Raw genomic sequence first — 227,070 nt, 5'->3', positions numbered from 1 at the left:
CCGCAGTCACCGCGATCCGAGAGGCCCACCCAGACAAGACGGTCTTCGCCGACATGAAGACGATGGACGCCGGAGAGCTCGAGGCCGACATCGCCTTCAGCGCAGGCGCCGATCTGGTGACCGTGCTGGGATCCGCCGACGACTCGACGATCGCCGGCGCCGTCGCGGCCGCCACCAAACACGGCAAGGGCATCGTGGTCGACCTGATCGGCGTGGCGGACAAGGTTGCCCGCGCGCAGCAGGTGGTCGGCCTCGGCGCCGAGTTCGTGGAGATGCACGCCGGGCTGGACGAACAGGCCCAGGAGGGGTACTCCCTGGAGGGGCTGCTCGAGGCCGGCCGGGCCGCAGGCGTCCCGTTCTCTGTGGCCGGCGGCGTGAAGCCCGCCTCCATCGGCTCGGTCCGAGACGCCGGCGCGCAGATCGCTGTGGCCGGAGGGGCCATCTACTCCGCCGATGACGTCGGAGCCGCGGCCCAGACGCTGCGCGATGCCCTCAGCCTCACTCCGGTCGGCTGATCGGACAGCCCACCGACCCGGACACGACGGCGCCGTCCTGCCCCGACCCGGGCAGGGCGGTGCCGTCGCCTGTCCTGGGCTGATGGGGGCAGGTGGGCTCAGCTAGGCTGGGCCCGTGACTGAACCGCAGACCACTGCAGAGGAAGCAGGTCCCTCTGCCGAGCGCCGCACCCGGGCGCAGCTGGCCAACCAGGCACGGGCGCTCTCCGAACAGGCCGACCGCTATGCCGTGACCCTGGAGTCGCTGCTCTCTGTGCTGCGCTCCTCCAGGATGAACGACCGTGGAGCCCGTGAGACGGCCACACAGATCGCCGCCACGGCGCTGGTGCGGCTGCGCACCTCCACCGATGAGCATCAGGACCCGTTGGAGCCGGTGGTCGGAGCGTTCTCGCGTCTCAAAGAGGATGTCCAGCCGCTGGTCCGCTTCGGCGAGCTGGATGTCGAGTTCGTGGAGCCGCCGGCCAATGGCCGCGCCCTGCCCGGCGACGTCGCCCATGCCGCACGGGCGATCGTCCGCAACGTGCTGCTGGTGCTGGTCAATGCCGGCGAGGCACGTCGCTCACGGGTGCACTGGGACTGCGACGGGCTGAATCTGCTGATCAACATCCGCGACGACGGCCGCGGGGAGACTCAGCCCCACGACGATGTCCTGCGCCCGGTCAGCGAGCATGTCACCGCCCTGGACGGTCAGATGACGGTGGCCTCCACCCCGGGATGGGGGACGGAGATGAGCATCAGCATCCCGTTGGACCCGGTGAGCGCGCCAGCTCCGCTGGGCGGGCTTCCTGAGCTCAGCGAGCGTGAGCGCGAGGTGCTCAACGAGTTGGCCCGCGGGGCGCGCAATGCGGAGATCGCCCGGACCTTGGGCGTCACCGAGCACACGGTGAAGTTCCACATCTCCAAGCTGCTGAAGAAGGCCGGCGCCCGGAACCGCGCGGAGCTCATCTCCCTGATGCACTGACACTGATGCACTGAGGTCCGGGGCCGCCGAACGCGCTCCCGCATCCCTCCCCGCTTCCCTCCCCAGTTGTTTGGGCGCAGAGTTGCCGTCTCAGGCCCCGGAAGTCGCTGAGACGGCAACTCTGCGCCCAAACAACTCACGCGGGAGAACCCCCACAACGACGACGGCGGCCCCTCACCCGGCGCTGTGATCAGGTCACAGTCACGCGGTGAGGGGCCGCCGTCGTCGGGGGTGTAAGCTTCACCCCTCCTGCTTCTCCGCGGTGTAGAGGGACCGCTTCGAGGTCTCCGGAGAGAGGATGAGGCTGATCATGGTCAGGGCGCCCAGGAGGGCCAAGTAGAGCCCCACCGCCCACACGGCGTAGGTCTGGACCAGCCACACGGCGACGAATGGGGTCAGCGCCGCACCGAGGATCGAGGACAGATTGTAGGCCACCCCGGAGCCGGTGTAGCGGGTGTTGGTGGGGAAGAGCTCCGGCAGGTAGGCCGACATGGGGCCGAAGGTCAGACCCATCAGGGACATGCCCACGCACAGGAAGATGAGCATCTGCCAGACGTTCAGGTCCTCGCCGGAGCCGATGTTCTCAGCGCTGAGCCAGAAGCCGAAGGTGCAGCCGAAGATCATGATGCCCGCAGTGGTGACCATCAGCATCCGACGGCGGCCGAAGGTGTCGGCCAGACGGCCGGCGACCGGCACGAAGATCGCGAAGAACACGATGGCCACGACCTGCAGGATCAGGAAGTCCATGTAGTCATAGCCCAGTCCCTGGGTGCCGTCCTCGCCGGGAGCGGCGATCGAGTAGGAGAGGATCCAGGTGGTCATCAGGTAGAACAGGCCGTAGGTGGCCAGCATGATGAAGGTGCCCAGGATGATCTCGCGCCAGTTCTTGCGGAAGACCTCGCCCACCGGGACCTTGGTCTTCTCCTTGTTCTCCAGCGCCTTGGCGAAGACGGGGGTCTCCTCGATCCGCAGGCGGACATAGAGCCCGATGCCGACCATCACCACAGAGAGCAGGAACGGGATGCGCCAGCCCCACACCAGGAAGGGATCGGCTAGTGCGGCGTCGATGTCCTCATCGGCCAGAGCGCGGATCGCGTTGGAGTCGTAGCTGTAGAACCAGGCCAGGATGAGGAAGAGGCCGTTGGCCAGGATGAAGCCGAAGGGCGCGCCCAGCTGGGGCCACATGGCGGCCTGGGCCCGTTTCCCGGGCTTGGCGGTCTCGCTGGCCAGCAGGGCTGCGCCGGACCACTCACCGCCCAGGCCGAGGCCCTGGCAGAAGCGGAAGATCGTCAGCATGGCCGGAGCCCAGAGCCCGATCTGGTAGATCGTCGGCAGTGCGCCGATCAGGAAGGTGGCCAGTCCCATCGTCAGAAGTGCACCGACCAGCGTCGCCTTGCGCCCGATGGTGTCGCCCAGATGCCCGAAGAGCACAGCGCCCAGCGGTCGTGCCACGAAGGCTGCACCGAAGGTGGCCATGGAGGCCAGCAGGGCGGCCCCGTCGTCCTCTGCGGTGAAGAAGAGGATCGGGAAGACCGAGACGGCCGCCGTGGCGTAGATGTAGAAGTCGTAGAACTCGATCGTGGTGCCGATCAGCGACGCTACGATGATGCGGCGCCGCGGAGTCTTCAGGTTCTCATCGGCGATCCGATCCCCGGCATTGGGATCGGCACTGTTCGGGTCCGGCTGCGCGGCCGGGTCGGTTGTCGTTGACATGGGACTCTCAGTTCTCCAAGGAGGAACGATTCTGGGTGAATCGCACGCGCAGAGGCGTGCAGACTCAAAGATCGTAAGACCGCTTGCCAGGAATCCCGCAGGAAGATTGCGCCTGTCTCAGACAGTGAGACAGGCGCAATCAGTAGTACACCGCCAGCGGGCCGCTGGGACCCTCGATCACCTGGATGTCGGTGTTGAAGATGCCGGTGAGCACCTCATCGCGCATGATCTCCCGCGGGGTCCCGTGCTCGACCACCTGGCCATCCTTCATCGCCAGGATCCTGTCCGAGTAGTGGGCGGCGAAGTTGATGTCGTGCAGCACGATCACCACAGTGCGTCCCAGCTCATCGGCGGCCCGGCGCAGCTGCTTCATCATCTGGACCGCATGCTGCATGTCCAAGTTGTTAAGCGGCTCGTCCAGCAGCACGTAGTCGGTGTTCTGCGCCAGCACCATGGCCACATAGGCCCGCTGGCGCTGCCCGCCGGAGAGCTGATCCAGGTACCGGTCCTCCAGATCGGTCAGATTCAGGAAGTCGATGGCCTCGGAGATGTACCTCTCGTCGCCGATGGTCAGCCGGCCCTTCGAATGCGGGAACCGCCCGAATCCCACCAGCTGACGCACCGTCAGCCGGGTGACGAAGTGGTTCTCCTGGCGCAGCACCGAGAGGATCTTGGCGATGGTCTTCGAGGGCGTGTTGACCACGTCATGGCCGGCCACCGTGATCTCACCGGTGTCGATGTCCAGCAGCCGCCCGATCATCGTGAGGATGGTGGACTTGCCCGCACCGTTGGGGCCCACCAGCGCAGTCACACCGCCGGACTGGATCTCGGTGGTGACCGGCCCGATCTTCACGCTCGAGGAATAGTCCTTGGCGACGTCGGTCAGTGTGATGCTCACAAGCGCCCCTTTCTCATCAGAACGATCAGGAAGACCAGTCCGCCGATCAGCTCCACGATCACGGTGACCGCTCCCCCGGCGTCCCAGATGTGGCGCAGGACGAAGTAGCTGGCGGCCAGGATGGTGTAGCCGAAGAGCGCCGCCATTGGGAAGAGCATGCGGTGGGAATAGGTGTCGCCGAACTGGTAGGCCAACGTGGCCGAGAGGAAGCCCAGGAACATCATGGGACCGACCAGCGCCGTGGCCACAGCCACCAGCAGCGAGACCAGCGCCATGACGATGATCAGCTCACGCTGATGGTTCAGACCCAGATTCTGGGCAGTGTTTCTGCCCAGGGCCAGGACGTTGAGCGAGTTCGCCCGCAGCCAGATCAGCACGACGGCCACAAGCACCAGCGGGATGGCATAGGGCAGGTAGTCCGCCCGGGCGTTGGAGATGTTGCCGAAGAGACGCGCGGTGAGCACGTCGAACTCCGAAGGGGTCAGCATCCGCTGCATAAAGTTCGACAGCGAGCCCAGCACACCGCCGATCACCACGCCCACCAGCAGCATGATGTGGATGTTGGAGAACTTTCCGCTCAGCAGCCAGGTGTAGAGCAGCGTCGCCAGCAGCACCATGGCCACCATCTGCAGCAGGAAGGGCCCGACGCCGACCAGTGCGGCTGACCCGCCGGCACCCAGCAGAAACACCGCCCCGGTCTGGATGGCCGTGTAGAGCGAGCCGAAGCCCATGATCCCGGGGGTCAGGATGCGGTTGTTCACGGCCGTCTGGAATGCCACGGTGGCCACCGCGTGACACAGCGCCACCACGGCGATGGTGATCAGCGAGTCCCGCCGCATGTCCACGATCAGCCACCACGGACGAGAACCGGTCTCGGCCGGGTTGTCCCAGGTCATGATGCCGAAGGTCAGGCCCAACGCCGCAAGCACCAGCACCGACATGGTGATCACATAGCGGCGCCTGTGCTGCGGACCGGTGATCGGGCCGGAGCGCCGGGGGCGCTCAGCGGCGTCTCGGCGGCGCGCAGGTGCCGCGGCTCTCGGCTTGAACATCAGCTGACCAGGCCTCCCCGACGGCGCTGGCGCAGCAGCAGAGCCAGGAAGACGACGCCGCCCACCAGGCCCAGCACCATGCCCACCGGGATCTCGAAGGGAGCGATGATCGTGCGGCCGATCAGGTCACAGATGGTGACGGTGCAGATGCCCACCAGCACCACCCAGGGCAGGTTGGTGCGCAGATCGTCACCGCGGAACAGGGCCACGATGTTGGGGACCACCAGTCCCAGGAACGGCAGAGTACCGACGACGGTGGCGGTGACTCCGGTGGCCACGGCCACCATGGCAGTGCCCATGAACAGCACCAAGGCGTAGTTCAGGCCCACATTGGTGGCCATGTCTCGACCCAGGCCCGCCACGGTGAACTGGTCGGCCACCAGGAACACCGCCACTGTCACGGCCAGCACGATCCACAGCAGCTCGTAGCGGCCCTGGATGATTCCGGTGAAGGAGCCTTGGAACCAGATGCCCAGCGTCTGGAGCCGGTCGGTCATCAGCGCCAGGTACGTGGTGAAGGAGGAGACGACGGCGCCGAGCATGATGCCGATGATCGGCACGATCAGACTGGACTTCAGCGAGACCCGGCGCAGGAAGAGGAAGAAGACCATAGTGCCCACGAAGGACATGATCACGGCCCCGATCATCCGCTCCCCCAGAGAGGCGGAGGGGTAGAGCCACATGACCAGGATGAGGCCGAGTCCGGCCCATTCGGTGGTGCCCATCGTGGAGGGCTCCACAAACCGGTTCTGGGTCAGCAGCTGCATGATGACCCCACACATGGCCATGGCCGCGCCGGCCAGGACCAAAGCGACGGTGCGCGGCACTCGCGTGATGCCGAACATCCAGAAGTTCTCCCAGTCCTCTCCGCCGAAGACGTCGAACTGGCCGACCACCAGGGAGAGCACCAGCAGGCCCAGGGTGACCAGGACCGCCAGGAGGAACGCCGGCGTCCACAGCCGCCGGTGCCGACGGGTGCGCGGATCATCCACGAGGATGTCTCGGCTGGTCTGCGAGACGTCCTGACGCAGGGTGGTGGTCATAGAGGGCTTCCGTCAGCGTGAGAGCAGGGGCGAGTGCGCTAAAAGCGGTGAGGCAATCCTAAGGGTGATGGACGAGAGGACAAAGTCCTTACGCCCATCACCCTGAGCCTCCGAAGCCAGCTGAGCCTTACTCAGCCTCCTCCAGGGCATCGGCGAAATCGTTGAGGAACTCCGTGTAGGCCTGGATGTCCTCGGTGATGTACATGTTCTGCGGCATGTAGACGATCTGATCGTTCTCGATCGCGGAGGTCTGCTGAAGAGCCGGGGAGTCGGCGATCAGCTCATCGGCCGCGGTGTACTCCGGGTCATCCGGCATCATGCCGTCGCGGTCCAGCACGAGAATCCACTCCGGATCCGAGTCTGCGATGGCCTCCACGGAGATGTCGTCACCCTCATGGTCGGTGGATTCGTCATCCACCTCCAGCGCCGGCTCCAGGTCGAACTCCTGGAAGAGCGGAGCCACGCCGCGGCCCTGATTGGGACCGGCATAGTTGATGTCGCCGCCGGAGGTGACCAGGCCCATCACCGTATCCTCGCCGTTGTAGGCGGACTCCACACGCTCCAGGGCCTCATCGAGCTCGGCGATGAGCTCATCGGCCTCCTCCTCGGCCTGGAAGATCTCGCCCATGTTGGTGACCTGCTCGCGCAGGCCCTCGAAGAAGGTGGTCGGGTCCGAGGTCCCCTCATCCCACTCCAGGATGACGCCGTCCTCCGGCATCAGATCGGCCATCTCGTCGTAGTACTCGGAGTAGCGCTGGCCGGTGATCACCAGGTCGGGCTGGGCGGCGGCGAGCTGCTCGAGGTCGGGCTCGCGGTGGTTGCCGGTGTCCAGGATGCTCTCGTCCTCGGCATAGGTCTCGTGGACGTGGGGCTGCATCAGGCCCCGGGGCGCCACGGACAGCTCCACACCGAGATCCTCCAGCAGCCGGAAGCTTCGGTTGTCGAAGGCGCCGACGGACTCGATGCTGTCCAGGTCGATCTCATGGGTGCCGTGGTCATCCTCCACAGTGATGGTCTCGCCGGAGCCGGCGGCGCTGCCGCTCTCTGCTTCGGCGTCGGCGCAGGCGGAGAGCAGCAGAACGGAGGCTGCCGCTGCGGAGAGGATGCCGGCTGCGCGGCGGCGATGCGGCGCAGACGCCTGGGACGTAGTGGTTGCGAGCATGGGGAACCTTCCTCGGAGAGAGTGAGATCGACTGAGCGAAGAGTGGAGTTCTCTATTATGCCAACCTTGCACTTAGCCTATCCTAAGCAGAAAAGAACCTACAGACATAACTCAAGGACCGCAACTCCTCCGAGGCCGCAGTCTCAGAGTGTGGGCAGGGCGTGTCCTCCAGGAGTTGTGTGGGCGAAGAGTTGCCGTCCCAACGGCCTGCGAGCTCTGAGACGGCAACTCTTCGCCCAAACAACTGGGGTAGAAGCGCTGCGCGATAGCGTGGGAGGGTGAACGACGCCGACCGCTCCCCCTCCCCGCTGGAGCCGCTGCTCTCCCCGGAGGGCTGGGAACTGCTCAACTCCCTGCCGCCCTACGCCGAGGCCGACTCCCTGGCCCTCAACCAGAAGCTGCGAAAGCAGGGCCACTCTCCTGAGCTGGTCGCCGCCGCACTGACGCAGTCTTCCCTGCGCGCTGAGGCCGCGGCGAAGTTCGGCGACTTCGCCGAGCAGATGCTCTTCACCCGGGACGGACTGCAGCAGGCCACCCGACTTCCGGTGGCCGCCCGTCATGCCCAGCGCTTCCGCGAGGCCGGCCTGACCCACGCCGCAGACCTCGGCTGCGGGCTGGGCGGCGACACGATGGCCCTGGCCTCCCTGGGACTGAACGTGATCGCCGTGGAGGCCGACGAGACCACTGCGGCCGCAGCCACGGTGAATCTGATGGCTTTCCCCGAGGCTGACGTGTTGCACACCACCGCCGAGGAGTTCATGGACCAGCACGGCCCGCTGCCCGAGGGCTGGGGCCTCTGGCTGGATCCGGCGCGGCGCGACGCCGGCCGTGGGCATTCAGGCAGCGGCGCGGCGTCGCGGGTGTGGGACCCGGAGGCGTTCTCCCCGCCGCTGAGCTTTGTGACCGGCTTGGCCGAGACCGGCATCCCCATGGGGGTGAAGCTGGGACCAGGCATCCCGCATGAGCTGATCCCCGAGGGCTGTGAAGCCGAATGGGTCAGCGACGGCGGCGATGTGGTCGAAGCCGTGCTCTGGTTCAATGCTCTGGCCCGGCGGCTCAGCAGTGACGACGCCGACGGCGAGCGCTCAGCCGTCTCCCGCGCCGCCACAGTCCTGCACAGCAGCGAGGAAGGTCGCCGAGCTGTGGAGCTGACCTCTTCCTCCGGCTGGAACACCGCTGCCGGAACGACCGAAGCTCCCGACGCCGGCGCGGCCCCTGAGGCCGACGGCGTCGCTTCCGCGGCGCGCCTGCCGGTGCCCGACGAAATCCTCTATGAACCCGACGGCGCCATCATCCGCGCGGGCCTGGTCCAGGACTGCGCGGCGGCGTTCGGCGGCGAGCTGCTGGATGAGCACATCGCTTATTTCGTCGCAGCGGAGCCCTATGCGGACGACCTGGCCCCGCTGGCTCGCGGCTACCGCGTGGAACAGGTCATGGACTTCAATGTCAGGACGCTGCAGCGCTGGGCCCAGGAGGAGGCGGTGACCAGCGTGGAGATCAAGAAGCGCGGAGTGGACATCGTGCCCGAACAGCTGCGCCGGCAGATCCTCGGCGGGAAGAGATCAGGCAAGAAGAGCAGAGGCTCCAAGGTCCACCGCACCCTGGTTCTGGTGCGGATCGGACAGGAGCGCATCGCCGCCGTCGTGCAGCCGCTGTGAGCCGGCGACTCTGCGGCCCTGTGGACTCGGTGACCCTGTGGACCCGGTGACCCTGTGGGCTCGGTGACCCTGCAGCCCTGTGACCCTCAGCTGTGCATGAGCAGCTGGAGCAGGGCCTGCTGCAGCTGAGGCAGCTCTGCGGCGGCGCTGCGCCAGATGATCTCGTCCTCAGCCTCCAGCTCGGCTGCGGAGATATGACGTCCGACGCCGACCGCTTCGGCCAGCCCCGGGATCCGCTCGGCGAACTCCGGGTCCAGGTCACGCACCTCTTCCAGCGCCCCCGCCAACACCTGGTACTCGTCCTCCACTGCGCTCTTGGTCTCCCAGGAGGCCAGCTCGTACTCGCCCAGTGAGAATTCGGAGATCAGGTCCGAGATCTTCTGCGAAGCGACCATTCCCACCTGCAGCTGGGCCGTCACCCTCTCCATCCCCTCAGACATCAGCAGGCCGAGTGTCCGGGCTCGAGCTCGCCCACCGCCACCGGCAGAGCACCGGGGGCCTCGGCTCCCTGGAGCACTGCGATCAGCGCATCGAAGGACTCCGCGGTGCGGCCGTAGAGGGCGATCTGGGCAGGAGCGGCCGATCCGTCCAACGCCTCCGGACGGTCCAGGGCCACGGCCACGTCCCCGCCGGCGGCGGGCTGATCACCGCCCAGCAGGACCACCTGCGTCCCACCGGCCCCGGAGACCTCGACGCCGGCCCGCTCGGCGGCCGCGGCCAAGCGCGCCTGGTCCTGCTCAGTGCCGCCGCTGATCTGCAGACCGGCTTCTGACTGATCGGCACCGCACTCGCCGGAGACCACCGTCACCGAGGCTGCGGCCAGCTGTTCGGCCACACTGCGCGCACGACGCTCCGCCTCCTCGGAGGATCCGGACTCTGCCTCGGCGGCATCGTCCTGGAGCCATTCCTCCTCGGTGAGCCCCTCTTCCTGGCTGAGGTAGTGATCGCGCAGAACCTCGGGCATCTGCACGCCGGGGCCGGCGTCGAGCTCTCCGGCCTCCAGATCCTGCTGCCAGAGCAGCAGGGACACCACACGCTCGGCTGCCTCATCCAGGCGGTCCTGACTGAGCTCCCCGGATTCGACGGCGCTGACGATCGCCTCGTGGGCTCCGCGGACGTCGGCGGGCATCAGCAGCAGGTCCGCCCCGGCCTCCAGCGCCATGACCGGCGCCTGGTCCGGTCCGTAGCCGTCGGCGATGGCACCCATGTTCAGTGCGTCGGTGACCACCACTCCGTCGTGGCCCATCTCGCGCAGCTCGTCGTAGGCGGCGGAGGAGAGGGAGGAGGGCACCCCATCATCCAAGGCGGGGACATCGATATGACCCATCATGATCATCGGCACTCCGGCCTCGATGCTCTCGGCGAAGGGCACCCAGTCCCGCGCACGCAGCTCCTCCAGGGAGGCGTCCTGCACCGGCAGAGTGTGGTGGGAGTCATCGGTGACCGAGCCGTGTCCGGGGAAGTGTTTCACCGATCCCATCAGGCCGCCCTCGGCCAGACCACGGATGCCGCTGAGCGAGAGCTCAGCCACAGCCTCCGGGTCGGAGCCGAAGGAGCGCGAGCCCACTGTGGGATCGGCCGCGCCCACGGTCACGTCCCCGTTGGGCGCGAAAGAGGCGGTGAAGCCGAGCTCAGCGAGCTCCTCCCCCATGAAACGGTGCCCCTGCCAGGTCAGACCGGTGCCGTCGAGGGTCTCTGCGGCCGCGCCGTAGGCCATGGGAGCCGGCCATTCGGTCAGCGGCTCGCCCACACGGGTGACCAGGCCGCCCTCCTGGTCCACAGAGATCATCGCGGGGTAGCCGCGCTCCTCGGCCGCCGCCTGGATGGAGGCGAGCTGAGTCTCCAGCTCCGCGAGGTCCGCCCCGGGCTGGTCGGCACCCTGACCGCTGGTGGGGACGTTGTCGCCCATGACGATGGCCCCCGCCAGATGGAGCTCCTGCACCAGCCCAGCCATGTCGGAGGCATCGGAGCTGGAGTATTCGCCCACCAGCACCTGACCGGCCTTCTGCTGGAGGCTCAGCTCGGAGACCAGCTGGGCGGCCTCCTCACGGTGGGCCTCAGAGGGGCCTGCCAGCGCCTGCTCCCGAGCGGCCTCGGCCTCCTCGATCTCCTGCTGGTGCTGATCCTGCTCCGCCTCAGACTGGTCACCTCCGTCGCCGTCGCCCTCCGATGCCGTGCCGCCTCCGCAGGCGGTCAGCAGCAGAGCGGACAGCAGCACAGCTGCGGAGAGTGATGAGCCTCTGTGACGGGTGAGCATGGGGACCAGGATAACGGCCACGCCCCGCACGGGCAGTCCCCAGCCGATGCCCAGGGAAATCCGGCTAGTCTGGATCCGTCACCCCTCCCGCAGACCAGAGGAACCCACGATGGAACTGCCCTTCGCACAGTCTGACCGTTCGACTCTCGGCATCGAGTGGGAGCTGGCACTGGTGGACCGACAGACCGGTGACCTGCGCAGCGTGGCCGAGCGCATCCTGGAGGCCGCCCACCAGGATCTGCCTGAGCTGGGCTCGGATGAGGAGCACCCCTATGTGAAGCAAGAGCTGCTGCTGAACACCATCGAGCTGATCACCGATGTGTGCGGCAGTGTGGAGGAGGGGGTGGAGCAGCTGCGCGAGACGGCGCGCAGCGTGATGCGCCACTGCGACCCGCTGGATGTGGACCTCTACTGCCAGGGCTCGCATCCCTTCGCGCCGCCGGCCAAGCAGCCGGTCACCGATAAGGAGCGCTACAACGAGCTGATCCGCCGCACCCAGTGGTGGGGACGGCAGATGGTCATCTACGGCGTCCATGTCCATGTCGGCTTGGACGACGTGCGCCAGGCGATGCCTGCGGTGAATGCACTATGCAACTACAACGCCCATTTCCAGGCGCTCTCCGCCTCCTCCCCCTTCTGGTCCGGGGAGAACACCGGCTACGCCTCCAACCGCTCACTGATGTTCCAGCAGCTGCCCACCGCTGGGCAGTCCTATCAGTTCGAGGAATGGTCCGGCTACGAGCGGGCCGTGGCGGATCTGGCCCACACCGGGGTCATCGAGGATGTCACCGAAGTCCGCTGGGACGTCAGGGCCGTTCCCCGGCTGGGAACTGTGGAGCTGCGCATCTGTGACGGTGTGGCCACGTTGGAGGAGATCAGCGCACTGGCAGCGCTGACCCAGTGCATCGTCCACGACACCGTCCAGACCCTCGAGGACGGCGGATCCGTGACCTCCATGCCGCCCTGGTACATCAAGGAGAACAAGTGGCGGGCAGCCCGCTACGGGCTCGATGCCATCATCATCCTCAACGAGAACGGTGATGAGGAGCTGATCACCGATCACCTCGCCAAAGAGCTGGAGCGGCTGGAGCCGGTGGCCAAGGAGCTGGGATGCGAGAAGGAGCTCCGCCTGGTGGAGCGGATGATGGACGACGGCGCCGGCTATCAGCGCCAGCTCAAAGTCGCTGAGAACCACGACGGCGACCTGCGCCAGGTGGTCCTCGACTCCGCCGCACGGACCCGTATGTCCATCAACGGGCCGGGCATGCTCTGAGCCTCAGCAGCAGCAGCTCTGAGCCTCAGCAACAGCCCTGAGTCTCAGCAGCAGCTGATTGCGGCAACAGTCAGACGCTGATCCTCTGCACCGGCTGGCCGGGGTCGGCAGGGATGTCCAGCGCAGAGGGGCCGACGCCGGCGGCCACCAGCTGGGCGCCCAGCGCAGCCACCATCGCTCCGTTGTCGGTGCACAGCGGGATCGGCGGCACCCGCAGCTCGATGCCGGCCGCGGCACAGCGCTCGGCGAGCAGCTCACGCAGCCGGCGATTAGCCGCAACCCCTCCGCCCAGCAGCAGTGTGGTGATGCCGTGCTCCTGGGCCGCACGGAGCCCCTTGGCGGTCAGCACATCCACCACGGCCTCCTGGAAGCTGGCGGCGATATCGGCGGTGGGCACCGGCAGCCCTGCCTCCTCGAACTGCTCGATGGCCCGCGCCACAGCGGTCTTCAGCCCGGAGAAGGACCAGTTGTGCCGGTGCTTGCCGGGATTCTCCGCCGTTCCTACGAACTTGGGCATGGTCAGCCCGCGCGGGAAGGTGAACGCTGACGGGTCCCCCTCGGCCGCGGCCCGGTCGATGGCCGGACCGCCGGGATAGCCGAGCCCGAGCAGACGGGCCGTCTTGTCGTAGGCCTCGCCTGCGGCGTCGTCGATGGTCGAGCCCAGCAGCTCCACGTCATGGGTCAGCGAGCCGACCCTCAGGATCTCTGTGTGGCCGCCGGATACCAGCAGCGCGCCGGTGTTGGGCGGCAGCTCCTGGACCGCACCGTCCTGGTCATCCAACAGTCCGACGCCCACATGGGCCACCAGGTGGTTGACCCCATAGAGCGGCTTGCCGGAGGCCAGCGCCAGGCCCTTGGCTGAGGAGAGGCCCACCATCAGCGCACCGGCCAGTCCGGGCCCGGCGGTGACTGCGATGGCGTCGACATCCTCCAGCTCCACCCCGGCAGTCTCCAGCGCCCGGCGCAGGGTGGGCACGAAGGCTTCCAGATGCGCTCTCGCGGCGATCTCCGGGATGACGCCGCCGAAGCGCACGTGCTCCTCCATGGAGGAGGAGACGGTGTTGGCCAGCAGCTGGGTGCCGCGGACGATCCCCACGCCGGTCTCATCGCAGGAGGTCTCGATCCCGAGGACCAGGGGCTCTCTGGCCTCTGAGCTCTGCTGGACTGTCATCGCGCGCCTCCTGTGCTGCCGTTGCCGAAGGTCGCCGCCGTGGACGGGGCGTCGAGATCCTTCAGAGCCTTCTGCATGATCAGTGCGTCCTCACCGTCGAGGTAATAGCGCCGACGCGTGTGGATGTGCTCGAACCCCTCCCGGCGGTAGAGCGACTGGGCACCGGGATTATCGGCCCGGACCTCCAGGAGCACCTGGTCCGCGCGACGCCGCCGGGCCGCCTCGATGATGGTGCGCAGCAGCAGCGTGCCCACCCCTCCGCCCTGGGCCTCGGGGGCGACTGCGATGGTCTGGACGTCAGCGATCGGCAGCAGACACATCATGCCGGCATAGCCGATGACGCGCCCGGGCTCCGTCTCAGAGCCGGTGTCCTCGACCACCCAGTATTCGCGTGTGGCACGCTCCGGGGTGGCGGAGGGTACGGCGTGGGAGAGCTCATCCCAGAAGAAGCTCTCCGGCCAGGCATCGTGCGGGAAGAGGTGGTTCTCCAGCTCCAGCACCGCAGCGATGTCGGCGGCACCCATGGGACGAAGCGCCGTGCCCTCAGGCATGACTGGCCCCTCCGATGAGGAGGCGTCGGCGTCGTGGCTCATGCGCCGGCCCTCTTCATCTGCTGCGGCACTTTGGCGTCGGATTCCCGCAGGTAGAGCGGCAGCGGGTCACGCAGCTGGGCCGCACCGGAATCGACCAGCTGCGCGAGCTCCTCGGCATCGGGGAGCCACTGGTCAGCACCCTCGGGCAGGCCCTCGGCCAGATGGATCTGCTCGGCATAGAGCCCGACGCCGGCCCCGAGAGCCGGCAGCCCGGGGGCCTCCGCGGCGGCGGAGACATGGGGTCCGTCCAGCACCTGGAGGCTGACGGCTGGACCACTGCTGACGGCCGGACCACTGCTGACCGCCGGAGAGGAGCTCACAACCGGACCGGAGCCGTCGGTCTCGTGTGACTGCGCACGGTACTGCGCCCAGTAGATCTCCCGACGCCGCGCGTCGCTGGCGGCGAGGAACTCTCCGGTCAGACCCTGTGCGGCGGCTCGCAGCGCCAGCGAGTCCAGACTGCAGACCCCGTGCAGGGGCTTCTGCCAGACCTCAGCGAGGCTGTGCGCCAGGGCCAGGCCCACACGCAGACCGGTGAAGGGGCCGGGCCCCACACCGACGACGACGCCGTCCAGCCCCGCTCCCCCGGTTCCGGCCTCGGCCAGCGTCCCCTGCACAGCGGTGGCCAGGACTTCGGCGTGGGTGTTGGTCTCTGCGGTCCGCCAGGAGGCGAGGATCTGCCCGTCATGGATGACGGCGGCGGAGGCTCCGGCGGAGGAATCGATGGCGAGAAGCACCCCACCATGATATCGGTCCAGGCTGAGCGGCCGCCTGCCGGCGGAACAGGCGTTGTCGCGAGCGTTCAGCCGCGGCGGACCGAGGCGGGAGGGGCCGGGAAGTCCGGCCCGTAGCCGCGCAGCACCGCCCGGCGCGGAGTGCCGAGGATGTCCTCCTCGGACTCGGAGAAGTCAGTGATGATCTGTGGTTCCGCGCCGGGGCCCGAGGACTCAGCAGCTGGTGCGTCGCCGGCGTCGTCCCTGATCAGCTCGAGGTCCAGCCAGGACCCGCCTTCGCCCACCAGAGCGTGCTCCACCAGCCCGCGGCCCCACTCGATCACTGTCACCGAGCCGCTCAGAGTCGAGAGCAGATCCAGCGACTCCAGGCCTTCGGCATCGGTCCGGTAGGCGTCCACGTGGACCAGGTCCGGACCGTCCTGCGCGCTGGGGTGGATGCGGCTGAGCACGAAGGTCGGCGAGCTGACCGGTCCGGTCACGCCGAGCCCTTCGGCCAGGCTCTGGGTGAAAGTGGTCTTCCCTGCTCCGAGTCCGCCGGTGAGCACCAGCAGCGTTCCTGCGGGAAGCACAGCGGCCAGGCTGTGGGCCAGGCGCTGCGTGGACTCCAGATCCGCCAGCGGAATCCGAAGGACCCAGTTCTCTCCGGGCAGCGGTGCTTCCGGCCCGTCTTCCGGTGCGGTCGCCTGGGGAGTCATCGCGCCGCCTCCCGCTGCTGGACTTCACCATCCGGCTGGACTTCCCCGTCCGGCTGCACCGCGCTGTCCGGCTGGCTCTCCCGATGAGCCAGGGTCTCCGGCTCCGGCTGGTCCTCCTGCTGGGCACGGTCTGCCGGTGCCTGCTGGTCCAGGGCGCTGTCGCGGACGATCCGAGGGACGCGACCGCCGACCCGGGTGATGATCTCGTAGTTGATGGTCTGAGCGGCCGCACCCCAGTCCGCGGCGGAGAGACCCGACTCGCCGCCGAAGAGGACGACGTCGTCGCCGACCTGGACCTCGGTGTCCGGCTCCTCCAGATCCACCACGAACTGGTCCATCGCCACGCGTCCCACGGAGCGGTAGACCCTGTCCCCGATGCGGACCGGCGCGTCCACAGCGATGCGCGGCACGCCGTCGCCGTAGCCCAGCGGAATGAGACCCAGCGCCGTCGGGCGGTCCACCCGGTGGGTCAGCCCGTAGCTGATCCCCTGCCCGGCGGGCACACGCTTGACGTTGGCCACTGTGGTCCGCAGCTCCATCGCCGGCTTCAGCCCCAAGTCCTCCCCGGTCCGGTCAGCGAAGGGGCTCTGCCCATAGACGCCGACACCGACGCGCACCATGTCGAAGTGAGCGTCCGGGCGGGACATGGCGGCGGGAGTGTTGGCCGCATGACGCAGGTCCGGGGTGATGCCGACCTCCTCCGCCGCGGCCACCGCCTCCCGGAAGAGGCTCAGCTGCTCGTCGGTCTCGCGGCGGTCCGGCTCATCAGCCACCGCCAGGTGGGTGAAGATGCCTTCCACGCTGATCAGGCCGCTCTCCTGATGGGCGGCGGCGGCCCGCAGCAGCTCGGGCCATTTCTCGCGGGTGCAGCCGTTGCGGCCCAGGCCGGTGTCGATCTTCAGGTGCACATGGGCGGGGGTCTGCAGTGCGGCGGCGGCCTCCGCCACAGCCTCGATCTCCCAACCGGAGATGCCCAGGGCGATGTGCCGCTCCACTGCCGTGGTGAAGTCGGTGTCCGGGGTGTGCAGCCAGGCGAGGAGAGGAGCTTCGATCCCGGCCTCGCGCAGCTCGAGGGCCTCGGACACGTGCGCGGTGCCCAGCCAGTCGGCGCCGCCGTCGAGGGCCGCGTGAGCAGCGGTGAGCGCGCCGTGACCGTAGCCGTCGGCCTTGACCGCCACCATGACCTTGGCAGGAGAGACCGCCGCAGCGATGGTGCGGACGTTATGCCTGATCGCAGCGGGGTCGATGATCGCTGCGCGCTCCAGACCCTCGAGCGGGCCGCCGGTAGAACTCATGGACTCCACTCTACGAGACCCGGCCTGCCGGATCGGGGTGCCGCCCCCTCCGGCCCTCGGATCGACGTGTTCGGCTCAGAGACGCTCGTCGGCGGTCAGGCTCTCAGCCCCGCCATGAGCGCGGAGGCGCCGAACCGGCCCTGACCGTTCGGGTCCACACGCTGGGCCGCCTGAGCATGCAGGCCCACAGCGAGCACCGCGCCCTCGGCGACGGTCAGCCGGTCCTGCTGCGTGGCCAGCACGGCGCCGAGCACACCGCTGAGGACATCGCCGCTGCCGGCCGTCGCCAGACCGGGGGCCTGGGCACGGTGCAGCAGCGTCTCCGCGCCCGGAGAGGCGATCACAGTGGTGGCCCCTTTGAGCAGCACAGTGGCCCCGGTGCCCTCGGCCAGAGCCTCGGCGGCCGCGACAGGGTCAGAGCTGAGCAGCTCGTCCGCTTCAGCGAGTCCGAGGCCCTGCGCCAGGCGCCGGGCCTCTCCCACATGCGGAGTCAGCAGCACCTCGGTCCGCAGCGTGAGCTCCGGCACCAGCGTCAGGGCCGAAGCATCCACCACGCAGGGCAGCGCCCGGCGCACCGCTTCATCGATCGTTGCCGAGGCCGCCTCCAGCTGGGCGGCCTGGTCTCCCAGTCCAGGTCCGACGACGACCGCGCGGGCCTTCTCCAGCCGATCCTCGGACCCCGCCCCGTCGGCAACCCCCACCACCTCTGGGGAGGCGGCGAGCACCTGATGGCGGACCTCTTCAGCGGCCTCGAGGGTGACCATCCCGACGCCGGTGTTCAGCGCCGCACCCACAGTCAGCTGTGCGGCTCCCGGGTACTGCGGGGACCCGGCCAAGACATGGACCGTTCCTCGGGAGTATTTGTGATCGGTGCTCTGCGGCGGCCTCCAGGAGGAGGCAGGGTCCCAGTCCGGCGAGAGCAGCTGCGCACGCGGCGTCGGGAGGTGATCTCCCAACCCGATGTCGACTGTGTGGAGACGGCCGCTGAGGTGTCCGCCGTCGCCGGCCAGCAGACCGAGCTTCAGCCCGCCGAAGGTGACCGTATGGTCGGCCGCCGGTGCCGAACCGCGGACCTCACCGGTGTCGGCGTCGACTCCGGAGGGCAGGTCGCAGGCGATCACCACGGCCGCTTCAGGCAGCTGCGGGGCGCCGAACTCGCCGCTGAAGCCGGTGCCGAGGACGGCGTCGATCACGACATCGGCCTGGCCCGGGATCTCGTCGACCACCCGTCCGCCGGCCTGCAGGAACGCCTGCAGCGCCTCCTGGTGGGCGCGCCCGCGGGCGAGCACCGCGGTGGCCTCGACCCCGCGCCGCCGCAGGAAGGTCAGGGCCCAGAGGCCGTCGCCCCCGTTGTTCCCGGAGCCGATCAGCCCCGCGACCCGGGCTCCGTAGACGGCCCCGCGCTCACGCAGCAGGTTCAGCACAGCCGCGGCCAGCCCCCAGGAGGCTCCGCGCATGAGCTCGGGCCCCTGCCCGGACTCCAGCAGGGGCCTCTCCGCCGCACGCACCTGGTCCCCGGTGTAGACAGGGAGCAGAGGCAGAGCTGAGGTCATGGGTCAGCCTTCGGCGACCACCATGGCGGTGGCGACGTCGCCGTCGTGGGAGAGGGAGAGATGCCAGCTCTTCACACCGCGCTGCTCGGCGACGGCGGCCACGGTGCCCTCCACGTGGACCTGCGGGGCGCCGGCGGCGTTGAGCACCACCTGACAGTCCTGCCAGTTCATGCCGGCCGGGGCGCCGAGGGCCTTGGCCACAGCTTCCTTGGCGGCGAAGCGCGCGGCCAGGGAACGGGTGTTGAGCTCACGCTCGGCGGGGACGAAGAGCCGCTCGCGCAGGGCCGGGGCCCTGCGCAGCTGCTGCTCGAAGCGAGTGACCAGAACGACGTCGACGCCGATCCCGACGATCATGTGCCCCTCCGCTCACTCCACCGTGACGGACTTGGCCAGATTGCGCGGCTGGTCCACGTCGTAGCCCTTCTCCGCAGCCAGCGCGCAGGCGAAGATCTGCAGAGGCACCGTGGTCAGCAGCGGCATCAGCAGCGGCTGAGTCTCCGGCACGTGGAAGACCGTCTCAGAGAACTCGCGCACAGCCTCGTCCCCCTCCTCGGCCACGGTGATGGTCTTGGCGCCGCGGGCGCGGACCTCCTGGATGTTGGAGACCACCTTGGAGTGCAGCGAGTGGCGGCCGTGCGGCGAGGGCACGACGACGAACACCGGCTGGCCCTCCTCGATCAGCGCGATCGGGCCGTGCTTGAGCTCGCCGGCGGCGAATCCCTCGGCGTGGATGTAGGCCAGCTCCTTGAGCTTGAGAGCGCCCTCCATGGCCACCGGGAAGCCGACGTGGCGGCCCAGGAACAGCACCGAGGGGGTGTCGGCCATCCGGCGGGCCAGGTCCTTGATCTGGTCGGCGTTGTCCAGGATGGTCTGGATCTTGGACGGGATGCTGTGCAGGTCGGCAAGGATGTCCTTGATCTGGCCGGTGAACAGCTGGCCGCGCAGCTGGCCCAGGTAGAGGCCCAGCAGGTAGGAGGCGGTGACCATGGCCAGGAAGGCCTTGGTGGAGGCCACTGCGATCTCCGGGCCGGCGTGCAGGTAGAGCACGGCGTCGGACTCGCGCGGGATGGTGGATCCGTTGGTGTTGCAGATGGCCAGGGTCCGGGCGCCCTGCTCCTTGGCGTAGCGGACGGCCATGAGGGTGTCCATGGTCTCGCCGGACTGGGAGATGGAGACCACCAGAGTGGTCTCGTCGATGATCGGGTCGCGGTAGCGGAACTCGTGGGCGAGCTCCACCTCCACGGGAATGCGGGTCCAGTGCTCGATCGCGTACTTGGCGACCTGACCGGCGTAGGCGGCGGTGCCGCAGGCCAGCACGATGATCTTGGAGGTGTTCTTCAGCTCCTCCGGATCGATGCGCAGCTCATCCAGGGCCAGGCGGCCCTCGGCGTCGGTGCGCCCCAGCAGGGTCTCCTCCACGGCCTTGGGCTGCTCGTTGATCTCCTTCTCCATGAAGGAGTCATAGCCGCCCTTCTCCGCGGCGGAGGCGTCCCAGTCGATGTGGAAGCGCTTGCCCTCAGCGGAGGAGCCGTCGAAGTTGATGATGGTCACGTCATCGGTGGTGATGGTGACGATCTGGTCCTGCTCCAGCTCGACGGCCTCACGAGTGAAGTCGATGAAGCCGGAGACGTCGGATCCCAGGAAGTTCTCGCCCTCGCCCAGGCCGATGACCAGCGGGGAGTTGCGGCGGGAGGCGACCACCCGGTCGGGCTGATCGGCGTGGACGGCCAGCAGGGTGAAGGCACCCTCGAGCTCGTTGGAGGCCAGGCGCATGGCCTCGGTGAGGTCGCCCTGGGCCTCACCGGCGAAGAACCGGCCGATCAGCTTGGCTGCGACCTCGGTGTCCGTCTGGGACTCGAAGGTGTGACCCTCGGCCCGCAGCTTCTCCTTGAGCTCGGCGAAGTTCTCGATGATTCCGTTGTGGATCACGGCGAGCTTGGCCTCGTCGGCCAGGTGCGGGTGCGCGTTCTGGTCGGTGGGGCCGCCGTGGGTGGCCCAGCGGGTGTGACCGATGCCCAGCGAGGCGGGAGCCACCGGGGACTCCTCGATCTCGTTGATGAGGTTCACCAGCTTCCCGGACTTCTTCCGAGCTTCGACCCGACCTCCGGTGACCGTTGCCACACCGGCAGAGTCATAGCCGCGGTACTCCAAGCGCCGCAGCCCTTCCAACAACACGTCCAGAGCCTGATGCTCAGCAGACTTCTCCGGCAGACCGATGTAGCCAACAATTCCACACATGCCTTCTAGGGTACCGCGGGAATCGGGTGCGGACTCACTCCGACGCCGGGACGGTCCCTGTGCCCGGCTGCGGCCCGTCCTGCCCGCCGCCGGCTCTCCGCCTCGGGCTCCGGGCCCGCGCCCGCACCGCAGCAGGTCCGGTATCGTGTCAGCGTGTCACTCCACTCACCTGACGAGGGGCCCCGCGAGGGCGACGGGCTGCCGCCTGCCGAACGCCGTGCCCCCACGACGGCGACCGGCCCGATCCCGGCGGTCTATGCGAACACCGCCCCGTGGGCGAGCTCCCCTCCCTTCGAAGAGGACCCCCACACGTCCTACTCCCCCTTCGTGGAGCTGGACCGACAAGCCTGGTCCCGGCTGGCCGACACCATCGAACAGCCGCTGAACCAGAACGACGTCGACCGCCTGCGCGGCATCGGTGAGCACCTCTCCCTCAATGAGGTCGAACAGATCTACCTGCCGCTGTCCCGGCTGCTCTCCATCTACGTGGAGAACGCCGCCCAGCTGCGCGCCTCGGCCAACGACTTCCTCGGGGAGCAGACCCGGCGCACCCCCTTCGTGATCGGCGTGGCCGGATCCGTCGCCGTCGGGAAGTCCACCACGGCGCGTGTGCTGCAGGAGATGCTGCGCCGCTGGCCCTCCACTCCGCGGGTGGAGCTGGTGACCACCGACGGCTTCCTCTACCCCAATGCGGAGCTGCAGCGCCGCGGGATCATGGACCGCAAAGGCTTCCCGGAGGCCTATGACCGCCGGGCCCTGCTGCGCATGGTCTCGGAGGTGAAGTCGGGCAAGCCGGAGGTCACCGCACCGAAGTACTCCCACCTGAAGTACGACATCATCCCGGATGAGAAGGTCGTGGTGCGCCGTCCCGATGTGCTGATCGTGGAAGGACTCAACGTGCTCCAGCCCGCCCGGGTCCGTGAGGACGGCACCACCGGGCTGGCGCTGAGCGACTTCTTCGACTTCTCCATCTACGTGGATGCCAAGCAGCGTCACATCGAGCAGTGGTACGTGGACCGGTTCATGCGCTGGCGCTACGGCGCCTTCGCCGACCCGGAGAGCTACTTCCACCAGTACTCGTATCTCAGCGATGACGAGGCACGCGCGCGCGCCACCGACATCTGGCAGCGCATCAACGGGCCCAACCTGCGGGAGAACATCCAGCCCACTCGGTCCCGGGCCCGCCTGGTGATGTCCAAGGGTGAGGACCATTCGGTGTCCAGAGTGCTGCTGAGGAAGGTCTGACCATGGAATCTGCAGGACTGCGCCGACGCCGAACCTCTCTCCTGCTGGGCGCCTCAGGCGCCGCGCTGGCCCTGCTGGTCGCCTGCTCGAACCCAGATTCGGCCGGGCCCTCTCAGGGCCCCACCGCACCGACGACGCCGGCCGCCACAGCCTCCGAGCCGGACCCTGAGCCCAGCCCGCAGCCCGAACCGACCCCGGAGCGGGCCAGCGACCCCTCGTGGGACCCGCACTCCATCCATGTGCTGGTCAACCCGCAGAATCCGCTGGATCCGCTGGACTACGAGCCCCATGACCTGGTGGAGCCGGACGTACGGATCACCACGGAGACTCCGCAGCTGCTGCGCGAAGAGTCGGCCGAGGCGCTGGAGGAGCTCTTCGCCGCGATCCGAGCCGAGGGCATGGAGCTTGCGATGACCAGCGCCTACCGCTCCTATGACCAGCAGTGGGCGATCTACGAGGACCGCGCCGCGGAGTACGGCACCGAATCGACCGATGAGGCCATGGCCCGTCCCGGCCATTCCGAGCACCAGACCGGCCTGGCCGCCGATGTCATCTCCATCGACAATCCCGACTGCATCCACGGCGACTGCTTCGCCGAGACTCCAGAGGGCCGGTGGGTGGCCGAGAACGCCCATGAGTCCGGATTCGTCATCCGCTACCCGGAGGGTGCTGAAGACATCACCGGCTACCAGTACGAGCCGTGGCATCTGCGCTATGTGGGCGTGGACACCGCCCAGGAGGTCTTCGAAGAGGACGTGACCCTCGAGGAGTACTGGGAGCAGCCGGCCGCGGCTGAATACAGCCCGAGCCAGGAGGATCCGCAGGAGGGCCCAGCGGAGGACTCTGAGGACGCGGAGGGCTCAGCGCAGATCTGAGCGGGTCATTCGCCCCAGACGATGCCCTTGGCCTTGCCGAGCAGGCCCTTGCCGCCCTTCTCCTCCTCAGCCTTGGCGGCTTCCTCCTCGGCCCTGCGCTCAGCCTCCACCAGAGACGCGATGTAGGCCGGGTTGGTGACCTCGGTCTGGGCCTTGAGCTGGTCGCGGATCTCCTTCAGGAGGGTGATGTTCTCCTCCTCTTCCACCTCAGGCTCGCCGAGGGCCTTGCTGCGGGCCGCGATCATCTTGTTCATCGGCATGATGACCACGAAGTAGATCGCTGCGGCGATGAGCACGAAGTTCACCACAGTGGTCAGCAGCACGCCGAACTGGATGGGCGGGCCGTCCAGGACACGCACCACTGCGAACTCGTCGAAGTCAGGCTCGCCCCCGACCAACGAGGCGACCAGCGGCATGAGCACGCTCTCCACGAGTGCGTTGACCACCGCGCCGAACGCCGTGCCGATGACGACCGCAGTGGCAAGATCGATGACGTTGCCCTGCATGAGGAAATCTTTGAAACCCTTGAGCATGGGATCAGTCTAAGGCGATCTCTCCGCCAGGTGAGGCATCCCGAGCTCAGACTCGCAGAGCGGATGTTCCCACCGGTCCCCGGGCGATCCGAGACGCGATACCCTGTCCGCATGCGCCGTTCACTGCTCAGCACAGCCGCCGCCGGGACCCTGCTTCTGACTGCGGCCTGCGGTGCGGATGAGGAGCCGACCCAGGGAGACCCAGCGCAGCAGCAGTCGGCCCCCGAGCAGGATGCGGACCAGGCTCCGGACTCAGATCCAGACTCGGACGACGACGCCGGCTCCGCCCCTGCCAGCGAGGCCTCCTGGGACCCAGCCTCCCTCCATGTGCTGGTCAATAAGGCCGACCCGCTGGATCCGGCCGATCACGTGCCCTCGGATCTGACGCCGGTGACGGCCCCCGCCGACCATGAGGACGTGCAGATGCGTCAGGAGCCGGCGGAGGCTTTGGAGGAGTTGTTCTCTGCGGCCTCAGCCGATGAGATCCCGCTGGTGGTCGCCAGCGCCTATCGCAGCTACGACTACCAGAGCACCGTCTACCAGGGGCACGTCGACAACCTGGGTCAAGAGGCCGCCGACGAGGTCTCTGCCCGGCCCGGCCACTCGGAGCATCAGACCGGTTTGGCGGTGGATCTCTCCTATCCGGGCAATGAGGACTGTCACCTGCGGACCTGCTTCGGGGAGACGCCCACCGGAATCTGGCTGGCAGAGAACGCCCACGAGCACGGTTTCATCATCCGATACCCCGAAGGTTCCCAGGAGATCACCGGCTTCTCCTACGAGCCTTGGCATCTGCGCTACGTGAGCGAGGCGACGGCCGCCGATGTGGCCGACCAGGGCGTGACGCTGGAAGAGTATTGGGATCAGCCCGCGGCCCCTGACTATGAGGATGCCTGATCGCAGGATGAGCACCCCGGCAGAGATCGCCGTCCTCGGCATGGGCGCGATGGGCCGCACGGTCCTCAGCGCGCTGCGGACCCGGCTGCCTGAGGCCGGGTTCAGCTTCTACGAGCGCCCCGGACGGGTCGGACCGCTGAGCCAGGAGCTGGGGCTCCCCTGCTACGACGACGTCGGCGAGCTCCTCGGAACCCAGCGCCGCCCGGATCTGGTCGTGGAGTGCGCTGGCCACCGGGCGGTGGCCGAGCTGGTCCCTGAGGTGCTGGAGGCCGGAGTCGACGTCGTGCTGGTCTCTCTGGGATCGCTCAGCGATGACGCGCTGCGGACGCGGCTGATGAGCGCTGCCGAGCGGTCCGGCGCCTCGGTCCGGCTGGTCTCCGGGGCGGTGGGAGGCTTGGACGCACTTCGCTCAGCGGTGCTGGCCGGTGTGGACTCCGTGGTCTACGAGGGCCGGAAGCCGCCCGAGGCGTGGAAGGGCTCCCCGGCCGAGCAGGCCTGCACTCTGGATGAGCTCACAGCGGCTGCCGTGTTCTTCTCCGGCACGGCCCGGCAGGCGTCCGAGCAGTACCCCAAGAACGCGAACGTCACCGCCGCCGTCGCGCTGGCCGGACTGGGGCTCGATGAGACAGAGGTCCGACTGATCGCGGACCCGGACGCCGAGCAGAACTCGCACACCCTGTACGTGCAGGGCCGAGCCGGCGGGTTCAGCATCACGCTGTGGAACAACCCGCTGCCGCAGAACCCGAAGACCTCCTGGCTGGCCGCGCTCAGCGCCGAAGAAGCGGTGCTGAACCAGACGCTGCCGCTGCGGTTCTGAACCGGACGCCGGCCGCTTCGGCTCGGCTCAGAGAGCGAGCTGGGCCTGGACGACTTCGGCCAGGACGGAAGCCTCGGAGTCAGCGATGGCGGCGGTCTCCGCCTCCACCATCACGCGCACCACCGGTTCCGTGCCGGAGGGGCGCAGCAGGACACGGCCCTTCTCCCCCAGGCGGGACTCGGCAGCGGCCACAGCCTCCAGCACGGCGTCGTGGCTCTTGGCCTTGGCCTTGTCCACACCCTTGACGTTGACCAGCACCTGCGGCAGGCGCTCCATGGCCTCCTCCGCCAGCTCACGCAGCGACTTGCCGGTGGCCGCGACCCGCGCGGCCAGCTGCAGCCCGGTCAGCAGGCCGTCACCGGTGGTGGCGTAGTCGGAGAAGATCAGATGACCGGACTGCTCACCGCCCAGGGAGTAGCCGCCGCCTCGCATCGCCTCGAGCACGTAGCGGTCACCCACCGCAGTCTCCACCAGCTCGATGCCGGCCGCAGCCATACCCAGCTTCAGACCCAGGTTGGACATCACCGTGACCACCAGCGTGTCATCGGTCAGCCCGCCGGTCTCCTTCAGCGCCCGGGCCAGCACACCCATGATCTGGTCGCCGTCGACGACCTCGCCGGTGTGATCCACCGCCAGGCAGCGGTCGGCGTCGCCGTCGTGGGCGATGCCGAGATCAGCACTGTGCTCGACCACTGCCGCCTGCAGCTTCTCCAGATGGGTGGAGCCGTAGCCGTCGTTGATGTTGAGCCCATCGGGCTCGGCACCGATCACCACGACCTCGGCGCCGGCGGCCGCGAAGGCCTCCGGCGAGCAGCCCGAGGCGGCACCGTGGGCGCAGTCCAGCACGACGCGCAGCCCCTTCAGCGACACCTCGCCCAGAGACTTCAGCAGGTGGACCACATAGCGGTCCTCAGCGTCGGAGAAGCGCTGGACCCTGCCCACGTCACCGCCGGTCGGGCGCGGGGGCTCCTGCCCCATCTGAGCCTCGATCTCGTCCTCGACGGCGTCGTCGAGCTTATGTCCGCCGCGGGCCAGGAACTTGATGCCGTTGTCCGGGGCTGCGTTGTGAGAGGCGGAGATCATCACGCCGAAGTCAGCGTCGATGTCTCCGACCAGGAAGGCCGCAGCCGGGGTGGGCAGCACGCCGGCGTCGTAGACGTCCACGCCGGAGGCGGCCAGGCCTGCCTCCACCGCCGAGGAGATGAACTCCCCGGAGACGCGCGGATCCCGGGCCACCACAGCCACAGGGCGCCGGCCCTCGGCCGCTCGCTCGGGGCTGATCCGCCGGTGCCCCAGCACCACTGCAGCTGCCTGAGACAGCTTCAACGCCACCTCCGCGGTCAGCAGCTCATTGGCCACGCCGCGCACGCCATCGGTACCGAATAGTCTCGCCATGATGGCTCAGTCTACTGGGGCACAGACGAAAATCCCCGCCGGTCGGACCTGACGGGGATTTTCGTGTTGAAGCTGTGATCAACGCCTCCAGCACCGTGCCCAGGGCGTCGACGCCGAGTGGACGGCGACCTCCAGCAGGTGGGGATACCTGTCAGATGGGGACACCTGTCAGGTGGGGACGTCGGACCTCAGCTGCTCAGGATCACTCCATCGTGCCGGTGAGCTCACCTTCGACGGGGTCGCCGTCGCGCTCGCCCTGGTCGTCACGGGGAGTGAAGTCTGCCGAGACGGTGAAGTCCTCACCGGGCTGGTGGAGGATGACCTCGCCCACCGAGTACTGCTCGCCGGTGCCCAACTCGTAGGCGTCGCCGCCCAGGTTGTCGCTGTTGACGCCGTTGTCGTTGGGGCGCGATCTGCGCACATCCGGGCGCAGAGCACACAGGGCAGATCGCCGACGCCGTCTGATCCGGGCACGAGGTAAATACAGGGCAGGCACGGCACGCGGATCGCCCCGCGCTTTTCCTGAGATTCGGCGGCGGATTCGAGTGGTTGTCGCAACAACAGTGAACTCAGCTGGTCGTGAGCAACTCTTTCATGCGGTCTGCGGGACTGTCCCATCCCAATGTCTTCCTAGGCCTGCCGTTGAGCTTGTTCGCGACCAGCTCCAGATCCTCTGGGCCATGGACTGAAAGATCAGTTCCCTTAGGGAAGTACTGGCGAAGCAACCCGTTGGTGTTCTCATTCGATCCCCGCTGCCAGGGTGAAGCCGGGTCACAGAAGTAGATCGGAAGATCAGCAGCCACGCTGATCGTGTGATGAGCGGCCATCTCGGCTCCCTGATCCCACGTCAGCGAACCGCGAAGATGCTCAGGAAGCGTCTTCATCCGCTGGGTCAGCGCGGCCGCGACCGTCTGGGCGGTGTGATCACCAGGAAGATGGCAGAGCATCACAAACCGGGTATGACGCTCCACCAAAGTCGCGATCGCGGACTTACTGCCAGCACCGATGATCAGGTCTCCTTCCCAGTGCCCCGGCACTGCCCGGTCCTCGACCTCAGCAGGACGCTGGCTGATCATGACCATCTGCCCACCCAGACTCCGGGATCTGCGCTGGTCACCGGCAGGCTTGCGCATCGCCCGACCAGTGCGCAGCGCGGCTTGGACTTCACGCTTCAATCCACCACGAGCCTGTAGGTACAGGGCCTGGTAGATCGTTTCGTGGCACACACGCATCTCCTGATCTTCGGGGAACTCTTCAGCGAGCTTTCCACTGATCTGCTCCGGGGACCATTCCAGCTGCAGCTTGTCCCAGACGTAGGCGAAGATCCGGCTGCCAGGCACCAGTTTCCTGGGCTTGGGCCGTGCCCGCCGGTCGACGCTCTGCTGATGAGCGAGGTACGGGTGGTAGAGGCCTCTGTGGCTGTTGCGGGTGACCTCTCGGCTGATCGTTGAACGGCTCCGTCCCAGCTCAGCAGCGATCTGAGCGTAGGAACAGCCTCGTCGCAGCAGGTCAGAGATCGCGAGTCTGTCTGCCGCGTTGAGGTACCGCCGGTGAGTCGCGGGCGCGGCGGGATCAGGGAAGGTGCTGTGCATCTTCTTGTTATACCCATTGGGCGCACTCTGACGGTCCCAATTCCGCGCCGATCGCGCAGATGCACCGACTCGTTGGGCAGCCTCTGCACGGCTGAATCCCTCTAACCGCAGTCGATGGTACTCATCTCTGCGTGGATGCGCCCGGCCGGGACGTACCAGGTGATACATCCCGGCGGCTCTGACCCAGTCAGACAAGGTCCTGGCAGAGACTCCGGTCTCAGCTGCGACTGCAGCTAGGTTTGGGGTCTGGCCGAAGCGGTGAAGGCAGTCAGCCTTCACCGCTTCGGTATAAGGCTCTCCTCGGGAGGGTTCGCGTGCGGGCATCGCAACTCCTGAACGGTCAGGTCGTTGCGACGTTCACTAGAACCCGAGGGCCGAAATCGCCGTTCTCCAGGAAGATTCCGGGGCGATCCGAGGTGAGCGCAGGTGATCGCGCCCCGCAGGCCGCAGACACGAAGAGGCCCGCACCCTGCAGACGAATCTGCGAGGTGCGGGCCTCTTCTGCGAAACCGCCGACCCGGTACAGATGTACCGAGTATGCGGCGATCAGCGCTTGGAGTACTGCGGGGCCTTGCGTGCCTTCTTGAGACCGGCCTTCTTGCGCTCCACGGCGCGTGCGTCGCGGGTCAGGAAGCCTGCCTTCTTCAGCGCAGCGCGGTTGTGATCGCGGTCGATCTCGTTCAGCGCACGGGAGATGCCCAGGCGCAGGGCGCCGGACTGGCCAGAGGGGCCGCCGCCGTCGATGCGGGCGACGACGTCGTAGGCGCCTTCCAGACCGAGCAGGGTGAACGGGTCGTTGACCTCCTGCTGGTGCAGCTTGTTCGGGAAGTAGTCCTCGAGCGCACGGCCGTTGATGGTCCACTGGCCGGAGCCGGGGATCAGACGGACGCGGGCACGGGCCTGCTTGCGACGGCCGATGGCTGCGCCACCGACGGTCAGCGGAGCACGCTCAGAGGAGACAGTCTCCTCAGCGGCGGGGGCGGATTCCGAGGTGTAGCTGGACAGCTCCTCGGTCTCGTTGAGCTCTTCAGTGTTCTGAGCCACGGTTCTCCTCAATAAGTCTCTAGAGTCGGGCCCGGATTACTGGGCGACCTGGGAAATTTCGAACGGCTGGGGCTGCTGAGCAGCATGCGGGTGCTCGGCACCTGCGTAGACGCGCAGCTTCTTCAGCTGGGCCCGGCCGAGCTTGTTGTGCGGCAGCATGCCCTTGACGGCCAGCTCCACCGCGCGGGTGGGGTGGCGCTGCATCAGGTCGTTGAAGTTCAGGGACTTGATGCCGCCGGGGAAGCCGGAGTGGCGCCAGTAGCGCTTCTTCTCAGCCTTGTCACCGGTGACGGCAACCTTGTCAGCGTTGATGATGATCACGAAGTCGCCCATGTCCTGGTGGGGAGCAAAGGTCGGCTTGTGCTTGCCGCGCAGCAGCGCGGCGGACTGGGTGGCCAGGCGGCCGAGCACGACGTCGGTGGCGTCGATGATGTGCCACTGCGCGTCGGCGTCGCCGGGCTTGGGGGTGTACGTACGCACGTTGTTAATGCCTTCGGTCGGTGTTCTACGGTTCAGCGCACTGTCCTGACCGGCAGGTGAGATCCACCGGAGGCCAGTGCCTGATGCACTGTCATTCTTCGAGAGTGCGCTGTCCGGATCTCCAGGTGAGGGCTGGAGAGTTACCGGGCCCGTGGTTTCCCCTGGAGTCCGTGGAGGCTGTATGGGCCATGCAACTGAGCCGCCTCGACACGGTTCCACGCAGGGGTGGACACGCACAACAGCTGATAACTATACCCTCCGACCCCTAACGGAGCAATCGGCGGCGAGCAACCCCACGCACCCCTGGAGCCTCGCGGGCAGAAGGAGCCCAAAAGGAGACCCCGGGACCGCCCGACCCGAGCCTGTTGCAAAACACAGATATACACAGATAAAGTTCGGACAATCCCACAGCAACGTGGGTCAGAACACATCTCAGGAAGGCCTCATGCCGCTTCTGCCGCCCGAACGTCATGGGCGCATCCTCTCCCTGCTGACCCGCGAGGGCTCGGTGAGCGTCCAACAGCTGGCCGACTCCCTCGAGGTCACCCGGGAAACCGTCCGCCGCGACCTCGACCAGCTCGAGTCCGCCGGATCGCTGCGCCGCATCCACGGAGGCGCCGTAGCCTCCGGGGCCACGTCCCGCACTGAGACCTCTCTGCAGGAGCGGCTCAGCCGCCGTTCCGCACAGAAGCAGGCCATCGCCGCCGCGGCCGTGCAGCACCTGCCGCCCGAGGACGGCGGGTCGGTGATCATCGACGCCGGCACCACCACCGAGGCCCTGGCGGACCGGATCGCCGCTGCCGCCTCCCCCTCCGCCGCGACCCCCGGACAGCGCGACGCCGGCGCCCTCCCCCGCGCCGAGGACCTCGCGCTGATCACCACGGCCGTGCCCATCGCCCATAAACTCAGCAGCACCGGCGTGCTCGATGTGGAGGTCCTCGGCGGGACCATCCGCGGGATCACCGGTGCCGCTGTCGGCCAGCAGACGGTGGAGACGCTGAGCCGACGCCGCGCCGATGTGGTCTTCCTGGGCACCAACGGCATCTGCGACGACTTCGGCCTCTCCACTCCCGACACCGCCGAGGCCGCGGTGAAGACCGCCCTGATCTGCGCGGCCCGCAAACGGGTGCTGCTGGTCGACTCCTCCAAGCTCGGCGAGACCTCCCTGGTGCGCTTCGGCGGACTGGAGGACCTCGACGTGCTGATCACCGACGCCGCACCCCAGCCTGACCTGGCCGAGGCGCTGGAGGCCGCAGAGGTCGACGTCGTCATCGCCCCCGCCGATCAGCAGGCAGGAGAAGCCGCATGATCCTCACCGTCACCCCCAACCCCAGCCTGGACAAGACCGTGGAGCTGCCCGCCCCGCTGGCCGTGGGCCAGGTGCAGCGGGCCGCCGCCCAGCGAGCCGAGCCCGGCGGCAAAGGCGTGAACATCTCCCGGGCGCTGACTGCGGCCGGCGAACAGACCCTCGCCCTGCTGCCCGGTGACCCGACGGACCCGGTGCTCACCGCGCTGTCCGAGCTCGGCGTTCCGCACCGCGGCCTGCCTGTGGGAGAAGCGCTGCGCACCAACATCGCCGTCACCGACCCGGCCGGGACCACCACCAAGATCAATGAGCGCGGGCCGCAGCTGGACGCCGCCGCGATGGCCGACTTCCAAGAGATGATCCTGCGGGCCGCCCGTCGTGCGTCCTGGCTGGCCCTGGCCGGATCGCTGCCGCCCGGAGCCCCCGCCGACTTCTACGCGCAGCTGATCACCGCGCTGCGGGAGAACACCGCCGACGACGCCGGCCGCCCAGGCCCGAGCACAGCCGACGGCGCGGATACGGATGCGGGCGCGCAGCGCTCGGTGCCACTGGTGGCTGTGGACGCCTCGGGCGAGGCCCTGGCCGCCGCAGCCGCCGCGGGCCCGGACCTGATCAAGCCCAATGCCGAAGAGCTGCTGGAGCTGCATACCGCTCTGTGCGGAGCCGAGGCCGCCCCTGCCGCGCGCGCCGCCGGCGTCGTGACTCCTTCGGTGACTCCGGAGGAGCTGGAGGCCGATCACGCCCTGGTGCTGCAGCTGGTCCGCGACTGTCAGGCCCATGGCGTCCGCGCCGCCCTGGTCACCCTGGGCGCCCACGGGGCCCTGCTGGTGCCTGCTCCGGGACCCGTTCCGGGGCCCGGTGCCGTCGAGCCGGTGCTCACCGCCTCAGGCCCGCCCCTGGTGGTGCGCAGCACCGTCGGTGCCGGCGACGCTTCGCTGGCGGGCTGCCTCAGCGCTGCCGCCCGCGGCGCCGGACCGGAGGAACAGCTCCGCCACGCCATGGCCCAAGGCCGTGCCGCCTCTTCCCTACCGGGATCCACGATGCCCGGCCCCCACGACCTCCGACTCAGCGACGTGACCGTCGCAGAGCTCACCCCAGAGACAAAGGACACCGCATCATGACCATCATCACCGAGGATCTGGTCAGCCTGGACACGCTGAAGGCCGAGACCCCGCGGGAGGTCATCCGAGCCATCGCCGAGCAGATCGCCGCCGCAGGACGCACCGACGACGCCCAAGCCCTCTTCGACGGCGCCTGGGCCCGTGAGGAGAGCTCAGCCACCGGCATGCCCGGCGGCTTCGCCATCCCCCACTGCCGCACCTCCGCGGTGGAGCAGCCCACAGTGGCCTTCGCCCGGCTGGCCACACCGGTGGACTTCGACTCCGGGGACGGCGACGCCGACCTGGTCTTCTTCATCGCAGTGCCCGACGGCGCCGACACCGATCACCTGAGCATCCTCTCCACCTTGGCGACCTCGCTGATGCGCGACGAATTCGTCCAGCGGCTGCGTTCGACCCAGGACGCCGGGGAGGTCGCGGCCATGATCCAGGAGGCCGCCGACCCGTCGCCGGCCGAGGAGCCGAATGAGGCTGAGCAGGCCGATGCGTCGGCGTCGGGCGCCGCAGCTTCAGCGGATGCGGCGTCGGATGCGCCTGCCCCGGCGCGGACCGTGGTGGCGGTGACCGCATGCCCCACCGGCATCGCCCACACCTATATGGCCGCTGACGCGCTCAAGCAGGCCGCCCAGCGCCTGGGCGTGGACCTGCACGTGGAGACTCAGGGATCGGCCGGCTCCTCTGCGTTGGACCCGCAGGTGATCAGCCGCGCCGAGGCCGTGATCTTTGCCGCCGATGTGGACGTCCGGCAGAAGGACCGCTTCGCCGGCAAACCCGTGGTGACCTCGCGGGTCAAGCGCGGGATCGACGAGCCCGAGCAGATGCTCCAGGAGGCACTCGCCGCCGCCGAGGATCCGCAGGCCCAGACCGTCAGCACCGAGAGCGCCTCCGCCGAGGCCGAGGAAGGCTCCTCCTCGGAGAGCTTCGGCCGAGCGGTGCAGCGGGTGCTGATGACCGGAGTCAGCTACATGATCCCTTTCGTGGCGGCCGGAGGCCTGCTCATGGCCCTGGGCTTCCTGCTGGGCGGCTACACCATCGACGGGGTGGCCGAAGAGGTCGCGCTGAACAGCTCACTGTGGAACCTGCCCACGGCCGACCAGCTGCCGGACCCCTTCCTCGGATGGGGTGCCCTGGGCGGATACCTGGGCTCTGTGTTCTTCCTGATCGGAAGCACCGCGATGAGCTTCCTGGTGCCCGCACTGGCCGGCTACATCGCCTACGGCATGGCTGACCGCCCGGGCATCGCTCCGGGCTTCACCGCCGGTGCGATCGCGGTGACCATGGATGCCGGCTTCATCGGCGGCATCGCCGGCGGTGTGCTGGCCGGGCTGGTGGCCGCAGGCTTCCGCCGGCTCAGCGTGCCGCGCTGGCTGGCCGGACTGATGCCCGTGGTGATCATCCCGCTGTGCGCCTCCATCGCCGCCGGCGGACTGATGCTGCTGGTCCTGGGAGCACCGATCGCCTCTCTGACCGCCTCTCTGGAGACCTGGCTGGCGTCGATGACCGGTTCGGCCGCGATCCTGCTGGGGATCGTCCTCGGCCTGATGATGTGCGTGGACCTGGGAGGCCCGGTCAACAAGGTGGCCTACTCCTTCGCGGTGGCCGGTGTGGGCGCTGCCTCCACCTCCTCGGAGGCCCCGCTGATGATCATGGCCACGGTCATGGCCGCCGGTATGGTCCCGCCGCTGGGCCTGGCGCTGGCCACGTTCCTGCGCGGTCGCCTCTTCACCGCGGCCGAGCGTGAGAACGGCAAGACCGCTGTGCTGCTCGGTGCCGCCTTCATCTCCGAGGGCGCCATCCCCTTCGCCGCAGCAGACCCGCTGCGCGTGCTCCCCGCCGCCATGGCCGGCGGCGCCACCACCGGAGCACTGTCCATGGCCTTCGGGACCACCTCTATGGCGCCGCACGGCGGCGTGTTCGTGCTCTTCGCCATCGACCCCTGGGCGATGTTCCTGGTGGCGGTGCTGGCCGGCGCAGTGGTCACGGCGCTGAGCGTGATCGCGCTGAAGCAGTGGACCCGCCCGGCTGCGGCCCAGCCCGGGACGGAGACGGCGGCGACGACCCAGCCGGTCGCCTCCTGAAGCGTCAGGTGTGTTGAGATCTCGGGAACTCCCCCTCTCAGGAGGGCAGTTCCCGAGATCTCAACACACCGGCGGGCATAACAGCAGACCAGACGACGACGGCGCCCCGTCGGCCCTCCGAGGAGAGCTGACGGGGCGCCGTCGTTCTGTCTTCAGCTCCAGCGTCGTGCCTTCAGCTGGCGAGCAGCCGGAGCTCAGCCGTTCTGGTTCGGCTCAGCCCTGGCGAGCTCTCACCAGCGCCACCACGGAGGTGAAGAGCGGGTGCTCGGCGCTCAGGCCGGTGACCTGCTCGGTGAAGGCCTCAGCGCTGAGCTCGCCCAACAGCTTCTGCAGCTCCACGGCCTGCTCATCCTCCGGCAGGGAGAACTCCAGAGCCGCACCGACCACGGCCAGCAGGCCCTGGGCGGAGAGGCCCCGCTCGGCGGCCTCGGCGGCCGGGCCGATCAGCCGTTCGTTGCGGGAGAGCTTGCGCAGCGGCTGGCGTCCCACGCGGTCGGCGGTGTCCGGCAGCGCGGGGTTGCGGAAGCGGCCCAGGATGGTGGTCCGGTAGGCCTCCATCTCCTCCGCGCTGAAGCCGTGCTTGGCGCAGAGCAGCGCGGAGGTCTCCTCCAGGGCTGCGGTCACACCGGCGGCCACCTGCTCATCGGCCAGGGCCTCGGCGATCTTCTCCCGACCAGCGCGGGTGCCCAGGTAGGCGGCCGCTGCATGGCCGGTGTTCACGGTGAAGAGCTTGCGTTCGATGTAGGGACCCAGCTCATCGACGAAATGGGCACCGGGGATGTTCGGCAGGTTCCCGCCGAAGGCTCCCTGCTCGATGGCCCACTCGTAGAAGGGCTCCACGGTCACGTCGACGGCGACGCCCCCGCCCGGTGCCTCAGCCGGCTGGCCAGGCACGATCCGGTCCACCGCGGTGTTCGCGAAGACCGCCTTGGCCTCCAGAGAGGCCCAATCGTCGCCGGCGAGTTCCACGATGTGCTCACGCAGAGTGTCCGTGGCACCGATGGCGTTCTCACAGGCCATGACCTGCAGCGGGGCGGCCTCCTCGGAGCGCTCGCGCAGTCCGGCCAGGATATGTGGCGCGATGAACTTCAGGATCGTGGGTCCCACTGCCGTGGTGACCACCTCGGCGGAGGCCACCTCGGCGGCCACAGCCTCTGGGTCTGAAGCGGAGTTCAGCGCGCGGAAGCCGGTGATGACCGTGTCCCGGTTCTCACGGCCGGGGCCGCCGTCGCCGACTTCGTGGACGGTGTAGGACTCCGCTGCGGTCAGAGCATCCACCAGGGGTGCCGCCACGTCGGAGAACACCACCTCGTAGCCGCCCTCGTGCAGCAGCATGCCGACGAAGCCGCGGCCGATGTTCCCGGCCCCGAAGTGAACTGCTTTCATGGATCTCTTCCTATCCCTCGGTGTGTCCCTGAGTATGTCCCTCGGTGCGGATCGTGTACCGGATTGTGGCGAATGGGGCGATTGCGGTCCCCATTGCCGAGAATCCGGTACACGATTCGATGGGTGGCGGGCTTCAGCCGTCGTTGACGGCGGAGAGCATCTGGAGCAGCTCCTCCTCGCTGGAGGCTGCGCGCAGCTGAGCGACCTCGTTCTCCTCAGCGAAGAGCACGGCGATCCTGGAGAGGATCTCCAGGTGCTCATCGCCGACACCGGCGATGCCGATCACGAAGTCGGCCTGATCACCGGCCCAGTCCACACCGCCGTCGTAGCGGACCACCGACAGCGCCGAGGCCTTGACCGCGTCTTTGGCGTCGTTGGTGCCGTGCGGGATGGCCAGGCCGTTGCCCATGAAGGTGGAGACGGTCGCCTCACGGTCCTTCATGGCCTGCAGGTAGTCCTCGGTGACCGCGCCGGAGTCGACCAGGATCTGCGCGGCCTCAGCCAGCGCCTCCTCCTGGGTGGCCGAGCCGGAGTGGATCCGCACCTGACTCAGAGTCAGAATGCCGGAGTCAGCGGTCTCGGGGACCGGTGCTGCATCAGCTTCAGCCGACGCAGCGGACACAGCAGGGGCGGCCGACGACGCCGACCCCTCCCCTGCTCCCACCGCGGCGGGCTGGCGCGAGTTCTGCACCAGTTCCACGACCTCGTCATATTCGGGTGCGTCCATGAAACTGTCCACCGAGACGTGGATGGCCTCCGGCTCCTGGCCGCGGGCACGGTCGGTCAGCGACTCCTGGGTGATGACCAGGTCGGTGTCTCCCGGCAGGGCCGCGATGGCCTTATTGGTGACCTCCACGCCCTCGATGCCGGCGGCCTTGAACTTCTTGCGCAGCACCGAGGCACCCATGGCGGAGGAGCCCATGCCGGCGTCGCAGGCGAAGATGACCTTCTGGATGACCTTCTCGGTCTGGGCTGGCACCGCAGCGGCGTCGGCCAGGTCGGAGAGGTGGCTGGAGGACTTGCCCTTGGCGGCGGCGGTCTTGGCCACAGCCGAGGTGAACCCGTCCTCGCCGGCCAGGTCCTTCTTCCGGTCCTTGAGCAGGATCAGCGCCGCGACGGCGAAGGTCACCGCAGCCGCGAGGATCCAGGACAGAGTGACGCCGATGATGTTGCCCATGCCGCCGCCCAATGACTGGAGGTATACGGCGATGACCGAGCCCGGCGCGGCCGGACCCTGCAGGCCGACCTCCAACAGCATATTGGTGGTCACACCGGTGGCCCCGCCGGCGATGACTGCCAGCAGCAGCGCCGGCTTCATCAGCACATAGGGGAAGTAGACCTCGTGGATGCCGCCCAGGAAGACGATGATCGCAGCGCCGGGTGCGGTGGCCCGGGCGGCGCCGACGCCGAAGACGGAGAAGGCCAGCAGCAGACCCAGGCCCACGCCCGGGTTCGCCTCCAGCAGGAACAGGATGGACTGTCCGGCCTCGCCGGAGGCCTCCTGGATGCCCAGCGGGGTGAGCACGCCGTGGTTGATGGCGTTGTTGAGGAAGAAGACCTTGGCCGGTTCGATGATCACCGAGGCCAGCGGCAGCAGACCGTGGTCCACCAGGAAGCCCACGACGGTCTCCAGGACGTTCATCAGTCCGTTGATGACCGGGGCCAGTCCGAAGAATCCGCCGATCACCAGGAAGAATCCGAGGATGCCCGCAGAGAACATGTTGACCAGCATCTCGAAGCCGGCGCGGATCTTGCCCTCCCAGAGGCCGTCCAGCTTCTTCATGATCCACGCGGCCAGCGGGCCCAGGATCATCGCCCCGATGAACATGTGGACGTATTCGAGCTGCTCGGCCTCGGGCAGCCCGGCGTTGAACTGGTCGACGATGTGGTCAGATCCGGCGATGACGCCGAGGGCGGCGATGCCGCCGACGACGGCGCCGCGCATGTCGTAGACCATCTTGCCGCCCTGGACCGCGATGAGGATCGGCAGCAGGTAATGGATCATCGGGAAGATCGCCGTGTCCAGGGCCTCTGCGGGCGCCCAGCCGGTGGTCCATTCCCCGATGTTGACCAGCACTGCGGTCAGGATCCCCCAGGCGATGAGCGCAGGGATCACGGGCATGATCATGCCCGACATGAAGGATCCGACCTTCTGGATCCCGACGCGCAGGGCGCCGGGCTGCTTCTGTCCGTCGGCTGATTCAGCCGTTGCGGTGGACATATTCTGTGCCTTCCTCATCCTTGAGAGGGTGCGGAGTCAAGGGGTGTGAAGTGGTTATGGACGCGGTGTCTCAGGCCTGCGACGCCGCCAGGGCGGCCTTCCGCGCCTCAGCCGCCGAGGAGGCGCCCAAGGCGGCCTGCGCCACGGCCCGCGCCTGCTCTGCGGAGTGCAGCGTCAGCTCGGTGCGGACATCGGAGAGGGCCGCCGGCGCCATGGACAGGGTGTTCACTCCCAGACCCACCAGCACCACCGCCAGCAGCGGGTCCGCGGCGGCCTCGCCGCAGACGCCCACCGGCTTGCCCGTGGACTGTCCGGCGGCGCCCACTTCGCGGATCAGCCGCAGCACAGCGGGGTGCCACGGGTCCTGGAGGTGCGAGACCGAGCCGAGCATGCGGTCGGCGGCCATCGTGTACTGGGTCAGGTCGTTGGTGCCGATGGAGGCGAAGTCGACCTCACCCAGGATGTCCTCGGCCAGCAGCGCGGAGGAGGGGACCTCCACCATCACGCCCGCGGTCTTCAGGCCTTTGGCGTGGGCCAGTTCGGAGAAGCGCTGAGCCTCCTCCACAGTGGAGACCATCGGGGCCATGACCCACAGGTCAGCCTCTGTGGCCTCCTGGGCCTGGGCCAGGGCGGTGAGCTGATCGTCGAGGACCTGCTCATCGGCCAGCAAGGCGCGCAGGCCGCGCAGACCCAGAGCTGGGTTCTCCTCCTCGGTGTTGGTGAGGAAGCTCAGCGGCTTGTCCGCACCGGCGTCGAGGGCTCGGACCACGACCTTCCTGCCGCCGAAGGCCTGCAGCAGCGCCGTGTAGGACTCGGTCTGCTCCGCCACTGTGGGGGCCTCATCCGAGGAGAGGAAGAGGAACTCGGTGCGGAACAGGCCCACACCTTCGGCTCCCAGCTCCACCGCCTCGGCGGCACCCTCGGGCGAGCCGAGGTTGGCCAGCAGCGGGACCTCGGTGCCGTCGGCGAGCGCGCCGGGGGCCATCGGGGCGGCCTGCACGGCCGCACGCTGGGCGATGCGCTGTTCGGCGTCGTCGATCTGTTCCTGTGTGGGAGCCGTGATGACGGTGCCGGCGGCGGCATCGACGATGACGTCCTCCCCACCGGTCAGCTCCTCTGCCGCGGCGACGCCGACCACTGCGGTGATGGCCTTCTCCCGGGCCAGGATGGCCGTGTGGGAGGTGGGGCCGCCTTCGATGGTGACCAGTGCCAGAACCTTCTCCAGGTCCAGCAGCGCCGTATCAGCGGGCGCGAGGTCCTCGGCCACCAGCACGAACGGATGACGCGGATCCGGAACGCCGGGGGCCGGAAGCCCACGCAGGCGGGCGATGACCCGCTGAGCGACGTCGTTGAGGTCCGCAGCCCGCTCCCCCAGGTAGCCGCCCAGGGATTCCATGGTCCGGCGGAATTCGTCGAAGGCCTCGAACACAGCCCACTCACCGGTCTTGCCGGCCTGGGTGCGCTCGGATACGGCGTCGGCGAGTGCGGGGTCCTGGGCCATCATGGCCTGGGCCTCGAGGACGTCCTTGGCCTGGCCGCCGGCCTGCTCGCCGCGGGCGGCCAGCTCCTCGGCCACCGCCTGGACAGCCTCGGCCACCCGCTGGGACTCCTCTTCAGGGCTCAGCTGGGAGGGTACGTCCTGCGGCGGCGCCGGCAGTGCGGCCATACGTGCCACGGGGCCACGGGCGATGCCGCGGCCGATTCCTGTTCCGGTGAGGTCAGTCATCGAAGGGGTCCCCACTGTCCTCACGCGTCGTGATCGGTGGTGAGGAACTGCTCAAGGGTGTCGAGAGCCTGCTCCTCCTCGCCGCCCTCAGCGGTGAGGGTGACCTCGTCGCCCTTCTCCACGCCCAGGGAGAGCACGGTCAGGATGGATGCGGCGTTGACGCTCTTCTCACCCTTGGCCAGGGTGATCGTGGAGCCGGTGCCCTGGACTGCCTCCACGAAGAGCTTGGCCGGGCGGGCATGAAGCCCGGAGGAGGATGCGACGGTGACGGTGCGCGATGCGGACATGGAGTTTCCTTCTTCCGTGATCTCGGCTGCCGGGGAGCTCTTCCCGGCAGGCACAGCGAGGACCTCGCGAAGCACCGAGAGGGCCCGGGTTCCGTCGAGGTCACTGTAGATATCGTCAGGAAGCACAGTGATGAGGGGGCCGCGCTCTCCGGTCAGGCCGCGGATGTCGTCTGCCGTGTCCGCCATATGCGGGCCCAGCAGCACGACGTCGGCGGTGTCCAGCTCGTAGAGCAGGGAGGACCCGTTCCCGGCGTGGGCCTGATGCCCGAGGCCTTCGGCGCGCAGAGCGCTGTTGAGCCGCTGGGCGACAAACGTGGACGACGCGCCCGCGCCGCACACCACCAGGATCTTCATCGATCTGCCTTCCGTCCTTCTCCCCTCCAGTGTCCCGTGACCCAGTCCACAGCGACAGCCTGAGGGACTCAGAGTTCTTTCCGCCCCTGCGGAAAGTGGGCGCTATGGTCGTGCTCCGAACTCGATAGGGTGGCCCTGTGGAGAGGACAGCCGGGTGAGCCGCAGACGTCAGGAACAGCTGATCGGGCTGCTCATGCGCGAAGAGGGATGGATGCCTTCGGCGGCCCTGGCGGATCGTCTGGGAGTGACCCCGCGCAGTGTGCGCTCCTACATCGCAGCGATCAACGCCCAGGCCGACGGCGCGGTGGAGTCCGGACCGGCCGGCTACCGCGCCGACCGCAGCGTGTTGGCCGGCCTGCGAGCCAAGGACTCCCGGCCCAAGACCGCTCCCCGGGACCGGCTGCACGCCCTGGTCCGCGAGCTCTTGGAGGCCTCCTCCGGCGTGGACCTCTACCGGGCGGCCGAACGCCTGCATGTCTCCGAGGCCACCCTGGAGGCAGACCTGGTCCGGGTGCGTAGCCTGCTGCACGGCACCGGTCTGGCCCTGGAGCGCTCCGGTCCGCGGCTGCTGCTGGTCGGCGGGGAGCTGGAGCAGCGAAAGCTGGTCTCCACACTGGCTCACGCTGAGATGGAGCACGGCTACTTCGACGTCGAGGGGATGCGTCGCGGTGCCGGCATCGGCGCGGTGGACAGCTCCGCCTTCGGCCCCTTCAAGAGCGAACTGGCCGCTGAGCTGGCCGAGCAGGGCTATTACGTCAACGAATTCGCCACCGCCGATGTGGTGCTGCATGTGGCCATCGCCGCAGAGCGCGTCTCCCAGGGGCGCGCCGTGGAGGGCACTCCGGTGGAGCCCGCCGAGCAGCAGGAGCGGATCGCTCAGCTGCTGGGGCGGCTGAGCAGCCGGCACTTCGGAGTCAGCCTGGGCCGTGGAGATCTGAACCATCTGGCCTCCCTGGTGCTGACCCGGGTGGTCGCCCCCGGCGGGGACCCCTCCACCCAGATCGCCCTGGACCCGGCAGTGGAGGCCGCTGTGGCGGAGGCGGTGCAGCGGGCCGCTCGGGAGTACACGGTGGACATCGACCATGCGGCCTTCGTGCGGCGGCTGAGCCTGCACGTGCAGAACCTGGCTCACCGCGCCCGGGAACAGGCCTGGTCGCGGAATCCGCTGACCCGTTCGCTGAAGACGGCCTATCCGATGATCTTCCAGGTGGCGGTCTCCATCTCCGACGAGCTCTCCCAGGTGTTGGAGATCCCGCTGCGCGATGACGAGATCGCCTACATCGCCATGCATGTGGGCGGGCAGCTGGAGCGCAGCCGGCGGGCCGGGGAGGCACTGACCGCCACGATCGTCTCTCCCGGCTACTACGAGATGCACGAGCTGCTGCGGGCCCGGATCGACAAGTCCCTGGGCAGCGGGATCGAGGTGACCCGGATGGAGACCCGGGTGGATCCGGACTGGTCCTCCATCGACACCGATCTGGTGCTGACCACCATCGAGCCGCCGACTCCGGATGAGCGCACCGTCCACCTTCCGCCCTTCCTGACGGATCAGGACATGGAGAGGATCGCGGCGGCGGCCGGCAGGCGGCGCCGTGCCCACCGGCTCGCCCGACTCCGCGGCGAGCTGGAGTCCTATCTGGACCCTTCTGCCTTCCTGCGCCCGCTGAAGGCCGCCGACGAAGAGGACGCGATCCGTCAGCTGGCCGCCCCGCTGCGGGATCGCGGCGTGATCGACCAGGATTACATCGAGCGGACGATCGAGCGCGAGCAGCTCTCCTCCACAGCCTTCACCGATTCGCTGGCGGTGCCGCATGCGCTGAAGATGACCGGCACCACGACAGCCATCTCACTGGGCATCGCAGAGGGATCGCTGCCCTGGGGCGAGTGCCGAGTCCAGGTAGTGGCTCTGGTGGCCTTCAGCGAAGAGGAGCGCTCGGCCTTCCAGACGATCTTCGAACAGCTGGTGGAGGTCTTCAACGAGCCCGACTCCGTGCAGCGGCTGCTGCGCCGCGGTACCGACTTCTCCAGCTTCCTGGACGAACTGGTGGCGATCATCGACGGCTGAGTCGGCCAGGGCGGGCCGGCTCGGCTCTGCTCTGCTCTGCTCTGCTCTGCTCTGCTCTGCTCTGCTCTGCTCTGAACGGCACGGCTCTGAACGGGCCGTGCCCGCTCAGATCTTGGAGTATCCCTCTTCGCCTGCGGCCTCTTCAGCGGCCGGAGCACTGGTCCTGGAGCGGTAGAAGTAGAACAGCGCCGCCAGGATGGCCAGCACGACGACGGCGCCGATGATCCACCAGAGCCAGAGGGTCCCGCCAGCAGCCGCCCGCCTGCCGGATCGGGTGCACCGGCCGTCATGCTCTGCGATCGCGCCGTCGTCCGTCCCACCATGTCTGCGTCCTCCTGGGTATGCCTGCGGCCCTGGTCGTCCGGCCTGCCTGGGGCTACGTTACCGCGATCACATCGACCAGCACAGAGCTGCCGGGGCCCTACGCTCACGTGGGACGCAGGGCGCGGGTCTGCTCCGCCCGTGCCCGCAGCCGATCATCGTCCGGGTACTGCACCGATTCCAGGACCAGACCGTTCGGCGGGGCCAGACGCACCGAGGAGTCCCAGCTGGGCCGCTCCAGACGGCTCAGCACCCAGCCCGGCTCCCGGCGCCCCTCCCCCACCTCGATGCAGGCGCCGATCAGCGCCCGGACCATGTGGTGGCAGAACGCATCCGCCCTCAGGTGGGCCACCAGCACATCGTCGGGGCCCCGACGGATGCTGAAGTGCTGCAGCTGCCGAACGGTCGTGCTCATCTCCCGCGGCTTGCAGAAGCTGCCGAAGTCGCGCACTCCCCCGTCAGCAGCCACAGCTGAGGTCGCCTCAGCGTCCATGAGCCCCTCGTCCAGGGCCCGGGGATGCCAGGCGGTGTCGAAGCGGCGCAGCGGATCTCTGCGCTGCGGCCCGTCGGCCAAGCGGTAGCTGTAGCTGCGGCTCAGCGCGGAGAACCGCGCGTCGAAGTCATCAGGGACCGCCGCGGCACGGTGGACGATGACCGCGCCGTCCTGGCGCGAGAGCACGCCTCCGATCCTGCGCAGCATCGCCTCAGCCGGCGTGATGTCCCGGCCCCGGGCAAGTCGGTGCCACTCCTCCTCGGTGAGGTCGAAATGGACCACCTGACCGCGGGCATGCACGCCCGCATCCGTTCTGCCGGCCACGACCACCGGGACCTCCCGGCGGATGAGCGTGGCCAGGCCTTCCTGCAGCACGCCCTGGACGGTGGGCAGCCCAGGCTGGGCCGCCCATCCTCGGTAGGCGTTGCCGTCGTAGGCGAGGTCAAGACGGATTCTGGGCATGGTCCCAGCCTATCGCCGCTGCAGCCGCACACGCCCGACGCCGCCCTCTCCCCACACAGCCCTCAGACACAGAGAAGCGCCCCGGACCAGACGGTCCGGGGCGCTTCCCATGAAGAGCGTCAGAGGATCACTTGTCCTCGGACTCCTCGGAGGTCTCAGTCTCCTCGGCGGGAGCCTCAGCGGTCTCCTCGGCCTCGACCTCGGCAGCCTCCTCGGCGGGAGTCTCCTCAGCCTCGACCTCAGCGGGCTCCTCCGGCGCAGCGGCGGCGGTGGCCTGCTCTGCGTCGGCGACGACCTTCTGCTTCGGGGAGACCGGCTCCATCACCAGCTCGATGACAGCCATCGGAGCGTTGTCGCCCTTGCGGTTGCCGACCTTGGTGATGCGGGTGTAGCCGCCCTCGCGCTCGGCCATGGCCGGTGCGATCACGGTGAACAGCTCGTGGACGATCGCCTGGTTGGTGGCGTTCTTCGCAGAGAGCTGGCCGACCACCTTGCGGCGTGCCGCCAGGTCACCCTTCTTGGCGAAGGTGATCAGGCGCTCAGCGAAGGGCTGGACACGCTTGGCCTTGGTCAGGGTGGTGGTGATCGAGCGGTTCTCGAACAGGCTGGCAGAGAGGTTCTGCAGCATCATCTTCTCGTGCGTCGGGCTGCCGCCCAGGCGCGGTCCCTTAGTGGGGGTAGGCATTGTCTTGTTCTCCTAGAAATATATGTGCCGCAGCGGCTCAGTACTGCTGCTCGTCGTCGAGGTCCTCGTCCTCGCCCGCCTCCTGGAAGCGCGCGGCGGTCGGGTCGAAGCCGACCGGGGAGTCCTTCAGGGACAGACCCAGCTCGGTCAGCTTGTCCTTGACCTCGTCGATGGACTTCGCACCGAAGTTGCGGATGTCCATCAGGTCAGCCTCGGAGCGTGCCACGAGCTCACCCACAGTGTGGATGCCCTCGCGCTTGAGGCAGTTGTAGGAACGGACCGTCAGCTCGAGGTCCTCGATCGGCAGAGCCATGTCCGCAGCCAGGGCTGCATCCGTCGGGGACGGACCGATCTCGATGCCCTCGGCGGCCACGTTGAGCTCACGGGCCAACGAGAACAGCTCGACCAGAGTGGTGCCTGCCGATGCCAGAGCGTCGCGCGGAGCCACAGAGGGCTTGGTCTCGACGTCGACGATCAGCTTGTCGAAGTCGGTGCGCTGCTCGACACGGGTCGCCTCAACCTTGAAGGAGACCTTCAGGACTGGGGAGTAGATGGAGTCGACCGGGATGCGGCCGATCTCCGAGTCGGCGACCTTGTTCTGTGCAGCAGAGACATAGCCGCGGCCGCGCTCGACGGTCAGCTCCATGTCCAGCTTGCCGTCCTCGTTGAGGGTGCCGAGGTAGAGGTCCGGGTTGTGGAACTCGACGCCGGCCGGCGGGGTGATGTCAGCAGCGGTGACCGCACCGGGGCCCTCCTTGCGGAGGTAGGCCACGACGGGCTCGTCGTGCTCGGAGGAGACCGACAGCTTCTTGACGTTAAGCACCAGCTCGGTGACGTCCTCCTTGGCACCGGCGATGGTGGTGAACTCGTGCAGCACGCCGTCGATCCGGATGCTGGTCACAGCAGCACCGGGGATGGAGGACAGCAGGGTGCGGCGCAGCGAGTTGCCCAGGGTGTAGCCGAAACCGGGCTCCAGGGGCTCGATGACGAAACGCGAACGGTTATCTGCGACGACTTCTTCGGTCAGCGTGGGGCGCTGTGCAATGAGCACGTGTGATTCCTTTCAGAGTGCATCCGCTATATGACGCAAACTCACTGATTATGATGCTCGGCCCGCGCCCCGGCGCGGAGCCGGGGCGGGGGCTGGGGCCAATAGAAGGTCGCTCAGACGCGACGGCGCTTCGGCGGCCGGCAGCCGTTGTGGGCGCTGGGGGTGACGTCGGAGATGGAGCCGACCTCCAGGCCTGCGGCCTGCAGGGAGCGGATCGCGGTCTCGCGGCCCGAGCCCGGGCCCTTCACGAAGACGTCGACCTTGCGCATGCCGTGCTCCTGTGCGCGCTTGGCGGCCTGCTCGGCTGCCATCTGAGCGGCGTAGGGAGTCGACTTGCGGGATCCCTTGAAGCCCACCTCGCCGGAGGAGGCCCAGGAGACCACGGCGCCGGTCGGATCCGTGATGGACACGATGGTGTTGTTGAAGGTCGACTTGATGTGAGCCTGACCCTGGGTGATGTTCTTGCTTGCCTTACGGCGCGGCTTACGAGCCGCAGCGCGAGTCTTGGGGGGCATATCTTCTCCTGTGACTACTTCTTCTTACCTGCGACGGTCTTCTTCGGGCCCTTGCGGGTGCGGGCGTTGGTCTTGGTCTTCTGACCTCGCACCGGCAGACCGCGGCGGTGACGGAGGCCCTCGTAGGAGCCGATCTCGACCTTGCGGCGGATGTCGGCGGAGACCTCACGGCGGAGATCACCTTCGACGGTGAAGTTGCCCTCGATGTAGTCACGCAGAGCGACCAGCTGATCATCAGTCAGGTCCTTCACGCGGGTGTTGGGGTCAACACCGGTGGCCTCAAGGGCCAGGGCGGCGCGGGTCTTGCCGACGCCGTAGATGTAAGTGAGTGCGATCACCGTGCGCTTTTCGCGCGGGATGTCCACACCTGCCAGACGTGCCACGTGGCAGTCCTCCTTCTGCTTGTCCGAAGGTCTTCAGCAGTGCATGTCCCGGCATCGGAGGTGATGCCTGTGCGGGTCCCCGGCCTTCGGCAACCGGAGGTGTGCTCGTCAGCTCGTCCGAGCTGCACTGCCATGATTCTTTTGAGCTGTAGTCAGCGCGGGTGCGCCCTCACCTGAACGGGTCGTACAGTGAGGAGCTCAGCCCTGGCGCTGCTTGTGGCGCGGGTTCTTGCAGATCACGCGGACGACACCCTGACGACGAATCAGTTTGCAGTCCGAGCAGACCGGCTTAACGCTCGGCTGAACCTTCATGGGTTCTCCTAAATCACTTGTACCGGTAGACGATGCGTCCACGGTTGAGGTCATACGGGCTCATCTCCACCACAACCCGGTCCTCCGGGAGGATACGGATGTAGTGCTGGCGCATCTTGCCCGAGATCGTGGCCAGGAGGATGTGCTCGTTCTCCAGCCGGACCCGGAACATTGCATTCGGGAGGGCCTCGATGACCTGACCCTCTACTTCGATGACGCCTTCTTTTTTGCCCATGACTCCCCAACCTGGTTGTGTTGCTGGTTCAGGTCTCCGGGCACACCCCGTCCAGCCCGTTTATAGGCAGGGGTTAACCACAGAGACAACCAGCAGTCCATCGTACACGCCGGGACCGAATTCAGCCAATCGTCGCGGGTCGGTGCTAGGCGCCGCGGCGAGGCGCGTGCCTCACTGGCCGATCGGCACAGGGGTGACGCCCAGCGGCTCCAGCTCGGAGGCGCCGCCGTCGGGCGCGGTGAGGACCCAGATGCCGCCGTCGTGACGGGCCACGGAGTGCTCCCACTGGGAGGCACGGGATCCGTCCGAGGTCACCACGGTCCAGTCATCGGAGAGGACATCGGTCTCGATGCCGCCGCGGGTCAGCATGGGCTCGATCGCCAAGGCCATGCCCGGGCGGACCTTGGTGCCCTTCATGCCGGTGGAGTAGTTGAAGACGTCGGGAGCCATATGCATGGCCGAACCGATGCCATGGCCCACGTAGTCCTCGAGGATGCCGAGACGCCTGCCGGGCTGGGATCGGACATAGTCCTCGATCGCTTCGCCGATCTCACCGATGTGCTTGGCCTGGGCGAAGGCCGCGATCCCCCTCCACATGGCATCACGAGTGATCGCAGAGAGGCGTTCGTCCTCGGCATCCGCAGTCCCCTGTTCGGAGGATCCGAGGATGACGGTCCGTGCCGAGTCGGAGTGCCAGCCGTCGATGATGCAGCCGGCGTCGATCTTGAGCACATCGCCCGCCTCCAGCACCCGGTCCCCGGGGATGCCGTGGACGACTTCCTCGTTGACCGAGGCACAGATGTGGCCGGGGAAGCCGTGATAGCCGAAGAAGTTCGGCTCCGCACCCCGCTCAGCCAGGTGCGCGGCGAAGATCTCGTTGAGCTCGCCGGTGGTCTTCCCCGGGGCCGCCGCAGCGATGACAGCGTCCAGCCCCTCGCAGAGCACTGTGCCGGCGGCGTCCATCGAGGAGAGCTGATCTGCGGACTTGAGCTCCACGCGGCCCCGGGAGAAGACACCCATCCGTCAGGCCTTCAGCGCTTCTGCGATACGAGCCTCGACCTCTTCGACCTCGCCCAGGCCGTCGACCTGCTTGAGCACCCCGCGCTGGCGGTACTCCTCGATCATCGGGGCGGTCTCCTGCTCGAAGACCTCCAGGCGGTGGCGGATGACCTCTTCGGTGTCATCGGCGCGGCCGTCGATCTCAGCACGCCTGACCAGCCGACTGATCAGCTCCTCGCGGTCAGCGGTGAGCTCCAAGACCACATCCAGCTCGACGCCGAGCCGGGCGGTGATCTCGTCGAAGGCTGCCACCTGGGTGCGATTGCGCGGGTAGCCGTCCAGCAGGAACCCATCCTTGGCGTCGTCCCAGGTGAGACGATCCTCGATCATCCGGTTGGTGACGGAGTCCGGGACGAGGTTTCCGGCGTCGACGTACTTCTGGGCCTCCTTGCCCAGCTCCGTCTGACCCTTGATGTTCTCCCGGAAGATGTCACCGGTGGAGATGGCGACGATGCCATGCTCCTCGGAGATCTTCTTGGACTGGGTTCCCTTGCCGGCCCCGGGGGGACCGACGATCAGCATACGAGTCATCGCAGCAGCCCTTCGTAGTTCCGTTGTTCCATCTGTGCGTTGATCTGCTTGACCGTGGTCAAGCCCACACCAACCATAATCAGGATAGACGTTCCGCCGAAGGGGAAGTCCTGGTCAGCGCCGATCAGCACGAATGCGATCAGCGGGATCAGGGCGATGAAGCCCAAGTAGAGGGAGCCCGGGAACGTAATACGGGAGATCACATATGCCAGGTAGTTCTCCGTGGGGCGTCCGGCGCGGATGCCGGGGATGAAGCCGCCATATTTGCGCATGTTCTCCGCGACCTCGTTCGGGTTGAACGTGATGGTCACGTAGAAGTAGGTGAACCCGATGGTCAGCAGGAAGAAGGTGACCATGTAGACCGGGTGGGCGCCGGTGCCGAAGTACTGCTGGATCCACTGGGCGATCTGGCTCGGCTCCTCCCCCGGCGCGGGCTCGTTGAACTGCATGAGCACCTGCGGAAGCATCAGCACCGAGGAGGAGAAGATGACCGGGATGACGCCGGCCATGTTGACCTTGATAGGGATGTAGGTCGAGGTGCCGCCGACAGTCCGACGACCAACCTGCTTCTTGGCGTACTGCACGGGCACACGGCGCTGGGACTGCTCGACGAACACCACGGCCGCCACGATCGTCAGGCCGATCAGGCAGACGATGGTGAAGGTCTGCCAGCCCTGAGTGGTCCAGATGGCAGCCATCGAGCCGGGGAAGCCGGCGGCAATGGAGACGAAGATGAGGATGGACATGCCGTTGCCCACGCCGCGCTCGGTGATCTGCTCACCGAGCCACATGATCACAGCCACACCGGAGGTCATCACCAGGATCATCAGCAGGATGGTCGCGAGGTTGTCCTGCGGGATGATCGGGATCTCACACTGCAGCAGCGCCCCGGAGCGCGCCATGGAGACCAGCGTGGTGGCCTGGAGCGTCGCCAGGGCGATGGTGATGTAGCGCGTGTACTGGGTCAGCTTGGACTGACCCTGCGGGCCCTCGCGCTGCAGGGCCTCGAACCGCGGGATGACCACGCGCAGCAGCTGCACGATGATCGCCGCGGTGATGTAGGGCATGATCCCCAGGGCGAAGAGCGAGACCTGAAGCATCGCTCCGCCGGAGAACATGTTGACGAAGTTATAGAGGCCGCCGTCGGTTCCGCCCATATCCAGGCACGCCTGAACAGCGTTGTAGTCCACACCGGGTGCCGGGATGAAGGCACCGATCCGGTAGATCGTGATGATCCCGATGGTGAACCAGATCTTCCGGCGCAGATCGGGCGTTCTGAACACCCTGGCAATAGCGCTGAACAAGCGTCCTCCTCTATGGGTCTGGCGACCACACGGTCAGTCATCCTAACGTGAACGGCCCTCCCCGGTCTCCTTGAGGGAGTCCGGGGAGGGCACAGGTTCACATCAGGCTGATCGTCATTCCGCCTTCGCGGCAGCCTTCAGCGGGAGCTGCTCCACGGAGCCGCCCGCCGCCTTGATCTTCTCCTCAGCGGAGGCCGAGAAGGCGTGAGCCTTCACGTTGACCGCCACGGAGATCTCGCCGGAGCCCAGAACCTTCACCGGGCGGCCCTTCTTGGCCACGCCCTTGGCGATCAGGTCCTCTGCTGCGACGTCGCCGCCCTCCGGGAAGAGCTGGCCGAGCTTGGCCAGGTTCACCGGGGAGTACTCGACGCGGAACGGGTTCTTGAACCCGCGCAGCTTCGGAAGGCGCATGTGCAGCGGGAGCTGACCACCCTCGAAGCCGGCGCGGACCTGGTAACGGGCCTTCGTACCCTTGGTACCACGGCCTGCGGTCTTGCCCTTCGATGCCTCACCACGGCCCACACGAATGCGGTCCTTGCGAGAGCCGGGGGCCGGACGCAGGTCGTGAACCTTGAGGACGTCGGACTGAGCAGTGTTCTCTGCCATCCTTACTTCGCCTCCTCAACCTTCACGAGATGCTTCACCGAGTTGAGCATACCCACGGTCACGGCGTCGGCGTCGCGGACCACAGTGTGGCCGATCCGCTTCAGGCCCAGGGACCGCACGGTCTCCCGGTGCTTGGGGGTTGCGCCGATGACCGACTTGGTCTGGGTGATCTCCAGCTTGGAGTCGCCGACCTTCAGGTTCACTGCGGTGTTGTACTGAACGGGCTTGGCCATCATGCACCTGCCTTCTCGGCACGCGCTGCGCGGTCCTCCTGCATGGTGCGGAGCATCGGAGCGGGTGCCACCTCGTCGAGTGCCAGACCGCGGCGTGCTGCCACTGCCTCGGGCTCCTCGAGCTGCTTGAGGGCGTCGATGGTGCCGTGAACGATGTTGATGGCGTTCACCGAGCCCATGGACTTGGTCAGCACGTCGTGGATGCCTGCGCACTCCAGGACGGCACGGACCGGACCGCCGGCGATCACACCGGTACCTGCGGATGCCGGACGCAGCAGCACGACGCCGGCTGCATCCTCACCCTTGACCAGGTGCGGGATGGTGGAGCCCACGCGCGGGACGCGGAAGAAGTTCTTCTTCGCCTCCTCGACACCCTTCTGGATGGCGGCGGGGACCTCTTTGGCCTTGCCGTAGCCGACGCCGACGGTTCCGTCGCCGTCGCCCACGACCACCAGTGCGGTGAAGCTGAAGCGACGACCGCCCTTGACGACCTTGGAGACACGGTTGATAGTCACGACGCGCTCGAGGAACTTGTCCTTCTCCTCGTCACGACCGCCGCGGCCACCACGGCCTCCACGGCCCTCGTTGCGACCGCCGCGGCCACCACGGCCGCCATCGCGGCCGCCGCGCTGGCCCTGGTTCTGCTGGCCGACGCCCTGAGCCTGCTCAGCAGTCTCGGCGGCGGCGTTCTCGTTGGACTCAGTCACCTGTGCGTCCTTCTCGTTGGTGTTCTCGCTCACAGCTTCAGCCCACCTTCCCGGGCGCCGTCGGCGACGGCGGCCACACGACCGTGGTACTTGTTGCCGCCGCGGTCGAAGACCACGGCTTCGATGCCGGCAGCCTTGGCACGCTCAGCGATCAGCTCGCCGACCTTCTGTGCCTTGGCGGTCTTGTCGCCGTCGAAGCTGCGCAGGTCTGCCTCCATGGTGGAGGCGGAGACCAGAGTGCGGGACTCGAGGTCGTTGACGACCTGAGCGACGATGTGGCGCGCGGAGCGGTTCACCACGAGGCGCGGACGCTCAGCGGAACCGCTGAGCTTCTTGCGCAGGCGCAGATGGCGACGGCCGCGGGCCGCAGACTTGCTCTTGCCCTGGATACCAATAGCCATGGTTTACTTACCTGCCTTTCCGGCCTTGCGGCGAATCTGCTCGCCCTCATAACGCACGCCCTTGCCCTTGTACGGGTCAGGCCTGCGCAGCTTGCGGATGTTCGCGGCGACCTCGCCCACCTGCTGCTTGTCGATGCCGAAGACAGCAAGCTTGTTGGCGCCCTCCACGGTGAAGGTGATGCCCTCGGGGGCCTCCACCGGAACCGGGTGGGAGTAGCCGAGTGCGAACTCCAGGTCGGAGCCCTTCGCCTGCACGCGGTAGCCGGTGCCGACGATCTCGAGCTTCTTGGTGTAGCCCTCGGTGACGCCGATGATCATGTTGTTGATCAGGCTGCGGGTCAGGCCGTGCAGGGAGCGGGACTCGCGCTCGTCGTCGGGACGGGTCACCGTGATGATGCCGTCCTCGAGCTCGACGTTCACACCCTCGGAGAGGGTGCGGTTCAGCTCGCCCTTGGGGCCCTTGACCGAGATCTCCCGACCGTCGAGCTTGACCTCGACGCCGGCAGGGACAGTGATCGGAAGTTTACCGATGCGTGACATAGTGCTTCGACTCCCTTCCGTTACCAGACGTAGGCGAGGACTTCCCCGCCGATGCCCTTCTTCTGAGCCTGACGGTCAGTGAGCAGACCGGAGGAGGTGGACAGGATTGCGATGCCCAGGCCGCCCAGCACGTGCGGGAGGTTGTTGGACTTCGCGTAGACGCGCAGACCAGGCTTCGAGATGCGCTTCAGGCCGGCGATCGAGCGCTCACGGCTCGGGCCGAACTTCAGGTCGATGACCAGGGTCTTGCCGACCTCGGCCTCTTCCTCGCGGTACTCGGTGATGTAGCCCTCTGCCTTGAGGATGTCGGCGATACGGACCTTCAGCTTGGAGCTGGGCATGGAGACCTGGTCGTGGTATGCCGAGTTGGCGTTGCGCAGACGGGTCAGCATGTCTGCGACTGGATCAGTCATTGTCATAGGGGGCTGGTGCCCTTCCTCGCCACGGTTTCCTCATCTCCGGAGATTCCGTGTCCGGAACTCTGGTGAAGGGACCTGCGGCGTAGATGCTTACTGTTCGGTCTTGAAGGGGAAGCCCAGTGCACGCAGCAGCGCGCGGCCTTCCTCATCAGTCTTGGCGGTGGTCACCACAGTGATGTCCATGCCGCGCGGACGGTCGATCTTGTCCTGGTCGATCTCGTGGAAGACCGCCTGCTCAGACAGACCGAAGGTGTAGTTTCCGTTGCCGTCGAACTGGTTGGCGCTCAGACCGCGGAAGTCGCGGATGCGCGGCAGTGCGAAGGTCACGAGACGGTCCAGGAACTCCCACATGCGGTCACCACGAAGCGTGGTGAACGCACCGATCGGCTGGCCCTCACGCAGCTTGAACTGCGCGATGGACTTCCGAGCGCGGGTGATCTTGGGCTTCTGACCGGTGATGTTGGTCAGATCCTCGACTGCGCCCTGGATCAGCTTGTTGTCGCGAGCAGCCTCGCCGACGCCCATGTTGACCACGACCTTCACCAGGCCGGGGACCTCCATGACGTTGGAGTAGCCGAACTCGTCCTGCAGGGACGCCCGGATCTCCTCGCGGTACTTGGTCTTGAAGCGGGGGGTGATCTTCTGAGTCACGCTCTGCACCTCGGTCATCACAGCTCCTTTCCGGAGGCCTTGGCGAAGCGGACCTTCTTGGTCTCGCCCTCGCCGTTCTCCTCAATCCGGAAGCCCACACGGGTCGGCTTGCCGGTCTCCGGGTCCACCACGGCCACATTCGAGATGTGCAGCGGAGCCTCAGACTCGACGATGCCGCCTTCGGTGCTGCCGAACTGACCGGCGCGGAGGTGACGCTTCACGCGGTTGACACCCTCGACGACCACGCGCTCTTCGGCCGGGAGGACCTGCAGGACCTTGCCCTGCTTGCCCTTGTCCTTGCCTGCGAGCACCTGAACGAGGTCGTCCTTCTTGATCTTGTTGGCCATGAGTCAGAGCACCTCCGGGGCGAGCGAGACGATCTTCATGAACTTCTGGTCGCGAAGCTCGCGCCCCACGGGGCCGAAGATACGGGTGCCGCGCGGATCCTGGGTCTCACCCTTGAGGATGACAGCAGCGTTCTCGTCGAAGCTGATGTAGGAGCCGTCGTTGCGACGGGTCTTCTTCCGTGTACGCACGACAACTGCCTTGACGACGTCGCCCTTCTTGACGTTGCCGCCCGGGATGGCGTCCTTCACGGTGGCGACGAATGTGTCGCCGATACCTGCGTAGCGGCGTCCGGATCCACCGAGAACACGGATGACAAGGAGTTCCTTGGCACCGGTGTTGTCAGCGATCTTGAGCCGCGATTCCTGCTGAATCACTTGGTTTCTCCTGTCGTCGCACTGGTTCTCCCCCGAAGACCGGGTGAGCCTTGTGGAACTTCTAGAATGAACAACTCCCCCGCCGCTTACCCACCCAATCCTGACGGTGTGGTCAGTGGTGTGACTGGATGGCCGAGGCGGCCCTGGGGGACGTGCGCTGTCCGCGGCGACTCGACGAGTCAACGCATACGGGCGCACAGCCTCAATATCATACACGAAACAGAAAAAGACCCCAACCCGGAAGCCGGGTCGGGGTCTTTTCCTATGACGCTCTGTGCGGCGTCGGGAAGCATAGGAGCCCTGTGAGGCTCACACCAGGTGACGGATCACTTGGCCTTCTCGACGATGCGCACCAGGCGCCAGCGCTTGCTCCGGGACAGCGGACGGGTCTCGGAGATCTGGACGATGTCGCCCACACCTGCCTCACCGTTCTCGTCATGGGCCTTGAACTTGCTGTGGCTCTTCATGACTTTGCCGTAGAGCGAGTGCTTCTTGCGGTCCTCGACCTCGACGACGATGGTCTTGTCCATCTTGTCGGAGACGACGACGCCGCGCAGGTTCTTACGGTAGTTGCGCTCCGGGGCAGCGCCTGCTGTGCTGTTCTGCTCTGCCATGGTCAGTCCTCAGTCTTCTCTTCGCTGGTCTCAGCCTGGTCCTCACCGGAGGTGATGACCTCACGGATGCCGAGCTCACGCTCACGCAGGATGGTGTAGATCCGTGCGATGTCGCGCTTGACGGCCTTCAGGCGGCTGGAGTTCTCCAGCTGGCCGGTGGCCGACTGGAAACGCAGGTTGAAGAGCTCTTCCTTGGCGCTGCGCAGAGACTCGGCGAGTGCTGCGTCATCCATCTCTGCCAGCTTCTCCACTGCCAGATCCTTGGTTCCGACTGCCATCTTCACTCACCACTCTCTCGGCTGATCACGCGTGCCTTCATCGGCAGCTTGTGGATTGCCAGACGCAGGGCCTCCTTGGCGACCTCTTCGCTGACACCGGAAAGCTCGAACATCACGCGTCCGGGCTTCACGTTGGCGACCCACCACTCGGGGGAACCCTTACCGGAGCCCATACGGACCTCGGCAGGCTTCTTGGTGAGCGGGTGGTCCGGGTAGATGTTGATCCAGACCTTACCGCCACGCTTGATGTGGCGGGTCATGGCGATACGAGCGGACTCGATCTGACGGTTGGTCACATAGGCCGGGGCCAGTGCCTGGATGCCGTACTCGCCGAAGGCCAGCTCAGTGCCGCCCTTGGCTCGGCCGCCACGCTTGGGCTTATGCGGCTTACGGAACTTGACGCGCTTAGGCATCAACATCAGTTCTGCCCTCCTTCTGCGGCAGGTGCCTCGGCGGCGGGCGCTGCAGCGGCCTCAGCCTGCTGGTCACCGCGCGAACGGCCACCACGACGACGACGCTCACCGCCGCGACCGCCACGGTCGTTGCGACCGCGTCCGCCGGACGGCTGGGAGGCCTGCTGGGCTGCGAGCTCCTTGGAGGTCAGGTCGCCCTTGTAGACCCAGACCTTCACGCCGATGCGGCCGAAGGTGGTCTTGGCCTCGTGCTTGCCGAAGTCGATGTTCGCACGCAGGGTGTGCAGCGGCACGCGACCCTCGCGGTAGAACTCCGAACGGGACATCTCAGCGCCGCCCAGACGGCCGGCGCACTGGATACGGATACCCTTCGCGCCTGCCCGCATGGCGGAGGAGATGGCCTTCTTCATCGCGCGGCGGAAGGCCACACGTGCGGCCAGCTGCTCGGCGACGCCCTGTGCGACCAGCTGAGCGTCGGTCTCGGGGTTCTTGACCTCGAGGATGTTCAGCTGGATCTGCTTGGAGGTGAGCTTCTCCAGCTCACCGCGGATGCGGTCTGCCTCAGCACCGCGGCGGCCGATCACGATGCCCGGACGTGCGGTGTGGATGTCCACACGCACACGGTCGCGGGTCCGCTCGATCTCGACCTTCGAGATGCCGGCGCGCTCGACGCTCTTCTCCAGCAGCTCGCGGATCTGGACGTCTTCCTTCACGAAGTCCTTGTAGCGCTGACCCTCTTTGTTGGAGTCGGCGAACCAGTGGGAGACGTGGTCAGTGGTGACGCCCAGACGGAAACCATTGGGGTTGATCTTCTGTCCCACTACTGATCCCCACCTTTCTCTTCCGTACCGACCACGATGCTCACGTGGCTGGTGCGCTTGTTGATGCGGTATGCGCGGCCCTGAGCACGGGGGCGGAACCGCTTCATGGTCGGGCCTTCGTCGACGCGTGCCTCAGTGATGTAGTAGTCGTCCTCGTTGAAGGCGACACCTTCCTTGTCCGCGTGCTGGCGAGCGTTCGCCAGAGCGGAGGCCACCACCTTGTACACCGGCTCAGATGCGCCCTGCGGGGCGAACTGCAGGATGGCCAGTGCCTCGTTGGCCTGCTTGCCGCGGACAAGGTCGACGACGCGCCGGGCCTTCATAGGCGTCACACGCAGGTAGCGCGCAATTGCCTTGGCTTCCATTGCTTTCCTTCTCTCGTCTTGTCTAGAAGTTCAAACGCTGCGGATCCCTCGCGGGGTCAGCGGCGCTTGCCCTTCTTGTCGTCCTTCACATGGCCGCGGAAAGTGCGCGTCGGAGCGAACTCGCCGAGCTTGTGCCCGACCATCGACTCAGTGATGAACACGGGGATGTGCTTACGTCCGTCGTGCACGGCGATGGTGTGGCCGAGCATGTCCGGGATGATCATCGAACGGCGGGACCAGGTCTTGATGACGTTCTTGGTGCCCTTTTCGTTCTCAGCGTCGACCTTCAGGTACAGGTGCTGATCAACGAAGGGGCCCTTCTTCAAGCTGCGTGGCATGTCTCCAGGCTCCTATCGCTTGTTCTTGGTACGACGGCGACGCACGATGAGCTTGTCGCTTTCCTTGTTGGGACGACGGGTGCGGCCCTCGGGCTTGCCGTTCGGGTTGACCGGGTGACGGCCGCCGGAAGTCTTGCCCTCGCCACCACCGTGCGGGTGGTCGACCGGGTTCATGACCACACCGCGGACGGTCGGGCGGACGCCCTTCCACCGCATGCGGCCGGCCTTGCCCCAGTTGAGGTTGGACTGCTCGGCGTTGCCCACCTGGCCGACGGTGGCGCGGCAGCGCACGTCGACGTTGCGGACCTCACCGGAGGGCAGACGCAGCTGGGCGTACTTGCCCTCGCGGGCCACCAGCTGGATGGAGGCACCTGCGGAGCGGCCCAGCTTGGCACCGCCGCCCGGGCGCAGCTCCACAGCGTGGATCTGAGTACCCAGCGGGATGTTGCGCAGCGGCAGGTTGTTGCCGGGCTTGATGTCGGCGTTGGGGCCGGACTCCACGGCGTCGCCCTGCTTCAGCTTGGCCGGAGCCAAGATGTAGCGCTTGGTGCCGTCGACGAAGTGCAGCAGCGCGATGCGGGCGGTGCGGTTGGGGTCGTACTCGATGTGAGCGACCTTCGCCGGCACGCCGTCCTTGTCGGAGCGGCGGAAGTCCACCATGCGGTACTGACGCTTGTGGCCGCCGCCCTTGTGGCGGGTGGTGATCTTGCCCGAGCTGTTGCGGCCGCCCGACTTGGACAGCGGCTTCAGCAGGGACTTCTCCGGGGTGTCCCGGGTGATCTCTGCGAAGTCGGCCACAGACGAGCCGCGCTGGCCCGGTGTGGTCGGCTTGAGGTTACGGATAGCCATGTTCTTCTTCCTCGATTAAGTGGTCTCCGACCGGCTTCAGCCGACCGGACCTCCGAAGATGTCAATGTTGAAGCCCTCTTTGAGGGTCACGATCGCACGCTTGGTGGCGTTGCGCGAACCCCAGCCGAAGCGAGTGCGCTTCCGCTTGCCCGGGCGGTTGATGGTGTTGACCGAGTCGACCTTGACGGAGAAGATCTTCTCCACCGCGTACTTGATCTCGGACTTGGTGGCCTTCGGGTCGACGAGGAAGGTGTACTTGCCCTCATCGATGTTGGCGTAGGACTTCTCCGAGACGACCGGCGCGATGACCACGTCCCGCGGATCCTTTTCAGTCAGGACGCTCACTTGGACTCCTCCTCGGTGTTGATGCGCTTCCCAGCACCAGCAGCGTGGGCGAGGAAGGCGTCGTAGCCGGCCTGGGTGAACACGACGTCGTCGGAGACGATGACGTCGTAGGTGTTCAGCTGGTCGGCGTAGAGAGTGTGGACGGTCGGCAGGTTGCGGGTCGACAGCGCTGCGGCGTCGTCGCTGCGGTCGATCACGACCAGCCAGTTGCGGTTCGCGCTGCCCAGGCCGGCCAGTGCGTCCTTGGCGGCCTTGGTGGACGGAGCACCGGAGACCAGTGCGTCGACCACGTGGACGCGACCGTTGCGAGCCCGATCGGAGAGGGCACCACGCAGGGCGGCGGCCTTCATCTTCTTCGGGGTCTTCTGGCCGTAGCTGCGCGGGACCGGGCCGTGGACAATGCCGCCGCCGATCATGTGCGGGGCCTTCATGGAGCCCTGACGTGCGCGGCCGGTGCCCTTCTGGCGGAACGGCTTGGTCCCGGTGCCCGAGACCTCGGAACGGGTCTTGGCCTTGTGGGTGCCCTGACGGGCTGCGGCCTGCTGCGCCACGACGACCTGGTGGATCAGCGAGACGTTGGTGTTGGCGTCGAAGACCTCTGCGGGGAGGTCGACGGAAACCTTGTTGGCCATGTGGATCATGCTCCCTTCACTGCGGTGCGGACCAGGACGACCTGGCCGCGAGCACCGGGAACGGCGCCCTTGATGAGCAGCAGGTTCTTCTCGGCGTCCACTGCGTGAACGGTGAGGTTCTGCGTGGTCTGGCGGTTGTTGCCCATGCGGCCGGCCATGCGCACACCCTTGAAGACGCGGCCCGGGGTGGCTGCGCCACCGATGGCACCCGGCTTGCGGTGGTTCTTGTGCTGGCCGTGGGAAGCGCCCACACCGGCGAAGCCGTGACGCTTCATGACGCCGGCGAAGCCCTTGCCCTTGGTCTTGCCGATGACGTCGACCTTCTGTCCGCCCTCGAAGGCCTCGACGGTCAGGTCCTGGCCGAGCTCGTACTCGGAGGCGTCAGCGGTGCGGACCTCGACGACATGGCGACGCGGGGTCACGCCTGCCTTCTCGAAGTGTCCGGCCAGCGGCTTGGTGACCTTGCGAGGATCGATCTGGCCGTAGCCGATCTGGACGGCGCTGTAGCCGTCGGTCTCGCTGTTGCGGATCTGGGTGACGACGTTGGAATCGGCCTGCACGACAGTGACCGGGATGAGGGTGTTGTCCTCGTCCCAGACCTGGGTCATGCCGAGCTTCGTGCCCAGCAGTCCCTTGACGTTCAGTTCAACGCGGGAAATGGTGGTCATAGTCTCTCAGCACCTCCCTGCTTCAGAGCTTGATCTCGATGTTGACGTCAGCAGGCAGGTCGAGACGCATCAGCGAGTCGACGGCCTTCGGCGTCGGGTCCACGATGTCGATGAGGCGCTTGTGGGTGCGCATCTCAAAGTGCTCGCGGCTGTCCTTGTACTTGTGGGGAGAACGGATCACGGCGTACACGTTCTTCTCGGTGGGAAGCGGCACGGGGCCGACGACCGTTGCACCTGCACGCGTGACCGTGTCGACGATCTTCCGGGCCGAAGTGTCGATGACCTCGTGGTCATAGGACTTCAGCCGGATGCGGATTTTCTGTCCCGCCATGGCGACAAGCCTCTCTGTTCATGGTTCGTCTCGTCATTCGTCGCAGCCCGTTGACGCGAGTCCTCGCGAACTCACAGAAAGGCGTCTTCCACAGTGGGGACCTTCTGCTGTTATGGGCTGCCCGAGAGAGTGAATCCGCTGGGGCCGCGTGGCCCGCAGTGGGTTCCTCACCCTTCCGGTGACCGGCCCCCGCGGTCGGGCGTGTCGCTTAGATGAGCAGAACAGTTCTGCGCACAGCAGTACACCCGCGGTGTGCCGGCTTCGATGTGGTGGTCTCTGAGCTCACGCAGGACGCCAGAAAGGACATACCTCTGCGTGAACAACTTGTCTATTCTGACACACGAACGCCCCCGACGCAAAGCGTCGGGGGCGTTCGTGATAACGAGGCTGGCTAGGAGCCCAGAATCATCACTTGATGATCTTGGTGACCTTGCCCGAGCCCACGGTGCGGCCACCCTCACGGATGGCGAAGCCGAGGCCCTCCTCCATTGCGATCGGCTGGATGAGCTCAACGGTCATCTCGGTGTTGTCACCGGGCATGACCATCTCGGTGCCCTCCGGCAGGTCGATGACGCCAGTCACGTCAGTGGTCCGGAAGTAGAACTGCGGACGGTAGTTGGTGTAGAAGGGGTTGTGGCGGCCGCCCTCATCCTTGGACAGGATGTAGACGTTCGCCTCGAAGTTGGTGTGCGGGGTGATGGAGCCGGGGGCTGCCACGACCTGGCCGCGCTCAACGTCGTCACGCTTCAGACCGCGAAGCAGCAGACCGCAGTTCTCGCCGGCCCATGCTTCGTCGAGCTGCTTGTGGAACATCTCGATACCGGTCACGGTGGTCTTCTGCTTCTCACGGATGCCGAGGATCTCGATGTCGGAGTTGATCTTCAGCGTACCGCGCTCGGCGCGACCGGTGACGACAGTGCCGCGACCGGTGATGGTGAAGACGTCCTCGATGGGCATGAGGAACGGCTTGTCCTTGTCACGCTCCGGCTCGGGGATGAAGCTGTCGACAGCCTCCATCAGGTCCTCGACGGTCTTGACCCACTCGGCGTCGCCCTCGAGGGCCTTCAGGCCGGAGGTGCGGATGACCGGCGCGTTGTCGCCGTCGAACTCCTGCTCGGACAGCAGCTCGCGGACCTCCATCTCGACGAGGTCCAGCAGCTCCTCATCCTCGACCATGTCGGACTTGTTCAGAGCCACCAGCAGTGCCGGGACGCCGACCTGGCGTGCCAGCAGCACGTGCTCGCGGGTCTGTGCCATCGGGCCGTCGGTGGCGGCGACCACGAGGATCGCACCGTCCATCTGAGCAGCACCGGTGATCATGTTCTTCACGTAGTCAGCGTGACCGGGAGCGTCGACGTGTGCGTAGTGACGCGCCTCGGTCTGGTACTCCACGTGGGAGACGTTGATCGTGATGCCGCGCTCGCGCTCCTCAGGAGCGTTGTCGATGGACGCGAAGTCACGCTGGTCGTTCAGGTCCGGGTACTTGTCGCCCAGGACCTTGGAGATGGCGGCAGTCAGGGTGGTCTTGCCGTGGTCGACGTGACCGATGGTGCCGATGTTGAGGTGCGGCTTGCTCCGCTCGAACTTTGCCTTGGCCACAGGTTCCTCCTATAGAACTTGTTCAGGTCAGAAGACTTACTTCAGCCGCACGGGTGTCGAGGCTGAAACTCTCGCAAGTCTACTAAGTGGGTGTTTGTTTGGGGAAATCAGACGGGAATGAGCGTGCCGCTCACTCGCCGCGGTTCTTCTCGATGATCTCCTCGGCCACAGCCTTCGGCACCTCAGCGTAGGAGTCGAAGGTCATGGTGAAGACGGCACGTCCCTGAGTGCGCGAACGCAGCTCACCGATGTAGCCGAACATCTCCGACAGCGGCACGGAGGCCTTGACGACCTTCACACCTGCGGCGTCCTCCATGGACTGGATCTGGCCGCGGCGGGAGTTCAGGTCACCGATGACGTCGCCCATGTACTCCTCGGGAGTACGGACCTCGACGGCCATCGTGGGCTCGAGCAGCACCGGCTTGGCGCGCTTCGCACCCTCCTTGAAGGCCTGCGAGCCGGCGAGCTTGAACGCCATCTCGGAGGAGTCGACGTCGTGGTACTGGCCATCCTTCAGGGTGGCCTTGACGCCGACCAGCGGGTAGCCGGCCAGGATGCCGAGCTGCATGGCGTCATGGATGCCGGCGTCCACGGACGGGATGTACTCGCGCGGGATGCGGCCGCCGGTGACGGCGTTCTCGAACTCGTACATCTCGTCATCGGCACCCTGCACCTCGAGAGGCTCGAAGTCGAGGATGACCTTTGCGAACTGACCGGAGCCACCGGTCTGCTTCTTGTGGGTGTAGTCGACGTCGGTGACCTTCTGGCGAATGGTCTCGCGGTAGGCCACCTGCGGCTTGCCGACGTTCGCCTCCACCTTGAACTCGCGCTTCATGCGGTCCACGAAGACGTCGAGGTGCAGCTCGCCCATACCGCCGATGACGGTCTGGCCGGTCTCCTCATCCAGGGAGACGGTGAAGGTCGGGTCCTCAGCCACCAGCTTCTGGATGGCGGTGGACAGCTTCTCCTGGTCGCCCTTGGACTTGGGCTCGATCGCCACGTTGATGACCGGCTCCGGGAAGCTCATGGACTCCAGGACGATCGGGGCGTCGAGGCTGGAGAGGGTGTCACCGGTGGTGACGTCCTTCAGGCCGATGACCGCGTAGATGTGGCCCGCCTGGACCTCCTCCACCGGGTTCTCCTTGTTGGCGTGCATCTGGAAGAGCTTTCCGATGCGCTCCTTCTTGCCCTTGGTGGAGTTCAGGATCTGCGTGCCCGAGGACAGGTTGCCCGAGTACACGCGGATGAACGTCAGCTGACCGAAGAACGGGTGCGACGCGATCTTGAAGACCAGAGCGGAGAACGGGTCAGCCTTGGAGGGCTTACGGGTGAGGATCTCGTCCTCGTTGCCCGGTGCGTGGCCCTCCATGGAGGAGATGTCTGCCGGGGAGGGCAGGTAGTCCACCACGGCGTCGAGCATGGGCTGGACACCGCGGTTCTTGAAGGCGGAGCCGCAGAACACGGGGTAGGCCTCGCCGGCGACGGTCAGGGCACGGATGCCCTTCTTGAGCTCGTCGACGGTGAGCTCCTCGCCGCCGAGGTACTTCTCCATGAGCTCCTCGTCGGCCTCGGCCACGTTCTCGATGAGCTCGTCGCGGTACTGCTCAGCGCGCTCCTTGAGGTCCTCAGGGATCTCCTGGGTCTCGTAGGCGGCACCCATGGTGACGTCGCCCTTGGCGTCGCCGGGCCACACCAGGGCCTTCATGGAGAGCAGGTCCACGACGCCGACGAAGTCGGACTCGGAGCCGATGGGCAGCTGCATCACCAGCGGCTTGGCGCCCAGGCGCTCCTTGATGGTGTCCAGGGTGAAGTAGAAGTCAGCGCCCAGCTTGTCCATCTTGTTGACGAAGCAGATGCGCGGGACGTTGTACTTGTCGGCCTGGCGCCACACCGTCTCGGACTGCGGCTCCACACCCTCCTTGGCGTCGAAGACGGCGACGGCGCCGTCGAGCACGCGCAGGGAGCGCTCGACCTCGACGGTGAAGTCGACGTGGCCGGGGGTGTCGATGATGTTGATCTGGTTGTTCTCCCAGAAGGAGGTCACCGCGGCGGAGGTGATGGTGATGCCGCGCTCCTTCTCCTGTTCCATCCAGTCCGTCGTCGAGGCACCATCGTGAGTCTCACCGATCTTGTGGTTCAGGCCGGTGTAGAACAGGATGCGTTCGGTGGTGGTGGTCTTACCGGCATCGATGTGAGCCATGATGCCGATGTTGCGGACCTTGTTCAGGTCGGTGAGCACGTCTTGTGCCACGGTGAATCCCCTTAAATAAGCGGTTTTTCTCGGTCTTCAGGTTACTCCGAAAAGGTCCCTCGACCTAGGAAGGTCACAGGGGGTTCCTGACGTCGGAAGCCCGTGCAGCCTGGTCAGGTCTGCACGGGCGACGACAGGGACTACCAGCGGTAGTGGGCGAAGGCCTTGTTGGACTCGGCCATCTTGTGAGTGTCCTCGCGGCGCTTCACAGCGGCACCCAGGCCGTTGGAGGCGTCGAGGATCTCGTTCATCAGACGATCGGTCATCGTCTTCTCGCGGCGGTCCTTGGAGTAGCCGACCAGCCAGCGCAGGGCCAGCGCGGTGGCGCGTCCGGGCTTGACCTCGACGGGCACCTGGTAGGTGGCACCGCCGACGCGGCGGGAGCGGACCTCGAGAGCGGGACGGATGTTGTCCATCGCGGTCTTGAGGGTGTCGACTGCGTTCTCGCCGGTCTTCTGAGCCACGCCGTCGAGAGCACCGTAGACGATGCGCTCAGCGGTGGACTTCTTGCCGTCGACGAGCACCTTGTTGATCAGCTGGGTGACCAGCGGGGAGCCGTGGACGGGGTCCTGGACGAGAGGGCGCTTAGGAGCGGGTCCCTTACGAGGCATTACTTCTTCTCCTTCTTCGCACCGTAGCGGGAGCGGGCCTGGCCACGGCCCTTGACACCCTGGGTGTCGAGGGCGCCGCGGACGATCTTGTACCGGACACCGGGAAGGTCCTTCACACGGCCGCCGCGCACGAGCACGATGGAGTGCTCCTGCAGGTTGTGACCCTCGCCCGGGATGTAGGCGGTGACCTCGACGCCGCCGCCGAGGCGCACACGGGCGACCTTACGGAGTGCGGAGTTCGGCTTCTTGGGGGTCGTGGTGTACACACGGGTGCACACGCCACGACGCATCGGGGAACCCTGCAGAGCAGGGGTTGCGTTCTTCGCGCGCTTGGGCGAGCGGCCCTTGCGCACCAGCTGCTGAATAGTAGGCACTATGCGTTCTCCATACGTGGTTCAGGGGTGATGTTCGAGGCCGGGCCTCTGGCAGTCTCCCCGCGGGCGATCAGTTCTCGCACACTCCGCGGGAAGGGCCCCTAGGCGTGCAAAAATGTGGCATTCGTTGCGCAACTTCCCCGCAACCCGGACCGAGTCCCTCTGCCACACAGAAACAATCGAATCAACTGTAGCAGGTCGCGGCGCGTCATGCGAGAGGGCGGCCTGGATACGCCTGTGCATGCACCTTCTGCGCGTGCATCCCCGGGCCTGGGCATGCACGGACAGGAACACCATGCAGACGCGGCCCGCCGCCGGTCAAGCTCACTTCTGCGGAACGCAGGCACGGAGCAGCGCCGCCTCGATGGTCGCGAGGCTGTTGAGGTCATCCCATACGAACCGCACCATCCTCCGTCCGGTGCTGCGGATATCGTCCTCTCGACGCTTCTCCGCGACCACCGCCTGCGCCGCATCGGCCCTGTTCAGTGGGCCTCCCCCGCGGCGGTACTTCTGCAACCCGTCGAACTCCACCACGACGCCGGCCTCCTCGAACTCGGCATCTGCCCAGTAGGTCCGGCCACGGACGGTGATGGGAACCTGCAGGGCGGGCACGCCGAAGCCCAGGTCCTTCATGAGCACACGCATCAGCGACTCGCCCGCCGACTCACTGCGCTGATCGGCTGCGTCGAGGGCGTCCAAGAACCGGCGGCGGTGCCGCTTCACCGTCATCTGCTGGGCGTGATCTGCCAGAACGTCACGAGGCACTCCCCCGGCCTGCTGCACCAGGCTCCCGCGGCTTCCGGGACGCCGTGGTCCGGCGAGGACCGCATCCAACACCACGACGCCGGCCGCTCGGCTCATCCGCGGCACGGTGTCGGTGAGCACTGGAATCAGCTCCTCCACCCGGTACCCGTGTGCTGGTCCACGCGCCGCGCGGAGGATGGAGGCAGGCGCACCGGTGGCCTGAGGCAGAGGTTCTGTGGCCCAGCGCCGCAGACCGAAGCCGAGCAGCCCTGCGGCTGAGGACCTGGCGCCGCCACTCGGTGCTGCGGATCTGCGTGCCGGCACACGGCCTGCTCTGCTGCGTCGCGAGGCACGGACGGTCACGTCCTCGGGCGCTCTGAGCAGCGGCAGGTCCCAGAGTCTCTGCGGCTGCGCCTGCTCCGGTCAGGGCCGTCTATGCCCAGGGGAAATGGCCATGCCACACCTACGTAGAGTGGGCATCGCCAAAAGTGGTGGGCATAGCCACGAGTGGGGCCGGGGAGCCCGCAGATGCGAGAAGGCCCGGGCCCCGCAGAGAGGACCCGGGCCTTCGTCAGACCTCAGTCAGAGACTCGCGCTGATCAGGCGATCACCGGAAGTCGACATCGGTGTTGTAGTCATCCAGCGGGATGGCGTGGAACTCGCCCTCGCCCTCCGCACCGGCGTAGTCGAAGCTCGAACCGTAGAGGCTCGGGCCGGTGAACAGGTTGGCTTTGGCCTCCTCAGTCGGCTCCACACTGGACTGCGTGTAGCGGTCCAGACCGGTGCCGGCCGGGATGAGCTTACCGATGATCACGTTCTCCTTCAGGCCCAGCAGCGGATCGGACTTGCCCTCCATCGCTGCCTGGGTGAGGACTCGGGTGGTCTCCTGGAAGGAGGCCGCCGAGAGCCAGGAGTCGGTGGCCAGCGAGGCCTTCGTGATGCCCATGAGCTCGTCACGGCCGGATGCGGGCTGTGCGCCCTCGGCCACGGCCTTCCGGTTCTCCGCGATGAAGCGGAACCGGTCGGTGAGCTCACCCGGCAGCAGGTTGGTGCCGCCGGAGTCGATCACGGTGATGCGCCGCAGCATCTGACGGACGATGACCTCCACGTGCTTGTCGTGGATGCCCACGCCCTGGGACTGGTAGACGTCCTGGACCTCGGAGACCAGGAACTTCTGCGCAGACCGCGGGCCGAGCACACGGAGGACCTGCTTGGGATCCACCGCACCGGCCACCAGCTGCTGGCCGACCTCGACGTGCTCGCCGTCCTCGACGAGCAGACGGGCACGGCGCAGCACCGGGTAGGCCTGCTCCTCGGAACCGTCATCCGGGGTCAGCACCAGGCGCAGCTGCTTATCAGCTTCCTCGATGCGCACCCGACCGGCGGTCTCCGCGATCGGAGCCACACCCTTCGGAGTACGGGCCTCGAAGAGCTCCTGGATACGGGGCAGACCCTGGGTGATGTCGTCAGCCGAGGCGATACCACCGGTGTGGAAGGTACGCATGGTCAGCTGCGTGCCGGGCTCACCGATGGACTGTGCGGCGATGATGCCCACGGCCTCACCGATGTCCACGCGCTTGCCGGTGGCCAGCGAGCGGCCGTAGCAGTGGGCGCAGGTTCCGACGGCGGACTCACAGGTCAGCACGGAGCGGACCTTGATCTCGGTGACGCCGGACTCGAAGAGGCTCTGGATGAGCACATCTCCGACGTCGGAGCCGGCCTCGGCCAGCACAGTGCCGTCCTCAGCGGTGACGTCCACAGCAAGGGTGCGGGCGTAGGCCGAGTTCTCGACGGCGTCGTGCAGCTTGAGCTCGCCGTTCTCGTCCGCCACAGCGATCGGCACGGTGAGGCCGCGGGAGGTGCCGCAGTCCTCTTCGCGCACGATGACGTCCTGCGAGACGTCCACCAGACGACGGGTCAGGTAGCCCGAGTTCGCGGTCTTCAGCGCGGTGTCCGCCAGGCCCTTACGAGCACCGTGGGTCGCGATGAAGTACTCCAGCACAGACAGGCCCTCGCGGTAGGAGGACTTGATCGGACGCGGGATGATCTCACCCTTCGGGTTGGTCACCAGGCCACGGATTCCGGCGATCTGCCGGACCTGCAGCCAGTTACCACGTGCACCGGAGGTGACCATGCGGTTGATGGTGTTCAGACGGTCCATGCCGTCCTTCATCGCACCGGCGACCTCGTCGGTGGCCTTGGACCAGATCTCGATGAGCTCGGAGCGGCGCTCCTCATCACCGATCAGACCCAGGTCGTACTGGGACTGGACCTTGGCGGCCTGGTCCTCGTAGGAGTCCATGATGACCTTCTTGTCCATGTCCGAGGTCACGTCGCTGATGGCGACGGTGACGCCCGAACGGGTGGACCAGTAGAAGCCGGCATCCTTGAGGTTGTCCAGAGTCCGCGCAGTGGCCACCGTGGGGTAGCGCTCGGCCAGATCATTGATCAGAGCCGAGAGGGCGCCCTTATCGGCCACCGAGTCCTGCCACGGGTAGTCCGCCGGCAGCAGCTCGTTGAACAGCACCTTGCCCAGCGTGGTGTCCAGGGTGACCGGGGTGCCTTCCTCCCAGCCCTCAGGTGCGGGGACCTCCTTGGAGGGCACGAAGCCCTCCACGGTGATCTTCACCGGGGCGTTCAGGTGCAGCTCCCGCAGGTCGAAGGCCATCTGGGCCTCACCCACGGAGGAGAAGGCACGGCCTGCGCCGACCTCGTCCTCGCGCTCAGTGGTCAGGTGGTGCAGACCGATGATCATATCCTGCGAGGGCAGAGCCACCGGGCGGCCGTCCGAGGGCTTCAGAATGTTGTTCGAGGACAGCATCAGGATGCGTGCCTCGGCCTGGGCCTCCGGAGACAGCGGCAGGTGGACCGCCATCTGGTCACCGTCGAAGTCCGCGTTGAACGCGCCGCAGACCAGCGGGTGCAGCTGCAGGGCCTTGCCCTCGACCAGCTGCGGCTCGAAGGCCTGGATGCCGAGGCGGTGCAGGGTGGGTGCACGGTTCAGCAGGACCGGGTGCTCGGTGATGATCTCCTCGAGCACGTCCCAGACCTGCGGACGCTGGCGCTCCACCATCCGCTTGGCGGACTTGATGTTCTGAGCGTGGTTCAGGTCCACCAGGCGCTTCATGACGAAGGGCTTGAACAGCTCCAGGGCCATCTGCTTGGGCAGACCGCACTGGTGCAGCTCCAGCTGCGGGCCGACCACGATGACCGAACGGCCCGAGTAGTCGACGCGCTTGCCGAGCAGGTTCTGACGGAAGCGTCCCTGCTTGCCCTTGAGCATGTCGGAGAGCGACTTGAGCGGACGGTTGCCCGGACCGGTGACCGGACGGCCGCGGCGGCCGTTGTCGAACAGCGAATCCACAGACTCCTGGAGCATGCGCTTCTCGTTGTTGACGATGATCTCCGGCGCGCCCAGGTCCAGCAGACGCTTCAGGCGGTTGTTGCGGTTGATCACACGGCGGTACAGGTCGTTCAGGTCGGAGGTCGCGAAGCGGCCGCCGTCGAGCTGGACCATCGGGCGGATCTCCGGCGGGATCACCGGAACGGCGTCGAGCACCATGCCCTCCGGCGAGTTGCCGGTGGTCAGGAAGGCGTTGAGCACCTTCAGACGCTTCAGGGCGCGGGTCTTGCGCTGGCCCTTGCCGTTGGCGATGATCTCGCGGAGGTTCTCGGCCTCGGCCTCCATGTCGAAGTTCTCCAGGCGCTTCTGGATCGCCTCGGCACCCATGTAGCCCTCGAAGTACTGGCCGTAGCGGGCACGCAGCTCGCGGAACAGCGCCTCGTCGCCCTCCAAGTGGGAGACGGTGAGGTTCTTGAAGCGGTCCCAGACCTTCTCCAGCTGCTCGATCTCAGCGTCGGCGCGCTTGCGGATCTGCGCCATCTGCTTATCGGCAGTGTCGCGGGCCTTCTTCTTCTCAGCGGCCTTGGCACCCTCAGCCTCCAGACGCTCGAGGTCGTCCTCGAGGTCTTTGGAGACGGCGGCGATGTCGGCGTCGCGGTTGTCGGCCAGGACCTTGAGCTCCTGGTCGATCTCGGCCTGCAGGTTGGGCAGGTCCTCGTGACGGCGCTCCTCGTCCACCGAGGTGATCATGTAGGCGGCGAAGTAGATGACCTTCTCGAGGTCCTTCGGCGCCAGGTCCAGCAGGTAGCCCAGGCGGGAGGGAACACCCTTGAAGTACCAGATGTGAGTCACCGGGGCGGCCAGCTGGATGTGACCCATGCGGTCACGGCGGACCTTGGCACGGGTCACCTCGACGCCGCAGCGCTCACAGATGATGCCCTTGAAGCGCACGCGCTTGTACTTGCCGCAGTAGCACTCCCAGTCGCGGGAGGGACCGAAGATCTTCTCGCAGAAGAGTCCGTCCTTCTCCGGCTTCAGGGTGCGGTAGTTGATGGTCTCCGGCTTCTTGACCTCACCGTGGGACCAGCTGCGGATGTCGTCACCGGTGGCCAGACCGATGCGCATCGTTCCGAATGAGGATTCGTGGGACATAGTCCTGTATCTCTCTTTTCTCTAAAAAATCGTGACGTCAGTGAAGAGCGCCGCACGCTCGAGGAGTTCGATCAGACCTCTGTGCGTCAAACTTCTTCGACACTGCTGGGCTCTGCACGGGAGAGGTCGATGCCGAGCTCTTCAGCAGCGCTGAAGCCGGTCTCCTCTGCGTCACGCATCGAGACTGCGCTGCCGTCGGCGGAGAGGACCTCCACGTTCAGGCAGAGCGACTGCATCTCCTTGATGAGGACCTTGAACGACTCCGGAACACCGGGCTCCGGGATGTTCTCGCCCTTGACGACGGCCTCGTAGACCTTCACACGGCCATGGATGTCATCGGACTTGATGGTCAGCAGCTCCTGCAGGGTGTAGGCGGAGCCGTAGGCCTCCAGGGCCCACACCTCCATCTCACCGAAGCGCTGACCGCCGAACTGCGCCTTACCGCCCAGCGGCTGCTGGGTGATCATCGAGTACGGACCGGTGGAGCGGGCGTGGATCTTGTCGTCCACCAGGTGGTGCAGCTTCAGGATGTACATGTAGCCGACCGCGACGCCCTCGGGGAACGGCTCGCCGGAGCGGCCGTCGATGAGGTCGGCCTTGCCGTTGGCGCCCACCAGCTGCTCGCCGTCGCGGGACGGGTTGGTGGACTCCAGGATGCCGGTGAGCTCTTCCGGCTCGGCGCCGTCGAACACCGGGGTGGCGACCTTGGTCGGGCCGGTCTCGCGCGGCAGATTCGGAAGCCCAGAGAGCCACTCGGGCTCGCCCTCGATCTTCCAGCCCTGCTTGGCGGCCCAACCCAGGTGCAGCTCCATGACCTGACCGATGTTCATACGGCCGGGCACACCCATGGGGTTCAGCACGACGTCGACCGGGGTGCCGTCGGGCAGGAAGGGCATGTCCTCCACCGGAAGGATCCGGGAGATGACGCCCTTGTTGCCGTGGCGGCCGGCGAGCTTGTCGCCGTCGGTGATCTTGCGCTTCTGAGCCACGTAGACACGGACCATCTGGTTCACGCCCGGGGGCAGCTCGTCGCCGTCCTCGGCGTCGAAGATACGCACACCGATGACGGTTCCGGACTCGCCGTGGGGCACCTTCAGAGAGGTGTCGCGGACCTCGCGGGACTTCTCACCGAAGATGGCGCGCAGCAGGCGCTCCTCCGGGGTCAGCTCGGTCTCGCCCTTCGGCGTGACGCGGCCGACCAGGATGTCGCCGGCCTCGACCTCGGCACCGATGTGGATGATGCCGCGCTCGTCCAGCTGGGAGAGCATCTCGTCGGAGACGTTCGGGATGTCCCGGGTGATCTCCTCGGCGCCCAGCTTGGTGTCGCGGGCGTCGACCTCGTGCTCCTCGATGTGGATGGAGGTGAGGACGTCGTCCTGAACCAGGCGCTGGGAGAGGATGATCGCATCCTCGAAGTTGTGGCCCTCCCAGGACATGAACGCGACCAGCAGGTTCTTACCGATCGCGAGCTCGCCGGCCTCGGTGGAGGGGCCGTCGGCGATGATGCTCTGACGCTCCACGCGGTCGCCCTCGGAGACACGCACACGCTGGTTGTACGCGTTGCCCTGGTTGGAGCGCTGGAACTTCATGATCGGGAAGTGGGTCTGGGTGCCGTCGTCGTTCATGACGGTGACCAGATCCGCGGCCACCTTGGTGACCACACCCGGCTGCTCGGCGGTGACCGAGTCGCCGGAGTCGACGGCGATGAACTTCTCCATGCCGGTGCCGACCACGGGGGACTCGGACTCCAGCAGCGGCACTGCCTGACGCTGCATGTTCGCGCCCATGAGTGCACGGTTGGCGTCGTCGTGCTCGAGGAACGGGATCAGAGCGGTCGCCGCCGACACCATCTGGCGCGGGGAGACGTCCATGTAGTCGATCTCCTCGGCCACGGTGAGCACGGGCTCACCCTCACCGCCGCGCTGACGGCACAGCACGGTCTCCTCGACGAAGCTTCCGTCCTCGTTCAGCGGCGCGTTGGCCTGAGCGATCTGGGCGGCCAGCTCATCGTCGGCGGTGAGGTACTCGATCTCCTCGGTGACCTTGCCGTCGACGACCTTGCGGTACGGAGTCTCGATGAAGCCGAACGCGTTGATGCGCCCGTAGGTCGCCAGCGAGCCGATCAGACCGATGTTCGGACCCTCAGGGGTCTCGATCGGGCACATGCGGCCGTAGTGCGACGGGTGGACGTCACGGACCTCCATGCCGGCGCGGTCGCGGGAGAGACCGCCCGGGCCCAGCGCGGAGAGACGACGCTTATGCGTCAGGCCGGCCAGCGGGTTGTTCTGGTCCATGAACTGGGACAGCTGGGAGGTTCCGAAGAACTCCTTGATGCTGGCCACCACGGGACGGATGTTGATCAGGGTCTGCGGAGTGATGGCCTCCACGTCCTGGGTGGTCATGCGCTCACGCACGACACGCTCCATACGGGACAGACCGGTGCGGACCTGGTTCTCGATCAGCTCACCCACGGCGCGGATGCGACGGTTGCCGAAGTGATCGATGTCGTCCACGCTGATCGGGAGCTCGATCTCCTCGCCGTCGCGGATACCCTTGATGGTCTCCTGACCTGCGTGCAGAGCGCACAGGTAGTGGATCATCGCAGTGATGTCCTCTTCGGTGAGGACGGAGGCGTCGGAGTCGGTGAAGTCCTTGTCCACGCCCAGCTTGCGGTTGAGCTTATAGCGGCCGACCTTGGCGAGGTCGTAGCGCTTGGGGGTGAAGTACAGGCCCTTCAGCAGCTGCTCAGCGGCCTCGACCGTCGGCGGCTCGCCCGGACGCAGCTTGCGGTAGATGTCCAGCAGGGCGTCGTCCTGGGACTCGAAGGTGTCCTTCTCCAGGGTGGCGCGGATGGAGTCGTAGTTGCCGAACTCCTCCAGGATGCGGGACTCGGTCCAGCCCAGCGCCTTCAGCAGCGCGGTGACCGGCTGCTTGCGCTTACGGTCCAGGCGCACACCGACCTGATCGCGCTTGTCGATCTCCAGCTCGAACCAGGCACCGCGGGAGGGGATGACCTTGGCGGTGTAGATGTCCTTGTCGCTGGTCTTGTCAGGGCTGCGCTCGAAGTAGGCGCCCGGGGAGCGGACCAGCTGGGAGACGACCACACGCTCAGTGCCGTTGATGATGAAGGTGCCGCGGTCGGTCATGAGCGGGAAATCGCCCATGAAGACCGTCTGCTGCTTGATCTCGCCGGTGTTGTGGTTCATGAACTCGGCCTTGACGTACAGCGGAGCGGCGTAGGTGGTGTCCCGCTCCTTGCACTCAGAGACCGGCATCTTCGGGTCGGCGAACTCCGGCTCCGAGAAGCTCAGGGACATCGTGCCCTGGAAGTCCTCGATGGGGGACATCTCCTCGAAGATGTCAGCCAGGCCGGAGGTGTCGGCGACGCCCTTGACGCCCTTCTGGCGCGCCTCCTCGACACGGGCGGCCCAGCGCTCGTTGCCGACGAGGCGGTCGAAGGAGTCGATCTGCAGAGCAAGCAGCTCCGGGACATCGAGGGGCTCGTGGATCTTTGCGAATGAGAGTCGGCCGGCGTATTCAGCGGTACGGGCCGAAGCAGCGGTTTGAGTTGAGGTGCTCGAGGCGACCAAGAGGGATCCTTCCACAGACCTTCGTAGCTTCCGTAGGAAATGCGCTCACCAGGATGCCCACCGCTATTTGAAGGCACGAAAGTAGAAGGGAAGCGCAAAGGTACAGACTATACGAGAGCCGGCGATCTTAGCAAGCCTTGCTCTGCCTGTGAAAGACGACACGACGAGAGTACACGATTCGAGCCTCCCTCAGCATGCTCAGCTGCGCCCGCTCCCCCGCGCCGAGGCACTGGAGCGGCCGGCACCAGTGCCATAGAGTCGTCGAGGAGAGGGCCGGACGAAGACCGCTCCCCACTCCCCTGCACGCCGACGACGCCGACGGAGGCTCCTTTGCCTGCTGAATCCACCACCGCTGACACCCGGCACCACGACTTCCTCGCCGCCGATCCCGCCCAGGTGGTCTCCGGGCTGACCGTCGAGCAGAAGGCCGATCTGGTCACCGGCGCCACATTCTGGACCACAGCGGAGATCTCCGGCTCCGGCTCGGCTCCGGACGTCCCCGCCATCATGCTCACCGACGGTCCCCACGGACTGCGGAAGCAGGCCGGAGCCGCTGATCACCTGGGCCTGGAGCAGAGTGTGCCGGCCACCTGCTTCCCGCCGGCTGTCGCATTGGGCTCCTCCTTCGACCGCGAGCTGGCACGCCGCGTGGGCGAGGCCATCGGCGCCGAGGCACAGGCCGAAGGGGTCGGCGTCGTGCTGGGCCCGGGCCTGAACATCAAGCGGTCCCCGCTCTGCGGACGCAACTTCGAGTACCTCTCCGAAGATCCGTTGGTCTCAGGAGAGATGGCGGCCGCCCTGACCGAGGGGATCCAGAGTCGGGGCGTGGGTGCCTCGCTGAAGCATTTCGCCGCGAACAACCAGGAGCATGACCGGATGCGCAGCTCCAGCGACGTGGATCCCCGCCCGCTGCGCGAGATCTATCTGCGCGGCTTCGAACGGGCCGTGAAACAGGCTCAGCCATGGACTGTGATGAGCTCCTACAACCGGATCAACGGCACCTCCGCCTCGGAGAACCACTGGCTGCTCACCGGAGTGCTGCGCGAGGACTGGGGCTTCGAGGGACTGGTCGTCTCAGACTGGTTCGCCGTGGCCGACCGGGCCAAGGCGCTGCAGGCCGGCCTGGACCTGGAGATGCCCACCACCGGCGGACTCAGCCGCCAGCGGGTGCTGGAGGCGCTGGGCTCCGGCGAGCTGGAGGAATCCGTGCTGGATGACTGCGCGGTCCGGGTCATCCGGCTGATCCAGCAGGTGCTGCGGGGAGCGCCTGAGGGTTCCGTCCCGGAGGGTTCCCCTGCTGAGGACTCCGCCGTCGTCGGCTCCGCTGCTGAGGCCTCAGCCACCGGCGCATCGTCGACCGAGGCGGCAGCTCAGACCGGTGCCCACCACGAACTGGCCCGGGAGGCGGCCGCCCGTTCGGCCGTGCTGCTGAAGAATGAGCAGCTGCTGCCGCTGGCGCCGCAGAGCTCCGTCGCGGTGATCGGTGAGTTCGCCCGTCAGCCGCGGTTCCAAGGAGCCGGCAGCTCACAGATCAATCCGATCCGCGTCGACGACGCCTACAGCGCCATCGTCGACGCCGCACAGGGCCCGGTCAGCTTCGCCCCCGGGTTCCGCCTGCCCGGGGAGGAACCCGCCGGCTCCGGCGCGGACCAGGACTGGACAGCACAGGACTCACCAGCGCAGGACCCGACAGCGCATCCGCAGACCCGCGCCGAGCAGCTGCGCAGCGACGCCGCTGAGACCGCAGCCGGCGCCGACGTCGCCGTCATCTTCCTGGGGCTTCCCGCTGAGACCGAGTCCGAGGGCTTCGACCGGGAGCACATCGACCTGCCCGCCGAGCAGCTCGATGTGCTGGATGCGGTGCTCGCCGCCAATCCGAACACCGTGGTGGTGCTCTCCCACGGCGGTGTGGTGACGCTGCCGTTCGCCCCTCGTGTTCCGGCCGTCCTGGACGCCTGGCTGCTGGGTCAGGCTGGCGGCTCCGCCACCGCTGACCTGCTCTACGGCGAGGCGAACCCCTCGGGGAAGCTCGCCGAGACCATCCCGCTGCGGCTGACGGACTCCCCGGCCTACCTGAACTTCCCGGGTGAGCACGGCCACGTGCGCTATGGCGAGGGGATCTTCGTGGGCTACCGGTGGTACGACGCCCGCAGATGGAGGTGGCCTTCCCCTTCGGCCACGGGCTGAGCTACACCCGGTTCGACTACGCGGACCTCGAAGTCGAGGCCGACGACGCCGGTCTGCACCTGCGGGCTGAGATCACCAACTCCGGTCAGCGCAGCGGGCGCGAAGTCGTCCAGGTCTATGTGGGCCGCCCGGAATCCTCCGTGGCCCGGCCTCCGCGCGAGCTCAAGGCGTTCGCCTCCGTGGAGCTGGCGGCCGGGCAATCGCGCACCGTTGAGCTGACCGTGCCGCGGGAGGACCTCGCCCATTGGGACATCCGCCTCGAGGACTGGGTGGTCGAAGGTGGACGCCATGCGGTCGCCGTGGGCGCCAGCTCCCGGGATCTGCGGCTGGAGACCACAGTGGAGCTGCCCGGCGATGAGGTCGCCCTGCCGCTGAGCGAGGAGTCCACACTGGGCGATGCGCTGGCCCATCCGGTCACCGGCCCGATGATCCGTTCGCAGCTGGAGCAGGCCGCCGGCGCCGATGACTCCGTCTTCAGCGCCGAGGGCATGCTGAGGATGATGGAGTCCTTCCCACTGGGACGGATCAGCAGCTTCGCAGGCTCCGGGCTGGACTCACAGAAGGTCCAGGAGCTGATCGCCCTGACCCGGAGGGACTGAGACCTGCGACGCCGGAGCCTCACCTCACCACGCCGCTGAGCTCCAGCTCCTCGGCGAAGTGGCAGGCGCTCCGCCGGCCCGGGGCGATCTCACGCAGCGCCGGCGCCTCCGTCGCACAGATCTCCTGGGCGAAGCGGCACCGGGTGCGGAAGGGGCAGCCGTCGGGCCGCTGCGTCGGATCGGGCAGCTCGCCGGTGATCTCCACCTGCTCCCGGGCTCGCTGCCGCACCGGGTCCGCGATGGGCACCGCAGAGAGCAGCGTCTCGGTATACGGGTGGGAGGGGGCGGCGAAGAGCTCCTCGGCCGGCGCCACCTCCACCATCCTGCCCAGGTACATGACAGCGACGCGGTCGGCCAGATGCTCCACCGTGGACATGTCGTGGGAGATGAACAGGCAGCTCAGCCCCCGGTCCTCCTGCAGCCGTGCCAGCAGGTCCAGGATCTGTGCGCGCACGGAGACATCCAGTGCAGAGACCGCCTCATCGGCCACCAGCACCTGCGGGTCGGTGGCCACCGCCCGGGCGATGCCGATCCGCTGACGCTGCCCGCCGGAGAAGGCATGCGGATGCCGCGCCAGATGCGCAGGCTCCATGCCCACCATGGTGATCAGCTCCACCAAGCGCTGGTGCAGCTGATCGGCGGAGAGGCCCAGGCCGCGCAGCGGCTCAGCCAAGATCTGTTCCACGGTCATCCGTGGGTTCAGGGAGGCGAACGGGTCTTGGAACACCATCCGGATCTGCCGGCGGTAATCCCCCAGCGCGGACTCCGGAGCCGAGGCTACCTCAGTGCCGGCTTCAGCGCCCTGTGAAGCCCCCGCCTGAATGTTCTGTTGAATGTTCTGTTCCGTCAGACGGTGCCGGATGGACCCGGAGCTGGGCTTCTCCACGCGTAGCAGACATTTGGCCAGTGTGGACTTCCCACACCCCGATTCCCCCACCAGGCCCAGCGTCTCCCCTGGATAGATGTCCAGATCCACCCCGTCGATGGCGTTCAGCCGGTTGCGGCCCATCCCGAGCGTCCCGGTCTTCAGGGAGAAGGTACGGGTCAGATCCCGCACCGAGACCAGCGGATCAGCCTGCGCGAGGGCGCTGCGCACCGTCGGCTCGGCCGCTCCGGCGCGCAGCGTGGGCGTGGCCTCCAACAGCACCTGGGTGTACTCATGCTCCGGTGCGGCGAAGAGCTCGTGGACAGCTCGGCTCTCCACCACGTGGCCGCGGCGCATCACCGAGACCTCATCGGCGATCTCAGCCACCACGCCCAGGTCGTGGGTGATGAAGAGGATGCCCATATCGCGCTGCTGCCGGATCTCACGCAGCAGCTGGAGGATCTGCGCCTGGGTGGTGACATCCAGCGCGGTGGTGGGCTCATCGGCCACCAACAGATCCGGACGGCCGGCCAGGGCGATCGCGATCATCGCCCGCTGCCGCATCCCGCCCGAGAGCTCGAAGGGATAGGACTTGGCACGCAACTCGGCCCGCGGGATCTGCACATCGCGCAGCGCCTCCACCGCCTCTGCCCAGGCCTGTCTGCGACTCAATGGACGTCCTTCGACCGTACGATGCAGCCGGATCGCTTCGGCGATCTGGAAGCCCACCGTGTGCATGGGCGAGAGGCTGCGGGCCGGCTCCTGGAAGATCATGCCGACCTCGCCGCCGCGGACCCGCCGCATGCGCGCACCTCGGGGCTTGAGCTCCGCCAGATCGACCGGCTGAGCACCGGGCGGACGGAAGAGGATCTCCCCACCGGCGATCCGGCCGGGAGGGTCCAGCAGCCCCAGCGCGGCTCGGGCGGTCTGGGACTTGCCGGAGCCGGACTCGCCCACCAACGCGTGGACCTGGTTGGGCCGCAGGCTCAGATCGGCGCCGTCCACTGCGGTCACCAGACCCTCATCGGTGGGGAACTCCACCCGCAGCCCTCGGACCTCCAGCAGAGGGTGCGGCGGCTGACGCACCTCGGGGGCCTGCCCGTCCGAGCCCAGCGCAGAGACGGTCGGCGTCGTGGCTGCTGCTGCAGCACCGGTCTGGATGCTCATCGTGCACCTCCATAGGGGTCGGCGGCGTCGCGCAGTCCGTCGCCGAGGAAGTTCAGGGCCAATGTGGCGATCACCACCGCGGCGGAGGGGACGATCAGCAGCCACGGTGCGGTGATCACGCTGCGCACGTTCTGCGCCTCCTGCAGCAGCACGCCCCAGGAGACCACCGGAGGCTGCAGCCCCAGACCGAGGAAGGACAGGGAGGTCTCGGCCAGGATCATCGCCGGAACGGCCAGCGTCACCGAGGCGATGATGTGGCTGGTCAGGCTGGGCAGGATGTGGCGCCGGATCACTCGGAACCTGCTGGCCCCGTCCAGCCGCGCGGAGACCACATAGTCCTCGCTGCGCAGACTCAGCACCCGGCCGCGGACCTCACGGGAGAGCGAGGTCCAGCCGATCAGCGAGAGCAGCACGGTGATCCCGAAGTAGACCTGCAGCGGACTCCAGTGCTGCGGCAGCGCCGCGGCCAGCGCCATCCACAGCGGCAGCGTGGGGATGGACATGAACAGCTCGGTGATCCGTTGGATGGCGGTGTCCAGCGGTCCGCGGAAGAAACCGGCGAGCGCCCCCAGCGTCACTCCGATCACCAGGGAGAGCACGACGCCGATCAGCCCGATGGACATCGAGACCTGGGTTCCATAGATCACCCGGGAGAAGATGTCCCGCCCGTTGGAGTCTGCGCCCAGCAGATAGAAGGGGGCATCGGCGTCCTCCGGCGCGAGCAGCTTCCGGTCGGTCTCGAAGAGTCCGAGGAACCGGTAGTCGTGGCCGCTGGGGACGAAAAGGCCCAGCTTGTGCAGCTCCTCCTCGTCAGTGACGTACTCCCGGTTCCACGAGACCTCGTCGAACTCCTGGGTGTAGCCGTGGACATAGAGCCCGAATCCGCGGCCGTCCCCCGGATCGGTCAGCGTGATCGACTGCGGCGGAGCGTAGGGGTGGTCGACGTCGTAGTCCCCGGCGGGCCGCGGTGCGATCACATCGGCCAACAGCGCGACCAGGTAGATCCCGACGATGATCCACAGCGAGACGTGGGCGAGTCTGTGCCGACGGAACCGGGTCCACATCAGCGAGCGCGCAGACTTCAGCTCGACGGTCTGGTTCCGGCTCATGCGGCGGCTCCTGAATGTTGGCGGCGCACCCGTGGATCTGCCCAGGCCAGCACCAGATCGGAGATCACCGTACCGATCACGGTGAGCACCCCGAGGATGAGGATGAAGCTGCCGGCGAGGTACATGTCCTGGTTGCGCAGCGCACCCAGCAGGACCGGGCCGGTGGTGGGCAGCGAGAGCACCTGCGAGACGATGATCTCCCCGGAGATCACCGAGGGGATCGCGTAGCCGACAGTGGAGATGAAGGGGTTCATCGCTGCCCGCACCGGGTAGCGCAGGGTCAGCACACTCTCCCGCTGGCCGCGGGCCCGGGCTGCGACCACGTAGGGCTGGGCCAGCTCATCGGAGAGGTTGGCCCGGGTGATGCGGATCAGTCCGGCAGTTCCTGCGGTGGCGATGATCAGTGCCGGCACGATCAGGTTCTTCAGCAGGTCCCAGGCTCTGGCCGGGGACCAGTCGGCCTCCACGAACTCCGGAGAGAACAGCCCGCCCACACTCATGCCGAAATATCGGAAGGCGATGTACATGAACACCAGCGCCAGCACGAAGTTCGGCACGGAGAGCCCGATGAAGCCCATGAAGGTGAAGAAGTAGTCGCCCAGGCTGTACCGCTTCACCGCGGTGTAGATGCCGATGGCGAAGGCGATGATCCAGGTCAGGATCATGGAGCCCCCGGCCAGCAGGATGGTGAAGGGCAGATGCTCCATGATCACGTCTGCGGCCGGTCGGTTCCAGCGGAACGAGTAGCCGAAGTCGCCCTCGGTGACGATCCCGCTGATCCACGCCCAGTACTGGCCGTACCACGGCATGTCCAACGCGTATCGGTCCCGCAGCACCTCCACCTGGGCGGCGGAGAGACGCCGTCCATCCTCCTCCGCCGAGGCCATCAGCACAGAGACGAAGTCTCCGGGCGGAGCTTGGATGATGAAGAAGCAGACGACGGAGATCAGCCAGATGGTCAGCAGCGACCAGCCGATCCGGTGCAGAGTGTAGGTCAGCATCAGCTGTCGTCAGGCTCCAGTTCGACGTCGACGTCCTCCGCCTCGTCCTGGACGGTCCCCTCGTCCTCAGCCTCGGCGGACTCAGGGTCCTCCCACCACCAGACGGCGGGGTAGGCGGGACCGGGGTTCTGGAAGGCGCTGGCCTCGTAGAGCTCATGCGGGGCGTTGTTCAGCCCGTCGGCCACCACACCGACCCGGTTGGGGCTGGTGGAGACGCCGATGGTCCAGAAGGCCTCTGCGGAGAGGTCCAGCAGCTCCTCCATGAGCTCGGCCTGCTCCTCCGGATCTCCGGTGACCAGAATCTCCTCATAGATCTCCCACTGGTCCCAGGCCAGGGAGTCCTCGGGCGGGGCCTCTCCGGCATCCTCCCCGTCGAGGAAGTAGGAGCCCCAGGACCAGGCGTAGGCGCCGGAGTCCCCGTAGGGCATGTACCAGTGAGGGCGCAGGATCGCGTCCTGCAGACCGGCCGATCCGTCGCGGACGTAGACGTCGAACTCCCCGGCGTCGCGGCGCTCGTTGCGCAGGTCCCGGTCCATAGAGTTGATCTCCAAGGTCAGGCCCACCTCGGCCCAGTGCTCCTGGACCAGCTGCAGAGCATCGACGTGTTCCACCGAACGGTCGGTGGCCACGTCCACGGAGAAGGTGAAGGGCCGGCCGTCCGAGTCGAGCCGGCGGCCCTGCTCGTCCTTCTCCGGCAGCACCTGATCCAGATACTCTTCAGCGAGCTCGACGTCGTGCTCGAGATACTGTTCCGCGAGCTCCTGGTGATAGTACGGGGAGCCCTCTCGGGGCGCCGCCTGGGACGGTTCGCCCTGGCCGAAGTAGACCAGCTCGATGATCTCCTCGCGGTCCATCGCATGGGAGAGCCCGGCTTTGAAGTTCACGTCCTGGAAGATCTCTCGCATCTCCTCATCTGGGTGGATGTGGTTGAAGCTGAACAGCATGGTGTTCATGTCTGTGGAGGTGACGTCGATCAGCCCGAAGCCGTTCTCCTCCATGGACTCGGCCAGCAGCGGGCGGAAGTCGTGGTCGAAGTGCCGGTCCTGATAGGAGATGTTTCCGGCCGCGGCGCGGAAGGCGATGACCTCCTGGTCCGCGAAGACGTCGTAGACCAGACGGTCCACATAGGGCAGCTGATTGCCGTCCTCGTCCACCTTCCAGTAGTAGGGGTTGCGCACTGCGGTGACCCGGGTCCCCTCATAGGCCGGGGTCTCGATGATCCACGGGTTGATCTGGGGAAGGTCCGGGTTCATCCACCGGGCGTCGAAGCCGGTGCCCAACGTCACCCAGCCCTTGGAGGTGAACATGTCGGCCCAGCCCTCGTAGCCCTCCTCCTCGGCGAGGCTCGCGGCGTCGTCGTTGTAGTCGATGTGGAACTGTTCCAGGTAATGGCGCGGGAAGCGGTGGAATTTGCCGTCCTCCTCCGCGCGGGCCAGCTGCATCAGGAACAGGCCGTGAGGTTCCTGGAACTGCAGCTCCACGGTGTGGTCGTCCAGGGCGGTGACCTCCGGCCAGTTGCCCTCCGGGTCCATCAGGTATTCGGTGGGACCGGGGGTCAGCTCCTCGTTCATCAGGACGTCCTCGTAGCCGAAGACCAGATCATCGGCGGTGAAGGGCACGCCGTCGGACCACCGGATCCCCTCCTCCAGGTGGAAGGTGTAGGTCCGGGCGTCCTCCGAGACCTCCCATTCCTTCGCAACGCCGGGGGCCAGCTCATCGGACCAGTCGGCATCCCAGCGGACCAGGGGCTCATATGCGGCGTAGCGGCGGATGGTCGAGTCGTCGTCGGCGTCGAGCATGGCCATCTGCATCTCGCCGCCGTACTGACCGACGCCGTCCTTGCCCATCAGGGTCACGGCCTCCTCCGGCACTCGCTCCTGCAGCGGCGGCAGATCGCCGGCCTCCACCTGTTCCGCCAGGTCAGGGGCCTCCCCGGCGGGGGCGGTGCGCTGCTCGGCGATGTTCGGGGCGCCGGTCTCCATGCCGGTGTCGCGTCCGGGGCCGGAGTCGCCCGCCTGGGCCTCCCCTCCTCCCCCGCCACAGGCGGTCAGGGCGATCAGTCCGGTGGTCAGGGCAGCTGCGGCGCGGGGTGCATGACGCATGGTGAACCTCTCAGGTGTGGGCGATGCCAGTGATGCAGTGCGAGTGGTGCGGTACGGGCGTGCAGTGGAACGGTGCTGCTGCGGTCAGTGCAGCAGGGCGGGGATCTCACCGGGATCGGTGACCAGGTCGGTGGCCCACCCGGCGGTCAACGCCTCCTGGAGCTCGGACTCCTCTCCGGAGCCGCCGCGGGTCAGGATCCGCCGTCCGATGCCGGCTCTCTGAGCTCCGTAGGCATCGTTGAACGGCTTGTCCCCCACCATCACGGCATGCTCCGGGGCGACGCCGGCCATCGCCAGCGCGCGCAGGAAGATCTCCGGATGCGGCTTCTTCAGCCCGATCTCGTCGGAGCAGACCCATCCGGCGATATGCCCGTCCAGTCCGTAGGAGCGGATGATCCCGCGGACCCCGGTGCCGCAGATGGTGTTGGAGACGATGACCACCCGGCGGCCGGTCTCGACCGCGTGGAGCAGCATGGACCGGATGCCGGGGCGCTCGGTCTTGGAGGATTTGGAACGGTAGAGGGCCGGATGGAGCACCTCGGCTGCGGCCACGAGGGCCTGTCGCTGCCGGGCGGTCACCGTGGAGGCGGTGAACTCGCCCCAATACATCCGCGGGGTGACCTCCCCGTAGAGCTCGGATTCGTCCTGTGCGGCCTTGTACTTCTTGTACTCCTCATGGGCGACTTCGACGATATGCCGACCCATGCCCGGCTCCACGGCGCTGCCGGAGCGCGCCAGCACGGCCTCAACCGTCTCAGCGGCCTCCCGGAAGGGCTCAGCCTGCTTCCGCGGGGCGGAGACGACCCCGCCGTGATCTAAGAGGATGGCCCGGTTCTGCATGCCGGAGACCGTCCCGGCGGCGAGCTGGGCCGGGACCGAGGCGGCCGGATGCAGCGAGGCGGCCGGCGTCGCGGCCCGATCATCGGGGCCGGGGGCGGAGGCGAGCCTGCGGCGCAGCAGCTCCAGCAGTTCGGCGGGGGTCTCCAGGACCGCCTCGGGCTGGGACTCCACGGGGAAGGGCGGCTCATCAGTGTGCTGAGAGCGGGTGAGGATCACCGCCCCGACGCCGGCACGCCGGCCGGCCACCACATCGCGGTCCAGAGTGTCGCCGACGTACCAGCTCTCGGCGAGGTCAGCGCCCAGGGCCTCCGCCGCCCGGCAGAGCATCTGCGGGTGGGGCTTCCGGATGCCCGCCTCATCGGAGTAGATCTGCACACCGAAGGCCTCAGCCAGGCCCAGTTCGGCCAGGATGCGCCGATGGCTGCGCCCTGAGTGGGCGTTGGAGACGATCCCCAGGGGGAGCGAGTGCTCCCGGGCGAACTCGATGAGCTCCCGGGCCCCGTCGCGCAGCGTGTGGTCGGTCAGCGCGGTGGCCATCTCATCCAGCAGCTCGGTGCCCCAGCCGGTCAGCACAGCCCGGGCCGGGTCCTCGAGGTCTCCGAAGTAGAAGTCCCCGAGGATCTCCTGGACGCTGAGCTCACGCGGCAGGCTGCGCCGCGAGGAGGCATGCTTCCAGTGCTTCAGCGAGGTGGCGCCGGCCTGCAGGCAGCTCTCCAGCCGCTGAGCAGAGACCTCGACGCCGGTGCGCGCCAGCCGGCTGCTCAGCTGCTGGGCGAAGGCGCGGCGACCCTCGGGACGCTTGGAGGTGCTGACGATGACTCCCCCGAAGTCCAGCAGAAGTGCGCTGGGACGGCACAGAGCGTGCAGGGTCTCCTCCACTGTGTCGGCGGCGTCGGGCGTGTCGGCGACGTCAGGCGCGTCGGCGGGGCCGGCGGCACCGGTGGAAGATGTTGCCGTGACCTCTGGTGCGGGGCTGTCGAGCATCGAGTCGTACCTCTTCTCTGATTCTGCGGCCGCAGCGGGAGCGACCGGGTCGAAACTACGAACTCAGAGTGAGGCGACGACGCATAGAAGGTGACGGGGAGTGGAACGTTCCAGAAATTTCCGCTGGAACGTTCTAGAAACGGCGCGGCCGCGCCACCGCCGATCTACTGTGGTGCCGTGAATCCCGCACAGACCAGCCGCCCACCCACGGTCCACGACGTCGCACGCGCCGCCGGAGTCTCGAAGTCCGCTGTCTCGCTGGCGGTGCGGAATCAGAAGGGCCTCTCGGAGGCCACCCGTCAGCACATCCTCAGCGTCGCCCAGGAGCTGGGCTACCGCTCCAACGTGTGGGCGCGGTCTCTGGTCCAGGGACGCAGCGGGCTGGTGGGCGTGCTTCTGCAGGACCTGGGCAACAGCTACCACCGGGACGTGACCGCAGGGGTGGAGGACGCGGCAGCCGAACAGGACCTGCGGCTGGTGATCGGACACGGACGGCGCGATGCCGCCAAGCTGCGCACCGAACTGGATTCGCTGTTGGCGCTCGGCGTGGAGGGGGTCGTCATCGTCTCCTCGTGGCTGCCCCCGCAGGCGCTGGAGGAGATCGCCCGCCGCGTGCCGCTGGTGGTGGCCGGTCGACTCCCGGAACTGGTCTCCGGCGTGGACTCCGTGGCCAACCATGATGAGATCGGGGCACGGCTGGCCGTGGAGCATCTCACCGAGCTCGGCCATGAGCGGATCATCCACCTGACCGGATCCGCCCGCCCAGCGGCGATGCACCGGCAGGCCACCTTCCGTGAGGTCATGCGTGAGCACGTCCCCGGCATCGAGCCCCGGGTCGAGGGCCCTCAGCGCGTAGATGCCGCTGTCCGGCACGTGATCTTTCAGCTCCGCGAGGAGAAGGCCCCGCCCACAGCGGTCTTCACCCAGAACGACCGGGTCGCCGCCGACCTCGTCGGAGCCTGCCTGGATGCCGGGGTCAGCGTCCCCGGGCAGCTCAGCGTGGTCGGCTATGACAACTCCAGCATCTGCCGCATGCTTCGCCCCCAGCTGACCAGCGTGGACCAACCGCGGCAGCAGATGGGCCGCATGGCGCTGGAGATGCTCAGCCAGCGCCTCGCCGGACGCTCAGAGGATCTGCACGAGAGGCTCTCCCCGCAGCTGGTGGTGCGCAGCTCCACTGGTGTGCCCGGTACGTGACGAGGAGGCCGGCGTCGGGCCAGGTGTGTTGAGTTCCCGGGAACTGCCCCACTGGCAGGACCCGGGAACTCAACACATCGAACGCAGCACCCGAGGCTGGAGCCGACGACGCCGGCCGCTCGCCTCAGCCCTTCACCGCACCAGCGGTCAGCCCTCCCACGATATAGCGCTGCAGCGCCAGGAAGAGGATCAGCACCGGAGCCGCGGAGATCACCGCCCCTGCCGCGAACAGCCCCCAGTTGGCGTCGAGCTCGCCCGCCACCCAGCTGTAGAGGCCCACGGCCAGGGTCCACCGCTCCTCGGAGACCAGGATGAGGCGAGCCAGCACGAAGTCGGAGAAGGTCGCGATGAAGGCCAGCAGCCCGACCACGGCGAGCACGGGCCGCACCAGGGGCAGGATGATCGTCCAGTAGATCTGGGCATGGCTCGCGCCGTCGATCCTAGCCGCCTCGTCCAGGTCCCGGGGGATGGTGTTGAAGAATCCGTAGATCAGGAAGGTGTTCACGCCCAGGGCTCCACCGAGGTACACGAAGATCAGCCCCAGCTGGCTGTTCAGGCCCAGCACGGGGACCACTTCGCGCAGGCCCAGGACCAGGATGAAGATCGCCACGAAGGCCAGCACCTGCGGGAACATCTGCAGCACCAGCAGCGTGGCCAGCCCCGCTCGCCGCCCGGTGAAGCGGAAGCGGGAGAAGGCATAGGCCGCGGCCGCGCCCATGAGCACCGTCCCGACGGCGGTCACCAGCCCGATCACCAGCGTGTTGACCACCCAGGTCCAGAAGTACGTGTCCCCCAGTCCTGCGTAGTGGCTGAAGGTGATGGTGCGGAAGAGCTCGTTGGACCCTGTGAGGGTTCCGCGCTCGGCCAGGGAGGCGGAGACGATGTAGATGATCGGGAAGACCGCGACGGCCGAGGCGATCACCGCCACCAGATGGCGCCAGCCCAGCTCCGCGAACCAGCGTGCGACGCCGCCGCGGCCCGCTCTCCGGTGCACAGACAGTGTGTTCTCAGCCATCAGTGAATCTCCTCGAGGGATCGGGTCCGGCGGAAGCTGATCACCGCGATGACGGTGACAATCAGGAAGATCACCAGCGACATCGCCGCGGCCAGGCCGTAGTCGGTGGCCTGCCCGCTGGCCAGCCCTGAGATCTTGAAGACCATGGTGATCAGGATGTCGGTGTGACCCACCGGCGCCTCCACGCCCTCCATGCGGGGCCCTCCCCCGGTGAGCATGTAGACCAGGTTGAAGTTGTTGAAGTTGAAGGCGAAGGTTGCGATCAGCAGCGGCGCTGTCGGGACCATCAGCATGGGCAGGGTCACCGACCACCAGCGGCGCAGCGGGCCGGCCCCGTCGATGGATGCCGCCTCCAAGGAGTCCTTGGGGATGGCCTGCAGGGCCCCCATGCAGACCAGGAACATATAGGGGAAGCCCAGCCAGGTGTTGACCAGGATGATGGAGAGCTTGGCCAGCCAGGGATCGGTCAGCCAGGGGATCGAGGCCCCGCCCAGCAGCACCTCGTTGACGAAGCCGAAGCGTTCGTTGAGCATGCCGGCAAACAGCAGCGCGGAGAGGAAGCCGGGGAAGGCATAGGGCAGGATCACCAGCACCCGGTAGATCCTCCGGCCCCGCAGCCGCTCGTGCTGGAAGGCGATGGCCAGGAACATGCCCACCAGGTAGGTCAGCACCACCGAGGCCAGGGCGAAGACGAAGGTCCAGGCCAGCACCTCGAAGAACGGCCCGGCGGTCTGGGTGTCGGCGATACCGGTGACGAAGTTGTCGAAGCCGACGAACACCCGCCAGCCCACGGCCAGCTCCGTGCCGTCCTCGGCGGCGAAGAGCCCCTCCTCCGTGGGCGAGTAGACCGTCCCGTCCTCCACATGGGTCAGGGTCTCAGCCTCCTCGTCATAGACCAGGGTCTGCTCATAGACATGGGCGGTGCGCCCGTCCTGGGTCAGCAGCGCTCCCTCGGCCTCATCCTCGCCGAAGGGCACCCGCAGCTCCGCGACCTCGGTCTGCCGGTCCAGGACCTCCTCACGGTCCAGCACCTGGTAGCCGGGCACGGAGGTGACCTGATCGGCGTCGGCCTCGGCACCCTCCACCGGCCGCAGCGGCTGCTCGGCGGTGCCCACCAGCACCTGGGAGTCCTCGACGACGGCGAAGCCCAGCTCCTCCTCGCCCAGCAGTCCGCCGTCCTCGCCCTCCGGCAGCACGACGGCGACCGGGTAGGACTCGCTGCCCTCCACCCGCTGTTCGTTCTGGGCCACCAGCTGATCGGCGGCGTCCTGCTGGGAGCCGATATGCCCGGTGCCGTAATTGGTGAAGGCGATGCCGGCGGTGTAGAGGACCACGAAGACCTGATAGACCAGCAGGAACGCGAAGCCGGGGAGGATGTACTTCAGCGGCAGGGCCCGCTTGGAGAAGTAGACCCAGTCGGCCGCGATGAGCAGCCCGGCCATACCGGCCAGGATCCCCCAGCTCTGGGCCTGTGCCGCCGAGAAGATGATCATCACGCCGACGGCGTTGATGATCGCCATGATGACTAGCTTCACCCAGAAGCCTCGGCCATAGCTGGCATGCGGTGTGCCTGCTGTCTGTCTCACTGCTGTCCCCTCAGTCGTCTGGCTGCGCTCAGTCATCAACCTGCGCCTGGATCGTGTCCATGGTCTGCTCCCAGGTCACCGCCGGGTCCTGGCTGCGCCCGTCGACGATCTGGGCATGGGCCACACCCCAGTAGTCGAAGACGATGGCCATCTCCGGGATCCCGGGCATGGGCAGCCCCTCAGCGCCCACCTGGGCGAATCCGTCCATCCGCGGGTCCTCGGCAGCCACCTCGGCCGCTGACTGCAGCGCGGGAGTGCGACCGCCGGCCTCGAACAGGGCCACCTGCGCGTCGTGGCTGGCCAGGTAGTCGGTCACCAGTTCAGCGGCCAGCAGCGGGCTCTCCGTCTGGGAGGAGATGTAGAAGCCCTGGGCCCCGACGAAGGGCACGGCCTCCTGGTCTCCTGGACGCGGAATGGGCTCCACAGCCACATCTAGGTGTTCCACCTCCGGCAGAATCCACGGGCCGGAGATCAGATACGGGGACTCCTCATTGGCGAAGGCCTCCCGAGCGATGTCGAAGGTGACCGTAGTGTCCAGCACTCGGGCCTGACCTTGGACGTCCAACCACTGGGCGAACTCGGCACCGGGCTCACCGCCCATAGCTATCTCGGGCTCATAGCTGCCGTCCTCGGCCTGCTCGAAGACCTCTGCTCCGAAGGATGTCTGCATGGGATACATCATGTAGGGGTCACCCTCGGTGTCCATCTGCAGCAGGATGGGGTAGTCAGCGTCGAGCTCCTCCCCCACCTCCACGGCCTCGTCCCAGGTCTCCGGGGTCACGTCGGTCATCGCGGTGTTACGGATCAGCGCGAGGTTCTCGATGGCATAGGGCACCGCCCAGGTCTGGCCCTCATAGGTGAAGGCCTCCAGGGAGACCGGCTCCATCTCCTCGGTGAGTTCTCCGGGCTCGATCGGGCTGATGACCCCGTTGACGGCCAGCTCTCCCAGCCAGTCGTTCGCGCCCACGGTGATGTCGGGACCCTCTCCGGTGGGGACCTGGGAGATGAAGTCGTTGCGGATCTCCTCGTAGTTGCGCAACACGATTTCCACCTCCACGCCGGTGTCCTCGGTGAACTGCTCGACGGCGCGGGCCACTGGCTCCTGGCGGTCGTCATCCACCCAGATGGTCAGGCTGCGACTTTGGTCATCCAGCGCCACACCGTCCCCGGCACAGCCGGAGAGGGCGAGCAGCGCAGCGGCGGCGGATACGGCGACGATGCCTCGGTGCATCAGGACTCCTGGAGTCGTGAACGGTCAGGTCGATCAGCGGAGTGTCGCTGATCACATCGCGTTGACCGTAGCACCGCGTGCAACATTACTGCAACATTTTTCAGAAGCTTTCCTGCACCCATTGCAGGCTCTAAGCTGATCCCGACCGAAGGAGATCTATGCGCCTCACCGACATCGCTGCACGGGCCGGTGTCTCCACCGCCACCGTCTCCCGCGTGCTCAACGGACGCCCCGGCGTCGGCGAGGAGACCCGGGCCGCGGTGATGGCCGCCGTGGAAGAGCTGGGCTACACCCGCGCCGAGGCCGGCCGCCCGCGCCATCGCCCCACCGGGCTCATCGGCCTGATCGTGGGCGAGATGTCCAACCCGATCTTCCCGGCCTTCGCTCAGGGCATCGAACATGCCGCCGCCGGGGCCGGCTACACCCAGCTGCTGTGCACCGGCTCCCCCGGCGGGATCAGCGAGCAGGACTATCTGGACATGCTCCAGCGTCACCAGGTGGACGGGATCGTCATCGTCTCCGGACAGCATTCGGACACCGAGGCCGATCTGAGCCGCTACCGGCAGCTGGACGACCTGAACATCCCGCTGGTGGTCATCAACGGGACCCAGGAGGAGATCCAGGCCCCGGCGCTCTCCACCGATGAGCACGCCGCCATGGACCTGGCCGTCCGCCACCTTGCCGCCCAGGGTCACCGGCGGATCGGCCTGGCCACCGGACCTACCCAGTTCGTGCCCACGCTGCGCAAGATCGAAGGGTTCCAGACCGCCGTGGCGCGGCATCTGCCCGAAGACCCTGAGGGCGGCGAACTGGCGAACTCGCTGTTCACCCTTGAAGGCGGCGTGGCAGCCGGCACCGACCTGATCCAACGGGGATGCACGGCAGTGGTCTGCGGCTCAGACGTCATGGCCCTGGGCGTGATCCGAGCGGCCCGATCCGCCGGACTGGACGTGCCCCGGGACCTCTCCGTGGTGGGCTTCGACGACTCCAGCATGGTCGCCTTCACCGATCCTCCGCTGACCACGCTGCGCCAACCGGTGGATGCGCTGTGCCGCTCCGCCATGGCCACTCTGCTGCGGCAGATCCAGAACCAGTCAGCTGAGCTGCCCGCGAGCGCTGAGCTGCTGTTCGAGCCGGAACTGGTGGTGCGCGGCTCCACAGCCGCCGCACCTGCAGAACTGGCCGAACCGGCGTCGTGATCCTGCCGCTGCTGCGCAGAGCAGGACCCGACGCCGACCTCGACCCTGACCGACTGATCCGACCCCTCACCCCAGGAGCGATATGACCTCCCCGACCTCGCAGAGCGCAGCCGCCACGCTGCACGTCCAGTCGCCCGAGCAGACCGAATGGTGGCGTCATGCGGTGATCTACCAGATCTATCCGCGCTCCTTCGCCGACGGCGACGGCGACGGCATGGGCGACCTGCCCGGCATCACCTCCCGCCTGGACCACCTGGCGCAGCTGGGAGTGGACGCGATCTGGCTCTCCCCGTTCTACCGCTCCCCGCAGAACGACGCGGGATATGACGTGGCCGACTATCGGGACATCGATCCGCTCTTCGGCACGCTGGAGGATGCCGATGAGCTGATCGACACGGCGCACAGCCTGGGCATCCGCGTGGTGGTGGACCTGGTGCCCAACCACACCTCGGATCAGCACGCCTGGTTCCGTGCCGCCTTGGCCGCTGGGCCGGGAAGCCCTGAGCGCGAGCGCTACATGTTCCGTGAGGGAGCAGGGCCCGACGGCGCACAGCCGCCCAACAACTGGGAGTCCCTCTTCGGCGGCCCGGCCTGGACCCGGGTCCGCGAGCGCGAGGACGCCCCCGGCTCCTCCTGGGCCGAGGACGGCCAGTGGTACCTGAACCTCTTCGACACCTCCCAGCCGGATCTGAACTGGGAGAACCCGGAGGTCCACCGCGAGTTCGATGACATCCTGCGCTTCTGGCTGGACCGCGGAGTGGACGGGTTCCGCGTGGACGTGGCCCACGGCATGATCAAGGCCGAGGGCCTGCCCGACTGGTCCGGACATGTGGAGATGGTCTCCGGCGCCGCGGAGGCCGCCGACGCTCCCGGCGACAACCCCGGCATGCCGCCCTATTTCGACCAGGACGGCGTCCACGAGATCTACCGGCACTGGCGCACCATCCTGGACGAGTACTCCGGGGACCGGATGCTGGTGGCCGAGGCCTGGGTGGACCCGCTGGAGCGCCTGGCCCGCTACGTCCGCGCCGATGAGATGCACCAGGCCTTCAACTTCGCCTTCCTGACCCAGCCCTGGGAAGCCTCAGCGCTGCGCGCCACCATCGCGGAGTCCTATGCGGTCAACGATTCGGTCAGCGCCCCCACCACCTGGGTGCTGTCCAACCACGACGTCGTCCGCCACGCCTCCCGCATGGGCTTCGCCGAGGCCACCAACTCCGGCCCGAACAAGGGCATCGGCCCGCAGGATCCCCAGCCGGACCGCGCGCTGGGCCTGCGCCGAGCCCGGGCTGCCTCTCTGCTGATGCTGGGCCTGCCCGGCTCCGCCTACCTCTACCAGGGCGATGAGCTGGCCCTGCCGGAGCACACCACCCTGCCGGCGGAGTCCCGTCAGGACCCGACCTTCTTCCGCACCGACGGCGAGGAGCGGGGCCGCGACGGCTGCCGCGTGCCCATCCCGTGGGAGGCAGGGGCTCCGGCCTACGGCTTCTCCTCCACCGGGAAGTCCTGGCTGCCCCAGCCCGATGACTGGGACGACTATGCGGTGAGCTCCCAGCGCGGCGACGCCGGCTCCACGCTGGAGCTGCACCGTCAGGCGCTGCGGCTGCGCCGGGAGTACGGCCTGGGGACCGCTTCCCTGGCCGATGAGCCTCAGCTGGCCGGTGCCGGAGGTGTGCTGGCTCTGGTGAGCAGCGACCCAGCCGGCGAGCGCGCCGATGTCCTGCTGATGGCCAACACCGGCTCCGAACCGGTGGAGCTGCCCGCGGGCTGGACCGTGGTGCTGAGCTCCGCGGCAGATGCTGCGGCCGGGAGCAGCAGCGGCGCGGACGGCGTCGTGGTCCCTGCGGACACCACCGTGTGGGCCGTGCGCGGCTGAGCTGCGTCCCAGGGCACGCCACCGCCTGCCCGATGTGTCGAGGTCCCGGGAACTCCCTCCCTGAGAGGGTCAGATCCCGGGACCTCAACACATCTGGGGCCGTTCAGAGCATCAGACGATCCGGCGGCGCTCGGCCCAGCGGGTGAGCTCGTGGCGGGAAGACAGCTGCAGCTTCCGCAGCACCTTGGAGACGTGGGTCTCCACCGTCTTGATCGAGATGAACAGCTCCGAGGCGATCTCCCGGTAGGTGTAGCCCCGAGCGATCAGTCTCATGACCTCCACCTCCCGGGCTGAGAGCCGATCCAACTCCTCATCCCGCACGTCCTCTGCCAGTCCGGAGGTGCCGAAGGCGTCCAGGACGAACCCGGCCAGCCGAGGCGAGAAGACGGCGTCGCCGGTGGCCACCGATTCCACGGCGTCGGCCAGGTCCGCTGTGCTGATGGTCTTGGTGACGTAGCCGCGGGCTCCTGCCCGGATCACTGAGACTACGTCCTCAGCCTGGTCAGAGACGCTGATGGCCAGGAAGCGGACGTCCTCCAGCACGTCTCGGCAGCGGGTGACCACTTCAGCCCCACCGCCGCCGGTGCCGCCGGGCAGGTGGACATCCAGCAGGACCACCTCGGGCTGATGCTCATGGACTGCGGCCACAGCGGATTCGACGTCGTGGGCCTCGCCCACCACGTCCACACGACCCTGCATCTCGGCCTTCAGCCCGGCACGGAAAATCCCGTGATCGTCGACGATCACCACACGCCGCAGCGTCTCTGCACTCATGACTCCGTCTCCTTCGACACTCGCTCCTCAGCGGGCAGGAACAGCTGAACCTCTGTGCCGCTCTCCGAAGAGCGGATCCGCGCCCGGCCTCCGGCACGGCTCATCCGGCCGATGATCGACTCTCGCACACCCAGCCGGTCCTCCTCGATGCTGTCGACGTCGAACCCCTGTCCGCGGTCGCGGATGAACACCGCATCCTCGCGTTCGTCCGACTCCGCATAGACCGACGCCGGCCCGGCATGCTTGAGCGCGTTGACGATCGCCTCTCGGGCGGCCGCCACCAGCGCCTCATGGTCTTCCCGGTGTGACTCTCCCACGGTGACCACCTCCACCGGAACCGTATAGAGTTCCTCCAGCTCGGCGGCCGCCGCCATCAGCTGGTCCCGGAGGCTCTGGGGCTGTTCCCCGACGCCGGCCTCTCCCGGCTGCTGCGCTCCGCGAGTCTCCTGCCCCCGGGGATTCTGCCCCCGGGGATTCTGCCCCCGGGCCTCCTGCTGACGGTAGAGCCAGTCACGCAGCTGCCGCTCCTGGCTGCGTGCCAACTGGCCGACGGCAGCCGGGTCATGGCGCTGCTTCTGGATCATCGCCAGCGTCTGCAGCACCGAATCGTGCAGATGAGCCGCGATGTCGGCCCGCTCAGCCTCGGCGGCGGCACGCGCCCGCTCCACCGACATGGTGCGGTACATCTTGATCAGCCACGGCGCGATCACCAGCGCGACGCCGGCCAGCAGCATCCCGGCCAGTACGAGGCTGAGGATCAGCTCTCCGGCCGGGATGAACCCGCCAGCCATGACCAACAGCGCGACCAGCACCAGGAAGGCGCCGCCGGCGAACTGCCAGAGCGCGGCCTGTCGGCTGCGTGTGGTCCTGGCGCCCTCCCCGGCATCGACCTGGGACCAGGCCAGCAGCAGTCCGACCACCAGGATCGCCGGAGGACCGATCAGCCACCAGTCGACGCGGAGGCCCACCAGCTGCAGCACCATGATCCCGGCGATGCCCAGAAGGAGGCCTCCGGCCAGCACCTCTGGAGAGCGGGTCAGCACATCGAGGCCTCGACGCAGACGCGCGGCGAAGTCCTCCTCGCCCGAGGCTCCGGAGGGCCCGGCGCGGGAACCGGTCCCACCTCCGGCGTCGGGCTTGGGAGAGCTGCCGGGTACGCCGGCGTCGGGATTCTCCACAGCGGGTCCGGAGAGCCCGCGGCGGGCCGCCTCAGGCTCCGGCTCCGTCTCCACCGGCACAAAAGCCCAGAGCCAGCAGTAGAGGATCAGCCCGATCCCCCCGGCGATGGTCAGCGCGATCATCACGGTGCGGATCACCGGGACGGAGACGCCCAGGTGACGGGCCAGACCCAGGCACACTCCAGCCACGGGTGTGTCCAGGCCGCGCCGCAGCGGGGGCCGGCTCGTCGGGGTCGTCATGGGCCCATCCTGCCACGGACCGGAGTCCCCGATCCCCGGATTCGCCCGGATATCCGGGGATCCCAGGGGAGGATCAGGGTCATCTCAGGGTGGACCCCAGTAGCGGCGATGAGGCCGCGAGCAGGAGGCTTGAGACATGGAACAGCACACGAACACTCAGCCTTCCGAGGAGAAGCCGGAGACCGGCCGTCAGTTCTTCGACTGGCTGCGCTCCACGGGCATCCGCCGCGCCGAGGGCGGATGGATCGGCGGCGTCTTCTCCGCCGTCTCTCAACGCACCGGATGGGACGCGACGCTGCTGCGCGGCATCGGCGTCATCGCCCTGATCCTCGTCGCCTCCCCCACCGCCATGCTCTACGGTCTGGCCTGGCTGCTGGTCCCGGACCAGCACGGCCGGATCCACGCCGAATCCGCAGTGCGCGGCCAGTTCAGCGCAGCCGTGGTGACCTCCGGGCTGTTGGCGGTGCTCGGCGCGGTCAACGTCTTCACCCCGCTCAACATCGGTGGTCCCTTCGCCGTGCTGATCAACCTGTTGGTCATCGGCGCGGTGATCTGGGGCGCCTATGTGCTGATCAGCCGAAACGGCGGCTGCGGTCAGCATCAGCGCGGCGAGGATGCCGAGGGGGATGGCGCTGACGACCGGACCGACGGCAGCCCGGCGGGCGCCTCCACCTCCGGGGACGCGGGTGGTCAGGGAAAAGCGCCGGGGCCGCGGACGTCCTCGAAGGACGGGTCTGCTGAGGCTCGTCCCCGCGCCGACGGCAGGCCGGCCTGGTATCCGAAGGACTCCGCGTCTGCCCCCGACGCTGGGGCAGGACGCAGCACAGGCGCCGGACATGGCGCTGGGGCAGGCGCCGGTGCTGGGGCGGCTCCCGGGGGAACGGCCGCTGCATCGGCGTCGTCCGCCTCAGCCGCACATCCCTCCAGCTATGACTACAGCTACCAGTACCCTGCGCCGGCCCCGCAGAGCCCGCAGGAGCGGGCTGAACGACGCCGACGCCGGATGCTCACCTGGGGCCTGATCCTACTGATCGTCCCGGCGACCGCGGCGCTGGCGATCGTCAGCGGGTGGTTCGGGCTGTCTACGCTGAGCGTGCTGGCACTGGGTGCAGCGACCCTGGTAGTCCTGCTGGCCTTCCGGCATATGAGCGCCGCGGCGCGCGGCAGGAAGGGCAACGGTTTCGCCCTGGGCACCGCTGCCGGCGTGATGGTGGTGCTGACCGTCCTCGTTCCGAGCCCGGGCGAGGGTTCCAGCAGCTCCGAGCACTACGTGTTCGGCAACTACACCACCAGCAGCACCTCCACGACCACCGCCTTCTCCAACACGGTGATGGATCTGCGCGGCCTGAGCGGAGCACCTGCCGACGGGTCCGAGAGTCACCATGCCGAGGTCAACATGGCCTTCGCCAACACGACTGTGGTCGTCCCGGATGAGGCTCGAGTGCTGGTCAACAACGGCCACGCCATGGGAAATCTGGACGTCCGCACCCAGGACGGCCGGTTCAACGAGAGCGGAATCGCCGGAGCCGACACCGAGCTGGGGCCCGAGGATGCAGAGACCGAGATCCAGCTGGATCTGAACTCAGGATTCGGCAATGTCGAGATCTATGACGCCACCACCTACGCAGAAGAGGTCGAAGGACCATGAGCCCCACACAGAACCCCTCGGAAGAGCCCACCCGCGAAGTGCGCAGGGACGCGCCCCACGAGACGAACCCCACCGCCGCGATGCCGATGCCCCCGGAGCCGGAGAACATCGATGAGCTGCTGGCCGAATCGCTGAGGGCTCAGTCGGAGGAGGACTTCACATGGAAGGAGCCGGAGAAGAAGCCGCGCTGGTGGCAGCGGGCCGAGGCCCAGCACGGCGACGCGCTCTCGGCGTCGCCGCGGCCGGAGCCGATGGCGACGCAGCCGACGTCATCCCCCGCACCGAAGTCGGGACCGCGGCTGGGCCAGCTGGTCTTCGCGGCGATGTGTCTGATCCTGGCGCTGTGGACAGTGATGACCGTGCTGTTCGGCGTCTTCCTGGACCCGCTGGTCGTGGCCCTGGGCGTCTGCACCCTGGGCGGCGTTGCGCTGGTCGTGGGCGGACTGCTCCCCCGGTCCGGACAGCGGATCTAGGACATCTGCCTGAGCTGCTGGACCCGCCCCTGGCGGCCATCCCAGTCTGGACGGCGACCAGAGCCGCACACATGCAGAAGGACCCCGGAGGGATTTCCCTCCGGGGTCCTTCGTATGCAGCTGCAGAAGCTGGAGAATGCGGCTCACGCCGCACAGATCACTTGAGGGTGATCTTGGCGCCTGCGCCCTCCAGGGTCTCCTTGGCCTTCTCAGCAGCGTCCTTGTCCACGCCCTCCAGGACGGGCTTCGGAGCGCCGTCGACGAGCTCCTTGGCCTCCTTCAGACCGAGGGAGGTCAGACCGCGCACCTCCTTGATGACGCCGATCTTCTTGTCGCCTGCGTCCTCGAGGATGACGTCGAACTCGGACTGCTCCTCAGCAGCCTCTGCCTCGCCGCCTGCTGCCGGAGCGGCAGCGACAGCAGCCGGAGCTGCTGCGGTCACGTCGAAGACCTCTTCGAACTGCTTGACGAACTCGGAGAGCTCGATCAGGGTCATCTCCTTGAACTGCTCGATCAGTTCTTCGTTGCTCAGCTTAGCCATGAGAGTGGCTCCTTAATGTTGCTAGATGCGGATCTTGCGATGTTGATGCGCTGAAAGCTCAGGCTGCTTCTTCCTGCTTGGCACGCAGCGCCTCAGCCGTACGAACGGCCTTGGACAGCGGTGCCTGGAAGACAGCGGCAGCCTTGGACTGGGCGCCGATGAGAGCGCCAGCCATCTTGCTCAGCAGAACCTCACGGGATTCAAGATCCGCGAGCTTCTTCACTCCCTCTTCATCGAGGACGGCGCCATCCATGTAGCCGCCCTTGACGATGAGTTGGGGGTTGTCCTTGGCGAAGTCACGCAGTGCCTTGGCTACGTCGATGACGTCGCCGTGCACGAAAGCGATGGCGGACGGGCCGGTCATCTTGCCGTCGAAGGCCTCGATGCCGGATTCCTTGGCCGCGATCTCGGTGAGCGTGTTCTTCACCACGGCGTACTGTGCGTTCTCCCGCACGGACCGCCGCAGGGTCTGCAGCTTGTCCACGGAGAGGCCGCGGTATTCCGTGAGCACTGCGGCGGTCGAGTTGCTGAACAGTTCCTTCAGCTCGTCGACGGCGGCAGCCTTCTCAGGATTCGCCATGGCACTCCTTCCGGTCAGTGGGCCGGTCGATCCTGCCGGGCGCAGGGCATAAAAAATGCCCCGATGCGCAGGCGCATGGGGCTCATCTCATCTCTGCCACAGAACACACAGTGCTCCGCGAAGAGATCCAATGGCTTTCATCGCACCTGCGCAGGTCGCCCACAAGGGTCTTTACAGTTGCGTCGCAACTCTGGCGGTGCCAGATGACCGTGCCTCTCAGTGCCACTGATCTGCACACGACGACAACGACCGGCGGTCTTTGGTCGGGTATCACTATACACGCAGATGCGGGGTCCTCCTAATCGAGGACCCTGCCTCTATGTGTGCGACAGGCACCGGAGACGACAGAGGCCCCGCTCCCAGATGGGAACGAGGCCTCTGTGCACGGACCCTCGATCAGAAGGTCCTAGCGACTCACTCGGAGATCACCTTGGTCACGTTCGGGTCCACGGCGATGCCGGGGCCGAACGTGGTGGAGACCGTGGCCCGCTGGATGTAGCGACCCTTGGAAGCGCTGGGCTTCAGGCGCAGGATCTCGTCCAGGGCTGCGGCGTAGTTCTCCGCCAGCTGCTGGGGCTCGAAGCTGGTCTTGCCGACGATGAAGTGGAGGTTGGAGTGCTTGTCGACGCGGAAGTCGATCTTGCCTCCCTTGATGTCGCCGACAGCCTTGGCGACGTCGGGGGTCACCGTGCCGGTCTTCGGGTTCGGCATCAGGTTGCGGGGACCCAGCACCTTACCGAGGCGGCCGACCTTGCCCATCATGTCCGGGGAGGCCACGGCGGCGTCGAAGTCGGTCCAACCGTCTGCGACCTTGGCGATCAGCTCGTCGCCGCCCACGAAGTCAGCTCCGGCCTCCTCTGCCTTGGCCACGTTGTCACCCTGGGTGAAGACGACCACGCGGGCAGTCTTACCGGTGCCGTGCGGCAGGTTCACGGTGCCGCGCACCATCTGGTCGGCCTTGCGGGGGTCGACCGAGAGGCGCAGGGCGACCTCGACGGTGGCGTCGGTCTTGGAGGGGTTGGTCTCCTTGGCCAGGGCGACGGCCTCAGCCGGAGAGTAGACAGCGTCCTCGCCGATCTTCTCGAGTGCCGCCTTGTATGCTTTGCTGCGCTTTGCCATCTGCGATGTTCTCCTTAGCAGTTGTGGTACGCGGACCGCGCTCGGCCCTTCCCACCGGCCCGACGTCGTCGGGCCTTCCTATATGTCTGGTACGGCTGTTCAGCCGTCGACGGTGATGCCCATGGAACGAGCAGTGCCGGCCACGATCTTGGAGGCGGCGGCCATGTCGTTCGCGTTGAGGTCTTCCATCTTGGTCTGGGCGATCTCCTCGACCTGGGCCTGGGTCAGCTTGCCGACCTTCTCGGTGTGCGGAACACCGGAGCCCTTCTGCACGCCTGCGGCCTTCTTGATCAGCTCAGCAGCCGGCGGGGTCTTGGTGATGAAGGTGAAGGAGCGGTCCTCGTAGACCGTGATCTCCACAGGGATCACATTGCCGCGCTGGGACTCAGTCGCCGCGTTGTAAGCCTTGCAGAACTCCATGATGTTGACGCCGTGCTGACCCAGTGCGGGACCGATGGGCGGAGCCGGGTTCGCGGCACCTGCCTCGATCTGCAGCTTGATCAGACCGGCGACCTTCTTCTTGGGGGCCATAATCTGTCCTTACTTTCCGTGCTTCCTCCGGCCTCAGGAGCGAGGGCGGAGGGGTCGGTCGCTGTGGCGCAGCGACCAGCTCGACGCCGCAGGCCAAAGCGAACCTGCGACGTCGGACATCTGTAGTTGTGCTGGACTCCGGCCCAGCCGAGAGGATCGGCTCAGTAGATCTTCTCGACCTGGTTGAAGTTCAGGGTCACCGGGGTCTCGCGCTCGAAGATCGAGACGAGGACCACCAGCTGGCGGGAATCCGGGTGGATCTCGGAGATCGTGGCCGGCAGGGTTGCGAAGGGACCATCGGTGACGGTCACGGACTCGCCGATCTCGAAGTCGACCTTCACGTCCGATGCCGGTGCGGCGGCGGCACCTTCGCCCTCCACCGTCTCCTCGCCGTCGACGACGGCCTTGCGCGGAGCATCCGGCTTGCCCAGCAGGTGCTCGGCCAGCATGTCGAAGACCTCGTCGGTGCTCAGCGGATGCGGGTCATGGGCATTGCCCACGAATCCGGTCACACCCGGAGTGTGGCGCACCACGCCCCAGGAGGCGTCGGTGAGCTCCATGCGGACCACCACGTAGCCGGGGATGCGCACCCGGTTGACGACCTTGCGCTGGGTCCCCTTGATCTCCACGACCTCTTCCATGGGGACTTCGATCTCGAAGATGTAGTCCTCCATGTCCTGGGTCTGGATGCGGGTCTCCAGATTGGACTTCACGCGCTTCTCGTAGCCGGCGTAGGTGTGGACGACGTACCAGTCGCCGAGCTGACGGCGCAGCTTAGCCCTGAGCTCCTGGGCGCGCTCCTCGTAGGACTTCTCCTCCTCGGGAGTCGCCTCCTGCTCGGGAGTCTCCTGCGAAAGATCCTGCTCAGACACTTCTCTCCTGCTTTCCGTGATGCTCAGCTGACGCAGCGATCTGCTGCATCACTCGGCGTCGTCGCCCTCGGGTCCTTCCGGCTCCGGCTGCTCGCCATCCTCGCCGCCTTCGATGTCCAGATCGTCGAGGTTCAGGTCCTCGAGGTCCTCCGGGGCCAGCTCCCCGCCGGGACCCTGCTCCGGGCCCGGGGCAGGAGCGGGATCCGCTCCCTCCTCGACCGGACCGCCCCCGCCGAAGACCCAATCAGCGCCGGTGCTGAACACGCGGTCCAGGCCGGAGACGATCAGGATGACGATGATCACGAACACCAGGACGACCAACGTGTAGTTGGTCAGCTCCCTGCGGGTCGGAACAACGACCTTCTTGAGCTCATCGATCACCTGGCGGAGGAACAGCCACACCTTGCCGAACGGGCCCTTGGGTTCGCCTCCGGCAGGGGAACCCTGCTCATCTGTCGAAGGCGTCTGCGACACGAAGGCTCCATCTGTCAGAACGGATCGGGTGGGTGTTTCCGCCGAGACACGAGACTCAGCGCAGGGCAGACAGGACTCGAACCTGCAACCTACGGTTTTGGAGACCGTTGCGCTACCAATTGCGCCACTGCCCTTCGGGGTCCTGCTCCAGCGTCACGAGCCTACCTCAGCAGGCACGATCAGTAGAGGTGTTCAAGACACCGGTGAATCAGTCTACGCTGAAGCTGTCCAGAACGACAAACCACGATCCTGACGCGGCTCTGCCTCTGCCGGTAGGGTGGTCGATGATGACCTCCTCGAACGACGCCTCTTTGAACGACGAAGGAACCACCATGCCTGCTGCCTCCCGCATCTCCGACCGCATCGGCGCCATCGCCGAATCAGCGACGCTCGCCGTCGATGCCAAGGCCAAGGCCATGAAGGCCGCCGGCGAGGACGTCATCGGATTCGGTGCCGGAGAGCCGGACTTCCCGACCCCGGACTATATCGTCGAGGCCGCGGCCGAAGCCACTCACAACCCGCGCTACCACCGCTACTCCCCCGCTGCCGGCCTGCCTGAGCTGCGCGAGGCCCTGGCGGAGAAGACCACGCGTGACTCCGGGTACCGGATCGACGGCAAGCCCTTGGCCGCCGCCAACATCCTGGTCACCAACGGCGGCAAGCAGGCGGTGTACAACACCTTCGCCACTCTGCTGAACCCCGGCGACGAAGTCATCGTCCCCACCCCGTACTGGACCACCTATCCCGAGGCCATCAAGCTGGCCGGCGGCGTGCCCGTGGACGTCTTCGCCGGACCCGAGCAGGGCTACCGCGTCACCGTGGACCAGCTGGAGGCAGCCGTCACAGAACGCACCAAGGTGCTGCTCTTCGTCTCCCCCTCCAACCCCACCGGTGCGGTCTACTCACCCGATGCCGTGGAGGAGATCGGCCGCTGGGCGGCCTCGAAGGGCCTGTGGGCGGTCACCGATGAGATCTATGAGCATCTGACCTACGACGACGCCGTCTTCACCTCCATCGCCTCGCTCCCCGAACTGGCCGACCAGGTGGTCGTGCTCAACGGCGTGGCCAAGACCTACGCCATGACCGGCTGGCGCGTCGGCTGGATGGCCGGTCCCGTCGATGTCATCAAGGCGGCCTCCAACCTGCAGTCCCACGCCACCTCCAACGTGGCCAACGTGTCTCAGGTGGCCGCGCTGACCGCGGTGACCGGGCCCCTGGATGCGGTGGAGGAGATGAAGCGAGCCTTCGACCGCCGTCGTCGCGCCATCGTCGAGGGCCTCAACGCCATCCCCGGCTTTGACTGCCCCACCCCTGAGGGCGCCTTCTACGCCTACGTGGATGTCCGTGGCGCGCTCGGCGAGCAGGGCTCCGCCGCCGGAATCGCAGGCAGGACGCCGAACACCTCCGCCGAGCTGGCCGAGCTCATCCTCGAGGAGGCCAAAGTCGCCGTGGTCCCGGGCGAGGCCTTCGGCCCCAGCGGGTTCCTCCGACTGTCCTACGCGCTGGGCGATGAGGATCTCGCGCGCGGCATCGAACGCATCCGCGCACTGATCGCAGGAAGCTGACGGGGATTAGACTGAATCCCGAAGAAATCTCCAGCCTGCCGACGTCGCCAGGACCATTCGTCATCTGTTGAAGGGATGAGCACAAGTATGCGCATCGGACTGCTGACCTCAGGCGGGGACTGCCCCGGCCTCAACGCCGTGATCCGCTCCGCCGTCCTGCACGGCATCAAGAGCTACGGCGACGAGTTCGTCGGCTTCAAAGGCGGCTGGCGCGGCCTGATCGAGGGTGACTACACCGAGATCACCCGCCACGACGTTCGCGGACTCGCCCGCGAAGGCGGCACCATCCTGGGCACCTCCCGCACCCACCCCTATAACCACCCCAAGGGTGGTCCGGAGAACATCGCCAAGCAGATGAAGCGTCACGACATCGACGCCGTCATCGCCATCGGCGGCGAAGGGACGCTCGCGGGGGCCAAGCGCCTGGCCGACGACGGCATCCCCGTGGTCGGAGTGCCCAAGACCATCGACAACGATCTGAAGGCCACCGACTACACCTTCGGCTTCGACACCGCCATCTCGATCGCCACCGACGCCATGGACCGTCTGCGCACCACCGGTGAGTCCCACCACCGCTGCATGGTGGCCGAGGTCATGGGCCGCCACGTCGGCTGGATCGCCCTGCACTCGGGCATGGCCGCCGGTGCCCACGCCATCCTCATCCCCGAGCAGAAGGTCGACCTCGACCAGGTCTGCGAATGGGTGGAGCAGGTCCACTCCCGCGGCCGCTCACCGCTGGTGGTGGTCGCTGAGGGATTCATCCCTGAGGGCGACGACGAGGCACTGGCCGGCAAGGGCCATGAGGCCGATGGACGCCCCCGCCTGGGCGGCATCGGCGAATGGCTGACTGCGCGCATCGAGGAGCGCACCGGCATCGAGACCCGCAACACCACGCTGGGCCATATCCAGCGCGGGGGGAACCCCACCGGCTATGACCGCGTCCTGGCCACACGCTTCGGCATGAAGGCCCTGGACCTGGTCCACGATCAGGCCTGGGGACACATGGCCTCGCTGCGCGGCACCGAGATCGTCCAGGAGGACCTGGCCAGCGCGCTGGACGGCCTCAAGGGCGTCCCGGTGGAGCGTTACGAAGAGGCCAAGATCCTCTTCGGGCGGTGATCCTGACTCACTGATACGACGACGCCGGCGGCCTCTCGCAGTAGGAGAGGCCGTCGGCGTCGTCGTATCTGAGGGAGGAAGGCTCTCTGCCGGCCTTCGGCACTTCAGAACCAGAGACTCAGCGGCGCGGGGCCCGCACGAAGCCGCCCCGGGGGCGGCCGACCGTCTTGCCGGCGTCGGGCCGCACGATCAGCTCCTGAGCCGCGGCATAGAAGGTGGGCGCGGGCGCCTCCTCAGCGCCCTCCTGCGGCTCAGCGGAGCTCGCGACGGCGTCGCGGACCACCAGTGGGGCGTCCGGATCCACCCGGCGCTTCACCAGCGCCAGGGCGATCGGTCCCATCTCATGGTGCCGGGCCGCAGAGGTCACCACTCCGACGGCGCGCTCGGCGGCCAGCGCCTCAGCCTCGGCGGTGGGCTCCTGGGGGGCGAGCACCTCGGCACCGACGGCAGGAAGCGTGTGCTCGGATCCGTCCAGGTGCAGGAAGACCAGCCGGCGCGGCGGATGTCCCAGGTTATGCACCCGGGCGACCGTCTCCTGGCCCTTATAGCAGCCCTTGGAGAGGTGGACGGCCGTACGGATGAGGTCCAGCTCGTGCGGAATGGCCTTGTCGTCGACTTCCCGAGCCAGACGCGGACGCCAGGCGGCCACACGCAGCGCCTCGGCGGCGAAGGTCCCGGCCAGCGTCCAGTCCTGGGCCCCCAGGCCCTCCGCCACGCTGCTCAGGCTCTCCCGCGGGATCACGGTCAGGTGCCAGGACCAGTCGGCACCGGGATGCCCTGACTCCTCCACCGCGGCATAGCTGGCGGCTCCCGGACCCAGCTGGGGCCACGGGTCCTCCCAGCGGGCGGCAGCGGCGACGGCGTCGGGGAGCTGATCAGGGAGCGGCTGGGCCGAGCCGAGCACGGCGAAGTCGGCTGTGCGATCGGTGATCTCCACCCGCAGCATGAACTTCATCGAGTCCAGCCAGTCAGCCAGGACGCCGCCGTGGGTGTTCTCGGTGATGAGCCACGCAGTCTCGCCGTCATCGGTGATGGAGGCCTCGTGCTCGATGCGCCCGGAGATGTCCAGCAGCAGCAGCTCAGAGGACTCCCCCGGCCTCAGGCCGTCGACCTTCTGCGAGGACAGCGTGGTCAGCCAGCTCAGCCGATCCGGGCCGGTCACGGTGACCACCGAACGGTTCGAGAGGTCCACCAGGCCGCGGCCTCGGTCCAGGGCCCGCTGCTCCTTGGTGGGGTCTCCGTAGTGTGCGGCCAGGCCGGCGTCGTCGCCGGAGTCGGCCACGGCACCGGGACGCTGCAGCAGAGGGGAGGAATACTCGGTCACAGAACGGCTCCTTGAAGGTCTGGGAGACCAGCCGGTCCTCAGACGCGTTCGAGGATGGCGGAGGCGTGAGGCTTGAGCTCGTCACCGTCCTGCACATCCCAGCGCCAGAACAGCTGGTCGTTCACCAGTCCGAACATGCGCGTGCCCCCGGGGTATTCCGCCGCCTGCTCGCCGCGCATGACGGCGTCGGTGACGATCTGCAGCTGCGGCCCCTTGACGCGTCCGTAGTAGAGCTCAGTGATGCTGCCGGGATGCGAGATCGTCGCAGTGATCGGGTAGGAGCCGTCCTCGTTGGCCAGCTCCTCCACCTCCGAGGCGCTCTTATAGGCCGGGACCACATCGGCGGGATCCAGACCGGGCCCGACGTCGGCGTCGGTGCGCTTCCGATCCAGGGCCCAGAAGCCGGTCTCCACGCTGAGCGGGCGCAGCCGCGTCCCGTCCTGCTCGGTCAGCCAGGACTCGGCACGGTATTCGACGAATTCAAGCCCTGAGTCGCGGAAGGTGACCTTCTGGGTGAAGGTGGGGTCAGACTCCTCCCCTTCGCCCAGCCGTCCCTGGCCTTCCCATTCGCCCAACAGCCAGTACAGCGGCGCGAGCTCAGGAGTCAGATCAGTGGGCAGCTCCATAGGTGCCATAGAAGGTCAGCGCTGACCCTTGTACAGGCGGGAGATGACGGTCCAGGAGATCCCGGCGATGATCAGGGTGCACAGCACCAGCAGGCCGATGAAGAAGATCTCCATAGCCAGAAGCGAGACATTCTGCAGTGCGAAGTTCATACCCAGCAGTGTAGCTGGTCACACCAGCAGGACGCGCTCCGTGAAGTAGATCAGCACGCCTGTGGCGGCGATCGGCGCAGCACCCACGGCCATCCCGGAGAACAGGCCCGACGGCGTCCCCTGCTGGATCAGGAAGCGGCGGAAGCACACCAGCAGCGCACCGGCGCTGAGTCCGATCACTCCGGCGAAGAGCAGCGTCAGCTCGCCCCAGAACACGGTCATCCCCACAGCTGCGGCCGCACTGCCGAGGACCACCAGCGGCAGGGTGAGCGCATCACGCCACGGCAGACACGCCAGCAGAGCGCCGACGAACAGCGTCGCTGCGGCCAGGCCCGCCACGCTGAGCTCCCCGCCGGGACCGGTGACACCCAACATGCCCCATTCCTCATACGGCATCAGGCCGCGCACGCTGAGGAACCCCATGACCTCGGAATCCTCACCGCCCTCGGCCAGGCTGGCCGGGTAGCGCAGGCCGGCCACCCAGCCCGCGGCAGTGGTGGTGACCACCACACCGGCGCAGGCGCCCAGCGTGGACTCCAGCCGGTGGGGCCGCCCGGTGCCGCGCAGCACCTGGATCACGAACACCGCGATGATCCCGAAGGCCAGGGCCACGGAGGACCAGAAGAACAGGGTGTCGACCTCGGCGGCGATGGACGCCCCGACGGCGGCGACGATGCCGGCTGCGCCGATCACTGCCGAGAGGGAGCCCCGCGCAGTCACGCCCATCAGCTGGGGCCAGCCCAGTGCGACGACGGCACAGATCAGGCACACCACCACGGTCAGGGCGGCGGTGCCGAGCCAGGAGGTCAGCGCGAGCGCCGCTGCGGAGATCAGGGCGGAGGCGGCCACTGGTAGATACTTCACAGGAGACCATCCTGCCAGAGGGTCCTGGGCAGGCCATGCCCCTCGGCTATACTCCTTGATCAGGCCCGCAGCGTGCCTCGATGCGTTGGAGCCCTGTAACTGTGCTGTAACAACAGGACTGGTTTACTCGGACCCGACATCACCGGTGCTCGGTGTTCCGAGGAGTCAGACTCTGACCCCTCCGTGAGAGGACTCGCCGCTCTAGGCCGCCAGGGAACCGGGGCCGGACCGCCACACTGGTGACAAGCAGTCGAGAGGGAGGACGACGGATGGCACAGGTGCTGCTGCTCTCTGACGCCCCCGATGACGCTCTGCCCTCGTTGGAGCTGCTCAACCACCGGGTGCGCTCCTTCCCCTCTGAGGCCGCGAGCATCGTCCGTGCGCCGAATGTGGACATCACGCTGATCGACGCGCGGAAGAACCTGGCTCACGCACGCTCGCTGTGCCAGCTGGTGAAGTCCTCCATGCTCTCTCCGGTGATGGTCATCGTCTCCGAGACCGGCCTGCCCACGCTCAACGAGTCCTGGCAGACCGACGACTTCCTGCTCACCGACTCCAGCCCCGGCGAGATCGACGCACGCATCCGCCTGGCCGCCGTGGAGGTGGAGGACGAGGTCCCCAGCGGAGAGATCCGCGCCGGCGGCATCACCATCGATGAGACCACCTATATGGCCACGATCAACGGCCGGCTGCTCAACCTGACGTATAAGGAGTTCGAGCTGCTGAAGCATCTGGCCCTGCACCCGGGCCAGGTCTTCACCCGCGACCGCCTCCTCCATGACGTCTGGGGCTATGACTACTTCGGCGGCACCCGCACGGTGGACGTGCACATCCGACGTCTGCGCGCCAAGCTCGGTTCCGAGCACGAGACGCTGATCGGCACGGTCCGCAACGTCGGCTACCGCCTGGTGGTCTCCGGAGCCGATGACAACGGCGCCGTCTCTGCCGCCGATGCCCTCTCCTCCGATACGGTGTAACTCCAAGACACAATGCCCCTCCGCGGAGCGGGCAGCGGCGCAGGAGTGTGAGATCCATGAGCACCGAGGCTCAGAGCCAGCCCCAAGACATCACCGTGGAGACGCTGCGCGAGGCACCCAGCCCTGAGCGCGTGGAGGCCCTGCACGAGCTCGCCCGTGCGGCCGAGGAGGCCGACGGCAACCCTCCCTTCTCCGAACAGACGCTCATCGAGCTCACCAAAGCCCTGGAGCACGACGCCGGCGAGGCCCCGCTGACCATCGCCTACGCCTGGGCCTCGGCCGGAGGTTCAGGCACCGGAGGTTCCGGCAGGACCGAGGAGGACGCCGATTCGGCCGAGCGCGGCCTGCTGGCCGGGGCCGGCGTCGTCGTCCTGGGTGATCCTCAGGAGGGTGAGGAGAGCCCGGACGTGCTGGAGATGGTGGTGCGCCCCGACTGCCGCAATCAGGGCATCGGCGGGATGCTCGCCGCTGCGCTGTCCCAGGGCACGCTCTCCCCCACCTCGGGTCGCCTGCAGCGGGCCTGGGCCCACGGCGAGCACGCCGCGGCCCAGCGTCTGGCCTCCCGCTTCAGCTGGAGCCCGGTCCGCGAGCTCTGGCGGATGCGGCTCTCCGCCGTCGATGAGATGGACGCAGAAGACCTGCCCAGCGCCCACCTGCCCGAAGGCGTGGAGATCCGCCCGTTCCGCCCGGGCCAGGACGAACAGGCCTGGCTGCGGACCAACGCCGCAGCCTTCGCCGACCACCCTGAGCAGGGACGACTCACCCTGGAGGATCTGCAGGCACGGATGGCAGAGGACTGGTTCGACCCGTCCGGCTTCCTGCTGGCCTGGGAGACCGACGCCGAGGGCGGAGAGACGCTGCTGGGCTTCCACTGGACCAAGGTCCACCGCCCCGAGGAGGGCGCCGCGGACCACGAGTCCGTCGGCGAGGTCTACGTGGTCGGCGTCGCGCCCGAGGCCCAGGGCCGCGGCCTGGGACGCTCACTCACCCTGGCCGGCATCGAGCATCTGCACCGTCAGGGGCTCAGCGCCATCATGCTCTACGTGGACGCGGACAACGCCCCCGCGGTGGGGCTCTATCGGGCGCTGGGCTTCACACGCTGGGATGTGGACACCCAGTTCGCACCCTCGTACCAGTAGGCCCGAACGTGTGAGTCTGCGCGTGACGCTGGCCGGGTCACCGGACTGATATCTTTCCATTGTGAGCACCGGAGCACGTCTGCATCAGGTCCCCCGCCGTCGCACTGCTGATTTCGCCGACGACGGCGCTGATGCGCAGATCCTGGCCGCGGGAGCTCTGTGCTGGCGGCTGCATCGCGGTGAGCTCGAAGTTCTGCTGATCCACCGTCCGCGCTACGACGACTGGTCCTTCCCCAAGGGGAAGCTCGACGATGATGAGACCCTGCCCGAATGTGCCGTGCGCGAAGTCGCCGAGGAGATCGGGCTGAAGATCCGGCTGGGCATCCCGCTGCCGGTCACCCGGTACGACGTGGTCAAGCCCCGCCGCAACGACTCCGCCGGAAACCCGCGTGCGGACCGTCGGCGCAGCAAAGAGGTCTGGTACTGGGCCGCCGAGGTCAAAGAGGGCACTCCGCGTCCCGACGCCGAGGAGACCGACGAGGTCCGCTGGGTGACCATCGAGGCCGCCCGGCAGATGCTCACCCAGAAGGGCGACATCGTCCCGCTGGATGCCTTGGAGCGTCTGCATGAGGAACACCGCCTGCGCACCACGCCGTTCGTGGTGCTGCGCCACGCCAAGGCCAAACCCCGCTCCTCCTGGTCCCGCGCCGAAGGTGAGCGCCCGCTGGCCGCCACCGGCAAACGGCAGGCCAGAGCCGTGGAGCGCCTGCTCACCGCCTGGCGGCCCCGCCACCTGGAGTCCAGCCCGTGGAGGCGCTGCGTGGAGACGGTCGCCCCCTATGTGAAGCAGCACCGGCACAAGATCAAGTACCGGAAGTCGCTGACCGAGAAGCGGGCCAGGGAGAACCCCAAGAAGCCGCAGAACCGGACCCATAAGTCCCTGGAGATGCTGCAGCCCAGCTGCCTGTGCACCCATCGGCCGGTGCTCCCCCTGGTGCTCGAGGAGCTGCGCCGCTGGGTCAAGGACCAGACCGTCCTGGAGGCCCTGCCCACTGAGGATCCGTACCTCGCGCCCGGAGCAGTGATCGTCGCCCAGCAGGCCACCGACCGCGGCGGGGAGATCGTCTCGGTGGAGGTCTACGAGCCCTTCGACGACTGAAGCCCCACCCGGGATCGCGTACGCCATTGTCGAGAATCGGGTACCCGATCGCCTCATTCCGCCCCATCCGGCACACGATCCGCGGCGCCGGCCGGACGGTAGACTGGCCGCGTGAGCTCAGCTACCGCAATCCCCACGCCCTATGAGGACCTACTGGCCGACGTCATGGCCCACGGCGCCCATAAGGCGGACCGCACCGGCACCGGCACGCGCAGCGTCTTCGGCCGCCAGATCCGCTTCGACCTGGCCGAGTCCTTTCCTCTGATCACCACCAAGCGGGTCCACTTCCGCTCGGTGGCCCTGGAGCTGCTGTGGTTCCTGCGCGGAGACTCCAACGCCACCTGGTTGCAGGAGCGCGGAGTGCGCATCTGGAACGAATGGGCCGACGAGGACGGCGAGCTCGGCCCGATCTACGGTGTGCAGTGGCGCAGCTGGCCGACCCCCGACGGCGGCTCCCTGGACCAGATCAGCCAGGTCATCGACCAGCTGAAGACCAGCCCCGACTCCCGCCGCCACGTCGTCTCGGCCTGGAACCCGGGACAGATCGAGGACATGGCCCTGCCGCCGTGTCACATCCTCTTCCAGTTCTACGTGGCCGACGGCCGGCTCTCCTGCCAGCTCTATCAGCGCAGCGCAGACATGTTCCTGGGCGTTCCGTTCAACATCGCCAGCTACTCGCTGCTGACCCTCATGGTCGCCCAGCAGGTCGGCCTGGAGCCCGGAGAGTTCATCTGGTCCGGCGGCGACTGCCACATCTACGACAACCACGTGGAGCAGGTCCAAGAGCAGCTCAGCCGCCAGGCCTACCCCGCTCCGCAGCTGAAGCTGGTCCGGACCCCGGACTCGATCTTCGACTATGAGCTGGAGGACTTCGAGGTCCTGGACTATCAGCACCACCCCACCATCAAGGCCCCCGTCGCCGTCTGAGGCAGCCTCCCGCACGCCGCGGGAAGGAGCACGAGGGAAGGAGCACTGTGAAGACCCAGCTGGTCGGAATGATCTGGGCCGAGGCCGCCGAGGGAGTCATCGGCCATGAGGGCGGCATGCCCTGGCACCTGCCCGAGGACCTCACCTACTTCAAGAAGATGACCGCGGACTGCCCGGTGATCATGGGACGGCGCACCTGGGAGTCGCTGCCGGAACGGTTCCGGCCGCTGCCCAAGCGCACCAATGTGGTCATCACCTCCGACGCCGGACGGGCCGCCTCTGTACGCTCCGAGGGTGCGCTGACCGCCTCCTCACTGAAGGAGGCCATCAGCCTGGCCGGCCAGAAGGACCCCAAGGCCCATATCGCCTGGATCATGGGCGGCGGGCGTCTCTATGCGGAGGCCATGGAGAAGGATCTGACTGATCTGATCTCCATCACCCGGATCGACCTGCAGACCCCGGGCGACACCTACGCGCCCGAGCTGGGTGCGGGCTGGACCGGCGTCGGGAAGGTTCCGGACCGGGGCTGGAATACGGCGGAGAACGGGACGCGCTATCGGTTCGAGACCTACCGCAGAGAGGGACGACCATGACGCAGAAGCCGGAACTTCAGCAGTCCGCCGCCCAGACGGGCTTCACCAACGCCGTGGTGCTGGGCCTGGCCGCCTACGTGGTCTTCCCGGTGCTCGCACTGATCACCGCGGTGATGGGCCTGGTCCTCATCCTCAACGACCGCCTGGTGCCAGGGATGATCTTCCTGATCGTGATCCTGCAGGCCTGGGTGATCGCCGGAGTGTGGACCCATCTGCGCCGGAGGAAGATCCTCGAGCGCGCCGCCCGCGTCGTGGAGCGGCAGACGCGCGAGGAGCGCGAATCCTGACCCGTCTCTGAGAACCCTGCCCCAGGATGGGGATGAGCCGACCCGGTCGGAGCCCCCGCAGAACGGGAGGGCATACTTTTCGGTACGCTGGAGGGCATGACTTCCACCGTTTCTTCCGTAGGCCTCATCGGCTGGCGCGGCATGGTCGGCTCCGTGCTGGTCCGGCGCATGCTCGATGAGGGCGACTTCGCCCACATCAATCCGGTGTTCTTCTCCACCTCCAACGCCGGCGGCCCGGCCCCGACCTTCGACGGCGTCGAGGCCGAGGAGACCAGCCTCCAGGACGCCTATGACATCGAGACGCTGAAGAAGCTCCCGATCATCGTCACCGCTCAGGGCGGGGACTACACCAAGGCCGTCTACCCCAGGCTGCGCGAGGCCGGCTGGGACGGGATCTGGATCGACGCGGCCTCCACGCTGCGCATGGAGGCCTCCTCCATCATCACGCTGGACCCCATCAATCGCGATGTCATCGACGCTGGCCTGGCCGCCGGGGTCAAGGAGTTCGTGGGCGGCAACTGCACCGTCTCCTGCATGCTCATGGGCCTGGGCGGACTGTTCAAGCAGAATCTGGTCGAGTGGGGAACCGCCATGACCTATCAGGCGGCCTCGGGCGGCGGCGCCAAGCACATGCGCGAGCTGCTCAACCAGTTCGGCGATCTCCACTCCGCCGTCGGCACCGAGCTGGCCGACCCGGCCTCGGCCATCCTGGACATCGATCACAAGGTCCTCCAGACCCAGCGCGAGGGCCTCGACGCCGCACAGTTCGGCGTGCCTCTGGCCGGCTCGCTGATCCCCTGGATCGACGCCGACCTCGGCAACGGCGTGGCCAAGGAGGAGTGGAAGGCCGGCGTCGAGACCAATAAGATCCTCGGCCGCGGCGAGAATCTCGCCCCCGGAGTGGACCGCCGGGGAGATGCTGTTCCCTTCGACTCGCTCTGCGTGCGCGTAGGCGCCCTGCGCTCGCACTCCCAGGCGTTGACTCTGAAGCTGCGCGAGGACATCCCGGTCAGCGAGATCGAGGACATCGTCGCCGGCGGCACTGACTGGGCCCAGGTGGTGCCCAATGAGAAGGAGGCGACGATGGAGCGGCTGACTCCGGTGGCCGCCACGGGCTCGCTGGACATCCCGGTGGGGCGCATCCGCAAGCTCGAGATGGGCCCGGAGTACATCTCCGCGTTCACTGTGGGCGACCAGCTGCTCTGGGGTGCGGCCGAGCCGCTGCGCCGCATGCTGCTGATCGCCGTCGGCAAGCTCTGAGGCCTCTCCTCAGCCCAATCGACCGAGAATTCCTGTGGCATATGCCACAGCCATACTGAAGGCCCCGGCGCTCCCTGCGGAGCACCGGGGCCTTCTGCATGCCTTGGGGCGCCTGAGCTGGAGGATCATCGACAGCCCCTCCAGAGATGGCCTGGAGCACCTGGAGCACGTCCGCCCTGCACAGAGCCAGACCCTATGATGCAGAACAGCCCAAACCTGACGATTTCGCCAGAACTGGCTGGATACACACTGATCGATCTGGTTCACCACACACCGCAGGGTATGACGAAAGGAAGGTATGGAGGACTCTGGTTCACCCATCCTGAGCACGGCGACTGTCGTCGTGCTGCTGATCCTCTTCTACGGACTCACGCTCTATGTCGCGCTGAGGATCCGTCGGAAGAAGGAGAACGCGGACGCCTACATGACAGCCGGCAACAGAGTCGGCTTCGGAGTAGCCGCCGCGAGCATGACCGCCACATGGATCTGGGCCTCGTCGCTGTACGCCTCAGCGACCTCCGGGTACAACTACGGCATCTCAGGCCCCATCCACTACGGCCTCTGGGGCGCCCTGATGATCCTGTTCATCTATCCGTTCGGCCGACGCATCCGCCAGATCGCGCCGCGGGCCCACACGCTGGCAGAGATCATGCGCGCCCGCCACGGCAGCTCCAGCCAGCTGCTGCTGGCCGGTTCCAACGTCGTCGGCAGCATTATGAGCCTGATGACGAACTTCGTCGCCGGCGGCGCTCTGATCGCCCTGTTCTCACCGCTGAGCTTCGTCCAGGGCGTCATCGCTGTGGCGGCAGGTGTCCTTCTGTACACGTTCTGGTCGGGATTCCGCGCCTCAGCGCTGACCGACTTCATGCAGGTCCTGGCGATGCTGCTGCTGGTGGGCATCATCATCCCCATCGTCTTCTTCGCCGCCGGCTTCCCTGAGGCCTTCGAGACCGGGTCGACCAATCTGACCCCGGAGCAGGGGAACTTCTTCTCCTCCGAGGCGTTCCTCAACCAGGGGGCGCCCTACATCGCCGCAGTCCTGGCCTACGCGATCGGCAATCAGACCATCGCCCAGCGGCTCTTCGCGGTGCGGGAGGACCTGATCAAGAAGACCTTCGTCACCGCAACGGTGGGCTACGGGGCGATGGTCATCGGCGTCGGCATGCTCGGAGTGCTCGCCCTGTACCTCGGGATGGAGCCGGCAGGTGGGGACACCAACAACTTGGTGCCGCAGATGGCGGCCGAGTTCCTGCCCACAGCGCTGATCGCACTGTTCCTGATCATCATCATCGGGGCGCTCTCCTCGACCGCGGACTCCGATCTCTCCGCCCTGTCCTCGATCGTGATGGCTGACATCTACGGTCAGAACATCGCTGAGCGCGGTCGAGCCGATCCCAAGACCATGCTGTTCGTCGGGCGCATCACCATGGTGCTGGCCACTGCCACAGCGGTGATCGTCGCCGGGCTGCAGCTGGACATCCTGGACATGCTGGTCCTCGTCGGCGCCCTCTGGGGTGCTCTGGTGTTCCCGGTGATCGCCAGCTTCTACTGGCAGAAGGTCACCAACCGCGCCTTCGTCACGGCGGTGCTGAGCGCCTTGGCGATCTTCCTCCCGGTGCGCTTCGACTGGCTGCCGATGGAGAGCGCCTTCTTCGCGGTGCTGGTCGATCTGCTCAACGCCGTGGGGATCGGAGTGATCCTGGGCCTCATGGCCTTCGGCTTCTTCGGCCTCCGGGCCGGCCAGGTCACCGGGGTGCTGGCCACCGTGATCAGCCTGCCGCTGACCTTCGGCTGGATGCACGAATACACCGTCCTGAGCGCATCGCTGGTGGCTTACGCCGTGAGCACGCTGGTCTGCATCGGCATGTCAGCGCGCAGCGGCGCCACCTTCGACTTCTCCTCGATCAGCCGACGGGTGGGAGACTTCGACGCCCGCCCGGCTGACAGGGAGCCGGCTGACCCCGGGGAAGCCGACGCCATCGACCGTGAGACCGCAGGAAGGAGCTGAAGACCATGGAGACCGCTCTGCTGACGCTCTATGTGCTGGTGTGGCCGGTCATCGTGCTGGCCGTGATGGCGCTGCTCGTCAAGGGTTTCGTCGCCGACTGGCGCGAAGCCCGGCGTGAGGGGCGCACGCTGCTCTGACACACCTGATCCGGTGCACTTCGCAGATATGAGGCCCCGGCCCCGCTTCAGGGGTGCCGGGGCCTCACGTCTGCGGCGTAGACTTCAGCTGCGACGGGGTGTCGTCAGAAACACCACCCCACCCGAGCGGCCGCCGGCTGAAGGAGAGCACCATGACGGAGAAGGACATCAGCGCCTACGGACGTGTCTATAAGAAGCACACGCCCGACATCATGAAGACCTGGGGAGAGTTCAACAGCGCCGTCTTCTCCGAGGAGCGTGAGGTCCCGGTGAAGTACCTGGAGCTCATCGCCATCGGCGTGGCCATGACGACCCAGTGCGAGTACTGCATCGAGTCCCACACTGCCCGGGCCGTGGAGGCCGGGGCCACCGACGCCGAACTCGCCGAGGCCTCCTGGGTGGCGGCGGCCCTGCGTGCCGGCGGCGCGTTCACCCACGGCCGCTTGGCCTTCAAAAACGCCGAGGAGCACCGACACACCCACTGAGGCGAGGCGGCGGTCAGGGGCGTGGGATGAGCCCCTCGCGGCCGCCGGAGACCCAGTCCGGGGAGAAGCTGCGTTCGCCGCGGACCTGCTCCGCCAGGGCGTCCAGCCGAGCCATGGTCCCGGCAGGAAGCCCGACGCCGGCCCCGTCCTGACCCAGCCCGGCCTGCAGCTCGTCCCAGTGCTGGGCATAGCGGGTTCCTGGGATCGGCGCGATCACCGCACCCAGTTCGGCGGCCTTGGCGAAGAGCCAGGCCAGAGCCAGCCCCGCCGCGGGGACCCCCACGGCGGCCGCCTCGGCACGCACCTGCTCGGCCAGGTTCTGATTGACGGCCAGGTTCTCCCCCTGGAACCACGGGAAGTTATGCCGCCCGTCGCCCTCGCCCAAAGCGTCCGGGGTGAAGTGATCGGTGATCAGCCCACGCCCCACCGGCGAATACGGCACAAAACCGATCCCCAGCTCCGCGCAGGTCGGCAGCACATAGGTCTCCACGTCCCGAGCGAAGATGCTCCACTCGGACTGTACGGCGGTCACTGGATGCTCTGCGTGGGCGCGGCGGATCTCCTCGCCCGTGGCCTCGGAGAGCCCGATGGCGCGGACTTTGCCCGCCTCCACCAGTTCGCCGAGAGCTCCCGCACTCTCCTCGACGGGCACTTCGGGGTCCACGCGGTGCAGATAGTAGAGGTCCACATAGTCGGTCCCCAGCCGCTGCAGGCTCAGATCGACCTGTTCGCGGATATAGGCGGCGTCCCCGCGGGCCCGTCGCTGTCCGACGCCGCCGCCCTTCTCGATACCGACTTTGGTGGCCAGGACGAATTCGTGGCGGCGATCGCGCAGAAAGGTGCCGACCACCTGCTCACTGACGCCGTCGCCGTAGATGTTCGCCGTGTCGATGAAGTTCACACCGCGCTCCTCCACGTGGTGGAGCAGGTCGAGGGCGGCGTCCTCCGCGATGCGGCCGTAGGCGCCGGCGATGGACATCGCGCCATAGCCGATGGAGGTCACATTCAGAGCGTGCTCGCCGGTGCCGAGGCGGACATCCGCGACAGGCATGGGACAGTCCTTCCGAGATCGTTGCGTCGTCGTCATAGGGTGTAACCGGAGCAGCTCAGCTAGAGAGAGCAGCCGAGCAGCACCGGCTCCGGGTGCAGCTCGACGCCGAATCGCTGCCTCACCGCGTCCCGCGCGGCGCGGGCCACTGTCAGCAGGTCCTCCGCCGAGGCCGTCCCACGGTTGGTGACCGCCAGGGTGTGCTTGGTGGACAGCGAGGCCCTGCCCTCGGTGAGATCAGCGCCGAATCCCTTGCCGCAGCCGGCCTGGTCGATCAGCCACGCGGCCGAGAGCTTCACCAGGTCCTCTCCGGACTCACTCTGCCCGGCCGGGAAGCGCGGCGCTCCCTCCGGCAGCCCGGCGGCCGCCGAGGCCGGCACGATCGGGTTGGTGAAGAAGGAGCCGGTGGAGTAGGTGTCCGGGTCGGCGTCGTCGAGGACCATGCCTTTGCCCGCGCGCAGCGCCAGGACCTTGTCCCGGACATCCTGCAGCGGGGCGCGGCGCTCATCCTCCACCGCGTTGGCCTCCATCCCCAAGGAGCGGGCCAGCTCACCGTAGCGGACCGGCGCCGAGAGCGTCTCGTCACCTCGATGGTCCAGGGCGAAGCGGACCGAGAGGACCACATAGCGCGGCGAGCCGCTGACGGTGGTGCGTTTGAGCAGCGAATCCCGATAGCCGAACTCCAGCTGCTCAGCCTCCAGGGTGACCAGCTCACCGACAGCACGGTCCCATGCGCGGACGTCCAGCAGTGTCTGAGAGACATCAGCCCCATAGGCGCCCACGTTCTGCACCGGCGTGGCTCCGGCGGACCCAGGGATCCCCGAGAGCGCCTCCAGCCCGGAGTATCCGCGCCGGACCGTCCAGTCCACCGTCTCATCCCAGTCGGCCCCGGCGGCCACCGTCACCACGGCTGTGCCCTCCGAGGCCTCCGCCGAGATGCCGGTGAAGGCCAGCTGCAGAACAGTGCCCTCGAAGCCGGCGTCGGAGACCAGGAGGTTGGACCCCCCGCCGAGCACCAGCAGAGTGTCCCGTGCGGCGGCACGGTCCTCCTGCGCGGGCAGCGGATGCTGCTGCAGGACGGTCAGCGCCTCCTGTTCGGCGTGGGCGATGACCCACTCCCCCGCGGGCCCACCGACCCGTGCTGTGGTGTTCTCGGCGAAACGTGTCATCAGACGAGCTTCACCACGGCCTGAGACTTGGCGAGCACCTTCTGGGGCTTGGCGCTCTGTCCCTCAGCGTCCTGTCCCTCAGCGTCCTGCGGCAGCAGCTCCACGCTCAGATCCACCCGAGCAGTGCCGGCCTCGACGTCGGCAGCGCCGATCTTTCCGCTGATCCGGAGCGTGGCGGTGGGGGTGTCCGGTCCGCCGGAATCGGCGTCGGGAACCGGAACCGGCTTGGTGAAGCGGGCCTGGTAGTCCACCACAGCGCCGGGATCTCCTGCCCAGCCGCTGACCAGGTCCACCGCCGAGCCCATGGTGAGCATGCCGTGGGCGATGACACCGTCCAGGCCCACTTCGCGGGCGAAGCGCTCGTTCCAGTGGATCGGATTGTGGTCTCCGGAGGCAGCGGCGTAGGCGATGAGGTCCGCGCGCGAGAAGGTGATCTCGCGGGAGCCGATCTCCTGACCCTTCTCCAGGGTCGTGATGTCAGGGGTGCGGCTCTGGTCGCTCACGCGGCGGCCTCCTCGTTCTGTCCAGCGGCATTCTCCTCAGCGGCGTTCTCCTCATCGGCGCGGACCAGCAGGCTGGAGGTGACGGTGGAGCGCAGCTCGCCCTCCGGCGTCGTGATCTCCACCTTGGTGGTCACCATGGCGCCTGCGCCCATCACCCGGATGCGATCCACGGTGACCTGGGCGTGCAGAGTGTCGCCGGCCAGGATGGGGCTGTGGTGAGTGAAGCGCTCGTCGGCGTGGACCACACGGCTGAAGTCCACTCCCAGCTCGGGGTCCTCGATGGCCGCGGCCTCGGCCCGCTGGGCGACGACGACGGCGAAGCTCGGTGGAGCCACCAGATCGGCGTGGCCGAGGAGCTCAGCGGCGTCGACCTCATAGTGAGCCCGGTGTTCAGCCTTGACGGCGGCAGCGAACTCACGGACAGCTTCGCGGCTGACCTGGTACGGCTCGGCGGGCGGGTACTGGTGACCCTCTCGTGCGGTGTTCACGCTCATACTCAGGAGCCCTTCTTCTTGGATCTGTTCGCGCCCGTGCCCTCGGCCCGCTGGGTCTGCTGGCGGTCACGGTGGGCCTGGATGATCTCCTTGGCCTGACGACGGCGCAGCAGGATGGAGATGAGGTGGCTGAGGATCCCCGCTCCCACCAGCAGAAGGCCGAAGGTCCGCACCGTGCCCCCCGCCGAGCCGCCGCTGAGCGCAGCGATCACCAGCAGCACCACACCGCCGAAGGTGCAGACCATACCGGTCACCAGCGTGCGGCGATAGGCCGGTGTGCCGTTGGTCCACGGGTCGAACCGCGGCGGTGGGCTGGGCGCAGTGTTCATCGCTGGTCATATTACCGGCCAGGCTGGGCGACGTCCTGATCGACCCAGTCGAAGGTCTTCTCCACGGCCTTGGACCACTGGCGCATGAGACGCTGGCGTTCGGCGTCGTCGATCTGCGGAGACCACCGGACGTCCTCGGCCCAGTTCGCTGCGACCTCCTCGGTGGACTCCCAGAAGCCGACTGCGAGACCGGCGGCGTAGGCCGCGCCCAGAGCAGTGGTCTCGATGATCTTCGGGCGGACCACATCGACGCCGAGGACGTCGGCCTGGAACTGCATCAGCGTCTCGTTGACCACCATGCCGCCGTCGACTTTGAGCTCGGTGAGCTCATCGGAGGCGTCAGCACCCATCGCCTCGACCACTTCGGCCGATTGGTAGGCCACCGACTCCAGCGCCGCCCGGCAGAGGTGGTTCTGGTTCACATATCGGGTCAGACCCACGATCACGCCTCGCGCGTCGGCACGCCAGTGCGGGGCGAAGAGCCCGGAGAAGGCCGGGACGATGTAGGCACCACCGTTGTTCTCGACCTTCTTCGCCTTGGATTCGACCTCCTGGGCCGAGGAGATCAGGCCGAGGTTGTCGCGCAGCCATTGGATCAGCGATCCGGTCACCGCGATGGAGCCCTCCAGGGCATACACCGGCTTCTGGCCGGAGAGCTGATAGGCCACAGTGGTCAGCAGCCCGTTCTCTGAGCGGACGATGTCCTCGCCGGTGTTCATCAGCATGAAGTTGCCGGTGCCATAGGTGTTCTTCCCCTGGCCGGGCTCGAAGCAGGCCTGACCGAACGTGGCCGCATGCTGATCTCCGAGCACTCCGGAGATCGGAGTGTCGATCAGCAGGGACTCCCGGCGGCCGTAGCCGTAGACCTCTGAGGAGGTCCGGATCTCCGGGAGCATGCTCACCGGAACGCCGATGGCCTCAGCCAGCTCCTCGTTCCAGTCCAGGGTGTCGATGTTCATCAGCAGCGTGCGGGAGGCGTTGGTGACATCGGTGACGTGGACTCCCTGACGCTCTCCCTCGCCGGAGCCCACTCCGCCGGTGAGGTTCCAGATCAGCCAGGTGTCCATGGTCCCGAAGAGCAGGTCCCCGTTCTCGGCGCGCTCCCGGGCGCCCTCCACGTTGTCGAGGATCCACCGGATCTTCGGTCCGGCGAAGTAGGTGGCCAGCGGCAGCCCGGCGGCATCCCGGAAGGCGGCGCTGCCGTGCGAGGCCTCCAGCTCATCGCAGATGGCCTGAGTGCGGGTGTCCTGCCAGACGATCGCGTGGTAGATCGGCACCCCGGTGTGTCGGTCCCAGACCACGGTGGTCTCACGCTGGTTGGTGATGCCCACTCCGGCCAGGGAATGGCGGTTCACATCAGCATCGGCCAGGGCCAGGCCGATGACTTCGCGGGTGTTGCGCCAGATCTCCATAGCGTCGTGCTCCACCCAGCCGGGCTGCGGGAAGATCTGCTGGTGCTCGCGCTGGCCCGAGGAGACGACCTGACCTGCGTGGTCGAAGACCACGGCGCGGGTGGAGGTGGTGCCCTGGTCGATGGCCAGGACGTACTGATCATCGGTGGGGCGCTTGGTGTGCGGGGCCTGTGTCATGAGTCTGCCTTTCAGAAGTGTTTGCCGGGGCGTGTCCGCTGGTGAGAGCCGAGGGTGTGGCCGGGGGTCAGCCGGCCAGCATGACAGGTGCGGTCAGCCCCGCGGCCAGCCCGCCGGTCACCGGGCCCACGATGGGGACCCAGGCGTAGGCCCAGTCGCTTCCGCCCTTGTGGCGGATGGGCAGCAGGGCGTGGGCGAGGCGGGGGCCGAGGTCCCTGACCGGGTTGATGGCGTACCCCGTGGGGCCGCCCAGGCACGCGCCGATGGCGACCACCAGCAGGCCCACCTCCAACGGACCCAGCTCCGTCGGCGTCGCGCCGAAGAGCAGCACCACCAGTACGAAGATATAGGTCGCGACGGTCTCGGTGACCCAGTTCCAGCCGTAGCTGCGCTCAGCGGGGTCGGTGCAGAAGGTGGATCTGATGACCGCGGCGTCCTCGGCGCCGTCGTACTGCTTCTTATAGACCAGCCAGGCGACCAGCGCGCCGAGGAACGCCCCGATCAGCTGAGCGGTGAAATAGGCGAGCATGGCCGGCACATCGGCGGCGATGCCCGGGGCGAACTCGTTCTCCCCGGAGACGAAGAGTCCTACAGTCACCGCGGGGTTCAGATGTGCTCCGGAAGCCCATCCGACATAGACACCTGCGAAGACTGCCAGACCCCATCCCCAGTGGATCATCAGCGGCCCGCCGCCGTTTCCCTTCGCTCCGGGCAGCAGGGCGTTGGCGACGACGCCGGTGCCCAGCAGCACCAGCGTGGCCGTTCCCATGATCTCGAACAGGAAGATGGTCTCCACCAGATGACTCCTTCGTCATGATGCTCAGGTGTGAGCAGAGTGCAGTGCCGTATGCCCCGCGGAGCGGCTGCCCGCGCGGAGGTTCCTTGTCCCCGAGGGGGTCAGGAGGTCTCGAGGACCTGCTGGGCAGGCAGCACGGCCCGCATCAGCTCAGCCGCCTCGGCATCCGTGGCGGCGCGCTCGGCCGCCCGGTGGGCCTCGACATAGCTGGCGTAGGCGCGCAGCTCATACTCGGTCTGCGCCTCGTCCCAGCCGATCTCTGCAGCGACCAGGGCGGCCACATGCTCCGATGCCTCCAGGCCCCGGTCCCGGACCTCATGGAACAGGCGGGTGCGGCGCTCCAGCAGATCCTCCAGGTGGACCGCGCCTTCGCAGCGGGCGGCATAGACGTATTCCGCCCCCAGGTAGCCGGCTGCGCCGGGAACCGGTTCGCCGAGCTCGGGCCGCTGATCGATCAGCTCCAGCACCTCGCTCAGCAGACTTCCGTAGCGGCCCAGCAGACGCTGAACCGTCTTCGGAGCGAGGTTGTAGCCCGCGGCGATGTCATCGGCGCGTTCGGCCCACTCGCCATAGCCCTGAGCGCCCAGCAGGGGCAGGTGCTCGGTGAGCGAGGAACGGTCCCGGTGGCGCTCAGCGATGGCGAAGTCCACCGCATCCTGAGCCATCGAGCGGTAGGTGGTGAGCTTGCCGCCGGCCACTGCGGAGAGGCCCGGAGCCATCCGCATCACCGTGTGCTCCCGGGAGACCTTCGAGCTGCTGGCCTCATCGGCATCGACCGGCTGCAGCAGCGGCCGCAGCCCGGCCCAGGTGCCGATGACGTCGTCGTGGGTCAGGTCAGTCTCCAGCACCGCGTTGGCGTGCTCGAGCACATAGTCGATGTCCGACGCGTTCGGAGCCGGCACATCGACCGCCTCGTGCCAGGCCGTGTCGGTGGTTCCCACCGACCAGTACTCCCCCATCGGGATGATGAACAGCACGGACTTGTCCGTCTGGGTGATCACCCCGACATGACCCTGGGCCGGGATGCGGTCCTTGGGAACGGTGATGTGGATGCCCTTGGAGGCCAGCACCTTCAGGGCCGGGCCGGTGCCGTCCTGCGCCTCCGCGTGGGCCAGCTTCTCCTGATCCCCGGTCCAGACGCCGGCGGCCATGATGGTCTCGCGGGCGTAGACCCTGTGCTCCGCACCGGTCTCCCGATCCCGGACCACCACACCGACGATCTCCTCGCCGTCGCGATCGCTCCTGAGATATTCGGTGACCTCCGTACGGACTGCCACATGGGCGCCCAGGCTCGCGGCCGAGCGGGCCAGCGTCATCACCAGACGTGCGTCGTCGACCTGCGCGTCGAAGTACTCGAGGGCGCCGATGAACTTGTCATGGTCGAGTCCGGCGAACCGCTTCTGCAGACCCTTGCGGCTCATATGGCGGTGCAGCGGGGCGCGGCCGGCGCCGCTGAAGACCGACTTCAGCCCGTTGCCCAGGGCCGAGGCGGCCGTGGAGAGGCCGTCATAGAGCGTGACCCCGGAGCCGATGAACGCCCGGTCGGCGAGCCGATGCTCGAAGGGGAAGACGAAGGGCAGACCCTTGACCAGGTGCGGGGCCGTGCGGGTCATCAGCAGATTGCGCTCGCGCAGCGCCTCGGCCACCAGCTTGAAGTCCAGCATCTGCAGGTACCGCAGGCCTCCGTGGACCAGCTTGGAGGAGCGCGAGGACGTCCCCTGGGCCAGGTCTCGGGCCTCGACCAGACCCACCTGCAGTCCACGGGTGGAAGCATCGAACGCGGCGGCCGCACCGACCACGCCTCCTCCGACCACCAGGACGTCCAGAGGGTTCTCCGGCGTCGTCCCAGCCATGGCGTCGAGGGCCTGCTGACGGGTGGTGGAATTCATCGGCAAAGGGTGCATGGCGCCGTCCTGACATTCGAGAGTGTGGCTGTGTGATCCCCATGACATATCAGCGCGGTCTTTTTCTCAAAGGGAGTGCACATGTGTGCAATCGTGCGGCAGACTGGCCACTATGAGAGGTTCCTATCGGGAGAAGCTCGAGTACATCGCTGCACAGATGTACTACAGCGAGAACCGCACGATGCAGCACATCGCTCACGAGCTGGAGATCTCCCGCTCCACCGTCTCCCGCCTGCTGACCGACGCCCGGGAGCAGGGGATCGTGCGGATCAGCCTGCATCCGCCCACCGACCGCCCCAGTGCGCTCGAGCACCGCATCGCTGAGCAGTACGGGGTCACCGCCCATGTGGCTCATACCGGTGAGCGCAGGACCCCGCCCCAGGACGCCGTCGCCCGGCTCGGCGCCGGGGTGATCGACGCGCTGGTGGAACCAGACACCGTCATCGGGGCGGCCTGGGGCGCCACGATGACCGCCGTGGCCGAACGGCTGCCCGAACGCAGCGTCCCGGGAGTCCAGGTGGTCCAGCTCAACGGCTCGGTGAACTCGCAGCCGGTGGCCGCCGACGCGACCGGGACCGGTCTGGGCATGGGGGTGGTGGAACGCTTCGCTGAGGCCTATGGAGGACGCCCGCACCTCTTCGCCGCCCCGGCCATCTTCGACTACGAGCAGACCAAGCAGCTGCTCTGGCGCGAGCGCTCCACCTCCCGCGTGCTCAACCTGCAGCGTCGCACCTCTCTGGCGGTGTTCGGAGTGGGCGCATTCGCCGACGGCCGGCCCTCCCAGGTCTATGCCGACGGCTATCTCAGCCGTGATGACCTCAACCAGCTCGCGGAGGAGCAGGTGGTGGGCGATGTCTGCACCGTCTTCCTTCGCGGCGACGGCTCCTGGCGCACCATCGAGCTGAACAGCCGATGCTCCGGGATGCGACCGGACGAACTCATCCGCATCCCGCGCCGGGTCTGCGTGGTCAACGGCCCGCATAAGGTCGCGGCCCTGCGCGGAGTGCTCGCCGCCGGGCTGGTCACCGACCTGGTGCTCGACCAGGCCTCAGCGAACCTGCTGGCCCACGGCGACTGAGCCGCCGCCTCAGACTCTGATGCGATAGCCGCGCTTGACGACCGTCTGGACCAGGTCCACCGGCAGCGCTCTGCGCAGGCGGGAGACCCACATCTCCAGAGCATGTCCTGAGTCGCAGCAGCGGACCTGCTCCAGCAGATCCTCCCGGGAGAGCACCGCACCTTCGGCCTCCATCAGCGCGCGCAGCAGCGCCAGCGGCCCGGGGGCCAGCCGGACCGGCTCCGCGCTGACCTCGCACAGGCGAAGCTCGGCACCGCGCAGCTCGGCCGGCCCATGCTGGGTGTCCAGACGGATGGTGTGGTGACGCTCCAGGTGGTCGCAGACCTTCTTGATCATCGCGCCCAAGCGCCACCGTTCGGGGATCACCGGCTCGATGCCGGCCTCGATCAGCGGACCGGCGGCGACCCCTCCCACTGCGGCGGAGATGACGTCGGTCTTCAGCGCCTCGAGCAGCTCGTCGCGCCGCCCGTACTGCTGGGCGACTCCCAGGAACGCGTCCACGGCCGGGGCGGCGGTGAAGGTGACGATGTCCAGCTGGCGCTCGATGACGGCGTCGATCATGCGCAGCAGCTCATTGTCCTCGACCGGCTTGGCCCAGGTGTAGGGCATGACGGTGAGCACCCGCGCCCCGGCGTCCTCCAGTCGGCGGATCTGCTCGTGGTTCAGCAGCCCATGCAGCTGGAACGCGACAGTCTTTCCGCTGAGGTCACGTTCCAGGAGCATGTCCAGGACGGTGTCGGTGCGTTCGTCCTCGGCGGCGCCGTCGTCGTCGAGCCCGCAGGCGCGCACCGCACCTCTGGCTTTGGGGCCGCGCACCAGGATGGCCGCCTTCTCCAGGACCTCATAGAGCTCTGTCCAGACCCCATAGGTCTCGGCGGCCTCCGCCCAGCGGCGCATCCCGTAGGCGGTGGTGATGATCGCGAAGTCCGGCTGGGCCGCGATGACCTCGTCGGTGTCCCGCTGCAGGGTGATCGACTCGGTCAGCGGGGCGATCCGCAGCGCGGGAGCATGCATCACCTCGGCTCCGCGGCGCTCGAAGGCGGAGATGAGCTCCTCACTGCGCCGGTCCGAGGTCACTCCGATCCTGAATCCGGCCAGCGTCTGCGGCAGGGCGGGCACAGCCCCGAGGTCCGGAGTGGAGGCACTGGGGGCGACGGCGGAGGTGGACTGCCCAGCAGCCGTCATGCCAGAGCCCCCGCCTGCAGCGCGGCGGCACGCACGACGCCGGCCGCCTCCTCCGCGGTGCCGGCCTCTCCCCTGCCGGGCCCGTCGGCGGCCAGTCGGACCACCTCGCCGATCACCAGCACGGCCGGCGATCCGATGCGCTGGGCGGCCACAGCTGCCAGGATTCCGTCCAGCGGCGCCAGGCAGACCCGCTGCTGTGAGGTCAGGCCATGCTCCACCACTCCGACCGGAGTGTCCTCGCCCAGGCCGTGGCGGCGCAGTCCCTCCACAGTATGACCCAACGTTCCGATGCCCATCAGGACCACCACTGTACCGCCCAGGCTGGTCAGCCCGGCCAGCTCCTGCTCGGTGAGCGGGTCATGTCCTGAGATGACGGTGAAGGCCCGATTGATGCCGCGGGCTGTCACCGGGATGCCGGCGGCGGCAGGCACGGCCACTGCAGAGGTCAGGCCCGGCACTGTGGTGACCGGTATCCCGGCCTCGCGGCAGGCCGCCACCTCCTCGCAGCCGCGGCCGAAGACATAGGGGTCCCCACCTTTGAGCCGGACCACATGATGGCCGCGGCGCGCGGCGTCGAGCATCATCGAGTGGATGTTCTCCTGGGTGACCCGGTGATGCCCGGGGCGCTTGCCCACATCGAACAGCTGGGCCTGCGGGGCCCAGGTCCGCAGATCGTCGGTGGGGGCCAGCCGGTCGTAGAGCACGACGTCGGCGGCGGCCAGAGCGTCTCGGGCGCGGACGGTCATCAGATCCGCAGCACCCGGTCCTCCTCCCACGAGAGTGACCCGACCGGCGGCTGGGTGCTGGGCAGCCGGCGTCGGGCTCCGGTCCTGGCCCTCGCTGTTCTGGTGGTCCCAGCTCATGAGGCACCGACCTTCCGTCCCGAGGCAGGGGCTCCCACCAGCTCGAGGTCCTCCTCGATCATGGGCTCGCCGTCAGCATCCGGCGAGCGGACTGTGCCATCCAGAGGGGAGGCAGTCACCGCATCCGAGCGGACCGGGATGACCGGGCCGAGCAGCACCGGCCCTTCCCCGGCGGCCGCGGCCTGCTTCTCCTCTTCGAAGGCAGGACGGAACTGATCTCGCTCGAGAACATACTTCAGATCGGTGTCCGGGGCCTCCGGTGCATTGATGAAGGAACGGAAGCGGCGCAGCTTCTCCGGATCCTTCAGCGTGGCCGCCCACTCGTCCTCATAGCGTTCCACATGCTCAGCCATCGCCACCTCGAGATCTTCGGCGATGCCCAAGGAGTCCCTGACGACCACGTCGTAGACATGGTCGATGCCCCCGGGCAGCTCCTCGATCCACCGGGCTGTGCGCTGCATCCGGTCAGCCGTGCGGACGTAGTACATGATGTAGCGGTCCATGTACCGGATGAGCGTCTGATCATCGAGGTCCTTGGCCAACAGCTGGGCGTGGACCGGGGTCGCACCGCCGTTGCCGCCGACATAGAGGTTCCATCCCTCCGGGGTGGCGATGATGCCGGCGTCCTTGCCGCGGGCCTCAGCGCATTCGCGGGCGCAGCCGGAGACACCGAACTTCATCTTATGCGGCGAGCGCAGGCCCTTGTATCTGTTCTCCAGGCGGACGCCCATCGCCACCGAATCCTGCAGACCGTAGCGGCACCAGGTGGTGCCCACGCAAGATTTCACGTTGCGCAGAGCCTTGCCGTAGGCCTGTCCGGATTCGAACCCGGCGTCCACCAAACGCATCCAGATCTTGGGCAGCTGCTCCAGCCGAGCACCGAACAGATCGATGCGCTGGGCTGCGGAGATCTTGGTGTAGAGCCCGAACTCCTTGGCGACCTCCGCGATGACGGCCAGCTTGTCCGGGGTGATCTCTCCGGCGGGTATGCGCGGCATCACGGAGTAGGTGCCGTTGCGCTGCATATTGGCCAGCGCACGGTCATTGGTGTCCTGGAGACCGCCACGGCCGCCCTCCAGGATGTAGCCGTCGTGCAGGGCGGCCAGCATGGAGGCCACAGCCGGCTTACAGATGTCACAGCCGAAGTTGATGCTGGAGTCCGCAGGCGAGCCGAACCGGTCCACGATCTCGGTGAAGGAGGTCAGCTGGGTCGCCCGGACCACTTCGAAGAGCTCGGCGCGGGCATAGCCGAAGTGCTCACACATCGCCGTGGAGACCTCCATCCCCTGAGCGAGCATCGCCTTCTCCATGGTCTTCTTGGCCAGCGGGACGCAGGAGCCGCACTGGGTGCCCACAGCCGTGCAGCTCTTCAGGGCCCCCATCTCGGTGACCGGTTCACCGGTGGTCTCCCCGGCGACGGCCTGACGGATGTGCCCTGCGCAGACGGCTTTGCAGGAGCAGACCTCGGCGTCGTCGGGCAGGTCCATGTCCACGTCTCCTCCGGAGGCTGAGAGGAAGGCTCCGGGCTCAGCGGGCAGCTCACGCCCCAACAGCGGGCGCAGCGAGGAGTATGGAGTCGCATCTCCGACGAAGACGCCGCCCAGCAGTGTGGAGGCGTCATCGGTGACCACGAGCTTCTGGTAGACCCCTGCGACGGAGTCGGCGTAGACCACCTCCAGAGCTCCCTCAGTCTCTGCGAAGGTGTCGCCGAAGCTGGCCACGTCCATCCCGGCCAGCTTCAGCTTCGCGGCCGTGTCGAAGCCGTCGAAGCTGGCCTCACCGCCGAGGAGTCGGTCGGCCACAACCTCGGCCATCGCGTTGGCCGGCGCCACCAGGCCCATGCAGAGGCCCTCATAGTTGGCCACCTCGCCGATGGCCCAGACATGGGGCGCGGAGGTCGCACAGGTCTGGTCGATGACGATGCCGCCGCGCGGATTGGTCTCCAGGCCGGCATCGCGGCCCAGCTCATCACGGGCGGTGATCCCGACGGCGGCGACCACCAGGTCCGCCGAGACATCGGAGGTCTCCGCGAAGTTCAGGGTGAAGCGGAAGGAGCCGGCGCCGTTGATGGTCAGCGCAGCCGGCCGCTCACCCATGTGGAGGTCATAGCCCTCCTTGGCCAACAGCCGGTTCAGCGTGCGGCCGCCGCCCTCGTCCAGCTGGGCGTTCATCAGGTAGTCCCGGGAATGGACGATGGTCACTGTGGCGCCGCGGCCCTTGAGACCGCCGGCGGCCTCCAGGCCGAGCAGGCCTCCGCCGATGACCGCACAGTGCGGGGTCCGGCCGAGCTCTTCGCGCAGCTGCTCCACACGCCGAGTCAGCCAGTCCACGTCCTCGAGGGTGCGGTAGACCGCGATCTCCTCACTGCCGCGGATGGGCGGTGCCGGGGCGGTGGAGCCGGTGGCGAGCACGACCTCGTCGAAGCCGACCACCTCGGACTCACCGAGGCCGTCGGAGCCCGCGGCCGGCGTCGTCGTGATGGTCTTCGCCGCGGGATCCAGAGCGGTCACCACGGTGCCGGTGTGCAGTCTGACCTGTGGGTTCTCCCAGAGGGCGGAGTCGCCCAGCAGCAGATCGTCCTCCGGGTCCTCGAAGCGCCGGGACAGGCCCACTCGGTCGTAGGGAGGCAGGGCCTCTTCGGTGAAGAGGCTGATGCGGGTCTCCGCCGGTTCGCGCGAGATCAGCGCCTCGACCAGCCGGTGCGCAGCGGGTCCTCCGCCGACGACGGCGATATGGCGGACCCCTGCAGGGGCAGTGGCATCACAGGTCTGGATAGGAGACATGACCTCACGCTACGAAGACGCCGTTTCCCCGGCGTATCCCACCTGTAAAGCGAGTGTGACATGGTCCTCAGCCGTCTCCGCGGCCTGCCTGAGAGGTGTTTCATGTCGGCTTCACACCCCTGCCGGGCGGCTGAAACGGCCCTGTCCTAGAGTGGGGACCGTGAGCACAGAACACGCGACTGAGACTGCACTCTGGCACCGCATCTGCCCGGTCGAGGAGCTGGAACCGATGTGGGGCGAGGCCGCACTGCTCGACGGCACCCAGATCGCTCTGGTCCGGCTGCCCGATGAACGGATCTTCGCCGTCGACCATTGGGACCCGGTGGCCCAGGCCAACGTCATGGCACGCGGGATCGTCGGGTCCAAGGGCGGAACCCCCACGCTGGCCTCCCCGATCCATAAACAGGTCTACAGCCTGCAGACCGGCGAGTGCCTCTCTGAGGACGGTCCGGCGCTGGGCACCTTCGAAGTCCGCGTGCAGGACGGTCACCTCGAGGTGAAGGCCTGATGCCCCCGACGCCGCCCGCGCTGGCCGCCATCTCCCACGGCACCTCCTCCCCCGCCGGCCAGGCGGTGGTCCGGGCGCTCGCCGATCAGGTGCGGCACCTGGCCGTCTCCGAGGAGGCCGAGGGGCACCCGGTGGGCACTGTGGTGCTGGGGCATGTGGATGTCCAGCAGCCGGATGTCGCCACCACCCTGGACTCACTGGCCGAGGGTGAGTCGGCCGTGCTGGTCCCCCTGCTGCTGTCGGCGGGGTTCCACGTGAATGTGGATATGAAGGAGGCGGTGGATGCGGCCGGCCGGCCCGCCGTCATCGCCGGTGCGCTGGGCCCAGATGAGCGCTTGGCAGCCGTTCTGCAGCGTCGCTTGGATGAGGCCGGGGCGGATCTCGGCCGAGACACCGTCATCCTCGCGGCGGCCGGGTCCTCCGACGCCTCCGCCGTGCGCGACGTCGGTGAGACCGCCCGGCTGCTCAGCGGACGTCTGGGCGCCCGCGTCCAGGACGCCTATCTGTCCTTCGCCGAGCCCTCCGTCCCCGAGGCTGTGCGCGCCGCCGTCGAGGAGAACCCCTCCGGCCGAGTCGCCGTGGTGAGCTACCTGCTGGCCCCCGGCTACTTCCAGGACCTGCTGGAGGCACGGGCCTCGAAGGCCGGAGCCGCCGTCATCACCCAACCCCTCCTCCACCTCCACGAGGACACACCCCAGGTCCCCGACGAGCTGCCCCGCATCGTCCTGGACCGCTACGGCCTCGCCTCCTGAGCTTTCGGTGGAAGACGCCCGGCGGAAGACGAACATCTGCTCCAGACACTCATGGAGCGGCGCCAGGAGAACCACCAGAGTGTGCGGGGGAAGTCGTTCCAGGATCCCTTGTGTGAGCGAAGGGTTTCGCGACACGCGGCAGCGTGGCGCGCTTCGCGAGCTAAGGGCGGAACGCCTTCCTCCGAACACCCGGTACGCCCTCAACGCCAACCTTCCCCCAACACCGCCGCTCCTGTAAGGTCAGCAAGTGAATGTGAGACAGGTCACCTACCACCTGACATTCACCACCGACCAAGGAGTCAGACATGAGCAGCAATCGCGTCGTCGTCTATAAGAGCCCCGGTGAGGTGGAGGTCGAGAGCATCGACTATCCCCGTCTGGAAGTCCCTCGGGAGGTGGCCGACCACTTCGGGATCACACAGAAGGCTCCCCATGCCGCCATCCTGAAGGTGACCACCACCAACATCTGCGGCTCCGACCAACACATGGTCCGCGGCCGCACCACGGCACCGGTGGGCCAGACGCTGGGCCACGAGATCACCGGCGAAGTCGTCGAGACCGGTGAGGATGTGCTGTTCGTCCGCGAGGGCGACATCTGCTCGGTGCCCTTCAACATCGCCTGCGGCCGCTGCCGGATGTGCGAAGAGGGCAAGACCGGCATCTGCCTGAACGTGAACCCGGCCCGCGCCGGTGCGGCCTACGGCTACGTGGACATGGGCGGCTGGATCGGCGGACAGGCCGAGTACGTAATGGTCCCCTACGCCGACTTCAACCTGCTGAAGTTCCCGGACCGCGACCAGGCCCTGGAGAAGATCCTGGACCTGACGATGCTCTCGGACATCTTCCCCACCGGTTACCACGGGGCCTACACGGCCGGGGTGACCACCGGTTCCACGGTCTATGTGGCCGGCGCCGGGCCGGTGGGCCTGGCGGCCGCACACTCGGCCCAGCTGCTCGGGGCTTCGGTGGTGATGGTCGGCGATATGAACGCCGACAGACTCCGCCAGGCAGAGAGCTTCGGCTGTGTGGGCATCGATCTGACCACCGACGGGACGCTGGAGGAGAAGATCGCCGAGGTCATCGGCGAACCCGAGGTGGACGCCGCAGTCGACGCCGTCGGCTTCGAGGCCCGCGGGCACGGGGCCGACGCCGGTGAGGCTCCCGCCACCGTGCTCAACGACTGCATGGGCGTGGCCCGTGCCGGAGCCGGCATCGGGATCCCGGGGCTGTATGTGACCGGGGACCCGGGAGCGGTGGACGACGCCGCGAAGGAAGGGACCCTCGGGGTACGGCTGGGCCTGGGATGGGCGAAGTCGCACCGCTTCATGACCGGTCAGTGCCCGGTGAAGCAGTACAACCGCAAGCTGATGAACCTGATCCTGCACGACAAGGCACAGATCGCGAAGGCAGTCAGCGCGACGACGATCAGTCTGGACGAGGCCCCGCAGGGCTATCAGCAGTTCGACAGCGGGGTGGCGCAGAAGTTCGTGATCGACCCGCACGGGATGGTGGAGGCCTGAGCTGTGGAGACGATTCTGCTTTTCGAGATCATGGGCACCGCCACCCTGGTGCTGCTCGGCGTCGGAGTGGTGGCCAACGCCCTGCTTCCCGGGACCAAGGGACACGGGGGCGGCTGGCTGCTGATCAACTTCGGCTGGGGCCTGGGCGTCTTCGCCGGCGTGTATGTCGCCTGGGGCTCCGGGGCCCACATCAACCCCGCAGTCACCATGGGGCTGCTGGCCTCCGGCACCGAGGAGTATGCACCGGGCATCGCGGTGAATCTGCCCAATACGCTCACCTATGTCGCAGCCCAGATGATCGGTGCCTTCCTCGGCGCGGTGCTGGCCTGGGTCGCCTATAAGAAGCACTACGACGAGGCTGAGGAGCCCGCCGCGATCCTCGGCACCTTCTCCACCGGCCCGGAGCGCCGCAGCTACGGCTGGAACACCGTCACCGAGATCATCGGCACCTACGTGCTGGTGCTGGTGGTGCTCATGCTCGGTGAGACCCCGGCCGAGCTGGGTCCGCTGGCCGTGGCCATGCTGGTGGTCGGCATCGGCGCCAGCCTGGGCGGACCCACCGGTTACGCGATCAACCCGGCCCGCGACCTCGGCCCCCGGCTGGCCCACGCCCTGCTGCCCATCCGGAACAAGGGAGAGGGCGACTGGTCCTACTCCTGGGTACCGATCGTGGGGCCGCTGGCCGGCGGCGCGCTGGCCGGCCTGACCACTCTGACCTTCCCACTTGTGAGCTGACCTGAGGAGCCTGATGACACACCCCACCCCGGACACCAAACGTCCCACTGAGAAGCAGTACGTGATGGCCATCGACCAGGGGACCACCTCGACCCGCGCGGTGATCTTCGACCACTCCGGCACGCCCGTGGGCTCTGCCCAGCGGGAGCACGAGCAGATCTTCCCGCAGGCCGGGTGGGTGGAGCATGACGCGATGGAGATCTGGCGCAACACCCGCGACATGATCAGCCTGGCGCTCTCCGACGCCTCGGTGAACAGGCATTCCCTGGTCGGGGTGGGCATCACCAACCAGCGTGAGACCACAGTGGTCTGGGATCGCCATACCGGCGTGCCCGTCTACAACGCTGTCGTCTGGCAGGACACGCGTACCCAGGCGATCTGTGATGAGCTCGCCGGCGACGCCGGTGCCGAGCGGTTCAAGGACCGCACTGGGCTGCCGCTGGCCACCTACTTCGCCGGCCCGAAGATCCGGTGGATCCTCGACAACGTCGAGGGCGCCCGGGAGCGTGCGGAGAACGGGGACCTGCTCTTCGGGACCATGGACACCTGGGTGGTATGGAACCTGACCGGAGGGACCGACGGCGGCGTCCACGTCACCGATGTCACCAACGCCTCCCGCACACTGCTGATGAACATCGACACCCTGGACTGGAACGAAGAGATCTGCGCAGAGATCGGGGTGCCGACGAGCATGCTCCCCGAGATCCGGACCTCCTCGGAGATCTATGGCTACGGCAGTCGGGAGTCCCTGCTGATCGACACGCCCATCGCCGGCATGTTGGGAGACCAGCATGCGGCCACGTTCGGGCAGGCCTGCTTCGAGCCCGGCCAGGGCAAGAACACCTACGGCACGGGCAACTTCATGCTGATGAACACCGGCGAGGACATCGTCCGCTCAGAGAACGGGCTGCTGACCACAGTCGCCTATCAGCTCTCCGGCCAGAAGCCGATCTACGCGCTGGAGGGCTCCATCGCGGTGACAGGGTCGCTGATCCAGTGGCTGCGCGACAATCTGGGGCTGATCCGTGATGCCGCCGAATCTGAGACCAAGGCCAAGAAGGTCGAGGACAACGGTGGTGCCTACATCGTCCCGGCCTTCTCCGGCCTCTTCGCCCCGTATTGGCGTCCTGATGCTCGTGGCGTGATCGTGGGCCTGACCCGGTATGTGAACCAGAACCACCTCTGTCGGGCGGCGCTGGAGTCGGTGGCGTATCAGTCCGCCGAGGTGGTCCACGCCATGACGTCAGACGCCTCTGATGAGCTCACCGAGCTCAAGGTCGACGGCGGCATGGTGGTCAACGAGACGCTGATGCAGTTCCAAGCGGATGTGCTCGGCGTCGAGGTGGTCCGGCCGAAGATCATCGAGACCACTGCTCTGGGCGCGGCCTATGCCGCCGGGCTGGCTGTGGGGTACTGGGAGTCCACTGAGGAGGTCGCAGCCAACTGGGCTGAGGACGTCCGGTGGACTCCTCAGATCGATGATGCCGAACGCCGGCGGCTGCTGCATCAGTGGTCCAAAGCCGTGGAGAAGTCCTTCGACTGGGTCGACGAGAGCTGAGCGGAGGCTCTCTCTGGTTGTTTGGGCGATGGTTTGTCGTCTGAGCGGGTTTTTCGTGCTGAGACGGCAACTCTTCGCCCAATCAACTGGCGGCGGTGACTCCTGTGGTGGCGAGGATCTTCTCGATGCTCTTGTGACAGGTGCCGCAGCCGGTTCCAGCACGGGTCTCCGCGCTGACCTGCTCCACCGTCCGGCAGCAGGTCTCGGCGGCCTCCTGCACCATGCCGGCGGTCGTCCCGGCGCAGCGGCACAGCACATCCTCCGGCCCCAGCTCAGCCTCTTGAGTGGCGTGTTCGGCCGCCAGCAGCGCTGTCCTGTCCGCCGCGGGGAGGGTCCCCCGGGAGGCGTGCATGGCCAGTTCGGCGGCCGATCGCGGCATCCCCACGGAGACGAAACCCACCAGCCGCTCCCCCGCCGAGGCGTCCCCGGAGCTGGCCGGTTCAGTCACGATCCGCAGATACTGCCCGTGCTTGGGATCCGACCAGGTGGAGACCGTCGGGGCGGTTGAGTCCCAGGGGTCGATGCTCCACGGGTCCTGAGAGGTGTCGCCGGCGCAGGCGACGTTGAGCGTCTTCGACTTCATCAGCACCACGTCCAGGCCGCAGGACTGCGCCTCCGCCGACTCAGCCGACTCTGCGGCTCCGCCGCAGGCGTCGGCTGAGGCGGCGGCGTCGACGGCGGTGCCGGTGCCGGTGCCGAACTCCACCAGTGCTCCGGAGGCGTCCCGCTCCGGCGGCGGCACCAGCCCCAGGTCCTGGCGCAGTGAGGCGGCCGCCGCCTCAGCCTGCAGCCAGCCCGGTGCGATCAGCCCGGAGGGGTCTCGCCCGTCCACCGCCGCGCAGTCCCCGACGGCGAATACATCCGCGTGGCCTTCCCTGGTTCCGGTGCTGCGGGCGTCGCCTCCGGTGACGATCCCCCACTTCACCGGAAGCCCTGCCGCCGAGGCCAGCTCGTCGCGAGGCCTGACCCCGGTGCAGGTCACCAGCAGCGACGCCGGCAGCTTCTCCCCCAGCGACGTGCGCACCGCCGTGAGCTCTCCGTCCTCAGAGATCACCGTCGTCACGTCACAGGCCGAGCGCACATCCACTCCGGCCCGCATGAGCTCACGGCGCAGCAGCATCCCGGCCTCGGCGTCGATCTGGCGCCCCATGGGCACGTTGCCGCGGTGCAGCAAGGTCACCGGCAGACCCACCTCCGCGACGGCGAGCGCGGCCTCCACGCCCAGGACGCCGCCGCCGAGCACCACAACGGGCTCCCGCCTCTCCAGCGCGCGGCGGATGCGCAGTGCGTCCTCCATGTCTCGCAGCGCGATGACACCCTCTGGGTATCCCGTGGGCCGCAGCTCCGAGTCGATGCGTCCACCGCGGCGCAGCTCCACCGACATCCGCGGCAGGATCGGTTCAGCCCCGGTGGCCAGCACCAGCTTGGTGTAGCTCAGCACACGATCGGTCAGCACGAGGGTATGGGCCGCAGCGTCGAGGGCGGTGACCTCCACTCCGAGCAGGATCTCGGCGCCTTTGGCCTGCAGGGAAGCGATGTCGTTCATGACCAGGTCTTCGGGTTCGACCCTTCCCACCGAGACGTCCCCGATGCGGATGCGCTGGTAGGCCGCCCGATCCTCCCGGCCGATGATCGTCAACCGCAGCGCCCCAGAACGGACCTCCGGCAGCAGCTCCTCTGCCAGCCGGGAGGCCACCGGGCCGAAGCCGATGATCACCACGTGCGGGGTCCCGCCGTGGGCCTGCGCGGCCTGGCCCTCTCGGAGGCTCACACTCTGACTCACTCCTGCGCTCCTTCCTTCTGCGCCCGATGCGCCCTCGGAGCGACAGCAGCTGGTGCAGCCGCGGCCTCGCCCTCGCGCGCCGGACGGATCACAGCCGGGGTGTTCTTGAACTCGGGCATCGCGCTGTGCGGGTCGGTCAGCCCACGGGTGAGCCGGTTCGCCGCACCGCTGCCCGGGAAGTGGAACGGCGCGAAGATCGTGTCCGTCCGGATGCCGTCGTCGAGCTCCACGACGCCGACCATCGAACCCTGGGCGCTCTCCACGACAGCGCGGCCGCCCTCTTCGAGCCCATGTTGGGCCGCAACCGCCGGATGCATGGTCAGCACCGCCTCGGGGTGGGCCTGCCGCAGGGCCCGAACCCGTCGGGTCTGGGTCCCCGACTGGTAGTGCTCCATGACCCGGCCGGTGGTGAAGGTCAGCTCCCCGGCCTGAGGGGCGACCTGCCGGCGCGGACGGATCGCGCCCAGCCGGGCCTTCCCGTCGGCATGGGCGAAGCGCTCCTGAAACATCCGCGAGGTGCCCACCACCGGCTCACCGGTCATCGACGCCTCGCCGGAGAGCGTGGAGGAGGGAACGGGCCAGTACGGGGCGTGGCCGGCGTCGATGAGCCCCCAGTCCAAGCCCGAATAGTCCGCGGTCGCCCCTCGGGTGGCTTCGCGGATCTCCTCGAAGACTTCGCGGGGATCCGCCGGGAACTGCGCAGGGCTGCCCAGGCGGCGGGCCAGCTCTGACCAGATCCACAGCTCTGAGCGCGGCCCGGTCTCCTCGCCGTCACCCTCAGCCTCGGCCTCATCCCGGGCGGGCCCTGACGGCGGCTCCACGACCTTCCGACGCCGGAGCACCCTGCCCTCCAGGTTGGTCATGGTCCCGTCCTCCTCCGCCCACTGCAGCACCGGCAGGACGACGTCGGCCTCCTCCGCAGTCTCAGAGAGGAAGAAGTCGGCGACCACCAGCAGGTCCAGAGCGCGCAGGTTCTCCAGGACACGGTCGGCATCGGGAGCGGAGATCGCGACGTTCGAGCCGTGGACGAACAGGGCGCTCACGCCCTTGGGAGCGCCCTGTCCATCCACGGTGCCCATCGTGTGGAGCAGCTCGGTCGCCGGTGTGCCCGGGCCGGGGATCGAAGACTCCTCCACGCCCCAGACCTGAGCGATATGCGCCCGATCCTGCGGGTCATCGATTCTGCGCATGCCCGGCAGCTGGTCCGATTTCTGCCCCATCTCTCGGCCGCCCTGGCCGTTTCCCTGACCGGTGAGCGTGCCGTAGCCGCCGCGCGGGCGCCCTCCTCCGGAGCCGACTCCCGGCAGCCCCAGCAGCAGGGCCAGGCTGATCGCCGCTCGGGCCGTGTCGGTGCCGTCACGGTGCTGCTCCACGCCGCGTCCGGTCAGAATGTAGACCGGATCCCCACCGTGCCGTGCGGCGTGGGCCGCGTGCCCCAGCCTCCGAGCCACGCTGCGGATCTGGTCCGCCCCGACGCCGGTGGCGGCCTGGGCCCGCTCGGGCCACCAGTGGGAGACCGAGCGGCGGAACTCGGCCACGCCGCTCACCCGTTCGGCGAGATAGGTCTGGTCCGCGAACCCTTCCTCGAACACCACCTGAGCCAGGGCCAACAGCAGCACCAGGTCCCCACCGGGGGCTGGGGCCACGTGCAGTCCGGCGCCGTCGGCCGTCAGCTCAGCAGTGTTCGACCGCCGCGGATCCACCACGATCAGCCCGCCCTTCTCTCGGGCACCTTCGAGGTGCTGGACGAAGGGCGGCATCGTATCGGCCACATTGGAGCCCAACAGCAGGATGGTGCAGGCCTCGTCCAGGTCGGTCAGCGGGAAGGGCATCCCTCGGTCCAGTCCGAAGACCTGCGTGGAGGCCTTCGAAGCCGAGGACATGCAGAACCGGCCGTTGTAGTCGATCTGGGAGGTGCCCAGCGCCGCACGGGCGAATTTGCCGATGGCATAGGTCTTCTCATTGGTCAGCCCGCCGGAGCCGAAGACGCCGACAGCGTCGGCGCCGCGCTGCTCTTGGATCTGGCGGACCTGGTCGACGATATGGTCCAGCGCATGGGACCACGTGGTCTCCTGCAGTGCACCGGTGCGCCGGCCGGCGGCGTCGCGGCTGCGGATCAGCGGGGCGGTGATGCGATCCCCACGGTTGACCAGCAGCTCGGCGGCGGTGTTGCCCTTGCGGCACAGCCGTCCACGGTTGGTGGGGAAGGAGGCGCCCTCGACCTCGAAGGCCGCAGCCTCCCCGGGGCGCTGCCGTACCGTCAGATTCATCGCGCACTGCAGCGCACAGTAGGGGCAGTGGGTGGTGACGGTCCTGCTGCTCTGCTGCTGGGCTGTGTGCTCAGCGGTCGGCGTCGTGCCCACGGATCCTCCTCAGACCTGCTCGCGGGCGAAGACCGTTCCCGGGCGCCGGTAGACCGCCCAGGTCAGCAGCGCCAGGCCCACGTAGACCGCGGCGAAGCACCAGAACGCGGTGTCGAAGCTGCCGGTGGCCTCGTTGGAGGCGCTGAGCACCTGTGGGATGGCGAAGCCGCCGAAGCCGCCGATCGCTCCGATGAAGCCCAGTGCGGCCGAGGCCTTGCGCTCATGACCGACCCGGCAGTCTGCGGGGACCGAGAGCCGGAAGACCAGCGGGATCATGCGGTAGCTGGAGCCGTTGGCCACCCCGGTGAGGGTGAACAGCGCCAGGAACAGCAGCAGATAGAGCCAGAAGCTGCCCAGCGGCAGGGTCAGCACGACGGCGGCGGTCACCCCGGCCATGGCCAGGAAGCTGATCACTGTGATCCTGGCTCCGCCGCCGCGGTCGGCCAGCTTGCCTCCGTAGGGACGGGCCAGGGAACCGACCAGCGGACCCATGAAGGCCAGAGACAGGGCGGCGCCCAGGACCTGGAACTCGGAGAACTCAGGGAACTCGCGACTGATCAGCGTGGGGAAGACGGATCCGAACCCCATGAAGGAGCCGAAGGTGCCGATGTAGATCAGGGCGATGATCCAGAGGTGCTTCTCCTTCAGCGCCGAGAGCGAGCCCTTCACGTCGTTCTTGGCGTGGGAGAGGTTGTGCATGTTCTTCCAGGCGCCCCACGAGGCCAGCAGGATCAGCGGAACCCACATCAGCCCGGCCGCAGGGAGGTTGGGGCCGAACTGTCCGAAGGCAAGAGCGGTGATGGCGATCGGTACGGTGAACTGCGCGACCGCGACGCCGAGGTTGCCTCCGGCGGCGTTGATGCCCAGGGCCGCGCCCTTCTCGCGGGCCGGGTAGAAGAAGGTGATGTTCGCCATCGAGGAGGCGAAGTTTCCTCCGCCGAACCCGGCGGCCGCAGCGATCAGGAACAGCACCCAGATCGGGGTCTGCGAGGACGAGAGGGCCACGGTCATCGCGATGGTGGGGATCAGCAGCAGCAGGGCTGAGACCACAGTCCAGTTTCTGCCGCCGAACATCGCCACGGTGAAGCTGTACGGGATGCGCATCGTCGCCCCGACCAGAGGCGGCAGGGAGACCAGCCAGAACTGCTGAGACGTGGTCAGATCGAACCCGGCCGCCGGCAGGAAGACCACGGTCACCGACCAGACCTGCCAGACGGCGAAGCCGAGGAACTCGCAGAACACCGACCAGATGAGGTTGGTGCGCGCCGTCGGGCGTCCCGGTCCTTCCCAGAACTCGGGGTTCTCGGGCTGCCAGTTGGTGATCCACCGGCCCTTCTCCACCACCAGCCGGTCGGTGGGCGCCTCGACGTGCCGGAGATCTGGGTGCTCTGCCTCTGTCTGCCGTACCTGTGTCTGCATGGCTCCACGGTGCCAACGCCATGTTTCCACCACGACGTAGTGGTGTTTCGTCTGTGAAAAACGAGTCTCATCCGGCCTGCACACCCCTGTGATCCGCCGTCTGCACACGAGTTGCTTGGGCGGAGAGTTGCCGTCTGGGAGCGGTTTCAGCGCTGAGACGGCAACTCTCCGCCCAAACAACTGATCCGCGCCTGAGTCCGGCCACCGGGCTCCCTAGATGTACTGACCGGACACCTAGACTGGGGAGGTATGGGCTCAGCATTCACCCTGGCGCACCTCGGACTGCTCGAGGCCTCGGGGCCGTTCGGCGGCACCCATCTGCTCCTCCTGGGACTGACCGGCGTGCTCGGCGTCGCCGTGGTGTGGGGGCTGCGGAGGATACGTGGAACCCGTGCTGAGACTCTGACGCTGCAGCTGGCCGGCTGGACGCTGCTGGCGGCTTCCGCGTTCTACGTGGTCTGGTACACGACGCCGGAGCGGTGGGTCCTCTCGGAGTCGCTGCCGCTGCACTATTCCGACATCCTGCGCTTCCTCACCGGCGTCGCGCTGATCACTCGGCGATGGTGGGCCGTGGCCATCGCCTATCTCTGGGGCCTGACCCTCAATGTCCAGGCCATGGTGACTCCGCACCACACCATGCTGGATCACGCCTCAGTGATCACGGTCTTCTACTGGGTGCTGCATATCGCGGTGCTGCTGGCCGCTGTGGGACTGATCTGGGGCTGCGGGCACCGCGTGGACTGGCGCGGGTTCGGTGTGGCCTACGGAACGGCTCTGGCCTGGGCGGCAGTGCTCGTCCCGCTCAACGCCGCTCTGGGGACCAACTACGGCTTTGTGAACGAACCGCCCGACGGCGCCTCGCTGATCGACCTGTTGGGCCCCTGGCCGACCTATCTGATCTGGCTGGTCCTGCTGGTGGGTGCGGTCTGGGCGCTGATGACCTGGCCCTGGGTCCGCGGCGGCCGCTCATGGAACGCCGGCGACGGTCCGCGGACGCCCATGACGCAGAAGACCCCCAGGCCTGGGGCCCGGGGGTCTTCTTCGAATCTGTAGCGGTGGCGGGGCTCGATCCCGCGACCTCACGATTATGAGTCGTGCGCTCTAACCAGCTGAGCTACACCGCCACGACCTGACGGTCAGAATGAGAACAGCCCGCGCCGCGCGGGGGAACTTCCTCGTCGGAAGGCCTGCGCTGCGCGGGCTTCTCATTCGGAGCCCCAAGCGGGAATCGATCCCGCGACCTCAGTCTTACCAAGACTGCGCTCTACCACTGAGCTATTGGGGCAACGGCAGATAACTCTAGCACCCTTTGAGAGCGAGGCTCAAATCGTCATCTGCCTGCCTTCGTCACCCGTGTGGATGACGGGACGAGAGACCGCTCAGCGGCCGCCGTCGAAGGACTTCTTCTTGAAACCGCCACCCTTGTGCTGGGGCTTGCCGCCGCCGTATCCGCCGCTGCGCTTACCGCGGTCCCCGGCGCGGAATCCCCCGCCGCCGGGTGCGCCGTTGTCGCGCTCGATACGGATCGGACGGCCGCCGACGTGGGTCTTGCCCAGGGCGTCCCACTGCTCGCGGGAGAGCTTCTCAGGAAGCTCCACCAGGGAGAAGGACGGCCGGATGTCGATGGTGCCGATCTCACGGGAGGACAAGCCTGCCTCGTTGGCGATGGCGCCGACGATGTGACCCGGATTCACGCCGTCCTTGCGGCCCACCTGTATCTTGTACATCGCGTTGCCCGCACCGGCCTGGCGCGGAGCACGCTCCCGGCCGCCGCGGCCGCCGTCGCGGTCTCCGCGGTCATCCTTGGAGAAGTCCCGCTGGGACTCGCGGACCAGCTGGTCATCACCCTTGTCCTCCAGCAGCAGGGGGCGACCCTCGTGCACCATGGCCACCAGAGCGGCGGCCACCTGCACCGGATCCGCACCGGGGTGCCCGGCCTCGTGCCGACCGATGAACTCCTCGATCAGCTCGCGGTACTGGCCCAGCTTCTGACCTTCGGAGCCCTCCTCCGCCAGCGTGCGGCTGATCCGCTCCGAGAAGCGGCCCAGACGGGCCTGGTTGACCTGCTCGATGCTCGGCATGGTCATCTTCTCGACCTTCTGGCGGGTGGCCCGCTCGATGTTCTTCAGCATCCGGTTCTCACGCGGTGTGACGAACAGAACAGCCTCGCCCGAACGCCCGGCACGGCCGGTGCGGCCGATGCGGTGGACGTAGGACTCGGTGTCCATGGGGATGTCGTAGTTGTAGACGTGGCTGATCCGCTCCACGTCCAGACCACGGGCGGCCACGTCGGTGGCCACCAGCACGTCGATGCGGCCCTCGCGCAGGTTCTCCACGGTCTTCTCACGCAGGTTCTGCGGGATGTCACCGTTGATCGCCGCAGCACGCAGACCCTGCTGGGTGAGCCGGGTGGCGACCTCCTCAGTGGCCGAGCGGGTGCGCACGAAGACGATGGCGGCGTCGTGCGGCTCCGTCTCCATGATGCGGGTCAGCGCCTCCAGCTTCACGGAGTGCTTGACCTGCACGAAGCGCTGGCGGATGTTGTCGCCGGTGCTGGTCTTGGTCTTCACCGAGACCTCAGCCGGATCGTTCAGGTACTGGGCCGAGATGCGGCGGATCGCACTGGGCATCGTGGCCGAGAACAGCGCGACCTGCTTCTGCTGAGGGGTCTCGGCCAGGATGCGGTCGACCTCCTCGGCGAAGCCCATGCGCAGCATCTCGTCAGCCTCGTCCAGGACCAGGTGCTTGATGCCGGAGAGGTCCAGCGAGCCCTTGGCCATGTGGTCGATGACGCGGCCGGGGGTGCCCACCACGACGTTGGCACCCTTGCGCAGTCCGTGCAACTGGGGACCGTAGGGGGAGCCGCCGTAGATCGGCAGCACAGAGATCTCCGGGATCTGCTCGGCGTAGGTGCTGAACGCCTCCGCGACCTGGATGGCCAGCTCACGGGTGGGAGCCAGCACCAGGGTCTGCGGGCCGGTGTTCTGTCCGCCCCGGGCCAGCTCGCCGGCGTCGGCGGAGCGGGCCATGTGGGACAGCGCCGGCAGGGCGAAGGCCGCGGTCTTGCCGGTGCCGGTCTGAGCGAGCCCGACGACGTCGCGACCCTCGGTCAGCAGCGGGATGGTCTCCGCCTGGATGTCGGAGGGGGTCTTGTACCCCATCTTCTCCACAGCGGCGAGGACGCGGTGGTCCAGACCGAGGGTGTCGAACGTCGGGCCCGCGGCAGCGGCGTTCTGATCAGCAGTGTTCTCAGTGGTGGATGCAGTCACAGGTGACTCCTTCTGCGGCCGGATAGGGCCGCGGTCAGGGCCGAGCACAGTGAAAGACCCCAGACAGCGCAGGATGCCTCATCCACCAGGTGCTCGAACCGCGCGCCTTTCAGGGCGCCGGTGCATGGGCACGGCAGGATGCATCAGGTGATATCGCTGATCAAGATCAGACACAGGGACTCGGCCACTTTTCGGCTCCGGAGTCGACCCGTGGAAAACACACAAACCTCAACGAGCCACAGCTCGGAGTCAGCAAGAGGATAAACGGGAGTATCCGGAGAATGCTGTTCAAGTCTACGGCATGTTCTGCGAATCCGGGACATCAGGAGACCAAGGTCACTCCTCGGGCCTGGCGAGGCCCGGTCCCTTCGCCGTCGCGACATCCCGCATAGTCGGCCCATCTCCGACGGCGATGACCTCCACGGCGTCTCCGGCGCGGATCTCACCCGGGGTCACCACCCGCAGGTAGGTGCCGGGGCGCCCGCCCTGGAGGAACCGCTTCACCCAGCGGTCCTGATCCAGCCAGCGCCCGAAGGTCGCACAGGGGATCCTCGGCCGGGTCACCTCGAGCACCACACGCTCACCGATGCGCCACCGCTCCCCCGCCGCGGCACCGTCGACGTCGAAGCCGAGCTCCTCTGCCCCGGAGATCCGCAGGTTCTCACCGAAGTGACCTGGTGGAACCTCACTCCCCAGCTGCTGAGCCCACCAGTCGGCGTCGTCGGCGCAGTAGGCGTAGACCGCCTTCTCCTCCCCGCCGTGATTCTTCCGGTCAGCCTGAATGTCCCCATGCAGCCCCAGAGTGCGGACCTTCACCGGGCCCTCGACGGGACGCTTGTCGATGGCCGTCACCCCGACAGCGCCGGGATCATCCACCAGCTGGTGGACCACACAGACGGCGTCGAGCACGCCGAGCATCCCCAGCCGCTGAGCGGCTGAGGCCAGGCAGGTGGGCGAGGCGTCAGCAGTCATGCGTCCACCCTACGAGAGATCACGCACCTCAACGCTGTCACTCCTCGACTCGGCCTGGCCTCAGATCGCTCCGAGCGCCTGCTCCACGTCATCGATCAGGTCCTCCACGTCCTCGATGCCCACCGAGAGGCGCAGCAGGTTCTCCGGCACGGCGAGCTCCGTGCCGCGCACCGAGGCGTGGGTCATCTCGTGCGGGTAGTTCATCAGTGACTCGATGCCGCCCAGGGACTCCGCCAGGATGAACAGCTGGGTGGCCTCGGCCACCTTGCGCGCGGCGGCCTCACCTCCGGCCAGCTGGATGGAGACCATGCCGCCGAACCCGCTCATCTGGCGTGCGGCCAGCTCATGACCGGGGTGGTCAGGAAGGCCCGGGTAGAGGACCTTCTCCACGGCGGAATGATCGGCGAAGTACTCGGCGATCTTCTGCGCGTTCTCGCAGTGGCGGTCCATCCGCACCCCGAGGGTCTTCAGCCCGCGAGTGGTCAGGTAGGCATCCAACGGCCCGGAGACCGCCCCGACGGCGAACTGCTGGAAGGCGACCTTCTCGGCCAGCTCCTGGGCACCCTGCCCGAGGACCACGGCACCGCCGACGACGTCGGAGTGGCCGCCGATGTACTTGGTGGTGGAGTGGACCACCACGTCGGCACCCAACTGAAGCGGACGCTGCAGGTAGGGGGTGGCGAAGGTGTTGTCGACCACCAGCAGAGCGTCGTTGGCGTGGGCGATCTCTGCCAGTGCGGCGATGTCTGTCACAGCCATCAGCGGGTTCGACGGTGTCTCCACCCAGAGCAGAGTGGCGTCGGAGGCCTCCATCTCGGCGGCCACACGGTCGAGGTCGTTGAGGTTCAGCGGCGTGTTGGCGATCCCCCAGTCCCCGTGGATGCGGGAGATCAGCCGGTAGGAGCCGCCGTAGGCGTCATTGCCCATCACGATCCGCTGGCCCGGTCGCATCAGCCCGCGGATCACCGCATCCTCAGCCGCCAGGCCGGAGCCGAAGCTGAAGGCGTGGGCGCCGCCCTCCAGCGCTGCCAGCTGCTCCTGCAGGGCAGTGCGCGTGGGGTTGCCTGCCCGGCCGTAGTCATAGCCGTTGCGCAGATTGCCGATGCCGTCAGGGGCGTAGGTGGTGGAGAAGTGCAGGGGCGGGACCACCGCACCGTAGACCTCATCCACGTCCTGGCCGGTGTGGATGGCGTGGGTGGAGAAACCGGGGTTCTTCTGGGACATCAGTTCTCTTCCTTCTCTGCGCCGTTCAGGCTGGTCTCAGCACCGGAGAGGTGGGCCAGCAGGTCGTTGCGGGTCAGCACCCCGACGATGTCGCCGTCGCGGGCCACCAGCAGCGTGGGGTTCTTCCGCAGCTTCTCGAGGATCTGCGGCACCGTCTCCGTGATCCCGGCCAGCGGCAGCTCGGCGCTGAGATGCTCCGCCACCTGCTCCTCCGGATGGGCCTTGCCCACGATGATGGCATCGGAGAGACCCTCGACGTCGACGATCCCGTAGACCTCCCCGATCCGCGCCACCCGGCCGGGCTGGTCGATCACCGGGACGATGTCGATGCCGTAGCGGTTCATGACGGAGACCGCCTCACGCAGAGTGGTCGTGCGCGGGATGGAGATGACCTCGGGCAGCGCGGCGCCGTACTCGGAGTCGCTGAACAGGTCTTTCTTGGCGCCGAGCAGATCGGCCGCCGTCGTGGTCTCCGGGCTCTGCGGGCCGGTCCCCGGAGCGTGCGGCTGGGCCTCAGCCGCGGCTGCGATGACGCCGTCGCGCACGGCCGCGGAGACCTCTTCAGTGGTCCTGACGCTGATCTCAGTGCCGGTGGAGGTGGAGACGACCTCGCCGAAGCCGTGGTCGATCATCCACTGGTCGTTGAAGATCTTGGCCAGATAGCCGCGTCCGGAGTCGGGCAGCACGGCCACGATGACGTCGTCGGGTCCCAGGCCTTCGGCGACCTTCAGCGCCGCGGCCACCGCCGTGCCGGAGGAGCCGCCCACCAGCAGACCCTCCTCAGTGGCCAGGCGGCGGGCCATGGCGAAGGACTCGGCGTCGGTGATGGCGTAGTGATCATCGGGCACCGAAGGGTCATAGTTCTTGACCCACACGTCCTCGCCCACGCCTTCGACGAAGTAGGGGCGCCCTTCGCCTCCTGAATAGATGGAGCCGTCCGGGTCTGCCACGACCACGCGGACCGGGCCGAGCTCGCGGTCGGCGGAGACCTCTTTGAGGTAGTGGCCCGTCCCGGAGACGGTGCCGCCGGTGCCCGCACCGACCACGAGATGGGTGATCTTTCCCTCAGTGTCCTCCCAGATCTCCGGACCGGTGGTCTCGTAGTGGGAGGCGGGAGCGCCCGGGTTGGAGAACTGGTCCGGCTTATAGCCGCCCTCGATCTCCTCGGCCAGCTGGTCGGAGATCCCGTAGTAGCTCAGCGGGGAATCGGCGGACACACCGGTGGGTCCCACGACGACGTCGGCGCCGTAGGCGCGCAGCACGTCCCGCTTCTCCTGGGCGACCTTGGGCACGGTGATGAAGACGCTGCGGTAGCCCTTCTGCTGGGCCACCAGGGCCAGGCCCACGCCGGTGTTGCCCGAGGTGGGCTCGACGACCACTCCTCCGGGTTTGAGCTCACCGGCCTTCTCCGCATCTTCGATCATCTTCAGCGCGATGCGGTCCTTGATGGAGCCGCCCGGGTTCAGATACTCGAGTTTGACCAGGACAGTGGCTTCGATTCCTTCGGTCACCCGGTTCAGCTTCACCAGCGGAGTGCGGCCGATCAGGTCGACGACGGAGTGGGCGTATTTCATGTCCCCCAGGCTACCGCCGGGCGCAGGCCCCGCCGAGCGCCGATGTCTTCTGGGGACACAGTGTTGTGGAGACACAGTGTTGTGGAGACACAGTCTTGAAAGCACACATCGCTGCTCCGGCTGAGCGACAGCAGAACCGATCGCGGACCGGAGTAGGGTGGGCGCGATGCATCTGGCACAGACGGTGGTGGACCTGGGCGCGGCCTATGACCTGCCGCGCAGCCTCGGGATCGTCCAGCGCGGCCATGGGGATCCGGCCCTACGCGTGGACCCGGGTGAGCACCGGGGCGGCCCGGGCGGGACCCCCGGCGCCGGGGCATGGATGTGCTTCCGGATCTCTCGCCGCGCCGAGCCTCTGGGCTCTGTCACGCTGCGCCTGGACCAGGTCAGCGCCAGCGAGATCCGTGTCCGCGCGCTGGGCAGCACGGAAGAGGCCGCCTCCGCCGCGATCGAGCGCGCCCCGCGACTGCTGGGGGCTGAGGATGACTGGTCAGCCTTCGATGCTCTGCTGGAGACGCTCGGAGACGATTCCGCTGCGGCGCTGGCGCGGGTGCGTCGCCGCCATCCAGGCCTGCGGCTGCCGGCGACGGGTCAGCTCTTCGACCAGCTCATCACCGTGATCCTGGAGCAGAAGGTCACTCATGATCAGGCGCGGCACGGCTGGCGGAACCTGCTGAAGACCTTTGGGGAGCGTCCGCCGTCGTCGGCTGAGCTCCAGGCCCCCGAGTGGATGCGGCTGCCGCTGACTGCGGGCGAGCTGCGCGGCGTCCCGTCCTGGAGCTGGCACCAGCTCTGGGTGCAGCCGCCGCTCTCGGCGACGATCCAGCGGGTGGCCGGGCGCGCCGCGGCGATCCACCGGCTCGCTGAGACGCCGATGGACCTGGAGTCCGTCGCCGGGTTGGCCGCTCAGCTGACCTCGATCCCAGGGGTCGGCGAATGGACCGCCGCGGAGGCGCTGCAGCGCTCCCACGGGGCAGCGGATCTGCCCGCCGTCGGGGACTGGCATCTGCCGCATCTGGTGGGAGAGGCGCTCTCCGGGCGCAGAACGGACGACGCCGGCATGCTGCGGCTGCTGGAGCCCTACCGTCCGCACCGGCACCGGGTGATCCGGCTGCTGCGGGTCAGCGGCTATCGGCAGCAGCGGTTCGGGCCGATGCTGGCCCCCGCGGACCACCGGCGGCGCTGAACCGAGGCGCGCTGCCGCATCGGCGTCCCCGCTTCAGGGACATCAGGGGCTCTCAGCGACCGTTTTCGGGCATAGATATCCCTGAAAAATAGATATCCCTGAAAAGGGGACCCCGATGAAGGGGCGGGAAGCGCTCAGGACTCCTGAGCGTCGCCCTCGCCCTGCTCAGCGACCTGCTTATGGACCTCTTCCATGTCCAGGCCCTTCACTGCGGTGATGACCTCGTTGAGCTGATCGGCGTTCAGCGCGCCGGGCTGGGAGAAGACGAGCACCTTCTCGCGGAAGGCCATCAGAGTGGGGATGGAGGAGATGTTCGCCGCCGCGGCCAGCTCCTGCTCGGCCTCCGTGTCCACCTTGGCGAAGGTCACATCGGGGTGCTGCTCCGAGACCTCTTCGTAGATGGGGGCGAACTGCTTGCAGGGTCCGCACCAGTCAGCCCAGAAGTCGATGAGCAGAATGTCGTTGTCCTCCAGCGTCTGCTGGAACTCTGCTGTGGTCAGGTCTTTGGTAGCCATGGCGGCCACGATACGCCAGAGAGATGTCAGCGCACTTCACAGAACCCGAATACGCCCCGGGCGAAAGCCTGGATCGGCGCGATCAGCGCCCGACGCCGGCCGCGCCAGCGGGTTGCCGCTGCGCCGCCACCGGACCGTTACCGGAGCACTGCCGGGCCGGATCACCCCGCCCTCTTCCGCTGACCAGGCCGATTTCGGCGAATCTCGGGAAAAGCTCGGGGCGATCTGGGCCAGAGGGCACCGACAAGCAGAGCGCCCAGACGGACAGCCTGCCCAGACAGCAAGAAGGGCGGCCCCGATATCGGAGCCGCCCTTCTCGTCTCGGTGGCGGATGAGGGATTCGAACCCCCGTAGGCAATGCCAGCTGATTTACAGTCAGCCCCCTTTGGCCGCTCGGGTAATCCGCCGAGTTCCAGCACCCCACCGCGGCGAGGCACCCCACAACTTTAGCGAAGACATGGACGATCGTCGAATCGGCGCCCGCGCCGCAAAGCAGTAGGCTGACAGACACCACTGCCGTCTTCGCCCGCCCAGAATTTGGAGTCCTCCCGTGGCTGATATCGAGGCCGAAGCACTCGCCCAACAGCTCAGCGAGCGCTCCCCTGCCGGGATCGCCGAGCAGATCCGCCGCATGGTCGCTTCAGGCGACCTCAGCGCAGGCATGCGCCTACCCACTGTCCGCGACGTCGCCCAGGAGATCGGGGTCAGCGTGGGCACCATCGCCCAGGCCTGGGGCATCCTCCGTGAGGAGAACGTGGTGGAGACCCGCCGCCGCGGCGGGACTCGGATCCTGGACGCGGAGCAGCGACGAGCGCGCAGCTTCGGCGGCTGGGCCTCGGTGGATCTGCTCATGCACAGCCCCGACGCCGCACTGTTCCCTCCGCTGGCCGACGCGGCGGCCAAAGCCCTGAACCATCAGGACTTCAACCGCTGGAGCCGCGAGAACATCACAGCAGATCTGCAGAAGGTCGCCCAGCAGGCATGGCCCTACCAGCCCGAGGCGTGGACTGCGGCCGGCGGCGGCACCGAAGGACTCTGGATGGCGGTCAGCGCCGCAGTCCCTGCCGGTGAGGCCGTCGCTGTGGAGGTGCCCGCCGCCCCCGGTGTGCTGGACATCCTCCGCGACGCCGGTCTGACTCCGCTGGGCGTGGGCACCGACGAGTCCGGCCCGCTGCCTGCGGATCTGCAGACCGCGCTCGAGGCTGGAGCCCGCGCCTTCCTGCATTGCCCCGACGGCGCGTTCGCCGACCGCCATACGCTCACCGCAGAGCGTGCCGAGCAGCTGCGCGCAGTGTTGGCCGACTCCTCCGCGGCGGTGATCGAAGATGACCCGCTGGGCCCGCTCTCCGCCGCCGACCCGGCGTCGCTGGCTGCCCTGCTTCCGGAGCGCTCCCTGCGGGTGAGCGCCTATTGCCGCGCCTTCGGCGTGGACCTGCGCACTGCCGTGATCGGTGGCGCCAAACACCTGGTGGACGCGGCTGCGCTCAGCCGCACCGGCGGGCTGGGCTCCGACAGCCGCCTGCTCCAGCAGATCATCGTCTCGGCGATGAAGGATTTCCGCACCCCCCGGCGCTTGGAGCTGGCCCGCGAACGCTACACCCTCCGACGCCGGCTGGCTCTGGACAGCTTCGCCGCGGCTGGGCTGACCGCCCGCAGCGCCGCAGGCAGCTGGTCCCTCTGGGTGGAGGTCCCCGAGGAGCAGACGGCGGCACTGGCCCTGAGCAGCCGGGGAGTGATCGTCGGCGTCGGGTCCGCCGCCTACACCGAGGCTCCGCCGAAGGGACTGCTGCGGCTCTCCGTCGCGCAGCTTCCTGAGGACGCGGCAAAGCTCGACGAGCTGGCTCAGCTCATCGCCCAGGCCGCCGAGGGGACGCTGCGGACCGCGCCGGTCTAGACGCCTGGCCTCGGGGGCGGAGCTTCACCCTCTGTCCCTCAGGAAGCGGGCGATCCGCTGCACCGCAGGTCAGCGGCGACCCGACTCACGAGCCGCGTCATACGCGTTCATCATCACGGCCCCTGACGGAGACGGTCTGGGAAGACCTGCCCGGATGTAGGAAGATGGAGGGATGGCCCGCATATACTCAAACCCCACCGAACTGGTCGGCAACACTCCGCTGCTGGATGTCACCGCTGCTGTCCCGGGAGCCCGGGCCACAGTGCTGGCCAAGCTGGAGTTCTACAACCCCGCCTCCAACGTGAAGGACCGCACGGCGCTGTCGATCGTGCAGACGGCGGCCGCTGAGGGGAAGCTGCCTCCCGGGGGCACCATCGTGGAGGCCTCCAGCGGCAACACCGGCATCGCCCTGGCCTGGGTGGGCGCCGCGCTGGGCTACAAGGTGATCATCGCGATGCCTGATGACGCGTCAGTGGAGCGCCGCTCGCTGCTCGAGGCCCTGGGCGCCGACGTGGTGCTGACCCCGGGCAGAGATGCGATGGCCGGAGCCAACCAGAGGGCCGGACAGATCGTGGAGGAGACTCCCGGAGCATTTTTGGCCGGGCAGGGTGGCAATCCCGCCAACCCGAAGGTCCATCGTGAGACCACCGGCCCGGAGATCTGGCGCGACACCGACGGGCAGCTGGACTTCTACGTGGCGACCACAGGAACCGGCGGCACGCTGACCGGCGCCGGCGAATACCTGAAGTCCCAGAACCCTGACGTGCAGGTGGTCGCCGTCGAGCCGGCCGAGGCTCCGGTGCTGCGCAACGGCGGCGAGGGATTCAACCCCCACCTGATCCAGGGGATCATCGGCGGCAACGGGGTCCCGCCGGTGCTGGACCTGGAACTGGCCGACGACATCCTCGACGTCCCCGGTGCCGAGGCCTACCGCGTAGCGCGGGAGCTCGCCGGCTCCATGGGGCTGCTGGTGGGCATCTCCTCCGGTGCGGCCCTGCATGCCGCCGGTCAGCTGGCGGTGCGCCCGGAGAACGAGGGCAAGACCATCGTGACCGTCTTCGCCGACAGCGGCGAGCGCTACCTGTCCACCGGCCTCTACAGCGGCAGGATCCCGACCGCGGGTGAAGCAGTGTGACGCTGATGGTTCCGCAGCCTGCCCCAGCGGGGTAGCCTGGAGAGGCGCTGAGATCAGCGCATGCACCCATCCAGAGCGGCTGAGAGATCTGGCTCGACGACGCCGCAGCAACCCGGGGACTCTGTTCTGCCGGGTGCTACCGCCAGGGGATCTTCACGGATCCGACGATGGAAAGGACTCATCATGTCGCGGACTGACACTCTCTTCTCCCAGATCTCCTCTGAGACGGACACCTTCCTGGCGCTTGCGGCCTCTGCGCTGCCGCCGATCCCCGGGGCACGCCTGGAGCGCCGTGCCGCCGAGGACCCGCAGGACCCGGAGTGTCGGATGCTCCCCGCATGAGAGCTGACTGACCACTGGTGACCTGACAGCAGCAGGGTGCGCGTGAGCCGCGCTCAGCCCAGCAGACGCTGTGAGGCCAAGGCCGCGCCCTGGCCCAGGGACTCCAGCTTGGCGAAGGCGATGTCCGGGTGGAGACGCCCGCCCAGCCCGCAGTCGGTGCCGGCCTGGACGTTCTCCGCACCCACCCGCTCAGCGAAGCGAGTCAGACGTTGGGCGACCAGCTCCGGATGCTCCACCACGTTGGTGGCGTGGGAGACCACTCCCGGAACGATGACCTTGCCTTCAGGAAGCTTCAGGTCATCCCAGACGGTGTACTCGTGCTCGTGGCGGACGTTGCCGGCCTCGAAGGTGAAGTACTTCGCATCCGCACCCAGGCACAGGTCTGCGATGTGGCGGAACTCCAGGTCCGTGGTGTGCGGCCCGTGCCAGGAGCCCCAGCAGATGTGGAGCCGGACCAGTTCGGGGTCGATGTCGCGCAGGGCGTAGTTCAGCGCCTCGATCCGCAGCTGGGTGAACCTCCGGTAGTCCTCCACCGAGGGCTCCGGGGTGATCTGGTCCCAGTTCTCGGCCAGGCAGGGGTCGTCGAGCTGCAGGATCAGGCCGGCGTCGGTGATGGCCTTGTACTCGTTGCGCAGCACCTCGGCCCAGGCGTAGAGATGCTCCTCCTCACTGGCGTAGTGCGAATTGGGCACACGTGCCCCGGAGCCGGGAGCGATGGAGGTCAGGAACCCCTGCTCGACCCCGGCCGCCTCCAAGCCCTTCTTGAGGTTGGCGATATCGGTCTCCACTGCGTCCTGACCGCGCCAGGTCAGCTCACCGGTGGTGGCCGGGAACGGCACGGCGTGCTCGCCAGTGGGCGAGTCCCCGGTGTAGAAGTCCCGGAACCTCACCCAGTCGCGGCGGTTGAGCATATTCGTCAGCTTCAGGTCCCCCGGGGAGGACTCCTGGTGGGGCCAGGTGAAGAGGTTCTCGCCGGTCACCTCCAGACCGCCCACCCTCTGGAAGATGTAGGACCACCAGGCGCCGTAGTCCACGGCCGATGACATCGCCTTGCCGAATTCGCCGTCGCCCGGCAGTGTCACACCGAGCTCCGCCTGGCGCTGGACCAGATCGACCACGGCGTCGGTGAGCAGTGCGTCGAACTCCGGGGTCCGTTTCAGGGTGAACCCGTCATCCTCGAGTTCGCGGGCCGCGTTGGCGGCGATCAGCTCGGGCGTCCGGGGAAGGGACCCCGCGGTGCTGACGAGGATCTGTTCCTCTGGGTTCAGAGACTGCGGCATGCGCACTGTGTCCTTTCAGGTGCACGGAGGAGATCATCCGTGAAGCCCGGCGGGACGACGCCGACGCCGCCCCTCCCGGCCGCGGACAGTCCCCACCGAGGGAGGGAGGGTCAGAGTCCGCAGCGGTGCCCATGACAGGCGCGAGGCTTCGCATGCTCACTGCGCCTCTGAGACTACGTAACCGGCGTCGATATGTTCAACTGCCAGGCTGAGGATCCAGTATGTGAACTCCCCACACCTTTAGACTGAACCCATGGCTAAGGAATCAAGCTTCGACATCGTGTCCACAGTGGAAAAGCAGGAGGTCTCCAACGCGCTGAACCAGGCGCAGAAGGAGATCGCCCAGCGTTACGACTTCCGCGGCACCGGCGCAGAGATCGACTTCTCCGGCGAGAACATCCTGATCAGGGCGAACTCCGAGGAGCGCGCCAAGGCGGTCAAGGACGTGTTCGGCTCCAAGCTGGTCAAGCGCGGCATCTCCCTGAAGTCCTTCGACACCGGAGAGCCCTACGCCTCCGGCAAGGAGCACCGGATCGAAGGCTCCATCAAGGAAGGCATCGACCAGCCCACTGCCAAGAAGATCTCCAAGCTGATCCGGGACGAGGGCCCCAAGTCGGTGAAGGCCACCATCCAGGGCGACGAGCTGCGCGTGACCTCCAAGTCCCGCGACGACCTGCAGGAGGTCATGGCCCTGCTCAAAGACTTCGAGGACGCCGCGCTGCAGTTCGTGAACATGCGCTGACCCTTCTCAGACGCCGCAGAGTGACGAGGGGCCGAAGACGGAAGCTTCCGTCCCCCGGCCCCTCGTCACTCTCTGGAAACCGTCAGCCTCTGGCGGCGCCCCTCTTCTGGCCGCTTTCAGCTCCGGCCGCCTGCAGGTTCTGGCAACGGCTCAGGAGGCGGAGCGGTCCGGCCCGCCCTCGGAGTCCCCGGCAGAGCCGGCGTCGACTTCCCCCGCGCCGGGAGCCTCAGCAGACCGCCCGTCAGCAGCATCGGCGGCCTCTGCCGCATCGCGCTTCCCCTCGGTGAGCTCGTCGCGGACCTCGTCCAGCAGGATCCGCATATCGCGCCAGCGGACCTCAGTCTGGGCCAGATACTCAGGCAGGCGTTCGATCTGCTCGCGCTGACGCCGCAGCTGGCGATGCTGGGCCAGCTCCTCACGAATCTTGGCGACGGTGACCTCAGCGTCCTGGAGGATGAGCTCGAGCTCGACCTCCATGTCGCGGAGCTCTTCCTGGTCCTTCCGTTCAGCAGTCACAGCATCACGCTCACAAAGATCAGGCTCAGCGGCAAGGCAACGAAGACGCCCAGCGTCCAGACGGCAGCATAGAGCTTCCGCTCAGCAGAGAGATTGGCCAAGGTCTGGGCCGCCAGCGGCGGCAGGTTGCGCAGCCCCGGGATGCAGAAGACCACGACGAGCGCACTCAGATTGAAGAACAGATGGATCAGTGCGGCCTGCAGGGCCAGCTGACCCTCAGCGCCGCTGAAGGCGAAGGCGGCGATCAGGGCGGTCATCGTGGTGCCGATGTTCGCGCCCACGGTGAACGGGTAGAGCTGCTTGACCCCGAAGTGCCCGGAACCGGCCAGCGGCACGGTGAGCGCCGTCGTCGTGGAGGACGACTGGACCATCACGGTCATGATGGCCCCGGAGGCCACACCGGAGGCCGGGCCGCGGCCGATCGCGGCGTGGAGGACCTTCTGGGCCTGACCCACCATGAGAACCTTGAGCATTTTGCCGATGAAGTTGATGACCAGCAGGATCAGCCCGATCCCCACCACGATCAGCAGGATGCCCTGCCACAGCTCAGGCAGGAAGCTGGTACCGAAGATGATCAGGTCAGCACCCGGCTCCTTGACCATGCTGACACCGTCGCCCACGGCCTCGAAGCCGGAGGCCAACCAGCTGCCGTCGGCGGAGGCCAGCGGTGCGGTCACCGCCTCAGAAGCCCGCTGCAGGAAGCCGGTCATCAGCTCCAGAGGAAGGATGATGAGCACGGCCAGGATGTTGAAGAAGTCGTGGACGGTGGCTGCGGCGAACCCACGGCGGAAGGCATCCTTGTCCCGGACCATCCCCAGGCTGACCAGAGTGTTGGTCATCGTAGTGCCGAGGTTGGCACCCATGAGGATCGGGACCGCGATGTCCAACGGGAGCCCGCCGGCGACCATGCCCACGGTGATCGAGGTCGTGGTGGAGGAGGACTGGGTGAAAGCAGTGGCGCCCAGACCGATCATCAGCGCGATCAGCGGGTTCGAGGCGAAGTCGAACAGCGTCTCGGCCTGACCGCCGGCGGCGAGGCTGAACCCGTCGCCGATCACTCCGACTGCCGTGATGAGCACCCAGACGCCGGCGACCACGGAGAGCCAGTTGGCCACAGTCAGGGCCCGGCCGCGCAGACCGAGGTTCTCGAAGATGCTGATCAGCTGCTTCGGAGCCTCCGGCTCTGCGGCCTCTTCCGCGAGCTGAGAGGCATGCTCCGACTGAGGCGCCGGATCAGGCTGGCCCTCGAGCCGGTCGCGCAGCACCGTGCTGTCCTCAGCACGGTTGCGAGCAGACGGGTCCACAGTCATGAATCTTCCCCTCGTGGCAGCCAGAGGCAGGCACCTGCTCCGGGCCCTCCTCAACGGTCAGCCCCAGTGTGCGGAAGTCAGATGGCACAGAGGGAAACCGAAGGTTAACGGCACGTGGACGTGGCGGAGTGATTTCTGAGGTCGCCATCACTCCTGGTCAGGAGCGGTCTGCCTCAGAGAGATGTCACCAGGATCAGCGCGAGCGGGATCACCACGAAGACTCCCAGCACCCAGACGGCGGCATAGATCTTCTTCTCCGCCGCGAGGCCAGCCAGCCAGGTGGCCCCGCGCGGAGGCAGGTCCCGCAGGAACGGCACCCCGTAGATCAGCGCCACCGCCAAGACGTTGAACAGCAGGTGCGCATAGGCCGCGGTCAGGGCGATGGTGGCCTCCGGCCCGGTGAAGGCGAAGGCGGAGATCAGCGCGGTGACCGTGGTGCCGATGTTGGTGCCCAAGGTGTAGGGGTAGATCTGCTTGAGCGTGAAGGCCCCCGAGCCGGCCAGCGGCACCGCCAGGGCGGTGGAGGTGGAGGAGGACTGGACCATCACGGTGACAGCAGTGCCGGAGGCGATGCCCGTGACGGGGCCGCGTCCGATGGCTGCGTGGAGGACCTGCTTGGCTCGCCCCACCATCAGCACTTTGAGCAGGCGACCGATGAAGTTGATGACCATCAGGATCAGCGCGACGGCGACGACGATCATCACGATGCCCTGCCAGAGGCCCGGCACCCAGCCCAGGCCGGCCTCGATGGCCTCGGCCAGCGGCTTGGTGATCGCCTCGACCACAGTACCGATGCCGCCGAAGAAGCTGGCGACGATGCCGCCGTCGGTCCCGGAGCTGACGCTGGCCAAAGCCGTGGAGAGCCTCTCCAGGACGCCGAAGGCCATCTCCAGGGTCAGGAAGATGGCTACCGCGATGAGGTTGAAGAAGTCGTGGACGGTGGCTGCGGCGAAGCCGCGGCGGAAGGCGTCCTTGTCCTTGACCATGCCCAGGCTGACCAGGGTGTTGGTCAGCGTGGTGCCGATGTTGGCACCCATGATGATCGGGATGGCCACAGACAGCGGCAGGCCGCCGGCCACCAGGCCCACCGTCACCGAGGTGGTGGTGGAGGAGGACTGGGTCAGCGCGGTGGCCACCACACCGATCATCAGACCGACCAGCGGGTTGGTCGCGAACTCGAAGAGCGTCGCAGCCTGGTCGCCGGTGGCGATCTTGAAGCCTGAGCCGATGACGCCGACAGCGGTGATCAGCACGTAGACCGCGGCGACGACGGCCAGCCAGTTGAGGATCTGCAGAGGACGGCCGGAGAGCCCGAACCGCTCGAAGGGACTGGAGAGGTGCGCCGCCTCTTCCGAGGGGGCGTGATCTTGGCGGGAAATGCTGTTCCGCTCATCGGCCAGCGGCGATGTGGTCATGTCGTGAACAGTGACACCGGAAGGTGAACGAAAGGTGAACATGAGGCCTCACTGCGGCGACGCGTGGCTGGGAAGTCCCGCAGATACGATGGTGTTGATCACTGTCGAGGTCTCTCAACGCCGAATCAGCGGAGGTTCCCTATGCATCACCACCACGGACGACTGCGCACCGCGGGGCTCCTGGCCTTCCTCTTCGCCCTGCTGCTGGCAGTCGGAGCAGTGGTCGCCTACAGCTCCGGAACCCCTGCGTTCCTGTTCATCTTCGCCGGCATCGGACTGGTCTCCGTCGCCTACTCCTACTGGAACTCGGACAAGATCGCTCTGCGGGCCATGAAGGCCCGACCGGTCTCCAAGGAGCAGGCACCACAGCTGTACCGGATGGTCGAGGAGCTGGCTCACCGAGCTCAGCAGCCGGTGCCGCGCATCTACATCGCCCCCTCCCCCACACCGAACGCCTTCGCCACCGGGCGCAACCCGGACAACGGCGTCGTCTGCTTCACCGAGGGCATCCTGAACCTGCTGACCGAACGCGAGCTGCGCGGAGTCACCGGGCACGAACTGATGCACGTCTACAACCGAGACATCCTCATCTCGTCGGTGGCGGCCGCTGTCGCCGGCTTCCTGACCACCATTGCTCAGTTCTTCCTGCTCTTCGGCGGCGGGCGCGGCAACCAGCAGGGCGGCAACCCGCTGATGCTCATCGGCTCGATCCTGGCGGTGTTCCTGATGCCGGTGGCGGCCAGCCTGATCCAGATGGCCATCAGCCGGACCCGTGAGTTCGACGCCGACGCCGACGGCGCCCAGCTCAGCGGCGATCCGCTCGCACTGGCCTCCGCGCTGGACAAGCTCGACCGCGGCATCTCGCGGTACCCCATGAAGGAGGACCCCAAGCATGACGCGCATGCGCACATGATGATCGCCAACCCGTTCGGGCCGCGTGCCAAGCAGATGTTCTCCACCCACCCGCCGATGGACCAGCGCATCGCACGCCTGGAGGAGATGGCAGGCTACCGGGGCGACGCCGAACGCTGAGCGCCGACGTCGAGGTTCTCTGAGGCTGAGAGACTGGGCTGAGAGAGATCGCCCCGGGCTTTTCCTGATGATCGGCCGAAAACGGCGATTCTCAGGAGAAGCCCGGGGCGATCCGGTCCTCCACAGGTTTCCCGGGGGAAGTCCGGCCTCAGGACTCGCGGGAGATGCGGACCATCTCTTCACGCGGGACCACTTTGACCCGCTCGCGGACTGTGCCGTCGGGCAGCTCGCCATAGGACTCGCCCAGGCTGACCTCATGCTCGTCCAGCTTCAGCCAGCCCTCCCAGGTGGTGTATTCGACGCCGCGGGACTCCAGCAGGTCGATGACCGCCTGCTCGTCCGGATTCTCCGCCACCGGCAGCTGGTGGACGTCCTCCAGCAGGCAGCCGATGGTCTCCAGGGCATCACCCTTGGTGTGGCCGATCAGTCCCACGGGCCCACGCTTGATCCACCCGGTGGCGTAGGTGCCGGGGATGTGCTCGCCGGCGTCGTCCAGCACACGCCCGGCCTCGTTGACGATCACGCCCTTCTTCTCGTCGAAGGGGATCCCGCTGATCTCGGAGCCGAAGTAGCCGATGGCCCGGTAGACGGCTTGGACCTCGTAGTCCACGTACTCGCCGGTGCCCAAGGCGTTGCCGGTGCCGTCGAGCTCCATGCGCTCGAAGCGGATGCCGGCCACCTTGCCGGTGCCGTTGCCGTCGGCGTCGCGGCCCTCCAGGATCTCCACCGGCTGGTGGAGGAAGTGCATGTGGAACTTTCGGGAGGCCTCCTCCGTGCGCTCCTCCTGCTCCACCAACCAGTTCGCCAAGGTGTTGACCATGGTCTTGACCTGGTTGTTGTTCCTGATCTCCTCGTCGGAGGCCTCATCGAACTCGAAGTCCTCCTCATAGAGGACGATGTCGACGTCGCGGCTGTGTGAGAGCTCACGCAGCTCCAGCGGGGTGAACTTCACCTGAGCCGGTCCACGGCGTCCGAAGATGTGGACATCCGAGACCGGAGACTTCTGCAGCTCGGCGTAGACGTTCTCCGGGATCTCGGTGCTCAGCAGGTCTTCCGGATGCTTGGAGAGCACCCGGGCCACGTCCAGGGCCACGTTGCCGTTGCCGATGACCGCGACCTTCTCCGCCTCCAGGGGCCACTCGCGCGGGTAGTCCGGGTGGCCGTCGTACCAGGAGACGAAGTCGGCGGCACCGTAGGATCCCTCGAGCTCGACGCCGGGGATGTTCAGCGCCGCATCCCTGATGGCGCCGGTGGAGAAGATCACGGCGTCGTAGTGGGCGCGCAGATCCTCCAGCGTGAGGTCGGTGCCGATGTCCACGTTGCCCAGCAGGCGGATGTCGCCGCGGTCCATGACCTTGTGCAGAGCCTTGATGATGCCTTTGATGCGCGGGTGATCCGGCGCGACGCCGTAGCGGATCAGCCCGAAGGGCGCGGGGTAGCGGTCGAAGAGGTCGATGCTGAATTCGACGTCGTTCTTCTTCTGCGCCTTGGCCAAGATGTCCGAGGCGTAGACACCGGCGGGGCCAGCACCGACGACGGCGACTCGGACAGGGCGATTCTGCGGGTTGGACACGGAGAGGGTTCCTTCTGCTCGATTACCTCAGAACAGTATGCCGTAACGCACGGCATGGGAGGGAACGCACCCGGCCCGACTGTTCTTCCCGGCCCCATGTCCCTCCCCGACCGATAGACTGCCGCTATGGCTTCCACGAGCGCAGAGACGGACATGTTCCTCGAGAAGTTCAAGGCCCTGGTGCCGAAGTACCTCGACGACCAGTGGACCCCTGAGGAGGGGCTCAGCGCTGAGGAGCTCCGGCAGCTGCTGGCCGACTCCGAGCTTCCGGCCGCGATGGAGCTGCCGCTGGTGCTCGAGGAGTTCTACCGCGCCCTGGGCCGCTGCGAAGAGCTCATGGAGGCCTATCACTTCTTCTTCGACCCGGATGAGCTGGTGATCGAGGACGGCTATCTGCTCTTCCTCGAGGATGAGGAGGAGCGCTGGGTCTGGGGCGTGGACGCCTCGGATCTGGACGTTCCCGACCCGCTGATCTTCCGGCGGAACAATGACAAGGACGAGTGGTCCGCAGAGGGCGCCACCGTCAGCGAGTTCGTCTTCGACCTGCTGGAGTTCTCCTTCGAGGAGGACCAGTGACCCTTCCCGCTCGGCTCTGGCAGTCCCATGCCCCCGAGGGGTACGTCTGTCCCTTCTGCGGGCTGGCCGCCGGAGACGTCTCCGATCCGGGAAACCGCTGCGAGCTCAGCGATGTGGTGCACCAGGACGACGAGCTGCTGGTCTTCATGGCCTGCGACGGATTCGGCCCCCATGAGGGCCATGCCATGATCGTCCCGGTCCAGCACTATGAGGCGCTCTATGACCTCAGTGACCACCTGCTGGGCAGGATCGGGGCCATGTCCCGCGACGTCGCCCTGGCGATGAAGCTGGCCTGGAACCCGGAAGGCACCTCTGTGCGGCAGCACAACGAACCCTCCGGCAACCAGCACGTCTGGCACTACCACCTGCACATCTTCCCCCGGTACCGCGACGATATGCTCTACCGGCAGATCCGCCACCCGGTGGACGCGGAGGTCCGCGCGCAGAAGGCCGAAGAGCTCAGCGCGGCGCTGAAGCAGGTACTGTCAGGACGCTGATCAGCGGCGCTGTTCAGCCGTCGCGTTCGACGACGGCGTCGGCGAAGGAGTTCAGCGCGGTCTTCACCGTGGACTCCGGCAGCGGCGCGATGGCGGCCTTCGCCTTCGCCGCCCAGCCCTGGGCAGTGCGCCAGGCCTCCTCCATCACCGGGTGAGCGACGACGGCGGCCGCAGCCTCGGCCAGCGCTTCATCCGAACTGAGGTCACCGTCCACCAGGCCCAGCACCTGCTGCGCCGCCGCGGACTCCTCCCCCTGTGCGGCAGCCTTCTCGCGCAGCAGCAGCACCGGCAGCGTGGGGACACCCTCACGCAGATCCGTGCCCGGGGTCTTGCCGGAGGCCTCGCCGTCGGCGGTGAGATCGATGACGTCATCAGCGAGCTGGAAGGCGACGCCCACGGCCTCGCCGTACTCCTCCAGCATGCGGGTGACCTCTGCCGAGCATCCGCCGTAGTGGGCGCCCAGCCAGGCGGCCGAGGCGACCAGCGAACCGGTCTTATCGGCGATCACGCTCAGATAGTGCTCCTTGGCGTCGGCACCCTCTGCGACGCCGACCGTCTCATGCAGCTGGCCCATCACCAGACGCTCGAAGGTCCGCGCCTGGATGCGGGTGCCCTCCTCGCCCAGCTCAGACATCATCTGCGAGGCCCGGGCCAGGATCAGGTCTCCGGCGAGGATGGCCACCGAGTTGCCCCACACCTCGTGGGCGGAGGGCGCACCGCGGCGCACCGGGGCCGAATCCATGACGTCGTCGTGGTACAGCGTGGCCAGGTGCGTCATCTCCATGACCACCGCCGCCTGCAGCACGTCGGGGCTGATCCCGTCAGCCAGCATGGAGGTCAGCACGGTCAGCAGCGGGCGGACCCGCTTGCCGCCGGCCTCCGCCAGGTACCGGGCCGAGGTGTCAGCAGTCTGATCCGGACTGGACAGGGCCTCCAGCAGGCGCGCTTCGACGTCGTTGAGCGCGTCATAGACCTCCGCCGCGAGGTCTTCGTCAGCAGTGAGCACCTCAAAGCCTGCAGGCAGCTTCACAGCCTGCTCCGCCGAGGTCCCGGGGGAAGAATCAGTCATCGCGTCCAGCCTACCGAGATTCCGCCGGCTTCACGGCGTGATGAATGGCTACGATCCCGCCGGTCAGGTTCCGGTACCGCACATCGGACCAGCCGGCGTCGCCGATGATCGCACCCAGGTGATCCTGATCCGGCCAGGCGCGGATGGATTCGGCCAGATACACATAGGCCTCCGGGTTGGAGGAGACCGCGCGGGCCACCGGCGGCAGCGCCTTCATCAGGTACTCGTTGTAGACGGTGTTGAACACCGGGTTCGTGGGGTCGGAGAACTCCATGACCGCCAGCCGGCCGCCGGGCCTGGTGACCCGCAGCATCTCGCGCAGGCCGAGGTCAGGCTCCACGATGTTCCGCAGCCCGAAGGAGATCGTGACCGCATCGAAGGTGTCATCGGCGAAGGGAAGCGTGGTCGCGTCCCCCGCCACGAAGGTCATATCAGGACGACGCCGTTTGCCCACCTGCAGCATGCCCTGCGAGAAGTCACAGGCGATCGCCTCCGCGCCGCCGTCGTGGAACGGCTCAGTGGAGCTGCCGGTGCCGGCCGCCAGGTCCAGGACCCGCTCGCCGGGCTGGACCGCCAGCGCCTGGACCAGCTTCTTGCGCCACCGCTTGGTCTGGCCGAAGGAGAGCACATCGTTGGTGAGGTCATACCGTGCGGCCACCTCATCGAACATGGAGGCGACGTCCGAAGGCTTCTTGGCAAGACTGGCGCGATTCACCCCAGCATTCTCGCACAGGCTGGAACAGTGAGGCGTCCGCCGGGGCGCCTCCTTCCCGGCCGTGCGAAGCACGACCTGCCTCGGACCTGCGAGACGCTGAGGCGGAGAGGGCTGTCGCCGAAGGCGATAGAGTGGTGGGTTGTGAGTTGTGCGTCAGGTGCTGTGCGTTTCTGCTGTGTGGCAGTGGATCACATCCACGGTGGACTCGTGGAGCTCCTCGAGGCGGCACAGCCCAGCGGCGCGTGGATCCGCCACGGGCAGGGACTGCTGGGACTCGGTGTGGCCGCCGAGACTGCCGCTGCCGGGGCAGACCGCTTCGCCACGCTGGCCCGCTGGTGGGACGGCTTCACCTGGGAGGGCCCCGACCTGGAAGGCCTGCCAGCAGGCGTCGGCCCGACCGCATTCGCCTCCATCACCTACTCCTCAGACTCCTCCTCCGCCTCCCGCCTGATCCTTCCCGAGCTGATCATCGCGGTGACCGAGCAGGGAACCTGGCTGACCGGCGTCGTCCCTGCCGACGAGGAGCGTGAGGTTCCCCTCCAGCAGCTGCTGCGGCGGCACGGACTGCAGCTGCAGGACGGTGTGGTCGTTCCGGTCCCCGGCGCCGCACCGACGGCCGTCCCCTCGGCCCAGCTGCGCGCGGGCACGCACCCCGAGCACCACTACCGCAACGCAGTGGAGGCCGGGGTGACAGCGATCGCCGAGCGCCGCCTGGAGAAGCTGGTGCTGGCCCGCGACGCCGTCGCCGCAGCCGATTCGCCGATTCCTCCCGGTCCTCTGCTGGCTCGACTGGCCCGGGACTACTCGGACTGCTGGACCTACCGCGCCGGCGATGTCCTCGGCGCCACCCCGGAGATGCTGGTCCAGGTCCGCGGCGAGGAGCTCTTCGCCCGCGTGCTCGCCGGCACAGTGGACCGCTCCGTGGGTGAGCAGGGCGCCCGCGAACAGCTTGTGGAGAACCCGAAGCAGCGCAACGAACACACCCTCGCCGTGGAGTCCCTGCTGGAGCAGCTCGCTCCGGTCAGTGCCCAGCTGCAGGCCCAGAGCCCGCCCGCCGTGCTCGAGCTGCCGAACGTCTACCACCTCTCCACCGATGTGACCGGCCGCCTCAGCTGCGCAGAGGCCGGCGCCGAGCCGATCTCGCCGCTGCTGGTGGCCGAGCGCGCCCATCCGACGGCGGCGATCTGCGGAACCCCGACGGCGACGGCGGCCGGGCTGATCGGCACGCTGGAGGAGATCGACCGCGGCCCCTTCTCCGGGCCGGTGGGCTGGGTGGATGCCCGGGGCAACGCCGATGTCGGGATCGCCCTGCGCGGCGGGGTCCTGGAGGACGGGGACCGTCAGCTGCGGCTCTACGCCGGCTGCGGAATCGTGGCAGGCTCGGAACCCGCCTCCGAGCTCGCCGAGACCTGGGCGAAGATGCGCCCTATGCTCGGCGCCCTCGGCCTGACGCGCTGAGCGCTCAGCCGGAACCGCCCAGCCCGGACTAGAGCTCCGCGGCGCGGGCGGCCAGCTCGGCGTGGAAGTCGCGCAGCGGGGCACGGTCAGTGCGGACCTCGATCACTCGGATCCCCACGCGGTCATCGGGCCCGGCCACTGCGGCCCGCAGCTGCTCGACCGAGTCGGCGCGCCGGTACTCGTGGCCGAAGCCGCGCACCAGCTGCTCGATCTCGGCAGACTGCGGGGTCCCGAAGAACCGCTCCACGGCTTTCTCGTTGCCGCGGCGCCGGGCGACCTCACCATGTTCGAGCTGGTCGAAGATCGCACCGCCGCCGTCGTTGATCACCACGATGTCCAGATGCGGACGCTCCTCAGTGGAGGGCACCAGAAGCGCATTCAGGTCGTGGAGGAACGTCAGGTCCCCCACCAGCGCGGTCACCCGCCGCTGCCGGTGCAGCGCGACGCCGGCCGCCGCCGAGAGGTTCCCATCGATCCCGGAGAGCCCGCGCAGGGCGTAGATCCGCCGGTCCTCCCCGCCTCGATCGGCACTGCCGCGGTCAGCACTGCGGGGTTCAGCCCTAGTGGGTTCAGCACCGGCAGCAACGGGCACGGCAGCAGCACCGGGCTCAGCGGTGGGACGGGTCAGCGCCGCCGCCAGGTCGACGTCGCGGATCACGGAGGAGGACCCCAGCAGCAGCGGGGTCCGCACGGTCTCGGCGACGAACTGGGCGGCACGCACCGAGCTCAGCTGCTCCTGCTCCCCCAGCGCGGCATCGATCAGCCGCTGGGCGGCGATGCCCTTCTCCTGCCAGGCCTCGTGCCAACCCGCCGGAGCGCGGCCGGCGAACTCCGCCAACGGCCCGATCTCATGGACCCTGTGGCGCGGCAGCCGCTCATCGGACCAGGGCAGCCGGCGCGGGGCATACTGCACGGCCTCCACGTCGCCCCGACGGATCAGCTGCTGCACCGGCCGGGTCAGTGTGGGGCGCCCGACGACGACCACCCGCTGCACCTGCTCGCGCAGCTCTGCGGCGGGCGACCCGGCCGGCGCCTGCAGCAGCAGCCGGTAGCCCTGGACCGCTCCGGTGTCGCTCCATCGGGCGCCGCTGCTGGGCTCGGCGAGGATCGGGTGGCCCAGCTGCTGGGCCAGGTCCACCGCCTCATCGGGGGCGTCGTGGCCGAAGACGAAGACAGTGCGAAAGGTGTCGAGGGCGGCGTCGTCGACCCTCTGCTGGGTCCTGACCCTTTCGCTCTCCTCCGCGGGCAGGAAGGGTTTCCGCGCCCAGCGCTGCAGCGCCTGTTGGGTGGAGGAGATGCCGGTGGGCACCAGCGGGTCGCGGAAGCCGATGTTCAGGTGCACCGGGCCCGGGGCCGAGGTCGTGGAGGAGGCGGTGGCCTGGCGCATCAGCAGCCCCACCTGGGTCTCCACGGCCATGAGGTCGTCGCGGGAGGCGGGCTCCAGGCGCAGGTGGCCTTCGAGGATGTCGCTCTGCTCCAGGTGGACCTCATCGCGGACGCGTCCGGCGAACATCCCCTGCTGCCAGGTGGTCTGGTTGGCTCCGGTGCCGTGCAGCTCCTCCGGACGGTCGGCGGTGATCACGGCCAGCGGGGCCCCGGAGAGCTCAGCCTCCATCACGGCCGGCAGCAGGTTTCCCACGGCGGTCCCGGAGGTGGTGACCACTCCGGTGGGGCGGCCGGTGGCCAGGGCCAGGCCTAAGGCGGTGAAGGCCGCGGAGCGCTCGTCGATCCGGATGTGCACGGTGATGGCGCCGAGCTCCTCAGCCTCGCGCAGGGCATAGGCCAGCGGCGCGGACCGAGAGCCGGGAGCCAGCACGAGGTGCTGCATGGACATGGTCAGCCCGCGGACCACCCGCCGGGCCAGCCGGAGGGACTCGGCGTCGTAGGAGTCGTCGAACTCGCGGAACGGCCGCCGGGAAGAAGTCATGCCTCAATCCTAGATCCGTGCAGGGCCCCACCGGTCCTCTGAGCTCAGAGCATGATGGGCTTCACGGATGCGGTCCTTCCACCAGGCCTCCCGCTCGGCGGGCAGCCGGTGGTCCTTCAGCCGGGCCGACGACGGCGACGGCGCGGCGATCTTCCCGGCCACCTGCCGGGCGGCACCCTCGCCAGCGCCGACTCCGGGGACCGGAAGCACGCCCCCCGCGGGGATCAGCGGCTGGTCCACCACGTCCTCGGCCAGCAGCGCCGCTGTGCCCAACCCGCAGGCATAGGGCAGCTCAGGCAGCCGGGTCGCGAGCGCCAGCCCGGCAGCCAGCCCCACCGAGGTGTCCAGCGCTGAGGAGACCACAGCGTCCAGCCCGGACTCCTCCACGATCCGCAGCGCCCGGGCGACTCCGCCCAGCGGCGGGACCTTCACCACGATCAGATCCGCGGCGCCCAGCCGCGCCACACGCAGCGGGTCCTCTGCCTTGCGCACGGCCTCATCGGCGGCGATCCGCAGGGGTTGACCGGCGACCGTCACACCGTGCCGGTCCAACTCCTCTCGCAGCTGCGCCAGAGGTTCGACGCCGGCCACGGGCTGTTCGGCGTATTCGAACCTCTCCCCGGCCGCCTCCGCGAGCGCGTCCAGGGCTCGCAGAGCCTGCGGCTGGGTCCATCCGCCGTTGGCGTCCACACGCAGTCCGGCCTGAGGAACCAGACGGCGCACCTCGCGCACACGGGCGACGTCCTGGGCCAGTGACTCATCGGCGGAGTCGACGCCGGGCTCGGCCACTTTGACTTTCACCGCTGGGATGGTCTCCGGGTCCCCGAAGCGGCGCAGCACCTGCTCCACCTGCTCGGGGCCCACGGCAGGCATGGTGGCGTTGACGGGGATCTCGCGGCGCAACGGCTGTCCCAGTCCGGTCCAGGCCGCCTCGAGTCCGGCCTCCAGCCAGGCGGCGGCCTCCTGGGACCCGTATTCGGGGAACGGGGCGAACTCGCCCCATCCGGCAGGGCCTTCGAACAGCACCGCCTCCCGCAGGGTCACCCCACGGAAACGGGTCCGCATCGGCAGACCCACAGCCCATGCCGAGGAGATGACATCGTCCAGATCAGCCTGTTGCCACATGGATTCAGTCTAGATTCCGCAGTGGGCGCCAGATTCCACAGTGCACGCAGCGGGCGCACCCGGCGGCGGGCACCCCTCGATGCCATACTTGAAGACATGTCCGAAGCACCAGCCTCAGCCCTTCGCCGTCCGGCTCAGCGCACTCACCTCTGGGTGATCGCTGTGGGAGCCTGTGCCCTGCTGGTGCTGGTCATCTTCGAGTTCTTCGTCCGCTCCCACACGGGACAGCGGATCGAGCATGCGATGTTCCACGCGGCCGAACACCAGCGGGCCGCCTTCGAAGACGGCGGGATCGCCCCGAACTGGCTGCTGAATCTGAGCATCGCCGTCCCGGCGCTGTTCTTCGTGATCATCACTCTGGTGCGGCAGCGGTTCATCGCCGCGGGCATCGCAGTGGTGACGTTCGTCGCCGCGAACATCACCACTCAGCTGCTCAAGAGCACCTTCCTGGACCGGCCGGACCTCTCCTCGGAGAACGGGGTGCCCTGGCTGATGAACTCCATGCCCTCGGGGCACACCACTCTGGCCGCCGGTGCGGCCGTGGCGGTCTTCCTGGTCAGCGGCCCGCGCCAGCGGCCCCTGCTGGGCTTTCTGGTGGCGTTCTTCGCCACAGCGGTGGGCGCGTTCACCTTCATCGAGACCTGGCACCGGCCCTCGGACATCATCTCCGCCTACCTGGTGGTCGGCGCATGGGGGCTGATCGGCGGCTGGCTGATCATGCGGGCCGAGGAACGGTGGAACACGGTGACCGTGGAGAACGACACCTCCCCCGGCGGCGCGGCCGGACTGGCCTGGTTCCTGGGCGTGATCCTGACCGGCGCCTCAGCCCTGTGCTTCCTCTTCGCCGGCGGACCCGACGGCGTCGCAGCCGTCACCGACGAGCGTCAGGCCACCAGCACCTGGCACTGGGTGGCCGGGATCCTGCTCTCCGTGGGCCCGGGATTCCTGATCGCCGGGGCGGGCATCAACTTCTTCGACTCAGAGACCGGCCGGCGCATGCGCGGACATCCACTGCCGGCGCCGCAGACGCTGAAATACCCGGTGCCCCCGCAGTTCTCCCACCTCTACGAGGTCTGATCCTCAGGCGTCGTCGCCGCGCAGGCGGGTGATCAGCTCCCGCGACTCGTCCGGGCCGTAGGGCAAAATCGGGATGGCTTTGGTGGCGTCGGTCGCCGCATCCTGGATGGCCTGGGAGGAGACGTGGTGGCCCTGCTCCATGCGCCGACGCATGGAGGCCACGAACTCAGCATCCACCGGGCGGCCGTGGCCGGGTACGAACTTCGCGTAGGTTCCGGACATGGACCAGATCCTGCCCAGGGTCCGCACCCACTCCTTGGGGTAGGAGTCGCGGAAGCGCGGGTCAGTGCCTTCACGCACCAGGTCCCCGCAGAAGAGGATCCCTCGGCCCTCACGGTCCTCACGCCGGACTCCGGCCACCAGGTCGCCCTCCGTGTGCCCGCGGCCCAGATGCTCGAGCACCACGCTCAGCCCCTGCCCGAGCTCCAGGGTGACCGGCTCCTCCCCCACCAGATCGGTGGCAGTCTCGACGCCGGCGTCGCGGTGGGCCCATACGGCTGAGGCACCGTGGGCGCGCAGGTAGGGGTTGGCGCCGATGTGGTCGGCGTGGCCGTGGGTGCTGACCACCACCAGTTCGGCGTCGGTGAGCTCGCGGACCCGCGCCAACAGATTCGCGTAGACCTCGTCCTCGGCCCCGGCCGGGCCAGGGTCCACCAGCACGGCCCGGTCCGGGCCGATCACCAGCCCGATGTTCAGCGGAGTGTCCTCGCTGGCCACGCGGCTGAGCCAGACATCTTCGCTGAGACGGGTGAACGGTTCGACTGTCGGCGCGCCCACTGACACCACTGCCTTCCTTGGATGAGGTGGTCCGTTTCCGGTCCCGCCATTGTCCCTCAGCAGGCATGAGAGATCGGTGCGACCCGCTGGTCGGCGGGTGAGAGACCTGGTGAGCTCCGAGTAACCTCCAGTTCACGCAGAACGCCTCCTGCGAGTAGGCTCCCCACCTGTGAATACTGACACCCTTCTCGAGTACCTCGGGGTCTTCGAAGACTTCGCCTGGGAATTCTTCGGCATCCCGGTGATCATCGCCGCCGGCTTCTATCTCTCGGTCCGGACCGGACTCGTCCAGATCCGCCACCTGCCGGATATGTTCCGGTCCATCACGGATAAGGCCACCAAGGATGAGAACGGCCGCACCAAGTCGCTCTCAGCCTTCCAGGCCTTCACCGTGACCGCCTCAGCCCGCGTTGGAACCGGCAACATCGCCGGCGTGGCCGGCGCAATCGCCATCGGAGGCCCTGGTGCCGTCTTCTGGATGTGGGTGATGGCCGTGCTGAACTCGGCGGCCTCCTTCGTGGAGTCCACACTGGCCCAGCTGTACAAGACCAGGCGCTTCGACACCTATAAAGGCGGCCCGGCCTACTACATCCAGCGCGGGCTGGGCTCACGCACCGGCGGCATCGTCTTCGCCGTCATCTTCATCTTCTGCTTCGCGCTGAGCTTCACCTCCCTGCAGGCCAACACCATCGTCGACGCCGTCACCGGCGCGGCCGGTGAGATGGGCATGGAGAACACGGTGCCGCTGACCTGGATCCTGGCCGTGCTGCTGGCCGCCGGAACCGGCGTCATCGTGATCTTCGGGCTGCGCAGTGTGGCACGGGTGGCCCAGAACGTGGTCCCGGCCATGGCGATGCTCTACATCCTGCTGGGCCTGGTGGTCGTGGTCTTCAACATCGACCAGCTGCCCTCCGTGATGGCGCTGATCTTCGGCGAGGCCTTCGACTTCGGCGCCATCGCCGGCGGCGCCTTCGGCGCGATGATCATGGCCGGAATCCAGCGTGGGATGTTCTCCAACGAGGCAGGTATGGGTTCGGTCCCCAATGTGGCCGCCACCGCCGATGTCTCCCACCCGGCCAAACAGGGCCTGGTCCAGACTCTCGGCGTCTACCTGGACACCCTGATCATCTGCTCGGTCACCGCGTTCATCATCCTGTTCACCTTCCCGGATGTGCAGGAGACAGCCGATGCCAACCCGGGCGCCGAGCTCACTCAGATGGCCCTGGTGAACAACTTCGGCACCATCGGCGCCGTCGCCCTGGCCGTGATCATCACCCTGGTGGCCTTCACCTCCGTGCTGGGCAACTACTCCTACGGCGAGGCCAACGTCCTGTTCATCTCCGACTCGGAGACTCTGCGCAAGGTCTACGCCGTGGCCCTGACCGGCATCGTCTTCCTGGGCTCGGTCATCTCGGTGGACCTGGCCTGGGCCATCGCCGGGGTGACGATGGTGATCATCGCGATGTTCAACCTGCTGGTCATCATGGAGATGGGCGGCACGGCGGTGAAGCTGCTCAAGCACTATCAGGGGCAGAAGCGCCAGGGCCTCGAGCCGGTCTTCCTCGCCTCCGATATGCCGGAGCTGACCAATGTGGAGTGCTGGACCGAGGAGGACATGGCCGAACATCTCTCCCGTCGGGAGCAGTCTGCGTCACAGCGCAGCTGAGACACAGCTGGGATCATAGATCCCATGCGTACCACCAGAGCCCCGGCGCCCCACCTTATGCGGTGGAGCGCCGGGGCTCTGCTGTGGGTGGGAGCGGCCTGGCTGATCTACCTGGCGGCGGTGCACACCGCCTCCGGCCAGCTGCTGGACACGATGATGCGGGCCACCGCCCACGGGACCAGCCATCCGCTGCCGGGGCTGGACCCAGAGAACCACTGGGTGGCGCTGTGGATCCTGGCCCCGCCCGGGGCCGTGCTGCTGGGTCTGCTGGCCTCCCGGCCCCGCCGGCTGCGGCGGACCGCCGCGGCGTCAGCCGCCATCGTGCTGGCCGGGGCCAATCTCACCACCCAGCTGTTCAAAGCGCTGTGGAACGAGCGACCCGCCCTGATCGTGGACCTGGCACCGGAGTGGACGGCGAACTCGCTGCCCAGCGGTCACACCACGATGGCCGCCAGCGCGGCCGCCGCAGTCTTCCTGGTCGCCGCACCGCGCGGCCGGCCCTTCTGGGCCGTGTTGGCGGCGCTCTGGGCCGGTGGCTGGGGCGGCTACATCTTCATCGAGGGCTGGCACCGGCCCAGCGACATGATCGCCGCCCACCTGGTCACCGCCGCCTGGACGGCGCTGGCCGGATGTCTGATGCTGCAGGCCGAGCGCCGGGCCCGGGTCAGCGCGGCCATGGAGGTCGCTTCCTACCCCGACGCCGGGCGGCACGGTCCCGAGTTCGATGACCCCGACGCCGGCCGGCAGCCCACCGCCGCCGAGCGGCTCACCGCGGCCCTGGCTCCTCCCCTGCGGGACGGCCGACGCCGTGGCGGACGCAGCGCCGGGCTCTGCCTGACGCTGGGGCTGGCCGGATGCACCCTGGCCGTGATCTTCCTGCTGGGTCCCATCGTGGATGCTGAGGGGAGCTTCTCAGAGCGGCTGCCCCAGTCGGCGTCGGGCCCCACGCCGTGGCTGTTCCTGGCCGGTGCGGCGCTGTCCTCAGCTCCGGCATTCTTCCCCGCCGCGGCGGGGATCCTGAGCTTCTCCTCGGCCTCAGCCGGCGAACATCCACACCACACCGGCCGCTGAACCGGCCGAGACCAGCAGAAAGAAGCCCAACCACATGAACGGCGGCAGCGGCAGCGCGCGCCAGGAGCGGGCGGCCAGGGAAGCGTCGGTGCCGGCGGCTTCGGGGCGGCGTCGGGCGTGGATCCTGACGACGTCGAAGGTCCCGCGCACCCCCGCGACGGCGTAGAAGACCGCCAGGGCCACCACGGTGTAGGTCACGATGAGCGGATCGTTGTGCCACCAGATCAGGCCGGTGGCGCCCAGGGAGAGCAGACAGGAGAAGATCCCGACCAGGTTGCGGGAGAGCAGCAGCGCCAACAGCACCACCGCTTGGTAGAGGGTCAGCGCGGCCCCTGCGTGACCGGCGGCCAGCAGGGCGGCCATGCCCAGAGCCAACAGTCCCGGCGCCGGATAGCCGCCGAGGGCGGTGAGCAGCATGCCGATGCCCTGTCGCCTGCCCACAGAGACGGTCACCCCAGAGGTGTCCGAATGCAGCCGGATCCCGGAGACACGACGTCCCGAGACCCAGGCCATGAGCACATGGCCCATCTCGTGGATGATGGTCGATGCTTGGCGCAGCACCCGCCAGAGCCGGTGCACCGACATGACCACCACGACGACGCCGGCAAGGATCAGGACACTGGTGGAGTCCGGCTCGGCGGCGGTGGACCACCGCTCGGTCAGCACATCGAAGAACGCGTTCACAACAGCTCAGCGTACGCGGCGCCGGTGAGAGGGCGGTGAGAGCTCAGCGGGGCCGGTACTGGGCCAGGACCGGGCAGTCCATCGGGTCCGAGTAGCCCAGGCCCACGCGGTTCAGATACCGGGTGACGATCACATAGGACTCGACCAGACCGGTCTCGGTGTAGGGGATCTCACGCTCGGCGCAGAACTCCTCGACGATCGGCTTGACCTTGTGCAGGTTGGGGCTGGGCATCCGGGGGAAGATGTGGTGCTCCACCTGGAAGTTCAGTCCGCCCATGCCCCAGTCGATGAGGCGGCCGCCACGGATGTTCCGCGAGGTCAGCACCTGTCGCTGCAGGAAGTCGACCTTGGCGTCCTTGGGGATGATCGGCATGCCCTTGTGGTTGGGCGCGAAGCTCGCCCCCATGTAGACCCCGAAGACGGCCAGCTGCACGGCCAGGAATCCCAGGCCCATCCAGAGCCCGGCGGCCCAGAAGACCAGGGCCGGGAAGCCGATCAGACGCACGGCCAGCAGCACTGCCTCGGCCCTGCGCTGCTTGACCTTCTCCGCACGGGCCACCGCGTCCACCGCGTGGACGTGCAGGCTCACACCGAAGAAGAGCAGCAGCGGGAAGAGCATCCAGCCCTGGCGCTGGACGAACCAGCCGGCCAGTCCGGTGCGCTGCTGGGCGTCCTCCGGGACGAAGGCCACGATGCCCGGATCGATGTCCCCGTCCTTGCCGATGGTGTTCGGGTTGGCGTGGTGGCGCCCATGCTTCTTGACCCACCAGGCATAGGACAGCCCGACCACTCCGTTGCCGACCGCCCGAGCCAGCCACTCGTTGCGCCGGCCGTTCGCGAAGACCTGCTGGTGGGCGGCGTCGTGGGAGAGGAACGCGGCCTGGGTGAACAGGATGCCGAAGAGCGCGGCCACCAGCAGCTGCCACGGGCTGCTGCCCAGCAGGGCCAGCAGGGTGCCGGCGCCGGCGAAGGCGACGATCAGCACGATGGCCCGGGGGATGTAGCTCTTCGCGCCGCGCTCCAGCAGCCCGGCCTCCTTGACCCTCCGGTTGAGTTCGAAGAAGTCGTTGACCTGCTGCGCACGCGCCGAGCCCGCGGGCTGGGCGCTCTCTGCGGTGCTCCCGGCGGGCATGCCGGTGGGGGAAGTGATCGTCATTGCCTCACAGTAAAGAGCCGACGACGCCGGCCGCGTCACCCGGCGGAGCCAACTTCACCCCCTACTGCGGTAGGGGGTGGGGCACGATTCTCCGTCGATTGGCACGTCTGAGTCGCCAGAACGCCGCGGACCCCACCCAAACGTGCCAATCGATGGGCGCCGTCGGTCGAAGCGGGGCGCGCCTACAGCGGCAGCGTGGCGCGCATGGCGAAGCCGCCCTGCGGCGTCGGGCCCAGCTCCACCGTTCCGCCCACTGCGCCGATGCGCTCCCGGATCCCGGAGAGCCCCAGCCCGGCACCCGGGGCCGGCTCTTTGGGCGGGCGCGGCGGAGCCTCATTGATCACCTCGACGCGCAGACGGTGCGGCCCCTCGAGCTCCACCTCCACATCCACCGCGGCTCCGGACGCATGACGCAGCGCATTGCTCAGCGCCTCCTGGACCGCCCGGTAGGCCGCCAGACCCGCGGCCGGGTTGACCGTAGGAACGGGCTCTCGCAGCCCGGTGTAGCGGATGGCTGTTCCGGAGGCCCGGGTGGACTCCACCAACGAATCGATCTGGACCAGCCCCGGCTCGGGGGCGGTGGGCGCATCGTCCTCCGCGCGCAGCACCGAGAGCAGCATGCGCATCTCGCTCAGCGCCTCCCGGGAGGAGACGGCGATCTCCTCGAACTCCCGCTGGGCGGCCGCGTCGATCCCGGGGTTGCGGTACCGGGCCGTGGCGGCCTGCACGCTGATCACCGACATCGAATGGGCGACCACATCGTGAAGCTCCCGAGCGATCCTGTTGCGCTCCTCCAGCTCCTTGCGGCGCCGGTCCTGCTCGGCGCTGGTGCGTTCGGCAGCCTCCAGCCGTCCGGCGTTGAGGATCCACATGCGTGCCAGCGTCCCGACGATGACCACAGCGGCGCTCACCGAAGCGGTCACGATGCCGGTGGCCAGGGCGCCGTCGGGCATCTCCGGCAGGCTGAGCAGCAGTGCCGCCAGCGTCAGCAGAGCTCCGGCGCACCAGCCTGAGGCCGCGCAGTACCAAGGCCGGGTCAGCGCGGCCACGGCCAGGACCGCACACTGGGTGATCAGCGCCGTCACCGGCCAGGGCCACACCGCGACCCCCGAATCGGCCGTCATCAGCATGATCCCTGCGGAGGCGCCCACGGACAGGGCGAGGCCCGGCCACACCCAGCGCAGCGTGAGCACGACCGCGGCGCTGTGTGCGAGCACCAGCACCATGGCCAGGGCCACCGGCACCGAGTACAGCGCTGCGGTCAGCGGCCAGGCCACGGCCAACAGCACGACGGCGGCGAAGACGCTGCCGATCCAGGCCCAGGCGCGTGCGCTGAAGGAGGCGGTGGACGCCTCGCTCTCGGCGTCGGACCCTGGGGTCCCGGAGGTGCCCGGGCGGGTGAGCCGATGGCCGAAGAGCTCACCGCGGCCGCCGTCGCCCAGCAGAGCAGTGGTCAGCAGGCCGTCGAGTCCGGCCGCCGCGCGCAGCACGGTCGGCAGGCTCAGCGCCAGCACGGCGCCCAGCAGGAAGTAGGCGCCGGCGTCGATGAGGTACTGGGCGGCGGGGCTCTGTGGGACCAGATCGGGTCCGGCCAGATGCAGCAGTCGGATCACGCTGCGCTCCTCAGGGAGGAACAGGGACCAGAAGAAGTAGGTCAGCCCGGCGGCCGCTCCCACAGTCCAGACCACGGTGACCAGGAAGGTGACCAGACGCAGCGGGAAGGAGATGAGGGTCTCGAAGACCAGGTCCAGCCAGCGCCGCGGGTCCAGCAGCACCCGCAGCAGCCCCAGAGGTCCGGGCCCGGTGGGCCGATAACGGACCGGCTCCACGGCCGCACCCCAGAGGCGCAGGCGGTTGCGCGAGAGCTCGGCGAACCCGGAGGCCAGCAGCAGCGTGATGGGCATCAGCAGCGCGCCCAGCCAGATCACCGAGGTGACGATGGAGGCCGCGGTCAGACTCAGCAGCAGGCTCAGGCTGAACAGAGCGATGGGCAGGCCGGGCAGGACATAGGCGTAGTGCCGTGCGAGCTGCCTCATGCGCAGAGGCCCGTCACGCTGAGGTAGCTTTGAGCTGTGTCTGCCACCGATGTCTCCTCCTCTGCCGCCGCTGCCGCAGTGCGTGTGCTGATCGTCGACGATCAGTCGATGATCCGCGCCGGCTTCGCCGCGCTGTTGGACGCACAGGACGGCATCGACGTGGTCGGCACCGCGGACGACGGCGCGGGGGTCACCGATGTGGTGCGCCAGACCCGGCCGGACGTGGTGCTGATGGATATCCGCATGCCGAAGGTCAACGGTCTCGATGCCACCCGTGCAGTCCTCAGTATGCCTGGTCAGCCTCCCAGAATTCTCATGCTGACCACCTTCGACGCCGATGAGTACGTCTTCGCCGCGCTGCGGGCAGGAGCCAGCGGCTTCCTGCTCAAGGATGCGGCGCCGGAGGAGCTGGTCCACGCGGTGCGTGTGGTGGCCTCCGGAGAGGCGCTGCTCTCGCCGAAGATCACGCGGACACTGATCGCCGACTATGCCGCCCGTCCGACCACCCCCGCCGCCGATGCCGCCCTGCTCAACGGGCTGACCGAACGGGAGATCGATGTGGTGCGGCTGGTGGCGCGCGGGCGTGCGAACTCGGAGATCGCTGAAGAGCTGGTGCTGGCCGAGCAGACGGTCAAGACCCACGTCTCGCGGATCCTCGGGAAGCTGGATCTGCGTGATCGCACCCAGATCGTGGTCGCCGCCTACGAGTCAGGGCTGGTCCGCGCCGGGGAGTGAACGCTCTCAGATGAGCACCGTCGGCGAGTGATCACCGGCGGTCAGTCGACGCCGGCCCGTCAGTCGAGGTCCGCGTCGTCCTCATCCTCGTCAGAACGTTCGGTGGATGAGCCTTCGCGCTCTGCTGCCGGGGCATCTTCATCCTCGTCCTCGCGGAGATCGCGCAGCAGGGTGTCCGCTACGAAGAGCACTGCGGCGGCCCCGGCCATCAGAGTGACCGCTTTGAGGACGGGGAACCGGGTGCGGCTTCCGGCAGCACCCATGGCGCGGGAGAACGGCGTCTTTGCCATCGGACCTCCTGAGGACGGTACGCCCCTGTCTACCTGTGCGTAACCTTAAATTTGCCTGATCAATGTATCCGAACTGTGGCATCAGCCACAGAAGGATGTGCGCAGGGCCCCGCCAGAAAGGGTGTCCCCGGTCTCTGATTGAATGAGTCCTATGACCGTCCAGAGCTCCGCCCCCACTCCCCCGCAGGCCAAGCAGGTCCCCGTTCAGCGCACGCATCACGGGGACACCGTCGTCGATCGCTACGAGTGGCTGCGACAGAAGGACTCACAGGAGGTCCTGGACCACCTGCATGCGGAGAACGCCTACACCGAGGCTGTCACCGCCGATCAGCAGCCGCTGCGAGACGCGATCTTCAGCGAGATCAAGCACCGCACCGTGGAGACGGACCTCTCCGTACCCTCGCGCCGAGGCGACTGGTGGTACTTCACCCGCACCATCGAGGGCGAACAGCACCCCATCTACTGCCGAGTCCCGGCCGAGGGCGATGCGAAGGACCCTGCGGCCTGGACTCCGCCGGAGATCCGGCCCGGCGTGCCGCTGGAGGGCGAGGTCACCTACTTCGACACCAACGCCGAGGCTCAGCCGCACGCCTTCTACCAGCTGGGCGGGATGGCCCGGGCCGACTCAGGGCGCCTGCTGGCCTACTGCGAGGACACCACCGGCGATGAGCATCACACGCTGCGCTTCCGGGACCTGAGCACCGGAGAGAACCTGCCGGAGTCGGTGGAGAACGTCCACGGCGGCCCGATCATGGAGCCCTCCGGCGAGCGCGCCTACTACATGGTGGCCGACTCCACCTGGCGGCCCTACCGGCTGTACATGCACACCCTCGGGACCCCTGCCGAGCAGGACCGACTCCTGCTGGAGATCACCGACAGCGAACTCTGGACCGGCGTCGAGCTCTCCGCGGACAAGAAGCAGCTGCTGATCCTCTCCGGGAACTCCGAGTACAACGAGACCCGGATCCTGGATGTCACCGACCCTGAGGCAGAGCCCCAGCTGCTCATCGGCGCTGAGCAGCGTCTGCTGCACACGGTGGATCCCATCGAGCTCGACGCCGGAACCTCCGACGACGGCGACGGCGAGCGCCTGCTGCTGATCACCCACAACCAGTCCGGGCCCAACAACGCGCTGTCGGTGACCACCCAGGAGGCGCTGCTCGCGCAGTCACCGGGCCGCCCTTCCGCCGAGCCGGTGGACCTGGGAACCGAAGTGATCCCGCATGAGGAGACGGTGAAGTTCGAAGGTGTGGCCGTCACCTCCTCGCAGGTGCTGGTCAGCGCCCGGCGGGACACCGTGGAGTCGGTCTACCTGCTCTCTCTGGAGGCGCTGCGAGCCGTACGTGCCGGCAGAGATCCCGTGCCGGCGTCGTCGCTTCCCGGCCCGGCCTTCGAGAGGACCCCTGACGTCAGGGAAGAGGCCTACACCTGCGCCATCGTCTCAGCCCAGTACGAGGCTCCGATCTTCCGCGTGCTCTACACCTCCTGGGTGACCCCGCCGCGGATCTATGACATCCCGCATGATGCAGGCTCCGGCACCTCGGAGCCGGTGCTGCGGCGCCAGACCCCGGTCAACGACGTCGACCTCTCTGCCTACCGCTCCACCCGCCTGTGGGCACCCACCGGGGAGACCGCGGAGGACGGGACCGAGGTGCAGGTGCCCGTCACCGTGCTGCACCACCGCGATGTCTCACCTGCCGAGGGCGGGCACCCCACTGTGGTCTTCGGCTACGGCTCCTATGAGATCAGCATGGACCCCTACTTCTCGGTCTCCCGGCTCTCGCTGCTGGACCGGGGCATCGTCTTCGCCGTGGCCCATGTGCGCGGCGGCGGCGAGCTGGGACGCCGCTGGTACGAGGACGGCAAGAAGCTGAAGAAGGTGAACACCTTCACCGACTTCCTCACCGCCACCGATCTGCTGGTGGAGACCGGGTGGGCGGATCCGGACCGGACCGCGGCCTACGGCGGATCCGCCGGCGGCCTGCTGATGGGTGCCATCCTTAACATGGCCCCGGAGAAGTACGCAGCCGTGGTCGCCGATGTGCCGTTCGTGGACAACCTGACCTCCATCCTGGACCCGGAGCTGCCGCTCTCGGCCCTGGAGTGGGAGGAGTGGGGCAACCCCATCACCGACCCCGAGGTCTACCGGTACATGAAGTCCTACTCCCCCTATGAGAACGTCCGGGACGTGGAGTATCCGCCGGTGGCTGCAGTGACCTCGCTGCATGACACCCGGGTGCTCTATGTGGAGCCGGCCAAGTGGGTGCAGGTGCTGCGCGAGCACGAGCAGGGCGAGGCTCCGGTGGTGCTCAAGATCGAGATGGACGGCGGTCACGGCGGCGCGTCGGGACGCTACGAGGCGTGGAAGGAGACGGCCTGGATCTTCGCCTTCCTGAGCCATCACCTGGGGGTCCGCAGCAGCTGAGCCGATTGAGACGGGCAAGGAGGCCGGGACGGGCATGGCCGCGCGAAGAGGCCGGGGCGAGCCTGCTGGGGCGAGCCGGCCGGGGCGAGCAAGCGGGGCCCGCTCGTGTCTTTACACATGCAATTTACTTTGCAATAGTTATACCCATGGATGCGATCATCACTCTCCGCCGTGCTGTCCCTGCAGGCCTCCTGGTCCTGCTGACCACCTCCTGCGCCACGCTGGGCACCCCCGAGGCAGAGGAGGGAGCAGGGACAGAAGCCGGAGCCGAGCAGAGCTCGGGACCGAACTCAGGCGAGGCCTCGGGGTCGAGCTCGGATGGGGGACACAGCGGCGAGGTCCGGATTCCGCAGCACTGGCTGGATATGACCGCCCAGGAGTATCCGGATTCAGAGGGCTTCGAGATGACCAACCCGATGCTGAACTTCGACGATGAGTGCATGCTCTTCGACGAGATGCCGTTGCTCTTCGAGGATCAGACCGTGTCCGGCCCCTCCGGCTTCGGCCCCTATGGAAACCCGAGCGTCCACTACGGCAATGAGCCACGCAGCGATGAGAACTATCGCTACCTCTGCGATCTGCGGGCCAGCGACGAGTCCCGCGACGCGGACGAGAGCTGGGGCACCCCCTCTGTGCAGCTGATGGTCGCCCAGGACACGGACCTCCTCGAAGAGACGGTGGAGGACTTCCTGGACCAGAACCTCCCGGCCCAGGAGAACGATGTGCGGACGGTGGAGATCGACGGCGCCGAGATCCATGTGACCCAGCGGTCCTTCCCCACCAACGAGAACGCCGGCGGGGAGCTGCAGGCCATCTTCTACGACGAGGAGGCCCAGGCGATCTTCCAGATGCGACTGAGCTCCATGGATGAGGACCTCTGGGAGGACCACGGGCACGAAGGCGCCGCCCACGACCTGGCAGAGATGCTGCGCGGCTGATCAGCCGCTTGCGGCCCCTGGCCCTCAGCGGGGAAGCGCGCGGGCGGACTGGCCATGCGGGCCGGTGCGGGCCAGCGGTTCGCCGTCGAGGGCGAGCACGAATCCCTGCCTCTGGACCTCGTCCTGGGACAGCCGCTGCCGAATCCGTGGAAAGACCGTCGGCCCCTCGTTGCTGACCCAGCGGACACCGGATCCTCGCACCTGCGCCAGAAAGCGAGCACGCTCCTCGCGGGGAAGATAGACCAGCACCGCCGAGTGGAAGACCACCGGGACGGTTCCGGCCGGAACCTGAGCCAACAGCCCCGCGAGCTGCTCGTTGAGGTCTCCTCTCGCCAGATGCGGAGGGTCCTGAGCCACCAGCCGTGCCCCGGCATCCAGACGCTCCAGGCGGTGCTCCATACCGGGCCAGACCAGGGCGCGCAGCCAGTCGGCGTCGTCAGCCCGGGTGAGGTCCAGCGGATTCAGGTCCGCACCGGCGCGCCAGGCCACCTCCGGCAAGGTCGACGGCGGCTCCACCCCCTCCAGCGTGCAGTTCAGCTCCACTCCTGAATGCAGCGGGCCTCTCGGACTCAACAGCTGGTCGCCGGGCTGATATCGAAGCGGCCAGGCATCGGGGTAGAGGCACAGTCCCGCAGAGGCACCCACTTCGATCAGCGCCAACGGTCTGCCCACCTCCTCCGCGATCCGTGAGAGGACGAGGTTGAGCACCGCCAGCCGGCCTGGTTCGTTCGTCTGGGTCCGTCGTGCGCGGAGAGTTGCGGCGATGGCTTCCCAGCGCTGGATCACCTGCTCCCGCGCGTGGGACCAGGATCGGAGCTCCACACCGTGGATCCGCGCAGCGGCGAAGAGCAGATTGGGCTGACGCTTGGACTCCGGCACCTCGGCCAGCAGGCGCAGAACCTCGTCATCCGCAGCGGCCGAAGCCGCCCATTCGGCATAGAGCGGTGACACCTCGGCCGCCTCCACCGCAGCGAAGTGCCGGTAGTACTCACGCAGCTGGGCGGCGTCGTCGTCGGGAAGCTCACGCATGGCCCTCACCGTAATGCGCACAGCGGGCAGGTGGATAGACTGGCACAGTGAGCACCAGCGAACTTCCTGAGCAGGTATCCGACCTCTTCGACCCGCAGCAGTGGCGCCCGGTGGAGGGCTTCGACTTCGAGGACATCACCTACCACCGGCGCGTGGAGCGCGACGCCGACGGCGCGATCCTCCGCGACCTGCCGGCCGTGCGGATCGCCTTCGACCGCCCGGAGGTGCGCAACGCCTTCCGCCCCGGCACAGTGGATGAGCTCTACCGGGCGCTGGATCATGCGCGCATGACCCCCGACGTCGGCGCCGTGCTGCTCACCGGAAACGGCCCCTCCCCCAAGGACGGCGGTCATTCCTTCTGCTCCGGAGGCGATCAGCGCATCCGTGGCCGCGACGGCTACCGCTACGCCGAGGGCGAGACCGCGGAGACGGTGGACCCGGCGCAGGCCGGACGCCTGCACATCCTGGAGGTCCAGCGGCTGATCCGCACCATGCCCAAAGTGGTCATCGCGGTGGTCAACGGCTGGGCGGCCGGCGGCGGGCATTCGCTGCATGTGGTCGCCGATCTGACCATCGCCTCCAAGGAGTACGGGAAGTTCAAACAGACCGACGCCACGGTGGGCTCCTTCGACGCCGGCTACGGCTCAGCGCTGCTGGCCCGCCAAGTGGGCCAGAAGAAGGCCCGCGAGATCTTCTTCCTGGCGCGGGAGCACTCGGCCGAGGACATGGTTGCCGCAGGCGCGGTCAACGAGGCTGTGGAGCACGAGCGCCTCGAAGAGGTCGCACTGGAGTATGCGGCGGACATCGCGCGCCAGTCCCCACAGGCGGTGCGGATGCTGAAGTTCGCCTTCAACGCCGCCGACGACGGCCTGGCGGGCCAGCAGGTCTTCGCCGGAGAGGCCACCCGTATGGGCTACATGACCGATGAGGCCGTGGAGGGCCGTGACGCCTTCCTGCAGAAGCGCGACCCCGACTGGAGCGCGCACCCGTACTACTATTAGATAGCAGCAAAACCCCAGGTCAGCGCATTTTCTGCTCGTCGCCGGGCGCACACCGGGCGCAACTTTTCCCGCTGGGCGCAGGAGCAGCACCCACAACGGCGATCCCACGGGCGGACACCTCCACACCGCAGTCTCCACATCCCTGCAGGTCGCAGACCCAGCGCTGCTGCTCTGGCACTGGCGGCTCCACTTTCCTGCCGCACGCCCCTCCGACCAGCCTGCCTGCCTTTGCGCGGAGGGCCAGCCTGTCTCCATGGACGCCCAGCCGACCGGGGGCTCACAAATCTCAGGGAGAAGGTGCACATGTGAAGCGATGGGGGTTGTTCGTTGCGGAAGTGCGGAACTGCGGAAGTTATCTGGCTCTTCGTGTTTGAGGGTGTAGTGGCTGGTGGCGTGGCGATGAGCGGATAGAGGTCGAGGCCTTTCGATGATTGGAGTTACCACACTGCCAATCAGAAAGACCTCGACGTGGCTAAGCCTACTTTCACTGCCCCTGATCTTGATAGCTTCTGCCTGCTTGACCAGCTGGGACTGACCGCGGTCGGTCAGCGCCTCGAGCCCGACCAGGCGGTGTTGGAGTGCCGGGTCATTGATGCGGACCCGTGGTGCCGAGAGTGCGGAGCCGAAGGCCTGGCGCGGGACACTGTGATCAGGAAGCTGGCCCATGTGCCGCTGGGGTGGCGGCCTACCACTCTGTGGGTCCGAGTTCGGCGTTACCGCTGTCCTGGTTGCGCCCGAGTGTGGCGCTAAGACACCTCCACCGCGGCCGCGCCGAGGACGAAGCTGACCCGACATGCGGTGCTGTGGGCACTGAAGAGTCTGGTGATCGACAGGCTCTCAATCGCCCGGATCGCCGCCTCTCTGGCCTCCTCCTGGCACGCCGTCAACTACGCGGTCTTAGACGCCGGCCAGCAGCTGCTGATCAACGACCCCTCCCGCTTCGACGGCGTTCAAGTGATCGGGGTCGACGAACATTGTTGGCGCCATACCGGGCACGGAAGCCACTACGTCACCGTGATCATTGACCTGACCCCCATCAGGGACGGCACTGGCCCTTCCCGGTTGCTGGACATGGTCCCGGGCCGATCCAAGAAGGTCTTCAAGACCTGGCTCGATGACCAGACCAAGGCCTTCCGCGACGAGATCAAGGTGGTGGCCATGGATGGTTTCACCGGCTTCAAAACCGCCGCCGCTGAAGAACTGCCCGAAGCAGTGGCGGTGATCGATCCATTTCACGTCGTGGCTTTGGCAGGTGACGCGCTGGACCGGGCCCGGCAACGAGTCCAGCGCGAGACCCTGGGCCACCGGGGACGCTCTGGGGATCCGCTCTACAGGGCACGCCGAACCCTGCGCACCGGTGCCGGGCTGCTCACCGAGCGCCAACACCACCGCCTGGAGAAGGTATTCACCAGTGATGACCATGTCGAGGTGGAAGCGACCTGGAGCATCTACCAGAAGATCGTGGCCGCCTACCGCAACCCTTCACGGCTCGAGGGCAAGAAGCAGCTGCAGGAAGTCATCGCCTCGCTTAGCCGCGGAGTGCCGAAGCGACTGACCGAACTGGTCAGCCTAGGCCGGACCTTCAAACGCCGCGCCACCGACATCCTTGCCTACTTCGACCGTCCCGGCACATCCAATGGCCCAACTGAAGCGATAAATGGTCGCCTCGAACACCTACGCGGCACCGCCCTGGGATTCAGGAACCTCACCAACTACATCACCCGAGCCCTACTGGACACCGGAGGATTCAGGCCCCTCCTACACCCTCATCTGCGATGAGCCCGTTATGCTCACCAATCTGAGCACGCAACGCAGCATCAGCACCCGTTTCCTCACCACCAGAAAACGGCAACGACAGATCAATACTCAACACAGCAAGCTTGATCTGCAGCAGCGCCGCCTGAGCCTTCAACCCCTCAGACTTCTGCTGCAGCCCCCGTCCCTCATCCACGAAATCCTGCAACGCAGCAGCCGCTGAGCCCATCGCATCAGCCCAGTCCTCCACCACACCAGGGACCGTGTCCATCGCAGACCACACCGTCTGCTGGGTCTCCGGCTGCTGATAGGCCTGCTCCAACCCACCCCAGGACGAACCGATCCCCGACATCGCAGAAGCCGCATCAGCAGACGCCTGCGCATAGGCCCGAGCCCTGAGTGGTCATCCTTCTTCAGCGTTCAATGGGTAGCTATCCACGTTCCTTCCTGACCCCTCATGGGATACGCAGGAACCGACCACTGCTACTACAACTTCATGTTCACCATCATGATTTTCTTCATGGGTGACGACGGCTTGAGCGCCGTAGTCCTGGCTGTTCCCCCAATTCCGTTGAAAAGTCACACGCGTGACCTCGTTGCTGCTCTGAACTTGGGAGCGATCTTCTCTATCACCAGACTTCCACCCCATTTCAGGCCAAGACGTCTCGAGCTGAACAAGAATCTCTTCCGCCTCTTCAGCAGAGGAGGCCTGGCTCACGAACCTCGCACTCAACCTAGTTCGATCTCCTGGTTCTTCGTCAGGGGATACCCCTTCGGTGCATGTCGTTTCCTGAATATGTCCTGTCAAGTCGAAATCCGCCGAATGTGCGGCACGGAGTAGTCCAGGGAGGGACTCAGCCATCTCATCAACCACACTTGTGAACTCTTCCTCGTTCATTTCAGGCTCCTCAGAGGATTCTTCTCCACCACAACCCGTTGCACCCAGAATAGCCAGCATCGTGACCGCAACTATACGATTCATTCGAAACATTCCATCAATCTCCAGCGCCAATCTCAACAGAGGGAGCGTAATTCTCGATTACCTTCTGTTGCGCCTCGGCTGGGTCCGTCGTGGAAAACACTTCACCATTGGGCATTTCGACCTTAAAAGTAAGCTCAGGAAAGAAAACCCTTCGAAAGCCGTCTCGATGTGTTCGTCCATTAGCTCTTGGTCTACGTAACCACCAGCCACAGCTCCCTCACCCAGCGCTACCGCACGCAAGGCATTCAACGCATCTGAATTTTGAACGTAGTAGTTGCTATGCCCACCGCCCAGATAGTCCCCGTCTTCCAGCATGCGCCGCCCACTAGGACTATCTGGGTCTGGCATCGTTCCAGATTCCAAACGCGTGGCACCCAAATCATCGAGCATGTGCTCTTCAAAACTATTCTCAAGATGATTCGTGTAAGGCATGAGACCTCGCGCCCTCATTGCAATATCATCGCGAGTCTCCACCCAATAGATATCTACATCAGGGTTCGCAAGGTCGCTTTTCTCCTGCACTCCCATCCCAAACCCAACTGGACCAGCAATCGCCAGGGAGTCAGCTTTGACTCCATGAGTATGACTATCATCACTCACAGTAGAGCCCACAGCATCTTCTGCCGACGCAGTTCCCACGACTGCAGCCCCGAAGCTGTGAGCGTCGTAACTTACATAAGTGTCTTCATAATCAATTTCTTTTCGGAGAGCATAATCAAAGGCCGCAAGATCAACTGCCCCCTCATAAACCATTGCTTCCGCCTCATTCAACGGCATGCCGTTCTCGAGGACGTTCTCTGGCGTATCCATACCCCGAGAGGGTCTCAGCCCCCATATCGAAAATCGCCATGGCGGCAACACACTCCGTTCCAGCTATCGGCTACAAACATCCAGCAACACTGATACAGCAACAACGTCAAAGACATGAGCACCTACTGACTTACATGAGCCCAGTCCCGCGGCGGCCTGACCAGTGCCACACACCTAGCATGAACTTATTTCCCAGCAGAAAGTCAAGATAGATCACATGTAGTGCGTAAACCCCCAGCTCAAATCCAGGCTGTGTAGAGGAAAACGAGGGATCCGCAACCTGGCAGTAACCTACACACAACAAAGACTTCATGTCCTGATGAACACGTGTCTCAGACTCGCGAAGGTCCTGTCTTTGTGCCTATTCTGAGGCCAGAACGGCAGATGCAGCACACGGGGAATCGGAACGGGATGACACCAGCAGATCCAGCAGAGCGTCGCCGTCGTCGCCAAAAAACCCTGAGCTTCAGCGACGAGACACTACGCCCAGAGCAAAGACCCTCCCCCTCCCCCGCCCAAAAAGTTCAAACAGCCGACCGCGCGGAACCAGCGCCTCAGCGCGGACGCCGCAGCGCCCCACAGTTCTCCGGCCCTCTGAAGGCACCCGGAAAAACACTCCCCCAACGCGCACGAAACTCCTCCACCCGAACACACACCGGACCTTCCCTGGCAGATGCCGCTGTCCGCAGCCGCACACAGCCGAACCGCCCGGAGAAAGCGCCGAAGCGGCGCTTCCCCTCGGCAGGCACCCTAACCGCCGCGACCCTTGTGACCGTGGCCCTGGGCGCTGGAATCTTCACCTGGCAAACTTCGGACGGCACGGGCGCGGCAGAACACACCGTCGGCAGCGAAGACTGGATATCCTCCGCCCCAGAAGTCACCTCTGCGGAAGAAGCCCTCACCGAGAACTACACCGAGGAGCTATGGAGCCACAGCCTCGATCCAGAGGATCAGGCCCCCTGGCTCGAGGCCGGCGTCCTCCTTGCTGACAGCGAGGATGACGACCTGGTCCTTCTCGACACCGAAACCGGCCAGGAAAAAGCCCGCGTTCCGCTGGAAGGCACCGCCGAATACACCGTCGAGTTCCTCGCCGAAGGTGTTCCTGCCGCAGGCGTCTATACGGGCGAGCAGTTCGTCGCCATCACTGCCGAGGGTGAAGGCCAGACCTGGGAACTGGAGGATGGGCAGCAGCCCAGCTCTATGGGCACCACCCCCATGGTGACCTCCGAGGAGGGAGAGACATCGGCGCTGCTCTTCGGAGAAGAGGAACCGGTGGAGGCGGAGGGGAACCCCTACTACTACTGACGTTGACTCTGGCGTTTCTGCCGGTATGAGCACGTTTTCGCGCTCAAAACGACCAGAACGCCAGAGTCAACGAGCATCTGGCCGCGGGCTGAGACCGACGGGCACCCTCAGTGGGATCCCGCGGCGAGCTCCTGCCGAACGATCTCGGCTCCGGCGCTCAGGGCCTCCAACTTGCCCCGGGCGACCTCCCGGGCCAGCGGGGCCATACCGCAGTTGGTGGAGGGCCAGAGCTTGTCGGCGTCGACATACTGCAGTGCGGTGCGCAGCGTGGCGGCCACCTCCTCCGGAGTCTCGACGGCGGTGCTCGCCACGTCGATCGCCCCCACCATCAGCGTCTTACCGCGGACCAGCTCCATCAGCTCCGCGGGGACGTGGGAGTTGTGGCATTCCAGAGAGATGATGTCCAGGCTGGAGCGCTGCAGCTCGGGGAAGATCTCCTCATACTGGCGCCACTCCGAGCCCAGGGTCCTCTTCCAGCTGGTGTTGGCCTCGATGCCGTAGCCGTAGCAGATGTGGACCGCGGTCTCGCACTCCAGTCCTTCGGCGGCCCGCTCCAGGGCGGCGACGCCCCATTCCTTGACCTCGTCGAAGAAGACGTTGAAGGCGGGCTCGTCGAACTGGACGATGTCCACCCCCGCGGCAGCCAGCTCCTTGGCCTCCTGGTTGAGGATCTCGGCGAACTTCCAGGCGAGATCCGCCCGGCTGCCGTAGTGGTCGTCGTAGAGGGTGTCGACCATGGTCATCGGGCCGGGAAGCGCCCATTTGATGGGAGCGTCGGTGTGCTGACGCAGGTTCTCGGCGTCGGCGACGAAGACCGGGTCCCTGCGCGTCACCTCGTCGACCACCACCGGCACGGAGGCGTCGTAGCGGTCGCGGATCCGCACCGTCTTCCGGTTCTCGAAGTCCACTCCGTCGAGGTGCTCGATGAAGGTGGTGACGAAGTGCTGGCGGGTCTGCTCACCGTCGCTGACGACGTCGACGCCGGCTTCCAGCTGATCTGCCAAGGACAGCCGCAGAGCGTCCCTCCGGCCCTCTGCCAACTCCTCGCCGTCGAGCTTCCACGGCGACCAGAGGGTCTCTGGCTGCGCCAGCCAGGAGGGCTTGGGCAGGCTTCCGGCAGTGGAGGTGGGGAGCAGCTTGTTCATGACGTCTTTCCCTGCGGTGCGTGGTGGTGATCCGAGAAGCGAGCAGACCATTGCTCGAACTTCTCCTGGTGCGGCGCGATGAGCGTCTCCTGGGCGAATCTGCCCTGCTCCGCACCGAGGCGGGCGCGCTCCTCCCGGTCGTAGACGATCCCGGTGGGCGTGTAGTCGGCATGGTCGAGGCTGGGCCGGTAGGACTGGCCGGCGGGAGTGTTCGCACTGTAGATCTCCGGACGGTAGATCTTCTGGAAGGTCTCCATCGTGCTGATCGTGGCGATGAGCTCCAGATCGGTGTAGTCCTCGGTGAGGTCGCCCAGGAAGTAGAAGGCCAGCGGGGCGGCGCTGCCCGGCGGCATGAAGTACCGGACCCGCATCCCCATCTTCCCGAAGTACTCATCGGTCAGCGAGTATTCGTCCTGCTGGTATTCGACGCCGAGGACGGGGTGGCTGTTCTCGGTCCGGTGGTAGGTCCTGCTGCTGGAGACGCTGATGCAGATGACCGGCGGCTTGCCGAAGTGCTGCGTGTAGGCCTCGGACTGCAGGAAGCCCTTGAAGAGGTTTCCGTGCAGCACCCCGAAGTCCTCGGGGAGGCCGGAGTCCGGGTGGTTCTGGGCGTGCTCGCGCAGCCGGATGCTGAAGTCGTAGTCCCGCACGTAGGAGGAGAAGTTGTTGCCCACGATGCCCTCGCTCCGCTGCCCGAGACGTCGGTCCACGATGCCGGTCTGCAGCATCTCGATCAGGGGGAAGGACTCCAGGCCGCCGTCGCCCTCGAGATCGATGTTCACCGAGATGATGTCGAGCTCGACCGAGCAGCGGCCGCCCTCCTCATCGCCGGCCAGCGCGTTGAAGCGATCGTCGATCATCTGCAGGGCCCGGCGCAGATTCTCCCGCCGGCCCTCACCCCGGGCGAGGTTGGCGAAGTTGGTGGTCAGGCGGGTGTCACCCAGAGGCTTGTAGTCTTCGTCGAACCGGGTCTTCTCGATGGAGAACGTCAGATCTGTCATCTGGACTCCACCAGCCGGACGGTGTGATCGTGCACGGACAAGCGTGCGCCCCTTTCCGAGATGATGAGCAGGAATCCGCGACGCGGAAGATATATTCAACTGAACACTATTCGCCGGAGCATACATGCGCAAATCAGGACTGCGGCTCCGTCCGGTGGCCTCGATCGGCACGGTTGGGTGGGGTCCAGGGCATTCTGACCACTCAGACGTGCCAACCGACGGAGGGTCAGCCCGCCAGGGACTCCAGCCAATCGCCCCAGTGCTGTTTCCAGCGTTCGGCGGCCTCCGGGTCCGGGAGCTTCTCATGCGTGACCGCAAGCTTGGCGCCCGCCGACGCCTGCTCCAGGCGGAACTGGAGGACGCCCAGCTCCTCACCTGACTCGGCGTCGCTCAGGGAGAACTTCGGCGCCTTGGTCGTGGGCTTGGACCGGGGCACTGAGCTGAGCCCCGGGAGCAGGGCGGCCCGTGCGGCGTCGTCATTGAGACGCTCGCGGAACTCTTCGGCGTCCAGGTCCAGAGTTTTGGAGCGGGAGACGCTGAAGGTTCCGTCCTGCATCTGGCCGGGCAGACGGCGGCCGGTGAGCCGCTCGTAGCCCACCGTCACGCCCTGAGCCCACCAGCCGTCGACGCCGTACTCCTCCACCAGCCAGGCGGCGATGGTGGCGTGGCTGGCCTCCCGGCCGGGGCCAGCGTCGATCACGGCCACCCAGTCGTCCCAACCGCGGCCGGTATTCTCACGGATCTTGGCATCGCTGACATCAGGAGCTGCGCCCTGCTCGCCCATCGTGTCCTCCTGTCTCCGTGATCAGCCCTGCGGGGCGGGTGTCTGCTGATACGACGCCAGACGCCACTGACCGTCCACGTGTACGTAGACGCTGGTCATCCAGGCATCGAAGGTGGGCTCATCCTCGCCCCGCCAGGCCCTGCCGCGATAGACCAGAACCGCGGAGTCAACACCCTCATGCACCAGCCGCTCCTCGGAGATCTCATAGGAACTCCAAGGCGGGGCATCGTTGAGGGAGGCGACCACCTGATCACGGTCCAGGACGAACCCCTGGGACAGGGTCATGACCGCGTTCTCAGTCATGACCCGCCCATAGAACTCGGCTCCGGTGCCGCTGGACAGGGACTTCCACCCGTGGTGCTCCAGGTCCATCAGCGCGGCGAGGCTCATGGGCGCCATCCTAGGTGGAGGACCAGGGTCTGGGCACCCGGTTCAGTTCTGCCAGCGCTGGATACTCGACTCAAGGAAGGAGGCAGACTCTTCCAGGCTGAGCTTCCCCTGGGCGAGGTCGAGGATGTAGTCGAACACCGCATCATTGTCCGCAGTAAGCCTGGCTCCGTTGCGCCGAACACCGAGGCCACAGGGCGCGCGAGGGCAGACTCCGGCAGCCCTTCGTCACACACATAGAAGCCGAGGCGTTCGACGACGCTCAGCGCCGCTTCGAGGCTGAGCCGCCTCATCAGGCGTCAGCGAGACGCTCGATGACATCGCCATACCGCTCAAAGGCGTAGTCGAGGACCTCATCGACCTGTCGCTGCTCCTCTTCGGCCTCGACAAGTCGCGCCACACTCTCCGTGATGAGCGCATGCTTGGAGACGTGCCGCCGGGCGGCGATCGCCTCCACCTGCTTCTCCAGCTCCTCAGGAAGTCTCAGTGTCATAGCCATACCAGAATGGTATGAACCGGCTGTGCAGGACGAGAGCTCCGAGGGTGGCAGCCCCGAAGACTGAATCACCCGTCCTTCTCCACCGGCATCCAGAGCTCGCAACTGGCCTCGGTCCCCGAGAAGCTCAGGTGCCGGAGCAGGGTCGGGCCGGGGCGCAGCCGCCACGGGTTCGAAGGGAACCAGTCAGTGGCGGTGGCCGCCCACAGCTTCTGCAGCACCTGCGGATGCGGTCCCTCGGAGGCGAAGACGGCCCAGTGGCCGGCCCCCACAGTGATCGAGTCCAGTCCCTGCGGAACCTCGGTCCCTTCGGAGAGCACGACGCCGTGCAGGTAGGTCAGCACAGACCCCTCTGCGGCATCGGGCTCAGAGCCAGAGGTGACCGAAAGGATTCCGGAGGGTTCGGCGTCGTTGATCTCCTTCAGGCAGTGGTTCTGCTCATCGGTGATCGATTCGACATGCTCCTGGATATGAGGGTTCACGCCCTCGTAGATCAGCGGCACCTCGGCGGCGTGGCCGGCCAGGGTGAGCTGGGGCTTCTCAGTGATGGTGACATCCATGAGGCCATTCCCTTCTACGCTGAGGCTGAACCTCAGCGTGGATTGTGTGCGGAGAGGACCACCGCTGCGCCGCACCTCAGCGGGACCAGCACCGTGCACCGAGCGGAACGCCCGACCGAAGGCCTCAGCTGAGCCATAGCCGTACTTCACGGCGATCTCCAGCAGCCCCTCACCGGTATGGGTGAGATCGGCTGCGGCCAGCGTCATTCTGCGGCGGCGCACGTACTCCGAGAGGGGCATCCCTGCCAGCGAGGAGAACATCCGGCGAAGGTGGTATTCGGTGGTGGCGTGCCGCCGGGCGAAGCCGGCCCAGTCGATCTCACCGGTGAGCTGTTGCTCCACGGTGCTGATCAGTGCGTTGAGTGTGCGGATCATGCGGTCACCCTCCTGACACCATCCATCCTCGGATCCGGGAGGGGCCGTGACCCGATAGTTCCGAACACCTTCGATCAGCTCAGGACCAGACTCTCAACGGGCGACCTTCTTGGGGAAGATCACTGCTGCCAACCAGACAGCCACAGCGACGAAGCCCGCGCACCACAACAGCCCGATCCACCACTCATCCCCCGGATTCTGCCCATTGAGCAGCGCCCGGGAAGCGTCGATGATCGGGGTCATAGGCTGATTCCCCGCGAACCCGGCCAGCCAGTTCGGCATGGTCTCCACGGGGACGAAGCCGGAGGAGACGTAGGGCAGGAACAGCAGGATGAACCCGTATCCGCTGGCCGCCTCGGCCGAACCGGCCACCATACCCAATACGGCGAAGACCACCGTGATCACCAAGATCCACAGCGCGATCATCCCCACCGCACCGGCGAACTGCAGAACTGTGGCCTCAGTACGGAAGCCCAGCGCGAAGGCCACTGCGACCACCACCAGGGTGGCCAGCATATTGCGCACCATGGACGAGACCGTATGCCCCAGCAGCACAGTCACCGCGGGAAACGGCATGGTCCGCAGCCGGTTCATGAACCCGGTGGTCATGTCATTGGAGACGACGACGGCGGTGTAGGAGGCGCCGAATCCAGCCGCCGTCAGCGCGATGGCGGGCAGCACATAGGCCAGGTAGTCGCCACGGTCCCCGCCCTGCCCGGCGGCGATGGACTCGCCGAAGATGAAGGTGAAGATCAGCATGAGCATCAGCGGCAGCAGGATCGCCATCAGGAGCGATTCGGCGTCGCGGAAGGAGTGCTTCAGGCTGCGACTGCTGAAGACCCACAGCCCCGTGAGGAAGCTGGCCTGCAGCGGAGCCTGAGCGGAGCGGCTGTCCCGTGCGGAACGCCTGGACTGATCAGCATGGTGAGTCCGGACAGTGGTGGTCATGCGGCGCTCTCTTTCTGTGCAGTGTGGCTTGCGGATCCTCCGGTGAGCTCCATGAACACCTCATCCAGAGTCGGACGGCGCACTGTGACTGTGGCCGCGGAGCGCCCCTGGCTGAGGGCTTGAAGGTGCCGGCTGATATCTGACGCCGAGCCATGGGTGGGGATCTCCTCGAGGAGGTGGCCGGCGTCGTCGTGGAGCTGAATGGTGGCTCCGCCCACACGCTCCTTGAGCTGCGGGGCGGTGCCGGAGGCGATGATGCCGCCGTCGTTGAGCACCATGATCTGGTCTGCCAAGACATCGGCCTCCTCCAGGTACTGAGTGGTCAGAAGGATGGAAGTGCCTGCGTCCGCCAGGACGCGGATCTCATCCCAGAGCGCCTGTCGACTGCGGGTGTCCAGGCCGGTAGTGGGCTCGTCCAGGAAGATCAGCTGCGGTTCCGCGATCAGGCTGGCTGCGATGTCCAGCTTCCGGCGCATACCCCCGGAATAGGTCGCGACCCTCTTGCCCGCAGAGTCGCTCAGCTCGAATCGTCCCAGCAGCTGCTCGGCACGCCTGCGGGCCTCACGAGCGGAGAGACCGAAGAGCCGGCCCATCATCAGCATGTTCTCCATGCCGGTGAGCTGGCCGTCCACCGTGGCGTATTGGCCGGTCAGGGAGATCAGTCCCTGCAGCTTTCGGCGGTCCCTCTGCGGATCCAGCCCCAGAACCCGAACCTCCCCTACGCTGTAGGGAATCAGAGAGGAGAGGATGTTGACCAGCGTGGTCTTACCCGCACCGTTGGGCCCCAACAGCGCATGGATGCCTGGCGGCAGAGTGAGATCCAGGTCCTTCAGGACGTGGTGATCCCCGTAGCTCTTGGCGAGTCCAGAGATCTCGATCAGCGAATCATCTGTGTATTCCATATACTGAGTATGACACACACTGTATATCTCGTATACACATCAGGCTCAGGAACCTCAGTGAGAGAATGTACCTATGGCTGACACCACTGAGACCGGGCTCCCCCGCGCCGTGACCATCGCCTGGGGCATGCAGGAAGCGCCCCAGCGGGGACCCAACCGCGGCCTGAGCCATGAGCGGATCGTGGCCGCAGCCATCGAGATCGCTGACACTCAGGGACTCAGCGCGGTGACGATGCAGGCGGTGGCGAAGTCACTGGGCTTCACCACGATGTCGCTCTACCGCTACGTCTCCAGCAAGGAGGAGCTTCTGCAGCTGATGCAGGATGCCGCACTGCCGCTGCAGGAGAAGGTGAAGCTCCCCCAGAGCTGGCAGCAGGGGCTTCGGGCCTGGGCCAATCTGCTCCGCGAGGCCTACCGGAGCCACCCATGGGTGCTGGATCTACCCCGAGGGCAGGCTTCAGTACTGATGCCCAACTCCATGCGGGCCGCAGACCTGGGCCTCCAGGCCATGCGGGAGCTCCCGCTCAGCGATTTCGAGAAGGTCGGCATCATCCTGGTCATCTCCCAGCACGTGGCCGCCGCTGTGGAGCTGGAGCAGAATCTGGCTGCAGAGGACGAGGTCGAGATCTCCCAGGAGGGTATGGACACACTGCGGGAAGTGGTGACTGCAGAGCGCTTCCCCCACCTGGTCCCGGTCATGGACACAGGAGGCTACGTCGCCGGTGCCCCCGCAGAGGCCGATGATGAGGGCGTGGACCCGGAATATGACCTGGGCCTGGACCTGATCATCTCCGGACTGGAGCAACGGATCAGCACCCAGGGCTGATCCACGCGGAACGGTCAACCGCCACGCTCCTCAGGCGGAGGCGATCTTCCAGGCGATGCCGTCGGGGTAGGTGAAGCAGCCCACGCTCCCGCCCCACTCCTGCGCGGAAGGTGCCACAGTGATGACAGCGCCGGCCTGCACCCTCGGGGCCAGGGCCGCAGCATAGAACTCCTGGGCGGCTGAGGGGTCCTCAGCCCCGAGGATCGCGATGTTCAGCGGCAGCGACATAGTGGGCTCTCCCCTCCGCCGGTGATCCGCTCAGTCCTCGAGCTCGCCGATCTCGAACTCGGCCAGCTGGTCCTCAGGGTCCTCTTCGCCTCCGTGCTGACCCTCGAAGTCCTCGGTGGCGTCGGTGCCGCAGAGCGCCTCGATCCGGTCAGCGCCGCCCGGGTGCTCCTCGATCCATTCGGTCAGGTCATAGGCCACACCATCGATCGCAGCCCAGCAGGACTCGGGGCTGTCGTTCTGCTCGACCTCCTCCATGGTGACCACGTCATCCTCGGTGGCATCGTCCTGACCGGCGGCGTCGGCGTCGTCGTCAGCGGCCTCATCCTGGCCGGCCTCATCCTGCTGCGCCGGATCCTCCTCGACGTCGGCGTCGACCTCACCCGGATCGCTCAGCGCGCAGGCGCCGAGTGTCAGCGCGCCGGCCGCGGCGAGCGGGATCAGGAGGCCGCGGCGCAGCAGCGGGGATTCGGGGGACATGGAGTTCTGGGGGCGGATCATGAGGCAGTCGTCTCCTGTTCGACTCGGCTGGGAGAAGGCTCCGCAGCTGCGGACGTGGGGCCGCGGCGCGCAAAGGTCCAGGCGCACAACCAGGTGCACAGCACCACGGCGGCCAGGGAACCGGCCACGTGGACATCCACTGTCTGCGGACCGCCCAGGGCGGCCTGGAGGAAGGTCAGGCCGAAGAGCACGACGCCGGCCGCCGCCGCCCACACGCCGGTGCGGGTGACTGCTGCGCGCAGCACCAGCAACGCTGCCAGCAGGCCTGTGGTCACGTGCAGAGCGACAGCCGCGGTCCCATGCAGGTCCAGTCCGGCGCCGGTGTCGACCACCTGCCCGGCTGAGACGAACAGTCCGCCCAGCGAGGCCAAGCTCAACACCACGGCGCATCGGGCCGCGATCAGCAGCAGGTGTGCACGGCTCATCAGGAAGGGCGTCCTCCGCTCAGTTCCCTGGTCAGACGGGAGGGTCACCCGTCTAGGGCCATCGTAGAGAACAACGCCTGAAGATTACACTGAACCGGAGAGAATCACTCCTGACCGCCCACCGAAGAGGAGCGCTATGCCCTGGTTCGCCTGGATCGCCATTGTGGCGATCGTGATGGTCACGATCGCTCAGCTGGTCAGCATGGCCACCGGACGGAAGCTCTCGCGCGGCGAAAGCCCCGCTCGGTGAGCGCCTGGGTCCGCGCCGCCCTGGAGGATCTCCGCGCAGCCCTCTCCGGACAGAGCGCTCCGCTGGAGTTTCTTCCGGCGGAAGATGGCGCGCCGCGCTGGGTCCGGCGGCCTGACGCGGCGAGCACCGGGACCGCCGTCGTGGTGCGCACCTCCGGGTCCACCGGTATGCCCAAAGAGACGCTGCTGTCCGCCGAGAATCTGCGTGCCTCCGCTGAGGCCACCGCTGAGCATCTGGGCGGTCACGGGCAATGGCTGCTGACCCTGCAGCCCAATTATGTGGCCGGGCTGGCGGTGCTCAGCCGCTCCCTGCAGGCCGGGACCGAGCCGGTGGTGCTGCTGGCGCGAACCACCGACCCGCAGGACTTCGCCGCCGCGGCCGAACAGCTCACCCATCAGCGGCGCTACGTCTCCCTGGTGCCCACTCAGCTGCAGCGGCTGATGGGCCATATCTCGGTTGAGGACCAGACCCCCGACGGCGGCCGGCTGCTGGCTGTGCTGCGGCGCTTCGATGCGATCCTGCTGGGCGGCGGGGCCACCTCCCCCGAGCTCTTCGGCCGGGCGCAGGAGCTCGGACTGACCGTGATCCGCACCTACGGGATGAGCGAGACCGCCGGCGGCTGCGTCTACGACGGCATCCCGCTGCCGGGGGTGACGGTGGAGACGAACGACGACGGACTCCCTGGTGCCGAGACGAACGACGCCGCCGCGGCCGGTCCGGTGCTGCTGTCCGGTCCGATGGTGGCTCTGGGCTACCGCGATCCGGAGCTGACCGCCGCGCGGTTCGGCACCGATGCCCAGGGACGGCGCCAGTACCGCACCGACGACCTCGGCCGGCTCAGCCCCGAGGGGCGGCTGTCGATCATCGGACGCGCCGATGACGTGATCAACACCGGTGGGGTGAAGGTCTCGGCCGAACGGATCCGTCAGGTGCTGGAGGCAGACCCCCAGGTCAGCGAGGCTTTCGTGGCCGGCGTCGAGGATCCTGAATGGGGGCAGCAGGTGGTGGCCGGCGTCGTGGGCTCCGGGGAGCCGGACACCCAGCTGGACGCGGAGGGGCTGCGCCAGAGCGTGCGCGAGCAGCTCGGCGCCGCTGCCCCGCCCAAGCGGATCCTCCCCCTGAAGGGGCTTCCCCGGTTGGCCAACGGCAAGCCGGACCGGCAAGAATTGCTCAGGCTCTTGCAGAGCCCACCCGCACCGCCTGCCCCCTAGGAGACTTATGGCCACGCTGACGGAATGGACCGCAGGAGCACGCCTGCGCACACTGCCGATGGCGGTGGCACCGGTGCTCATCGGTGCGGCGGCGGTCTTCGGAGAGCCGGATGCTTCCGGCTGGCTCTCCGCTCAAGGCTCCGCCGAGGGCAGCTCCGCGCAGATCGGGCTGCTCCAGCTCGGCGTCGCGGCCCTGGCGCTGGTCGTCTCGCTGGCTCTGCAGGTGGGTGTGAACTACGCCAACGACTACTCCGACGGCATCCGCGGCACCGACGACGAGCGCGTGGGACCCATGCGGCTGACCGGCTCCGGCGCCGCCGAACCGCGGCAGGTCAAGGCGGCGGCCTTCGGCTGCTTCGGTGTGGCCGGACTGGCGGGCCTGGTGATCGTGGCCCTGACCGGCCAGTGGTGGCTGATCGCCGCGGGGGCGATCTGTGTGCTGGCGGCCTGGTGGTACACCGGTGGTTCGAAGCCCTACGGCTACCTGGGCCTGGGCGAGGTCATGGTCTTCATCTTCTTCGGACTGGTGGCAACACTCGGCACCTCCTACGCGATGGTAGCGACAGCCGCCGCACGCGAGGTCAGCGCAGAGTTCCCCCTGGCCGAGGCGCTGATCGGCGCGGTCTCCCATGGGCTGATCGCCAGTGCCCTGCTGATGGCCAACAACGTCCGGGACATCCCTACGGACCGGGAGTCCGGGAAGATGACTCTGGCGGTGCGGCTGGGCCAAGGCCGCGCACGCTCAAGCTACGCGCTGATGGTGACAGTCGCCGTCGCCCTGCCGCTGGGGCTGATGTTCCAGGGCCCGCAGAGCCTGTGGTTCCTGCTGGTGGTGGCCTCCTGGCCGCTGTGCTTCCGGCCGATCGCAACGATGGTCCGCCGGCCGAACCTGGCCCGCGGCCCGGAGCTGATCCCGGTGCTGCAGCAAACCGGGATGATCGGGCTGGCCTTCGCCGCGACCTACTCGGCCTCGCTGCTGCTGAGCTGAGGATCAGCTGCTGGGCTGAGGATCACCACCGCTTCAGGCGGGGCGACCCTCCGGGCCGAGTCCGCCCTCGACGTCGTCCCCCGGCTTCTCGTCTGAGTCCTCGCCGGGCTTCTTCCGGTCCTGCTGGTCCTGCTGCTTCCGGTTCTGGGCCCGCTTCTTCCGCTCCTGCTCGGCGCGCTTGCGGGCCTCCTCCTCACGGCGCTGCTGCTGGCGACGCTCGAACTCAACCTTGCGGAGGAACTCCGGGTCGTCGTCGGGCGCGGACGGCCCGGGGCGCACCTGATTGTCGCGGGTGCGGGTCTCACGGATGCGGCCGAAGCCCAGCCACAGCCCGGCTCCGATGATCGGGACCAGCACGATGACTGCCATCCAAGCAGACTTAGGCATCACACGGACCCGGTGACGCGGAGTCTGGATGCTCTCCACGAGGCTGTAGATCATCAGCCCCAGGCCCACGATTCCCACTGGGATCAGGATTCGCAACACGTTCGCTCGCTCCCGTCACGTCCATTGCCTGAGCCGGAATCCCGGCTCACTGTCCTTCCAGCCTAGTCTCCCGTCCACCCGTGCGAAAATGGAGGAATGGCTGTTCTGAAATACACCCTGCTCCGCCTCGCGACGTTCTTCATCATCTTCGGAGCGTGCCTGCTGTTGGAGGTCGGCATGGTCTTCGCACTCGTCGCGGGCCTGGTGGGCGCCTGGGCGGTGGCCTATCTCTTCTTCAACAGACTGCGCCTGGAGGCCGGCGCGCAGGTGGCCCGGAAGGTGGGCTCTGACACGCGCCGCCGAAGCCGCTCCGAGCAGAGCGACAACGACGCCGAAGACGCCCTGGCCGAGGACTACCACGAAGACCGCTGAGCTGCCGCCTCCCCAGCGTGAAGGCGATTCGAGCGGGGTTTTGGCCCTTATGAACGGATTTGGGCCTCCATAAGGGCCAAAACCCCGCTCGAATCGAATCCGGGTGCGCTGATCCCCTACTCCGGCAGGCCGGCGTAGGAGTGCAGGCCGGGGAAGTACACGTTGACCACGGCGTAGTTGAAGATGATGCAGGCGAAGCCGATGATCGACAGCCAGGCCGAACGGCTGCCCGTCCAGCCGCGGGTGGCCCGGGCATGCAGGTAGCCGGCGTAGACCACCCAGATCACGAAGGACCAGACCTCCTTGGTGTCCCAGCCCCAGTAGCGGCCCCAAGACTGCTCAGCCCAGATCGCTCCGGTGATCAGCGGGCCCATGGTCCAGAAGACGAAGCCGACGGCGTTGAACCGATAGGCCCAGTTCTCCAGCGCCACGGCGGAGGGCACCAGGCGCAGGAACTGCCAGCGGGCCACACCGCCGCTCTGGCCCTCGGCCTCAGCATCGCTGGATTCTACGGCCTGCTCACGCCGCTGCTGGATCAGCTGCAGCACATTCATCGCGAAGGTCAGGGTGAACAGGCCGATGGCGGTGGCCGCCAGCGAGACGTGGATCCAGATCCACGGGTTCTGCAGCGCGGGCTGGACGTGGCCCACCGGCGTGGGGAAGCCGATCGTGGCTCCCATCATCATGACGACCACCAGGCCGACGGCGAAGACGCCCAGGAAACGCACGTCGCGGCGGATCAGCGCCACGAGGTAGACCAGAGAGACAATCAGCGCGGCGGAGGTCAGGAACTCGAACATGTTGGCCCAGGGCACGCGGTTCGCGGCGATCCCGCGGGTGATCACGGCGAAGGCGTGGGCCAGTGCGGCCACCACAGTCAGCGCGACTGCCACATTGGCGACCGGGCGCTTGGTGCCGGTGTAGGCCATCTCGTCATCCACGAGGTCCGTGGAGTCAGCGCCCTCGGAGTTCGCTGGTCCCGTTCGGTCACCGCCGCTGCCGGAACTGCCTGCCCCGACGCCAGCCGGTTCGCGGTGCCGTTCAGCAGCCAGCTCGGCCTCCACACGACGGATCGTCGCTGAGCTGCGCACCATATCGATGGTGAAGGCGATGAAGGCCATAGTGTAGATCGAGGCGGCGATCAGCATGAACAGCTCGCTGTACTCAGCCAGCTGTTCATCGATGGGTCGCAGGGTCGACATGAATGTCATGATCAGTTCTCCTCCGGAGCGCGGACCGGCCATCTCTTCTCGAAATCGGAGCGCAGTGCAATGTTCTCATCCCGCAGCGAGAAGTCCTCGCCTCGGGACAGCAGGCCGTAGCGCACCAGCACCCGGCCCTCGTCTGTGGTCTCCACGGTCACCCAGGCGCGACGCCGGCGGATGAACAGGGTCATGATCAGCCCACCCAGCGCGGTCAGGGCGAAGACCAGAACCCCCGCCTGACCGGGGTTGTAGTGGACGTCGACGGCCATATAGTCGACGACCTCGTCGAAGCTGATGGAGCCCATGCCGTCGGGCAGCTCATAGGTCTGCCCCGGCTCCAGCACGATGCCCCCGGCCTCGGCGCTGCGCGAGTTGAGCTCCTCCAGGTTCTCCGTGTCCAGCACGTAGACGTTCTGCGGCGTCCCCTCGTCCAGGCCGAGGTCGCCGTAGTAGGAGTTCAGCTGCAGCTGCGGGTTGCCCAACTCGGGGTCCACGGAGACGGCCAACCCGTCCTCCGCCTCATGGGAGGTCGGCAGGAACAGGCCCTGGAATCCGAGCTGCTCGGGCTGAGCGTCGGGTGCCTTGATCACCATCATTGAGGTGTAGACGGAATCCTCCGGGCGGGTCACCACCGGACCGGAGAAGGCCACGTCCCCGTTGCCGTCCTCCACCGTGACCACCGGCGCGTAGCCGTTGCCCACCAGGAAGACCCGAGCCCCGCCGAGGGTCAGCGGCTCGTTGACGCCGAACTCCTCCTGACGGGGCTCCTCATCGGTGCTCTCCTGGACGGTCACATCGGCAGTGAAGTCCAGGGCCTGGCCGAAGTACTCCTCGGACTGGCGGTCGAAGACGCGGTCGAAGTCGTTCAGCGTGACCGAGAACGGGTGCAGCTGGTCCTCGTCGAAGTAGGTGCCCGGGTAGAAGTTGTCATAGGCCACCAGGGCGTTGACGAATCCTTCGTCCTCCATGATGATCTTCTGTCCGCGATAGCTGAACATGGATCCCAGTGCTACAAAGACCAGCACGCCCACCAGCGCGATGTGGAAGAGCAGGTTGCCGACCTCTTTGGAGTAGCCCTTCTCCGCACCGATGGAGGCCGGGACCTGATGGCCACGGGCGTCGGTGCCGGCTTCACGCACGTCGGTCCGGTAGCCGCGCTTCTTCAGGATGCGCTGGGCATCCTGGATGACCTGCTCGGCGGCGGGCGCGTCGGCGTCGTCGCCTGCGGCGGTCGCCTCCAGCTCCAGGGCGCCGTATTCGGGCAGCTTCTCCAGCCGTCGCGGGGTCCGCGGCGGGGCCGAACGCATGTGCTGCCAGTGCTTGCGAGTGCGCGGCAGGATGCAGCCGATCAGTGAGATGAACAGCAGCAGGTAGATCGCCGAGAACCAGACCGAGGAGTAGACGTCGAAGAACTGCAGGAAGTCCAGGATCGGCCCGATCGTCGGATTCTCCTCGATCCAGGTCTGCACAGCGAACGAGTCCTGAACGCGCTGAGGCCAGATGGACCCCGGCACAGCGGCCACCGCCAGCATCAGCAGTAGCATCAGGGCAGTGCGCATGGAGGTCAGCTGGCGCCACGCCCAGCGCAGCATGCCGGTGAGGCCCAACGAGGGCAGCGTGACGTCCGAGCGGTCCTGGGCGGCGTCCTTGTGGTCGGCAGGGATGTACTGCCCTGCCTGCCGCCGCTTGGCCGCCTTCTGCCGGTCCTTCTTCTCACTCATCAGATGGGCATCACAATCTCGTTGGCGAACCAGTCCTGCAGGGCATAGACCCAGGTGTTCCAGATGCCGGAGAGCATCAGCAGCCCGACGACGATCAGCATGCCGCCGCCTACACGCATCACTGCGGCCTTATGCCGCTTGAAGAAGTCCAGTGCCCGCATGCCTCGCTGCATCCCCAGGCTGATCAGGATGAACGGGATGCCCAGGCCCAGACAGTAGATGAACATCAGCAGGGCCCCGCGGGCGACGTCGGCGTCGGTGCCGTAGGCCAGCAGCAGGACCGCAGAGAGGGTCGGGCCGATGCACGGCGCCCACCCGATGCCGAAGGTCGCACCCAGCACGGGGGCGCCCAGCAGCCCGTCCGGCGGCTTGCGGTGAATCTTGGCCTCCCGCTGGAAGGCGCTGAAGGCCCCCATGAAGATCAGGCCCATGAGCACGACGACGGCGCCCAGCACCTGGGTGACCCAGCCGCCCTCGATCCGCAGCCAGGTGGTGGCGTAGGTGAAGACGGCGCCGATCAGCACGAAGACTGCTGAAAAGCCCAGCACGAACAGCGCCGCACCCAGGACCATCCGGGAACGGGCCCGCTCCTGCAGCGCGGTGCCGGAGAGGCCGGTGACATAACCCAGATAACCGGGGACCAGCGGCAGCACGCAGGGCGAGAGGAAGCTGACCAGGCCGGCCAGCAGTGCGATCGGCGCTGAGATCAGCAGGGACCCGTCCAGCACGTACTCGGCGAAGCGATTGTTCGCCGCCGCGACCGGAAGTGCCGCCTCAGCCGCAGGCAGGATCCCGGGAGGCATCAGGCCTCGCTCTGGGCGGTGTCGATCAGGGCACGCAGCGTGCCGGGTTCGGCGATCCCGATGATCCGGGCGGAGACGCGGCCTTCCTGGTCCAGCACCAGAGTGGTGGGCACAGCCGAGGGCGGCACGTAGTCGGTCATGGAGAACATGACTTCGCCGCCGCGGTCCTCCACTGAGGGGTACTCGATCTCGAAGCGACGCTCGAAGGCCTCAGCCGTGGGCTGGGTGTCACGAGTGTTCACCCCGAAGAACTGGACGCCGTCGTCCTCATACTCGCTGTGGATCTCGGCCAGATCGGGGGCCTCCACGCGGCAGGGAGCACAGGCGGCGTACCAGAAGTTGATGACGGTGACATCGCCCTGCCAGGTCTCGGGGCTGATGGTGGTGCCGTCGAAGAGCGTGGATTCGAACTCGACCGGTTCACCGCGCTCCTCCGGGGCGAACTCCTGGACCGACCCGTCTCCAGCGACGTAGTTGCTGCCGTCATTGGCGGCACGCTCCGCCAGCTCGTCGTTCTGATCGGTGCCGCAGGAGGTCAGCGCAAAGATCCCGGCGAGCGCTGCGGCGGCCAGGACTGAGGGGCGCAGTCGGGAGTGACGCGTGGCGGTAGTCGTCATCAGCAGATGATTCTACGCCTTCTACAACTCGTAGAAAAACGACTACGCACTTTTCCACCCCTCGGATTCGACTCAGGCGCCGGGCAGGGCGAGGGCCTGCTGGGAGAGGGCCTGGTTGGGCTCACTGTAGGCGACCGACTCCACTCCGCTGGGACCGATGTGCAGCGAGGTCACCGACGTCAGCGTGCACTCGCGGCTGCGCGGGTCGTGCCAGAGGGGGCGCTCCTCAGCCCAGAGCCGAGTGACCCAGATGGGCAGCTGGTGTGAGACCACCACGACTTCGGCGCCGTCGCCGTGCTCTGCGATCGCCCGATCCGAGAGGTCCTTCACCGCGGCCAGCACGCGAGTGACCTGCTGGGAGTAGGGCTCACCCCAGGACGGGCGGAAAGGGTTGACCAGCAGCGGCCACATGCGCGGGCTGCGCAGCTGGCGCTTGACCTCGGAGAGCCCCTCGAACCTGTTCTCCGCCTCCAGGACCCGTTCCTCGGTGGTGACCGGCATGCCCAGGCGCTGCGCCAGCGGGGCAATGGTCTCCTGAGCGCGCTGCAGCGGGGAGGCCGCCAACAGGTGGACAGGTCGTCCGCTCTCGGCGCGCTGGCCGAAGTGCTCGGCGATCCCTTCGGCCATCTGGTGTCCGAGCTCGGAGAGCCCGAACCCGGGCAGACGGCCGTAGAGCACACGGTCCGGGTTGTGGACCTCGCCGTGGCGGACAAGATGGACTGTTGCGGTCTCAGAAGCCATGGCACCAGTCTGGCATCTCTTCGGCGGCACCTCCGGACACGGCATGGAGGGGCCGCCCCTGACCGAGCACCAAAATGCCTGGTCGGCCCTGCCGCTGAGGCTCTCCGGCCGGTAGGCTGACGGAAGACGAACGGACACCCGAGGTAAGGATGAGGGACATGAGCAACTCCCCCGACGAGAACACCCCTGAGGAAGGTGCTGCGCCTCAGCACCCGAACCCTGGGCAGCCCGAGACGGAACAGCCCGACGCCGCTCAGCCGGCTCCCGGTGAGACCCCGCCACAGGCCTGGGCTCCCTCCCAGCCTTCGGCGAATTCGGCTCACTCCGCCAGTCCGGCCGGACCGATCCCGGGGGCACCGGCACCGGGCGCACCGGCACCGCAGCAGTACAGCCAGCACCCCGACCATCCGCAGGGCCAGTACGCACAGCAGCCCCAGTACGGCCAACAGCCGCAATATGGCCAGCCGGGCCAGTACGAGCAGCAGGGCCAGGGCCTTCCCCCGCAGCAGTACGGTCAGGGGCAGCCCCAGTACGGTCAGCCGGGGCAGTACACACAGCAGCAGCCGCCGCAGCAGTATGGTCAGCCGGACCAGTACGCACAGCAGCAGCCCCAGCAGTACGGCCAGCCGGGCCAGTACGGCCAGCAGCAGCCCCAGTACGGTCATCCGGATCAGTACGCACAGCAGCAGGGTCAGCAGCCGGGTTACCCGCAGCAGGGTCAGCAGCCGGGCTACCCGCCGCAGGGCCAGCCCCGGCAGGATCCCCAGCAGAACAAGGATCTGGCCAAGCGAGAGAAGAAGGCCAAGCGGAAGCAGGCGGTGGAGGCCGCCGCAGTGAGCGGCAAGAAGCCCCGCCGTCCGCTGACCATGTGGGCCGCCATGCTGCTGATGATCATCCTGGGCGTGGGCATCTTCTCCCTCGCACTGCTGGCCTTCGTGGAGATGAGCAACGCCAGCACCGGTGATCGGGCACAGACCCTCCTCGGTGCCATTCCCATGGAGCCCAGCACGCTGCGGTGGCTCTGGGTGATCGCGGCCGTCGTCATCGCGGCTGTGCTGATCCTGCTCGGCATCCAGGGGACCTCCGGAAGCGGCGCCTTCCGCGCCCTGGCCGCCGTCGTCCTGGTCCTCTCCTTGGGCTCCGTGCTGCTCGGCTGGGAGAACCTGGCCGTCGTGGCCGTGGCGATCCTGACCCTGGTGCTGCTCTTCCTGGGGCCGAGCAACCAGTTCGTCGCCGAGACCAAGGCGTTCAACAAGGTGCAGCGGAAGAACCGCAAGAACCTCTCCTGAGCCTCACCCCGTCGCGGCGCCCAGCGGAGCCGCGACGACCAGGGCCCCGGTCAGCCTCTCCATGAGGCTCGGCCGGGGCCCTTCTCATGGAGCGACGGCTGCTGGGCAGCCCTCAGAACGGCGACGGGACAGAATCGAGCATGTCCTCCTCATACTCGATGAAGCAGCGGCTCATCGAACGCTCGGTCAACGCAGAGGCCTGGCATTCGTCGAACTCCACCGTCGCGTCCCAGAAGAGGGCCTGCGCCGCAGCCGTGCCTGCGAACATCCCGCAGGCCAGCACAGCGATCAGGCCGCTGAGGAGCATCAGCACCGAGAGCTTCTTCCGCAGCGACTGCACCACCAGGACGATCCCGCCGCCGACACCGACCAGCCCGGCCACCACAGCCACCAACCGGTACGGCAGGGGCGCCTGAAGCCCCGCATAGGCGACGATCACCGCCAGCAGCAGCCACAGGGTCATTCGTGCATAGGGCCACTGGGCCTCCCGCTGCTTCTCCACACTCATCCCGACCACTCTAGAGGCACACCGGGCCGCCATCACCTCTTATAGGCTGTAGTCCATGCGAATCGTGGTGCTGGTCTCGGGATCCGGGACGAACCTGCAGGCCGTCATCGACGCCGTCTCCTCCGGTCAGCTGCCGGTGGATCTGGCCGCAGTGGGCTCAGACGTCCCTGACTGCGGCGGGCTGGAGCGCTCGGCGGCCGCAGGGATCCCGACCTTCGCGGTCCCGCTGGAGAAGGGGCTGAGCCGCAGGGACCCCGAGGAAGCCGCGCGGGTGCGCGCGGCCTGGAACCGTGAGCTCTGCGCGGCGGTACGCTCCCACTCCCCCGATCTGGTGGTCACCAGCGGGTTCATGCGGATCCTGGGCGAGGAGTTCCTCGACGGCGTCGGGGTTCCGGTGATCAACACGCATCCGGCGCTGCTGCCCAGTTTCCCCGGTGCCCATGCCGTCCGCGATGCGCTGGCCCACGGGGTCAGGATCACCGGCTGCACAGTGCATCAGGTGGATGCCGGAGTGGACACCGGGCCGATCATCGCTCAGGAGGCAGTGCGGGTCCGTGCCGGTGAGGACGAAGGCTCCCTGCACGATCGCATCAAGACTGAGGAGCGCCGCCTGCTGGTGGAGACTCTGGCGGGGATCGCCGCCGGAGAGATCCGGCTGGGCTGACTTCCCTGCCGCTGACTTCCCTGCCGCTGGCTTCCCGGCAGCGAGCCTTCTGACCAGGGTCGCTCAGTCGCGGCGCAGCGGACGCAGCGGAGAGCTCTTATCGGTTGCGTCCTCACGGCGAGCACGCATCCGTGCGGTGAACTCGTCCACCGCCTCGCCGCTCTCGATGCTCTCTTCCTGCTGGGCGCCGGGCGCCTGCCGAGCATCTTCCCCATCCGTGCTGACCGGACGCACCGGCTTCGACGCGGTGAGCTCCTCCTCATCTGCGGCCCCGGCGACTGCAGCGGCGTCATCGAGCGCCTCCGCAGACTCCGCGCCGAACTCCTCGTCCTCAGCCTCTGCTGCCCGACGGCGGCGCACCTGGTGCGCGGCCGGTGCCAGCAGGTAGCCGATGATCGCACCGAGCCCCACCCAGGCGCCCAACAGGGCCGCGGACAGCGCCGCGTCGGGGCCGATATCGGTCATCCGCCCCATGCCCAGCGAGATGTGGGAGAGCCACAGCGGGCCGACGGCGAGCGCGGCGGCGGCCAGTCCGGTGAAGACCCCCAGCGCCAGCGTGGAGATCGTCAGGGAGAGCGGGCGCGCGGCGATCCGCAGCGCGAACCAGTCATCCAGGTGGTTCTCGCCCTCGCGCATCAGCCACCAGCCGGCGGCCGTCCCGGCGAGCACCGGCACCAGCAGCACAGCCAGGGCTCCCTCCGGAGCCCCCTGCGGCAGTGCGCCGAGGATCGGGACAGCCGGCAGCGGCCCCAGCTCCACGGCGTAGGGGGCCACTGTGGTCCCGGCGCCCATGGAGAACCCGGCGCCGGTGGCGTAGGCCAGGGTCCAGAGGATCATGTTGGGCAGCAGTCCCAGGTGCAGCAGCGTCAGCCCGAGGATGCCCCAGAAACCGGGGTCAAGCTGCTGGTAGACGTTGGCCACGTCCATCCACCGCACCCCGATCTGGCCGGCCAGCAGCAGAGCCGAGAGCCCGACGGCGACCACGCAGGCCACGGCCCCGGCCCGCAGGATGGCCCAGGCGTAGGACCCGGCCCAACGCAGCTGCTGAGAGAACTCTTCGATCCGGGACTCCAGATCCACACCGATCATGCGGGTCCAGCTGCGCGCCTCGGCATAGCAGCCGCTCAGCGAGCCCAGCGTCATCACGGCTGCCGCGCAGAGGGCCGCGAAGACCGGGTGCACGTCGAAGGCGGTGTCCTGGGCGAGCATGCTGAGTCCTGCCCCCGCCCCCGCGTAGCTGATCACCAGGGGCAGCAGGCCGTGCCAGATCTGATCGGAGTAGGCGCCCTGGGCCAGTCGGCGTCCGGCCCTCCAGGCCAGGGCCAGGGGGATCAGGGTCAGGCCCAGGGGCACCAGGTGGAACCAGCCGCCGTCGGGAATGCTCACGCCCTCGCCGAGGGCGCCGTCGTCGAGGCTGACGATCAGCTCCACGGGGACGCCGTGGATGACCATCCAGATCTGGGCGGCCAATCCGCTGACGAATCCGGGGGTGATCTGCTCGAAGCCCCCGGCCAGACTCATCCCCAGCACCGGCAGGACCACCAGCAGCGCGGTGGCCAGCAGCATCTGCACAGCCTCCAGGATGCCCAGCAGCCACAGCGGCATGGCCGGCAGCCGCTGCCTCCAGGAGCCGGCCGGCGCGGCGTCCTCCTCCGCAGTGCTGCCGGCGTCTGTGCCGTCGTGCTCGGCGGAGGTGTCGCGGGGGTCATCGGTGCTGGCCATCGTCTCCTATGGTGCCAGCCGGCGGGGTGCCTGGACCGAACCGACAGCCATTTTCAGGAAACTGTGAGGTGGGCGGTGCTACTAGGATGGAACCTGATGAGCCACGACGCCGGGGAGCAGCTCCCCACCCATGTCGCCCAGGACCGGGCAGCACTCCGCCACCACCTCTCGGACCGGGCCCGGAACCGGGCCATGAAGGTGGAGGACCGCTGGCACCAGCTGCGGCTGACCATGGCCCGACGCCGCCGCCAACACGTCACGGTGCTCTCGCTGACCGGTTACGGCACCCAGCACTGGATCCGGATCTTCTCCCGGATCGTGATGGCCCCTGACTCGCACTTCGAGAACGGGCGCCGGGTGGCCAAAGTCATCACCGACGGCGTCCGCGGCTGGCGCAACTTCATCTCCGCCCCGGTGCCCTTCGCCGAGGTCACGCTGAACGTGGCCGGCCACGCCTTCGAAGTCACCGCAGACCGGGGCGGGATCATCGACACCGTGGTCGATCTGCGGGCCGTGGGCGCGCGCCTGGAGCCCGGCTGGCAGGGCGTGACCCTGACCGCTGAGGGTGCGGATCCGACCACTGCCGAGCTCACCGTCATCGATGAGGCGGCACAGTTCGGCGTCGTCTGCGACGTCGATGACACCGTGGTGGTGACCAAGCTGCCGCGTCCGCTGCTGGCGGCATGGAACTCCTTCGTCCTGGATGAGCATGCGCGCACCCCCACACCCGGGATGGCGGTGATGATGGAGCGCCTGCTGAACCGTTCGCGCGCCGAGCACGGCCAGGAGGGGCCGGTGCTCTACCTCTCCACCGGCGCGTGGAACGTGGCCCAGACGCTGACCCGCTTCCTCTCCAGGAACCTCTACCCACGCGGCCCGCTGCTGCTGACCGACTGGGGCCCCACCGAAGACCGCTGGTTCCGCTCAGGTCAGCTGCACAAGGAGCAGCAGCTGGAGCGGCTGGCTCGCGACTTCCCGGCGATGAGCTGGGTGCTGATCGGCGACGACGGTCAGCACGACCCGCAGATCTACGCCGACTTCGCCCGCCGCCACCCGGAGAAGGTCACGGCGGTCATCATCCGCGAGCTCACCTACTCGGAGGCGGTGCTCGCCGGGGGCCGTGCCGAGGATCCGGTCGGTGAGGATATGCTCCACGGCGCTCAGGAGGGTGAGCATGCCCACGGGTATCAGCATGTGGGTGAGCACAGGATCCCGTGGATCTATGGTCCGGACGGCAAAGCCATCGCATCCCAGCTCAGAGGCCAGGGACTCCTCGGCTGAAGGGCCCGCGCAGCAGATCCTTCGCCCGGCGGTCCAGCCGGCGTCGGTTGACCTCCACCGCCCGCGAATAGTGTCCGACCAGCTGGTTGCAGATGCTCTCCCAGCTGCGCCCCTGCACCGCTGACCAGGCGGCCGCGGAGAACCGGGCGCGGGCGGCGTCGTCGCCGGTCAGGTGCTGCACTGCTGAGCGCAGCCCTTGGAGATCACCGGGCTGATAGAGCCAGCCGGTCTGCCCGACGTCGACCAGGTCCAGCGGGCCGCCTCGCCCGACGGCGACCACCGGCACGGCCGCGGCCATCGCCTCCTGGATGGTCTGGCAGAAGGTCTCGGCCTCGCCGGGGTGGACGAAGACGTCCAGGCTGGCCACGTGACGGCCGAGGTCGGCACCGCCGCGGAATCCGGCGAAGTGGGCGTTGGGCAGCACTCTGCGCAGACTCTCCTCCTGGGGGCCGTTGCCGATGATCACCAGGCGGGTGCCGGGAAGATCGTCCAGGACGCGCAGATCCTCGATCTGCTTCTCAGCGGCGAGCCGACCCACGAATCCGATCAGCTGTTCCCCGTTCGGGGCGATCTCGGCTCGCAGCCGCTCGTCGCGGCGTCCCGGGTCGAACCGTTCCATGTCCACGCCGCGGCGCCAGGTCTTCAGGCGCTTGATGCCGCGGGCGCGCAGCTGATCCTTGCAGAAGGAGGAAGGCACCAGAGTCAGGGTGGAGCCCTGGTGCATCCGGTCCACGTGCTGCCACAGCAGCTCCTCCGCCCAGGGGATCCGGTAGCGGGCCGCATAGGCGGGGACCTCGGTCTGGTAGATGGAGACAGTGGGCAGGCCCAGAGAGTTGGCGGCCTGGATGGCGCGCCAGCCCAGCACAAAGGGAGAGGCGACGTGGACGACGTCGGGCTGGATGTCCTCCAGGATGTTCCGGATCCGTTGGGTGAAGCCGGCGGCCACCCTGACCTTGGGATAGTCAGGCAGCGGCAGAGACGGAACGCGCAGCACCGGGAACCCCGCGCAGAGCTCGCGCTGTTCGGTGGCCACCGCCGGCTCCCACCAGAGGGAGTCGCTGGGGGCGATCACGGTGACTTCGTCTCCGCGTCGGCGTAGATGGGACAGCACCTGCAGAACGGAGTTGGTGACCCCGTTCATGTGTGGGAGGAACGATTCGGCAACCACTGCAACACGCACAGTCCACGATAGTCAGGCCGAAGTGCAGAGCATCCGACGCCGCCATGACGCGAAGGTGAACTGACGGGGAACCTCTGAGGTTCGCAGGACCCCGAAGTGCGCCGGTGGATGATCCGGCGCAGGGCGCGATTAGGGTGGTCCCGTGTCTGATGAACTCTCCCCCGCCCAGCTCCGCCGGATCGCTCTGACCGCAGCCGAGGAGGCCGGCGTCGTGCTCGCCGAGGTCTTCCGCTCCGGGATGGAGGTCTCCACCAAGTCCAGCACCCATGACCTGGTGACCTATTACGACACCTCGACGGAGGAGCGGCTGATCGAGACGCTGACCCACGCCGTCCCGGACTCTCGGATCACCGGCGAGGAGGGCGGTTCCCAGGGTGAGGGTGCTCTGGAATGGATCATCGACCCGATCGACGGCACCTCCAACTTCGCCCACGGCTTCGCGATGTTCAGCATCTCCATCGCCGCGGCACGGGCCGATGAGGTGGTGGCCGGCGTCGTGCATGATCCGGTGAACCGGCTGACCTTCTCCGCCGACGATGCCGGGGCCTACCTGCGCACCGGCGAGGGCCAGGAGCAGCCGCTGCGGCCCGAGCCCACCTCGGCCCCCGAGGAGCGGCTGAACCTGGTGACCAGCTTCCCCTCGGCGGAGATGCTGGCAGCCCGCGGCCAGGAGGCGCTGGATCAGTTCGGCGAGCTGGTGACCACCTACTCCTCGGTGCGCCGGGTGATCTCCGGAGCGCTGGAACTCTGCCACGCGGCGGCAGGCTGGGCCGACGTCGCAGCGGGCGGGAGCACCAGCCCTTGGGATGTGGCCGCCGGGCAGCTGATCCTGCGCCGAGCCGGCGGACGATACCTGCCCTTCGGCTCCCGGGGTGGGAAGGTCTGGGACGGTGCGGAGTCCGCGGACGGTCACCTGGCTCCGGGCTATGTGGGCCTGGCGGCCGGCGCGGAGGCGCCGACAGCGGTGCGCGCCGTCGGGCGCTTCGCCCAGCACTGACCCGTGCCCCACCCTCACCCTCGTTTTACCAAGGCAGATTCAGATTACCCCTGCGGATCTGCAGGGGTAATCTGAGAAACGCTTGGTAAAACGAGGGTCACACAGGTTTAGGGGTCCCGAAGGATCGTCACAGTTCTCCGCTCCCTTCATGCGGCAGTCCCATCCGCTGAACAATGGGAGGGTGAGCCCCTCCCAGGACCAGCACCCCGACGACGCCGACCCCGCCGCCTCCCAGCCCTCTGCCCCGCCGAGCAGACAGCAGATCAGGCGGTGGCAGAAGTACCTCGCCGATGAGATCGCCGAGGGCCGCCTCTACTCCGACCTGGCGCAGAGGAAGCAGGGCGAGGAGCGACAGATCCTGCTGGGACTGGCCGCCGCGGAGCGACGGCACGAGCAGCACTGGCGCGACCTGCTGGGCGAGCATTCCCAGCGGCTGCCCTCTCCGTCGGCCCACCGCGTGCTGCTGGGCTGGATGGCCCGGATCTTCGGCTCAGTGTTCGTCCTGGCGCTGGCCCAGCGGGCTGAGGGCGATTCGCCCTACGCCCATGACGAGGCGGCCACCCGAGGCATGGCGGCCGATGAGGAGATCCATGAGGAGGTGGTCCGGGCCTTGGCGGCCCGTGGCCGGGAGAAGCTCTCCGGCGGGTTCCGCGCGGCCGTGTTCGGAGCCAACGACGGGCTGGTCTCCAACTTCGCGCTGATCATGGGTATGGGCGGCACCGGCGTGGGGGCCACCGTGGTGCTGCTGACCGGCATCGCCGGACTGCTCGCCGGGGCATTGTCCATGGCCGCCGGTGAGTTCATCTCCGTACGCAGCCAGCGTGAGCTGCTCGATGCCACCCGTCCCACCCACGCCACCCTGCGTGCCGCCCCTGACCTGGACCTGGACCATAACGAGCTGGTGCTGGTCTACCGAGCGCGCGGACTGAGCCGCGAGGATGCCGAGCACCGTGCCCTGGAGCGCCTGGGGGCCTTCGAATGTGACTGCCGGCCCGAGCTCTCCGTGCCCAAGGACGCCGAGGATGAGGCAGACGCCTGGGACGGCTACGAGGTGGTCGGCTCCGCGTGGACTGCGGCCGGCTCGAGCTTCTGCTTCTTCGCCGTCGGGGCGCTGATCCCGATCCTTCCCTATCTCATCGGCGCCGTGGGCTGGATCGCCGTCGGGATCTCCACCGCACTGGTGGGCACCGCGCTGATGTGCACCGGCGCAGTGGTGGGTCTGCTCTCTGGGGCCAGCCCGCTCTCCCGCGGCCTGCGTCAGCTGGCCATCGGACTGGGTGCTGCGGCGCTAACCTACGCGCTGGGAGCAGTCCTGGGCGTCTCCGTGGCCTGACCTCGCCCGTCTGCCGCCGGCGGGGCGTGGGACGTTCTTCCGCCCGACCGCCCACATGACCGCCGCAGAGGCGTAGACTCGCAACCCCGGGCACTTCAGCATCCCCGACGAGAGAGAGGAACATTCCATGACTCCCAACCCCCACACTCTGACGCCCCTGAACGACGCCGAGCGCACGCTGGGCGTGGTGGTCGGCTTCGACGGGTCCGAGCAGAGCTTCCTGGCCCTCCACTACGCTGCTCGTGCCGCGCAGCGCCGGAACTCGCAGCTGACCGTGGTCAACGCCTACCGGCTCCCTGCTCAGTTCTACAGCACGCTGGCCGCCCTGCCGCCGGAGGGAGAGGCGGATCTCCCGCGGCAGGATTCCGAGGCTGTGCTGGCGCAGGCCCACGAGTACCTGCAGGACTATCCCGGCCACGTGGTCGCCCACTCCGTGGAGGGCGACGCCGCCGGAGTGCTGGTGAAGCTCTCGGCCTCAGCGCAGCTGGTGGTCCTCGGGGGACGCGGCCGGGGCGGCTTCGTGGGGAGGATCGTGGGATCGGTCGCCACCGCAGTGCCCGCCCATGCCCACTGCCCGACGGTGATCGTGCCCGCCTCCTATGACCCGCAGGCCGGCGTCGGGCCCGACGGCGGACGCTTCTCCCCCGCGCAGGACCCGCGGCCGGTGGTGGTCGGCGTGGACGGCTCCTCGATCTCCCGCGTCGCAGCTCTGCAGGCCGCTGAGGCCGCCGCGGAGCGCGGTGCCCCGCTGCACGCGATCATCGCCCTGCTGCCGCTGGACGATGTGACCGGCTGGTATCCGGACATCGGATTCGACAGCTCCTACGCCGAACAGCGCCGCCGCGAACTCGAAGAGCATGCTCAGGCCGAGGCCGCCTGGCTGCAGAGCCGGGTTCCGGGGGCCCAGGTCAGCGGCGTCGTCGAGGTCGGTGCCGCCGACGACGTGTTGGCCCAGAGGTCCGCGGAGGCTCAGCTGACCGTGGTCGGGACGCGCGGACGCGGAGGCATCCGCAGCGCCCTGCTGGGCTCCACCTCCCGTTCGGTGCTCACCGCGGCCGCCGGGCCGGTGATGATCGTCCCGGATCTGCCCGAACCCCGGTTGGAGGATCAGCCGCAGTTCCCCGCCTGACCTGACCTGACGGCCCAGGTCAGGCGCCGGAGGCGGCCCGTGCCGCCTCCGGCCGGACCTGGGCGCGGGGAGCCAGCCGCTGCAGCTGGGTGACGTGCTTGGGCTCCAGCTCCTCCACTGTGGAGACCTCCAGCAGCTTCATGGTGCGCTCGACCTGATCGCTGAGGATCTCGATCGCCCGGTCCACCCCGGCTCGACCTCCGGCCATCAGCCCGTAGAGGTAGGCCCGGCCCACGAAGGTGAACTTCGCGCCCATCGCCAGCGAGGCGACGACGTCAGCGCCGTTCATGATGCCGGTGTCCATGGTCACCTCGAGATCGTCCCCGACCTCACGGACCACCTCCGGCAGCAGGTGGAAGGGCACCGGCGCCCGGTCCAGCTGCCGACCGCCGTGGTTGGAGAGCACGACGCCGTCCACGCCCAGATCGGCCAGCGTGCGGGAGTCCTCCACGTTCTGAACACCCTTGACGACGATCTTGCCGGGGAAGAGCTCCCGGATGATCTTCAGGTCCTCGAAGCTGATGGAGGGGTCCATCGCGGCGTCCAGCAGCTCACCGACCGTCCCGCCGGTGGAGGACAGGGAGGCGAACTCCAGCGGCGGAGTGGTCAGGAAGTCATACCACCACCAGGGCCGCGGAATCGCGTTGATCACAGTGCTCAGGCTCAGCTGCGGAGGGATGGAGAAGCCGTTGCGCCTATCCCGCAGGCGGGCCCCGGCGACCGGAGTGTCCACGGTGAAGAAGAGGGTATCGAAGCCGGAGGCGGCGGCGCGCTCGACCAAGCCGTAGGAGATCTCCCGCTGTTTCATCACATAGAGCTGGAACCAGTTGCGCCCCTGCGGATTCGCGGCCTGCACATCCTCGATGCTGGTGGTCCCCAGCGTGGAGAGTGTGAACGGGATCCCCGCCGCGCCTGCGGCACCCGCCCCTGCGGCCTCCCCCTCGGTCTGCATCAGGCGGGTGAAACCGGTGGGGGCAATGCCGAAGGGCTGGGCAGAGGGGCCGCCGAAGATGCTGACGGAGGTGTCCACTGCAGAGACGTCGCGCAGGATCGACGGGTTGAACTGGACATCCTCGAAGCCCTCGCGCGCCCGGCGAATGGAGAACTCACCCTCCGCCGCACCGTCGGTGTAGTCGAAGGCCGCCTTGGGGGTGCGCCGTTTGGCGATCGTCCGCAGATCCTCGATGGTCAGCGCGGCGCTGAGCCGACGCCGGCTGGCGTTGAAGTCGAACTTCTTGAACTGCATCAGCGGCGCAAGGTCGCGCGGCTTGGGAAATTGACGCTGGACCATGGAACCTGCTCCTCGGGGACACGCTGCACCATCATGTGGTCTGACCTCATAGAGGATAGGGCAACGAGGATCACATCGTCAACGGGCCCCCTTGCCACTTGGGGGTCCAAAATTCTTGTTGACGCAGATCACAATTCTCACTAGCCTCCAATGGTCAGACCACATGATGGTGCAACCCGCCCCGGAGGAACAGCGCCCCATGGACTCCATCGCCTGGTACAGCATGCTGGCCATCGCCCCCATCGTCACGGTCGGCCTTCTCCTGGCCGGCTTCCGCTGGCCGGCGAAATATGCCATGCCCGTGGGCTATGTGGTCGCCGTTTGCGTCGCATGGCTCAGCTGGGACATGGCACCCGCCGCCATCGCCGCGGCCTCCGTGGAGGGGCTGATCATCGCCGGCACCATGCTCTACATCATCTTCGGAGCCCTGCTCCTGCTGGCCACGGTGATGGCCTCCGGGGCCATGGAGACCATCAAAGCCGGCTTCAACCGCATCTCCCCCGACCGCCGGGTTCAGGCGATCATCATCGGCTGGTGCTTCGGCTCCTTCATCGAGGGAACCTCGGGCTACGGCACCACAGCCGCCGTCGTCGCCCCGCTGCTGCTGGCCATGGGATTCCCGGCGATGGCGGCGGTGATGGTGGGCCTGATCGTACAGACGACCCCGGTGAGCTTCGGCGCAGTGGGGACACCCATCCTCATCGGCGTGGGCAACGGCCTGGACCAGAACTCCGACGCCATGCAGGCACGCCTGCTGGAGCAGGACGTCACCTACGCTGAGTACATCGCGGAGATCGGGCTCAGCGTAGCGCTGATCCATGCGGTCGTCGGGCTGCTCATCCCGCTGATCATCGTCACGCTCCTGACCGGCTTCTTCGGCCCGGAGCGGAGCTTCGCAGACGGCCTGCGGATCGCCCCCTTCGCCCTCTACGCCTCCCTGGCAGTGATCGTGCCCTCCGCACTGGTCGCCACGTTCCTGGGGCCGGAGTTCCCTGCCATGCTGGGTGGGCTGACCGGCCTGGTCATCGTCATGGTCACCTCCTCCAAGGGATTCCTGATGCCCAAGAGGACCTTCGAGTTCGGGCCCCGAAGCGACTGGGAGACCAGCTGGACCGGCCGGATCGCGCAGGAGAAGCCGAAGGCGCTCGCCGCAGGTCGGCGGATCGGGATGGTCCGGGCCTGGTCCCCCTACCTGGTGCTGGCCGGACTGTTGGTCGCCACCCGCGTGCTGGAGCCGCTCGAGGAGCTCCTGAACACTCCCGGAGTCACCCTGTTCGAGTTCAGCGACCTGCTGGGGGTTGAGGGGATCAGCCCCACGGTGGAGCCCTTCTACCTCCCCGGGTTCATGCTTCTGATGGCGGTGGCCTGCGGGTATGTGATCTACCGGATGTCCGGCTCCCAGGTCCTCCGCACCTGGCAGGTCGCAGGCCGACAGCTCGCCGGCACCGCCGCGGCGCTCTTCTTCGCCGTGCCTCTGGTCCGGATCCTGCTGCAGTCCGGGACCAACGACTCCGGCATGGAGAGCATGCCGGTCATCCTCGCCGAGGGTGCCGCGGCAGTCTCCGGCGGATACTGGCCGTTCCTCGCCCCGTTCCTCGGGGCCTTGGGCGCCTTCGTCGCGGGCTCCAACACCATCTCCAACCTGACCTTCTCCCAGTTCCAGTGGTCCACCGGCAGCCATATCGGGGTCAGCCCGGAGACGGTGGTCGCCGCACAGGCCGTCGGTGGAGCCGGAGGCAATCCGATCTCCGTCCACAACATCGTCGCCGCCTCCGCCACTGTGGGTCTGCTCGGCAGGGAGGGCGACCTCCTGCGCCGGGTCCTGCCGGTCACCCTGTACTACTGCACCGCCGCCGGGGCGATCAGTTACATCATTGCCCACGGTGCCGGGCTGAACCTGGGTACCCTGGTCCTCGGGACCTTGGTCCTGGGTCTGCCGCTGGCCGCCGGCGTCGTCGTGCGCCGCAGCTCCGCCGCCCCGCGCGTGGAGACTCCCACCGCCGGCCGCCGATGAGGACCACACACGGAAGGACCGCAGCTGCGGTGATAGAAAAGGGCTATGCCTGACTCAGCCGAGAACTCCAGCCGCACGCCGATCTCCTGGGAGCCGATCCCGCGCAGCCGTGCCCATGAGCTGGTGCTCGACGCGATCGAGGAACAGGTCACCGCAGGCCGGCTGGCTGTGGGAGACCTGCTCCCGCCGGAACGGGAGCTGGCCTCCCAACTGCAGGTGAGCCGGGCCAGCGTCCGTGAGGCCATCCGAATACTGGAGTCCCAGGGGGCGCTGCAGTCCCAGGTGGGCTCCGGCCGCTCGGCCGGGACGCGCGTCACCGCGCTCCCCAGCGAGGGGCTGACCCGTCTGCTCCGGATGCACATCGGGCTGTCCAACTTCCCCCTCGACGACGTCGCGGAGGCCCGCATCGCCTTGGAGCGGGCCAGCGCCATGCTCGCCGCGCAGCAGGCGGAGGAGCCCCAGCTCGCGCAGATCGACCAGGCCTTGGAAGCGATGGAGAGGTCCTCCACTGTGGAGGAGTTCAACGACGCCGACACCGCCTTCCACGTCGCCATCGCAGAGGCGGCCGGCAACCGGCTGGTCGCCGATCTCACCACAGCCATCCGCAGCTCCCTGAAGCAGACCATCCTGGAGGCGTTCCACTCCCACGGAGCCCCCTCCGAGGTGCAGATCACCCTTCAGGAGCAGCACCACCGGATCCATGCCGCGATCAGGGAGCAGGAACCTCAGCGCAGCGCTGAGCTGGTGGAGGAGCACATCCGCTTCGCTATGGAGACCCTGCCCACGGACGGCCACGGCGAGGACTGAGCCGCAGACCCTGCTTCAGCAGTGCCGCATCCTGGGGCAGCCGGTCACAGGAGAAGCGCGCCCACCGGTAGAGGCGCTTTCCGCTCAGCGCACTTCATACGGCCCCTCCGGTCCGGAGTCATGATGCGCCGCCGCCCAGAGACAGCTGTGGCCCGCCCTCTCCGTTGGGGAGAGTGCGGGCCACAGTCAGGTGCGCGCTGAGCGCACCGCGTCAGAGCATCAGCCCTTGTAGACCTCGCGGAGCAGCTCGGCGGTCTCAGACGGGGTCTTGCCGACCTTCACGCCTGCGGCCTCGAGTGCTTCCTTCTTGGCGTCCGCAGTGCCGGAGGAGCCGGAGACGATGGCGCCTGCGTGGCCCATGGTCTTGCCCTCCGGAGCGGTGAAGCCTGCCACGTAGCCGACGACCGGCTTGGTGACGTTGGCCTTGATGTACTCAGCGGCACGCTCCTCGGCGTCGCCGCCGATCTCGCCGATCATCACGATGGCCTTGGTGTCGGGATCGTTCTCGAAGGCCTCGAGAGCATCGATGTGAGTGGTGCCGATGACCGGGTCACCGCCGATGCCGATGGAGGTGGAGAAGCCGATGTCCCGCAGCTCGTACATCATCTGGTAGGTCAGGGTGCCCGACTTGGAGACCAGACCGATGGGGCCGGACTCGGTGATGTTGGCCGGAGTGATGCCTGCCAGAGCCTCGCCCGGGGTGATGATGCCGGGGCAGTTCGGGCCGATGATCCGGGTGACGGGCTTGCCGTCGGGGCCGGTCTTCTGGGCGGCCAGGTTGTAGAACTCAGCGGAGTCCTGCACCGGGATGCCCTCAGTGATGACCACCAGCAGACCGATGCCGGCCTCGATGGCCTCGATGGCCGCGTCCTTGGCGAACTTCGGCGGGACGAAGGCGACCGACACGTCTGCGCCGGACTTCTCCATCGCCTCGGAGACCGAGCCGAAGACGGGCAGCTCGATGTCGTTGCCGTCCTTGTCCTGGTGCTCGACCGTGGTGCCGGCCTTGCGTGCATTCACGCCGCCGACGATGTTGGTGCCGGCCTTCAGCATCAGACGGGTGTGCTTGGTGCCCTCGCCGCCGGTGATGCCCTGGACGATGACCTTGGAGTCCTTGTTCAGGTAGATAGACATGAGTGTAGAGGTCCTTACTTGTTGGCCAGCGCAGAGTTGGCGAGTTCAGCAGCCTTGTCGGCACCGGCGTCCATGGTGTCGGCGGTGGTGACCAGCGGGTGGTTGGCCTCTGCCAGGATGCGGCGGCCCTCCTCCACGTTGTTGCCGTCGAGGCGGACCACGAGCGGCTTGGTGGCGGCGTCGCCGAGGATCTCCAGCGCCTTGACGATGCCGGTGGCCACAGCATCACAGGAGGTGATGCCGCCGAAGACGTTGACGAACACGGAGCTCACCTGGTCATCGCCGAGGATGACGTCCAGGCCGTTGGCCATGACCTCTGCGGATGCGCCGCCGCCGATGTCCAGGAAGTTCGCCGGCTTCACGCCGCCGTGTGCCTCGCCTGCGTAGGCGACGACATCCAGGGTGGACATGACCAGACCGGCGCCGTTGCCGATGATGCCCACCTGGCCGTCGAGCTTGACGTAGTTGAGGTCGTTCGCCTTGGCCCTGGCCTCCAGCGGGTCCTCAGCGGACTCGTCCACCAGCTCCGAGTGGGAGGGGTGACGGAAGTCTGCGTTTTCGTCCACGGTGACCTTGCCGTCGAGGGCGATGATCCTGCCCTCGCCGGTCTTCACCAGCGGGTTGACCTCCACCAGAGTGGCGTCCTCCTCGGAGAACACGGTCCACAGCTGCTGGAAGACCTGAGCCAGCTCCTCGTGCTGCTCGGCAGGGAAGCCTGCCTGCTGCGCGATGTCCTTGGCCACCTCGGCGGTCACGCCGGTGTTCGGGTCGAAGTTGACGCGGGCCAGAGCCTCGGGCCGCTCCTCAGCGAGCTGCTCGATCTCGACGCCGCCCTCTTTGGAGCACATGGCGAGGTAGTTGCGGTTCGCCCGGTCCAGCAGGATGGAGAAGTAGTACTCCTCAACGATCTCAGCGCCCTGGGCGATCATCACGCGGTTGACGGTGTGGCCCTTGATGTCCATTCCGAGGATGGCCTGTGCGTGCTCATACGCCTCATCAGCGCTCTTGGCGAGCTTCACGCCGCCGGCCTTGCCGCGGCCGCCCACCTTCACCTGAGCCTTGACGACGACGGTGCCGCCGATCTGCTCGGCTGCCGCCTTCGCCTCTTCCGGGGTCTGCGCCACGATTCCGGCCAGCACGGGAACTCCGTGTGCCTCGAACAGATCGCGCGCCTGGTACTCATACAGGTCCACGGGTTGTGTCCTTCTGCGTCGAAGTCATCTCTTGGTGCGAAGGCAGGCCTCAGCCGACCTTCTCCACTGGAGCATATCGCAGGAGAAGTCTCTTCTCCGTTCCGGTGAAGCTGACCTTCGCCACGGTCTTATCACCTGTGCCTTCGACGGCGATGACCTCCCCCTCACCGAACTTCCGGTGGCTGACCCGGTCTCCGGGGCTGAGGCTGGGGACCTCCCGGTCCGGGTTGACCTGCTGCGGGGCAGAGCCGGCGGTGCTCCCGGGCAGTGAGGCGGACCGATGGGAGGAGTTCGCCGAGCCGTAGGCGGCTGAGGCTGATCCCCGAGACCCGGGGGATCCGCCGCTGTAGATGGATCCGGACCCCCATCCGGTGAAACCTCCGCTGAGCGATCCCGAGGAGGACGATCCGCTGTGCTCGAGCAGGTCTTCGGGGATCTCGGAGAGGAACTGGCTGGGCGGGTTGTACTGGTGCTGGCCCCACAGGTGGCGGGACTCCGCGCGGGAGAGATAGAGCCGCTTCCGGGCGCGGGTCAGCCCCACATAGGCCAGCCGACGCTCCTCTGCCAGCTGCTCGGGATCCGACATGGACCGTGAGTGCGGGAAGATCCCATGCTCCATCCCTGTGAGGAAGACCACAGGAAATTCGAGTCCCTTCGCAGTGTGCAGAGTCATCAGTGTGACCTGACCCTGCTCACGGGCCAGCCGCTCAGACTCCTCATCGCCGGCCGACGGGATGGCATCGGCGTCGGCGATCAGGCTGACCTGCTCGAGGAAGCCGGCCAGTGTGCCCCGGCCCGCAGGCTGATCCGGCGACGCCGCCTCCTCCGGCTGCTCCTCGGCACTGGACATCCCGGCGTCGGAGGCCGAAGCATCGGAGGCCGAGGCGTCGGCCTCATACTCCTTGACCACGGCCACGAGCTCGCCCAGGTTGTCCGCACGGGACTCGTCCTGCAGGTCCTTGGACTGGCGCAGAGCCTCCATCATCCCGGACTGCTCCAGCACGGCCTCCAGCACCACCGAGGGCTTCTCGTCCTGGTTCAGCTGGATCAGGTCATCCATCATCCGGACGAAGGAGTTGATGGCCTTCAGCGAGCGCGTGGCGATGGCCGGGGCCTGCTCGGCGCGGCGAAGCGCTTCGAAGAAGGTGGTCCGGTCCCGCTGGGCCAGTGCCGCGACGGCACCTTCGGCCCGGTCCCCGATCCCGCGCTTGGGCTCGTTGAGGATCCGCCGCAGGTTGACGTCGTCGTCGGGGTTGTTGATGACGTGCAGGTAGGCCAGCGCGTCCTTGATCTCCTTACGGTCATAGAAGCGGGTGCCGCCGATGACTCGGTAGGGGATCCCGCGGTTGATCAGCCGCTCCTCCAGGGAACGGGACTGCGCGTTGGTGCGGTAGAACACCGCCACGTCGGAGGGGCGGAGGCCCTCAGAGTCACCGAGCTCGTCGATGGTCCGGGCGATCCAGTCGGCCTCATCGTTCTCCGAAGGCGCCACGTGCAGGCGCACCGGAGCACCCTCGCCCTCGTCGGTCCACAGCTTCTTCTCTTGGCGGCCCGGGTTCTGGGAGATCACGCCGTTGGCGGCGTCGAGGATGGTCTGGGTGGAGCGGTAGTTCTGCTCCAGCTTGATGGTGGTGGCCTCCGGATAGTCGCGCTCGAACTCCACGATGTTGCGGATGTCGGCGCCGCGGAAGGCATAGATCGACTGATCGGAGTCGCCGACCACAGTCAGCTCGGCCGGCTCGGTCTGCACGTCCTCCCGGCCGCCGGTGAGCTGGCGGACCAGCCGGTACTGGGCGTGGTTGGTGTCCTGATACTCATCGACCAGCACGTGACGGAAGCGACGCCGGTAGTTGTCCAGCAGAGCGGGGAAGGCGTCGAACATCCACACGGTCTCGGCCAGCAGGTCGTCGAAGTCATAGGCGTTGGCCGCACGCAGCCGCTCGGTGTATTCGCGATAGACGGTGGCCACCGCTTCGGAGAACGGCTCATTGGGCGCAGTGGCCTGGAAGGTCTCGGCGTCGACGAGCTCGTTCTTCAGCGAAGAGATCTTGTTCTTGATCGCGCGTGGGGCGAACCGCTTGGGGTCCAGATCATGCATCTTGGCGATCGTGGTGATCAGCCGCAGCGAATCGGCGGCGTCGTAGATCGTGAAGGTGGACTTGCGGCCCAGGTGCGCGGCCTCGGCGCGCAGGATGCGCACACAGGAGGAGTGGAAGGTGGAGATCCACATGCGTTCGGCGGTGGGGCCGACCAGTCCGGCGATGCGTTCCTTCATCTCCCGGGCCGCCTTGTTGGTGAAGGTGATCGCCAGGATCTCGTGCGGCCGGGCCATCCCGGACTGCAGCATATGAGCGATCCGCCGGGTCAGCACGCTGGTCTTGCCCGAGCCGGCGCCGGCGACGATCAGCAGCGGGCTTCCGTGGTGCAGGACCGCCTCGCGCTGCTGCGGGTTCAGGCCGGCGGCAGGGTCCGCCTCAGCGGCCGGGGAGGCGGCTGCCTCCTGCAGGACGGCCGGGCCGGCGTCGTCGGATCCCTGCCCAGCCCCGCGCTGAGCCCCCTGGCCGCGCTGAGCATCCTGCCCGGCAGCGGCCGAGCGGGCGGAGGGGCCGGAACGTTCCGAGGGAGGCGTGAAGACAAAATCCATGATGCGACCAGTGTAGGAGGTGGCGGGGACACGGCGACGCCGCCCGCGGCCGCATCTGCGCCGCTGCACCTCAGAACGGGGCCGGCGAAATGAGGCGGGGCCGCCGCGCGCCGAGAGCCCCATGGGAGAATGACCCCATGTCCAGACGGCGCAAGAAGACTCGCGGCAACCCCGCTCAGCAGCCCCGCCCCACGGTCCGTGACGGCTTCCGCTCAGCGGCTGATCGGCGCGCGGCCGAGGGCACCACGTCGAACCCGAAGCTGCTGGTCTATGCGCTGCTGGGCGTCACCGTGTTCATGTTCATCTACCTGCACCTCTATACGCTGCCGCAGATGACCCATTTCGCCGGCGGATTCGCCATGCCGGATGCGCGGCTGATGGGCTACGACGCCGGAGACATCGACCGGCTGCGCAGCGTGATGGACGAGACGGCCACCGGCCAGCTGAACTTCCTGCATAAGACCGCCGGGATCATCTTCCCCGTCTCCGTCGCGCTGTCCACCTGGGCTGTGGCCGGACTGGTGATGCGCCGGGGCGTGTTCCGCTGGGTGCTGGTCGCGGCGGCGGCACTGTTCGCCGTCGTCGACATCACCGAGAACTTCTGGATCGACCGCATCCTGACCGACGATCCCCTGGACGAGGGGCTGGTGGCAGTCTCCTCCTCCCTGACGATGGCCTCCTGGGCCCTGCTGGTGGTCGTGGGCGCCGCGGTGCTCGGCACGATGATCATGAGCATCGTGAAGTCATCCGTGCGGCAACAACGCTGACTCGGCCTGCCGGGCGTGTGACGGTACGATAGTCCGGTGCACGGCTCCAGGCAGTGCACCTCCCTCCCTCCGTAGCTCAGGGGATAGAGCACCGCTCTCCTAAAGCGGGTGTCGCAGGTTCGAATCCTGCCGGGGGGACCACCGGCGTCGTCGATGTGACGTTGCCATCACTCAGGAATCCTCGGCGGTCCCGGCAGGTTCTCCCCGCGGAACAACTCGTTCGTGAGGACCGCGAAAGGACCTGCATGACCTCCCTCTTCTCCCCCACTGCGCTGGGGTCCACTGAGCTGGCCAACCGTCTGGTGATGGCGCCGCTGACCCGCATCCGCTCCGATGAGAACGGGGTGCCCACCGACGCCGTCGTCGAGTACTACCGCCAGCGCGCCTCCACCGGCCTGATCGTCACTGAGGGCACCTGGCCTGTGGGCGAGGGCCGCACCTGGATGGGCCAGCCCGGCATCGAAGGCCCCGAACACGTCGAGGGCTGGAAGCGCGTCACCGAGGCAGTGCATGCCGAGGGCGGCAAGATCGTCATGCAGATCATGCACGGCGGGCGCATCGGGCACTCCACACTGTCCACCACCGGCCGGGTCACCGCACCCAGCGCGCTGGCGGCACCCGGCGAGATCCGCACTCCGGAGGGCAAGCAGCCGCACCCGGTGCCGCATGCACTGACCACTGAGGAGGTCGCCGAGACCATCCAGCAGTTCGTGCGCGGTGCCCAGAACGCGATCGCCGCGGGCATGGACGGCGTGCAGATCCACGGCGCCAACGGCTACCTGATCCACGAGTTCACCGCTCCGGCCTCCAACGAGCGCACCGACTCCTACGGCGGCTCCCCGGAGAACCGCGCCCGGCTGTCCGTGGAGGTCGTCGCCGCGGTGGCCGAGGCCATCGGATCTGACAAGACCGGCATCCGCCTGTCCCCGCAGCACAACATCCAGGGCGCGCTGGAGGAGGACTACGACGATGCACTGGCCACCTACCGCGCCATCGCTGAGGGCTTCGCTCCGTTGAACCTGGCCCACGTCGACATCCTCCATGCGGAGCCGGCCTCCGAGATGGTCCAGATGATCCGGAAGGTCTCCGGCGCCCCGCTGATCGCCAACTCAGGCTTCGGCGTGCAGACCACCCGCGAGGAGGCAGTCCAGATCATGGAGGAGGAGCTGGCCGAGACCGTCGGCGTCGGGCGTGCTGTGATCGCCAACCCGGACCTGGTCCGCCGCTGGCAGGAGGACCTCCCGGAGAACGAGCCCAACCCCGCCACCTTCTACGTGGGCGGCGAGCGCGGGTACACCGACTACCCAAACTACCCGGCGTAGACTGGAGGGATGGATCGAGCTAAGTCGGCCTTTAGGGCGTGAGGAACGAACTGGTGACAGGTTCGGTTTAGGCCGCGAGCGTGAGCGGCTCGGTTAGTTTCGCTTCGAACTCGATGGGCGTCAAGCCGCCGAGGGCGTCCTGGGCTCGCTGGCGGTGATATTTCCTCTCGATCCACACGACGATCGCCAGCCGCAGCTCCTGCCGCGTCGTCCACCGTTGCTGATTGAGCACGTTCGTTTGAAGCAGGGACCAGAAGCTCTCCATGGCCGCGTTGTCGCCGGCCGCGCCGACGCGGCCCATCGAGCCGACCATGTCGTGAAGTCGCAACTCGCGAGCCATCGCCCTGCTTCGAAACTGGCCGTATTCAAGTGGTCGTCGCAACACCTACCTGATGGAGGTGTTCGATGGGCATTGGCCCAAGGCAGAAGAGGGCAAGGGAATATCGCGGTCAGATCGTCTCTCCTGGGCGCCCAACGGTGGCTTGGCGCGAGGACCGTGTGCGGTTCTGGCAGGCCATCGCTACAGGAGCTAAGACCCGAGAGGCCGGTGAAGCCGCCGGTGTCTCCGAGCCTGTAGCTCACCGTTGGTTCCGACATGCTGGTGGCGTGAATCCACACTTGGCCTCGACTGTTTCCGGACGGTATATCTCCTCCTCTGAACGGGAGGACATCGCTTTATGGCGAGCCCAAGACAGCGGGGTCCGTGAGATCGCCCGTCGGCTGGGGCGTAGCCCATCGACGATCTCACGGGAGCTACGGCGTAACGTCTCGACCAGGACCTATCAGCTGGAGTACAAGGCCTCGATTGCTCAGTGGCATGCTGAGCGGCGCGCCCGCCGTCCGAAGACCGCGAAGATGGTCACCAACGACCGGCTGCGCCAGTACGTCCAAGACAAGCTCAGCGGTGAGATCATCACCGCCGAAGGTGAAGTTGTCGGCCCCGAGGGCCCGGCCTGGGATGGAAAGAACAAGCCCCACCGTGGGGACCGTGAATGGGTCACCGCCTGGAGTCCGCAGCAGATTGCCAAGCGGCTGCCACTGGAGTTCCCCGATGACCCGACCATGAGGATCTCTCATGAGGCGATCTATCAGGCCCTCTACGTCGAATCCCGCGGCGGGCTTGCCCGGAAGCAGTCCTGGCACCTGCGCCGAGGTCGCACCAAGCGAATGCCCCGGGCCCGCACACGGCAGGAAGCCTGGGCTCATGTCACTGCCGAGACCGTGCTGCAGAAACGCCCCAAGGAGGTCGAGGACCGCAAGATCGCCGGCCACTGGGAAGGTGACCTGATCATCGGACTGAAGCGTTCGGCCGTGGCCACGTTGATCGAGCGCACCACCCGCTACGCGATACTGGTCCACCTGCCCCGCCAGGCCGGGTACGGGCAAATTCGACCAACGAAGAACGGCCCGGCACTGGCGGGGTATGGGGCGTTGACCATGAAAGACGCTCTGGCGAAGTCGATCACCCATCTGCCTGAGCAGCTGCGCCGTTCTTTGACCTGGGACCGCGGCAAAGAGCTCTCGGCACATGCGCTGCTGACGAAAGAGACTGGGCTGCCGGTGTACTTCGCTGACGCGAAGAGTCCCTGGCAGCGTGGCTCCAACGAGCACCTCAATGGTCTGCTTCGGCAATACTTCCCGAAAGGCACTGACCTCTCCAGGTGGAACGCCACCGAGATCGCAGCTATCGCCACCGCCATGAACAACCGGCCACGCGGGATCTTGGGGTGGCGCACTCCCGCCGAGGCGTTCGCCGATCAACTACGCTCAGTCCAACAACACACTGTTGCGACGACCAGTTGAATACGGCCTGGCTGCCCCTATCGGCGTGCAGGATGCAGCCGGCAACCTCACCGCGGCGAGTGACGGCGTTGCGGACGGCGTCGACGGCCAGCTTCGCGGTCATCCGATCCGAGATCGAGTAACCGACGATGCGGTTGGAGAACACGTCCTTGATCGCGCAGCAGTAGAGCTTGCCCTCGGTGCTGGTGCGGTGCTCGGTGATGTCGGTCAGCCACACCCGGTTCGGTGCGTCGGCGCGGAAGACGCGCTTCACGTGGTCATCGAACACCGGAGGGCCAGCCTTCTTACCTTTCCCGCGCCGGCGGCGCTGCGCGGACGAGAGGGTCCCAGCCTGAGAACACAACTTCCACGCCGTCCGGCGGCTCATCCGCCACCCAGCCCGGCGGGCTTCGTCGGCGAGGTATCGGTAGCCGAACGTCGGGTCGTCGTGATGCG

The 227,070-nt window shown here is 67.5% G+C and carries 214 protein-coding genes, 5 tRNA genes, 3 pseudogenes and 1 riboswitch (2 of these 223 running past the window's edge); of the genes and pseudogenes, 72 read left to right on the top strand and 150 right to left on the bottom strand.

All coding sequences use genetic code 11. The features are described 5' to 3' along the window. Both hxlA and JOF45_RS01370 read left to right on the top strand, forming a co-directional pair. On the top strand, window positions 1-515 hold the 3' portion of the coding sequence (gene hxlA / locus JOF45_RS01375; protein ID WP_210047444.1) for a 3-hexulose-6-phosphate synthase. The gene continues 124 nt to the left of window position 1, outside the view; the window shows 515 of its 639 coding nt (coding positions 125-639); its start codon lies off the left edge, out of view; its stop codon occupies window positions 513-515. 115 nt (window positions 516-630) lie between these two features. Further along, window positions 631-1,476 (top strand): LuxR C-terminal-related transcriptional regulator, encoded by an 846-nt coding sequence (locus JOF45_RS01370; RefSeq protein WP_342591361.1) that lies wholly within the window; start codon window positions 631-633, stop codon window positions 1,474-1,476. 240 nt (window positions 1,477-1,716) lie between these two features. On the opposite strand, the gene JOF45_RS01365 is transcribed toward JOF45_RS01370, so the two are convergent. The 5 genes from JOF45_RS01365 to JOF45_RS01345 form a co-directional block, all read right to left on the bottom strand. Next, the gene (locus tag JOF45_RS01365) at window positions 1,717-3,189 is read right to left on the bottom strand and encodes an MFS transporter (protein ID WP_210047443.1); all 1,473 of its coding nucleotides are present in this window, start codon (window positions 3,187-3,189) and stop codon (window positions 1,717-1,719) included. 139 nt (window positions 3,190-3,328) lie between these two features. Then, window positions 3,329-4,087 carry an iron ABC transporter ATP-binding protein gene (locus tag JOF45_RS01360; RefSeq protein ID WP_378579564.1) on the bottom strand — a complete coding sequence of 253 codons (759 nt, stop codon included), beginning with the start codon at window positions 4,085-4,087 and terminating at the stop codon, window positions 3,329-3,331. Then, on the bottom strand, window positions 4,084-5,139 hold the full coding sequence (locus tag JOF45_RS01355; RefSeq protein ID WP_210047442.1) for an iron chelate uptake ABC transporter family permease subunit: 1,056 nt from the start codon (window positions 5,137-5,139) through the stop codon (window positions 4,084-4,086). The genes JOF45_RS01360 and JOF45_RS01355 overlap by 4 nt, the downstream gene beginning before the upstream one ends. Continuing rightward, window positions 5,139-6,182 carry an ABC transporter permease gene (locus JOF45_RS01350; RefSeq protein WP_210047441.1) on the bottom strand — a complete coding sequence of 348 codons (1,044 nt, stop codon included), beginning with the start codon at window positions 6,180-6,182 and terminating at the stop codon, window positions 5,139-5,141. Before JOF45_RS01350 ends, JOF45_RS01355 begins: the two co-directional genes overlap by 1 nt. Before the next feature lie 127 nt (window positions 6,183-6,309). Beyond that, the gene (locus JOF45_RS01345) at window positions 6,310-7,344 is read right to left on the bottom strand and encodes a siderophore ABC transporter substrate-binding protein (RefSeq protein WP_210047440.1); all 1,035 of its coding nucleotides are present in this window, start codon (window positions 7,342-7,344) and stop codon (window positions 6,310-6,312) included. 278 nt (window positions 7,345-7,622) lie between these two features. Here JOF45_RS01345 and JOF45_RS01340 point away from each other — a divergent pair, with 278 nt between their 5' ends. After that, complete coding sequence (locus JOF45_RS01340; protein WP_210047439.1) at window positions 7,623-9,002, top strand: class I SAM-dependent methyltransferase; 1,380 nt, start codon at window positions 7,623-7,625, stop codon at window positions 9,000-9,002. A gap of 86 nt (window positions 9,003-9,088) precedes the next feature. Here JOF45_RS01340 and JOF45_RS01335 read toward each other — a convergent pair whose 3' ends face one another. Beyond that, on the bottom strand, window positions 9,089-9,442 hold the full coding sequence (locus JOF45_RS01335; RefSeq protein WP_210047438.1) for a hypothetical protein: 354 nt from the start codon (window positions 9,440-9,442) through the stop codon (window positions 9,089-9,091). Beyond that, window positions 9,442-11,259, bottom strand: coding sequence for a glycoside hydrolase family 3 protein (locus JOF45_RS01330; protein ID WP_210047437.1), 1,818 nt, complete (start codon window positions 11,257-11,259; stop codon window positions 9,442-9,444). The genes JOF45_RS01335 and JOF45_RS01330 overlap by 1 nt, the downstream gene beginning before the upstream one ends. A 109-nt stretch (window positions 11,260-11,368) precedes the next feature. Between JOF45_RS01330 and JOF45_RS01325 the strand changes: the two genes are divergently transcribed. Continuing rightward, window positions 11,369-12,532, top strand: a complete 1,164-nt coding sequence (locus JOF45_RS01325) for a glutamate--cysteine ligase (RefSeq protein ID WP_210047436.1) — start codon at window positions 11,369-11,371, stop codon at window positions 12,530-12,532. A 70-nt stretch (window positions 12,533-12,602) separates the two neighbouring features. On the opposite strand, the gene tsaD is transcribed toward JOF45_RS01325, so the two are convergent. From tsaD to glmS, 8 genes are all read right to left on the bottom strand, one after another. Further along, window positions 12,603-13,703, bottom strand: a complete 1,101-nt coding sequence (gene tsaD / locus JOF45_RS01320) for a tRNA (adenosine(37)-N6)-threonylcarbamoyltransferase complex transferase subunit TsaD (RefSeq protein ID WP_210047435.1) — start codon at window positions 13,701-13,703, stop codon at window positions 12,603-12,605. Next, on the bottom strand, window positions 13,700-14,296 hold the full coding sequence (rimI, locus tag JOF45_RS01315; RefSeq protein WP_245324100.1) for a ribosomal protein S18-alanine N-acetyltransferase: 597 nt from the start codon (window positions 14,294-14,296) through the stop codon (window positions 13,700-13,702). Before rimI ends, tsaD begins: the two co-directional genes overlap by 4 nt. After that, a complete protein-coding gene (gene tsaB / locus JOF45_RS01310; RefSeq protein WP_210047434.1) occupies window positions 14,293-15,033 on the bottom strand; it encodes a tRNA (adenosine(37)-N6)-threonylcarbamoyltransferase complex dimerization subunit type 1 TsaB in 741 nt (246 codons plus the stop codon). Before tsaB ends, rimI begins: the two co-directional genes overlap by 4 nt. A gap of 65 nt (window positions 15,034-15,098) precedes the next feature. Further along, window positions 15,099-15,725, bottom strand: a complete 627-nt coding sequence (gene tsaE, locus JOF45_RS01305) for a tRNA (adenosine(37)-N6)-threonylcarbamoyltransferase complex ATPase subunit type 1 TsaE (protein WP_210047433.1) — start codon at window positions 15,723-15,725, stop codon at window positions 15,099-15,101. Further along, a complete protein-coding gene (gene alr / locus JOF45_RS01300) occupies window positions 15,722-17,020 on the bottom strand; it encodes an alanine racemase (RefSeq protein ID WP_210047432.1) in 1,299 nt (432 codons plus the stop codon). The genes tsaE and alr overlap by 4 nt, the downstream gene beginning before the upstream one ends. Window positions 17,021-17,115: 95 nt before the next feature. After that, the gene (locus tag JOF45_RS01295; RefSeq protein WP_210047431.1) at window positions 17,116-18,573 is read right to left on the bottom strand and encodes an NAD(P)H-hydrate dehydratase; all 1,458 of its coding nucleotides are present in this window, start codon (window positions 18,571-18,573) and stop codon (window positions 17,116-17,118) included. Between the two features lie 3 nt (window positions 18,574-18,576). After that, entirely contained in the window at window positions 18,577-18,927 is a 351-nt protein-coding gene (locus JOF45_RS01290) for a holo-ACP synthase (protein ID WP_188684608.1), read from the bottom strand. Window positions 18,928-18,939: 12 nt separating this feature from the next. Then, window positions 18,940-20,811, bottom strand: a complete 1,872-nt coding sequence (gene glmS / locus JOF45_RS01285; RefSeq protein WP_210047430.1) for a glutamine--fructose-6-phosphate transaminase (isomerizing) — start codon at window positions 20,809-20,811, stop codon at window positions 18,940-18,942. 327 nt (window positions 20,812-21,138) lie between these two features. Here glmS and coaA point away from each other — a divergent pair, with 327 nt between their 5' ends. Both coaA and JOF45_RS01275 read left to right on the top strand, forming a co-directional pair. Continuing rightward, window positions 21,139-22,056: a type I pantothenate kinase gene (gene coaA, locus JOF45_RS01280; RefSeq protein ID WP_342591499.1), complete on the top strand. Its 918-nt coding sequence runs from the start codon at window positions 21,139-21,141 to the stop codon at window positions 22,054-22,056. 2 nt (window positions 22,057-22,058) lie between these two features. Continuing rightward, complete coding sequence (locus JOF45_RS01275; RefSeq protein WP_210047429.1) at window positions 22,059-22,931, top strand: M15 family metallopeptidase; 873 nt, start codon at window positions 22,059-22,061, stop codon at window positions 22,929-22,931. 5 nt (window positions 22,932-22,936) lie between these two features. Here JOF45_RS01275 and mscL read toward each other — a convergent pair whose 3' ends face one another. Further along, window positions 22,937-23,464, bottom strand: a complete 528-nt coding sequence (gene mscL, locus JOF45_RS01270) for a large conductance mechanosensitive channel protein MscL (protein ID WP_210047428.1) — start codon at window positions 23,462-23,464, stop codon at window positions 22,937-22,939. A 111-nt stretch (window positions 23,465-23,575) separates the two neighbouring features. On the opposite strand from mscL, the gene JOF45_RS01265 reads away from it, so the two are divergent. Together JOF45_RS01265 and JOF45_RS01260 are read left to right on the top strand one after the other, a co-directional pair. Further along, window positions 23,576-24,361 carry a M15 family metallopeptidase gene (locus JOF45_RS01265; RefSeq protein ID WP_210047427.1) on the top strand — a complete coding sequence of 262 codons (786 nt, stop codon included), beginning with the start codon at window positions 23,576-23,578 and terminating at the stop codon, window positions 24,359-24,361. A 7-nt stretch (window positions 24,362-24,368) separates the two neighbouring features. Then, window positions 24,369-25,178: an aspartate dehydrogenase gene (locus tag JOF45_RS01260; RefSeq protein ID WP_210047426.1), complete on the top strand. Its 810-nt coding sequence runs from the start codon at window positions 24,369-24,371 to the stop codon at window positions 25,176-25,178. A gap of 27 nt (window positions 25,179-25,205) precedes the next feature. Here JOF45_RS01260 and glmM read toward each other — a convergent pair whose 3' ends face one another. From glmM to rplM, 5 genes are all read right to left on the bottom strand, one after another. Then, window positions 25,206-26,573 carry a phosphoglucosamine mutase gene (glmM, locus tag JOF45_RS01255; protein WP_210047425.1) on the bottom strand — a complete coding sequence of 456 codons (1,368 nt, stop codon included), beginning with the start codon at window positions 26,571-26,573 and terminating at the stop codon, window positions 25,206-25,208. A gap of 202 nt (window positions 26,574-26,775) precedes the next feature. After that, complete coding sequence (locus tag JOF45_RS01250) at window positions 26,776-26,994, bottom strand: hypothetical protein (RefSeq protein WP_210047424.1); 219 nt, start codon at window positions 26,992-26,994, stop codon at window positions 26,776-26,778. Window positions 26,995-27,142: 148 nt separating this feature from the next. Next, the gene (locus JOF45_RS01245; protein WP_425352346.1) at window positions 27,143-28,333 is read right to left on the bottom strand and encodes an IS30 family transposase; all 1,191 of its coding nucleotides are present in this window, start codon (window positions 28,331-28,333) and stop codon (window positions 27,143-27,145) included. Window positions 28,334-28,711: 378 nt separating this feature from the next. Beyond that, window positions 28,712-29,209: a 30S ribosomal protein S9 gene (rpsI, locus tag JOF45_RS01240; protein WP_210047423.1), complete on the bottom strand. Its 498-nt coding sequence runs from the start codon at window positions 29,207-29,209 to the stop codon at window positions 28,712-28,714. Window positions 29,210-29,245: 36 nt separating this feature from the next. Next, window positions 29,246-29,689 (bottom strand): 50S ribosomal protein L13, encoded by a 444-nt coding sequence (rplM, locus tag JOF45_RS01235; RefSeq protein WP_210047422.1) that lies wholly within the window; start codon window positions 29,687-29,689, stop codon window positions 29,246-29,248. A gap of 445 nt (window positions 29,690-30,134) precedes the next feature. Here rplM and JOF45_RS01230 point away from each other — a divergent pair, with 445 nt between their 5' ends. The 3 genes from JOF45_RS01230 to JOF45_RS01220 are packed head-to-tail and all read left to right on the top strand — an operon-like array spanning window position 30,135 to window position 34,191. Next, a complete protein-coding gene (locus JOF45_RS01230; protein ID WP_210047421.1) occupies window positions 30,135-30,998 on the top strand; it encodes a DeoR/GlpR family DNA-binding transcription regulator in 864 nt (287 codons plus the stop codon). After that, complete coding sequence (locus tag JOF45_RS01225; protein WP_210047420.1) at window positions 30,995-32,116, top strand: 1-phosphofructokinase family hexose kinase; 1,122 nt, start codon at window positions 30,995-30,997, stop codon at window positions 32,114-32,116. The genes JOF45_RS01230 and JOF45_RS01225 overlap by 4 nt, the downstream gene beginning before the upstream one ends. Further along, window positions 32,110-34,191, top strand: coding sequence for a PTS fructose transporter subunit IIABC (locus JOF45_RS01220; RefSeq protein WP_210051184.1), 2,082 nt, complete (start codon window positions 32,110-32,112; stop codon window positions 34,189-34,191). The genes JOF45_RS01225 and JOF45_RS01220 overlap by 7 nt, the downstream gene beginning before the upstream one ends. A 213-nt stretch (window positions 34,192-34,404) precedes the next feature. Here JOF45_RS01220 and JOF45_RS01215 read toward each other — a convergent pair whose 3' ends face one another. The 5 genes and pseudogenes from JOF45_RS01215 to JOF45_RS01195 form a co-directional block, all read right to left on the bottom strand. Continuing rightward, window positions 34,405-35,577: a mannitol-1-phosphate 5-dehydrogenase gene (locus JOF45_RS01215; RefSeq protein WP_210047419.1), complete on the bottom strand. Its 1,173-nt coding sequence runs from the start codon at window positions 35,575-35,577 to the stop codon at window positions 34,405-34,407. Between the two features lie 133 nt (window positions 35,578-35,710). Continuing rightward, the gene (locus JOF45_RS01210; protein WP_210047418.1) at window positions 35,711-37,798 is read right to left on the bottom strand and encodes a PTS mannitol transporter subunit IICBA; all 2,088 of its coding nucleotides are present in this window, start codon (window positions 37,796-37,798) and stop codon (window positions 35,711-35,713) included. Between the two features lie 70 nt (window positions 37,799-37,868). After that, window positions 37,869-39,524: a phosphoenolpyruvate--protein phosphotransferase gene (gene ptsP / locus JOF45_RS01205; RefSeq protein WP_210047417.1), complete on the bottom strand. Its 1,656-nt coding sequence runs from the start codon at window positions 39,522-39,524 to the stop codon at window positions 37,869-37,871. 20 nt (window positions 39,525-39,544) lie between these two features. Further along, entirely contained in the window at window positions 39,545-39,811 is a 267-nt protein-coding gene (locus JOF45_RS01200; protein WP_210051183.1) for an HPr family phosphocarrier protein, read from the bottom strand. A gap of 96 nt (window positions 39,812-39,907) precedes the next feature. Further along, window positions 39,908-40,165: pseudogene (locus tag JOF45_RS01195) on the bottom strand (PTS sugar transporter); the annotation flags it as partial. Between the two features lie 154 nt (window positions 40,166-40,319). On the opposite strand from JOF45_RS01195, the gene JOF45_RS01190 reads away from it, so the two are divergent. Beyond that, on the top strand, window positions 40,320-42,230 hold the full coding sequence (locus tag JOF45_RS01190; RefSeq protein WP_210047416.1) for a BglG family transcription antiterminator: 1,911 nt from the start codon (window positions 40,320-40,322) through the stop codon (window positions 42,228-42,230). A gap of 427 nt (window positions 42,231-42,657) precedes the next feature. Here the strand turns inward: JOF45_RS01190 and JOF45_RS01185 are convergent, their stop codons facing one another. The 37 genes from JOF45_RS01185 to rpoB all read right to left on the bottom strand — a co-directional run bounded on the left by JOF45_RS01185 (window position 42,658) and on the right by rpoB (window position 73,178). After that, window positions 42,658-43,506 carry a tRNA pseudouridine synthase A gene (locus JOF45_RS01185; RefSeq protein WP_210047415.1) on the bottom strand — a complete coding sequence of 283 codons (849 nt, stop codon included), beginning with the start codon at window positions 43,504-43,506 and terminating at the stop codon, window positions 42,658-42,660. 127 nt (window positions 43,507-43,633) lie between these two features. Continuing rightward, on the bottom strand, window positions 43,634-44,191 hold the full coding sequence (gene rplQ / locus JOF45_RS01180) for a 50S ribosomal protein L17 (protein WP_210047414.1): 558 nt from the start codon (window positions 44,189-44,191) through the stop codon (window positions 43,634-43,636). Window positions 44,192-44,228: 37 nt separating this feature from the next. Beyond that, window positions 44,229-45,242 carry a DNA-directed RNA polymerase subunit alpha gene (locus JOF45_RS01175; RefSeq protein ID WP_210047413.1) on the bottom strand — a complete coding sequence of 338 codons (1,014 nt, stop codon included), beginning with the start codon at window positions 45,240-45,242 and terminating at the stop codon, window positions 44,229-44,231. A gap of 113 nt (window positions 45,243-45,355) precedes the next feature. After that, window positions 45,356-45,757, bottom strand: a complete 402-nt coding sequence (gene rpsK / locus JOF45_RS01170; protein ID WP_210047412.1) for a 30S ribosomal protein S11 — start codon at window positions 45,755-45,757, stop codon at window positions 45,356-45,358. A 14-nt stretch (window positions 45,758-45,771) separates the two neighbouring features. Next, the gene (gene rpsM / locus JOF45_RS01165) at window positions 45,772-46,140 is read right to left on the bottom strand and encodes a 30S ribosomal protein S13 (RefSeq protein WP_210047411.1); all 369 of its coding nucleotides are present in this window, start codon (window positions 46,138-46,140) and stop codon (window positions 45,772-45,774) included. A 198-nt stretch (window positions 46,141-46,338) separates the two neighbouring features. Continuing rightward, window positions 46,339-46,452 carry a 50S ribosomal protein L36 gene (gene rpmJ / locus JOF45_RS01160; protein ID WP_188684561.1) on the bottom strand — a complete coding sequence of 38 codons (114 nt, stop codon included), beginning with the start codon at window positions 46,450-46,452 and terminating at the stop codon, window positions 46,339-46,341. 13 nt (window positions 46,453-46,465) lie between these two features. Next, window positions 46,466-46,687, bottom strand: coding sequence for a translation initiation factor IF-1 (gene infA, locus JOF45_RS01155; RefSeq protein ID WP_210047410.1), 222 nt, complete (start codon window positions 46,685-46,687; stop codon window positions 46,466-46,468). 171 nt (window positions 46,688-46,858) lie between these two features. After that, window positions 46,859-47,707, bottom strand: a complete 849-nt coding sequence (gene map, locus JOF45_RS01150; protein WP_210047409.1) for a type I methionyl aminopeptidase — start codon at window positions 47,705-47,707, stop codon at window positions 46,859-46,861. A gap of 3 nt (window positions 47,708-47,710) precedes the next feature. Continuing rightward, window positions 47,711-48,277 carry an adenylate kinase gene (locus JOF45_RS01145; RefSeq protein ID WP_210047408.1) on the bottom strand — a complete coding sequence of 189 codons (567 nt, stop codon included), beginning with the start codon at window positions 48,275-48,277 and terminating at the stop codon, window positions 47,711-47,713. Continuing rightward, on the bottom strand, window positions 48,274-49,581 hold the full coding sequence (gene secY, locus JOF45_RS01140; protein ID WP_210047407.1) for a preprotein translocase subunit SecY: 1,308 nt from the start codon (window positions 49,579-49,581) through the stop codon (window positions 48,274-48,276). Before secY ends, JOF45_RS01145 begins: the two co-directional genes overlap by 4 nt. A gap of 114 nt (window positions 49,582-49,695) precedes the next feature. Continuing rightward, window positions 49,696-50,187 (bottom strand): 50S ribosomal protein L15, encoded by a 492-nt coding sequence (rplO, locus tag JOF45_RS01135; RefSeq protein WP_210047406.1) that lies wholly within the window; start codon window positions 50,185-50,187, stop codon window positions 49,696-49,698. A gap of 2 nt (window positions 50,188-50,189) precedes the next feature. Next, window positions 50,190-50,420: a 50S ribosomal protein L30 gene (gene rpmD / locus JOF45_RS01130; RefSeq protein WP_210047405.1), complete on the bottom strand. Its 231-nt coding sequence runs from the start codon at window positions 50,418-50,420 to the stop codon at window positions 50,190-50,192. After that, on the bottom strand, window positions 50,420-51,160 hold the full coding sequence (gene rpsE, locus JOF45_RS01125) for a 30S ribosomal protein S5 (protein WP_210047404.1): 741 nt from the start codon (window positions 51,158-51,160) through the stop codon (window positions 50,420-50,422). Before rpsE ends, rpmD begins: the two co-directional genes overlap by 1 nt. Further along, window positions 51,157-51,528 carry a 50S ribosomal protein L18 gene (rplR, locus tag JOF45_RS01120; RefSeq protein ID WP_188684545.1) on the bottom strand — a complete coding sequence of 124 codons (372 nt, stop codon included), beginning with the start codon at window positions 51,526-51,528 and terminating at the stop codon, window positions 51,157-51,159. Before rplR ends, rpsE begins: the two co-directional genes overlap by 4 nt. Window positions 51,529-51,531: 3 nt before the next feature. Continuing rightward, window positions 51,532-52,068, bottom strand: a complete 537-nt coding sequence (gene rplF / locus JOF45_RS01115) for a 50S ribosomal protein L6 (protein WP_210047403.1) — start codon at window positions 52,066-52,068, stop codon at window positions 51,532-51,534. Window positions 52,069-52,088: 20 nt separating this feature from the next. Further along, the gene (gene rpsH, locus JOF45_RS01110) at window positions 52,089-52,487 is read right to left on the bottom strand and encodes a 30S ribosomal protein S8 (RefSeq protein WP_210047402.1); all 399 of its coding nucleotides are present in this window, start codon (window positions 52,485-52,487) and stop codon (window positions 52,089-52,091) included. 90 nt (window positions 52,488-52,577) lie between these two features. Then, window positions 52,578-53,156 (bottom strand): 50S ribosomal protein L5, encoded by a 579-nt coding sequence (gene rplE / locus JOF45_RS01105; RefSeq protein ID WP_210047401.1) that lies wholly within the window; start codon window positions 53,154-53,156, stop codon window positions 52,578-52,580. Next, on the bottom strand, window positions 53,156-53,485 hold the full coding sequence (gene rplX, locus JOF45_RS01100; protein ID WP_210047400.1) for a 50S ribosomal protein L24: 330 nt from the start codon (window positions 53,483-53,485) through the stop codon (window positions 53,156-53,158). Before rplX ends, rplE begins: the two co-directional genes overlap by 1 nt. 3 nt (window positions 53,486-53,488) lie before the next feature. Then, the gene (gene rplN, locus JOF45_RS01095) at window positions 53,489-53,860 is read right to left on the bottom strand and encodes a 50S ribosomal protein L14 (RefSeq protein WP_210047399.1); all 372 of its coding nucleotides are present in this window, start codon (window positions 53,858-53,860) and stop codon (window positions 53,489-53,491) included. A gap of 326 nt (window positions 53,861-54,186) precedes the next feature. Further along, entirely contained in the window at window positions 54,187-54,474 is a 288-nt protein-coding gene (gene rpsQ / locus JOF45_RS01090) for a 30S ribosomal protein S17 (RefSeq protein WP_210047398.1), read from the bottom strand. 2 nt (window positions 54,475-54,476) lie between these two features. Continuing rightward, window positions 54,477-54,752: a 50S ribosomal protein L29 gene (gene rpmC / locus JOF45_RS01085; RefSeq protein ID WP_210047397.1), complete on the bottom strand. Its 276-nt coding sequence runs from the start codon at window positions 54,750-54,752 to the stop codon at window positions 54,477-54,479. A 2-nt stretch (window positions 54,753-54,754) separates the two neighbouring features. Further along, a complete protein-coding gene (gene rplP, locus JOF45_RS01080; protein ID WP_210047396.1) occupies window positions 54,755-55,171 on the bottom strand; it encodes a 50S ribosomal protein L16 in 417 nt (138 codons plus the stop codon). After that, the gene (gene rpsC, locus JOF45_RS01075) at window positions 55,171-55,986 is read right to left on the bottom strand and encodes a 30S ribosomal protein S3 (RefSeq protein WP_210047395.1); all 816 of its coding nucleotides are present in this window, start codon (window positions 55,984-55,986) and stop codon (window positions 55,171-55,173) included. The genes rplP and rpsC overlap by 1 nt, the downstream gene beginning before the upstream one ends. Next, a complete protein-coding gene (gene rplV / locus JOF45_RS01070; protein ID WP_210047394.1) occupies window positions 55,986-56,351 on the bottom strand; it encodes a 50S ribosomal protein L22 in 366 nt (121 codons plus the stop codon). The genes rpsC and rplV overlap by 1 nt, the downstream gene beginning before the upstream one ends. A gap of 56 nt (window positions 56,352-56,407) precedes the next feature. After that, complete coding sequence (gene rpsS, locus JOF45_RS01065) at window positions 56,408-56,689, bottom strand: 30S ribosomal protein S19 (RefSeq protein ID WP_188684523.1); 282 nt, start codon at window positions 56,687-56,689, stop codon at window positions 56,408-56,410. A 12-nt stretch (window positions 56,690-56,701) separates the two neighbouring features. Beyond that, a complete protein-coding gene (rplB, locus tag JOF45_RS01060) occupies window positions 56,702-57,538 on the bottom strand; it encodes a 50S ribosomal protein L2 (protein ID WP_210047393.1) in 837 nt (278 codons plus the stop codon). Window positions 57,539-57,574: 36 nt separating this feature from the next. After that, window positions 57,575-57,883 carry a 50S ribosomal protein L23 gene (gene rplW / locus JOF45_RS01055; RefSeq protein WP_210047392.1) on the bottom strand — a complete coding sequence of 103 codons (309 nt, stop codon included), beginning with the start codon at window positions 57,881-57,883 and terminating at the stop codon, window positions 57,575-57,577. Next, on the bottom strand, window positions 57,880-58,515 hold the full coding sequence (gene rplD / locus JOF45_RS01050; RefSeq protein ID WP_210047391.1) for a 50S ribosomal protein L4: 636 nt from the start codon (window positions 58,513-58,515) through the stop codon (window positions 57,880-57,882). Before rplD ends, rplW begins: the two co-directional genes overlap by 4 nt. A gap of 5 nt (window positions 58,516-58,520) precedes the next feature. Further along, window positions 58,521-59,183 (bottom strand): 50S ribosomal protein L3, encoded by a 663-nt coding sequence (gene rplC, locus JOF45_RS01045; RefSeq protein ID WP_210047390.1) that lies wholly within the window; start codon window positions 59,181-59,183, stop codon window positions 58,521-58,523. A gap of 22 nt (window positions 59,184-59,205) precedes the next feature. Continuing rightward, on the bottom strand, window positions 59,206-59,514 hold the full coding sequence (rpsJ, locus tag JOF45_RS01040) for a 30S ribosomal protein S10 (protein ID WP_022871716.1): 309 nt from the start codon (window positions 59,512-59,514) through the stop codon (window positions 59,206-59,208). Window positions 59,515-59,922: 408 nt separating this feature from the next. Continuing rightward, on the bottom strand, window positions 59,923-61,113 hold the full coding sequence (gene tuf / locus JOF45_RS01035) for an elongation factor Tu (protein ID WP_210047389.1): 1,191 nt from the start codon (window positions 61,111-61,113) through the stop codon (window positions 59,923-59,925). Window positions 61,114-61,243: 130 nt separating this feature from the next. Continuing rightward, on the bottom strand, window positions 61,244-63,364 hold the full coding sequence (gene fusA / locus JOF45_RS01030) for an elongation factor G (protein ID WP_210047388.1): 2,121 nt from the start codon (window positions 63,362-63,364) through the stop codon (window positions 61,244-61,246). Between the two features lie 140 nt (window positions 63,365-63,504). Further along, complete coding sequence (gene rpsG / locus JOF45_RS01025; protein ID WP_210047387.1) at window positions 63,505-63,975, bottom strand: 30S ribosomal protein S7; 471 nt, start codon at window positions 63,973-63,975, stop codon at window positions 63,505-63,507. Continuing rightward, complete coding sequence (rpsL, locus tag JOF45_RS01020; protein ID WP_188684508.1) at window positions 63,975-64,349, bottom strand: 30S ribosomal protein S12; 375 nt, start codon at window positions 64,347-64,349, stop codon at window positions 63,975-63,977. The genes rpsG and rpsL overlap by 1 nt, the downstream gene beginning before the upstream one ends. A 324-nt stretch (window positions 64,350-64,673) precedes the next feature. Next, window positions 64,674-65,234 carry a hypothetical protein gene (locus JOF45_RS01015; RefSeq protein ID WP_210047386.1) on the bottom strand — a complete coding sequence of 187 codons (561 nt, stop codon included), beginning with the start codon at window positions 65,232-65,234 and terminating at the stop codon, window positions 64,674-64,676. A 466-nt stretch (window positions 65,235-65,700) separates the two neighbouring features. Continuing rightward, window positions 65,701-69,588, bottom strand: coding sequence for a DNA-directed RNA polymerase subunit beta' (locus tag JOF45_RS01010; protein WP_210047385.1), 3,888 nt, complete (start codon window positions 69,586-69,588; stop codon window positions 65,701-65,703). A gap of 86 nt (window positions 69,589-69,674) precedes the next feature. After that, on the bottom strand, window positions 69,675-73,178 hold the full coding sequence (gene rpoB / locus JOF45_RS01005; RefSeq protein WP_210047384.1) for a DNA-directed RNA polymerase subunit beta: 3,504 nt from the start codon (window positions 73,176-73,178) through the stop codon (window positions 69,675-69,677). A 330-nt stretch (window positions 73,179-73,508) separates the two neighbouring features. Between rpoB and JOF45_RS01000 the strand changes: the two genes are divergently transcribed. Beyond that, a complete protein-coding gene (locus JOF45_RS01000) occupies window positions 73,509-75,365 on the top strand; it encodes a glycoside hydrolase family 3 C-terminal domain-containing protein (RefSeq protein WP_342591360.1) in 1,857 nt (618 codons plus the stop codon). Beyond that, window positions 75,332-75,964 carry a fibronectin type III-like domain-contianing protein gene (locus JOF45_RS13570; protein ID WP_342591359.1) on the top strand — a complete coding sequence of 211 codons (633 nt, stop codon included), beginning with the start codon at window positions 75,332-75,334 and terminating at the stop codon, window positions 75,962-75,964. Before JOF45_RS01000 ends, JOF45_RS13570 begins: the two co-directional genes overlap by 34 nt. A 19-nt stretch (window positions 75,965-75,983) precedes the next feature. Here the strand turns inward: JOF45_RS13570 and JOF45_RS00995 are convergent, their stop codons facing one another. The 5 genes from JOF45_RS00995 to JOF45_RS00975 form a co-directional block, all read right to left on the bottom strand. Beyond that, window positions 75,984-77,996 carry a dipeptide ABC transporter ATP-binding protein gene (locus JOF45_RS00995; protein WP_210047383.1) on the bottom strand — a complete coding sequence of 671 codons (2,013 nt, stop codon included), beginning with the start codon at window positions 77,994-77,996 and terminating at the stop codon, window positions 75,984-75,986. Next, window positions 77,993-79,105, bottom strand: coding sequence for an ABC transporter permease (locus JOF45_RS00990; protein WP_210047382.1), 1,113 nt, complete (start codon window positions 79,103-79,105; stop codon window positions 77,993-77,995). Before JOF45_RS00990 ends, JOF45_RS00995 begins: the two co-directional genes overlap by 4 nt. Next, window positions 79,102-80,106 carry an ABC transporter permease gene (locus JOF45_RS00985; RefSeq protein WP_210047381.1) on the bottom strand — a complete coding sequence of 335 codons (1,005 nt, stop codon included), beginning with the start codon at window positions 80,104-80,106 and terminating at the stop codon, window positions 79,102-79,104. The genes JOF45_RS00990 and JOF45_RS00985 overlap by 4 nt, the downstream gene beginning before the upstream one ends. Further along, on the bottom strand, window positions 80,106-82,208 hold the full coding sequence (locus JOF45_RS00980) for an ABC transporter substrate-binding protein (RefSeq protein ID WP_210047380.1): 2,103 nt from the start codon (window positions 82,206-82,208) through the stop codon (window positions 80,106-80,108). Before JOF45_RS00980 ends, JOF45_RS00985 begins: the two co-directional genes overlap by 1 nt. A gap of 84 nt (window positions 82,209-82,292) precedes the next feature. Next, window positions 82,293-84,032 carry an HAD family hydrolase gene (locus JOF45_RS00975; RefSeq protein WP_210047379.1) on the bottom strand — a complete coding sequence of 580 codons (1,740 nt, stop codon included), beginning with the start codon at window positions 84,030-84,032 and terminating at the stop codon, window positions 82,293-82,295. A 177-nt stretch (window positions 84,033-84,209) separates the two neighbouring features. On the opposite strand from JOF45_RS00975, the gene JOF45_RS00970 reads away from it, so the two are divergent. After that, window positions 84,210-85,229: a LacI family DNA-binding transcriptional regulator gene (locus JOF45_RS00970; RefSeq protein ID WP_210047378.1), complete on the top strand. Its 1,020-nt coding sequence runs from the start codon at window positions 84,210-84,212 to the stop codon at window positions 85,227-85,229. 124 nt (window positions 85,230-85,353) lie between these two features. Here the strand turns inward: JOF45_RS00970 and JOF45_RS00965 are convergent, their stop codons facing one another. The 3 genes from JOF45_RS00965 to JOF45_RS00955 are packed head-to-tail and all read right to left on the bottom strand — an operon-like array spanning window position 85,354 to window position 89,061. Beyond that, a complete protein-coding gene (locus tag JOF45_RS00965; RefSeq protein WP_210047377.1) occupies window positions 85,354-86,244 on the bottom strand; it encodes a sugar ABC transporter permease in 891 nt (296 codons plus the stop codon). Continuing rightward, complete coding sequence (locus tag JOF45_RS00960) at window positions 86,244-87,866, bottom strand: ABC transporter permease subunit (RefSeq protein WP_210047376.1); 1,623 nt, start codon at window positions 87,864-87,866, stop codon at window positions 86,244-86,246. The genes JOF45_RS00965 and JOF45_RS00960 overlap by 1 nt, the downstream gene beginning before the upstream one ends. After that, window positions 87,859-89,061: a sugar ABC transporter substrate-binding protein gene (locus JOF45_RS00955; protein ID WP_210047375.1), complete on the bottom strand. Its 1,203-nt coding sequence runs from the start codon at window positions 89,059-89,061 to the stop codon at window positions 87,859-87,861. The genes JOF45_RS00960 and JOF45_RS00955 overlap by 8 nt, the downstream gene beginning before the upstream one ends. 158 nt (window positions 89,062-89,219) lie before the next feature. Here JOF45_RS00955 and JOF45_RS00950 point away from each other — a divergent pair, with 158 nt between their 5' ends. Further along, window positions 89,220-90,260, top strand: coding sequence for a LacI family DNA-binding transcriptional regulator (locus tag JOF45_RS00950; RefSeq protein WP_210047374.1), 1,041 nt, complete (start codon window positions 89,220-89,222; stop codon window positions 90,258-90,260). Between the two features lie 82 nt (window positions 90,261-90,342). Next, entirely contained in the window at window positions 90,343-92,136 is a 1,794-nt protein-coding gene (locus tag JOF45_RS00945) for a glycoside hydrolase family 13 protein (RefSeq protein ID WP_210047373.1), read from the top strand. Between the two features lie 111 nt (window positions 92,137-92,247). On the opposite strand, the gene JOF45_RS00940 is transcribed toward JOF45_RS00945, so the two are convergent. Beyond that, on the bottom strand, window positions 92,248-92,910 hold the full coding sequence (locus JOF45_RS00940) for a LuxR C-terminal-related transcriptional regulator (protein WP_210047372.1): 663 nt from the start codon (window positions 92,908-92,910) through the stop codon (window positions 92,248-92,250). Continuing rightward, a complete protein-coding gene (locus JOF45_RS00935; RefSeq protein WP_210047371.1) occupies window positions 92,907-94,328 on the bottom strand; it encodes an ATP-binding protein in 1,422 nt (473 codons plus the stop codon). The genes JOF45_RS00940 and JOF45_RS00935 overlap by 4 nt, the downstream gene beginning before the upstream one ends. Before the next feature lie 136 nt (window positions 94,329-94,464). Here JOF45_RS00935 and JOF45_RS00930 point away from each other — a divergent pair, with 136 nt between their 5' ends. Together JOF45_RS00930 and JOF45_RS00925 are read left to right on the top strand one after the other, a co-directional pair. Continuing rightward, a complete protein-coding gene (locus tag JOF45_RS00930) occupies window positions 94,465-95,976 on the top strand; it encodes a PspC domain-containing protein (RefSeq protein ID WP_210047370.1) in 1,512 nt (503 codons plus the stop codon). Next, entirely contained in the window at window positions 95,973-96,449 is a 477-nt protein-coding gene (locus JOF45_RS00925) for a hypothetical protein (protein ID WP_210047369.1), read from the top strand. The genes JOF45_RS00930 and JOF45_RS00925 overlap by 4 nt, the downstream gene beginning before the upstream one ends. 157 nt (window positions 96,450-96,606) lie before the next feature. On the opposite strand, the gene rplL is transcribed toward JOF45_RS00925, so the two are convergent. From rplL to JOF45_RS00890, 7 genes are all read right to left on the bottom strand, one after another. Beyond that, window positions 96,607-96,990 (bottom strand): 50S ribosomal protein L7/L12, encoded by a 384-nt coding sequence (gene rplL / locus JOF45_RS00920; RefSeq protein ID WP_210047368.1) that lies wholly within the window; start codon window positions 96,988-96,990, stop codon window positions 96,607-96,609. 58 nt (window positions 96,991-97,048) lie between these two features. Further along, window positions 97,049-97,570, bottom strand: a complete 522-nt coding sequence (rplJ, locus tag JOF45_RS00915) for a 50S ribosomal protein L10 (RefSeq protein WP_210047367.1) — start codon at window positions 97,568-97,570, stop codon at window positions 97,049-97,051. A gap of 414 nt (window positions 97,571-97,984) precedes the next feature. Further along, window positions 97,985-98,689: a 50S ribosomal protein L1 gene (rplA, locus tag JOF45_RS00910; RefSeq protein ID WP_210047366.1), complete on the bottom strand. Its 705-nt coding sequence runs from the start codon at window positions 98,687-98,689 to the stop codon at window positions 97,985-97,987. 99 nt (window positions 98,690-98,788) lie between these two features. Beyond that, window positions 98,789-99,220 (bottom strand): 50S ribosomal protein L11, encoded by a 432-nt coding sequence (rplK, locus tag JOF45_RS00905; protein WP_210047365.1) that lies wholly within the window; start codon window positions 99,218-99,220, stop codon window positions 98,789-98,791. Between the two features lie 161 nt (window positions 99,221-99,381). Beyond that, window positions 99,382-100,092, bottom strand: a complete 711-nt coding sequence (nusG, locus tag JOF45_RS00900) for a transcription termination/antitermination protein NusG (protein ID WP_342591358.1) — start codon at window positions 100,090-100,092, stop codon at window positions 99,382-99,384. Between the two features lie 48 nt (window positions 100,093-100,140). Next, the gene (gene secE / locus JOF45_RS13565; RefSeq protein ID WP_210047364.1) at window positions 100,141-100,566 is read right to left on the bottom strand and encodes a preprotein translocase subunit SecE; all 426 of its coding nucleotides are present in this window, start codon (window positions 100,564-100,566) and stop codon (window positions 100,141-100,143) included. A 61-nt stretch (window positions 100,567-100,627) separates the two neighbouring features. Next, window positions 100,628-100,700: transfer RNA gene (locus JOF45_RS00890), tRNA-Trp, on the bottom strand. A gap of 153 nt (window positions 100,701-100,853) precedes the next feature. On the opposite strand from JOF45_RS00890, the gene JOF45_RS00885 reads away from it, so the two are divergent. Beyond that, window positions 100,854-102,131 (top strand): pyridoxal phosphate-dependent aminotransferase, encoded by a 1,278-nt coding sequence (locus JOF45_RS00885; RefSeq protein WP_210047363.1) that lies wholly within the window; start codon window positions 100,854-100,856, stop codon window positions 102,129-102,131. A gap of 87 nt (window positions 102,132-102,218) precedes the next feature. Beyond that, entirely contained in the window at window positions 102,219-103,250 is a 1,032-nt protein-coding gene (locus JOF45_RS00880) for a 6-phosphofructokinase (protein ID WP_210051181.1), read from the top strand. A gap of 118 nt (window positions 103,251-103,368) precedes the next feature. Here the strand turns inward: JOF45_RS00880 and ygfZ are convergent, their stop codons facing one another. Genes ygfZ through JOF45_RS00865 form a run of 4 tightly spaced genes read right to left on the bottom strand, consistent with a single transcriptional unit; the run spans window position 103,369 to window position 106,214 of the window. After that, a complete protein-coding gene (gene ygfZ / locus JOF45_RS00875) occupies window positions 103,369-104,574 on the bottom strand; it encodes a CAF17-like 4Fe-4S cluster assembly/insertion protein YgfZ (RefSeq protein ID WP_210047362.1) in 1,206 nt (401 codons plus the stop codon). Between the two features lie 38 nt (window positions 104,575-104,612). After that, window positions 104,613-105,209: a nitrobindin family protein gene (locus JOF45_RS00870; RefSeq protein WP_210047361.1), complete on the bottom strand. Its 597-nt coding sequence runs from the start codon at window positions 105,207-105,209 to the stop codon at window positions 104,613-104,615. Between the two features lie 6 nt (window positions 105,210-105,215). Further along, a complete protein-coding gene (locus JOF45_RS13455; RefSeq protein ID WP_281069666.1) occupies window positions 105,216-105,350 on the bottom strand; it encodes a hypothetical protein in 135 nt (44 codons plus the stop codon). Between the two features lie 18 nt (window positions 105,351-105,368). After that, the gene (locus JOF45_RS00865) at window positions 105,369-106,214 is read right to left on the bottom strand and encodes a hypothetical protein (protein ID WP_210047360.1); all 846 of its coding nucleotides are present in this window, start codon (window positions 106,212-106,214) and stop codon (window positions 105,369-105,371) included. 269 nt (window positions 106,215-106,483) lie between these two features. On the opposite strand from JOF45_RS00865, the gene JOF45_RS00860 reads away from it, so the two are divergent. The 10 genes from JOF45_RS00860 (at window position 106,484) to JOF45_RS00815 (ending at window position 115,126) form a co-directional block, all read left to right on the top strand. Beyond that, the gene (locus JOF45_RS00860; RefSeq protein WP_210047359.1) at window positions 106,484-107,191 is read left to right on the top strand and encodes a winged helix-turn-helix transcriptional regulator; all 708 of its coding nucleotides are present in this window, start codon (window positions 106,484-106,486) and stop codon (window positions 107,189-107,191) included. Window positions 107,192-107,247: 56 nt separating this feature from the next. Then, the gene (gene mshD, locus JOF45_RS00855) at window positions 107,248-108,330 is read left to right on the top strand and encodes a mycothiol synthase (RefSeq protein WP_210047358.1); all 1,083 of its coding nucleotides are present in this window, start codon (window positions 107,248-107,250) and stop codon (window positions 108,328-108,330) included. A gap of 61 nt (window positions 108,331-108,391) precedes the next feature. Next, on the top strand, window positions 108,392-109,429 hold the full coding sequence (locus tag JOF45_RS00850) for an NUDIX hydrolase (protein ID WP_342591357.1): 1,038 nt from the start codon (window positions 108,392-108,394) through the stop codon (window positions 109,427-109,429). A gap of 111 nt (window positions 109,430-109,540) precedes the next feature. Further along, the gene (locus JOF45_RS00845) at window positions 109,541-110,356 is read left to right on the top strand and encodes a thymidylate synthase (RefSeq protein ID WP_342591356.1); all 816 of its coding nucleotides are present in this window, start codon (window positions 109,541-109,543) and stop codon (window positions 110,354-110,356) included. 47 nt (window positions 110,357-110,403) lie between these two features. After that, the gene (locus JOF45_RS00840; protein ID WP_342591355.1) at window positions 110,404-110,949 is read left to right on the top strand and encodes a dihydrofolate reductase; all 546 of its coding nucleotides are present in this window, start codon (window positions 110,404-110,406) and stop codon (window positions 110,947-110,949) included. Continuing rightward, a complete protein-coding gene (locus tag JOF45_RS00835) occupies window positions 110,946-111,236 on the top strand; it encodes an NF038396 family protein (RefSeq protein ID WP_210047357.1) in 291 nt (96 codons plus the stop codon). Before JOF45_RS00840 ends, JOF45_RS00835 begins: the two co-directional genes overlap by 4 nt. Window positions 111,237-111,332: 96 nt before the next feature. After that, the gene (gene asd / locus JOF45_RS00830) at window positions 111,333-112,496 is read left to right on the top strand and encodes an aspartate-semialdehyde dehydrogenase (protein ID WP_210047356.1); all 1,164 of its coding nucleotides are present in this window, start codon (window positions 111,333-111,335) and stop codon (window positions 112,494-112,496) included. Window positions 112,497-112,794: 298 nt separating this feature from the next. Beyond that, a complete protein-coding gene (locus tag JOF45_RS00825; protein WP_210047355.1) occupies window positions 112,795-114,504 on the top strand; it encodes a sodium:solute symporter family protein in 1,710 nt (569 codons plus the stop codon). Window positions 114,505-114,509: 5 nt separating this feature from the next. After that, the gene (locus JOF45_RS00820) at window positions 114,510-114,641 is read left to right on the top strand and encodes a putative transporter small subunit (RefSeq protein WP_210047354.1); all 132 of its coding nucleotides are present in this window, start codon (window positions 114,510-114,512) and stop codon (window positions 114,639-114,641) included. A 152-nt stretch (window positions 114,642-114,793) separates the two neighbouring features. Further along, window positions 114,794-115,126: a carboxymuconolactone decarboxylase family protein gene (locus JOF45_RS00815; RefSeq protein WP_210047353.1), complete on the top strand. Its 333-nt coding sequence runs from the start codon at window positions 114,794-114,796 to the stop codon at window positions 115,124-115,126. Between the two features lie 13 nt (window positions 115,127-115,139). On the opposite strand, the gene JOF45_RS00810 is transcribed toward JOF45_RS00815, so the two are convergent. From JOF45_RS00810 to JOF45_RS00775, 8 genes are all read right to left on the bottom strand, one after another. After that, on the bottom strand, window positions 115,140-116,177 hold the full coding sequence (locus JOF45_RS00810; protein ID WP_210047352.1) for an aldo/keto reductase: 1,038 nt from the start codon (window positions 116,175-116,177) through the stop codon (window positions 115,140-115,142). A gap of 59 nt (window positions 116,178-116,236) precedes the next feature. Further along, entirely contained in the window at window positions 116,237-117,343 is a 1,107-nt protein-coding gene (locus JOF45_RS00805; RefSeq protein ID WP_210047351.1) for a UDP-N-acetylmuramate dehydrogenase, read from the bottom strand. After that, a complete protein-coding gene (locus JOF45_RS00800) occupies window positions 117,343-117,846 on the bottom strand; it encodes a MaoC family dehydratase (RefSeq protein WP_342591354.1) in 504 nt (167 codons plus the stop codon). The genes JOF45_RS00805 and JOF45_RS00800 overlap by 1 nt, the downstream gene beginning before the upstream one ends. After that, window positions 117,843-118,340, bottom strand: coding sequence for an FAS1-like dehydratase domain-containing protein (locus JOF45_RS00795; RefSeq protein WP_210047350.1), 498 nt, complete (start codon window positions 118,338-118,340; stop codon window positions 117,843-117,845). The genes JOF45_RS00800 and JOF45_RS00795 overlap by 4 nt, the downstream gene beginning before the upstream one ends. A 2-nt stretch (window positions 118,341-118,342) precedes the next feature. Continuing rightward, window positions 118,343-118,669 carry a hypothetical protein gene (locus JOF45_RS00790; RefSeq protein WP_210047349.1) on the bottom strand — a complete coding sequence of 109 codons (327 nt, stop codon included), beginning with the start codon at window positions 118,667-118,669 and terminating at the stop codon, window positions 118,343-118,345. Between the two features lie 11 nt (window positions 118,670-118,680). Then, window positions 118,681-120,258: a glycerol kinase GlpK gene (gene glpK / locus JOF45_RS00785; RefSeq protein ID WP_210047348.1), complete on the bottom strand. Its 1,578-nt coding sequence runs from the start codon at window positions 120,256-120,258 to the stop codon at window positions 118,681-118,683. A gap of 67 nt (window positions 120,259-120,325) precedes the next feature. Beyond that, a complete protein-coding gene (locus JOF45_RS00780; protein WP_210047347.1) occupies window positions 120,326-121,054 on the bottom strand; it encodes an MIP/aquaporin family protein in 729 nt (242 codons plus the stop codon). Window positions 121,055-121,155: 101 nt separating this feature from the next. Continuing rightward, entirely contained in the window at window positions 121,156-122,943 is a 1,788-nt protein-coding gene (locus JOF45_RS00775) for a glycerol-3-phosphate dehydrogenase/oxidase (protein ID WP_245324097.1), read from the bottom strand. A 127-nt stretch (window positions 122,944-123,070) separates the two neighbouring features. On the opposite strand from JOF45_RS00775, the gene JOF45_RS00770 reads away from it, so the two are divergent. Next, complete coding sequence (locus JOF45_RS00770; RefSeq protein WP_210047345.1) at window positions 123,071-124,036, top strand: sugar-binding transcriptional regulator; 966 nt, start codon at window positions 123,071-123,073, stop codon at window positions 124,034-124,036. A 9-nt stretch (window positions 124,037-124,045) separates the two neighbouring features. On the opposite strand, the gene JOF45_RS00765 is transcribed toward JOF45_RS00770, so the two are convergent. Genes JOF45_RS00765 through nirB form a run of 3 tightly spaced genes read right to left on the bottom strand, consistent with a single transcriptional unit; the run spans window position 124,046 to window position 128,867 of the window. Beyond that, the gene (locus JOF45_RS00765) at window positions 124,046-125,221 is read right to left on the bottom strand and encodes a uroporphyrinogen-III synthase (RefSeq protein ID WP_210047344.1); all 1,176 of its coding nucleotides are present in this window, start codon (window positions 125,219-125,221) and stop codon (window positions 124,046-124,048) included. Then, entirely contained in the window at window positions 125,218-126,084 is an 867-nt protein-coding gene (gene cobA / locus JOF45_RS00760) for a uroporphyrinogen-III C-methyltransferase (protein WP_210047343.1), read from the bottom strand. Before cobA ends, JOF45_RS00765 begins: the two co-directional genes overlap by 4 nt. Next, window positions 126,081-128,867, bottom strand: coding sequence for a nitrite reductase large subunit NirB (gene nirB, locus JOF45_RS00755; RefSeq protein WP_210047342.1), 2,787 nt, complete (start codon window positions 128,865-128,867; stop codon window positions 126,081-126,083). The genes cobA and nirB overlap by 4 nt, the downstream gene beginning before the upstream one ends. Window positions 128,868-129,027: 160 nt before the next feature. On the opposite strand from nirB, the gene nirD reads away from it, so the two are divergent. The 5 genes from nirD (at window position 129,028) to glpK (JOF45_RS00730) (ending at window position 133,940) form a co-directional block, all read left to right on the top strand. Further along, the gene (nirD, locus tag JOF45_RS13180; RefSeq protein ID WP_342591353.1) at window positions 129,028-129,375 is read left to right on the top strand and encodes a nitrite reductase small subunit NirD; all 348 of its coding nucleotides are present in this window, start codon (window positions 129,028-129,030) and stop codon (window positions 129,373-129,375) included. Then, entirely contained in the window at window positions 129,375-130,127 is a 753-nt protein-coding gene (locus JOF45_RS00745; RefSeq protein ID WP_210047340.1) for a sirohydrochlorin chelatase, read from the top strand. The genes nirD and JOF45_RS00745 overlap by 1 nt, the downstream gene beginning before the upstream one ends. A gap of 305 nt (window positions 130,128-130,432) precedes the next feature. Beyond that, window positions 130,433-131,647 carry a formaldehyde dehydrogenase, glutathione-independent gene (fdhA, locus tag JOF45_RS00740; RefSeq protein WP_210047339.1) on the top strand — a complete coding sequence of 405 codons (1,215 nt, stop codon included), beginning with the start codon at window positions 130,433-130,435 and terminating at the stop codon, window positions 131,645-131,647. Between the two features lie 3 nt (window positions 131,648-131,650). Beyond that, complete coding sequence (locus JOF45_RS00735; protein ID WP_210047338.1) at window positions 131,651-132,382, top strand: MIP/aquaporin family protein; 732 nt, start codon at window positions 131,651-131,653, stop codon at window positions 132,380-132,382. Window positions 132,383-132,395: 13 nt separating this feature from the next. Next, window positions 132,396-133,940, top strand: coding sequence for a glycerol kinase GlpK (gene glpK / locus JOF45_RS00730; protein ID WP_210047337.1), 1,545 nt, complete (start codon window positions 132,396-132,398; stop codon window positions 133,938-133,940). Between the two features lie 82 nt (window positions 133,941-134,022). Here the strand turns inward: glpK (JOF45_RS00730) and JOF45_RS13560 are convergent, their stop codons facing one another. Genes JOF45_RS13560 through JOF45_RS00715 form a run of 3 tightly spaced genes read right to left on the bottom strand, consistent with a single transcriptional unit; the run spans window position 134,023 to window position 139,505 of the window. After that, window positions 134,023-135,723 (bottom strand): FAD-dependent oxidoreductase, encoded by a 1,701-nt coding sequence (locus JOF45_RS13560; RefSeq protein ID WP_210047336.1) that lies wholly within the window; start codon window positions 135,721-135,723, stop codon window positions 134,023-134,025. After that, window positions 135,720-138,086, bottom strand: coding sequence for a molybdopterin oxidoreductase family protein (locus tag JOF45_RS00720; protein ID WP_342591352.1), 2,367 nt, complete (start codon window positions 138,084-138,086; stop codon window positions 135,720-135,722). The genes JOF45_RS13560 and JOF45_RS00720 overlap by 4 nt, the downstream gene beginning before the upstream one ends. A gap of 9 nt (window positions 138,087-138,095) precedes the next feature. Further along, complete coding sequence (locus JOF45_RS00715; protein ID WP_210047335.1) at window positions 138,096-139,505, bottom strand: MFS transporter; 1,410 nt, start codon at window positions 139,503-139,505, stop codon at window positions 138,096-138,098. Window positions 139,506-139,754: 249 nt separating this feature from the next. Between JOF45_RS00715 and JOF45_RS00710 the strand changes: the two genes are divergently transcribed. Continuing rightward, entirely contained in the window at window positions 139,755-140,558 is an 804-nt protein-coding gene (locus JOF45_RS00710) for a YwaF family protein (protein WP_210047334.1), read from the top strand. On the opposite strand, the gene JOF45_RS00705 is transcribed toward JOF45_RS00710, so the two are convergent. The 6 genes from JOF45_RS00705 to JOF45_RS00680 form a co-directional block, all read right to left on the bottom strand. Continuing rightward, window positions 140,556-140,629, bottom strand: a tRNA-Met gene (locus JOF45_RS00705). The genes JOF45_RS00710 and JOF45_RS00705 overlap by 3 nt on opposite strands. Window positions 140,630-140,718: 89 nt before the next feature. Further along, a tRNA-Thr gene (locus JOF45_RS00700) sits at window positions 140,719-140,790 on the bottom strand. A 94-nt stretch (window positions 140,791-140,884) separates the two neighbouring features. Next, on the bottom strand, window positions 140,885-142,774 hold the full coding sequence (locus tag JOF45_RS00695; protein WP_342591351.1) for a DEAD/DEAH box helicase: 1,890 nt from the start codon (window positions 142,772-142,774) through the stop codon (window positions 140,885-140,887). 336 nt (window positions 142,775-143,110) lie between these two features. Continuing rightward, the gene (locus JOF45_RS00690; protein ID WP_210051147.1) at window positions 143,111-143,692 is read right to left on the bottom strand and encodes an MOSC domain-containing protein; all 582 of its coding nucleotides are present in this window, start codon (window positions 143,690-143,692) and stop codon (window positions 143,111-143,113) included. A 114-nt stretch (window positions 143,693-143,806) separates the two neighbouring features. Further along, window positions 143,807-144,970 (bottom strand): cystathionine gamma-synthase, encoded by a 1,164-nt coding sequence (locus tag JOF45_RS00685; RefSeq protein WP_378578559.1) that lies wholly within the window; start codon window positions 144,968-144,970, stop codon window positions 143,807-143,809. Next, window positions 144,970-146,544: a pyridoxal-phosphate dependent enzyme gene (locus tag JOF45_RS00680; protein WP_210047333.1), complete on the bottom strand. Its 1,575-nt coding sequence runs from the start codon at window positions 146,542-146,544 to the stop codon at window positions 144,970-144,972. The genes JOF45_RS00685 and JOF45_RS00680 overlap by 1 nt, the downstream gene beginning before the upstream one ends. Window positions 146,545-146,710: 166 nt before the next feature. Here JOF45_RS00680 and JOF45_RS00675 point away from each other — a divergent pair, with 166 nt between their 5' ends. Continuing rightward, the gene (locus JOF45_RS00675) at window positions 146,711-147,730 is read left to right on the top strand and encodes a DNA-3-methyladenine glycosylase family protein (protein WP_210047332.1); all 1,020 of its coding nucleotides are present in this window, start codon (window positions 146,711-146,713) and stop codon (window positions 147,728-147,730) included. Between the two features lie 134 nt (window positions 147,731-147,864). Here JOF45_RS00675 and trxA read toward each other — a convergent pair whose 3' ends face one another. Together trxA and JOF45_RS00665 are read right to left on the bottom strand one after the other, a co-directional pair. Then, window positions 147,865-148,245, bottom strand: coding sequence for a thioredoxin (gene trxA / locus JOF45_RS00670; RefSeq protein ID WP_210047331.1), 381 nt, complete (start codon window positions 148,243-148,245; stop codon window positions 147,865-147,867). A 325-nt stretch (window positions 148,246-148,570) separates the two neighbouring features. Next, a tRNA-Tyr gene (locus JOF45_RS00665) sits at window positions 148,571-148,652 on the bottom strand. 143 nt (window positions 148,653-148,795) lie between these two features. Between JOF45_RS00665 and JOF45_RS00660 the strand changes: the two genes are divergently transcribed. The 3 genes from JOF45_RS00660 to JOF45_RS00650 all read left to right on the top strand — a co-directional run bounded on the left by JOF45_RS00660 (window position 148,796) and on the right by JOF45_RS00650 (window position 151,616). Then, window positions 148,796-150,139 carry an aminotransferase class I/II-fold pyridoxal phosphate-dependent enzyme gene (locus JOF45_RS00660; protein WP_210047330.1) on the top strand — a complete coding sequence of 448 codons (1,344 nt, stop codon included), beginning with the start codon at window positions 148,796-148,798 and terminating at the stop codon, window positions 150,137-150,139. Between the two features lie 172 nt (window positions 150,140-150,311). Beyond that, window positions 150,312-151,274, top strand: coding sequence for a cysteine synthase A (cysK, locus tag JOF45_RS00655; protein WP_210047329.1), 963 nt, complete (start codon window positions 150,312-150,314; stop codon window positions 151,272-151,274). A gap of 63 nt (window positions 151,275-151,337) precedes the next feature. After that, window positions 151,338-151,448, top strand: a riboswitch (SAM riboswitch). Window positions 151,449-151,457: 9 nt separating this feature from the next. After that, window positions 151,458-151,616 (top strand): hypothetical protein, encoded by a 159-nt coding sequence (locus tag JOF45_RS00650; RefSeq protein ID WP_210047328.1) that lies wholly within the window; start codon window positions 151,458-151,460, stop codon window positions 151,614-151,616. Window positions 151,617-151,669: 53 nt separating this feature from the next. Here JOF45_RS00650 and JOF45_RS00645 read toward each other — a convergent pair whose 3' ends face one another. Further along, on the bottom strand, window positions 151,670-152,896 hold the full coding sequence (locus tag JOF45_RS00645; protein ID WP_210047327.1) for a cobalamin-independent methionine synthase II family protein: 1,227 nt from the start codon (window positions 152,894-152,896) through the stop codon (window positions 151,670-151,672). 253 nt (window positions 152,897-153,149) lie between these two features. Here JOF45_RS00645 and JOF45_RS00640 point away from each other — a divergent pair, with 253 nt between their 5' ends. After that, window positions 153,150-153,638 carry a YajQ family cyclic di-GMP-binding protein gene (locus tag JOF45_RS00640; RefSeq protein WP_210047326.1) on the top strand — a complete coding sequence of 163 codons (489 nt, stop codon included), beginning with the start codon at window positions 153,150-153,152 and terminating at the stop codon, window positions 153,636-153,638. A gap of 150 nt (window positions 153,639-153,788) precedes the next feature. On the opposite strand, the gene JOF45_RS00635 is transcribed toward JOF45_RS00640, so the two are convergent. From JOF45_RS00635 to JOF45_RS00625, 3 genes are all read right to left on the bottom strand, one after another. Further along, window positions 153,789-154,154: a hypothetical protein gene (locus JOF45_RS00635; RefSeq protein WP_210047325.1), complete on the bottom strand. Its 366-nt coding sequence runs from the start codon at window positions 154,152-154,154 to the stop codon at window positions 153,789-153,791. Then, window positions 154,151-155,464 carry a Na/Pi cotransporter family protein gene (locus JOF45_RS00630; protein WP_210047324.1) on the bottom strand — a complete coding sequence of 438 codons (1,314 nt, stop codon included), beginning with the start codon at window positions 155,462-155,464 and terminating at the stop codon, window positions 154,151-154,153. Before JOF45_RS00630 ends, JOF45_RS00635 begins: the two co-directional genes overlap by 4 nt. Window positions 155,465-155,637: 173 nt before the next feature. Continuing rightward, the gene (locus tag JOF45_RS00625) at window positions 155,638-156,879 is read right to left on the bottom strand and encodes a Na/Pi symporter (RefSeq protein ID WP_210047323.1); all 1,242 of its coding nucleotides are present in this window, start codon (window positions 156,877-156,879) and stop codon (window positions 155,638-155,640) included. A 141-nt stretch (window positions 156,880-157,020) separates the two neighbouring features. Here JOF45_RS00625 and JOF45_RS00620 point away from each other — a divergent pair, with 141 nt between their 5' ends. Beyond that, the gene (locus tag JOF45_RS00620) at window positions 157,021-157,911 is read left to right on the top strand and encodes a M48 family metalloprotease (RefSeq protein ID WP_210047322.1); all 891 of its coding nucleotides are present in this window, start codon (window positions 157,021-157,023) and stop codon (window positions 157,909-157,911) included. Between the two features lie 148 nt (window positions 157,912-158,059). On the opposite strand, the gene JOF45_RS00615 is transcribed toward JOF45_RS00620, so the two are convergent. Then, complete coding sequence (locus tag JOF45_RS00615; RefSeq protein ID WP_210047321.1) at window positions 158,060-159,484, bottom strand: FAD-dependent oxidoreductase; 1,425 nt, start codon at window positions 159,482-159,484, stop codon at window positions 158,060-158,062. Between the two features lie 126 nt (window positions 159,485-159,610). Between JOF45_RS00615 and JOF45_RS00610 the strand changes: the two genes are divergently transcribed. After that, on the top strand, window positions 159,611-160,060 hold the full coding sequence (locus JOF45_RS00610) for a hypothetical protein (protein ID WP_210047320.1): 450 nt from the start codon (window positions 159,611-159,613) through the stop codon (window positions 160,058-160,060). Further along, the gene (locus JOF45_RS00605; protein WP_210047319.1) at window positions 160,057-160,557 is read left to right on the top strand and encodes an HIT family protein; all 501 of its coding nucleotides are present in this window, start codon (window positions 160,057-160,059) and stop codon (window positions 160,555-160,557) included. Before JOF45_RS00610 ends, JOF45_RS00605 begins: the two co-directional genes overlap by 4 nt. Window positions 160,558-160,570: 13 nt before the next feature. Here JOF45_RS00605 and JOF45_RS00600 read toward each other — a convergent pair whose 3' ends face one another. Together JOF45_RS00600 and JOF45_RS00595 are read right to left on the bottom strand one after the other, a co-directional pair. Further along, on the bottom strand, window positions 160,571-161,626 hold the full coding sequence (locus tag JOF45_RS00600; RefSeq protein ID WP_210047318.1) for a polyprenyl synthetase family protein: 1,056 nt from the start codon (window positions 161,624-161,626) through the stop codon (window positions 160,571-160,573). A gap of 10 nt (window positions 161,627-161,636) precedes the next feature. Then, window positions 161,637-162,341 (bottom strand): demethylmenaquinone methyltransferase, encoded by a 705-nt coding sequence (locus JOF45_RS00595; protein WP_210047317.1) that lies wholly within the window; start codon window positions 162,339-162,341, stop codon window positions 161,637-161,639. Window positions 162,342-162,518: 177 nt separating this feature from the next. Here JOF45_RS00595 and JOF45_RS00590 point away from each other — a divergent pair, with 177 nt between their 5' ends. Further along, on the top strand, window positions 162,519-163,799 hold the full coding sequence (locus tag JOF45_RS00590; protein ID WP_210047316.1) for an isochorismate synthase: 1,281 nt from the start codon (window positions 162,519-162,521) through the stop codon (window positions 163,797-163,799). 28 nt (window positions 163,800-163,827) lie between these two features. Here JOF45_RS00590 and menD read toward each other — a convergent pair whose 3' ends face one another. After that, entirely contained in the window at window positions 163,828-165,726 is a 1,899-nt protein-coding gene (gene menD / locus JOF45_RS00585; RefSeq protein ID WP_210047315.1) for a 2-succinyl-5-enolpyruvyl-6-hydroxy-3-cyclohexene-1-carboxylic-acid synthase, read from the bottom strand. A gap of 9 nt (window positions 165,727-165,735) precedes the next feature. Next, window positions 165,736-166,851, bottom strand: coding sequence for an o-succinylbenzoate synthase (locus JOF45_RS00580; RefSeq protein ID WP_210047314.1), 1,116 nt, complete (start codon window positions 166,849-166,851; stop codon window positions 165,736-165,738). 96 nt (window positions 166,852-166,947) lie between these two features. On the opposite strand from JOF45_RS00580, the gene JOF45_RS00575 reads away from it, so the two are divergent. Beyond that, on the top strand, window positions 166,948-167,928 hold the full coding sequence (locus JOF45_RS00575) for a phosphatase PAP2 family protein (RefSeq protein ID WP_210047313.1): 981 nt from the start codon (window positions 166,948-166,950) through the stop codon (window positions 167,926-167,928). Between the two features lie 3 nt (window positions 167,929-167,931). Here JOF45_RS00575 and JOF45_RS00570 read toward each other — a convergent pair whose 3' ends face one another. Next, window positions 167,932-168,705 (bottom strand): MBL fold metallo-hydrolase, encoded by a 774-nt coding sequence (locus JOF45_RS00570; RefSeq protein WP_210047312.1) that lies wholly within the window; start codon window positions 168,703-168,705, stop codon window positions 167,932-167,934. Between the two features lie 169 nt (window positions 168,706-168,874). Here JOF45_RS00570 and JOF45_RS00565 point away from each other — a divergent pair, with 169 nt between their 5' ends. After that, window positions 168,875-170,371 carry an alanine/glycine:cation symporter family protein gene (locus JOF45_RS00565; RefSeq protein WP_210047311.1) on the top strand — a complete coding sequence of 499 codons (1,497 nt, stop codon included), beginning with the start codon at window positions 168,875-168,877 and terminating at the stop codon, window positions 170,369-170,371. A 24-nt stretch (window positions 170,372-170,395) separates the two neighbouring features. Next, the gene (locus tag JOF45_RS00560) at window positions 170,396-171,442 is read left to right on the top strand and encodes a phosphatase PAP2 family protein (protein ID WP_210047310.1); all 1,047 of its coding nucleotides are present in this window, start codon (window positions 170,396-170,398) and stop codon (window positions 171,440-171,442) included. On the opposite strand, the gene JOF45_RS00555 is transcribed toward JOF45_RS00560, so the two are convergent. The 3 genes from JOF45_RS00555 to JOF45_RS00545 all read right to left on the bottom strand — a co-directional run bounded on the left by JOF45_RS00555 (window position 171,407) and on the right by JOF45_RS00545 (window position 175,318). Then, window positions 171,407-172,126: a M50 family metallopeptidase gene (locus tag JOF45_RS00555; protein WP_210047309.1), complete on the bottom strand. Its 720-nt coding sequence runs from the start codon at window positions 172,124-172,126 to the stop codon at window positions 171,407-171,409. The two genes, JOF45_RS00560 and JOF45_RS00555, sit on opposite strands and share 36 nt — an antisense overlap. A 43-nt stretch (window positions 172,127-172,169) precedes the next feature. After that, window positions 172,170-173,282 (bottom strand): fatty acid desaturase family protein, encoded by a 1,113-nt coding sequence (locus tag JOF45_RS00550; RefSeq protein ID WP_210047308.1) that lies wholly within the window; start codon window positions 173,280-173,282, stop codon window positions 172,170-172,172. A 182-nt stretch (window positions 173,283-173,464) separates the two neighbouring features. Then, a complete protein-coding gene (locus JOF45_RS00545) occupies window positions 173,465-175,318 on the bottom strand; it encodes a sensor histidine kinase (RefSeq protein ID WP_210047307.1) in 1,854 nt (617 codons plus the stop codon). 36 nt (window positions 175,319-175,354) lie between these two features. Here JOF45_RS00545 and JOF45_RS00540 point away from each other — a divergent pair, with 36 nt between their 5' ends. Continuing rightward, on the top strand, window positions 175,355-176,053 hold the full coding sequence (locus JOF45_RS00540) for a response regulator (RefSeq protein WP_342591350.1): 699 nt from the start codon (window positions 175,355-175,357) through the stop codon (window positions 176,051-176,053). Window positions 176,054-176,112: 59 nt separating this feature from the next. Here the strand turns inward: JOF45_RS00540 and JOF45_RS00535 are convergent, their stop codons facing one another. Further along, window positions 176,113-176,343, bottom strand: a complete 231-nt coding sequence (locus JOF45_RS00535) for a hypothetical protein (RefSeq protein WP_210047306.1) — start codon at window positions 176,341-176,343, stop codon at window positions 176,113-176,115. Between the two features lie 151 nt (window positions 176,344-176,494). Between JOF45_RS00535 and JOF45_RS00530 the strand changes: the two genes are divergently transcribed. Both JOF45_RS00530 and JOF45_RS00525 read left to right on the top strand, forming a co-directional pair. Beyond that, window positions 176,495-178,768, top strand: coding sequence for a S9 family peptidase (locus JOF45_RS00530; protein WP_210047305.1), 2,274 nt, complete (start codon window positions 176,495-176,497; stop codon window positions 178,766-178,768). A gap of 146 nt (window positions 178,769-178,914) precedes the next feature. After that, on the top strand, window positions 178,915-179,706 hold the full coding sequence (locus JOF45_RS00525; protein ID WP_210047304.1) for a hypothetical protein: 792 nt from the start codon (window positions 178,915-178,917) through the stop codon (window positions 179,704-179,706). A gap of 24 nt (window positions 179,707-179,730) precedes the next feature. Here the strand turns inward: JOF45_RS00525 and JOF45_RS00520 are convergent, their stop codons facing one another. Then, the gene (locus JOF45_RS00520; protein ID WP_210047303.1) at window positions 179,731-180,735 is read right to left on the bottom strand and encodes a DUF2332 domain-containing protein; all 1,005 of its coding nucleotides are present in this window, start codon (window positions 180,733-180,735) and stop codon (window positions 179,731-179,733) included. Window positions 180,736-180,782: 47 nt separating this feature from the next. On the opposite strand from JOF45_RS00520, the gene JOF45_RS00515 reads away from it, so the two are divergent. After that, window positions 180,783-181,736, top strand: coding sequence for a 1,4-dihydroxy-2-naphthoyl-CoA synthase (locus JOF45_RS00515; protein WP_210047302.1), 954 nt, complete (start codon window positions 180,783-180,785; stop codon window positions 181,734-181,736). A gap of 468 nt (window positions 181,737-182,204) precedes the next feature. Further along, window positions 182,205-183,515 (top strand): annotated as a pseudogene (locus JOF45_RS00510) (ISL3 family transposase). Here JOF45_RS00510 and JOF45_RS00505 read toward each other — a convergent pair. From JOF45_RS00505 to JOF45_RS00495, 3 genes are all read right to left on the bottom strand, one after another. Further along, window positions 183,484-183,813 (bottom strand): hypothetical protein, encoded by a 330-nt coding sequence (locus JOF45_RS00505; RefSeq protein WP_210047301.1) that lies wholly within the window; start codon window positions 183,811-183,813, stop codon window positions 183,484-183,486. The pseudogene JOF45_RS00510 and the gene JOF45_RS00505 sit on opposite strands and share 32 nt — an antisense overlap. A gap of 81 nt (window positions 183,814-183,894) precedes the next feature. Further along, window positions 183,895-184,509 carry a hypothetical protein gene (locus JOF45_RS00500; RefSeq protein ID WP_210047300.1) on the bottom strand — a complete coding sequence of 205 codons (615 nt, stop codon included), beginning with the start codon at window positions 184,507-184,509 and terminating at the stop codon, window positions 183,895-183,897. A 21-nt stretch (window positions 184,510-184,530) separates the two neighbouring features. Continuing rightward, a complete protein-coding gene (locus JOF45_RS00495; protein WP_210047299.1) occupies window positions 184,531-185,283 on the bottom strand; it encodes a hypothetical protein in 753 nt (250 codons plus the stop codon). Window positions 185,284-186,057: 774 nt separating this feature from the next. Here JOF45_RS00495 and JOF45_RS00490 point away from each other — a divergent pair. Beyond that, window positions 186,058-186,588, top strand: coding sequence for a hypothetical protein (locus tag JOF45_RS00490; RefSeq protein WP_210047298.1), 531 nt, complete (start codon window positions 186,058-186,060; stop codon window positions 186,586-186,588). A gap of 107 nt (window positions 186,589-186,695) precedes the next feature. Here the strand turns inward: JOF45_RS00490 and JOF45_RS00485 are convergent, their stop codons facing one another. From JOF45_RS00485 to JOF45_RS00445, 8 genes are all read right to left on the bottom strand, one after another. Next, window positions 186,696-187,733, bottom strand: coding sequence for a methionine synthase (locus tag JOF45_RS00485; protein WP_210047297.1), 1,038 nt, complete (start codon window positions 187,731-187,733; stop codon window positions 186,696-186,698). Continuing rightward, on the bottom strand, window positions 187,730-188,734 hold the full coding sequence (locus JOF45_RS00480; protein WP_210047296.1) for a putative oxygenase MesX: 1,005 nt from the start codon (window positions 188,732-188,734) through the stop codon (window positions 187,730-187,732). The genes JOF45_RS00485 and JOF45_RS00480 overlap by 4 nt, the downstream gene beginning before the upstream one ends. A gap of 226 nt (window positions 188,735-188,960) precedes the next feature. Beyond that, window positions 188,961-189,518: a DUF4287 domain-containing protein gene (locus JOF45_RS00475; protein WP_210047295.1), complete on the bottom strand. Its 558-nt coding sequence runs from the start codon at window positions 189,516-189,518 to the stop codon at window positions 188,961-188,963. 21 nt (window positions 189,519-189,539) lie between these two features. Then, window positions 189,540-189,908, bottom strand: a complete 369-nt coding sequence (locus JOF45_RS00470) for a nuclear transport factor 2 family protein (RefSeq protein ID WP_245324094.1) — start codon at window positions 189,906-189,908, stop codon at window positions 189,540-189,542. A 289-nt stretch (window positions 189,909-190,197) separates the two neighbouring features. Next, on the bottom strand, window positions 190,198-190,404 hold the full coding sequence (locus JOF45_RS00460) for a CopG family ribbon-helix-helix protein (RefSeq protein ID WP_245324093.1): 207 nt from the start codon (window positions 190,402-190,404) through the stop codon (window positions 190,198-190,200). Window positions 190,405-190,469: 65 nt separating this feature from the next. After that, entirely contained in the window at window positions 190,470-191,336 is an 867-nt protein-coding gene (locus JOF45_RS00455; protein ID WP_210047293.1) for an AraC family transcriptional regulator, read from the bottom strand. A 93-nt stretch (window positions 191,337-191,429) separates the two neighbouring features. Further along, window positions 191,430-192,284: an ABC transporter permease gene (locus JOF45_RS00450; protein WP_210047292.1), complete on the bottom strand. Its 855-nt coding sequence runs from the start codon at window positions 192,282-192,284 to the stop codon at window positions 191,430-191,432. Further along, a complete protein-coding gene (locus JOF45_RS00445; RefSeq protein ID WP_210047291.1) occupies window positions 192,281-193,186 on the bottom strand; it encodes an ATP-binding cassette domain-containing protein in 906 nt (301 codons plus the stop codon). Before JOF45_RS00445 ends, JOF45_RS00450 begins: the two co-directional genes overlap by 4 nt. 73 nt (window positions 193,187-193,259) lie before the next feature. On the opposite strand from JOF45_RS00445, the gene JOF45_RS00440 reads away from it, so the two are divergent. Next, window positions 193,260-194,012, top strand: coding sequence for a TetR/AcrR family transcriptional regulator (locus JOF45_RS00440; protein WP_210047290.1), 753 nt, complete (start codon window positions 193,260-193,262; stop codon window positions 194,010-194,012). 30 nt (window positions 194,013-194,042) lie between these two features. On the opposite strand, the gene JOF45_RS00435 is transcribed toward JOF45_RS00440, so the two are convergent. From JOF45_RS00435 to JOF45_RS00425, 3 genes are read right to left on the bottom strand one after another with little or no spacing between them, the layout of a single operon-like run. Then, window positions 194,043-194,240 carry a hypothetical protein gene (locus tag JOF45_RS00435; RefSeq protein ID WP_210047289.1) on the bottom strand — a complete coding sequence of 66 codons (198 nt, stop codon included), beginning with the start codon at window positions 194,238-194,240 and terminating at the stop codon, window positions 194,043-194,045. Between the two features lie 30 nt (window positions 194,241-194,270). Continuing rightward, window positions 194,271-194,738 carry a cytochrome b5 domain-containing protein gene (locus tag JOF45_RS00430; protein ID WP_210047288.1) on the bottom strand — a complete coding sequence of 156 codons (468 nt, stop codon included), beginning with the start codon at window positions 194,736-194,738 and terminating at the stop codon, window positions 194,271-194,273. After that, the gene (locus JOF45_RS00425; RefSeq protein ID WP_210047287.1) at window positions 194,735-195,163 is read right to left on the bottom strand and encodes a hypothetical protein; all 429 of its coding nucleotides are present in this window, start codon (window positions 195,161-195,163) and stop codon (window positions 194,735-194,737) included. The genes JOF45_RS00430 and JOF45_RS00425 overlap by 4 nt, the downstream gene beginning before the upstream one ends. A 246-nt stretch (window positions 195,164-195,409) precedes the next feature. Here JOF45_RS00425 and JOF45_RS00420 point away from each other — a divergent pair, with 246 nt between their 5' ends. Beyond that, on the top strand, window positions 195,410-196,624 hold the full coding sequence (locus tag JOF45_RS00420; protein ID WP_342591349.1) for an AMP-binding protein: 1,215 nt from the start codon (window positions 195,410-195,412) through the stop codon (window positions 196,622-196,624). Window positions 196,625-196,631: 7 nt separating this feature from the next. Further along, complete coding sequence (locus JOF45_RS00415) at window positions 196,632-197,612, top strand: 1,4-dihydroxy-2-naphthoate polyprenyltransferase (RefSeq protein WP_210047286.1); 981 nt, start codon at window positions 196,632-196,634, stop codon at window positions 197,610-197,612. A gap of 33 nt (window positions 197,613-197,645) precedes the next feature. Here the strand turns inward: JOF45_RS00415 and JOF45_RS00410 are convergent, their stop codons facing one another. Further along, window positions 197,646-198,098 carry a PLD nuclease N-terminal domain-containing protein gene (locus tag JOF45_RS00410; RefSeq protein ID WP_342591348.1) on the bottom strand — a complete coding sequence of 151 codons (453 nt, stop codon included), beginning with the start codon at window positions 198,096-198,098 and terminating at the stop codon, window positions 197,646-197,648. Window positions 198,099-198,194: 96 nt separating this feature from the next. Between JOF45_RS00410 and JOF45_RS00405 the strand changes: the two genes are divergently transcribed. After that, window positions 198,195-198,470, top strand: coding sequence for a DUF4229 domain-containing protein (locus tag JOF45_RS00405; RefSeq protein WP_210047285.1), 276 nt, complete (start codon window positions 198,195-198,197; stop codon window positions 198,468-198,470). Window positions 198,471-198,586: 116 nt separating this feature from the next. Here JOF45_RS00405 and ccsB read toward each other — a convergent pair whose 3' ends face one another. From ccsB to JOF45_RS00380, 5 genes are all read right to left on the bottom strand, one after another. Further along, window positions 198,587-199,681, bottom strand: coding sequence for a c-type cytochrome biogenesis protein CcsB (gene ccsB / locus JOF45_RS00400; protein ID WP_245324092.1), 1,095 nt, complete (start codon window positions 199,679-199,681; stop codon window positions 198,587-198,589). 2 nt (window positions 199,682-199,683) lie between these two features. Beyond that, complete coding sequence (gene resB, locus JOF45_RS00395) at window positions 199,684-201,396, bottom strand: cytochrome c biogenesis protein ResB (protein WP_210047284.1); 1,713 nt, start codon at window positions 201,394-201,396, stop codon at window positions 199,684-199,686. Then, entirely contained in the window at window positions 201,396-202,199 is an 804-nt protein-coding gene (locus JOF45_RS00390) for a cytochrome c biogenesis CcdA family protein (protein WP_210047283.1), read from the bottom strand. Before JOF45_RS00390 ends, resB begins: the two co-directional genes overlap by 1 nt. After that, complete coding sequence (locus JOF45_RS00385; protein ID WP_210047282.1) at window positions 202,199-202,816, bottom strand: TlpA family protein disulfide reductase; 618 nt, start codon at window positions 202,814-202,816, stop codon at window positions 202,199-202,201. The genes JOF45_RS00390 and JOF45_RS00385 overlap by 1 nt, the downstream gene beginning before the upstream one ends. A 72-nt stretch (window positions 202,817-202,888) precedes the next feature. Beyond that, window positions 202,889-203,557: a histidine phosphatase family protein gene (locus tag JOF45_RS00380; RefSeq protein ID WP_210047281.1), complete on the bottom strand. Its 669-nt coding sequence runs from the start codon at window positions 203,555-203,557 to the stop codon at window positions 202,889-202,891. Between the two features lie 158 nt (window positions 203,558-203,715). On the opposite strand from JOF45_RS00380, the gene JOF45_RS00375 reads away from it, so the two are divergent. After that, entirely contained in the window at window positions 203,716-204,846 is a 1,131-nt protein-coding gene (locus JOF45_RS00375; protein ID WP_210047280.1) for a hypothetical protein, read from the top strand. A gap of 112 nt (window positions 204,847-204,958) precedes the next feature. On the opposite strand, the gene JOF45_RS00370 is transcribed toward JOF45_RS00375, so the two are convergent. Continuing rightward, on the bottom strand, window positions 204,959-205,354 hold the full coding sequence (locus tag JOF45_RS00370) for a hypothetical protein (RefSeq protein WP_210047279.1): 396 nt from the start codon (window positions 205,352-205,354) through the stop codon (window positions 204,959-204,961). Window positions 205,355-205,409: 55 nt separating this feature from the next. Here JOF45_RS00370 and purN point away from each other — a divergent pair, with 55 nt between their 5' ends. After that, a complete protein-coding gene (gene purN, locus JOF45_RS00365; RefSeq protein ID WP_210047278.1) occupies window positions 205,410-206,018 on the top strand; it encodes a phosphoribosylglycinamide formyltransferase in 609 nt (202 codons plus the stop codon). 63 nt (window positions 206,019-206,081) lie between these two features. Here purN and JOF45_RS00360 read toward each other — a convergent pair whose 3' ends face one another. Continuing rightward, on the bottom strand, window positions 206,082-207,740 hold the full coding sequence (locus JOF45_RS00360; RefSeq protein ID WP_210047277.1) for a cell division protein PerM: 1,659 nt from the start codon (window positions 207,738-207,740) through the stop codon (window positions 206,082-206,084). 96 nt (window positions 207,741-207,836) lie between these two features. On the opposite strand from JOF45_RS00360, the gene JOF45_RS00355 reads away from it, so the two are divergent. Beyond that, a complete protein-coding gene (locus JOF45_RS00355; protein ID WP_210047276.1) occupies window positions 207,837-209,021 on the top strand; it encodes an App1 family protein phosphatidate phosphatase in 1,185 nt (394 codons plus the stop codon). Here JOF45_RS00355 and JOF45_RS00350 read toward each other — a convergent pair. Beyond that, a complete protein-coding gene (locus JOF45_RS00350; protein WP_210047275.1) occupies window positions 208,996-210,201 on the bottom strand; it encodes a glycosyltransferase family 4 protein in 1,206 nt (401 codons plus the stop codon). The genes JOF45_RS00355 and JOF45_RS00350 overlap by 26 nt on opposite strands. A 142-nt stretch (window positions 210,202-210,343) precedes the next feature. On the opposite strand from JOF45_RS00350, the gene JOF45_RS00345 reads away from it, so the two are divergent. The 3 genes from JOF45_RS00345 (at window position 210,344) to JOF45_RS00335 (ending at window position 213,660) form a co-directional block, all read left to right on the top strand. Beyond that, entirely contained in the window at window positions 210,344-211,198 is an 855-nt protein-coding gene (locus tag JOF45_RS00345) for an inositol monophosphatase family protein (protein ID WP_210047274.1), read from the top strand. Between the two features lie 148 nt (window positions 211,199-211,346). After that, window positions 211,347-212,531 carry a VIT1/CCC1 transporter family protein gene (locus tag JOF45_RS00340; protein ID WP_210047273.1) on the top strand — a complete coding sequence of 395 codons (1,185 nt, stop codon included), beginning with the start codon at window positions 211,347-211,349 and terminating at the stop codon, window positions 212,529-212,531. Window positions 212,532-212,658: 127 nt separating this feature from the next. Beyond that, window positions 212,659-213,660 (top strand): universal stress protein, encoded by a 1,002-nt coding sequence (locus JOF45_RS00335; RefSeq protein ID WP_210047272.1) that lies wholly within the window; start codon window positions 212,659-212,661, stop codon window positions 213,658-213,660. Between the two features lie 19 nt (window positions 213,661-213,679). On the opposite strand, the gene JOF45_RS00330 is transcribed toward JOF45_RS00335, so the two are convergent. Continuing rightward, the gene (locus JOF45_RS00330; RefSeq protein WP_210047271.1) at window positions 213,680-214,951 is read right to left on the bottom strand and encodes an alpha-hydroxy acid oxidase; all 1,272 of its coding nucleotides are present in this window, start codon (window positions 214,949-214,951) and stop codon (window positions 213,680-213,682) included. Between the two features lie 163 nt (window positions 214,952-215,114). On the opposite strand from JOF45_RS00330, the gene JOF45_RS00325 reads away from it, so the two are divergent. Both JOF45_RS00325 and JOF45_RS00320 read left to right on the top strand, forming a co-directional pair. Further along, window positions 215,115-216,965 carry an L-lactate permease gene (locus JOF45_RS00325; RefSeq protein ID WP_245324090.1) on the top strand — a complete coding sequence of 617 codons (1,851 nt, stop codon included), beginning with the start codon at window positions 215,115-215,117 and terminating at the stop codon, window positions 216,963-216,965. A 45-nt stretch (window positions 216,966-217,010) separates the two neighbouring features. Further along, complete coding sequence (locus JOF45_RS00320; RefSeq protein WP_210047270.1) at window positions 217,011-217,772, top strand: FadR/GntR family transcriptional regulator; 762 nt, start codon at window positions 217,011-217,013, stop codon at window positions 217,770-217,772. Window positions 217,773-217,991: 219 nt separating this feature from the next. Here the strand turns inward: JOF45_RS00320 and sucD are convergent, their stop codons facing one another. From sucD to JOF45_RS00305, 3 genes are read right to left on the bottom strand one after another with little or no spacing between them, the layout of a single operon-like run. Next, complete coding sequence (sucD, locus tag JOF45_RS00315) at window positions 217,992-218,906, bottom strand: succinate--CoA ligase subunit alpha (protein WP_210047269.1); 915 nt, start codon at window positions 218,904-218,906, stop codon at window positions 217,992-217,994. A gap of 14 nt (window positions 218,907-218,920) precedes the next feature. Beyond that, window positions 218,921-220,099 carry an ADP-forming succinate--CoA ligase subunit beta gene (gene sucC / locus JOF45_RS00310; protein ID WP_210047268.1) on the bottom strand — a complete coding sequence of 393 codons (1,179 nt, stop codon included), beginning with the start codon at window positions 220,097-220,099 and terminating at the stop codon, window positions 218,921-218,923. A gap of 49 nt (window positions 220,100-220,148) precedes the next feature. Then, on the bottom strand, window positions 220,149-222,743 hold the full coding sequence (locus tag JOF45_RS00305) for a UvrD-helicase domain-containing protein (protein ID WP_210047267.1): 2,595 nt from the start codon (window positions 222,741-222,743) through the stop codon (window positions 220,149-220,151). Between the two features lie 137 nt (window positions 222,744-222,880). On the opposite strand from JOF45_RS00305, the gene JOF45_RS00300 reads away from it, so the two are divergent. From JOF45_RS00300 to JOF45_RS00290, 3 genes are all read left to right on the top strand, one after another. Continuing rightward, window positions 222,881-223,510, top strand: coding sequence for a hypothetical protein (locus JOF45_RS00300; RefSeq protein ID WP_210047266.1), 630 nt, complete (start codon window positions 222,881-222,883; stop codon window positions 223,508-223,510). A 65-nt stretch (window positions 223,511-223,575) separates the two neighbouring features. Next, a tRNA-Arg gene (locus JOF45_RS00295) sits at window positions 223,576-223,651 on the top strand. A 104-nt stretch (window positions 223,652-223,755) separates the two neighbouring features. Next, complete coding sequence (locus JOF45_RS00290; protein WP_210047265.1) at window positions 223,756-224,832, top strand: alkene reductase; 1,077 nt, start codon at window positions 223,756-223,758, stop codon at window positions 224,830-224,832. 67 nt (window positions 224,833-224,899) lie between these two features. Here JOF45_RS00290 and JOF45_RS00285 read toward each other — a convergent pair. After that, window positions 224,900-225,190: pseudogene (locus JOF45_RS00285) on the bottom strand (integrase core domain-containing protein); the annotation flags it as partial. Window positions 225,191-225,237: 47 nt separating this feature from the next. Here JOF45_RS00285 and JOF45_RS00280 point away from each other — a divergent pair. Then, entirely contained in the window at window positions 225,238-226,635 is a 1,398-nt protein-coding gene (locus JOF45_RS00280) for an IS30 family transposase (RefSeq protein ID WP_210047264.1), read from the top strand. Here JOF45_RS00280 and JOF45_RS00275 read toward each other — a convergent pair. After that, window positions 226,517-227,070, bottom strand: partial view of a DDE-type integrase/transposase/recombinase gene (locus JOF45_RS00275; RefSeq protein WP_210047263.1) — the 3' portion only. 163 nt of this gene lie beyond the right edge of the window; 554 of the gene's 717 nt are visible here — the last part of the coding sequence; its start codon lies beyond the right edge, outside the window; it ends in the stop codon at window positions 226,517-226,519. The two genes, JOF45_RS00280 and JOF45_RS00275, sit on opposite strands and share 119 nt — an antisense overlap.

It is taken from the genome of Nesterenkonia lacusekhoensis (assembly GCF_017876395.1).
GTDB classification, from domain to species: domain Bacteria; phylum Actinomycetota; class Actinomycetes; order Actinomycetales; family Micrococcaceae; genus Nesterenkonia; species Nesterenkonia lacusekhoensis.
This window is presented reverse-complemented; position numbering and strand designations above follow the sequence as displayed.

Coding starts and splice junctions, on each gene's coding strand:
- JOF45_RS01365 (WP_210047443.1), bottom strand. CDS start 3,189: ATGTCAACGACAACCGACCCGGCCGCGCAGCCGGACCCGAACAGTGCC.
- JOF45_RS01355 (WP_210047442.1), bottom strand. CDS start 5,139: ATGTTCAAGCCGAGAGCCGCGGCACCTGCGCGCCGCCGAGACGCCGCT.
- JOF45_RS01350 (WP_210047441.1), bottom strand. CDS start 6,182: ATGACCACCACCCTGCGTCAGGACGTCTCGCAGACCAGCCGAGACATC.
- JOF45_RS01345 (WP_210047440.1), bottom strand. CDS start 7,344: ATGCTCGCAACCACTACGTCCCAGGCGTCTGCGCCGCATCGCCGCCGC.
- JOF45_RS01335 (WP_210047438.1), bottom strand. CDS start 9,442: ATGTCTGAGGGGATGGAGAGGGTGACGGCCCAGCTGCAGGTGGGAATG.
- JOF45_RS01330 (WP_210047437.1), bottom strand. CDS start 11,259: ATGCTCACCCGTCACAGAGGCTCATCACTCTCCGCAGCTGTGCTGCTG.
- JOF45_RS01325 (WP_210047436.1), top strand. CDS start 11,369: ATGGAACTGCCCTTCGCACAGTCTGACCGTTCGACTCTCGGCATCGAG.
- tsaD (WP_210047435.1), bottom strand. CDS start 13,703: ATGACAGTCCAGCAGAGCTCAGAGGCCAGAGAGCCCCTGGTCCTCGGG.
- rimI (WP_245324100.1), bottom strand. CDS start 14,296: ATGAGCCACGACGCCGACGCCTCCTCATCGGAGGGGCCAGTCATGCCT.
- tsaE (WP_210047433.1), bottom strand. CDS start 15,725: ATGACTCCCCAGGCGACCGCACCGGAAGACGGGCCGGAAGCACCGCTG.
- alr (WP_210047432.1), bottom strand. CDS start 17,020: ATGAGTTCTACCGGCGGCCCGCTCGAGGGTCTGGAGCGCGCAGCGATC.
- JOF45_RS01295 (WP_210047431.1), bottom strand. CDS start 18,573: ATGACCTCAGCTCTGCCTCTGCTCCCTGTCTACACCGGGGACCAGGTG.
- JOF45_RS01290 (WP_188684608.1), bottom strand. CDS start 18,927: ATGATCGTCGGGATCGGCGTCGACGTCGTTCTGGTCACTCGCTTCGAG.
- glmS (WP_210047430.1), bottom strand. CDS start 20,811: ATGTGTGGAATTGTTGGCTACATCGGTCTGCCGGAGAAGTCTGCTGAG.
- JOF45_RS01275 (WP_210047429.1), top strand. CDS start 22,059: ATGGAATCTGCAGGACTGCGCCGACGCCGAACCTCTCTCCTGCTGGGC.
- mscL (WP_210047428.1), bottom strand. CDS start 23,464: ATGCTCAAGGGTTTCAAAGATTTCCTCATGCAGGGCAACGTCATCGAT.
- JOF45_RS01265 (WP_210047427.1), top strand. CDS start 23,576: ATGCGCCGTTCACTGCTCAGCACAGCCGCCGCCGGGACCCTGCTTCTG.
- JOF45_RS01260 (WP_210047426.1), top strand. CDS start 24,369: ATGAGCACCCCGGCAGAGATCGCCGTCCTCGGCATGGGCGCGATGGGC.
- glmM (WP_210047425.1), bottom strand. CDS start 26,573: ATGGCGAGACTATTCGGTACCGATGGCGTGCGCGGCGTGGCCAATGAG.
- JOF45_RS01245 (WP_425352346.1), bottom strand. CDS start 28,333: ATGTATCACCTGGTACGTCCCGGCCGGGCGCATCCACGCAGAGATGAG.
- JOF45_RS01230 (WP_210047421.1), top strand. CDS start 30,135: ATGCCGCTTCTGCCGCCCGAACGTCATGGGCGCATCCTCTCCCTGCTG.
- JOF45_RS01225 (WP_210047420.1), top strand. CDS start 30,995: ATGATCCTCACCGTCACCCCCAACCCCAGCCTGGACAAGACCGTGGAG.
- JOF45_RS01215 (WP_210047419.1), bottom strand. CDS start 35,577: ATGAAAGCAGTTCACTTCGGGGCCGGGAACATCGGCCGCGGCTTCGTC.
- JOF45_RS01210 (WP_210047418.1), bottom strand. CDS start 37,798: ATGTCCACCGCAACGGCTGAATCAGCCGACGGACAGAAGCAGCCCGGC.
- ptsP (WP_210047417.1), bottom strand. CDS start 39,524: ATGACTGACCTCACCGGAACAGGAATCGGCCGCGGCATCGCCCGTGGC.
- JOF45_RS01200 (WP_210051183.1), bottom strand. CDS start 39,811: ATGTCCGCATCGCGCACCGTCACCGTCGCATCCTCCTCCGGGCTTCAT.
- JOF45_RS01185 (WP_210047415.1), bottom strand. CDS start 43,506: ATGCCCAGAATCCGTCTTGACCTCGCCTACGACGGCAACGCCTACCGA.
- rplQ (WP_210047414.1), bottom strand. CDS start 44,191: ATGCCTACCCCCACTAAGGGACCGCGCCTGGGCGGCAGCCCGACGCAC.
- rpsK (WP_210047412.1), bottom strand. CDS start 45,757: ATGCCCCCCAAGACTCGCGCTGCGGCTCGTAAGCCGCGCCGTAAGGCA.
- rpmJ (WP_188684561.1), bottom strand. CDS start 46,452: ATGAAGGTTCAGCCGAGCGTTAAGCCGGTCTGCTCGGACTGCAAACTG.
- infA (WP_210047410.1), bottom strand. CDS start 46,687: ATGGGCAAAAAAGAAGGCGTCATCGAAGTAGAGGGTCAGGTCATCGAG.
- map (WP_210047409.1), bottom strand. CDS start 47,707: ATGGGTGTCTTCTCCCGGGGCCGCGTGGAGCTCAAGTCCGCAGATCAG.
- JOF45_RS01145 (WP_210047408.1), bottom strand. CDS start 48,277: ATGACTCGTATGCTGATCGTCGGTCCCCCCGGGGCCGGCAAGGGAACC.
- rplO (WP_210047406.1), bottom strand. CDS start 50,187: ATGGCAGAGAACACTGCTCAGTCCGACGTCCTCAAGGTTCACGACCTG.
- rpmD (WP_210047405.1), bottom strand. CDS start 50,420: ATGGCCAAGCCCGTTCAGTACAACACCGCAGTGAACCTGAAGGTCGGC.
- rplR (WP_188684545.1), bottom strand. CDS start 51,528: ATGGCTATTGGTATCCAGGGCAAGAGCAAGTCTGCGGCCCGCGGCCGT.
- rplF (WP_210047403.1), bottom strand. CDS start 52,068: ATGTCACGCATCGGTAAACTTCCGATCACTGTCCCTGCCGGCGTCGAG.
- rpsH (WP_210047402.1), bottom strand. CDS start 52,487: ATGACAATGACTGATCCAGTCGCAGACATGCTGACCCGTCTGCGCAAC.
- rplE (WP_210047401.1), bottom strand. CDS start 53,156: ATGACCGAGGTGCAGAGCGTGACTCAGAAGATCACCCCCCGCTTCAAG.
- rplX (WP_210047400.1), bottom strand. CDS start 53,485: ATGGCCAACAAGATCAAGAAGGACGACCTCGTTCAGGTGCTCGCAGGC.
- rpsQ (WP_210047398.1), bottom strand. CDS start 54,474: ATGGCAGAGCAGAACAGCACAGCAGGCGCTGCCCCGGAGCGCAACTAC.
- rpmC (WP_210047397.1), bottom strand. CDS start 54,752: ATGGCAGTCGGAACCAAGGATCTGGCAGTGGAGAAGCTGGCAGAGATG.
- rplP (WP_210047396.1), bottom strand. CDS start 55,171: ATGTTGATGCCTAAGCGCGTCAAGTTCCGTAAGCCGCATAAGCCCAAG.
- rplV (WP_210047394.1), bottom strand. CDS start 56,351: ATGGAAGCCAAGGCAATTGCGCGCTACCTGCGTGTGACGCCTATGAAG.
- rpsS (WP_188684523.1), bottom strand. CDS start 56,689: ATGCCACGCAGCTTGAAGAAGGGCCCCTTCGTTGATCAGCACCTGTAC.
- rplB (WP_210047393.1), bottom strand. CDS start 57,538: ATGGCTATCCGTAACCTCAAGCCGACCACACCGGGCCAGCGCGGCTCG.
- rplD (WP_210047391.1), bottom strand. CDS start 58,515: ATGGCCAACAAGGTTTCCGTCGACCTCCCCGCAGAGGTCTTCGACGCC.
- rplC (WP_210047390.1), bottom strand. CDS start 59,183: ATGACCACCATTTCCCGCGTTGAACTGAACGTCAAGGGACTGCTGGGC.
- rpsJ (WP_022871716.1), bottom strand. CDS start 59,514: ATGGCGGGACAGAAAATCCGCATCCGGCTGAAGTCCTATGACCACGAG.
- rpsG (WP_210047387.1), bottom strand. CDS start 63,975: ATGCCTCGTAAGGGACCCGCTCCTAAGCGCCCTCTCGTCCAGGACCCC.
- JOF45_RS01010 (WP_210047385.1), bottom strand. CDS start 69,588: ATGTCCCACGAATCCTCATTCGGAACGATGCGCATCGGTCTGGCCACC.
- JOF45_RS13570 (WP_342591359.1), top strand. CDS start 75,332: ATGGAGGTGGCCTTCCCCTTCGGCCACGGGCTGAGCTACACCCGGTTC.
- JOF45_RS00995 (WP_210047383.1), bottom strand. CDS start 77,996: ATGAGCATCCAGACCGGTGCTGCAGCAGCAGCCACGACGCCGACCGTC.
- JOF45_RS00990 (WP_210047382.1), bottom strand. CDS start 79,105: ATGAGCCGGAACCAGACCGTCGAGCTGAAGTCTGCGCGCTCGCTGATG.
- JOF45_RS00985 (WP_210047381.1), bottom strand. CDS start 80,106: ATGCTGACCTACACTCTGCACCGGATCGGCTGGTCGCTGCTGACCATC.
- JOF45_RS00980 (WP_210047380.1), bottom strand. CDS start 82,208: ATGCGTCATGCACCCCGCGCCGCAGCTGCCCTGACCACCGGACTGATC.
- JOF45_RS00975 (WP_210047379.1), bottom strand. CDS start 84,032: ATGCTCGACAGCCCCGCACCAGAGGTCACGGCAACATCTTCCACCGGT.
- JOF45_RS00965 (WP_210047377.1), bottom strand. CDS start 86,244: ATGGCTGAGAACACACTGTCTGTGCACCGGAGAGCGGGCCGCGGCGGC.
- JOF45_RS00960 (WP_210047376.1), bottom strand. CDS start 87,866: ATGACTGAGCGCAGCCAGACGACTGAGGGGACAGCAGTGAGACAGACA.
- JOF45_RS00955 (WP_210047375.1), bottom strand. CDS start 89,061: ATGCACCGAGGCATCGTCGCCGTATCCGCCGCCGCTGCGCTGCTCGCC.
- JOF45_RS00950 (WP_210047374.1), top strand. CDS start 89,220: ATGCGCCTCACCGACATCGCTGCACGGGCCGGTGTCTCCACCGCCACC.
- JOF45_RS00945 (WP_210047373.1), top strand. CDS start 90,343: ATGACCTCCCCGACCTCGCAGAGCGCAGCCGCCACGCTGCACGTCCAG.
- JOF45_RS00940 (WP_210047372.1), bottom strand. CDS start 92,910: ATGAGTGCAGAGACGCTGCGGCGTGTGGTGATCGTCGACGATCACGGG.
- JOF45_RS00935 (WP_210047371.1), bottom strand. CDS start 94,328: ATGACGACCCCGACGAGCCGGCCCCCGCTGCGGCGCGGCCTGGACACA.
- JOF45_RS00930 (WP_210047370.1), top strand. CDS start 94,465: ATGGAACAGCACACGAACACTCAGCCTTCCGAGGAGAAGCCGGAGACC.
- JOF45_RS00925 (WP_210047369.1), top strand. CDS start 95,973: ATGAGCCCCACACAGAACCCCTCGGAAGAGCCCACCCGCGAAGTGCGC.
- rplL (WP_210047368.1), bottom strand. CDS start 96,990: ATGGCTAAGCTGAGCAACGAAGAACTGATCGAGCAGTTCAAGGAGATG.
- rplJ (WP_210047367.1), bottom strand. CDS start 97,570: ATGGCGAATCCTGAGAAGGCTGCCGCCGTCGACGAGCTGAAGGAACTG.
- rplA (WP_210047366.1), bottom strand. CDS start 98,689: ATGGCAAAGCGCAGCAAAGCATACAAGGCGGCACTCGAGAAGATCGGC.
- rplK (WP_210047365.1), bottom strand. CDS start 99,220: ATGGCCCCCAAGAAGAAGGTCGCCGGTCTGATCAAGCTGCAGATCGAG.
- JOF45_RS00885 (WP_210047363.1), top strand. CDS start 100,854: ATGACCTCCTCGAACGACGCCTCTTTGAACGACGAAGGAACCACCATG.
- JOF45_RS00880 (WP_210051181.1), top strand. CDS start 102,219: ATGCGCATCGGACTGCTGACCTCAGGCGGGGACTGCCCCGGCCTCAAC.
- JOF45_RS00870 (WP_210047361.1), bottom strand. CDS start 105,209: ATGGCACCTATGGAGCTGCCCACTGATCTGACTCCTGAGCTCGCGCCG.
- JOF45_RS13455 (WP_281069666.1), bottom strand. CDS start 105,350: ATGAACTTCGCACTGCAGAATGTCTCGCTTCTGGCTATGGAGATCTTC.
- JOF45_RS00860 (WP_210047359.1), top strand. CDS start 106,484: ATGGCACAGGTGCTGCTGCTCTCTGACGCCCCCGATGACGCTCTGCCC.
- mshD (WP_210047358.1), top strand. CDS start 107,248: ATGAGCACCGAGGCTCAGAGCCAGCCCCAAGACATCACCGTGGAGACG.
- JOF45_RS00835 (WP_210047357.1), top strand. CDS start 110,946: ATGACGCAGAAGCCGGAACTTCAGCAGTCCGCCGCCCAGACGGGCTTC.
- asd (WP_210047356.1), top strand. CDS start 111,333: ATGACTTCCACCGTTTCTTCCGTAGGCCTCATCGGCTGGCGCGGCATG.
- JOF45_RS00825 (WP_210047355.1), top strand. CDS start 112,795: ATGGAGGACTCTGGTTCACCCATCCTGAGCACGGCGACTGTCGTCGTG.
- JOF45_RS00820 (WP_210047354.1), top strand. CDS start 114,510: ATGGAGACCGCTCTGCTGACGCTCTATGTGCTGGTGTGGCCGGTCATC.
- JOF45_RS00815 (WP_210047353.1), top strand. CDS start 114,794: ATGACGGAGAAGGACATCAGCGCCTACGGACGTGTCTATAAGAAGCAC.
- JOF45_RS00810 (WP_210047352.1), bottom strand. CDS start 116,177: ATGCCTGTCGCGGATGTCCGCCTCGGCACCGGCGAGCACGCTCTGAAT.
- JOF45_RS00805 (WP_210047351.1), bottom strand. CDS start 117,343: ATGACACGTTTCGCCGAGAACACCACAGCACGGGTCGGTGGGCCCGCG.
- JOF45_RS00795 (WP_210047350.1), bottom strand. CDS start 118,340: ATGAGCGTGAACACCGCACGAGAGGGTCACCAGTACCCGCCCGCCGAG.
- JOF45_RS00790 (WP_210047349.1), bottom strand. CDS start 118,669: ATGAACACTGCGCCCAGCCCACCGCCGCGGTTCGACCCGTGGACCAAC.
- glpK (WP_210047348.1), bottom strand. CDS start 120,258: ATGACACAGGCCCCGCACACCAAGCGCCCCACCGATGATCAGTACGTC.
- JOF45_RS00775 (WP_245324097.1), bottom strand. CDS start 122,943: ATGAATTCCACCACCCGTCAGCAGGCCCTCGACGCCATGGCTGGGACG.
- JOF45_RS00770 (WP_210047345.1), top strand. CDS start 123,071: ATGAGAGGTTCCTATCGGGAGAAGCTCGAGTACATCGCTGCACAGATG.
- JOF45_RS00765 (WP_210047344.1), bottom strand. CDS start 125,221: ATGACGGCTGCTGGGCAGTCCACCTCCGCCGTCGCCCCCAGTGCCTCC.
- cobA (WP_210047343.1), bottom strand. CDS start 126,084: ATGAGCTGGGACCACCAGAACAGCGAGGGCCAGGACCGGAGCCCGACG.
- nirB (WP_210047342.1), bottom strand. CDS start 128,867: ATGTCTCCTATCCAGACCTGTGATGCCACTGCCCCTGCAGGGGTCCGC.
- JOF45_RS00745 (WP_210047340.1), top strand. CDS start 129,375: ATGCCCCCGACGCCGCCCGCGCTGGCCGCCATCTCCCACGGCACCTCC.
- fdhA (WP_210047339.1), top strand. CDS start 130,433: ATGAGCAGCAATCGCGTCGTCGTCTATAAGAGCCCCGGTGAGGTGGAG.
- glpK (WP_210047337.1), top strand. CDS start 132,396: ATGACACACCCCACCCCGGACACCAAACGTCCCACTGAGAAGCAGTAC.
- JOF45_RS00715 (WP_210047335.1), bottom strand. CDS start 139,505: ATGCAGACACAGGTACGGCAGACAGAGGCAGAGCACCCAGATCTCCGG.
- JOF45_RS00710 (WP_210047334.1), top strand. CDS start 139,755: ATGGGCTCAGCATTCACCCTGGCGCACCTCGGACTGCTCGAGGCCTCG.
- JOF45_RS00690 (WP_210051147.1), bottom strand. CDS start 143,692: ATGCTCGGCGTGCTCGACGCCGTCTGTGTGGTCCACCAGCTGGTGGAT.
- JOF45_RS00685 (WP_378578559.1), bottom strand. CDS start 144,970: ATGTCCCAGAAGAACCCCGGTTTCTCCACCCACGCCATCCACACCGGC.
- JOF45_RS00680 (WP_210047333.1), bottom strand. CDS start 146,544: ATGAAATACGCCCACTCCGTCGTCGACCTGATCGGCCGCACTCCGCTG.
- JOF45_RS00675 (WP_210047332.1), top strand. CDS start 146,711: ATGCATCTGGCACAGACGGTGGTGGACCTGGGCGCGGCCTATGACCTG.
- trxA (WP_210047331.1), bottom strand. CDS start 148,245: ATGGCTACCAAAGACCTGACCACAGCAGAGTTCCAGCAGACGCTGGAG.
- cysK (WP_210047329.1), top strand. CDS start 150,312: ATGGCCCGCATATACTCAAACCCCACCGAACTGGTCGGCAACACTCCG.
- JOF45_RS00650 (WP_210047328.1), top strand. CDS start 151,458: ATGTCGCGGACTGACACTCTCTTCTCCCAGATCTCCTCTGAGACGGAC.
- JOF45_RS00645 (WP_210047327.1), bottom strand. CDS start 152,896: ATGCCGCAGTCTCTGAACCCAGAGGAACAGATCCTCGTCAGCACCGCG.
- JOF45_RS00640 (WP_210047326.1), top strand. CDS start 153,150: ATGGCTAAGGAATCAAGCTTCGACATCGTGTCCACAGTGGAAAAGCAG.
- JOF45_RS00630 (WP_210047324.1), bottom strand. CDS start 155,464: ATGACTGTGGACCCGTCTGCTCGCAACCGTGCTGAGGACAGCACGGTG.
- JOF45_RS00625 (WP_210047323.1), bottom strand. CDS start 156,879: ATGACCACATCGCCGCTGGCCGATGAGCGGAACAGCATTTCCCGCCAA.
- JOF45_RS00620 (WP_210047322.1), top strand. CDS start 157,021: ATGCATCACCACCACGGACGACTGCGCACCGCGGGGCTCCTGGCCTTC.
- JOF45_RS00610 (WP_210047320.1), top strand. CDS start 159,611: ATGGCTTCCACGAGCGCAGAGACGGACATGTTCCTCGAGAAGTTCAAG.
- JOF45_RS00600 (WP_210047318.1), bottom strand. CDS start 161,626: ATGACTGATTCTTCCCCCGGGACCTCGGCGGAGCAGGCTGTGAAGCTG.
- menD (WP_210047315.1), bottom strand. CDS start 165,726: ATGACTTCTTCCCGGCGGCCGTTCCGCGAGTTCGACGACTCCTACGAC.
- JOF45_RS00580 (WP_210047314.1), bottom strand. CDS start 166,851: ATGTGGCAACAGGCTGATCTGGACGATGTCATCTCCTCGGCATGGGCT.
- JOF45_RS00575 (WP_210047313.1), top strand. CDS start 166,948: ATGTCCGAAGCACCAGCCTCAGCCCTTCGCCGTCCGGCTCAGCGCACT.
- JOF45_RS00560 (WP_210047310.1), top strand. CDS start 170,396: ATGCGTACCACCAGAGCCCCGGCGCCCCACCTTATGCGGTGGAGCGCC.
- JOF45_RS00550 (WP_210047308.1), bottom strand. CDS start 173,282: ATGACGATCACTTCCCCCACCGGCATGCCCGCCGGGAGCACCGCAGAG.
- JOF45_RS00545 (WP_210047307.1), bottom strand. CDS start 175,318: ATGAGGCAGCTCGCACGGCACTACGCCTATGTCCTGCCCGGCCTGCCC.
- JOF45_RS00535 (WP_210047306.1), bottom strand. CDS start 176,343: ATGGCAAAGACGCCGTTCTCCCGCGCCATGGGTGCTGCCGGAAGCCGC.
- JOF45_RS00530 (WP_210047305.1), top strand. CDS start 176,495: ATGACCGTCCAGAGCTCCGCCCCCACTCCCCCGCAGGCCAAGCAGGTC.
- JOF45_RS00525 (WP_210047304.1), top strand. CDS start 178,915: ATGGATGCGATCATCACTCTCCGCCGTGCTGTCCCTGCAGGCCTCCTG.
- JOF45_RS00520 (WP_210047303.1), bottom strand. CDS start 180,735: ATGCGTGAGCTTCCCGACGACGACGCCGCCCAGCTGCGTGAGTACTAC.
- JOF45_RS00495 (WP_210047299.1), bottom strand. CDS start 185,283: ATGGATACGCCAGAGAACGTCCTCGAGAACGGCATGCCGTTGAATGAG.
- JOF45_RS00485 (WP_210047297.1), bottom strand. CDS start 187,733: ATGAACAAGCTGCTCCCCACCTCCACTGCCGGAAGCCTGCCCAAGCCC.
- JOF45_RS00480 (WP_210047296.1), bottom strand. CDS start 188,734: ATGACAGATCTGACGTTCTCCATCGAGAAGACCCGGTTCGACGAAGAC.
- JOF45_RS00475 (WP_210047295.1), bottom strand. CDS start 189,518: ATGGGCGAGCAGGGCGCAGCTCCTGATGTCAGCGATGCCAAGATCCGT.
- JOF45_RS00470 (WP_245324094.1), bottom strand. CDS start 189,908: ATGAGCCTCGCCGCGCTGATGGACCTGGAGCACCACGGGTGGAAGTCC.
- JOF45_RS00460 (WP_245324093.1), bottom strand. CDS start 190,404: ATGGCTATGACACTGAGACTTCCTGAGGAGCTGGAGAAGCAGGTGGAG.
- JOF45_RS00455 (WP_210047293.1), bottom strand. CDS start 191,336: ATGATCCGCACACTCAACGCACTGATCAGCACCGTGGAGCAACAGCTC.
- JOF45_RS00450 (WP_210047292.1), bottom strand. CDS start 192,284: ATGACCACCACTGTCCGGACTCACCATGCTGATCAGTCCAGGCGTTCC.
- JOF45_RS00445 (WP_210047291.1), bottom strand. CDS start 193,186: ATGGAATACACAGATGATTCGCTGATCGAGATCTCTGGACTCGCCAAG.
- JOF45_RS00440 (WP_210047290.1), top strand. CDS start 193,260: ATGGCTGACACCACTGAGACCGGGCTCCCCCGCGCCGTGACCATCGCC.
- JOF45_RS00435 (WP_210047289.1), bottom strand. CDS start 194,240: ATGTCGCTGCCGCTGAACATCGCGATCCTCGGGGCTGAGGACCCCTCA.
- JOF45_RS00430 (WP_210047288.1), bottom strand. CDS start 194,738: ATGATCCGCCCCCAGAACTCCATGTCCCCCGAATCCCCGCTGCTGCGC.
- JOF45_RS00425 (WP_210047287.1), bottom strand. CDS start 195,163: ATGAGCCGTGCACACCTGCTGCTGATCGCGGCCCGATGCGCCGTGGTG.
- JOF45_RS00415 (WP_210047286.1), top strand. CDS start 196,632: ATGGCCACGCTGACGGAATGGACCGCAGGAGCACGCCTGCGCACACTG.
- JOF45_RS00405 (WP_210047285.1), top strand. CDS start 198,195: ATGGCTGTTCTGAAATACACCCTGCTCCGCCTCGCGACGTTCTTCATC.
- ccsB (WP_245324092.1), bottom strand. CDS start 199,681: ATGACATTCATGTCGACCCTGCGACCCATCGATGAACAGCTGGCTGAG.
- resB (WP_210047284.1), bottom strand. CDS start 201,396: ATGAGTGAGAAGAAGGACCGGCAGAAGGCGGCCAAGCGGCGGCAGGCA.
- JOF45_RS00390 (WP_210047283.1), bottom strand. CDS start 202,199: ATGCCTCCCGGGATCCTGCCTGCGGCTGAGGCGGCACTTCCGGTCGCG.
- JOF45_RS00385 (WP_210047282.1), bottom strand. CDS start 202,816: ATGACGACTACCGCCACGCGTCACTCCCGACTGCGCCCCTCAGTCCTG.
- JOF45_RS00380 (WP_210047281.1), bottom strand. CDS start 203,557: ATGGCTTCTGAGACCGCAACAGTCCATCTTGTCCGCCACGGCGAGGTC.
- JOF45_RS00375 (WP_210047280.1), top strand. CDS start 203,716: ATGAGCAACTCCCCCGACGAGAACACCCCTGAGGAAGGTGCTGCGCCT.
- JOF45_RS00370 (WP_210047279.1), bottom strand. CDS start 205,354: ATGAGTGTGGAGAAGCAGCGGGAGGCCCAGTGGCCCTATGCACGAATG.
- purN (WP_210047278.1), top strand. CDS start 205,410: ATGCGAATCGTGGTGCTGGTCTCGGGATCCGGGACGAACCTGCAGGCC.
- JOF45_RS00360 (WP_210047277.1), bottom strand. CDS start 207,740: ATGGCCAGCACCGATGACCCCCGCGACACCTCCGCCGAGCACGACGGC.
- JOF45_RS00355 (WP_210047276.1), top strand. CDS start 207,837: ATGAGCCACGACGCCGGGGAGCAGCTCCCCACCCATGTCGCCCAGGAC.
- JOF45_RS00340 (WP_210047273.1), top strand. CDS start 211,347: ATGCGGCAGTCCCATCCGCTGAACAATGGGAGGGTGAGCCCCTCCCAG.
- JOF45_RS00335 (WP_210047272.1), top strand. CDS start 212,659: ATGACTCCCAACCCCCACACTCTGACGCCCCTGAACGACGCCGAGCGC.
- JOF45_RS00330 (WP_210047271.1), bottom strand. CDS start 214,951: ATGGTCCAGCGTCAATTTCCCAAGCCGCGCGACCTTGCGCCGCTGATG.
- JOF45_RS00325 (WP_245324090.1), top strand. CDS start 215,115: ATGATGGTGCAACCCGCCCCGGAGGAACAGCGCCCCATGGACTCCATC.
- JOF45_RS00320 (WP_210047270.1), top strand. CDS start 217,011: ATGCCTGACTCAGCCGAGAACTCCAGCCGCACGCCGATCTCCTGGGAG.
- sucD (WP_210047269.1), bottom strand. CDS start 218,906: ATGTCTATCTACCTGAACAAGGACTCCAAGGTCATCGTCCAGGGCATC.
- JOF45_RS00305 (WP_210047267.1), bottom strand. CDS start 222,743: ATGGATTTTGTCTTCACGCCTCCCTCGGAACGTTCCGGCCCCTCCGCC.
- JOF45_RS00300 (WP_210047266.1), top strand. CDS start 222,881: ATGTCCAGACGGCGCAAGAAGACTCGCGGCAACCCCGCTCAGCAGCCC.
- JOF45_RS00290 (WP_210047265.1), top strand. CDS start 223,756: ATGACCTCCCTCTTCTCCCCCACTGCGCTGGGGTCCACTGAGCTGGCC.
- JOF45_RS00280 (WP_210047264.1), top strand. CDS start 225,238: ATGGGCATTGGCCCAAGGCAGAAGAGGGCAAGGGAATATCGCGGTCAG.